The following is a 177,233-nucleotide window of genomic DNA, read 5'->3' as shown; positions in this document are numbered from 1 at the left end:
ATACTCATATCTTGTTGTTTAACACTTTTAATCACTTGAGCACGGAAGTCTGCTGAATAAGTCATAATCTTTTTACTTTTCGCTTGTTTTAAAACGACTGTACCACTTTTATAAAAGATCTACTATATTGCTACTATCGTTTCATAAATATTGTAGAAAAATTATATGTAAACATTAGTTTAATTAAATGTATATCATCAAAAAACTTATGTACTAAAATCTGATAATTATCTAAACACTGGTTTTGAATTATAAATAAAAACTACTGATGAAAGTCTCTGTAATACTGACAAATAGCACTCAAAAAACTATTAATAACAGTTATCTAAGTTCAAATAACAACTATGAGCAATCAAATATTCATATTCTCAATACTAGAGAAGTCGGTAGATATTTATTATTAACAGACTCACTTATTAACAGTTATAATAACACAATCAACCTTTGCTACTAATGAGTTTTGGGGAATATAGAAGTTAAAATATCAGCTAGACTTTAGGTATGGCAGTTTCATAACGTCACAAGAAAACATTAAACTGTTAGAACCTTAATGAGTTTGCTACTGAAATATAAACTACATCGTTGATAATTTGCATACAGTATTTACAGACACCTTTAAATAAAAACGGCTCATCATTAAATATGAGTTATCGTTTTTAACTATTGCTAATTATGTATCATGGAGTTCTATAATGAAAAAGAATGTTTTATCATTAATCGTCGGTGCCAGCCTTGTATTACCAACTATGGCAATGGCAGCACCCGTTAACAATAGCGATCTAATGCCAGCAGATATGCGTAATGCTGCTGTCGAGAGCACTTTACAGGCTGAAATAGAAGGTCCTGATGGTGAGTTGTTAGCGACCCAACCTGGCGCTGTAGATGTCGAAGAGTCAAACACTGCTGATGTCGATATGGACATGGGTAATGAAGCAGATGAAATGAATGACGAAGCTGACGATATGGATGATGCAGCAAGAGATGATAATGCAGCTTTGATGAACAACGCTCAGGCAACAACCAATGCGGCAGCAATGACTAATGCTACAACCGCTCAGGCTCCTGTACAGAACGCTCAAGCGCTTAACATGCAACATAGCAATGCAGACTATCAGCCTTTGATCGCTGGTGAAGCGGCTACTGAGAATAAAGTTGCAGATGCTGCCAGTACTTTGCAAGAAAAGAAAAAAGACAAGCGTGGTGAGTTATTAGCTACTCAGCCAGCAAACGTACAGTTTAAAGAAAACCGTCGTATCGCTGTATCACGCTAAGCAAATAGTTAGTATAGTTGATTAGTTTGTAAGCATATTACTTATATAAAAAGGCAGCCATATGGCTGCCTTTTTTGTTATACCAAACTATAAATTTTAGCTGTTGTTAGCAGTGTTTATTTCTTAGTTTTAGTCACGCCAGCTTCTTGTAATAAAGCGCCGAGTGTACCCATTTTACTTGGGGCTTCAGCTTTATCATTTTTTACTGGCTTACTACGATTGCTCGCGTTGTCTTTATCCTGACGCTTGCCATGCGGCTTAGACGGACGTTTGTCAGCAGCTGGACGGCTATTATTTGGACGGTCACTATTTGCGTTATTATTGCGTGAACGACTGGTTTTCTCGCCATCTATACTAGCTGTCGTAGACTTGGCAGCCGTACGTACAGGTTTTTCAGATTCAGGTTTCATGCTAAAGCCGATACGACCACGTTTTTCATCGATAGAGATAACCCGTACCGATACGATATCACCAGGTTTGACACGGTTCATAGGATCTGCGACAAAGTCATTGGCCATCTGCGAGATATGTACCAAGCCATCCTGATGCACACCGACATCAACGAAACAACCAAAGGCCGTTACGTTAGTGACCACCCCTTCTAACGTCATGCCTTCGCTCAAATCTTTGATACTATTGACGTCATCACGGAAATTGGCCGTTTTAAACTCAGGACGAGGATCACGAGCAGGTTTAGCTAGCTCTTCGATAATCGCTTTTACGCTGACATTATCGTCGTTAGCAGCCAGTGTAGTCGTATCAATCGTATTTAACACGCCATCATTACCGATGACTTCTGACAGTGGCTTGCCCGCTTGTACAAGCAAGCTATCAACCAATGCATAGCTCTCTGGATGCACACCAGTGGCATCTAATGGATTGCTACCATTATGAATACGCAAGAAACCGGCTGCTTGCTCAAATGTCTTAGCGCCTAGACGTGGGACGTTTTTAAGCGCTTCACGGCTATCAAATGCACCGTGCTCTTTGCGATAAGTGACGATTTGCTGCGCCACATTGCGGTTAAGACCTGCGATGTGAGCTAAGATAGCTGGGCTGGCTGTGTTTACATCCACACCCACGGCATTCACGCTGTCTTGGGTTACTTTATCAAGACTGTCTGCAAGCTGGTTTTGATTGACGTCATGCTGATATTGACCAACGCCAATGGCTTTTGGATCAACTTTAACAAGCTCTGACAATGGATCCTGTAAGCGACGTGCGATAGAAACTGCACCGCGTACAGAAACATCTAGATTGGCCAGCTCATCACTAGCAAGTTCACTCGCTGAATAAACAGACGCACCCGACTCATTAACTATGACAGCTTTGGCTTTTAGTGCATCGTTCGCAGCCAAAATCTCTTTGATCATCGCATCTGTTTCGCGACTTGCCGTACCATTACCGATAGCGACCAAATCAACGTTATAAGTGCTCAACAGCGCATCGATGACTTTCTTGGCTTCATCCATCTTATTATCAGGTGCAAACGGATACACTGTCGCTATGACGGGCTTCTCTTCGCTATCTGACATGACATGACCTTGCGCATCAACGATGGCCATTTTTACGCCATGACGGATACCAGGATCGACACCTAAGATTACTTTAGGACCTGCAGGTGCAGACATTAGCAAATGCTGTAAGTTGCTAGCGAACACATCAATCGCATCCGCTTCTGCGGCTAGGCGCTTTTCAGTTAACAAGCGGTGCTCGATATGCGGACGCCATTTGTCTTTCCACAAGCTACTGGCTGCCTCTGACAAAAACTCACGGCGGGCTGCTGGCGCTTTGGCATCAACATCGAAATGATTGATAATTTTTTCGATAAATGGTGCGTCTTCGCCTTCAATCTTTAGACCCAAGACGTTTTCTTGACGACCGCGTAACATTGCTAATAGGCGATGATTTGGCAGTCGAGCAAGGCTTTCGCTATGCTCAAAGTAGTCTTTGAATTTCTCGCCAACTTCGCGCTTTTCTTCGCTTGCAACGCTCGATACGATACTAGCAGTCTTGGCAAAGCCACTGCGCAAGTTGTCCAACAAGCCCAATGCTTGTGTCCATTCATCAACGATAATCGCTTGTACGCCAGCGAGTTGTTTTTCAATATCGCTAAAATCAACTTCGATTTCATTACCACTGTCATCAGTGATACTTGACTGGACTTGATAATCAGCCAAGGCATCTGTCGGAGTTATTTCTTGGGTCAAGACTGCTTGGGCAGCAGTATCAAGACCAGCGGCACGAGCTTTGGCAGCAGGTGAACGACGACGCGGACGATATGGCAGATAGATGTCTTCAAGCTCAAGCTTAGACGTCGCGTTATCGATACGCATCTGTAGCTCTTCATTCAGATTGCCCTGTGTGCTTAGCAGCTCAGTAATTTTGAGGCGACGTGTTGCCATGTCACGCTCATAATTAAGAGACTTCTCTAAAGCACGCAGCTGCGCATCATCAAGATTCTGAGTCTTTTCTTTGCGGTAACGCGCAATAAAAGGAACCGTCGCGCCTTCATCATAAAGTTTGACAAACGCATTGACTTGAGCAGTCTTAATGCCAAGCGCGCGAGCAAGCTTGTCGTGAATATTCGCGTGTGTGGTTGCATCTAAAACCTGTGCATTTGTCGAGGTTTGAGATGACGTTAAGGTATCAGTGCTACTCATATACGTATCAATCGTTGAGAAATGTAGCTTTGCATTATAGCAAAAGCTGCATGAATAAAAATCCTTTTTATCTTTTCGTTATTTATTGCGCATTTTAGGACGCAAATCATTCTATATCACACATCCTATGGACTTGTTAAACAAACGCATACAGCATTTATTATCATGGGTGATGCAATTCTCGGTGCAATCTTATACACTAAAGTATCAATAACACAAATATTGATATGTGCTGACATATTGAACAATAGTTTTTAATTTTATGAAGTGCTTATTCGTAACCAATAATTAAATAATGATAATTAATGGCAGTGTTTTTGCTCATAGCTATTTACTTGTAGTTTCTGATAACAATAATTTTTATAAAAGGATGCCTGTATGACTGATAACAACAGCCCTGACACGTTGACTCAGCGTATTTTAGTCGTCGATGATGACGCTCGTCTGCGCTCTTTGTTGCAACGCTTCCTAGAAGACGACGGTTTTGTCGTTCGTACCGCTCATGACGGCAGTCAGATGGACAAACTCATGCAACGTGAGCTTTTCTCTTTGGTCGTACTCGATTTGATGCTGCCAGGCGAAGACGGTATCAGTATCTGTAAGCGTCTGCGTGATGACAATGCAGATATTCCTATCATTATGTTGACTGCCAAAGGTGGCGATGCTGACCGTATCGCCGGTCTAGAAGCGGGTGCAGATGACTATCTACCTAAGCCTTTTAACCCAAAAGAGCTGTTGGCTCGTATCAAAGCTGTATTACGTCGTCAAAACCGTGAGTTGCCAGGTGCACCAAGTCACCAATTAGAAGTGGTTGAATTTGGTCCATGGACACTAGATCTATCGACTCGTACGCTCAAACGTGATGGTAACGTAGTCACTTTGACGACAGGTGAGTTTTCAGTACTAAAAGCGCTCGTACAGCATCCACGTGAGCCATTGACCCGCGATAAGTTGATGAACCTTGCCCGTGGTCGTGAATGGGGTGCGATGGAGCGCTCTATCGACGTTCAAGTATCACGTCTGCGTCGTCTGATTGAAGACAACCCTTCACAAGCACGTTATATCCAGACCGTATGGGGCGTTGGCTACGTGTTCGTTCCTGATGAAGCTGAGGTAGAAACCGTCAAGAGTGAATAACCTTTGACTGATGACATTTCTTTTAATATAGGCCGTGTTTGGTTATTCATAAACACGTGCCGATATGATGAGCATACCTGTGAAAAACCCTATTATTTTTCAAAACATACCCTGCACGTTAGTGACAGGGTTTTTAGGTGCTGGTAAAACCACCGTAATTAATCAGTTACTGGCCACAAAACCTGATGACGAACGCTGGGCTCTCTTAATCAATGAGTTTGGTCGTATCGGTATTGATGGCGCACTCCTAGCAAGCTCCCAAGATAACGATCTTGAGCAAAAAAACATCGCCATTCGTGAGGTCAGTGGTGGCTGTATTTGCTGCACCAGTCAGCTGCCCTTACAGATTGCAATCAGTCGTCTGCTCAGTGACCATCATCCACAGCGATTACTCATTGAGCCCACAGGGTTGGCTCATCCACGTGAGCTGATATTACAACTCAGTGCGCCGCATTGGCAAACTGCCCTAAAAATGAATGCTGTCATAACCGTGCTAAGTGGCGAGCAGTGGCAACAGATTAGGTATCGTGATCATGATGGTTATCAAGCGCATGTCCGCGATGCCGATGTGCTGGTCATCAATCGTTATACCCAATTAGATACTAGCGAAAAACAGGTCTTGGTAGAATGGATAACCAAGCTCAATTCACAAGTAAAAATCATTTGGGCAGCATCAGAACTAACAGCAACTGAGACAACAGACTCATCAGATGTCAATTCATCAGATAAGTTTGTAGCAAATAAACTTGTAGCAAATAAACTTGTAGCAAATAAACTTGTAGCAAATAAACTTGTAGCAAATAAACTTGTAGCAGATAAACTTGTAGCAGATACATACTTGTCTACGTTAAACGACCAACTTAATCAGCCCAGTTCTATCATTTCGAATCAACGAAAAGTCACTATCTCTAATCCTAAAAAATCGATTATTGGTTTACAGTCTCCAGCCAATTCTTTAGCAACTGCGTCATCATCGAGTCTATCTACCGATGAGAGCGAGGCTCAGGCCAATCCTCAGACCAGTGCTGATAGTGATCTACCCTATCGCTACCATGAAGAGCAGCAAGATTTTCAATTGGCTGGATGGCGCCTACCCGCTCACTACATACTAAACGCTGACGATTTACAGAATTGGTTGTTAGCATTGCCAAACTGGGAACGCATCAAAGGCGTGGTACATACTTCTGATGGATGGATGAAGATCAATTTTAACCCTGGTAGTCTAACCACCAGAACTATTGACCCACAGACGGATAGTCGATTGGAAATTATTTTGCAATTAGGCAATACTGTCGATACACATGCTGTCGATAAAGCTACAGGAAAATCAGAAACTGAGAATGATGCCAAAGTGTCACTAGCCTTGATAGATTGGGAAGAGTGCGATCACGAACTGATGGCACTGGTTATATAGCAACAGACAAAAAAAAGGCGGGCACTGCTATTTTTTGTCTAGCAATATCCGCCCTTTCTTTTTTCAACGCAACTAGGGCGTGTCCTCATTTTAAAAATGGTGATAAAAATGAGATAAGTCGCAGTCAAACAAGGAAAATAGCGCAGATAATATCGAGATATTAGTCAGCTATTTGACGCCGTTTGGCAAGATTTAGCCATTTTTAACCCATTTAGATGACTATCGATTGAATTGAGGACACGCCCTAACTATTTTTTAACGCAATTGGCTGTCTTTACTACCACGACGATTAAACAGTTCAGCCGCTTTTGCCTCTTGCTCAAGCTCCGTCTGACAGCTAACACAATGCTGAATACCGGGCACTGCCAGTCGCCTTGCCTCTGGAATAGGCTTACCACATTCGTCACACAGCTCAGCACTTACACCTGTCGGTAACGAACGTCGCGCTCGCTCTAATGCATCATTTACAGTTGCATCCATTTGTTCGTGCTCAGCACCATCTCTTGACCAGCCACCTGCCATAATCTTATCCTATTTTTTATTCATTATAATCAGACAATACAAATGTCTTTAATAACAAATAGATGGGGCTAGCTACGGTTAATTGCAACCTGCGATAGTGTATAAAATCATCCATAAAGAATGACGCAGTTATTTCGACTCAACTTAAAACTTCGCCACTAGTCTTTTGGTTGTAGCTCAATCACTTGACCGCGTACACCAATGCTTTCATCACTCATCAGACAGACATAGCCTGCCATGATATCTTCAGGTGTTTTTAAGCTCATAGGATTTTCACCTGGATACGCATGCGCACGCATATTCGTACGAGTACCACCTGGATTAACACAGTTAAAACGCAGATTGGTTGTGTTCTGCGTCTCTTGAGTAAAGATATCACTCATACCTTCTACTGCTTGTTTGGAAAGTGCATAAGCCCCCCAAAATGCGCGAGGATGTGTACCTACAGTGCTAGAGGTGAAAACAACAGAGCCATGATCTGCATCTTTGAGCAGTGGCAATAACGCTTGAGTCAGCATAAAAGTCGCTGTGAAATTAACTTTCATCACTTGGGCAAAAGTATCGACGTCATACATCTCAAGCGGCGTCAGTTGTCCTAATACACCAGCATTATGTAAGATACCATCTAACTGGCCGACTTCTTTATTGATTAGCCCTTCGAGCTGCTGCATTTCGGCGTAAGTTGCCCCTTCTAGATTCATCGGCAACATAGCAGGCTGCTTACCACCAAGACTCTCAATCTCATCGTAGACGTACTCAAGCTTGCTGCTAGTGCGTCCTAACAATAAGACAGTGGCGCCATAACGCGCATAGGTCAATGCGGCAACACGGCCAATACCATCCCCCGCTCCTGTTACCAAAATAGTCTTACCATCTAGGCAATTACTGGACGGTACAAAGTTACGAATATCATCATGAGTCAAAGGCTGAATAGGACTTTGAACAGTTTGTTTATTGTCTTGTGGATCGACTGGTTGGTTATTATTGTCACTCATGGCATTGCTCACTACTTATCATTAAATCGTTGAGGATATGTGCTTATGGTTGTAAATCTGGTGATATGTAGCAGTCTATAAATACTCAAACTTACCAGACGATAGCAGTAATTTGTTTAACTGCTCAGGCGTATCCGTAATATAGTCGGCGCCCCATTTTTTCAAAGACTTTTGATCTTCAGGTGGAATATATCCATAAGCAGCCAAAATCGTTGGCATGCCAGCGGCATTGCCAGCTTCAATATCACGCACATGATCACCGACATAAAGTACGCAGCCTGCCGCCCCTCGTGGGATACCAAGTTTTTCTAGCGCCATATACATTGGCTCTGGGTCTGGTTTGGTGCGAGATACATCATCTGGACAGACCAAAACTGCACAGCGCTGATCCAGTTGCATCTCACTTAATAGCTTTTCAGCTAAATAACGCGGCTTGTTGGTAACGATACCCCACGGCACACCCTTTGCTTCAAGTTCAGTCAGTACCGCTTCAAGCGCCTGAAACACGCAGCTATCGACACAGATATCTGCTTCATAATCATCTAAGAACTGCTGACGAAACTCAAGCAATGCTTCCTCGCTGACTTCGAGTTGATCGTTATGTCTTAGCATCAATTGCACCATGGCCGAGGCACCCGCAGAGACTTGCTCGCGGATTTCCGCTTCAGGCGGTGCCTGCCAGTCATTTTCGAGACTCATTTTACCAATGATACGAACAAAATCAGCAGCAGTATCGATTAATGTCCCATCAAGGTCAAATAAAACAGCTTTTACAAATTGGGTCATAGTGAATGCTCTTGAGATTGATGACGTGTTTAGTGAAAGTATGGCAAATAAATGGCTGCGTGCAGCATTAAACCAATGGCTTTTGTACGGCTATCATATAATTAACATCGACGTTTTGGGCAAGCCAGTAGCGTTTGGTCAGCGGATTATAATGCAAACCGATAATATCCTGACGAACAAATCCAGTATTGAGTGCCATTTTGTCTAATTCTGCTGGCGTGATAAATTTGGCATAGTCATGGGTGCCGCGATCAAGCAACCGCAGTACATACTCTGCACCAACGATGGCAAACAGATAAGACTTAGGATTGCGATTAATCGTTGATAGTACACAGACACCGCCAGGAGCTAACAACTCATAACAAGCCTGCACGATCGAGCTAGGATCTGGCACGTGCTCTAGCATCTCCATACAAGTCACTACATCAAACTGACCAGCATGTGTTTTTGCCAACTCTTCAACGGGTATATGCTGATAGCGAAGCGTATTCTCTAACTGGCTTCGCTCTGCATGTAACGCAGCAGCTTTTAGGTTTTCTGTACCTAAATCAATTCCTGTCACATCAGCACCGCGGCGTGCCATAGATTCTGACAATATTCCGCCGCCGCACCCTACATCGAGTACTTTTTTGCCAGAAAGTCCTTGCTCAGTGGTTTTATTAGCATCGTTTTGATAGCCACGTTTGACGTTTTCTTCTATCCAGTTTAAACGTAATGGATTGATCTCGTGTAGCGTTGCAAACGCCCCTGTGTTGCTCCACCACTCACTCGCCAAGTTATTAAATTTTTCGACTTCGCTAGGATCTACGTTGATGGTGGTAGACTCTGTACTATTGAAAGCGCTATTATTATTTTGATCACTCGAAGTTGATGAAGAATTTAAAGCAGAGCTCATGGTATGTTCCTTGATTGTCACTATCGTTGTTATCGTTTACAGTGCACGATTATGTGCTTAATATTAGCATGAGAGTAGCAGTTTTGTCGTAAGCACATCGTCACCGATTGTGAATAGGCTTAAACTTTACCCTGTTTTTTGGGCAGTATCTTGATATAGAAAAGATACGTATCCTTGTGACAATATCGCATTCTGATACTTTTGAATCTTTTAAGTTCCATATAGAAATAAAGCAGACACTTGAGAAACAGTAGATTCAAAAAGTAACAAGCAATATACCTTAAATAATAGCTAACAGCTTTACAACTATCGGTTAAGAATGCGATTCACAAGTACATACATTTTACGTTATCATAGTCGATACTTTGTTATTGTTCGATTATACTCGACACTGTCTGGTTTAGACGCTTTAAAAGCTATATATTTTAGAGTGTCACATGTTTAATAACCATATAGACACAAACCTCTTAACCCATTCTAAGTCTCCACACCTCAAGGATAAAGTATGAAACGTGTCATCACACTGACTGGTCTAGCCATGGCCATTGGACTTGCCTCTATGGGCGCACGAGCTGCAGACTATGTCGCTGGAAAAGATTACCGTGTGCTAGACAACCCAGAGAAAATCAGCGGTGATGCTATCATTGTTCGTGAATTCTTTTGGTATGGTTGCCCACATTGTAATGTGCTTGATCCGCATATGGAAAAATGGGCAAAGACTAAAGACAAAGATGTCGTATTCTTCAAAACACCAGCGGCACTTAACCCTGTTTGGGAAGCCAATGCACGCGGTTTTTATGCGGCTCAGCTTTTAGGGTTCGAAGACAAAACTCATTCTGCATTATTTGATGCTATCCACAAAGATGGTAAAAAACTGTTTGATCAAGCGTCACTAAGCAAATGGTACGCGTCAAAAGGCGTGAATGAAAAGAAATTTAACAGCCTATATAACTCATTCGCTGTTGGTACAAAAATTGGTCGCTCACAAGAAGGCGCTAAACGTTATCAGCTTTCTGGCGTACCAGCTGTGGTGGTGCAAGGCAAATATGTAGTCACTGGTGAGAGTGCTAAAGTACCTAAAGTCGTCGACTACTTGGTCGACAAAGCCCGTGCTGAAAAGAAATAACTCAAGCAATAAATACTTGAATAATAGACATAACGCACAGTACATCCGTACGTCATGCACAAAAAAGCCAATCATAAATTGATTGGCTTTTTTGCATCTTAACATTTTAGCTATTCATTTTTTAACTACTAACCTGTCAACTAATAATCTTTCAATTAATAACCTTCTAGCTTGGTGTAGGTATTATTTCTTCAGCTGCGATAAAATAGCCACTTCACGTATATAACTTGCCAAATCTGCTTTAGATTCTGCCAGCAACTCATCATCTTGCATGTGTTTGGCATACTCTATCCACAATAATAACTGATACATACTGTGATGCTCAGAAGCTTTATATTGCTTCACAAACTGCTTGAGCGTACCTTCATCATTGATATTCAGACGCTCGTACCAGCTCTCTATTTTTGAAACTTGCTCTTTAGGAAAAAACGCATCAAATAGTGCCTTTATCAGCTCATGACGATTCTCTTCAATCATAAGCTTGCCAACACGTTTGGTCTGACGATTACGAGCATTGGCGCTAGTGATATCAGCCAATGCCATTAGTTCTGCCATAAAATAATCACTAGCAGGTAAGGCTTTTAGCTGTTTTTTCGATAAGCTAGCAAGCGGTATCGATAACTGCTGCAAGCGCTCATGAGCTTTTTTGAGTTCTGTGCGCGAAACGCGCATGTCCTGTTCTTTCCAGTCGATCATAAAAGCTTTCCAAAATAATAATTAATAAATTAAATAGTGTCTGATATCACTACCAGCGACTTTTTTCGCGGTGTTTTGCCAATACCTTCACACCTTTAGGCATGGCATCAGTAAGGCGGCGTTGTAGATGATCAGTGATAAAAACAGAGCGATGTTTGCCGCCCGTACAACCTATGGCAACCGTGACCGTATGACGATTATTGTGCAAAAACTCCGGTAGCCAACGGGTCAAAAACTTATCAATATCACCCATCATTTCTGCTACTTCTGGATAATCTAAGAAGAATGCGCCTACCTCAGTATCCAGACCTGTCGAGTCACGTAATTCAGGGTTCCAATGCGGATTCGGTAGAATTCTAACGTCGAATACAAAGTCAGCATCAATGGGGCTACCGTATTTAAAACCGAAAGACAGTAGATTGATGACAATCTGGTTGTCCATACCTATGTGTTCACGCAAGCTGTCTTTTAACTGATGGATATTTAGGCTACTGGTATCAATCCTAATATCAGCGTGACTAGCAATTGGCTCTAATAGCTCAACTTCCTTTTTGATAGCAGCGGGTAAATTAAAGGCAATATGCTTAGCGTTATCACTATCAATATCTTGTGACATTAGCGGATGTACGCGTCGCGTCGCATTGAAACGAGCTATCAGCGTACTCTCTTGTGCAGTCACATATAAAATCTGTACCGCATGAGACCCATAAGTCTCCTTGAGAGAAGCATACGTCACCGCAAAGTTAGATAAATCAGCACGTGGCGTTCGAATATCGACACCCAGCGCAATACGATGAATGCCGCTTTCATTGACCAGTTTATGAGCAGCATTAGGCAACAAAGACAGCGGTAGGTTATCAATAGAGTAATAGCCTAGGTCTTCTAAGATATTCAATACTGAGGTTTTACCAGATCCTGAACGCCCTGAGACCACCAATATACTGAGCTTATTCGTAGACGTCTGATCCGCTATTGTTGCTGCCGCATTACTATTTTGATCCTGACTTACACCCATGATCTACTCATCCAAGTCTATTATATCTAGTCTACTGCTATGTCATAAAAGCTAATTTACCGCTACCGATTGATTGTCCAACAAACGCGCTTTTCCTAGCCATGCTGCGACTAAAATAACGATATTTTTGTTCTCTGTATTAAAGGTTTTAGAGTCACTTACGACAGAATCCAGCTCCTCAGTCTTTATTTCCAGATAATCAATAATAAAACCTGCGTCACTAATACGTGTCCGCGTATCTACTAATAGCTTATCAAACGCTTGCTGACTAAGAGCCGTACTTTTCAAAATCTGCGCTAATTCTTGCAATGCTTGATGTAATACAGGGGCAACTTGACGCTCATTTGCACTTAAGTATTGATTGCGCGATGATAGCGCTAAGCCATCATTAGCACGAACAATAGGTGCGCCAATGATACTAATAGGATAACTCAAGTCACGTACCAACTGCTTAATGATAGCAAGTTGCTGATAGTCTTTTTGTCCAAATACTGCCACATCTGGTTGTACGATATTGAATAGTTTAGCGACAACAATACCAACACCATCAAAGTGTCCAGGACGTGATTGACCACATAACTGATTGGCAATAGCACCAGCCAATACAGCAGTAGGTGGTGGTAATACTGGATACATTGCATCAATACTAGGTGCAAACACATAATCTGCATCCACTGTTGCAAGCTTAGCCACATCTGCATCTAATGTACGCGGATAGCTGTCAAAATCTTCCCCGACGCCAAACTGAGTGGGGTTAACGAAGATACTGACCACCACTATATCTGCATGCTGCTTGGCAATTTTTACTAGCTCAAGATGACCGTCATGCAGATTACCCATCGTTGGTACTAGCGCAATGCGCTGCTGACGGTCTTGTTTGTCACATTGCTGGCCACGATAAGGCTGAAGCGCTTCACGTAATGACGAGATATCATGATAAATAATTGGAGACATGATTACTTTTCTTCTATTCAAACGTTCTGTTGTTCAATAGCTTAAATAACTTTGATAACTTTGATAACTTCAAAATCAGCTAAATTGGTGCTGCTCAGTCGGGAAGCTACCTTCGCGTACTGACTGCTGATAGAGCGCAAAAGCACCTTCGATACTGTGAGCACTATTACGCTCATCTGTTAAAAAATCATGGATAAAACGTGGGACTCGGCCATGCGCCATACCTAGCATATCGTGCATAACCAATACCTGACCATCAGTATCGGCTCCAGCACCAATACCGATAACTGGCACGGCAACGGCTTCAGTAACGGCTTTTGCAAGCGCGGCTGGAACACATTCTAGTACTAGTAATGCAGCACCAGCATCGACGACTGCTTTGGCATCAGCAAGCAGTTTATCAGCCGCTTCATCACCGCGACCTTGAATTTTATAGCCACCAAACACGTTGACTGATTGCGGAGTCAAACCAAGATGCACACAAGTTGGTGTACCTGCTTGCGCCAAGGTCGTTACCAATTCACACAGCTCGCTACCACCTTCGATTTTTACGACATGCGCCCCTGCTTGCATTAGTGTGCGGCTATTAGCAACGGCTTCTGGTAGTGTCACATAACTCATAAACGGTAGGTCAGCCAATATCAGCGCGTGTTTGTTACTACGGGCAATATTGGCGGTGTGATAAGCCATATCATTGACTGTCACAGGTAGTGTCGAGTCATGGCCTTGTACAACCATGCCCAAGCTATCCCCAATTAAAATCGTATCAATTTCGGCTTTTTCCATCATTCGTGCAAACATCGAGTCATAACAGGTCAAGCAAGTGAACTTGGTACCTTCTTTTTTAAACTTATTTAGAGTAGATAATGTTGTCATATGACCCTCAATTAATCTGCAATGCCTTTGATTATCGATATTGCTACTATCAGAGCTATGATCGAGAAGTCTTAGACCAATACCCCAATCACCTGTTACTTAGCATTAGTTATTTATAATCAATCGCTTGATAGTAATGTTAAACCTGTCCAATCGCGACTTTGTGAATAGTCACTTATCGACTTACCTGCGATGGTTAAATTTGGTGCCAACTCTCGCAGTGGTATTAAGACAAAATTGCGCTCACTTAAGCCAGCATGCGGTATTGTCAGTGTTGGATCAGTAATCTGTATCTCACCGTATAGCAAAATATCAACATCCAGACTACGTTCACCCCAACGGCGTAAACGTGCTCGCTTGGCCATACTCTCTAACTGCTGACAAAAAGCAAGCAGCTCGTAAGGGGCAAACGTTGTCTCAAAACCAACTACTGCATTGACAAAATCCGGCTGGTCTTGTGGCCCCATCGGTGCTGAAGCATAAAAAGAAGATACACTTACTTCACGTACCTGCTCATGTGCTCGCATTACTGCAAGCGCATGCTGCAAATGATCGGTAGGCGAACCCAGCTCATTAGCGAGGTTGCTACCCAAGCCCACATAACAGGTAACCCAGTTACTATTATCTGTACTGTTATCCATATTATGCACTTTCAGTACTAGGCTGACGGCGGCGGCGCTTCGACGGTACAGGGCCTTTGTTATCAGTTACTTTCACAGCAGGCATCTGATCATTTGTATCTTGCTTCGCTTTAGCAGCCTTTGCAGTAGTTGCTTTCACCGATTTCCTGGCTCTCGTAGGTGCAGCGGTTTTTGTCGCGTCTTTGCTATCTACTGCCTTGCTACCTACCTCCTTTACACTTTTAGTATCGCTTTTATCAGACGCTTCAACTGCAGGTTTAGGCGCTTTTTTCACATACTTTACCTTTGGCTGTGCTCGATTACTACTGTCCTTCGAATCATTACTGCCTTGTACTTCGATATTGCTCGCACTATCTACAGTAGGTTGGCGACGGCGACGTTTATGCGGGATCGGCTCGTTATTCATACTGACTAACGCAGGTGATCTTGCGATCGAGCGAGCTGGTCTAGCCTGACTAGCTGATACCTGATTAGTATTAGACGGCTGAACGTTATTTGAGCGTTCAGACTTAACCGCTTGCTTTGGAGCTTCTTGATTGGTTGGTGCTGGCTTTCGTACAGGTGCTTTGTTGCGCTTCGACGTATCATCAGCTGCCAGTTGCTTCTGCAATGGCGGCACAACGTTCTCGTGCTCGATAATAAATAGTGGCTTAGGCTTTGCGTGTTGGCTTGCCGATTGCTTGTTATTAGCAAGAGACAACTGCTGTAGCTGAGCAAGCTCGTTATTGTCTTGCTCTATTTGCTGCACGTTGTGTCTTCCGCTGTCATTGCGACTAGCTTTAGATTGGCTGGCAGCACGGCGACGACGGGCTGGAATATTTGACGAATCATTTACCATTGTTTGATCATTTCTACCTTTTTCAGCACGGTCATCAGCTTTGTTTTGCTTTGTACTGTTCTGATTAGGTGCTGCATTATCAGTAGTCTGTGTTTTTGATTCTTGACGATTACGTCCGCGACCACGTTGCCCTTTTTTATAAGCACCTCGGCGAATATTTTCGTCAAACTCATCAATCGCCTGCTGTTGCTCTTGTTCAGACAAGGTTTGATACGTCTGCCACCAGTCACCCATATCGTTGGTTGACTCTGATAGCGGATGCTCAGCATCGCCGCACTGCTCACGTAATAATAAAAAGTCAAAGCCCGCACGGAAACGCGGATGCTCTGATAGCTGAACGATCTGTTTGCTACGTGGGGCTGCAAGTTTTGGCTGCAATATCCAGATATCTCGAATGAATTGCTCAGCAAATTTCGGAATAGCGGTTTTGATACGCTGACGGTCGATGACTTTGCCAGCCGCATGCATTTGCGCTTCGGCAAACGGCATATTACGTTTCTTAGCTTTTGCTAATTGATGTAGGTAATTTTCCCACAGTAAGGCAGCATAGAAGAACGCAGGGTTGATACTCTTGCCCGCTGCAATACGCTTATCGGTATTGATAGCTACCTGATTGACTAAAGCACTTGGCTCAGACGGTGGATAGATAATGAGACTATCAATCGCACCTGATTCAAACAATAATGGCAACAGGGGTACTAGATAGCCACCAGTAAACATCTTTTGCGTTTCATCATAGAGACGATGCGGTGATATTTGCTCAAGCAGCGCCCAGTTCCCGTCATTGAACTGCTCGGACAACGCTTCATCAAATTCAAAACCTAACTTGGCTTTGAAACGTAAGGCACGGAGCAAGCGCACAGGATCTTCTTCGATACGTACTGGCGCATTGCCCAATAGACGAATGATTCTGTTATCAATATCATCAAGCGCGCCGCAGAAATCATGAACGATGCCTTTGAGCGGTTGATAATAAAGCGCATTGATAGAGAAATCGCGACGGGAGAAATCTTGTTGAATATCGCCCCAAACATTGTCGCGCAGAATCATACCGTCTTGATTGGTATTAGCATCACTGGTTGGTGGACCACGGAAAGTAGCAACTTCAATCAACTCGCGACCTGAATACACATGCGCTAACTGGAAGCGGCGACCGATAATGCGGCAGCGCTTACCAAAGACATCTTTAATCTCATGCGGCTTGGCATCGGTGACGGCATCAAAGTCTTTCGGGCGCAGACCTAATAAAGTATCGCGCACACCACCACCGACGATATACGCATCAAACCCAGCACGGGTCAATGTGGCAATCACTTCAGTAATGGAATTGGGTAATTCAGATTTGTTCAGTTCTAACTGCTTGGCGGCACGCTCGGCCATGCATCTACTCCTCGCCGGTATTCTTTAACTACCCCTGAATAACACAGCGTTTATCAGGCGGATGTACCCGCTAGTTTAACAAATTTTGGACCTACTGGGGGTGTTATGACATTTACTTACATGCTATTTTGTCAATATTGGGGTTAATTAATGCAAAACACCGCCATTAATCACGCACACTTAAACGTCTTTGGTTTTTCTCGACTGTTTTTGCACCGATACCTTTCACCTTTGCTAACTCGTCCACTGTCTTAAAATCGCCAAACATGTCACGATATAAAATTATCGCCTGCGCTTTACTGCTACCGATACCATCTAACGAAACCAGCTCACCTTCATTAGCTCGATTGATATTGATGACTTTCTGCTCACGCGCTTGTGTGATAGCTTTTTCTCTTGCGATTAAATACTCATAGGCACGCTGAGGGTCGTCAAAACAAGGATCTGCATTCGCATTACTGAGTGCGACCACAGACAATAGGAGACTAAAAGCGGTGGTCGTCAGTAAGCTGGCAAATGAAAATTTACGATGAGCGTTCATGTTGTTTCGCTGCTTCCCACAGTGCATCCATTTCTGTTATATCACTGTCTTCAATACGCTTGCCAGTAGCAGCCAATTGCGTTTCAATATAACCAAAGCGAGATTTAAACTTGTGCACGCAGGTTAAGGTTGCTGTCTCTGCATCCAAATTTAATTTGCGTGCGACATTGACCAGTGCAAACATACAGTCGCCTAATTCTTTTTCGACCTCTCTGATGTTAGCTTTGACCTCGATTGTAGACTTATCTGTTAGCTCATGTTTTAGCTCAGCAATCTCTTCGTCTAGCTTATCTACGGCACCTGCAATACCTTCCCAATCAAAACCCAACTTTGACGCTTGCTTTTGTACATCCTGCGCCTGCATCAAAGCACTACCCGCTTTGACTTGATCTAAGCGACGCTTTGATTTACCACGTGCTTCGCGTGCCTGCTGCTCCTCAAGCTTGATTTCGTCCCAGCGTACTTTTACTGCTGCATCGTCTTTAAGCGTTTCGGATTCAAACACATGTGGATGACGACGAACCAGCTTATCTTGCAAAGTGCTGATAACATCACTCATATCAAAGCGCCCTTGCTCCGCATACATCTGACAATGAAATACCACTTGCAGCAGCACATCGCCAAGCTCACCTTTGATGTCTTCATCATCTTCGCTTTGTACCGCTTCGCCTAGCTCGTAAGCCTCTTCAATGGCATACGGAATAAGGCTATGGTTGGTTTGCTTTTTGTCCCACGGACAATCTGTCCTTAGTCGTGCCATCAACGCTAACAAATCATCAAGCTGGCCAGTGGCTTCTGGTGTGCCTTGTACTGGTACAGGCACGGTAACTTTATTGTCTGAAATACTCATAAGGGCGGCTCTTATCGTTTTATGTGTTGTTTGCTGATTCGTCTAATAGTTAGTGTATCATTGAACATGGCTTGGCTTATAATTGTGCTACTAACCTCTTCATTTTACCACCGCTCATGCGCGAGGAATTTTATCATTATGTCCACTTCTGCGACCACCAGCTATCAACCAACTGCGACATTCGACCCTATTACTATCAGCTCATTTAAAGCCTATGACATTCGGGGTGAGCTTGGGGTCAATCTCGATGAAGAGATTGCCTACCGTATCGGGCGCGCGTTTGCACAGATTTTATATCAACGTTATCAGGCAGCGGCTCAAACTCAAGCCGATGATATAGCAACTCTAAAACCTGCTATCGTTATCGGTAGTGATATTCGCCACTCTAGTGAGCAATTAAAACAAGCCGCTATCACTGGTATGATGGATGCTGGCGTTGATGTGATTGATTTGGGCATGAGTGGTACCGAAGAAGTATATTTTGCCACCAGTCACTATCAGGCGTTAGGTGGTATCGAAGTGACTGCCAGTCATAACCCTATCAATTATAATGGCCTAAAACTGGTTAAAGAACATTCAAAACCAATCAGCGCTGATGATGGGTTGGCAGAGATTCAAGCACTGGCAGAATCTGGGCAGTTCACTACGGATAATCAATCAGGCAAATTGCAGTTATTGACGGATAAAAGCGCGTACATCGATCATGTTATGACTTTTATTGATACTGGTAAACTAAAACCACTCAAACTGGTCGTTAATTCAGGCAATGGTAGTGCAGGTCCTGTGGTCGATTTATTAATTGATAAGTTAGCACAAGCAGAAGCACCGATTGAAGTGATTAAATTGCATCATACACCAGATGGTAGCTTCCCTAACGGCATCCCTAATCCAATGATTGAAGCCAATAGAGTGGCTACCCAGCAAGCCGTTTTGGAAAATAACGCGGATCTTGGCATTGCCTTTGATGGTGACTTTGATCGCTGCTTCCTATTCGATGAACGTGGTGAATTTATCGATGGTAGCTATATCGTCGGTATGCTCGCTCAAGCTTTTTTAAACAAATACCCGAATGAATCAATCGTCTATGATCCACGAGTGATTTATAATACCGAAGCAGTGATAGAGAAACATAACGGTAAAGCTGTCATCAGTAAATCTGGACACTCATTTATCAAGCAAGTCATGCGTGACTCAGGTGCTGTATATGGCGGTGAAATGTCTGCGCATCATTATTTTCGCGACTTCTTCTATTGCGATAGTGGTATGATTCCATGGTTATTGACCATTGAGCTGTTGTCTAACACTGGTAAAACACTGTCCGAATTGGTCACAGGCTACATTGCCGCCTATCCCAGCTCAGGTGAGCTAAACTTTCGTCTCACAACCTATGATGCACCGGCTATCATCAGTGCAATTGAAGCCAAATTCAGCAATGAGCAACCAGTTAAATCGACACTCGATGGTTTAAGTCTTAACTTTGGAGAGTGGCGCTTTAATTTGCGAGCATCGAATACCGAGCCACTTATTAGATTAAATATCGAAAGTCGCGGTGATCAACCATTACTGGCTGCTAAAACTCAAGAAATTCAGCAATGGCTAGCAACGCAAGGTGCCGTACCAGCATAAAGTCATTAACCCAGTAAAACAGTTCTGATTATAAGTCAAAAAAAAGGCTCGCTAATAAGAAATTAGTGAGCCTTTTTTTATACACAGAAAACCTTAAATCAAACTATTTAGTTCGACCAATACCCATATAGTCACCTATCAAGCTATTAATTTGCGAGCGTGTCAGGGCATTTTGCGCATCAAATACTGGCATGGCTTGTTGATTGATTTGGGCGATATCTAATTGATCTCGTGGTGACCAACTAACGATAAAAATAGCATGGGTAGCGCAAAGCTGTTGATAGGGACTAGTAATAAGCTCAAGCAATGGTTGTTGCTGATAAAGCTCAGCAAGCTCGTGCTGTGCCTTATCACTATAAACCAGTGTGCGAATATTATAGGACCATAGTAATGCTAATAACGGATGGATAGCTGAACCAGCGGTACGTCCTGAGCCTGACTTATAACTACCGCCCCAAATCATCACGGTTTTATTATCGATAAAACCATCGAAATATTGCCAGAATTTACGGAATATCAGCTCTTTTTGATCTTCATTGATATGCACGATAGATTGCAATAAAGGCATATCCAAACTGTGTGTACGGCTTGATTGTTGCAATTTAGCCAGCTCTGTGGGCAACGTATTACCACCGAACCCCCATCCTGCTTTTAGATAACTGCTGCCTACCCGATTATCCAACCCCATGATACGACTGACTTGACTGATATCAACATTTTGACTATCAGCCAAACGTGACATCTCATTCATAAAGCTCACTCTAGTCGCTAGCATCGCCATGATACTACTGCGAGCAAACTCTATCGTTGCGATATCAGCATGGTGAGTCGCGCGTGCATGCTGCATTAAAGGCTTCAACACATTTAAGTGCTGGCTACTACTTGCTGTCTTTTCACCCAGTAGCCATAACGAAGGGTTCAACATCGAGCTATACGCATCGCCATCTTGTAAAAATACAAATGGCACATAATAGACCCAAGCACGTTGTAAACGATGAGCCAACCCTGCTATATGGCCTAATTGCTCAATGCCGCTCATAATCACAGGTAGCGCCTGCTGATGGCTTTGATTAAACGCGGTAATCCAACTGTCTTCCATCCACGACGGCTTAATACTATCTAAAAACAACCAATAAAGCGTCACCGTATTTTGAGCATCAGTTTTATTATGACCGGCTGCTTCGTAGCCTTTTATTAGCATATCGGCTCTAGCTGGTAATTCCTTACTGATAATGACCTGCTGCTGCTCATACATTTGCCATAGGGCTTGCAGATGATGCTCAAAACCATACTGTTGTATCTGCTGCGTCAGTAGCGCCTTGTCTGCATAAAGATGCACACATTGACCGAGACTTGCCAGCACTACTGCGCTGGTAATTGCCTCTATGCTGTGACCAATAAGCACGCAAACCATAGAATCAATTAATTGGTTTGGTTCAGACTTATTATTGTTTTTGTTCATATGGCTACCATCTAAAGCCGTCTCCATGAGCGTGCTTTCCTATATTATTGACACACCACTATTACTAGGACAGCTGCTTAATACGCTGTAGTAATTGGTCAGTAGATGTATCGAATAGACCTTGAGAATCTTGCTGCATGTGCTGCATGTGCTGCATGTGCTGCATGGCATGGTGTACGGAGTCTGCCATTTGCTTGCCCATCTCGACGCCCCATTGATCAAACGGATTGATATCCCAGATACTGGCCATGACATAGACCTTATGCTCGTAGAGCGCTATCAATGCGCCTAAGCTATGCGGCGTCAGCTCATCAATCAGTAATGTGGTTGACGGTTGATTCCCACGGTAGTACTTATATTTGTCTGCTTCGGAAACTGTCTGTGGATCGACCAGATCCGTCACAGCAGCATTGCCAAATGCCAATACTCGACTTTGTGCCAAACAGTTGGCTAAAGACAACTCGTGCTGTTGTTGCAATGAGGAGTTTTGTGCATCATCACCGTAGCGACGTACGCAAGCGATAAAGTCACAGGAGACCTGCTGCGTACCTTGGTGTAGCAGCTGATAGAATGCATGCTGCGCATTTGAGCCAATTTCACCCCATAGAATTGGACACGTATCATAATCAATATGATCCCCATTTCGAGTAACAGACTTACCATTACTCTCCATCTCTAGCTGGGTAAGATAGCTGGGTAGATAGCCTAGCCTGCCATCATAAGGTAATACAGTATGCGCATTTACTTGTAAAAAAGTACTGTTCCAAACAGCTAGCAAGCCTAACAGTACAGGTAAATTGTCGGCAAAGTCAGCTTGTGCAAAATGCTCATCCATACTATGAGCGCCACTTAATAATGCCTTAAAGCCACTCATACCAATACGAATAGCAATGGCAAGGCCTATCGCCGACCATAAAGAAAAGCGCCCGCCGACCCATTCCCAAAGCTGTAACTGATGCTCAGGATGAATTCCCCAAGCACTCATTTTTTCACTATTGGCTGAGATGCCGATGAAGTGTCGACGCAATACACTACCTTCTGTACCTGCACGGAGTTTTGCCGTCGCAAGTAGCCAAGATAATGCTGTCTTAGCATTTGATAAAGTATCAACCGTACCAAAGGATTTGGAAGAGATAATAAATAGTGTGGTCTCAGGATTTAAATGCTTGAGTAGATTATCAAGCTGCGTACCGTCCATATTGGAGACAAAATGCACTTCAATACTGGTATCTGCCCATTCGTCGAGCGCTGTAGTCGCCATGAGTGGGCCAAGATCAGAACCGCCAACCCCGATATTGACAACATCTGTAATTGCCTTGCCAGAAAACCCACGCCACGTGCCATTGCGTACGCGCTCTGAGAGGCGTGCTACTTGTGCCAAACTATGATGTACATCAGCGACGATATTTTGTCCATCGACTTGTAATGTCGCTGTCGCTGGCAATCGTAATGCTGTATGCAACGCAGCACGCTGCTCGCTGGTATTTACCATCGCCCCTTGCAGTAATGAATCAATACGAGCATCCAGCTCACAACTATCGGCCAAACTTAGCAAATTAGACAATACTGTCTGATCAATACGCTGCTTACTAAAGTCCATATACAGTGCACCATCCTGCACACTGAAATGCTTAGCGCGTTTATCATCTTGCGCGAATAACTGTGCAAGCGACCACGGGTGCTTTGCAAGCGTCTGTAGTTGCTGCCAGTATTTAGAATGTCGAGCACTGCTATATGCCTTATTGCCCTTTATCTCATTCATCTGCTATTCATCATCTGCTAATTGCTGCTCGGCGAAGTAGATGAACGCCTGCATATACGAGCGCATATCGCCTGCATCGTAGCTATCACCACGCATGGTCGTGACATGGACACCATATTCACTAATGAGCGCGTCAATCGCATCTGTCAGTTGAATCTCACCACCGACTGAAGCTTTAGTATTGGCTAGATAATCAAATATCTTATTACTAAATACATAGCGCCCTACCACTGCCAGATTGGACGGAGCATCAGCTAAGTTGGGCTTTTCTACAAAACCAGTCACTTTAAAGCTAGCATTAGTATTTATTTCTTCATTAATCTCACTAGTATCACTGAGCTTTTCATCTAGTTGAGCAATACCGTATTTATGTACATCTTCATCCGCTACTTGATCAACCAATATCTGTGAGTGACCATCTGTAGCAAAGGCATCTAACATAAAGGCCAAATTATCAGCAGACATATCAGTGGTAAATGGATCAAGCACGACATCAGGTAACAATACGGCAAAGTCCTGCTCACCAATGATCGGTCGCGCTGCCAGTACCGCATGACCCAAACCTAACGCTTTACCTTGACGTATCATCGACACAGTTACATCTTCTGGCAACCAATTTAAGCTATCAGCCAACTCATCTTTGCCTTTATGACGTAATTGGTTGTCCAACTCCGCATTGATATCAAAGTAGTTTTCTATCGCGCTCTTTTGCGCATGACCGACCAAGGCAATATGCTTGATACCGGCAGCGATGGCCTCTTCGACCACGTAATGAATAGCAGGGCGATTGCCAAGCGGTAACAACTCTTTTGGCACAGATTTTGATAACGGTAGCATACGGGTACCAAAGCCTGCGACAGGAATAACGGCGTGAGTGATTTTTTTCATAGTTTTTTAGCTATCTTAAAAGATGGTAACTTAATAGTAAGGTTCAATAAGTCTTAGATAGTTCATACTTTCTTAGATTCTACTCTATTCACATGATATCTTAGCAATTATAATCATTCTTAACGTCGAAAATAACAGGTTAAAACCACGATATGAGTAATACAGTGGTATACAGGTATGGGAACCGATATATCCAGCACCGCCCGTAACTAGTATCTTGGTTTTCATAAGAGATTCAGATATAAAAAAGACACCCCATTGTAGGGGTGTCTTTTCATTTATTCAATGTAGATTTAGTAGTTTAGCTGTAGACTAATGCCTATCTTACCATCCAGTAACTTCTTTTAGCTTGTCGCCAAGTTTAGATGGGTCACGTGTATACGCGATACCAGCATCTTCAAACGCTTTGAATTTCTCTTCAGCAGTACCTTGACCACCAGAGATGATAGCGCCAGCATGGCCCATACGCTTACCTTCTGGAGCAGTAACACCAGCGATATAACCAACAACTGGCTTAGTTACATGGTCTTTGATGTAAGCAGCAGCTTCTTCTTCAGCAGTACCACCGATCTCACCGATTAGGATGATAGCTTCAGTTTGTGGATCAGCTTCAAATAGCTTCAATGCGTCAATCTGGTTCATACCAGGGATAGGATCACCACCGATACCGATACAAGTTGACTGACCAAAACCAAGCTTAGTAGTTTGAGCTACAGCTTCGTAAGTCAATGTACCAGAACGTGAGATGATGCCTACTTTACCTGGCTGATGGATATGGCCTGGCATGATACCGATTTTGCACTGACCTGGAGTGATAACGCCTGGGCAGTTAGGACCAACTAGACGCACGTCGCCAGCTTCTTCAAGATAGCGTTTTGCTTTTAGCATATCGATAGTCGGTACGCCTTCAGTGATCACAACGATCAACTTAACACCAGCATCGATTGCTTCAACGATAGAGTCTAGTACAAATGGTGCTGGTACATAGATGACAGAAGCGTCAGCTTGAGTCGCTTCCATGGCTTCCGCCATGGTGTTGAATACTGGTAGGCCTAGGTGCGTTTGACCGCCTTTACCTGGCGTTACGCCGCCGACTACTTTTGTACCATATTCGATGGCTTGTTCAGAATGGAACGTACCATTTTTACCAGTAAAACCTTGTACCAATACTTTGGTATCTTTATCGATTAATACACTCATTATATTTTCCTTGTATTCGGTTGTCTTGTAACAGCGGTCTTTACAACTATCATTATCAAATTTTGATAACCAATTTTTATTATGAAAACCACTATTACGATTTGACTACTATGCTTAAGCGTCTATCTCTAAACACTTATATTTAAAGACTTACGCTTTAACAGCATCGACAATTTTTTGAGCCGCGTCAGATAAACCTTGAGCTGAAATTAATTTCAGACCAGACTCTTCTAGGATTTGTGCGCCTAGCTCAGCGTTGTTACCTTCTAAACGAACAACAACTGGTACTTGTACGTCAACTTCTTTGATAGCAGCGATAATAGCTTCTGCAATCATGTCACAACGTACGATACCACCGAAGATGTTGATTAGAACGCCTTCGACACTGCTGTCTTCTAGGATAATTTTGAACGCTTCAACAACGCGATCTTTAGTTGCACCGCCGCCAACGTCCAAGAAGTTAGCAGGCTTGCCGCCATACAATTTGATGATGTCCATGGTCGCCATTGCAAGACCAGCACCGTTAACCATACAACCGATGTTACCTTCTAGAGCAACATAGTTTAGGTCAAATTCAGCGGCTTTAAGCTCACGCTCATTTTCTTGAGTCTTGTCTTGTAGCGCTGCGATTTTTGGCAGACGATATAGTGCGTTTGAATCGATACCGATTTTGCCATCAACACAAACGATTTCGCCATTTTCACGAACAGCTAATGGGTTGATTTCCATTAGAGCAAAGTCGTTTTCAACGAATGCCTTATAAGCTCCAGTCATCAATTTAACGAACTGGTTGATTTGCTTACCTTCTAGACCAAGTTTGAACGCAACGTCGCGCGCTTGGAAAGGCATCAAGCCAACTAAAGGATCAACATTTACTTTGAAGATTTTTTCTGGAGTGCTGTGTGCTACTTCTTCGATATCTACACCACCTTCGGTAGATGCCATGAAAGTTACACGACGAGTTGCACGATCAACGACTGCGCCAAGATATAGCTCAGTTTGTACTGGATACATATCTTCTGCAACTAATACGAAGTTTACTGGCTGGCCATCAGCATCAGTCTGGAACGTTACTAGGTTAGTACCGATCAGCTCTTCAGCAACTTGCTTAGCTTCTTCACGAGTTTTAACTAGCTTTACGCCACCAGCTTTACCGCGACCACCAGCATGTACTTGCGCTTTAATTACCGCAATATCAGTTGGGGTTTTATCAAAAGCTGCAGCAGCTTCTTCGCCGTTATGAGCGATGATGCCTTCTTGAATTGGCAAACCGTAGCTTTTTAATAGCTCTTTTGCTTGATACTCATGTAAATTCATTGATTGTATCCTTTATTTTTTACAATTAATAAAAAGTGAAATCAAGTGCGTACATATACATATTAATCATACGTCTGACGCACTCATGATTGTGGTATCACCAAAATAGCGATACCCCAATCAGGTTGTAAATCGATAATAACTAAACGAGCAACTACTTATTTCTTACGCTTTTTGCGCTGGATAGCGTGGATAGCACGGCCATCTGCAGATAGAGCAGCTTCATGCACTGCTTCTGAAATAGTTGGATGAGCAAATGTCATCAACTGCAAGTCTTCGATACTAGAAACAAATTCCATCGCGATCATACCTTGATGAACGATATCGCCAGCACCAGCAGCGATAGCATGCATACCTAATAGACGATCTGTTTTCGCATCAGCGACTACTTTCACAGAACCTTGCGCTTCACTTTGCGCTAATGCACGACCGTTAGCAGCTAAATTGAAAGAACCTGTTTTAACTTCATAGCCAGCTTCTTCAGCTTCTTGCTCAGTCAAACCTACCCATGCGATTTCTGGGTGAGTATAAATGACATTGATGATAGTGTCATAGTTAACTTGAGGTTTTTCGCCATGAATACGCTCAACAGCCATCATGCCCTCTTCCATTGCTTTGTGCGCAAGCATAGGACCACGGACCAAATCACCGATAGCATAAACGCCATCAAGATTGGTTTTGCACTGGTCATTGACATCGATAAGGCCACGTTCAGTCAACGTGATACCGCTGTCTTCGCCAAGCAGCTTTTCAGAATAAGCGCGACGACCAACACAAACGATTAGTTTGTCAAAGCTCTCCTCGCTCGATTCACCTTTGCTTTCGCTAGTGACGACAACTTGGTCACCTTGTACGTCAGCATTGGTTACTTTGGTATCAACACGGATATCAAGACCTTGCTTCTTCAGCATTTTGCCAGCTTCTTTTGAGATGTCTTTGTCAGCAGCAGCTAAGAAACTAGGAAGTGCTTCATATACGACGACCTCGCTACCTAGACGACGCCATACTGAACCAAGCTCAAGACCGATAACACCAGCACCAATAACGCCTAGACGCTTAGGTACTTCAGTGAAATCAAGTGCGCCAGTTGAATCAACAATACGGTCGCCGTCAGTTTTGGCAACAGGAATCTCGATAGGCACAGAACCTGCCGCAAGAATAACATTCTTAGCAGTGATCGTCGTTTCGCTTTCGTCTTCTAGAGCAGTAAATTTGACTTTTTTATCAGCGCCCGTGCCGTCAACTAGGGTACCCCAGCCTTGTAGCCAATCAACGCCATTACCTTTCAATAGTGCTGCAACACCGCCTGTCAACTGCTTAACAATACCTTCTTTACGCTCTATCATTTTTTCGATATCGATAGCAACGTCACCAGTACTGATACCGTGCTCATCAAGGTCATGCTTAGTGGCTTCATAACGATGTGAGCTGTCAAGTAGGGCTTTTGATGGGATACAACCAACGTTTAAGCAAGTACCGCCAAGTGCTGGCTCGCCTTTATAAACGCGCTTTTCGATACAAGCAACACTCATACCGAGCTGGCCTGCACGAATAGCTGCTTCGTAACCACCAGGACCGCCGCCGATGACGACTAAATCATAATTGTCTTTCATAGTACGTTCCTATTTTTAATTGTATGTGTCATTTAAACTGGTTGTTATCTCGCTGATAGATCAGCGTTATCTACACTGAATAGTTAATACACTATGTCAATGAGATAGATTCACTTATCAATAGCAAATCACCATTATTAAATTCATTTAAATACAGTTACCAGCGCATTAAGTGATCGCTGATTCATAAAAATCATTATCTATACCAAAGTTAAAAAGCTTGTATCAGCGGTTGCCAATACAAGCTTAAAAGCTTACAGGTCTAGTAGTAGCATTGCAGGGTCTTCGACCAACTCTTTGATAGTTACCAAGAACTGTACTGCTTCTTTACCATCGATCATACGATGATCATAAGATAATGCTAGGTACATCATTGGTAAGATTTCAACTTTGCCATCGACAGCCATTGGGCGGTCATTGATAGCATGCATACCTAGGATAGCAGTTTGTGGTGGGTTCAAGATAGGTGTTGACATCAATGAACCAAATACACCACCGTTAGAGATAGTGAAAGTACCGCCAGTCATGTCTTCTAGACCAAGCTTACCTTGTTGTGCTTTACCGCCAAACTCACGGATGGTGCTTTCAACATCAGCCATACTCATGCGATCAGTATCACGTAATACTGGAACAACCAAGCCACGATCTGAAGATACTGCTACACCGATATCATAGAAGCCATGATAAACAATATCATCACCATCTAGTGAAGCATTTACTGCTGGGAAGCGTTTTAGTGCTTCTGTCGCTGCTTTTACGAATAACGACATAAAGCCTAAACGCACGCCATGACGTTTTTCAAACTTCTCTTTGTACTTAGCGCGCATGTCCATCAAGGGCTTCATGTTCACTTCGTTAAACGTCGTCAACATCGCTGTATCTTGTGATGCTGATAATAGACGCTCAGCAACACGCTTACGAAGACGAGTCATTGGAACACGTTTTTCAGTACGCTCACCCATTGATTCAGCAACAGGACGACCACTGTCAGACTTGATGCTGCTGTCTGATTTCAATGTTGGGTTAGCCATATCAGTTTTGGTTACACGACCACCGCGGCCACTACCTTCAACTTCTTTAGGATCTACGCCTGACTCTTTTGCTGCTTTACGAACTGCTGGGCTTTGATCTTTATGATCAGCTTCGCCTTTCTTATCTGTTGCTTGAACAGGCTCGCCACCATCAGCAGCTTGTTTTGCTTGAACTGGCGCAGCTGGTTGGTCTGGATCTACTGCTGGTGCTTCTTCTGCGCTAGCACCAGCACTTGCACCGGCTTCAAACTGAGCGATAAGCTCATCAGACAATACAGTATCGTCAACTTGCTTTACGATTTTGGTCAATACACCATCATCAGGTGCCACAACTTCTAATACAACTTTATCAGTTTCAATTTCAGCCAATAGGTCATCACGATTAACTTGTTGACCTTCAGTGACGTGCCACTCAACGATTGTGCCATCGGCAACCGATTCTGGAAAAACGGGGGCTTTGATGTCAGCCATCGATATACTCCTTAGATTTGGATATTCATACTTATTATTAAGTCGTGATAGGCAGTCAGTAGTTTTCTAATAACTTTGCTTATATTTTATTAAAAAACACTGACTGTCATCGCCTGATTCATTTATCTTCTATAATCTTTTGATTAGACAAGGTGTTACTGAGCTAATTCATCAACACTTATGCCAAGGCCACCAGCAATGAGTGCTTGCTGTTGTTGAGCGTGTAGTTTTGGCGATCCTGTTGCAGGGGCTGCACTAGGAGGACGCGCTACTGGCTCCATGACTTTTGCTTTGGTTGGATGCGGTACGACAATACGGAACATATGCGGTGCTAAGTAGTACCAAGCGCCTTGGTTCAATGGCTCTTCTTGCGTCCATACGATTTCAGTTAGGTTACTGTACTTCTCGATTTCAGCGATTAAGCGAGTCTCTGGCAATGGATACAATTGCTCAATACGAACAATAGCCACATGATCAAGACCTAATGCACGGCGCTGCTCTAACAAATCATAATAAACTTTACCACCACACAGAACCATACGAGTCACTTTATCTGCGTTGTGATCGTCCATCTCTGGCAATACCGTCTCAAACTTACCATTAGCAAGCTCTTCTAAATTAGAAGTCGCTAGCTTATGACGTAATAAGCTCTTTGGTGACATAACGATCAATGGCTTACGAATAGGACGTACTGCCTGACGACGTAATGCATGATAAATTTGCGCAGGAGTCGTTGGCGTAATAACCTGCATGTTGTCTTCAGCACATAGCTGTAAGAAACGTTCTAGACGTGCAGATGAATGTTCAGGGCCTTGACCTTCGAAACCATGTGGTAACAACATCGTCAAACCACAAACACGCTGCCATTTGGTCTCGCCGCTTGAGATGAACTGGTCAATCACAACCTGAGCACCGTTAACGAAATCACCAAACTGTGCTTCCCAAACGATCAATGCGTTCGGTACAGTGGTCGCGTAACCATATTCAAAGGCTAGTACCGCTTCTTCTGACAACAATGAGTTGTAAGTGGCAAAGCGCGCTTGGTTCTCACTTAAATGAGACAACGGTACATACATGCTGCCATCATTGACATTGTATATTTCACTATGACGATGTGAGAAAGTACCACGGCCAACATCTTCACCAGTAATACGTACTAATACGCCATCGTTATCAACCAATGATGCATAAGCCAATGTCTCAGCTGCACCCCAGTTAAGAGGCTCTTCGCCAGTTTGCATCGCTAGACGCTGCTCAACGACTTTTTGAACCTGACGTTGTAATTTGTAGCCTTCTGGCATTTCGGCCATACGGCGTCCATAACCTTTGAGCTTTTCGATATCAACACTGGTATCCCAGTCATCAACCAAGTCATGACCTAGATAAGGTTTCCAATCTACGAACAACTGCTCGTTAGGTTCTTGAACCAATGAGCTAACAACATAATCACCACGGTCTAACGACTCACGATAATCATCTTCGTACTGCTTTTCTTCTTCGGCATTCAAGATACCTTCTGCGATAAGCTTCTGCGCATAAAGAGTACGAGTAGTTGGAAGCTTTTTGATCACAGCATACATCAATGGCTGAGTTGCAGATGGCTCATCTGCTTCGTTGTGGCCATTACGACGATAGCAGAACAAATCAATGATGATGTCTTTATCAAACTTATGGCGATAATCTAATGCTAACTGAGCGGCAAATACGACTGCTTCAGGATCATCACCGTTTACATGTAGGATAGGAGCATGAACCATTTTAGCGACATCAGTACAATATTCAGTTGAACGAACATCTTCTTGACGGCTAGTAGTAAAGCCAACTTGGTTGTTAATCACAATATGCACAGTACCGCCAGTGGTATAAGCACGGGTCTGTGACATTTGGAAAGTTTCTTGAACCACACCTTGACCAGCGAAAGCAGCATCACCATGAATCACGATAGGTAATACTGAATTACCACCAGTATTATCTAGTAGTGGCTGATCGTTACGGCGTACTTGACGGGCACGTACTGAGCCTTGTAGTACTGGCGCGACAATTTCAAGATGCGATGGGTTAAATGCTAAAGCCAAATGCGCTTCGCCACCTGGTGTCATCACATTAGATGAAAAACCATTGTGGTATTTAACGTCACCTGAGCCTTTTTCTGGCTGTACTTTACCATCAAACTCGTCAAATAAGTCTGCAGGATTTTTACCTAAGATGTTGACTAGTAGGTTCAAGCGGCCACGGTGAGCCATACCAATGACCATCTCTTTTGTGCCATATCCGCCAGCACGTTGAATGATTTCATTGATAGCAGGAATGAAGCTCTCACCACCTTCCAAACCAAAACGCTTAACACCCGTGTATTTACGAGCAAGGTATTTTTCTAGACCTTCAGCAGCCGTCAAGCGCTCAAGAATAGATAAGCGTTTTTCTTTATCGAATTTGATATAGCCTAGATTGGTTTCTAGGTATTCTTCCATCCAGCGTTTTTCGGTACTGGTGGTAACGTGCATATACTCGACACCGATATGACCACAGTAAACACGTTCCATGATTTCGATGATTTCGCGCAATGTCGCTTCATCTTTACCGATGACTAAATCATTGGTCGGGAATACGGTATCGAGATCAGCTTCTGACAAATTATGATAAGCAAGCGTCAAATCTTCTACTTCTGCACGTGGATGCAAATCTAAAGGATCAAGCTTGGCACGGCGATGACCGCGACGACGATATGCTGAGATTAGTTGCTGTACGCCCATCTGCTTAGGATCACAGTTGGCAGAGCTGCTAGAGTTGGTATCAGTACTGCTACTCTTATTTGCCGTTTGATTACGAGCAAGTAGTAAGAACTGATCTTTGATAGCGTTATGCTGAGCATCGTTCTGCGACTTATACTGTTCAAAGTACGTTTGCCAGTCAGTATCAACACTATCAGGGTCTGTTAGGTATTGCTCGTAGAGAGCTTCTATATAGTTGGCGTTATCGGCAGCCAGTTCGGTATGTACTTGGCCAGATTTTTCTTTGGTTATACTATTCATAATAATCGTCTATTTGATAGATAAATGAATGGAATCGTGCTTATTATTGTGTCAGTCGTTGTATGCTCAGGTAGTTAGACAATGTGTCATATCCTGTTAAATACTATTCGATAAAACACTTTTATCCCTAAGTATTGCCATCACCATAGAATATTGCTGTCATTGTCTACAAGAGCAAGTGATGCTAAATAGTGGTAACAAGTCTTATTGCAATACCCGTCTAAAAATAAAACTATTTGTGAACGCTCAGTTTTCTTATCTAGCTCGTTTCACAACATTAATTTATATATACTTCTTTGAGTCATAACCAATCCATTAATGATAAGCTGTTAATAGATAATTATATTTCCAGCTAACCTATAAACTGGTTATTGATGCTGAATTACCCTAAAGTTGCTGATAAATCCTGCCTTTTCAGACAGACATACATTGCTGTATAGATTATCATGCCCATTTTTTGCGACATAGTTTGTTTGTTCAATACTAGGTATTTATGTAATGAATATCTATCATCAATTATAAACGCATAATCATTGTGCGCATAGTATTTTAGCCCGATAATGTCACAATGTGTTCAAACAGCACATATTTAGCGCTGAAAAAGACGCTTTAACCATCTCATTAAATACCAAATACAATTATAACAAAATTCGACTATGTCTATATTCGATTATATAGGGTGATTGTCTATATATTATTTCTTCTTACATACAACCAACGTATTGACCATACAGTTTTACTCTTAAATCATTTAATACCTATTTTTCAATAGGCTAAATTCATCATATTTCTAAATGACAAGTTAGCTATAAAAAGTAGTAAATCTATATATCAGCTTTTTAACTAACAAAAACACCACCTAATATATAGGTGGTGTTTTTCGTATAGTAACTATAAAGATCCATTATTTATGCTTAACCAGCTTGGTCAATCAACATATTACGTAGATGACCAATCGCTTTGGTTGGATTCAAGCCTTTTGGACAAACCGATACACAGTTCATGATACCGCGGCAACGGAACAAGCTAAACGGATCGTCTAAGCGAGCTAAACGTGCCTGAGTATCACCGTCACGGCTATCAGCAACGAAGCGATAAGCATGTAATAACGCTGATGGTCCTAGGAACTTATCAGGGTTCCACCAGAAAGATGGGCAACTGGTTGAACAGCAAGCACATAGAATACATTCGTATAGACCGTTCAGTTTTTCACGCTGTTCAGGCGACTGTAGACGCTCAGTTGGCGGTGCTGGCTGATCATTGATCAAGTACGGATGTACTTTTTCATACTGCTCATAGAACTGGTTCATATCAACAACCAAATCACGAACCACTGGCAAACCAGGTAGCGGACGAACCGTTACTTTTTCTGGTAGCGTGTTCATGTTGATTAGACATGCTAAACCGTTCTTACCATTAATGTTCATGCCGTCAGAGCCACAAATACCTTCACGGCAAGAGCGACGGAAAGTAAGCGTTTCATCTTCTTTCTTTAGGCGTAATAGTACGTCAAGCAACATACGATCTGAATCAAGTAGCTCAATCGTATAAGTTTGCATGCGTGGCGCTGCGTCCAGATCTGGATCGTAGCGATAGATTTCGATGGTGCGAGTACCTCGGCTCATAATGCTAAACTCCACACGTAGGTGATGGCGGGCATACAAAGATTGCAACATACTTGCGCTAGCTATTAATCAGTACTGATAACCAGTATCGGGTACCAATTAATAGCGTAGTAGCGCTGGCATGAGCATGTAGCTGGCGGTCACCTTTTTAATAAATTAATAAGGGATAAAACGTTAACACTGCTGTTATCTATCAACTATATATAAAGCATGCAGTCTAGAATTAGTAGACGCGAACTTTTGGTTCGATATAATCAACGGTTAATGGCACTTTACGTACTGGCTTATAAATGATGCGATTGCCTTCAGAGTACCATAAAGTATGCTTCATCCAATCGTGGTCATTACGGCCGTTAGGTGCGTAATCATCATCTTCTGGACGATCATAATCAGATACACTGTGCGCGCCGCGGCTTTCATGACGCTTCGCTGCAGATATCATTGTCGCTTTTGCTACTTCATACAAGTTAGCAACTTCGAATGCTTCAATACGTGCTGTGTTGAACACTTGTGATTTATCGCCAAGATGAATCTTGTCGATTTTTTCACCTAGCGCTAAAATCTTCTCAACGCCTTCGTCCATCATCGCTTGCGTACGGAATACACTAGCGTGTTTTTGCATCGTAGCACGAATCTCATCAGCCACGTCTTGCGCATTGTAGCCTTCAGTAGACTGTTGCAGCTTGTCTAAACGCTTCACTGTAAAATCAAGTACGCGTGGATCAAGCGGCTTATAGTTGTGATCTGCATGGTGGAACTCATCAACGATATGCTTACCAGCTGCACGGCCAAACACCAATAGATCTAGCAGAGAGTTCGTACCTAGACGGTTAGCACCATGTACACTTACACAAGCACATTCACCGATTGCATAAAGACCTTTCACCACATTGCCTTTAGCATATAGGCCGTCTTCATCAGTACCTGCTTCTAGATCCGGTACAATCACTTGACCATGAATAGTAGTTGGAATACCACCCATCATGTAGTGAATGGTTGGTATTACTGGAATTGGCTCTTTAGTGATGTCAACGTTAGCGAAGTTTTTACCGATCTCAAATACTGATGGTAAACGCTTCATGATGGTTTCAACACCTAGATGCGTCATATCCATTACGATATGATCAGCATTAGGACCACAACCACGGCCTTCTTTGATTTCTTGGTCCATTGAGCGCGATACGAGATCACGTGGTGCCAAGTCTTTTACGGTTGGTGCATAACGCTCCATGAACGCTTCGCCATCTTTGTTACGCAAGATAGCACCTTCACCGCGGCAACCTTCAGTCAATAGTACACCTGCACCATGGACACCAGTTGGGTGGAACTGCCAGAACTCCATGTCTTGCAATGGAATACCAGCACGTACTGCCATGCCAATACCGTCACCAGTATTGATATAAGCATTGGTAGAAGCTGCGAAGATACGACCAGCACCACCTGTTGCTAGGACAGTAATTGGTGACTGGAACACTGCAATCGTACCCGTTTCTTGCTCAAGCGCAACAACACCGTTGATGTTACCAGCTTCGTCTTTGATCAAATCAAGGGCGATCCACTCGATAAAGAACTCAGTGCCCTGCTCTAGGTTTTTCTGATATAACGTATGTAATAATGCGTGACCTGTACGGTCAGCAGCGGCACAAGCACGTTGTACTGCTTTTTCGCCATAGTTAGAAGTATGACCACCGAACGGACGCTGATAAATCGTACCATCTTCGTTGCGGTCAAACGGCATGCCCATGTGCTCAAGCTCATAGACTACTTTTGGCGCTTCACGGCACATATATTCGATAGCGTCTTGGTCACCTAACCAATCTGATCCTTTAACGGTATCATAGAAGTGAAAGTGCCAGTTGTCATTGCTCATGTTACCCAAACTTGCACCGATACCACCCTGAGCGGCAACCGTGTGCGAACGCGTTGGGAATACTTTGGTAAGGACTGCAACCTTCATGCCCGCTTCCGCTAAATGCAATGAAGCACGCATACCTGAGCCGCCGCCACCAACGATAACTGCATCGTAGTTTAGGGTCTTGATATTACTAATGGTATTGTCTTGTCTAGTTGCCATTACGGTTTTCCTAATGCCTGTTAATGCGTAAAAGTAAATCAAAGACTGTTTAAGACATCTCTATTACAGCTATAAAGGCTTACTATTTGGCCATTTCATACGCTTATAAAATAAAGACTCTCAATAATCATTAACCACTTAATTTGCATATCTATCGTTATACTGAACTAAGCCTACTCAACTATAATCCGATTAGCTGATCAGTAATGCCAGTCCAATGCTATGACTATTCTTGGCTATCAACGGATGACTCTAAAATACTTTGCCAACCAATGTAGCAGCTAGATACATCCGTCGTTATATATAGATATCAGAGCTTTTTATGAGATGGTTAAACGGCAGCGATACCGAAACCGTTACCCCAAAAAATCATGATGCCCCAAAATAGAAATACTAAAATAGCGATAATCATCAATGACTGTAGTACTAAACGTAAACCTGCTGCGCTTGAGCCCAGTTTGCCTGTTGTAATATAGTCAGTAAATACTGTCCACATCCCAACCCAAGCATGACCAGCTAGTGCAAGTACTGCAACCAAACTGAATAGACGCATCGGTAGGCTGGTCATAAATGATGACCATTCAATAAAAGTGACATCGCCATGGGTCAAAAAGAAGCCCAGCAACACCACACTATAAACGGCTAAAACAACAGCACTAATACGCTGAATAATCCAATCACGTGAGCCTGAACCTGTCAGACCAGTAGCACTTTTGATTCCTGAATCATTTTTTATCATTAGAACATCACCCATACAAATGACGCGACAACTAAAATCGCTGCAATCACAAAACTAACCATAGAGGCAGTGCGGCCAGATTTTAGCTCTTCATTCATGCCCATATCAGCAAATAAATGTTTGATACCCATTACAAAATGATATGCAATGGCGGCAACAAATATCCATGCCAAAAAGCGCACAAGTACGTTGTCAAATACGGTCGCAAAACTCTCAGGCGATGCCAATGAGTTCTGTAGTATCCATAACATGACAGGAATCAATAAAAATAAAATAATGCCAGAGATACGATGCAAGATAGAGGCGATCGCGATCGGTGAGCGATTAACGCTAATCACTTGGCTTAAAGGCAGATCAATAGGTCGGTTGCTTTTCACAGCGGGCATCCTTTTGCGGTTATACTCCTGTATCTGCTATCAACGCCTGACATAAATAGTGCCAATTGAGCATTGAGCAACACACGAGACGAATAAAGTAAGGAAGAGCTAGCTGACTTCGTTTAGTTTGCGCTAAATATGAAGAAAGGATCATGTATATAAAGGTATTGATAGACTGTTCAATGTCGCTTGTCGAATCGACAGGCCTATCAAACAACCTATCTATTATACAACAAAGAGAATAAACATGAGTAACATCGACTAACCAGTCTATTTTAGAGGTCGTATGAATAGTAAGACAACGTTACTATGTCTTCTATATCAGAGCAGACCTTATATTAGGCACTCAAAATCTTGTGCCAAACAAATAAAAAGGATTGGTTGAGAAGAAAATTCAAACCATAGAATGCGGTTTGGTCTATCGTAACATCAGACAATCGTAAACAAGCATGAATAGAAGACGCTCTGAACGACACTATAACATGGTCATTTATTAATTCGCGCAAAGCTAATGCCAGTTAATTCCTACAATTATAAAATGCCTGAGCAATAATTACAAATTTATCCATTCAGTAAGAATATATACATATTTAATCAATAAATGAATGGATAAGGATAATACTGGTTTTAACAGTGATTATTATGACAAACTTTAATCCGCTTACTAGGCATAGTCTGCCAGTTTTTGGTGTCATTATTTATGAGTTTTGTCTCTTAAATATATTTAGAAACCCAAAATATTGGCTCGATAATGCTGCTATAAACTTGCTCAAAAACAGAGGAATTTTAAGCAAAATAACCTGACAGACATATTTTGATACAAAAATTACAGCGAATAACTACCGCCACACCGCGCCAATTGGACACATGGTCCATAAAAGTTTTTTCAAATCATCAAGAATTGCTGCTAATATACCCTGCGTACTAAATGAGTTGAATGCACTTTTACCGTTCAACCGACAATGACGCGAGGGTATGCGTCTGTAGTAATTTATTCTAACAAGTCAAACCAATGGAGAGCAATTTATGGCTGATACTAATGCCAAACTAACCGTGAATGGTGAAGAATACGAACTTCCTATTATTAAAGGTACTTTAGGGCGCCCAGTTATCGATATTGCTGCTTTACAAGAATCAGGATTTTGGTCTTATGACCCTGGTTTTAAAGTAACTGCTCCAGTTGAATCAAAGATTACTTATATTGATGGTGGCAAAGGCGAGTTATTACACCGCGGCTACCCTATCGACGAGCTAGCGAACAACGCTGAATACCTAGAAGTTGCTTATGCACTTTTACATGGTGACCTACCTACTGCTGATCAAAAAGCAGACTTTTTTGAAAAAATCCGCGAGCATACTGCTGTTCATGATCAATTGCGTAAGTTCTTTGAAGGCTTCCGCCGTGACGCGCATCCAATGGCTATTATGGTTGGTGTTGTTGGTGCCTTATCAGCGTTCTATCATGAAGACCTAGACGTGAGCAATGAAGAACATCGCGAAATCACAGCTATTCGTCTGATTGCTAAAATGCCTACGCTTGCTGCGATGAGTTATAAATACTCACAAGGCGAACCGTTCATGTATCCGCGTAATGACTTTAACTACGCAGAAAACTTCTTATACATGATGTTTGCAACGCCTGCTGACGTAGACTACGAGAAAAACGACGTTATCACTCGCGCAATGGACAAAATCTTTACCTTGCACGCTGACCATGAGCAAAACGCTTCTACGTCAACGGTACGTTTAGCTGGTTCTACTGGTGCAAACCCTTATGCGTGTATCGCTGCTGGTATCGCAGCCCTTTGGGGACCATCACATGGCGGCGCGAACGAAGCTGTTCTTGAGATGCTAGATGAAATCGGTACTGTTGAGAACGTGCCTGAATTCATGGAAAAAGTGAAGAGCCGTGAAGTGAAGCTAATGGGCTTTGGTCACCGTGTTTACAAAAACTTCGATCCACGCGCTCAAGTAATGAAAGAGACTTGTGATGAAGTACTAGAAGCACTAGGCATCAACGATCCTAAGCTTGAATTGGCGATGGCACTAGAGAAAATTGCGCTAGAAGACCCGTTCTTCATCGAGCGTAACCTATATCCAAACGTTGATTTCTATTCTGGTATCATCTTGAAAGCCATTGGCATCCCAACGTCAATGTTTACCGTAATCTTCGCACTGGCTCGTACTTCAGGTTGGATCAGCCATTGGTTAGAGATGCACAGCGCTCCGTTCAAAATCGGTCGTCCACGTCAGTTATACACTGGTGAAACGCGCCGTGATTTTGTAAAAGTTGAAGATCGCAAGTAAGCAAAAATAATCGTTACCCAATAAAAAATCCCGCCATCGTTCGGGATTTTTTATTGTCTTAACTCTCGTTATTCGATATTGATTTTTTTATGAGAAATGACCAGCTAAATCAATTCATAAAAATATAGTCAGTTACTGAAACTCTTTTAACGTTTGCTCATATTTGGCAATCTGCTCGTCGTATCCTTCAATAGTTTCATTAAACTTAGCCATTAGCGCTTCAAACTCTTGTTGCTGCTTCTGCTTCATTTGCTGCATATCAACCACTTGTTGAGCTTCTATTTGTTCCCATACCTGATGCTGAATGATTAAACGGGCAAGTGCCGGACTTTTTGCACTTACTCTACCAGCAATCTCTGCATGCTCAAATAGCTGCGGAACCAAGGTCGCCATATTGATTAATGTATCAGAATCCTCTGCACTAAGCGGTGTTGTCACCGGTTGATATAAAGCGTCCATAGTTTGCTGATAGCGTTCTATGATTTGGTCCTCGGTCAACATAACAGGTTTACGCGGCTCAAGACTGATACGCTTTAAAACCGTTAAGTCACGCTCACCAACTTCAGTGCTAGTATTGACGTCAACCTCTGCATCTACATCTGTCGTGTCAACTTCTGAACTACCCGATGGCACCACTTCTTCAGGACTGGTAGCGGTAGTATTTGCGTTAGGAGCGGTATTATCGGTCGCTACTTCGTTATTACTATCTGTATTTTCACTATTATTAGTATTCAGTAATAAAAGCTCCTCACTGTCTGATGCATCTGCTGCTTGCAATGACTCATATTCTGCTTGCAATCGTCTCTGTAAACTCTGTGCTTGTGCGACATATATCGGCTGAAATTGTTTTATCCGGGCAGCAGCTGAGTCACTTTTTGGCATAGGCTGACTGTCTTCTACGCTTGTTTTTTCACTGGTTTGACTGTCATCAGCTACAGGCGCTGTGTCAGACTGCTGACAGCCTGTCAAAAACAATACTCCTGACAGTGCGACTACAAGCAAAGTCGGTGGATAGCGGGTATCAACATTAGGCTTTACTGACAAAAATTTAAACATGAGAGTGCATATCCTTTGGTAAAGCAAAATTATTAAAGGGTAAATTACAATTGCGGTTCATTATTCTTTGATTTTTAGCGACACAGTTGACTGTTAAATCGTTCAACTTACTTATCCAATATTTATCCGACTGACCTGTATCTCAATTGCTATATAGTTTAATTGTTCTATAGTTCGGTTATGCTTATCATAGTTAAGCTTAATCTTATTCTTGAAAACTAGATGACTGATGGATCATCAGTACCTGTTGCCTTAACAATAGGCTGCTCTGTCAAAAATGGAATACAAGCTTCCCACTCTTGGCAGTTCTGACCACGCTGACGACGTACAAAGTAGTCTTGAACCATGCGTGCCTGCTGCTCAATACCATACTTAAAAAACGATTTGCCTGTTTCTAACACGTAGTCGTATTTTCGGTTGATGATCGCTCCGCGTACAACCTTTAAGCCCTTCTGTAACTGCCATACGTGCGTTAGCTCGTGTATAAGCCAGCTTTGTTTACTCAATGGAGCTTCGCTAAAATCCGTAATCCAATCGACTGAATTAAAGTAAATATTGCCATTGGGGCTAACGGCATAATGTTTTAGTACCCACCACGCTGTCTTTAACTGCACTTCATCAAGTTTGATGCTGTCACCAAATACTGAATGCGCCAATGCTATCTCGCCAGCTGTCAGATAACGTGACTGCTGCTTGCCCGTATCACTACGCAAGTAGCGATTGAATAAGCGTTTAAGAGTCGGTTCAGACATCGTTAATGCAATACCTTATATTTGATAAGCCATTTTTAGTGTTTAATAGTTAACAGTCGCGATTGGCCAGCCTTTGTCATCGATACGGTAGAACTGTTAATAGTAGAGCCGTTAATATAGATGAATGATGAAAACTAAAGTGCTCGGGACACAAGCTATACGCTTAGTTAGCTTTCATTAACATATTTTTGCGTTAATCTAGCGCGTATGACTTATAACAAGTACCCTCCTTATAAACTAGCCTACTTCTACTGCTAATGTCTAATACTCATTGCTATTATAAAATTGCTGCGAAAATCATACCAAACGTATACGAGTGTTAAAATCCAATGAGAATGGTGAAGTTAGCCTAGTATGCTGTTATTTGGATTTAACTATAGAGACCTTGCCGTTACTACTTTTGCAACTAATATATAGCTTTTTCATTTTTCGATAGAGAGTCTTATGTCACCTAACTTCCATGCCGATACCCCACTTGCTCAGCGTATGCGCCCCACTTCTCTTACCGATATCATTGGTCAAGAGCATTTGCTGGCAGCTGGTGCACCGTTACGACGCTTAGTAGAGCAAGGGCATCTGCCATCTATTATCCTGCACGGTGAAGCAGGTATTGGCAAAACAACCATTGCGATGTTGTTAGCCAATGCCGTGAATAGACCTTTTCACGCGCTCTCCGCGTTAAATACTGGAGTCAAACAGTTACGCGAAGTCCTAGATAATAAAGATTCGTTGGCATTTGAATCACCTGTGGTCTTCATTGATGAAATTCATCGCTTTAATAAAGCACAGCAAGATGCTCTATTGGGTGCGGTAGAGTCTGGTGATATTACTCTGATTGGTGCTACCACTGAAAACCCATCATTTAGTGTCAACAACGCTCTACTATCACGTTGCCAAGTATATCGTTTAGAGCCGTTAACGCCTGAGCAGATAAGTGCCGTGCTGCAACGAGCCCTTTCAGAAGATAATATACTCAAAAAACTAACCGTCGACTTACAAGCAAAAGATACCATTAGCCAGCTGGCCCATGGTGATGCTAGAAAAGCGCTAAATTTATTAGAGTTAGCCATTCAGACCGCTGATGCCAAACAGTCGCCAGTGATTATCGATGATGAATTGGTCAGCCGAGTGGCACAGACTGCTTTGGTAAGATATGACAAAGATGGTGAGCAGCATTACGATATTATCTCAGCGATGATAAAGTCAGTCCGTGGCTCCGATCCGGATGCGGCATTGTATTGGATGGCACGTATGCTCGTAGGTGGCGAACCTGCTGATTTTATTGCGCGGCGATTGGTGATTTTGGCCAGTGAAGATATTGGTAATGCCAATCCTAATGCCTTACTCCTAGCTGATGCAGCATTGCGTAGTGTGCAATCTATTGGTATGCCAGAAGCGCGTATTATCTTAGGTCAAGTCGTGGTGTATCTAGCGACCAGTGCCAAAAGCAATAGCACTTATAAAGCGATCAATGCTGCGATGGCGTTGGCTGAAAAAGATGCCTCACCTATACCGCTACACTTGCGCAATGGCGTGACCAAACTGATGCGTAGTCAAGGCTACGGTCAAGGTTATGCTTACCCGCACGATTATCCTAACCATTACTATCCTCAAAGCTACTTACCAGATAATTTGGTTGGTACCAGTTTTTACGAGTTTGCAGATAATCAGCGTGAGCAGCACAGTAAGCAATTTATGGACTGGCTAAAAAGCCAAGCAGCGAGTAATGATTAACTACGATATAGATCAATAAAAATATAACGCACAGTTTTATGAGTCAGTTTTGATGTTCATTGATAATATTTATGACTATTTTTGACATACTGAACGATATAGTGGGAAGATGGCGCAGCACGTGACGCTGAAAAGCGTTAAAATAACCTCATAATGATATATACAGGCAATTAAGCGAGTCACTTTTATATCAAATGATAGTGCTTATAGCGCGATTTACTTGACCGTAGTAGCGCTTTGCTTGACCGTAACAGCGCTTTGTATTATCTACTGCTACAATAAGCAGATAGAGCCCTATATTCCAAATGACATCTATTTATAAATAATAAAATATTGAGATTTACTATGAGTTTAAATGCAATCCCTGAGATTATCGAAGACATTCGTGCTGGAAAAATGGTCATCTTGATGGATGATGAAGACCGCGAAAATGAAGGTGATATCATCATGGCAGCGACGCATGTGCGCCCTGAAGATATTAACTTTATGATTACTCACGCGCGTGGTCTTGTTTGTTTGACCTTATCACAAGCACGTTGCCAGCAATTGGCACTGCCACTAATGTCAGATCGTAACGAGGCAAAGTTTAGCACCAACTTTACTGTTTCAATTGAAGCGGCTGAAGGCGTCACTACGGGTATTTCTGCTGGTGATCGTGCACGTACTATTCAGGCAGCGGTATCTTCATCAGCAAAGCCTGAAGACATCGTTCAGCCTGGACATATTTTTCCAATTATGGCCCAAAACGGTGGTGTTCTTCACCGTGCAGGCCATACAGAAGCGGGTTGTGATTTAGCACGTTTAGCAGGTCTAGAGCCTGCAGCGGTGATTGTAGAGATTATCAATGCAGATGGTACGATGGCGCGCCGTGACGACCTTGAAATATTTGCAAAAGAGCATGACATCAAGATAGGCACGATTGCTGACCTTATCAATTATCGTATCGCGAATGAGCAAACGGTAGAAGAGATTGAGTCACATCCGTTTGAAACTGAACACGGTACTTTTACGCTACATCGCTTCCGTGAGTTTGGCGCTGAAGAAACACATTTAGCCTTGGTAAAAGGTGATGTCAGCGAAGGCGTCAGCACTGTACGTGTACACGGTTTCCACCCATTACGCGATTTGTTTGCAGCTAAAAATGATATGACTGGCCGTAGTGGCTGGAGCGTACAGTCAGCACTAGAAGAAATCAGTGCTTCAGATCGCGGTGTGCTGGTATGGATTGGTAGCAATCAGCCAGTTGATTTGGGAGATGCGCTGGACAAAGCCGCAGACAACGAGTCGCAATCAACCATCACGCAACAGCCATATCGTAGTATCGGTGTTGGTGCACAGATATTACGTCATTTAGGTGTCCGTGATATGCGCTTATTATCATCACCAATGAAGTTTTTTGCATTATCAGGTTTTGATCTAAACGTGGTTGATTTCGTTCATGCACCGCACCAAGACTAAAAACTGTTTAAGAAACTGGTTGCAGAATGAGTGATAAAAAAGGCACGCTAACATTATGTTAGTGTGCCTTTTTTGTTTTTAGATTCTAATTTGGGATAGTTTTTTTGAAGAAATGAACAATCGGTTCATATAGAACATGCCCTAAAGCTCAGGCGTATGACCAAACTTGGCTTCCAGTGCTAGCAGCTGTTGACGCTCTGCTGCTGTCCATGGCAACTTACCTTTTCCATCCCTATCCAGACGTACTACCACAGCCTCTGCCGTAGCTACAATTTTCTCTTGCGCGGTACTATAGTAACTATATTCCATCGCCATACTCGTATTGCCTAAACGCTTACAACGAACCCCTAATAATAATGTATCAGGATAGGTGACTGGACGTAAATACTGGCAGCTAGACTGGGCTAAAACGGTGACCATACTGCCATCAAACATACCTAGCGCATGCAAATAACTAATGCGTGCTGACTCAGCGTAACGATAGTAAACCACATTGTTCAGGTGATTGAAGGCATCCATCTCTCCCCACTGTATCGGCTGATGATGAATAACAGGGTAATGAGCCAATAGTTCAGGGCGATGATCGTTTGCTACACCAAACATAGATGCTGACTTTTCATTAGGATGGGTCATTGCTTACCTTACGTTTTATATTTTCTATATTAACTATTATGACTAACTCTCGTTAGCGTTGCGGCTTGTCTAAAATTTCTGTCGTCAATAATGGCGTTGGTTTTGGTGCATGAGCAATCAACTGATTTAGCCATACAATTACTTCTGGTATGTCACTCGGTGCTTTCATTGTCTCAAGATTACTTTGACCATCGATTGGTTTTTTATCTGCTTGTACAATGCCAATCGCACCAGCTTGTGCTGACTTTTTATTGTCGCTATTTGAAGCTTTAGGTACCAACGTTTTTAACTGTTTGCGTGCCTGCGTCAAATAGCTGACAAGTTGATCTTGCTTACGCATATTGCTGGCTTGGCTTGCTAAATTCAACGTCATGATGACTTCATGGATAGTGAGCTGACGACGCGTTAGATTTGCGTCATTAGTCGCTGAGGTATCAGTAGCATTGGTTACTTTAGGCTGCTGTTTATTTTCAATAGCTGCATCCACCAGCTCTCGACGCTGTAAATCCGTACCTTCATAACTGCCAAGACGCTCATGACTGTGCAAAAACTCCTGAATATTTTGAATCGCAAGATTTTGTATTTGCCACGGGCTTGGCTGCGAGCTTTGTGCCTGCAGACGCTCAATATCTTTGAGCAAACTTTGCTTGATAACGATAGTTAGCGCAGGCGCAATCTCATTACTGCTTTGCGATAATTGCCAATGTAGACCTCGCAATAACTCAATCGCGGCACTGTCATTGCTATCCGCCAACAGTCTATCAGCAGCTTTGATTTGGATACGCAATAGGTCCAACTGATTCTGAGCTTGGCTACTGGCTTTAACTCTAGGTTCTGGCAGCGTCTGCTGACTCATAGCAAATAGACGATCGTCCATTTCGTTTAGTCGACTGATTACTTGCTCATTGCTCTGCAAACGATCGTTGACACTATGCTGAAAGCGCTGCTGACTAATATATAGCCACAATAATGCAGCGATCAGTAATAAGATAACCAGCCATTGCATCCGTAGCAGCAAAATATTTGCTTGCCGGCGCTGCTGAACAGTAGAAAGATCCTTAGATAAGGACTCAGAATTCATTGACATAAGGCAGTACCGTTATTGGTATAGATAAACATGTTTAAAGCAAATGAGAAGTTTAAAGTATTATATTTTAGAATGAATGGCTGAGAGAATCGTATCTGGCGACAAATCCTCTACTCGCCAGTAACTCAACTGCTGTGCGGCAACCATATTGGCAAGACGCTCACCCAACACAACGTAAGAAAAGTCTTTTAGCGTAAGCGAAGGCCGCTCTGCTATATCAGCCACTGCATCCGTATTTTGCTCTATTTTTAACATCTTTGATTGGCCATCATTGACGATATTTGACCAATGCTCAAAAGCTGCCGCACTGCTGATGACGACAATTGGCTTTGGCTGCTGTGATGACGTAGTACTATGAGTAAGAAAATCTTGTTGCCATTGCTGATACTGAGCCATTGCCTCGATAGGCATCGTACGCTCGTACCACGCAATACTATCGATATGTACACCGCGCGCCTGCAATGTATCAACCAATAATCGTCGTCCGCCAAGCCCGCGCCATATCAGCAATTTATCGCCTGCTTGTAAGCTATCAATTTCAGTCATTGCTAGCATGCCTTCGTTATTGGCCGTCTCAGGCTGAAGTATTTGATAGTCTGTTGTATCTATACGCACCTGACTGAACTCTGCTGCCGTTGCTTCACCAACTGCAACCAGAGGGCTAGGTAATGACAAACCTTTTGACAATCTCTGCGCATAGTTGTCATTACCGTCTTTCGCTTTGTATTTACGCTTTTCATGTTCAAGTGATTGCCAAGCGACTAGCCCTGAAGCCGCTGCAGTTGGGCTAACGACAACAAGTGCTTTGTACGCCCCCGCCATCCACTGATGCATTAATGCAATATCTATATCAGTTGTTGGACGTGGTCGTAGCGTCAACATCGGTATATCAATCACTGTCAATCCTGCCGCTTGTAAATGCTGCGTCAACGGTGCTGCTCGCTCTACTGGGCGAGTATTGATGACAATTTGCGGCACGACTTTTGACTTCTCATTAGAACAATTCTTATGAGAAGTTGTGTATGTAGACTGAGTCGGCATTGATGACATCGATATACCATGACAAAAAAAGAATGAAAAAGGCTTAAGTATACAAAAATGGCTGATGCTTAGATCAGCCTATCTTGCGATTAATCAAGCCTATAGCGACTGTACTTTTACTATTCAGGCTGATAGATCGCTGACAAAATAGCTCCTGCGCCATCGGCAAGTAGCATTTCTGCAACATCGATACCCAATTGATTGGCTTGGGCTTCTTGCTCAGCTTGTGTCCCAACCAACGTAGCTCGTTTGTCTGCCTTCAACAATTCGCTACCATCGGCTTGACCCACTCGACCGCGTAGCCACAGCACATTCCCACTATCGTTATTGCCATTATCACCATTGTTATCATTATTAACACTGGTTTCTTCAGCTGTCTGCAAAACTGCATAAGCGGCGATCGGTACTTGGCAACCGCCCTCTAGATGACGGTTCAGAGCACGCTCAGCGATAAGTCGAATACGGGCTTTATCATCATTGAGTGGTGCTAACAGCTTGAGCACTTCATCATCACCTTCACGGCACTCAATCGCCAAAGCGCCTTGTCCAACGGCAGGTAAGCAAGCTGCGATATCAAGCTCACCGCGTATTCTCTCGTCCAGCTCAATACGTTGTAAGCCGCTCGTTGCCAGAATAATGGCATCGTATTCACCAGCATCTAGCTTGCCCAAACGAGTGCCAACATTGCCGCGCAACGTTTTGATTTGCAGGTCAGGACGATAGGCTTTGATCTGGCATTGACGACGTAAACTTGATGTCCCAACGACTGCACCTTGTGGTAGCTCATCAATACTATTATAAGTATTAGAGACAAAGGCATCTGTTGGTGAGGCGCGTTTACAGTAGACGCCTAATGTGAGGCCTTCGGGAAGCTGCATCGGTACATCTTTTAGCGAGTGCACTGCAATATCTGCTTGCTTGTCATACAGCGCTTGTTCAAGCTCTTTTACAAACAACCCTTTACCACCGATTTTGGCCAAAGGTGTATCCAAAATCTTGTCACCCTTAGTGATAATTTTTAGTAAATTAATCGTCAGATTGGGATACAACGCCAATAAACGATCGCGAATATGCTCAGCCTGCCATAAGGCTAAAGGACTTTGGCGTGTAGCGATATTTAGAGTAGTCAAAACAGGTTGCTGCGGATTGCTCATAAAGGGCCTCAATAAGTTCGATACTAATACTGTAGTGGCTATAGTCCCTATGTCAGTACTGTTCATCTTTATACTGAATAATATCGATATTACTCGATAGGGCAAGTTTGCCAAAGCATAGGCGACTCAAATGATTAATAGGAGATGCTGACGCAAAAAAATACCCCTATTTAAGCATAAATAAGGGTTTGATGATATGGAATGATTGGTCGCTATCAGGACAGCCTATCACATGCTTTGGATTTTATCACGTAAGGCAGGTAAGTGACGACGACTGACCGCTAGCGTCTCATCAATACCTTTAAAACGTATCTGATACTGGCCTGCATCCAAAGTTTCTAGAAAGTCCAAATAACTAAGGTTGATGATGGCATTGCGATGTACTCGGAACAGACGATCATCGAACTCTTGCTCTAACTCTTTTAGCGTTTCATCAATCAATACCATGCCATCTTTGTGACGCACTTTGACGTATTTTTGATCTGCTGCAAAATAGTAGATATCCTTCAACTTAATTAGCTCAACACCGCGATGCGTACGAGCAGCGATATGTTCACGTATCGGACGTGCTGTCGGGTCTTCAAGCTTGCGAATTTCGTTTAGTTGAGCGGCATTTAGGTTCTTTGCTTTGTTTAATGCCTCTAGTAGCTCATCTTTGTTTGCAGGTTTCAGCAAATAGCCAATTGCATTGGCTTTTAATGCTGCGATCGCATAATGGTCGTATGCCGTCACAAATATAATCGCTGGTGGATGCTCAAGTTTGGCAAGTTCTTGAGCACAGCGTACGCCGTCCATTTCAGGCATTCGGATATCTAATAATATAATATCTGGCTGCTGGGTTTTTACAGCGACGATGGCTTCTGCACCTGTTGTGGCCTGAGCAACGACTTCATGGCCTGACTCCTGTACAATTCTCACCAAGCGCTCACGCGCTAGGGGCTCATCATCACAAACTACGATACGCATGCAAACTCCCATCCAAGGACATACTTAATATTTTTTTCAATAATATTACGGCTATATTAGCACTCATTATCAATCACTTAGAATATATAATCTAAATTATTTAATAAAATTCTGACAAAAACCACCAGTTTTTATAGCGGACAATATACTCCTGCTATCGGTAGATTTTATATGGTGTAATTGTGTTTCACGGTAGTTATGATATTACTTATTCGTAATCATTATTTATCAAGCATAAATTATGACGTCTATACATAGTGATGCAATAAGTATGCCATATAGGCTTTTGAAAGGTAAAAGAATGGAGAAAGCTAATAAAGAACAGTAGGTTATAAACCGACGTCTTGTAGAGGATAGTCGATGATGGTGATAATTTGAGTGCTGGCTACCGAGCTTTGAATGTCAGCACTTTGACCAAAATGGGCACGCAAACGATCAGCTTGAATATAGAAATTCATATGCTGGCGCAAATCATGATTGATAATTAATGTCTTTTTGGGAAGCGCAACATCAATCATAATTTTAACTCGGTGTTGTTCCCACGTGACTTCGATATTAATGCAGATAGTTTCTGTCGTCATCTCTACCACATTGAGCAGTATTTTCTCTAGCACGCTTTGTAGCGTTAGTGCAGTGATAACCATGTCATACATGATATCTTCTTCAGGTAACGTCCAATTGACTTCGAGCTTGTCTGCTAAACGACTAGATTCGATTGCCAAATAATGCTCACAAAGATCAACCTCTTCTTCAAAGCTAATCTCGCGTGTACCACTAAAACTAGCACGGAACAATGCAGAGACGTGCTGTAATAAGTCAGCGGCTTTAGGCGGGTTCGATTCAATCAGAGATACAAGTGTATTGATAGTATTAAAGAAAAAGTGCGGGGCCGTACGGGCTTTTATTAGATCATTTTGCGCAGTCAGTTTATATTCAAAGGACAGCTTGAGCGCATTAAGCTCACGGTAGCTACGCAAAAAATATAATAGAAACACAGTGGTAAAACCGCCCGCCAACACTGTATTGAGCACAATATTTAATACAAACGTGCGACTATCATATGTTAGCCAACCGAAATTAATCATAGATAATGTGACTAACGCCATCGAAGCTGCAGCAGCAAACATTAGTAACAATACAATCCGCATACTTACACTAAGAATACTGGCGGTTTTGAAGGCAGGGCGTAGATAGTCAACTAAATACAGTGAGGGAATAACCGTCAGAGTGTTTTGAGTGAAGCTACGTACAAACTGAATCATGAAATCTGACCAAGTGGCTAAGCTATGGTGCTCCATTACCGTTAGGAACAAGGACCAAAAAAAGATATATGTCAGCCACTGCCAAGGCCTCATGATCTCCATGAGTTTAGGAATAAAAAACTCTAAGCGTGTAGCTAGTAAGGCAACCTCATCATTTGCTATACTCGAGTTCTTATTCTCTTGACTTGTCTTGTACCGATATGAACGCCAATTCTTCAAAACCTAGTAATCCTGAATCAAGTAAAAGTTCATCTGACTCTGATTTTAGCACAGATGCTCCGATAACAAGTACCACAACGCAGACTGCGCCTGCTAGTAGCCAAGGCCAACAAATGTGGGGCGGGCGCTTTAGTGAAGCGACAGATAGCTTCGTTGCCGCCTTTACTGCCTCTGTAGGCTTTGACCAACGCTTTGCTCGTCACGATATTCAAGGCTCGATTGCTCATGCAACGATGCTAAAAGAATGTAACATTTTAACTGCTGATGAAGTTGCCACCATTATTGATGGCCTGCAGCAAGTATTGCGCGAGATTGAAGCGGGAGAGTTTAACTGGTCGATCGCTCTGGAAGACGTGCACATGAATGTAGAGTCACGTTTGACTGACATTGTAGGTGCCGTTGGTAAAAAGCTACACACTGGTCGTAGCCGTAACGATCAGGTAGCCACAGACATTCGCCTATGGTTACGCGAAGAGACTGATAATATTATTGAGTTATTAGTACGTTTACAAAGTGGTTTACTTGATTTGGCTGAGCAACATACTGATACTATCATGCCAGGCTTTACTCATTTGCAAACAGCACAGCCTGTTAGCTTTGGGCATCACGTGATGGCATGGTTTGAGATGTTGTATCGCGATACTGAGCGTCTTGTCGATGCACGCCGCCGTATCAACCAGATGCCACTTGGTAGTGCAGCGCTTGCTGGTACAACTTTCCCAATCGATCGTACCATTACTGCTGAATTGCTAGGTTTTGAAGGTATTTGCCAAAATTCGCTCGATGCTGTTTCAGACCGTGATTTTGCGATTGAGTTTACTTCAGCAGCATCTATCCTGATGATGCATATGTCGCGTATGAGCGAAGAGATTATTCTTTGGATGTCAGCACAATTTAATTTTGTGCAGATACCAGATCGCTTCTGTACGGGCTCATCGATCATGCCGCAAAAGAAAAATCCTGACGTACCTGAGTTGGTACGCGGTAAAGCGGCACGCGTCTTTGGTCAGTTGATGACTTTGCTTAGCCTAATGAAAAGCCAGCCACTCGCCTACAACAAAGACAATCAAGAAGACAAAGAGCCTTTGTTTGATTGCGTTGATACGTTGACAGGTTCACTATTAGCGTTTGCTGATATGCTACCAAATATCACGCCAAACAAAGAAAGTATGCGTGCCGCTACGATGAAAGGCTATGCGACTGCGACTGACTTGGCAGATTACCTAGTACGTCAAGGTGTGGCATTCCGTGACGCTCACGAAGTCGTTGGTAACGCTGTTGCTTTAGGCATCAAAGAGGGTGTTGATCTAAGTGATTTGTCATTGGCACAGCTACAGCAATTTAGCGATGCTATCGGTGAAGATGTCTTCGACTATCTAACGCTAGAAGGCTCATTAGCAGCTCGTGACCATTTAGGTGGCACTGCACCAAACCAAGTCAAGCAAGCGGTGATCAATGGCCGTGCTCGCTTAAAAGCCTTTGCTTAATCATTAATTTGCAAATAACAGCCAACTTGCTAATTTAAATTTGACACCCGCTATCTATGCGGGTGTTTTTATTTGTCCTATGACCTTTACTGGTTTAGCCAATGTCATTATCAAAATATCACTAGCTTTGAAAATTTCAATAAAAAGGTCAAACGTAGTTAGTGTTTGTCATACACCAGCTACCAACGAATTTATAATAAATCGATAGAGGCTTGACGGTATACATTAGTACCCTTTGCTAAATCTACCAAGACCGTTATCATAGACTCATATGATATTTGATTTAACCACTTAATATAATGAATAAGGAATGCCTTATGACTGAGACTTTTAACCCTCAAGCAAATACTGTGTTTTGCCGTAAATATAAGCAAGATTTACCGAAGATGCCGCATCCACCCTTCCCTAATAAAAAAGGTCAAGAGCTGCAAGAGACCGTATCTGAAAAGGCGTGGAAAGAGTGGCTTGAGCATCAAACCATGCTCATTAATGAGAATCATCTAAGCATGATGGATCCTGCTGCTAAAAAGTTTTTAACAGAGCAGCGTGATAAGTTCTTAGACAATGAAGACTATGAGCGCGCACAAGGCTGGACACCAGAAAGTTAGTATTTACTGGCTTTCTACTAGCTACATTTAGTAGTTATAAAAAAACGCGCTCACTATAGCGCGTTTTTTATTATAAGGTAAAAATCAATGTATTTCCTATCAGCCTTCATCACTATCTGACGTTTCTAGCTCATTGGCTGACAATGTACTAACTTGACGAGCAGCTAAGCGATCATTGGCTTCTTGCACCGCTTTTTCGACCATCGCATAGTCTGAATGACGCACGTCCTGCCCACTGATATAGTTAATCACTAGCTCTGCGACATTTTGTGCATGGTCACCAATACGCTCTAGCGATCGTAATATCCACATAATATTAATGACTTTTGATACATGGCGCGAGTCTTCCATAATATAGGTCATCAAGGCGCGTATGGCTGACTGATATTCGGTATTGACCACGCTATCATTACGCATCACTTCAAACGCTTGCTCCGCATTTGATTGACTAAAAGCTTCTAGCGAGTTGTTTAGCATCAGACGGACTTGATTGCTCAGATGCTGAACTTCAGCATAGCCGTATGCTGATTTGCCTTCTGCCGCTATTTTACTGGCCATTCGCGCAATTTTTACCGCTTCATCGCCGATACGTTCCAAATCAACCACACCTTTACTGATTGACATGACTAAGCGCAAATCACTGGCTGCTGGCTGGCGCTTGGCGACCAATAACAAAATGTGCTCGTCGAGTTCGACCTCCATTCGATTGATATCGAAGTCCATATCGATGACTTCTTGCGCCAGTGTTTCGTCTTTATCGATCAGAGCGTGAATGGCTTTGGCCACTTGGTTAGCCGCGCTATCACCCATGTATAAAAATAAACGGATGGCTTCATCAAGGTCTTGGTCAAAACTTTTGGAGATATGCTTATCACTTTGCATAAGAGGTATTCCCTAGAATCTATATTTTAATAGCGCAGTGTGCCTATGAAGTTAGAAAGTCGGCTTATGACATGCTAATCAGCTTTGTCTGCTTGTACCGATTTCAATCTCAATCAATGTTAGCCATAACGACCTGTAATATAGTCTTCTGTCGCGGTTTGGGTAGGTTTGGTAAATATCTGATCGGTCTCACCCATCTCAATCATGTCGCCCAAATACATATAGACCGTATAGTCAGATACGCGTGCTGCTTGCTGCATATTGTGAGTGACGATAGCGATGGTATAGTCGTTTTTTAGATCTTCGATCAAATCTTCGATAGCACCCGTTGAGATAGGATCCAGTGCTGATGTCGGCTCATCAAGCAACAGCACTTCAGGCTTAGTCGCGACGCTACGGGCGATACACAGACGCTGCTGCTGACCACCTGATAACGACAGTCCTGATGCTTTTAGCTTGTCTTTCACTTCTGGCCATAGTGCTGATTTTTTCAGTGCCCACTCGACGCGATGATCCAGCTCGTCTTTGCTTAATTTTTCATACAGTCGTACGCCAAAGGCGACATTGTCATAGATTGACATCGGGAACGGCGTTGGCTTCTGAAAGACCATACCAACTTGTGCACGCAGTAAGTTCACATCGATGTCTTTACCCAAGATGTTTTTGCCATCTAAATTGATATTGCCCTCTGCACGCATACCTGGATATAGATCGTACATGCGGTTAAAGGTACGCAGTAGCGTAGACTTGCCACAACCTGAAGGACCGATAAAAGCGGTCACTTTTTTATCGGCGATATCGATATTGATATTTTTTAATGCCTGAAAATCATCGTAATAGAAGTTTAGATCTCGAACTTCCATTTTTGCAGCAGGCATGTTCTTAGGAATATCTTGAATCGTTTGTTTATTAAAGTCAGCAGTGTTTGGTTGCTGAGCTTGGGCGCTAGTAGACATGGGTCTATTTAATAGGCTGCCTGTTGCCGTATTAAAGTTGTCAGCAGTCGTGTTCGTACGGACGTTGCTTAGGACATCATTCATAATATTTCAACCTAGCTCAATTAATTTCATATAAGTTTAAGTAAATGCTTAGCGTGTAGCGTGCTACGGTCTGGTCTGCTCTCAGCCCTTATTTGGGCTGACCTCTACCACCGATAAATCTTGCCAAAATATTCAATACTAGGACAGATGCGGTGATAAGTAATGCTGCCGCCCAGGCCAATGTATGCCAGTTGTCATAAGGACTCATCGCAAACTGGTAAATGGTATTGGGTAAGTTAGCAATAGGCTGACCCATATCAGTACTGAAGTATTGATTGTTAAGTGCGGTAAATAGTAACGGCGCTGTCTCACCAGTGATTCGAGCAAAAGCCAATAGCACACCTGTGGTCAGTCCCGCGCGTGCAGCTTTTACCGTTACCTGAGTGACCAGTTTCCACTTAGGAGTACCTAGCGCATAGGCCGCTTCGCGTAGACTATTAGGTACTAGATTCAGCATGTTTTCTGTCGTACGCACGACCACCGGAATAACAATCAATGCCAATGCCAACGCGCCTGCCCAACCAGAGAAACTTTGACCTTTTACCATCAGTGCATAGATAAATAGACCGATGACAATCGATGGCGCTGACAATAGAATATCATTTAAGAAGCGAGTGACCTTGCCCAGCATACTGCCTTTAGAAAACTCAGATAAGTAAATACCTGTCATAAGGCCAATAGGTGCACCGATAAACAAGCCTGAAAACGCCAACATGACCGAACCAACGATAGCATTACGTAAGCCGCCCGCACTCATTGGTGGCGGCGTATCAGCGGTAAAGATTGGCAACTGCACCATGCCTTGGAAGCCTTCAACAAACAAAGTCACCAAAATCCATGATAACCAAAATAAGCCAAAAACCATCGCTGACATGGCAAAGCCTAGACCTAACTTGTTGGTCAAACGACGCTTGTTATACAGGCTTTGATTGTAGCGGGTAGCGCCGTTTGGCTTAGTAGGCAGTGGTGCATTAATCGCATTGTTAGCAGGCATAATATTTATTTCCCATATCTTTTATCAATATCTATCAAGGTTCAATAAATCGGTAACAGACCTATCGATTACCTGCTTTGTGATCCATGCGCATGAGCATCAGTTTTGCTAAAGACAGCACAATGAAGGTGATGACAAATAAGATTAAGCCTAGATGTAGTAAAGACGCTAGATGCAGCTCACTTGACGCTTCAGCAAACTCATTGGCCAAGGCCGAAGTAATCGTCACACCAGAAGTAAATAGACTTGGACTGATATTAAACGCATTACCAATTAAGAAAGTAACTGCCATCGTCTCACCCAATGCTCGACCAAGACCCAAAATCACACCACCAACGACACCAGCTTTGGTATAAGGCAGGATAATCTTGAACATGACTTCCCAAATCGTCGCGCCCATGCCATATGCTGACTCTTTCAGTAAATCGGGTACAACAGAGAAAACATCGCGCATGGTGGCGGCGATGAACGGTATGATCATAATGGCAAGTACTAGGGAGGCGGTAAACATACCTAGCCCCATAGGCGCACCTGCAAACAGTTTACCGATAATAGGTAAAGGCCCGACGTGCTCAATGAACCATGGCTGAATGTGATCACCAAAGAATGGCGCAAATACGAACAATCCCCACATACCATAAATGATAGATGGGATACCAGCCAACAACTCAATAGCGATACCAAGTGGTTTTTTTAGGAACTTAGGGCACATCTCGGTTAAAAATATCGCAATACCGAAACTGACTGGAACCGCGATAACAATGGCGATAAATGACGTGACTAAGGTACCGTAAATAGGCGCTAATGCCCCGTATTCATTGGCGACTGTATCCCAGTTATTGCTGGTATAAAATCCCAAACCAAACTCTTGAATACTCGGCCATGCTCCAACAATTAGAGACACCAAAATGCCCCCTAGAGATAGAAGGACGAGTATGGCAAACGCTTTGGTAGAGTTAACAAATAAAGCGTCGTAACGTTTTTGTTTAGCCAGTTGGGACCTTAAGTCTGTCATAAGTGTCTCAGCATTGAATGGGATGAATCGAAATATTAAAAAGATGTATCTCAGGTTTTAACACAACAAACTTAAACGGTATGAGTAAACATATCTATCAAGATGTATTCATCAAATTTGCTGTGTTAAAACCTCTCAAACAACTACCGGAGAATAGTTATTCGAGAGGATAACTTGTCGGTTGCTAAATAGTATTTAGCAGAAACAAATTACTGAGCTGGCTTGTAGACAGGCTGTCCATCACTACCTTTCACTTCGTTCCACTTCTCTTTGAACAAGGCTACTGCCGTGTCAGAGAATGGTACGTAGTCTAGTTCCATGGCGCTGTCATCACCTTGAGTATAAGCCCAGTCAAAGAAGTTCAATACGCCAGCGACTTGCTGAGGATTTTCTGGTTGCTTATGTACCAAGATAAAGGTCGCAGCAGCGATAGGCCATGCTTGGTCAGTTTCAGAGTTGGTGATGACTTTATAAAAGCCTTCTTGTTGTGACCAGTCGATATCACCTGCTGCAGCAAACGTCTCAGCAGATGGCTGTACGATGTTACCAGCTGCGTTTTTCAGCGCAGTATGTGACATTTTATTTTGCTTAGCGTAAGCATACTCAACATAACCGATAGAGTTTTTCATGCGGTTTACGTAGCTTGAAACGCCTTCGTTACCTTTACCGCCTGCACCAGTAGCAGAGGTCGGCCATTTGACGGTTTTATCAACGCCAACAGTGTCTTTCCAGTCTGGTGAAACCTTGGCAAGATAGTCAGTGAAGTTGAAGGTCGTACCTGAACCATCTGAGCGGAATACTGTTGTGATTGGGGCATCTGGCAAGGTCAAATCTGGGTTCATCGCCTTAATCGCAGGGTCATTCCAGTTGCTAATCTTACCCAAATAGATATCAGCTAAAGTCGTACCGTCTAGCTTCAGTGCACCAGGCTCAACGCCATCAATGTTGACGATTGGTACAACACCACCGATGACTGTTGGGAACTGAATCAGACCTGCTTCGTCTAACTCTTCAGGCGTCATTGGGGCATCAGAAGCACCAAAGTCTACTGTTTTTGACTGAATTTGTTTGATACCACCAGATGAGCCAATCGACTGATAGTTGACTTGGCCACCAGTCGCAGCATTGTAATCATATGACCATTTCGCATAGATAGGCTGCGGGAACGACGCACCTGCACCTGTAATATTCATAGCGATATTTTCAGCAGATTTAAAATCTGACGTAGCAGAAGATGCTGTCTGAGAGGTTGTTTCAGCTGTTGTCACAGCGCTACTGCTAGTATCAGCAGTTGGCTCCGCTGTATCTGTTGACTTATTACACGCCGTAAGCATTAATGTACAACTGACGGCCACTGCTAATAACGAATAACGCATGTAGGACTCCTGAAGTTTAACAACGGTATAAAAAAGCATTGCTTGTGATATGCGTGTTATCTTGCCAAATCTTTATGACAGTTTAATGACAACTTCTAGAATCCTTCATTCGCTTTACATAATATTTGAACAATTTGTCTACAGCCTAGTAATACTAAGCACCCTCATCTATCAACACTCAAAAAAATATTCACGAAAATATGGAACTGTATGTGTGACACAGAATATTTGTATCCAAATACTATTAGCCGTTGGTACAGAATTTTGTTAGTATGAAGGCTGATTTACAACACTGACAGACTCGGGGTGCGGTGTATTTTTGGCTCACTTTATTAAACTTGCTTTATTAAAGTAGTCGCCTTGATACATTCGCTGAGAGATCACCCGCCGAACCTGATGCGGTTAGTACCGACGCAGGGAAGTCTTAAGCACTTTGTTATTTATGACGAAGGGCGCGTAGAAATACATTTTTATCGTCACTACTGTCTTGATATGCGTGATGCATGGCCAGATAAGAAGAGAGGATATCAAGCTGCGTCCAATATTTGATGAGCACCATGCGCGACGATATTTTTTGGTCGAAGTTGTGGGTTCATGATATAAATTTGTATAAATGATGGATGCCTACCCCCGCAGATACTGGCGGTGTTGATTTTATTCAAAAACCAACACGCTAGGACAGCATATGACTACTGCAGACACCACCTCAATTGCACCGAAAGCCCAAACGCATAACCCAGCCGACAACTCAACGCTTGCCTCAAATGCTGCTGACACGACCAACGTCAAAGCAGATAAAAAAGCAGATGCGCTAAAAACCCCTGCTCACCGTGCCGCAAGCGATGCCCGTTTCGAAGAAGATGCGCGCGATCTACACCGTATTTTACCTGCCTCAAGAAAAGTCTATATCGAAGGCTCAAGACCTGACATCCAAGTACCGATGCGTGAAATCAGCTTGGCTGATACGCCTGTAGGTGGCACTGGAGATAAAGACGGTGAGCATAATCCACCGTTTTATGTGTATGACACCTCAGGTGTATATACCGACCCTAATGTCGATATCGACCTCACACGTGGATTGCCAAAATTGCGTGAGAACTGGATCGCAGAACGCAATGATACAGAGCAACTAAGTGGCCTATCTAGCTCATACGGACAAGCGCGTGCTCGCGACATCAGCACTGCTAACCTTAGATTTGCTCATATCGATAAACCGCGTCGCGCCAAAGCAGGACAGAACGTCACGCAAATGTACTATGCACGCCGTGGCATCATCACTCCTGAGATGGAATATATCGCCATACGCGAAACGCAAAAGCAGCATGAACTGACCGATATGCGTCAACATGATGGCGAGAGCTTCGGTGCCAATACGCCTCAAATCATCACCCCTGAATTTGTTCGTGATGAAGTGGCGGCTGGACGCGCTATTATCCCAAACAACATCAACCACCCTGAGTCTGAGCCGATGATCATCGGGCGCAATTTCTTGGTGAAAATCAATGCCAATATCGGTAACTCAGCGTTAGGTTCATCTATAGATGAAGAAGTATCCAAAATGACATGGGCCACGCGTTGGGGTGCGGATACCATTATGGACTTGTCAACGGGTAATCATATTCATGAAACCCGTGAATGGCTAATCCGTAACTCTCCTGTGCCGATTGGTACGGTACCGATTTATCAAGCATTAGAAAAAGTCGATGGCGTCGCTGAAGACCTAACATGGGAGATATTCCGTGATACGTTAATCGAGCAAGCAGAGCAAGGCGTAGATTACTTTACTATCCACGCTGGCGTGCTATTACGCTATGTACCGCTTACCGCAAAACGTTTGACAGGTATCGTCTCACGCGGCGGCTCTATCATGGCGCAGTGGTGTCTAGCCCATCACAAAGAAAGCTTTTTATATACGCATTTCGAAGATATCTGCGAGATTATGAAACAGTACGATGTGGCATTTAGTCTAGGTGATGGCCTACGTCCTGGTTGCTTGCAAGATGCCAATGATGAAGCGCAGTTTGGCGAGCTACGTACGCTTGGTGAATTGACCAAAGTCGCATGGGAGCATGATGTACAGGTGATGATCGAAGGCCCTGGACATGTCGCGATGAACCGCATCAAAGAAAACATGGACTTGCAGCTTGAGCTATGTGCTGACGCGCCTTTCTATACTTTAGGGCCATTAACGACAGATATCGCCCCAGGTTATGACCACATCACTAGCGCCATCGGAGCTGCCATGATTGGATGGTTTGGTACAGCGATGCTGTGCTATGTCACGCCAAAAGAACACTTAGGCCTACCAAACAAAAAAGATGTTAAAGACGGCATTATTACTTATAAAATCGCTGCACACGCTGCTGACCTTGCTAAGGGTCATCCAGGAGCACAGGCACGTGATAACGCGCTGTCTAAAGCACGTTTTGAATTCCGCTGGGATGATCAGTTCAATCTAGCACTCGATCCTGATACTGCACGTGAATATCATGACGAGACGTTGCCAAAAGACGCACACAAATCGGCACACTTTTGCTCCATGTGTGGCCCTAAGTTTTGTTCAATGAAAATCACTCAAAACGTGCGTGAATATGCAGCGGGACTGGATAAAAATGCTGCTAACCAAAAAGTAACGCCGCAAACGGGTGACCTAACCGATGCTGGTCACCTAATCAAAGAGGTAGATACAGAGCTCGTCGGACAAGTTGGTGAAGCCACTGCTGAGGAAATTCGCCAAGGCATGGCCGAGATGACTAAAAAATATAACAACGAAGGACGCCAGTTATATAAAGAGGTGTAGGATTAATAATCCTATACTTTTGAAATAAGAAAAGCCCTACTATTTAAGTATTTGCACACTTATCTAGTAGGGCTTTTTCGCTTATTTACTAATGATCTAATTACAAATTTTTATTTACTACGTTTACACTTTTGACGCTTCATAAATCTCTTCAATTGAGGCATTGATGGTTTCAGCAAAATCGCTATCGCTTTGTTGCTTACTCAAGCCTTCAGTAAAGGCACGCGAGAAGCTCGCAATCATACCTGGGTTTTGTTTGAGCTTGGCACAAGCATCGCTACGACTATAGCCACCAGACAGCGCCACTACTTTGAGCACTTTAGGATGGTCAATCAGCTCCTGATAAAACCCAGCCTCTTCAGGTAAAGTCAGCTTGAGCATCACTTGATGTTCGTCATTCAAGCGTTCCAGATTGCGCAGTATATCTGTCTTCAACAGTAACTCGCATTCATGCTTTTGAGCGCTATCAATATTGACCTCTGGCTCGACGATAGGCATCAGGCCTTTTGAAATAATTTGCTTAGCCACATCAAACTGCTGCTGTACCACAAGCTCGATACCATCGACATTTGGCTCATAGATGACTGAGCGCATTTTAGTACCGAATACGGGATAGTTTTTTGCTTTATCCAATAATAGATCTAGATTCGGGATTGGCTTCATAACTTGTACGCCGCTCATTTGCTCAGCCAAACCTTTATCTACCTTCAAGAATGGTACGATATTTTTATCTTCCCATAGGTAATTAGCTGTCGACTTACCATTAACTTCGCGCTCCATGGTATCTTCAAACAAGATTGCACCAAGTACACGCTCGCTATCAAAACAGTCGCACGTCATGATACGAGCACGCATTTCATGAACCAAATCAAACATGGCTTCATCGTTATCATAGTCGTCGCTGCTGACACCATAAGTCTCTAACGCTTTTGGTGTGCTGCCACCACTTTGATCAAGCGCAGCAATAAAACCCGAACTATTTTTTATACGCTGTAATTGCTTATCGTATTCCATTGAGCCTGCATCCTATTTTTATTGGTTAAGTTAACTATCATAAATTAAGCTTTTTTATTCCATACAAGCCGTGTTATTTGTAGATAACCTTATCATAGGATGATTTATATGCCTATATAGGATACGTGACAATATAGCTAAAAAATTATGAAACCAATACTTTTGGACAGTGCGCTTTACGCCCAAAATAGCACCCCTACACAGCAGACTGCCAATACTAATCCTATTATGTTGATACGGTTTAGCTGCTCTTTAAACACTCCTACGCCAATCAATGTCGCTACGGCAATAACACCGACATTCATACCAGTAAAGACGATGCTAGGAGAATCATGCAGCACTTGGTGTGCCCGCACATAAGCATAAATATTGCCCATGTTTAATGTACCGAGCAGCAAGCCTGTCATAAGGGCTTGTTTTTGCCAACGTACCCGTGTGATAAGTAAATAGATTAGAAGTAATACACCTGCTACCCCGAAGCTAACCAGTAGAGTCAATGGAAAAGCTGCCCCTTGTTTGGCAACTTGTTTGAACAAAATATCAATAATGCCGTAGCCTGCCCATACCCCGAATAACCACAGCGGCGTATGCTTTGCTTGCCGAGCAATATCGTTATGCTGTGGCCGATAGACAAGCGCACCTAATGCCAAAAAGCCCAACGCCAGTCCAAGTATACGTGTACCAGTCAGCACCTCACCGAATAGCAAAAAAGCCGCTACGATGGGAATGATAAGTGATAAGCGCTGAGAGGCGTCGGTTGCTACCATTCCCACCGCTTCAATGGCTCGTCCGAGAATGATAAATACAGCAGGTAATAGTACTCCAAGTGCGATGATGATTGCCCAAGCGCTATCAAGCGCATGAATGGCACCTACATCAGGTTTTAGTAATACCCAAGTCAGTAAAAAAGCCACAGGATAGCCTGCCACGATGGTCTGACGAATATCTATATTTTTCTGGCGCAATATTTTCAAAAGTACGGAGACGGCGACACTACATAGCACCGCTATTATTAAATACATCATTCACTGCTACCTTTTGAACTTCAATGTTGAGTTATTATTGTTCATCTATTTATAAAGACCATTAAATAAAATGCCTGCTAATCAGTTGATATTTGCAATAAAATCATAGTTATAAAAGCAATATTTAAACCATGAATAAGTTTGGATGTAGAATGTAACAAAATATGTTTTCCACAGCAATCTATTTATTATTGTTGTGACCAAGGTTATAAAAACACAGCTATTCTTAAGCAAATTACAATTAGCATGCAGCTATGATTAGTAATTTTGCTAAAATAGCACCTAATCCCAATCACAAAAGTAAAGATTCTAGATAACGAGTCCTCTCGTTCATCTTGACGTACTGCTATTGATGTTTTATTACTGCCTATGAATGCTTTATTTCGCTTTTTCGAAAACCGCCTACCCGCCTTTCCAGACACACCTATGCCATTGCCATCACCTCGCGATGGCATGCTGAAGTTTTTGTGGGCATGTACCAATGGCCTACGCGGCTGGCTACTAATCTTTATGATTTTGTCCGCTGGTATCGGTATCTACGAGGCCATGCTGTTTGCTTGGATAGGTAATATCGTCGATTGGTTGGGCGTTTATACGCCGCAAAACTTATGGGTAGAAAAAGGCGACATGTTGCTCATCATGCTCGCTGTCATGATAGTAAGTCCATTGTGGATTGCCTTGTCATCGTTTATCCACTTTCAGACCTTGCAAGGCGTGTTTCCTATGCAGATGCGCTGGCGTTTTCATCAGCGAATGCTTGGGCAATCCATGCAGTTCTATCAGGATGAGTTTTCGGGTCGCGTCTCAGCTAAGGTAATGCAGACAGCCCTAGCAGTACGCGATACCGTGATGACTGTCACCGATATGTTTATGTATGTCTCTGTCTACTTTATCACCTCAGGGGTGATTTTGTTTAATTTAGACAGCTTACTACTTATTCCTTTTGTCATTTGGCTGGTCTTGGTTGCCATTACCATTTGGTACTTTATCCCTAAGCTCAAGGAGACAGCGATTGTGCAAGCGGATGCTCGTGCCTTGATGACAGGGCGAATCACTGATGCTTATGCCAATATCATGACCGTAAAGCTATTTAGCCACTCTCGTCGTGAGCTTGGCTATGCTAAAAATGCCATGGGACAATTTTTAGGTACGGTACATGCGCAGATGCGCTGGGTCAGCTATTTAGAAGTATCGACCCATCTTATCAGCGTGATCTTGGTCAGTAGTACGGCAGGTATTGGATTGTACTTGTGGCAACAAGGCGCAGTTGGTGTTGGTGCCATTGCTGCTGCGACTGCTATGGCGTTACGTCTAAATGGTTTGACGCGTTGGATTATGTGGCAGACAGCCAGTTTGTTTGAGAGTATCGGTACAGTTCAAGACGGTATGCGTACGTTGTCAGCACCGCAGACGATCATTGATAAACCTGACGCGCCAGCGCTGGCCGTCACGGACGGGCGCATTGTGTTCGACCATGTTGACTTCAGTTATGAGAATGACGAAGAAGACAATGGCCAAACTGGCGAGACTGTTGATAGTACCAACATTGATAAACGCGCTCCTAACTCATATATCAAACTGTTGGACAACTTCCACTTAGATATTAAACCGGGTGAAAAGATTGGTTTGGTTGGGCGTTCAGGTGCTGGTAAATCGACCTTGGTTAATTTGCTATTGCGCTTTTTTGATGTCGATAGCGGTAAGATTCTGATTGATGGTCAGGCTATTGATGCGGTTACGCAGGAGTCGTTGCGTCAACAGATTGGTATGGTGACTCAAGATACCTCATTGCTACATCGTACCGTGCGTGAAAACATCGCCTATGGTCGTCCTGATGCTACCGACGAAGAAATTATGATCGCTGCCAAACAAGCTCAGGCATGGGATTTCATCAAAGATTTGTACGATGATAAAGGCAATACAGGACTTGATACCCAAGTGGGTGAACGCGGAGTCAAACTATCTGGCGGTCAACGTCAGCGTATTGCTATCTCACGTGTTATGCTAAAAAATGCGCCGATTTTACTTTTAGATGAAGCGACCAGTGCGCTAGATTCTGAGATTGAATATGCCATTACCGAAAGCTTAAATGACATCATGACCGGCAAGACCGTTATTGCTATCGCCCATCGACTGTCTACTATTGCTGCACTGGATAGACTGGTCGTTATGCATCAAGGTAGCATCATTGAGCAAGGTAGTCATGATGAACTATTAGCATTAAACGGTGTCTACGCTCGACTGTGGCAGCGTCAAAGTGGTGGCTTCTTAGGTGAAGACAACTAAGATTCATTAAGTCAGCTCAATCATAAGAAGATAATCTACAAAAAATCACTCAAAATAAGTCACAAGGAAGTGTTTATTTTATGGAAGCATTCACAAACCGTATTAATCTTGGCGGAAAACAAGCACGCTACTATGACCTTAGCCAGTTTAATCAGCCACTAGATTCAAGCTCTACTCCCCGCGCCCCAGCACATTTTTATAGTGGCAATAGTTTTACCGTCGGTACCTATACACCGCTGTTAAGTAAGCTAGCCACTGAGTTTGATATTAGCTCACTTGCTCTGCGTGGCTACTGGTATGATAAGCCGCAAAGTCGTCGTCTGACGCGAGAGCAAGATGCTGATATGCTGATTGAGTTTTTAGAAAAGACCCAAGACAAGCCTGTCGTCGGTATTGGTCATTCGCAAGGCGCAACAGCCACAGCAATGGCAGCTGCCAAACGTCCAGAGCTATTTTCACAGTTATACTTGATCGAGCCTGTCACATTTACCAAAAACCAAACTACCTTATATAACCTTTTGCCACGCTCTGTCCTACTAAGCCGCGAGCCTTTCAAAAGCACGTTAACCAAGCAATCTACTTGGCCAAGTACCCATAGTTATTACGAGAGCCTACGTGCGCAGCGTGCTTATAAGCGTATCAGCGATGAGCATTTGCAAGTGTTTGCTGAGCAAAGCTTGAGCAAGAATGCAGATGGTAGCTATACGCTTATGTTTGCACCAGAACAAGAGCTGGCCAATTATTTTGGCGCACCTCATATCGATGCTGCCCTTAAAAAACTACGCTGTCCCTACACGTTGATTACAGGCAAGCCTACCCTGTTCATCAATGACAAAGTACGCAAGCAATGGAAAAAATTTGTTCCAGATAGCAGTCTTATTTCGCTGACAGATTATGGCCATCTATTGCCAATGGAAGCGCCTGAACTATGCGCTCAAATTATTAACGAGCACTACAAAAGCAGCAAATAAGGATTGATAACGACTGAATTATGACTGACCTCTTTGCCCCTGCACCCACGGATAATTTACTACCCTATGATGGTAAGGTGAATGATTTAGGCGTGATTATCGACGATACCACTGCCCTTTATCACACTCTACTAAATGAGCTACCGTGGCAATCAGACATCGTGACATTATTTGGTAAGACCCATATAACCACTCGGAAAATTGTCTGGATGGGAGATACAGGTGCAGACTATCAATATTCAGGACACGTGCGGCAAACCGTTCCATGGTTAGATGTAGTGTTTCACGTGAAACAGAAAATTGAGCAAGGTTTAGCAGAGATTGGCGTCACCACTAATTTCAACACCTGCCTGCTTAATTACTATCCTTCTGGCGCTGATGGTATGGGCTACCATGCTGATGACGAAAAGGAGCTCGGTCATCAACCAGTCATCGCCTCCTTATCACTTGGTGCCACACGCAAATTTGTTTTTAAGCATAAAAAAACTCAAGACAAAGTTGAACTTTATCTTGAGTCTGGTCAGCTCGTTGTGATGCACGGTGAAACACAAACCTTTTGGAAACATACGATCACTAAGACAAAGACGGTCGATACTGGGCGAATCAGTCTAACGTTTCGGCATATGCTTACATCTTGATACTATCGCTGACTTAACGAGCCATCAAGTGTTTATGCGAGACGGTCCAAAAAACGCTCACGGTAACACTGATAAGCAGCTTCACAAACATTGGCAGTATAGCTAGCATTAACACCACCTGCGACTACTGCACCCACCGCTGGAATGATTTGCGCCGCTTTTGTCTTAACGATGTTAGTGGCTACTTTAGTCGCTGTTTGACGCAGTACACGAGACATAACCTCTTCATTAATCTGATTAAATGCTTGAGTTTCTGGATCTTTAATCATCGCCTGAGTATCATCTAACGCCGCTTTACGCTCCTCAACAGAGGCAGAAGTTGCTACAGCCAATAAAGACATAGCAAATAACTGTTCGCCTTCATCATTGATATCAAAGCCATAGTACGTTGCATATTCTCCAATCGCACGTAGATTGGCCGTAATAAGCCCAACGACATCAGCAGGGATACCTGCCCAGCCTACGACCCCTGTGGTCACCCCTTGCGCACTGGTTAGCGCTACATATTTGCTTTTGAAAAGCTTAACTTGTTTATCTACAACAGCAATGGGTAGACTTTTAATATCAGCTAGCGTTTTAATAGAGGAGCTATCAACATCCGCTATCTCTTGATAGCTATCGATAACGTCTTGAGTGTCCAATGTCCAGTTGGCTGCATCACTCAAAGCAATAATCGTTTCTTCAGTTGCTTTTTTTAGAGAATCGCCAAATTGTGGAGCCTCCATTAACGCATCACCGGCTGCTACCACAGGGGTATTAAGCACTGCGAGCGTCTTATCCAAAATCCCTTTATCAGGGTTCTTCCATGCTTCTATTTCTGCACGGACTTTGGATTCATAAGCAATGTGGTCATCTGTTTTTTCATTGATAGTCATATTATTCCCTTTATTAGTATCGTTCGCTTTCTATCCTATGATAAATAAGCAAAGACTACAGGGACGTTCTGTTGTCCAACATAAAACTTTTGTATGATTTGTTAGGTCATCAGTTAAGTTTACTGGTTTTCAACAGACATCCCCTTACTAATAAATCCTACCAAACACTACCTAATACTTGGGCAATCTTGACATTCATTCAGCCGCTGCTAAGACAATCTTGCCAAAAGCATTGCCTTTTTGTAGCTCATGGTGCGCTGCAACAACTTCTGAGAGTGGGTAGGTTTTTTGAATTTTTAAAGTCAGCTTGCCATCGGCCACTTCCTGTAAAACACGCGCCATATCTTGACCACTACGCTGCGCTTTGTAGCCTGCTACTGCTAAGTCTTTTTGCTGACCGGCTTCTTTGAGCTTATCAACCCAGATAGTTGGCAACACATTTACTCGAGCACCTGTCTTGAGAACGCTAAGCGCGCGGACACCTGCATCATTACCGACTAAATCAAGTAGCATATCGGCTTGTAGGTCAGGAAACGCTTCATCTTTTGTATAATCTACCCAACCCGCTAGCTTAGACACGTCTATCAACTCATCAAGCTTGGCGTACTTTTCTGGTGAGCAAATTACCGTTACCTTGATGTTATCTTGCGCCACTTTATTCATGAGCAATTGGATTAGTAAATGACCGACACCGCCTGCTGGTGCATTAATCACCACATGCTCGCCTGTTTTTATATCAGCAAAATCCACAAATTGTAGTGCCGTTTGTCCGATACAAGGCAAAGCACCTGCCTGCTCTAAGCTGACATTGTCTGGTACTTTTGCAAGCAACTTGGCATCTACTGCCACATATTGCGCATAGCCGCCACCGGTAAAAGTCAAGGCCGCTACTCTATCGCCGATAGCAAACTCATCGCTATTACTACTGACTACTTCGCCTGATACATCGAACCCTAAAATAGCTGGCTGATCATTCTCAAACTTGTCTTTGCGAATGTTTTCCGCACCCCAGCCTTTACCTTGGCGAGTTTTATAATCGACAGGGTTAATTCCAGCATAGGCAATTTTTACCAGTACTTGGTCGTCCTGTAGCTCAGGGACATCAACACCATCTTGGTATTTCATTACTTCAGGCTCACCGAACTCGCGTATGAGTACGGCGTGCTGAGTCTTAGGTATGTTGTGGTTAGCTTGTTGATTATTATCAGTAGTAGACGCTGTTGCCATCGTAGAATATCCTTATATTTTGTTTATTAGGCTGTACTTGGTCTTCATTTTATTGAAACGTTATGCTGTTAATAGCACTTTCAATCGAGAACATAATTAATCGATAATATGATCAATAAAGACAATTGTTCATATATCGATAGATTGCCAATATAATACATTTAGACGAATTATTATAGTTAGGTATTAGGGTAGCATCAGCTCTGCACTGATAGGCAGGTGATCTGATAGCGATGACCAAGGCTTTCCAGTATGTACCCAAGCATCCTTCACAAGCAAATTGCGCACGTAGATACGATCTAAGCTGAGTACTGGCAGTTTTGCGGGAAAGGTTGGCAACAGCTTACCATGACAATGTTTGAACGCTTCTATCATACCGAGATCTGATGCCAGTTTGTCACAAGACATCTTTTTCCAATCATTAAAATCGCCTGCCAAGATGAGCGGTTGATTCGGCGCAATCTCATTTCGCACATAATCACTAATCGCTTGATACTGCTTGATACGATCGCGCTCAAATAAATTTAAATGTGCACACAATACGACAACTGGCATCTCCCAACCGATAGGCTGTACCTCACAGTGCAAGACACCGCGCTGCTCAAGCTTATTAACCGTAATATTTACATTGTGTTTGGGGTCTAGCGGAAAGCGGCTCAATACTGCATTGCCGTGGTGGCCGTTTTCGTATTCGGAGTTTTTACCGTAACTGTTTTGCAAATCTAAAAATTCGCCGAACCATTCATGCTGTGATTGATCTGGGTACTCGTTATATTGCATATTGCGTTTGAGGTTTTGGCCTTGCACTTCTTGTAAACACAAGACGTCTGAACCCACAGACTCTAGCGCCTGAGCAATACCTTGCATCTTCACTTGGCGATTCAGCGGTGACATGCCTTTATGGATATTGTAGCTGGTTAAAACAAAAGAGGTGGTAGTCATAGTTTGGTTAGTTGTACGCTCATTATTTATGGAGTAAAGATCAATAGCTCAGCTACGACAGCACCCATAGTGATGGTAATGACAGACATAAAAAGAGCACTGGCTCGTATTGAACCAATGCTCTCATATTACACCTATGTATTATCAATGGCTAATTCATAAATGGCTGATTCATAAATGAACATCGCGTATAGGTGTCATCGTCAGATTAGTATCGAGTTACTAACGCTATTGGTTGATCTTCACCCATGATGTCTTGTGGCATAAATACAGCTTCGCCGCCATTGTGAATGACGTGCTCGATGATTTCACCGATTGCATCATCTGTGATGCCTTCCGTAGTAGCATCATTGGCAGGGCTTAACGTTTGTGCCTTTTCATCAATCTTAGCAGATTGTATATAGCCACGTCGTACATAAAGTGTCTCGCCAGCTCCTTGGAAAGCACTTCGATATACTTCCTGCAAGTCAGTCTGCAACATATTCGCACCGCGAGCTTTGTCGATTTCGCCCAATGCAGCTTTATGTAATGAGGTGCGATACTCTTCTACGGCTTCTTGCACGCTATCTACGATATGCTGAGCACTACCGTCTTCTAGATTGGTCGCATTCGATACTGTAGCGATGATATTGTCTGGACGATCACAGATTTCTTTATAGTAGCCAATATTTTTTGCATCACCAACTATAACAAGAGGCATTTTATGCTCGCCCCACAATTCTTGGACACTTTTATCAACTTGGTTAAAGAATTCTTTTAAGTGACTGCTTTCATTGTTTGATGAGCGATCTGAGCCACCGTCGCCTGTTGTGTATAGTCCGTTGTTTTCAACAGGGAACTGAATGTTCTCCATATTGTTTTGTGCATCATCATCTTTATCGAACTCTCTTACAACGCGGTCGTTAGACGCTTCAATCAAACGCGCATTATCACGAGTTAAGACCACCGTATAATAATGAACCGCACTTGCCATATCACGAACCAAGTCACGCGTAGCAAATCTATCTGAGATCACAACGCGTTCTGTTGTATCAATTGGCATACGAATGACTTGCACATCATCTGTACTAGCAAATATAGCTAAAGTATCAAGGTTATAATTGTGATTGAGCTCACTGATTTTATTTTGAATATTATCTAGAATGGTAGTCGCTGTTCGTTTATCGTACTCTTTTGTCAGACGATCTTCGGCAACCTTTAATTGGTTTTTTAGAGCGATAGGATCTTGCTCATTAGCTGGATGTTCACGATGCGTTTTAACAAAGATACTTACTGCAGGGTTAGCTTTAGTTTCACGTAAACTTTTAAGAGTCGCTTTCATATATTGCTCCTTGTTTTATTATCGTTCATTTTTAACTTTATGTATTTCTTCACTCATGTACTTTTATAAGTGTAGAAATTTCTATCCGTGTTTTTCTTGCATCCTGTCGATGCATAATATTTAAATTCCATTATCTTGATGCTAACAGCTATACCCCACTCCCTGTAGGGTTAATTTGCAAGCAAATGATAGCGCTTTGTAAGTAGAGCACTCTATATTGTTAAAGAATTGATTTAACGAGCATAGCTACATATTCAGATAATTATCTTGAGAAGTTGAATCTAAATATCAGAATCTCGACATTTACTTTCAGATTGCTAGCACTGTCCTAATTAGTTGAATCGTATAAAAGTGCTTAGGTTGTATTTTTACCAAACGAACCCATCTTTTATATAATCTATATATAAAATAAGAACACACTGTATATTTCGATAGTAGCCAGACTTATCTCATTCTCATTTTTATTAATAATAATTCATTGATACCGGATAACTATATGACACCTTCTCCTTTAGATTTACGCCTTGTCGATTTTACCGACACTGCGCCACATACGTTACAGAACCAAGTGATTGACGCTATTGATGCTGCCAATGCTTTTTTAGATACCTTAACTGTGATAGAAAGCGACAGTGCTGAAAAAATAAGCGCTGAACAAGCTTTGGCAGATGTGATGAGCTTTGATCATATAAATTTGGCATTAGATCGTAGCTGGGGTATTTTGTCGCATCTCAATAGTGTGATGAGCAACGATGAGATTCGACATGTTCACCATGAACTGCTACCAAAGCTGTCTGCCTACGGTACACGAGTTGGACAACATCAGCCTTTGTTTAATCGCTATCAAACTATCGTCAATGACACAGATTTCTTTGCTACGTTAGAGCCTGCTCGTGCACGTGCAATCGAACTGGCATTACGTAGTTTTGAGTTATCAGGCGTTGCATTACCTCAAGCTGAGCAAGAAAAATTTGCTGCTATCCAAAGCGAGTTATCTACCCTGTCTGCAACCTTTTCGGACAATATCTTGGATGCGACGCAAGCATTTGCCCTGCCTTTAGAAGACTCTCAGTTAAAGGGGTTAACAGAGAGTGGTTTGGCACTATTGGCAGATGCAGGCGAGCAATACAAAGCACGTGAGCTTGCTAGCGGTGCACTTAGCCAAGCTGATGTAGATGCACTTCCTACTCCTTACTATGTGGCCAGTTTAAATATCCCTGTATATCTAGCGATCATGACTCATGCGGACGATCGTAGTCTACGTGAGACGCTTTATCGTGCTTACGTTACGCGCGCCTCTGAATTTGATACGCATACCAATGCAAAAGGTAATTCATTAAATAATGCTGACAATATGAGTCAAATACTCTCATTACGTGAGCAAAAAGCCAAGCTACTTGGTTTTGCAAATTATGCTGAAGTATCGCTATCGACCAAGATGGCAGATAGCGTCTTAGAAGTTGAAACATTCTTACGTGACTTAGCAACGCAAGCAACCCCTGCTGCCAAAGCAGATTTGGCACAGCTACAAAAATATGCTAGCGATTATGGCATTGACGAGTTGCAACCGTGGGATAGCGCCTATATCGCTGAAAAGGTAAAACAAAGTGAGTTCAGCTTATCGCAAGAGGAGATTCGCCCATATTTCCCATTACCCAAAGTGATTAATGGCTTGTTCACTATCGTTGAGCGTCTATACGGTATTAAAGTACAAGAGCAAAGCCATAAAAATGCAGAAAGTGATTCAGTCTCTCGCTGGCATGACGATGTGAGTTTTTATCAATTATTCGATGCTGATGATCGCTTGCTCGGTGGCTTCTACTTTGACTTATTTGCACGTAGCGGTAAGCGTGGCGGTGCATGGATGAGTGGTTTCCAATCTCGCTATAGTTACGAAGAACTGAACCATCAGCAGCTGCCCGTTTGCTTTATGGTTGGAAATTTCACGCCAGCACTTGATAGCAAACCTAGTTTATTGACCCATGATGAAGTATTAACCTTATTCCACGAGTTTGGTCATGGCTTGCATCATTTACTGACTCAAGTGACGGTCGGTGATGTCGCTGGTGTCAATGGCGTTGAATGGGATGCGGTCGAGCTTCCTAGTCAGTTTATGGAAAACTGGGCTTGGGACGCTGAAGGTATCGCCCTTATCAGCAGCCACGTTGAGACTGGTGAGCCATTACCTAAAGACAAGCTCGATGCACTACTAGCAGTCAAAAATTTCCAAAGCGGCATGCAAACGCTGCGTCAGATTGAGTTTGCTCTATTTGATTTACTCATTCATGCTCATACGCCAGCACTTAATTACGATGGTATTTTAGAGACGCTCAATACTGTCCGTAATGATATTTCCGTTATGCAAACACCTGACTATAACCGCTTTGCTAATGGTTTCAGTCATATCTTCGCGGGTGGTTATGCTGCAGGTTATTACTCATACAAATGGGCGGAACTGCTATCAGCGGATGCGTTTAGTAAGTTTGAAGAAGACGGTATTTTCAACCCAGCGACAGGCAAAGCGTTCCGTGAATCTATCTTATCTGTTGGCGGCAGTTTCCCAGCGAAAATCAATTTTGAAAACTTCCGCGGTCGTAGCGCCAGTATCGACGCCTTGTTACGCCATAATGGTTTCACTGATGTTAAAAGTATCGATGCCGCAAATACTCAAACGACTCGTGAGGTCATTTAAATGCGTTATCAATCATCTAGCCCTAAGCGCCGATTTTTAGCAGGGGTACGTTGTCCGAAATGTCAGGAGATGGACGCTGTGGTGCAAGTCAATATCGTGATTCCTGCCCCAGATGAGTATATTGAATGTACTCAGTGCGGACACACAGAGCACCGCCCCGATCCTGATGCCATTAGCGCAAAGAACCATTTAGAAGATCAGATGGCACGTGATGCGATGGCAACTGGCACTAGCGGCACGGTAAAATTTAAGCCTTAGTTATTTAGGGCGTGTCTTCAATTCATCTTACAATGAACGATAGTACACGCCAGATAAAGCATTGACTTAAAATTACGCGCTAACTTCTCATAGCGAGTGGCGATACTACGAAAATGTTTAAGCCTTGCAAACATATTTTCAACAAGATGACGCAGCTTGTACAAATAGCTATCAAACTCTGGATTAGGCTGTTTGGCATTCTTCCTTTTAGGAACGACAGGTATCATATTATGGCTGCGAGCTTTGTCTCTGATACACTCTGAGTCATAGCCTTTATCAGCGATAAAGTAATCTGCCTGTCCAATCATCTCAATCAATTCACCTGCAATTTGACTGTCGTGGACGTCACCCCCAGTGATTTTAAAATGGAGCGGATATCCATCGGCATCACAGGATAGGTGTATCTTTGTAGTTGCTCCGCCACGGCTTTGTCCAATTGCTCGATCTTCACCACGCCGAGCTCCACTTGCATGCTGATGACAGCGAACATAGCTTCCGTCTGTGAATACCCATTCCGTATCAACTTCTGCTCAAAAGCCAAAAAAAAATCCGCCCATAAGCCAGTTTTCGACCAGCGGTTGAAACGACTATAGGCTGTTTTCCACGAACATAATTCTTCAGGTATGTCACGCCAAGGCGCCCCTGTGCGTAGTTTCCACAGTATGGCTTCCATGATCTCTCGGCTGTTTTGAGTTTGATAGCAGCCGTACTTTATCATCGTCGATTGCAATTGATCCCAAAGCGTATCTGTTAATGCTTTTCTTGCCATAACTTGTATTTCTCGCATCGACTCAATAGATGCGGTATTGTAACTATTATTTAGGGCTTATCCAATTGAAGACACGCCCTAGTTTTCACAACTAAAAACAGATTAAATACTTTATTATTTAATGGACTATTAAGCCTATCTATCAATAGATAGGCTTTTTATTTTGAGTTTGCTATAGTATGGCTACTTATATTCTTGACTTGAATCGATCACAATATGAAACCAGACAACATCCGGCCTTCATCAACCCACACTTCTAAGAAAAAACAGACTACATCACGTCAGAAAATTTTTGCAATACTTATCTCAGTATTGCTACTTATCGTCATTGTCTACCTTATCGTAGAAAGGTCTGGCACTCAGTCCACACTCCCTATAGATAACGCTACTTCAGCACTAGCAACTGAGCAAACGCAGACAGAATTAGTCACAGACAGCACTTCGGAAGTAGCAGATAACTCTGTCATTAACGATGGTGTACTCATGGATGAAAACTCTGAAGCAGCCAATAATGACAATAACGCGATACCAAATCCTACTGCTATATTAGATGCGCCTCTACCAGAAAATGATAGCTTGGCGAAAGAAGAGATTGATCGTTTAGAAGATGAGCGTCAGCGACTGGCCGAACAAGAAAAGTTAGCCGCTGAACAAGTGGCTATGAATAAGCAATTGACTGATATGAAGGCCGAACAAATTGCACTACTTGAACAACAAATTGCTCAGTTAGAAGCAAACGACTCTAATAAAGCGACGGTTCAATAACCGTATACTTGATTTGGTTATAAAGAGGCTTACGATGGCGATTTTGCAATTCACACATGCCTCTATTTTAAATAGCAATGCACAGTTGCTTGTTTTACCTGTCAACAATGCTGGTGTCGTTTTAGATCCTGTACTCACACGAGCAAAAACTCTATTTCCTGATAATTATAGTCGCTATCATCGTGCGTGCCGCGATGGTAGTCTGAATGTTGGTAGCTGCTTAATTAATAAGCGTACACGTGAGCAGGTCGGCCTTGGTATCAGTAGTAACGGTAACCAGCCAAACTATATTGCCAACCTTGTGATATCAAACCATCCTTATCATCCAGCGCGCACACGTTGGCTGACTGCTGCCTTGACTGATTTACAACAGCAAATAATGCCGCTTATACGTTACCAAGGCATACGCAGAGTTGCATTGCTTGCGCGGCCACTTATCTCAGGCAGACCACGTGATATCGTATCCAATGAAAGCACTACAGTAGATACCCTGCCTTTAGACTGGCATGCTGATACTTTGCCATTACTAACTGAGTACTTACAAGACCTACCAAAACTTCGTATCGATATACACCTGCCTAAAAGCATTGAGTTATAAATGGCCTTTTAGCTAGCCAGTCATCATCTTTTTGGACACATAAAAAAACCGCCTTGAATACTCATAACGAGCATTTCAAAGCGGTTTTTTATTACTTAAACCACATCAGATATTGAGTATTAGTTCTGCTCAACACCTTTCATAGTTAGTTTGATACGACCACGGTTGTCAACGTCTTGTACGAGTACTTTAACGACCTGACCTTCTTTTAGGTAGTCTGATACATTCTCTACGCGCTCTTCTGCGATTTGTGAAATATGTACTAGGCCATCCGTGTTTGGCAAGACATTTACAAATGCACCGAAGTCGACGATACGCGCAACGGTACCTTCATAAGTTTTACCAACTTCAACTTCAGCAGTTAGTGCTTCGATTTTACCGATAGCTGCCTTGGTCGCTGCTTTGTTTTCACCAAAGATACGGATAGTACCAGCATCATCGATATCGATAACCGCGCCAGTTTCTTCCGTTAGCTGACGGATAGTTGCGCCGCCTTTACCGATAACGTCACGAATCTTGTCTGGGTTGATTTCGATAACCGCATAGTTTGGTGCATGAGCATTGATTTCAGTACGGCTCTCAGGCAATACTTGGTTCATTGCTTCTAGGATATGGATACGACCTGCATGAGCTTGTTTAAGCGCTTGCTCCATGATGTCAGGTGTAATACCTTCGATTTTGATATCCATCTGAAGTGCAGTGATACCATTTTTAGAACCAGCCACTTTAAAGTCCATATCACCTAGATGATCTTCATCACCCAAGATGTCTGACAATACAGCAAAACGATCGCCTTCTTTAACCAGACCCATCGCGATACCAGCAACTGGTGCTTTTAATGGTACGCCTGCGTCCATCAATGCCAAGCTTGCGCCACAAACAGAAGCCATAGAAGATGAACCGTTAGATTCAGTGATTTCTGATACCACACGAATCACATATGGGAAACGCTCACTATCTGGCAACATTGCTTGTACACCGCGGCGTGCTAGACGACCATGACCGATTTCACGACGTTTTGGAATACCTTCACGGCCCGTTTCACCAACTGAGAAATGCGGGAAGTTATAATGCAGCATGAAATGGTCACGAATCGTGCCACCTAGTGAGTCAATCATGTTGACGTCACGGCTGTTACCAAGTGTGGTAGTAACCAATGCCTGCGTCTCGCCACGTGTGAACAATGCTGAACCATGCGTATATGGCAATACACCAACTTGTACGTCAAGCGCACGAACTGTCTCAGGGTCACGACCATCGATACGCGGCTTACCTGACAAGATGTTGTCACGAACAGTACGATATTTAAGGTCGTTATAGATTTCTTTAAGCTCAGATACGGTATCAGCATAAGTTTCTGACTCAGCATCACCAGCAAGTGCATCAATAATTGACTGCTTAATTTCATCAAGCTTCGTGTAACGTGCTTGCTTATCAGTAATGGTATAAGCGTCAGCAACTTGCTCGCCGAACTGCTCTTTCATGCTGCTGGTAAGTGCTTGGTCACGCTCAGGAGCAGAATATTGCTGCTTAGCAGTACCAATTTCTTCAGCCATTGACGCGATATTATCAATAACGATTTGTTGTTGCTGATGGCCGTACAATACTGCACCTAGCATTTGGTCTTCTGACAGCTCTGCCGCTTCAGATTCAACCATCAATACCGCAGACTTAGTACCAGCTACAACCAAATCTAGATCACTGGTTTCAAGCTGCTCAGACGTTGGGTTTAGAACGTATTCGCCGTTAATGAAACCAACACGAGCGGCAGCAACAGGACCATTAAATGGTGCATCAGAAATAGCCAATGCTGCTGAAGCACCGATTAGTGCAGCGATATCTGCAGACTGAGTTTTATCTGATGATACAACTGTAGCGGTGATTTGGATTTCGTTTACGTAGCCTTCTGGGAATAGTGGACGAATCGGACGGTCAATCAAGCGTGAAGTTAAGGTTTCAAATTCGCTCGCACGACCTTCACGTTTGCCGTAAGCACCTGGGATTTTACCCGCTGCATACATTTTTTCTTGATAATTGACCGTTAGCGGAAAGAAGTTTTGACCTTCTTTAGCTTCTGATTTTACGACTGCTGCAACTAATACTGTTACGCCGCCCATGTGTACTAAAATAGAGTTTGCTTGACGGGCAATACGGCCTGTCTCGATAACAACCTGCTGGTTGCCATATTGAAATTCACGCTTAATGGTGTTGAACATTGTCATATAATCTTCCTAATGTTGACTGACAAAACTGATATCAGCGTTAAAAAAAGCTGATATCTGTCATTAAAATTCTGTGTATGTAGCTATCAGTTGACATGCTTTCTATCAGAAAGCATCTCAACCAATGCCAATAACGTTACTTGGTTATCTCATATATTTGTCTGAGTTAGACATCGTACTATTATGTATATTCGGTCGTGCAATTTTGGCTTTACTATAAATACTATCAAAAAGACATTAAGTCAAAAGACTTCGATGCTAAAAACCCTACAGGCTATTTTCTGAACTTTCAAATATCAGCTATCTGCGCTGATTACCAAGCCAAATAATAAATATCTTATCAATAATCGCCATATCTGTAGCAGATGCGCTATCAAACTCACAAGGCATTATTTTACAGTGATTTATAGCCATTGACCAATTAATTGCACAGTAGCGCAATTATCGTCAGAAAATACCGTATTTGAGACTTGGTTAGTTAGTACAGTTTATACCAATATCCCTCTTAACGATTCTATAGAAGGAGCTATAGCTCTTACTATTTGAGCACGGTATCTAAAACGAATAAGCATAAAAAAACGGCGTGAAACTATTCCACACCGTTTTTAGAGAAATCTATTTTATCGATAATAACAAACAATTTCCAAGCGATTTAGCAAAAAATTCAGCATCCACTCGTACTATTGTCGTTAGATTAACGACGTAGACCTAACTGGCTGATTAGAGTAGTGTAACGACCAAGGTCTTTACCTTTTAAGTAATCAAGCAGTTTACGACGCGTGTTAACCATACGGATAAGACCGCGACGGCTATGATGGTCAGCTTTGTGTGCTTTAAAATGGTTCTGCAAATCATTGATACGAGCACTCAACAAAGCTACTTGAACTTCTGGAGAACCAGTGTCATTTTCGCCACGTTGGTATTGAGCGATGATTTGTTCACGATCGGTATTAGTTAGCATAAATATCTCCGGCAATGCTAAAAACTTTAAATACAGGCTGCAATTTGAGTCAGTATTAAAGCAATAGAATAATAAATAAAATAACCTGTACGCCATTCAGGACAACCCTGCATTACTAGAGTTGACCTAGTGTACGACAAGCTCAGTTAACAACCATTTAATATGTTTTGAATCGTACATTGCATTTAGCTATAGCACTACTTAATCAAAGTAATGGACTAACTACAGTACATCATTCAAAACCTAATTTAAATGTGGGGGTAATTATAACAAAAAACTGCTGAACTAGCAGCAGTTTTTCATAATACTTGTAAAGCGACATTTAATTTCTAGTAGCTAGTATTCTATAGATAACTATCTATTAAGTGCCTACCTAGGCTACTTGTTAACGTCAGACTCTGTCGCATTGCCGCCTAGTTCATCATCTTCAAGAGGCGCGGCAGTAGTCACTTCCGCTAGACTGTCTGGGGCGGTATGCTCACTTGGATTGATTTCTTCTGCAAGCTTTTCAATCTCTTTTTCTTGCTCGTCCATATTGTTCGGTGAATTACTCATATTAGCTCCTGAATTATTATTTTGTGGACTAACTGTAGTTGCACTCATCGATCATAAGACGTGCAAACTATAAACATATCAATGCCACCTATTACAGGTGGCATATTAAAAACCTACTTATCTTCTTTCGCGTTTTCTAAGTTAGCTGCGATACGTTCTGCTGCTGCTTCGCTGTTTTCACTATGATTGTCTTCCGTTTGACCTTTAAGTGCTGCTTCTGCTGAATCAGAACGTTGTTGCTCAAGCTTAGTATCGTTTGGATTAGAGTTTGACATAGTATCTTCCTTAGTTATGGTTATAAATGTTAATTATAAAAATTTGAAATTTAATAGTACTTAGATAATTAGGCTTGTTTAATTAGAAGTCGAAAGTCTAAGATAATGCTTCATCTATGGCATCAACAAAATTAGGAATATCGTCTGGGTTACGCGAGGTAATAAGATTGCCATCTACTTGTACTGTCTTATCTACGTAGTTTGCTCCAGCATTTTCTAAATCTAGTTGCAACGTAGGGTAAGCGGTAAGGGTTTTGCCTTTGGCAATACCTGTATTGATGAGAATCCAAGGAGCATGACAAATAACAGCTAATGGCTTTCCTGCTTCATTTATAGCATTGATAATTTGATGAGCCTTTTCGTTGCCACGAATAGTATCTGCGTTGACAGTACCGCCTGGTAAAACCAATGCATCATACTCAGAAACGTCAGCATCTTCTGCAAAGATATCGGCAGTAAAAGTATCACTCTTATCTACGTCTTGCTGCATGGCTTGCACTTCTTTTTTATCATTTGTTGTTATAAGAAGTGTCTTGTAGCCTTTGTCTTTTAACTGATTATTGACGTCTTCATACTCTGCTTGTTCGAAGTGGTTATGTAGTAAAAAAGCGATCGTTTTCATAACTTTCCTTTTTCTTATCTATTAGTTTTGTGAGCCAGTATATTTTTATAAGCTAATTTTATTATTATTCAGTAATACGTTTTCCTTTGAACTATTTTATTTTTATCCAAATGCGTCCTTTCTGCATTACTTTTTTCTTTTGATTGGTTACTTTTAATTGGCTATTATTTTAATTATTTGCTTTATAGCAATTTTTTATTTTTATAATATTTATCCATTTTATTTTTTAGCTCAGCATTCCCTATCTGATGAATCTAGAGTACAAAAAAAACAGGTTTCACCATAGGCGAAACCTGCAATAAAATGTGACGGTATGTGATTAGTGTAAACTATTAGTAAATCAGGCTAATATTAGGTGGTAGTTTCTCTATTTAAGTAACATTGGTGAAAACGTTACTATTAGCGCTGAATCAATTTCTTAGGTTGTAAACGTCCGTTTAAGCTCACAGACCCCAAACCAAGGAATTCTCCCTGCTCATTAAGTAAACGTATATCAACCGGTATTTCGTGCTCTAGGAGCTGAGGCGAATCAAGATCAGTATCAGCTTTACCATTGGTACTAGCGTCATCATCGATACCGACAGAGCTATTATTAGATAGTTGGTCAGAAACTATATTAGCAACATAATCTTTGAGCTTACCTGTTAGCTCATCAAATACGTTTAGGCGCTGCCCCATATGTACGCGGGCGCACTGCTCCTCTGTCAGCATCAGTTCAGCATTGATATCAATACAAGCATCGATAGGCAACAGCCAAGCTTGACGCGCCTCTAAACCATGCTCTTCTAATGATGATAAAGCGATCGCATCATCAATGCTAAAGCTCCCTACTTGTGTACGACGCAATGCCGTCAAATGTCCTAGCGTACCTAGCTGCTTTGCAATATCTTCCGCTAATACACGTACGTAAGTACCTTTAGTACAAGTAACCGTTAGATTAATCTGGGTATTATCTATCATCTGTAGATTGATTGCTTTAATCGTAATATCTCTAGGCGGCCTATCAACCTCAATACCCGCACGAGCATATTCATACAGTTTTTTACCATCTTTTTTTAGCGCTGAATACATCGGTGGTATTTGCTGCTGAGCACCCAAAAACTGCTGTGCAATAGTTGCCAATGATGATTCATCAAACACTGGGATAGAAGCCTGCGTTACAATTTGGCCATCAGCATCACCAGTATCGGTTTGGCTACCTAGCAAGATAGTCGCTTGATAAGATTTATCAGCATCCAGTTGATAATGGCTAAACTTGGTAGCTTCACCCAAGCAAATAGGCAGTAAGCCAGTTGCCATTGGATCAAGCGTTCCTGTATGCCCCGCCTTTTTACTATCGTGTATCGGTGATTTAAATAAATACTTCACTTTTGACACGACTTGCTGCGACGTCATACCTTTGGGTTTATCCACCAGTATGACACCTGAAACTTTTATTTTTTCAGGTACTTTATTGGCTTGTTTATCAACTTGCTTAGACGCTATAGACATAATAATAATTTACTCGTCATTCTCGTTTTGCTCAGTTTTAGTCACGGCCTTACTAATCAAGTCCATCATGTAGTTACCACGAGCAGTCACTTCATCATAATGAAAACGTAGGCGCGGCGTAGTACGTGTCTTTAAGCTATGGCTTAATTCTGTACGCAAGAACCCTGCCGCTTTATTCAATACTTTGATGCTTTCTTCATGGTTGGTCTTGTTCATAGCATCATTGAGCTCAGGCTCCATGATAGTGACATAGACGTCCGCATAACCTAAATCTGGGCTAACTTTGACACTAGAGATCGTGACAAAACCCGTTAGACGAGGGTCATTGACTTCATCGCGAATAAGAACAGCAAGCTCACGCTGAATCTGATCCGACAATCTTTGTAAACGTTGGTTCATGTTGTTACCTTACTTTAATGGGCTTATTTTATTACTGTATAAGTCTGTTGATTAATAGATGTTGCACTGATATGTGCTAAAAAAGGCCTAGCAGGATGTACCTGTTAGGCCTAAGTACAGCTGAATATTAGCAAAGTATCTAAACAGCTCAGCGGATTACGCATATTGCATTAGTACATACTCTGCTATCGAACAGCGGCTTTAGATAGTACGTGCGAACTCTTGAATTTCAAAGACTTCGATCTTATCGCCAGCTTCAACATCATAACCACGAACGGCCAGACCACATTCCATACCAGTACGTACTTCATTAACGTCTTCTTTGTAACGACGCAATGATTGCAATTGACCAGTAAAGATAACTTGGTCATCACGCAATACGCGGATAGGTTTGTTGCGATAGATTGTACCTTCGACCACCATACAACCAGCAGCAGCACCGAACTTACTAGAACGGAATACTTCACGAACGTCTGCAACACCAAGGATTTTCTCACGATGTTCAGGAGCAAGCATACCGCTCATTGCTGATTTTACATCATCGATCAAACCATAGATTACGCTATAGTAGCGAATATCCATGTTAGCAGTGTCTGCTTTACGGCGTGCAGTAGCGTCTGCACGAACGTTAAAGCCTAACAGTACCGCTTCACTAGATTCTGCAAGGGTTACGTCAGACTCAGATATAGGACCAACGCCTGAACTGATCACTCTGACTTTTACTTCATCAGTAGACAATTCATTTAGAGCAGCTAGCAGTGCTTCAAGTGAACCACGTACGTCTGTTTTTAGTACGATATTCAAGAATGACACATCGCCTTGGCCCATCTGATCAAACATGCTTTCTAAACGCATGGCATTTTGACGTTCGAGTTGACGCTCACGCTCACGGTTGGTTCTAAAGTCCGCAACTTCACGAGCTTTTTTCTCATCCGTTACAACTAGGAACTCACTACCAGCAGCAGGTGTTTCAGGCAGACCTAAAATCTCTACAGGGATAGAAGGACCAGCTGACTTGATACGTTGGCCATGCTCGTCAGTCAATGCACGAACTTTACCATAATGCTCACCAGCTAGAACCAAGTCACCTTGTTTCAATGTACCTTTTTTCACTAGGACACTAACGACAGGACCACGACCTTTTTCAAGTCTCGATTCAATAACCACACCCTGAGCAGCACCGTCTAATGGTGCTTCTAGTTCCATTAACTCAGCTTGTAAGCTAATGAACTCTAGCAAGTCTTCGATACCTTCGCCTGTTTTGGCTGAGATACGAGCCATTGGTGTATCGCCACCCCATTCTTCCGAAACAACTTCTTTCGTCGTTAATTCATTAAGAACACGGTCAGGATCAGCGCCCGGCTTATCCATTTTGTTGATAGCAACAATAATCGGCGTACCAGCTGCACGTGCATGATCAATCGCTTCTGCTGTTTGTGGCATCATGCCATCATCAGCTGCAACAACCAATACAACGATATCAGTCGCTTGAGCGCCACGTGAACGCATTGCGCTAAACGCTGCGTGACCTGGAGTATCAAGGAAGGTGATAACACCGCGATCAGTTTTTACGTGGTAAGCACCGATATGCTGTGTAATGCCGCCCGCTTCACCATTCGCAACTTTCGTTTCACGAATTTTATCTAGTAGTGAGGTCTTACCATGATCGACGTGACCCATAATAGTCACTACTGGTGGGCGAGTCTGGATATTACTACTACGCTCATCAACTGCGTACTGTAAGTCATCTTCGACTTTAGTATCACTAACTGGTACTGGGTTGTGACCCATTTCTTCAACAAGCAAGCTTGCGGTTGCTTGATCAATCGTATCTGACTCACGAGCCATTTCACCCATTTTCATAAGTAATTTGGTTACTTCGCGAGCTTTAACTGCCATACGCTGAGCAAGATCGGCAACTGAAATTTGCTCACTAATCTCGACATCATAGACGATTTTTTCGACAGGTTTTTCAAACTTATGCTGTGACGCTTGAGTTGAACGCAAACCGTTTTTGCGGTTTTTGATTTCGCGTTCATCTTGGTTCTTGCGACGACGACCACGAGTACCAGTACTGTTCGAACCACGTTTGATTTCGCGACGCTCTTTCTCGAAAGACTCTTCTAGTGCATCACCGACCAAACCTTCAGCCAATGGCTCATCTTTACGTACTTCAGTAACAGGCTCACGATCTGTATATTTACCAGCCATTTTGCGCATTTGCTCAAGTGTACGCTTTTGCGCTTCTTCAGCTTGTGTGCGGCGGGTTTCTAGTTCGATTTCACGCAGACGCGCTTCTTCTTTCTCACGAGTCTCGCGAGCTTTACGTTCAGCAGCGGTTTCAACTTTAGGCTTAGTAGCAGCAACCTTTTTCTTCGGCTGCTCTTTAGGCTTAACTTCAGCCGTCGCTTTGCCGCCTTTTTTGACGACAACTGATGTAGAAATATCATCATTCTTGTCGTCTGATTTTTTGCTAGAGCCTAAGCTTGCGCGCATTGCTGCTAGCGTTGCTGCTTGACGCTCTTCCGCTTTTTTCTTAGTAGCGGCACGTTCTTCAGCTTCTTTTGCTGCACGTTCTTGAGACTCAATTAGAGCCTGCTCACGAGCGGCTAACTCTTCAGCCATTTTTTCTGGATCAGGCTTTTCGAATACTTTCTTTTTACGCACTTCTACGTTGACGCTCTTAGATTTACCAGAAGAGCCGGTCACACGTGCAGTACTGGTCGTCTTAGATTTAAGACTAATACGACGCTTTTCTTGTTGACCATGACTTTGCTTTAAATACGTCACCAGCTTTTCTTGCTCAAGCTCGGTGACTAGGTCATCCTCTGCGCGAGCAGGCAGGCCAGCATCTACTAATTGCTGCTTTACAGCATCTGTAGTTTTGCCTACCATTTCTGCCAGTTCTTTGACGGTCTTATCTGCCATTTATTATCACCTACTGTCTATTATTTGCTATATGTTCAATTCAGTTGTTGGCTACAAATGATTGGGTTAAGGCTGATACTTATAAATAGATATCAGCGCTTTATTCTCAATAGCATATCACCAAAAGACAGCGATATGCAGTTACCGCTTATTCATCGAACCAAGATTCCCGAGCTTTCATGATGAGTTTTCCTGCAGTTTCAGAGTCTAATCCTTCGATATCTTCTAGATCGAAGACGGCTTGTTCTGCCAAGTCATCAACAGTAATGATGTCTTTTTGCGCCATTTTATAAGCCCAACTGACTGTCATACCTTCAAGCTCTTGAAGCTCTTGACTTGGCTCTTTCATGTTCTGTTGTTTGACCAGTTCATCAGCTATGACGACTTCTTTAGCACGCTCTTGAATCATATCAATCGCTTCATCGTCTAGACCTTCGATATCATAGAAAGTCTCAACTGGTACATAGGCCACTTCTTCGATACTGGTAAAACCAATATCAACCAATGCCTGTGCTAAATCTTTATCTACTTCTAGGCGCTCATAGAATAATTCAATAAATGCTTTTGACTCGTTTTGTTGACGTTGCTGATACTCTTCTTCGAGCATCATATTAAGCTTATAGCCCGTCAATTCAGACGCTAGACGTACGTTTTGACCTTGTGAGCCAATAGCACGCGCCAACTGATCATTGGTGCTAAAGATAATATCTGCCGTTTGCGTATCTTCATCTAAAATGATACTGCTTACGTCAGCAGGCTCTAGAGAGCTGATGATGAACTGGGCAGGATCATCTGACCATACCACCACATCAATACGCTCACCGTCTAGCTCTTGCTGTACTGCTTGGATACGTGTACCACGCATACCAATACAAGCGCCAACTGGATCGATACGATGATCGTTGGTCTTCACGGCTATTTTAGCACGAGTACCTGGCAGACGAGCGACGTTACGAATTTCGATAATTTGTTCTGCAATCTCAGGCACTTCTTTTTGCATCAATGCTGATAGCATTTCAGGATGTGTGCGAGATAACAGTAACTGCGCTCCGCGGTTTTCACGGTTCACATGGTACAAGATAGCGTTAATACGTGATTTTGCACGGAGTTGTTCGCGTGGCAACATCTGATCACGTGACAAATAACCTTCGGCATTGTCACCCAAATCTATGATATAGCCATCACGAGTCTGTTTTTTGACTTCGCCATACATCATCTCACCAACACGTGGCTCGAAAGCGTCTGCAACTAATGCACGCTCAGCTTCACGAATCTTTTGGATGATGACCTGTTTGGCTTGAGTAGCAGCAATACGACCAAATTCGATTGACTCAATTTGCTCTTCTTTAATATCACCAATTGACCATTCTTCCTGATCAAGATCGGTGATAGCAAGCTGACAAGCTGGCATTTCATGGTCTTCATCTGCAACCACTGTCCAGTAACGATAAGTATCGTAATCGCCAGTTGCACGGTCGATTGCTACCCGTACAGCCACTTCTGGCTGCTCGGTATATACTTTTTTCTTAGTCGATACCACCAAAGCGTCTTCAATTGCTTCAAAGATATCTTCAGGATTTAAGCCCTTTTCATTACTGACAGTTTCTACTACCGTTAAGATTTCACGACTCATGCTATACCTGTCCTATCATTTTTTAATTGACTTAAATTTTATAATTTGGGTGCTGCTATTATATAGTTGCTATAAGCCACATAAGCTATTGGAAGATAAAACTGTCTATTTATAAACAGTTACCCTAGTAAACTCTAGGCATCTTCATAAATCAAATTGGCTTTATCAATATTACTTAGTGCAATCTCAAACTGCTCGCCATCACTTGACGTCAGTTTTAAAGAGTTTTCATCAATACTATCTAAAGTACCTGTGGCTTTACGGCGCTTTTGATCGCCTGTACCGATGGCTTGAATCAGACGTAAGCTAACAGTTTGACCAACATACGCATGCATTTGCTCATCTGAGAAAAACGCACGATCAAAACCAGGTGAAGATACTTCTAAGATGTACTCACCAGCGATAGGATCATGAACTTCTAAGATACCGCTTACTTGGTGATTTACTGCCGCGCAGTCTTCAATCGTTACTTGTTTATCTTGGGCTTGCTCTTCTGGCAATGCCTCAATATAGATACGTAGTAAAGAGCGACGACCTTGTGGCGCAAACTCGATACCCCATAGTGATACATCACAAGCGGCCACAGCAGGGGCAATAATATTAGTCAGTTCTGCAACTTTAGTCGAAAGCTTCATAATCTCTTTGTATTTTCCTATTCACTTATCTATCGTACTTAATAAACCGTATTAAAGATTGACTCTTATCTATATATAGCAATCTTATAATGATCAGAATCACGGTCAGTATATAATTTTAAATCACAAATATATGATACATATTGTGCATTTATATAGGGACGAGCGTAAAAAACATCAAGCTCGGCCAAACAATGCTTTTATTATTTATAAAGCACTACTATCGATAAAAGTATGAGGAATAAAAGATAGTGTTGCTTAAGAAGCATCGTGCCGGTAGCGGCCGATGATGACCAGTGACGAGTAATATCGTACTCTATAGACTTAGAGCTTAGCATAAGTAGGATAGATACCGCGATAACACTGACCTTCAGATACAAAAAAACCCACAAACATAATGGTGGGCTAATCGGTACTGACAAATTTAGTGTACAAAACATCAGTATAAAAAGTGGTAGCGGGGGCTGGATTTGAACCAACGACCTTCGGGTTATGAGCCCGACGAGCTACCAGACTGCTCCACCCCGCATCAATCTAGAACGCATATTATAGGGAGGTTCTGTAGAAGTGTCAATACTTTTTTTAAATTAATTATAAAATAAGTATTATCTGCTAAAAACCCAACCTGACGCTATGCTACGTCTGTAAAACTTGGTGCGATTGGGGGGACTTGAACCCCCACAGCTTTCGCCACCACCCCCTCAAGATGGCGTGTCTACCATTCCACCACAATCGCATTGTACTGCTCTGTCTCTATCATCCAGTCTATAATCAATGATGCTTAAGGTAGGCATCTATAGAACAGGAGTTGCGAAAACAGGAAAGCATTGTAAATCTAACCTACCAAAATAGCAAGCGCTGCCTACTTAAAAGAGGCTTACTCAGGATTTTGAGTCAATGGACGCGGCGTTTGCGGTGCTGAAACCGGCGCATCTAGACGAAACTGATCTTCTGCTTGCTTACGCGCATGAACAGCAAGCGTCATACTCGTAATAAAAAATATGACCGTTAGTACTGCCGTAGCACGCGTCAAAAAGTTAGCAGTTCCTGCTGCACCAAATACTGTACCTGATGAACCAGCACCAAAAGAAGCTCCAGCATCTGCCCCTTTACCATGCTGTATCAGAATCAAGCCGATCATGGCAATGGCCACAATAATATGCAGGGCTAATATAAACGTAAACATGGTGGCCTCTTTTGCCGCGTAATGACGACTGATAACGGAAAATAAAACGTAGGTTAATAGAAAGACAATCGGCATGATCAAATGCCAAATCGACTATATAAATAAGGCGCATTGTACACGATTGCAAGGGCAGTGTTAAACCTACTTTTACTAACCGATAAAACCATACTCTCTATGAGCTATGATCTTGATATCTGAGCGTTATTTATTCATTTAAGCATTGGTTTGGTTGAAGGCATCGGCAATCGCTAGAAAGCTCTCCGCTTTTAATGAAGCACCGCCTACTAATGCGCCATCAATCATAGCGTCAGAAGCAAAACTATTGGCATTATCAGCATTAACACTACCGCCATACAACACGGTAATCGTATCTGTTATATCAGCAAAGCTTGCAACCGTTTGCTTAATATACTGATGAGTCTTACTCACTTCTGCCACAGTAGGCACTTTACCTGTACCAATGGCCCATACAGGTTCATAAGCGACGAGCAGCTTTTCAGATAACGATGATGCTAAATCTGGCTGTTGAGTCAGTAAATCCTTAATAACCGAGAGTTGCTCATTGATAACGTCGAGTGTTTGACCATTGTCATACTGCTCTTGCGTTTCGCCGATGCAAAATACCACGCCTAAGTTCTGAGAAAACGCATGAGACAATTTGCTTATCAGGCATTTATGAGACTCTTTGTGATATTGACGACGCTCAGAGTGGCCAAGTAGCGTCCAAGTAGCACCTGCATCTGCTACCTGCTGTGCTGAGCAGTCACCCGTATAGGCTCCTGTACTTGCACTATAAGTACTAACATCCTGTGCTGCACAAAGTATTAAGCTATCTGCTAGACGCGCACTCACTGTACTTAAATGAACACAACTTGGTGCTACCATTAATTTACAGCGGTTTTTTGATGCCTGCGAGTTGGCTTGTTCTTCAGTATTAACTTTAGGCAATAAGTCGTCCAATAGTGCATTGACAGCACTGTTAGTCGCAGGATTCTGTTTCCAATTGCCAATTACCCAAGCTTGCATACTTATTTACCTTGTCTCATGTATTCATGCCAATTCGGCTAATATGCGCGTCAGTATAACAAATAATTCGTAAGTGCTATAGTAGCGTGCCACCATGAGCAGAATCACTTCTGCAAACTTATCTACAGACAATGCATCAATAGACCATTATTTTTACGAGCTAGTCGTCTAATGGTATATATAAATTTTTCAAACTAAAGTAAAGTTCTATACTACAGAGTTTATAAAATCAAATATTTTTGCTGGTTCTATATATAGATATACAGGTATATAAGATAAACAAAGCAAGACAGTTATAGCGAGTTATCAACTAGAAACAACAAGTATGTAGCGTGCAATACCAAGCAAGTCTACAGAATATTTTGTATCAAAGGAGAGGTTACAATGTCTATCGCAACCAGTAAGTACGGCGGTCTAGCGCAGCAACTGATTAGCGACGGTGTCGTTAGCGAAGCGAACATGAAGACGGCACAGATTGAGTCGCAGCAGCAGCAAATAGGACTGGTACCTTATCTGGTAGACAATAAATTGGCCGATGCTTATCTACTTGCCCAAATGCTATCCCAAGCTTTCGGCGACCCTCTATTTGATCTTGATGCATTAAACGTTGATATTATTCCAAAAGATTTGGTGGATGAAAAAATCGTTCGTAAGTTTAATGCTTTACCACTCTTTAAACGAGGACAACGTCTATTTGTCGCACTAAGTGATCCCACACGCGTTGATGCCATTGATGCGATTGCCTTTAACTCTCGACTGTCGATAGAAACCATTGTTGTCGAAGAAAATAAGCTTAAAAAGCGTATTGAAAGTGCATATGCAGATACGATGCAGAGCTTTGATAGCTTTTCTAATAGTGATTTAAATGTCGATTTCGATGATGGACAGGAAGAAGAAAACGAGACCAAGCTTGATGATGGTATCGACGAAGCACCTGTTGTAAAGTTCGTCAATAAGATGCTAGTCGATGCCATTCGTATGGGTGCTTCTGATTTACATTTCGAGCCATATGAAAAGTCTTTCAGAGTACGATTTCGTGTCGATGGCGTCATGCAAAAAATGGCTAATCCACCAGTTCAACTTGCGAATAAAATTGCAGCACGTCTAAAAGTCATGTCGCAAATGGATATCTCAGAACGCCGGGTACCACAAGATGGGCGTATTAAACTAAAAATTTCTAAAAATAAAGCGATTGATTTCCGGGTAAACTCATTACCGACGTTATTCGGCGAAAAGATTGTTTTGCGTATCCTTGACCCATCATCAGCCATGTTAGGTATTGATGCATTGGGGTATGAACCAGATCAACAGGAAATGTTTTTAGAGGCGTTGCACAAACCACAAGGTATGCTGCTTATCACTGGCCCTACCGGCTCTGGTAAGACGGTCTCCCTTTACACTGGTATCAACATTTTAAATACTGGCGCAACCAATATCTCAACGGCTGAAGATCCAGTCGAAATTAACCTGGAAGGAATCAACCAAGTCAATGTTAATGCCAAAGTTGGTTTGACGTTTGCCAATGCACTCAAGTCTTTTTTGCGTCAAGATCCTGATATTGTCATGGTCGGTGAGATTCGTGACCTTGAGACTGCTGAGATCGCTATTAAGGCAGCACAGACTGGACATATGGTTCTTTCTACTTTGCATACCAACTCAGCGCCTGAGACATTAACGCGTCTACGCAACATGGGTGTCGCCTCCTTTAACATTGCCACATCGGTTAACCTAGTCATTGCTCAACGTTTGGCACGACGTCTCTGTAAGAACTGTAAAAAACCTATTAACATCCCGCGTCAGAGCTTGTTAGAGATTGGTTTTACCGATACTGATTTAGATAACACTGATAATGTCATTTATGAACCAGTCGGCTGTAATGAATGCCGTGAAGGTTATAAAGGCCGTGTTGGTATTTATGAGGTGATGAAAGTGAGTCCTGATATTTCACGCATTATTATGGAAGATGGTAACGCAATAGATATCAAAGACGCTGCCATTAAAAATGGTTTCCGCGATCTACGTCGTTCTGGGATTTTAAAAGTGTTGCAAGGTGTCACGAGTATTCAGGAAATGATGCGAGTGACTTCTGAATAATAAGTAAAATTTATATAATTTATATTATAAGCCTTAATGTTCTAACTGTTATTTGATAAATGATTCATAAATCAGCAATGTTCTTTATCGGATACTTTTAAAAATAAGACAGATAAACACTGGTTTTTTACGCTAAAATAAAGTATGCCTGACTGGTATCCTAAGTCTGGTATTCTATTGTAAATTTGCAATATATATTGGACAATTTTGAGGGTAGTAACATGGCAAAAGCTAAGACCGATATGTTGTTAGATTTTGTTTACGATGGTGTAAACCGTCGCGGACAAAAAGTTAAGGGCGAAACCACCAGTCGTAACTTAGAGCTAGCGAAAGCAACCCTACGTAAACAAGGTATCACGGTTAAAGGGATTAAGAAAAAACCAAAACCACTTTATACCTTCAAAAAAGCTATTAAAGCCATTGATATTGCTATTTTTGCTCGGCAACTAGCAACAATGATGAAAGCGGGCGTACCTTTAACCCAGTCTTTTGAAATTGTCGCCGACTCCCTCGATAATCCGAGTATGAAAGACTTAGTGCTACAAATTAAAGCAGATATTGAAGCAGGTGGTACCTTTGCTTCTGCACTGCGCAAACATCCGCGCTATTTTGACGATTTATTCTGCTCCCTCGTCGAATCTGGTGAACAATCAGGTGCACTTGAGACGATGCTTGAACGAGTCGCTACTTACAAAGAAAAGAGTGAGCTTCTAAAAGCGAAAATCAAAAAGGCGATGAAGTATCCTATTGCTGTCATCATAGTTGCTATCATCGTTACTATGATTCTATTGATAAAAGTAGTACCTGTATTCTCTGATCTATTTGAATCATTTGGCGCAGAGCTGCCTGCCTTTACACAGATGGTAGTTAGCATGTCTGAATGGATGCAAGCATGGTGGTTCATCTTAATTATTGCTATCGGTGGTGCAATTATCGGTTTTTCAGAAGCTAAAAAACGATCTAAAAAATTTCGTGACTTTTTAGACCGTGCTGTCTTAAAAGCTCCCATATTTGGCAACATCGCCTATCAAGCGATTATTGCACGTTTCTCTCGTACACTATCTACAACTTTTGCGGCGGGTGTTCCACTTATCGATGCCCTAGACTCTACTGCTGGTGCGACCAATAATGTCGTATTTTATAATGCCACTCAGCAAATTAAGAATGATGTATCCACTGGTCAGCAATTACAGTTTTCCATACGCTCGACCAACTTGTTTCCGAGTCTAGTCATTCAAATGGTTGGCATTGGCGAAGAGTCTGGTAGCTTAGAAGAAATGCTAGATAAAGTCGCTGTCTACTACGAAAACGAAGTTGATAATGCGGTTGATGGTCTGACTAGCTTGATGGAGCCGTTAATTATGGCAGTATTAGGTGTATTAGTTGGTGGCCTAGTCATCGCAATGTACTTACCAATCTTCCAGATGGGCGCAGTAGTAGGATAATGACTTGATGCAATTTATACAGTTACTACAAGAGAACAGTACCCTAGCTTTATTCGTATTTGGCCTATTAGGTCTTTGCGTTGGCAGTTTTTTAAATGTCGTGATTCATCGCATACCGCTGATGATGGTGTATGGTTGGAGACAAGAGTGTAGCCAGTTTATGTCTGAACAGGCAGATATGCCACGCGAGCATACGCTGCCCATAGCAAATATTGTCGCTACTGACCAACCGATTACCCTAAGTCGCCCTGCTTCACGCTGCCCTCATTGCGCACATAAAATTAAGTGGTATGAAAATATTCCTTTAATAAGTTGGCCATTACTACGCGGACGCTGTTCAAGCTGCAAAGCGGCTATCGGTCTACGTTATCCTCTCGTTGAGCTAGTAACCGCCCTCCTGTCCGTATTAGTAATATATAAGTTTGGGGTAAGTACTACAGGCTTGTCCGCATTGGTTTTAGTATGGACACTAGTGGCGTTAACAGGTATCGACTTTGACACACAGCTACTACCTGATCGTCTAACTTTTCCTTTGGCAGGCTTAGGATTGGCGGTAAACTCACAAAGCTGGTTCGTCTCACCAACACAATCAATATGGGGATTACTACTTGGGTTTTTATCGCTATGGATAGTAGTCAAGGTATTCTATTTAATCACTAAAAAACATGGAATGGGTCAAGGGGATTTTAAACTACTAGCAGTATTAGGTGCTTGGCTCGGACCTATGATGTTACCCTTAATCATCCTACTATCGTCTTTACTTGGCTCTATCGTTGGATTAATCTTGATGAAAAAACAGGGTGAAAGTCGACCTTTTGCCTTTGGTCCTTACATTGCTGTCGCAGGCATTGTTGCTTTATTATACGGCTCAGATATTGTCAGTTGGTATCTTGGTATGTATGTCTAATAACTGATAGCGTACACTAGATTATTGTAGTAAATTTTCGGCAGTGACCCATGAACGAAACCTTAAAAGGCCGATTGTGAGTTCAAAACTGCATTCATTGTTCTATCTGTCAGATAAGCCATTATTATGTCAAAAAATACATCGCACTTTTATTCACACCAGCCACAAACCACGCAACCAAAAAATAAGAAGCTCGTAGTCGGTTTGACGGGTGGTATCGGTAGTGGTAAATCTGCCGCTAGTGCTTGGTTTTCTGAGCAAGGGATCGATATTATCGATGCCGATGTGATCGCTCATGAGATCGTTACTAAAGGCAGCGATACTCTGCGCAAAATCCAAAAAAGATTCGGTGATTGGGTGTTAAATGGTGATGGGTCAATGGATAGGGCCGCTGTACGTACGCATGTATTTGCAAACCCTGAAGCGCTTATTGAGCTTGAGGCGATCACGCATCCAGCGATACGTGAGACAGCGAAAGCACAGTTAGAGTCTAGTACCTCAGCTTATGTGGTATTGTCCGCACCTCTACTTATAGAGGCGGCAGAGGCAGGACTGGCCAATTTATGTCAACGTATTTTAGTCATGGATGCGACCGAAGACACGCAGCTTGCACGTGCCAGTCAGCGTGATGATCAAAGCATACAAAAAATTAAGGCCATTATGACCAACCAGCTTAGTCGTGAAGAGCGCAATCGTCATGCAGACGATATCATACTCAACGAGAGCGACCTTGCCTCTCTATACTTACAGCTAGAACCCCTACACCAAGAGTATCTTACGCTTGCCCAGCAGCTAAAGTTCGCTGGCGATTAACCTCATATAGAGCCATACCAGTAGCGACGCTTACGTTTAAGCTTTGTAGGTTGCCATGCTCGTTTCCTGACATTGGAATATAAACCAACTCATCACAGCTCTCCATTGTCAGACGACGCATACCCTCTCCTTCTGAACCCATAATGATAGCGGTCTTGCCAGTTAGGTCAGCAGCATGTATTGGTTTAGCCTCTTCACTAAGTGCCGTACCAAATACAAAAACGCCTGCATTTTTGATTTGCGATAACGTGCGTGCCAAGTTCGTAACGCTGACGATCGGCATCATCTCTGCTGCGCCAACCGATACTTTCGCCACTGTTGGCGTTAGGCTCGCTGCATGGTGTTTTGGACAAACCACTGCATCCACACCCATGGCCACTGCGGTACGTAGGCAAGCGCCAAAGTTATGTGCATCAGTAATTTGATCCAGTACCAATAATAGGCACTGTTCACGGCCAATAATAGTATCAAGCAAACCTTCATCAGCAAAACCTAACGGACGAGCATTGAGTACCACGCCTTGATGCTGCGGACTGCCACATAATTGCGTTAGCTTGTCTTTTTGGGTCGGTTGAATACTAATACCGTTTGCTTCCGCTTCGGCCATGATAGCTTGTACATGACTGTCACTCTCACGCCCTTGCTGCACAAACAAACTAAGACCATCAAGAGGACGATGTTCAAGTAACGCATCAATGGCATGAATGCCGTAAAAATAAATGGGTTTTGCCATAATAGGCCTGCTAAATATGAAGTGGATATCGCACTAGGCGACAGGATAAAAGAAGATAACGTCGGCTTTAACTGTCATAGCTCATTGATGATGAGAAAACAGTAAACCAAACGTCAAAAAAGAAATAAACAATACCAATCCGATATTGTTTATTTTCTCGAAATACTAATGTGTGATAGAACAGGCGCTAGAATAATAAAGCTCAAGCGCCCTATTAATAATATCAGCCTTCTAGATGACAGACATATTGAACAATCTCTTCAGTACGTAGGTTAAAACCGCTATTGCCTTCAACGACAAATGATTGACCTGCACGGTAGTAGCTGAATTCATCGTCACCATTGATCTTCACTTCACACTCACCACTGGTGATTTCGATACGCTCAGAAGTGTTGGTGCTAAAATGATAATGCTCAACCAAGTTGTCACAAGGTAAGATAACGCCTAGCGTTTTATGACGACCATCCTCAAACATAATGGTATGGCTTGAGCAGCGACCATCATAAGATACTGTCGCTTGGGCATTAACTGTTACGTTAGTAAATTGCGCCGCTGTCATAGTGGCTTCCTTATCAAATAATTATGGCAAAACTAAAAAATAAGTAACGGGTTAAAGTACTGACAGAGTTGCACTGGGCTTCAAATACGCGACCAGTAAGCAAACATGCCTGCTTTAAATACTTTATCCCTCTATAGTAGATATCTGCGCGCTAAAGGTAGCCACAGGTTCTATGAAAACGCTTTTGAATAATGATCGAGTGGCATATTTTTCACCACTATACGCCTACAATTTTACAAAATTATGACTCGTTATTAGGTTGCATAGCGCATCAAACTCATAAGAAGAGTTTATCATTATGTGAGATTATGCTACCACATTATATCTATAAAGTTTGTTAAAGCGACGAGGAAAATTCTATTCGATGACAAGTATCTACCCGTTCGTTTAATATTCATTTGGTATTTTTCTAGGCGGATGCTAGACCATCATTTTAGGTATCTTTTTATCATTATCAGTCAAAATACTTCTTCTCATACTATGCTTATCTTTGGATATCCAATGACCCTAATGATTAATATCATAGGTATTATGTCGATGATTTATTGTCAGTTTTTAATAGTTTTATGGTAATCTCCCAATAATAAATTCTGTTATACCTCGTCTTAAAGTTTGTATTTACGCACATTTAACACCATACTATTTGCCTACAATATTTATCTAATTAGCAAGTTTAAATAGATATTTTCACTTCCTTATTTACCCTATTTATAGATGGCTTCCTAAGATTTATATGATGTCCATTGTCTGTCCTGAGAGGCGTTGATGCTAGTATCGTTAACTTTACATCAGTTTGCGTTGATTGCTCAGCATGAGCTGAGCGTGGCTGAAGGTTTTAATGTCATCACTGGTGAAACAGGTGCTGGCAAGTCGTTATTGCTAGATGCACTATCACTATGTGTCGGTGAGCGAGCAGACAGTGCGATGGTCAGGCATGGCGCTGCGCATGCGGATATCTACGCTCAATTCGATGTAGAAAATAACAGTATCGTCGCTGAGTGGTTTACCAAAAATGAGCGACCGCTAGAAGAGCCTGAAGTACTTATTCGTCGACAATTAAGCAATACTGGCCGCTCGAAAGCATGGCTAAATGGTTCACCGGTTAGCTTAGCGGAGCTAAAGAGTTTAGGCACTTTATTGGTCAATATACATAGCCAACATGCTCAGCAAGCATTGCTCAAGCCGCAATTTGTGGTGCAATGGCTTGATGAGATGGCCCAGATAACACCGCTAGCCATCCAAACTGCCAGTAGCTATCAAGCCTATCAGCAGCTAAAACGTCGCGCAGATGACATCGCGAGCCGCGAAGCCCAGCGTCAAGATCGTATTCAGTTGTTGCAGAGCCAATTAGCAGATATTGCGCCATTATTGGCTGTGGACTACGCCGAAGTTGAATCTGAACACGAAGAACTCTCCAACATTGAAGCCTTAATGCAAGAGGCCAGTCATGGTCTGCATTTGCTCGACAATGATACCGATGAGCCAGACGTCATGACCTTGCTCGGGCAAGCGATTAAACTCTGTGACAACCAAGTAGGCGTCAGTCAAACGTTTGAACAAGCTTCTGAACAGCTCCATCTAGCACAGCAGCAAATCACTGAGGTGACTGCCCTGCTATCAGATTACGCCGAACAGCAGCTACCGGATCCTGAACGCCTGCAAACATTAGACAATTTAATCAGCTTAGGACATCGTTTATCACGTAAGCATAGCTTGCCAGCGAATGATTTAATTGATGAAGCAAAAGGTTGGGAAGCGCAATTAGAGCAGCTAGAGAACGAGCCCAGCAGTGATGCAATGGCAGCGCAAATTGAGCAAGCTTGGCAAGACTATCTCGCTCTGGCGACACAGTTAAATAAAGAGCGCACAAAAGCTGCTCCAATAATTAGTAAGCAACTCATCAAACAACTACAACCGCTGGCGCTACCCAATGCTCGCTGTGAATTTGTCTTTACCAAAAAATCTGAACCTAGTCATTACAATGCACAAGGTTGCTACGATATTGATTTATTATTCAGCGCCAATGTCGGTATGCCAATGCAGCCCCTACATAAAATTGCTTCAGGTGGTGAACTGTCACGTATGGCACTCGTGATGCAAGTACTACAAGCGACCAATGCTGATAACAATGCCGCCAAGCCTATGTTGGTATTTGATGAGGTTGATGTCGGTATCAGTGGCGGTACTGCGCAAGTGGTTGGCGAACTGCTACGCTCGCTTGGGCAAACACAGCAATTACTTGCCATCACACACCAAGCACAAGTCGCAGCGCAAGCGCATCAACATATCTTGGTACAAAAGCACCATCAAGAACAGACCGAAAGCGAGCTACTCATACTGACCAACAGTGCGCAAGTAGACGAGCTGGCGCGTATGTCTGGTGGTGTTATTATCACTGATGTCACGCGCGATCATGCCCGCAGCTTATTATCCGATGTTAAATAATGCTCTATTTGACCTATCTAACGTTAAATAATCATTCGTTTTCATCAAAACGGATGGTTAGCTGAGTCTATATGATGGTCAGTAGCAATTGGTGTGAATCTTGCTTTTCTATTGATTATCACCATATAGTGGTCTTTCACCCTTATTATTAGGTTGCGTTTGTTTCTATGTCTAAAACCAATTTGACCCATCATTTTTTGATTGCAGCACCAGAGCTGTCAGACCCAAGGTTTGAGCAGGCACTTATATATATTTGCCGTCATGACAAGCATGGTGCGCTAGGTCTGATGGTCAATCGTCCGCTTGAGCAATCTCGCGTAGGTAAGCTGCTAGAAGATTTGGATATTGAAGTGACCAATCCGCAGGTGATGGAAGATGTGGCTTTAGAGGGCGGTCCTATGTATCCGGAGGTTGGCTTTGTGCTGCATACTGGTCAGCCAGAATGGGCCTCTTCTTTTGCTATTTCAGAGAACGTTTGCATCACGACTAGCCAAGATATTCTAAAGCGTATTGCCGCAGGCCAAGGTGTTGGTCATTATCAACTGTGCCTTGGACATGCCAGTTGGGGCAAAAAACAGCTAGACCAAGAGCTCAGTAATGGTGACTGGTTAGTCTGCCCTGCTGATCTGAACTTATTATTTGATACACCGTTTGAAGAACGCTGGCAAATCGCAGCCGACAAAATCGGAGTCAATTTCGACTATCTTAGTAGTGACATAGGTCATGCGTAATATCATACGCTCTGCGAATTTAGATAAAGAAATAAAGGACACCCATTACTATGGTAGATAGTACTTTTACAGCCAGTAGCACAGACGCTATAGATAATGACATTGAAAGTGGATTTGATACTCTCGATAGCAATAGCACTGCTGAAACTATCGAGCCAGAAGTAAAGCCGCATCTTATCTTGGCGCTAGATTACGGCGTCAAAAAGATGGGGATGGCGCTCGGTAATACCATTACGCAGACGGCGCGTGCCTTTGATATTTTGGCAATGAATAACGGTCAGCCAGATTGGGACAATTTAATTGGTATCATCAAAGTCTGGGGCGTGGCACAGGTTGTGGTTGGTCTACCGCTTAATATGGATGGCACTAGCTCTATGCTTTCAAAACGAGCACACAAATTTGCTCGTCGTCTGGCCCATAGAGTGATGGAACAACATCTGCCAGTGACCGTATCACTGTGTGATGAGCGGCTGACTTCCATCGAAGCAAGAGAAATCGCATGGGATAATGGTTGGATCAAAAACGAACGCGACCCAATCGATGATATCTCCGCTTGTATCCTAATGTCGACCTATTTTGCTGATCCTAATAGCAGTATCGCTATCGATGCAATCAAAGCAGAATAAAGCAGCCAAATAGGTAAAAGACACGTGTGCGGCTATAATGTCACTTCGATACATCGTACTTCTCAACGGATAAATGACTGATTACTATGACCACTGTCTCAGACCAACCCTCGCAACATAAGTCACAGCATGGTTTTGCTCCGCTTGCTATTGCCCGTATCAAAGGCGCCCAACGTGCCAACCAAATAGCGATTTATCTCATTTATGCAGCTATTTTTGCATTTGTGGTCTTTGGCACGATTGCTAGTATCAAAGCCTTCCATGATAACCAACTGCTTTATCAGTTATTTTACAATTTGCCCTATGCCTTAGTAGCCCTCACAATACCCATTACTATTTACGATGCATTGGTCGTTTATCGTTATCGCTTAAATCAACCGTCGATGATTGCCATGAGTATTGGCGTATCGACCATTATATTGGTTGGTGGATTAATTTTTGCCGATACTGCATGGTTAGGACTATCTTGTTGGCTGGGCGTGGCATTTTTATTTAAAGTAAGTTTTAAGCGATTTTTTAACTTTTTAGAAGTAGCTGATACGCCTGAAGTCGACGAAGAGGCTGAAAGTACTGAAGCGTAGACGATCTACAAAGTACGCCGCGATAAGCACTTAAGCAAACTATTTACCCTCAAATTCACTTATTTAGCTTTACGATAATGACTATGACCACTTCGATACCAGACACGCCTATCCACCATCATTTAGATACTCAAGGGCTGATCTGTCCTGAGCCAGTCATGATGCTACACCGCGTCATGCGCAAAGCAGATGGCGGTGAAGTGATTGAGATATTGGCGACGGATCCGGCTACCACGCGCGACATTCCGAACTTCTGTCGTCATTTGGGTCATGAGCTAATCGGTCAAGAAACGCTAGCTGAAAATGTAAGCTTAGACGCTGATCCTGACGAAATCACCATCGATAGCGATGAGGATACGCCTGCAAGCGTGACGCTATATCGCTATCTGGTTAAGAAAAAAATGGCATGATAGGTTTGGCATTATTTTAATAACTGTCTGTTATTGCTAACTTAACCCCTACCTGAGTATTGTCCTATGAGCCGTGATCGTGCCGTGCAACAGCGTCAACCTAAAGCATTGGCGGTCGATGATGAGCCAGCTTATATGACTGAGTTTCGTCAAGCCATGCTAGCGCGCGGTCTAGCGACGCGTACTCGTAATGCTTATGTCCGTGACCTACGCTCTTGTGAGCTGACCAATTCTATCGCCCTGACACGCTGGCAGCCTGATGATGTGCTGCACTGTCTGTCACTCCTTGCTCAAGATGGCAAAACCCCACGTACCCAAGCGCGTATGCTCTCAAGCTTGCGTCAGTTTTATCTATGGATGATCGCCAGCAATCTACGCGAAGACAATCCTTGTGAGCGTATCAAAAGTCCAAAGCTAGGTCGTCCGCTGCCAAAAGACTTAGCCGAGGCTGACGTAGATAATCTCCTTGCCGCACCTGATACCAGTACGGCACTTGGACTGCGTGACAAAGCAATGCTAGAAGTTTTATACGCCTGCGGTCTGCGGGTGAGTGAGTTGATTAACCTCTCATTAGAGCAAGTGAATCTAAACTCAGGCTGGCTACAAATCACGGGGAAAGGTAATAAAACGCGACTGGTGCCTCTCGGCGAATATGCAGCGGATGCATTGGAAGATTATCTTTCTCATGGACGTGGTGATTTGATTGCCCATTTGAAGTCGGGGAATTGCCAAGCGGTGTTTTTGACGGCGCAAGGTGGATATATGACGCGGCAGAACTTTTGGTATCTACTTAAGAAGTACGCCAAAGTTGCCAGTATCGATAAAGAATTATCACCGCATACGCTACGTCACGCCTTTGCCACGCATTTGCTCAATCATGGTGCAGACTTGCGTAGTGTGCAGTTATTACTAGGACATAGCGATTTGTCCACCACGCAAATCTATACTTATGTTGCAACAGCGAGATTGCAGAAATTACATGCGGAGCATCATCCACGTGGGTAGCCTTGCCATATTGCCATATGGGCAGCATTGAAATCTAATATTATTGACGATTGTAAAAGGAATATATCGTGTCGCAAGCTCAACTGTCTGCCTTAACAAAGAGTCAAAACTCTGCACTTAGAAACCTTACTATCATGGGTTATTTAGAAGGTACGTCTTTTCTATTGTTACTTGGTATCGCGATGCCACTCAAATATATGTTCGATATTCCAGAAGCAGTAAGCTATGTCGGTCCAGTGCATGGGGTATTATTCGTTGCTTATGTCATGGTATTAATCATCACCGCGAGCAGAATAAAAATGCCGCTGTGGGCGCTACCTGCAGGTGTGCTCGGCTCATTCTTGCCATTTGGGCCGTTTATATTTGATCATTTATTAAAGAAGAATTTGAGGAAGTAATTTCAAGAAAAATTCCATATCAGGAACGATGTATAGCTGAATGCGGCTAACTATAATGACACTCTATTCGTTTGCTGTATCTATCACTATTTTAGGATTACGTGCCCGTATCTCGCGATAAAAACGTGATTTGTCTTTTGGTGAGATTAGTATTTCTTCATCTTGATATGATATTTTAATCCTATCTAATGATAGAGCTGGCGCAGAACTCATACTTCGAGTCGGCGTCATATAGGTGATATCTGTAATCTCAATTTTTTGAACAGAGAACCCACTATCTACTTGTAGTTGGTCATTCGTTAATATGTACTCAGTACCGAAAAAAGGGATGAGCATTAGTGCTGCAAAAGGTATGAGAATAACCGTCGTTAATATAGTTTGTACGAGGGATTTGTGAGCACCTCGCTTCCACTGCCATAATGGAACAGACACAGTAAATAAACTCAAACCCCAGAGTAGCATTGCGAGCCAAAAGTCTACTTTAGATACGAATGTAATGTCTGGCATAAATAATACTTAGAGACTATCAGGTTAAATTTGATTCTATCTTAAGCGATGCCTCTTATCTAATGTCTCTAACATTTTTCTTAGAATTTTTTGCGATATCGCAAAATGCAGTTCTAGAAATAGATAGCTGCAAACCCATCCTTTTCTCGTTACAATACCCTTATTAAAGTGCGTCATGATATACATGCTGCCTAAATGGGCTGCGCACTACCTTTTTCCTATCTATTATCCGAGAATCCCATGAGCCATAGACCACCTGCTGACCTATTAAAAAACGCCGAACACTGGCGCGAAGATATCAATTTTCGCCAAGAAGTGCTGGGTAAGCCGTTTGATTTTGCGACCACGTGGGGCATTTTTTCACCGCAAAAGCTCGATGATGGTAGCTTGATGCTGCTTGATTATGTAGATTTTGAGCAAGATGATGATTCGATTGATTTGGGCTGTGGTTATGGTGTACTTGGTATGACGGCAGCACGTGAATGTCCAAATGGTCAGCATACGCTGATTGATAAAGACTTTATGGCGGTAGAATATGCACGTCGTAACTGTGAAAAAAATGGTCTAAACAATGTCGATGTGCATTTATCAAATGGTTTTAATCATGTGGCAAAAGACAAAGACTTTAGCCTTGTGATGTCAAACTTGCCAGCCAAAGTCGGTAAAGAGCAGCATTATTTATACTTCCTCGATGCCTATGCACGCATGCGTAAAGGTGGACGTTTTTACGTGGTGACGATTAATGGCCTACGCCAATTTGTTAAGCGCTCATTTACCGAAGTATTTGGTAATAGCGACAAAATCAAGCAAGGTAAAACCTATACGATTACGATGGCGACCAAAGACTAGTTTTAGCTTTGCCTGATTAAGTTCCAGTTATTCAAATTAAGTTTGAAATTGACATAAAAAAGCACGCTAAATCTAATTTAGCGTGCTTTTTATTTGGTATGACCAATTGTCTTTTTACATCTGACGTTTTATCAAGTATCCACCCAATAGCGCGCTGCCGATAATCGGCAATAGCACCATGAGCATTGGTGAAAAACCTGTGGCTAGCGATACAAAACCGACTAAGTCTTGAATATAGCTAAATAGTAGTCCAAACAGCAATGCCACGACGATACGCAAGCCTAAGCTGTGCGTCCGTAGCGAGCCAAAGACAAACGAGCAAGCGACAATCACCAGCGACAATATCGATAATGGCGATAGTAGCTTTTGCCAAAATGCGACTTCATGATCTAAAGAACGATTGCCCTGCTGATGCATAAACGTGCGATGCTCATACAGCTGCGTCAATGACAAATCTTCTGCCTTACGCGTTAGCAGATACACAGACTCTGGGGCAAAAGGTAAGCTTAACGTATCTGATGGTGAAATAGCTTGGCTACTCTCAAAGCCCTGATTGATAGAGAGCTCAACCATATCATTTAGCTGCCACTCGTAACGATACTGCTCGCTTGGCTTTTCACTATTCACATCAATTGGTTCACGGCCAGTATACTTTCCACCTTCCGCATGGACAGCGGTTTGCAAATTTCCGTTGTTATCCAAATGCCAGCGTTTCACTTCGCCAATATTGCCTGCTACATCAGCATAATCAATATATAAAACGTCGCTACCATCAGGTGTAGCACTGCCATCTTCTGCGGTTTCGAATCGTGGTTGTGTCGTCCAGTAGCCGCGTACCGAAGTGACCAGTGAGGTACTGTCCTCATCATTAATCTGTTTTGCCAACTGATTAGAAGACGGTAAAACGAACTGGTTGATAGCTAATGCCAACAGTACAAATATCAAAGCGGGCTGTAATACCCAGCCGACGATACGATAAATACTGACCCCAGCCGCGCGCATGACGACCAGCTCGCTTTTATTGGCCAGCAAGCCCAATCCTATGACGGCACCAAGTAACGCACCCGTTGGAATAAATTGCTCTAAAAAGTAAGGCGAACGATGAAAGATATATTTGAGCGCCTCGCCCATGGTGTAGTTATCATCTAACGAATCAAGCTCTGATAAGTAAGAAAAAATCAGCTGTAATGCCCACAAACCAATGACGGCAGCAATAATAGCCAATAGAGCGTTGAGTTTGACATAGCGACTGAGGACTTTTAGATTGGCAGGTTTCTTAGCCAATTGATCAGACTTGGCTGACTTAGCAAATAAAGAGCGCATTAAGACTGCCCTCCTTGTGAGCTGTTGTTCTGGTTATCTATGCTGCTAACTGAATTAGTTGCGGCAGCGGCTAGACTGTTTTCTTGTTTGCGAAAGCGCAATCGATGTTGCACACGGCTACCCCAATTCATATAAAGCGCCAATGCCATAAATCCTAAGATAAGCCATGCATACGCCCATACGCTGATGCTGTCTTTGCTCACTGCGTTTTTGAGCGAAATGATACCTAATGCACAGCTGACAAATAATAAGATAGAAGGGAACAAGCGCAGCCAACGTCCTTGACGCGGACGGACTTGCGCCAGTGGCACGGCCAACATAGGCGCGATAATCATCAGCCATGGTAGCGCCAAACGGTAGCCAAGCTCACCTTGTGCAGCACGCATTGTACTATTCGTGCCTGATGGTGAGCTACTCGTGGCGGCTTGCCACAATGGTCCAATCTGTTGCGTTTCAATATTGTCTTCGGTGATAACTTCCTGTGAAGACTCAGTCAAGGTGATGCGATAGCGATCAAAAGCGACTTGGTTATATTTCAGACTGCCTGCACCAACTTCGTAACGACGTCCTTGGAACAAATCCAACTGGGTCACGCCGCTATTGCCAGTATCCACTTGCTCAGCACGCTTAGCCAACGTAATCGTGTCTTTGCTAATGTCCTTCGCACCGCTATTTATAACATCTTTTGGGATATCAGAGATGCCAATTTGTTCGGCTGTCTCGCTGTCAATCGTATTATTCATATCAACAGCAGTGGCATCGACATCTTCAGCAGCACTACCTTTTTTCGCAGGTTCAGATTGGATCAAGATCACATCTTGCAACTTTTTCTTATCATCGCTGAGACTACCCACATATAAATGATAATTGCCGCTACTGATAAACTCGTTCGGACGAATCAAATCAAACGCACTGGTCAATGCTTGCTGCTGCCAGACAGCCTCAGATGAGCGGACGCCCCAAGGCTTGCCAACGACAGATAGCGCCGCCTCGCCGACGAACAATGCCAATATTAATGGTGTCATCAATCGAGCAAGCCTACCGCGAGACACGCCGCTAGCATTGATCACTGCCATTTCTTGATCGACATACAAGCGACCAAATACCAGCATCAAAGCGATAAAGAATGCTAACGGTAAAATGAGCTCTAAAAAATACGGTAGGTTATACCCAATGATCGTAAACAGTAGGCTGACGTCCAAACGACCTTCAGCAGCGATGCCAAAGTAGCGTATCAAACGACCGCCGAGCATCATCACTACCAAAAACCCCAACACTAAGGCAGTGGTCGAGGCAACTTGTTGTGTCATGTAGCGGCGTAATATCACAATGGGTACTCTTAAACGGTTGGTATGCGCGCGATTGATGATGAGCTTATTGACTGTTTAGGTCGTACGACGACATATCACCAGCATGATATGAGTCATTTACATACTCAAATAACGGTAAACGTTACTAAGCGACTGGTTAGTCATACTCAATAAACACAATCGACAAATATAACCGCTAATGCTAGCATGTTTTGCTCAAAAATGGCTGTGAAATGTGTTTGAAAACATTACCTACACCTTGCTGAAAGCGCATTATTGACAGTAAGTAACAAATATAGCAAATATTGGATGAATAATTAATAAAACCTCAAATTACATCGAATTGGTAGTATTTCTAGCGCTAAGTTTTTGCTTTATTTATTTTAGAAAGGTTTGTTTGTCATTCGTATCATCGAACATTTATCTCTGTTATTAATTGCTAGACTGACTGATAGAAAAATATACTTATATCGTCAAACGGAGAATAATATTAATGAATAAAACGACCTCTATACCCTCTACCCTACTTGAACTCGCTGGCGGCACATTCGATGCGCTTGACTGGTCAAATTGCGCGCTCGTTCTTATCGACTATCAAAACGAATACGTCGATGGCGCTATGCCATTAGGGGACGCTGGGGCAAAAGCCATCGCCAATGCGCGCCTACTACTCGATAGAGCGCGTCAGCAAGGTTTACCTATCTTCCACATTACCCATCATGGTGCCGAGAATGGCAATGTCTTTGACCCTCTATCAGCTAACGTTGAGATCGTCGAACAGTTACAGCCGCAAGATGGCGAAACAGTGATTGCCAAAAAGCATCCGAATGCCTTTTATGATACGCAATTACAATCACTGATTTTAGCAGTAGAAAAGAAGCAGATTATTTTTGCGGGTTTTATGAGTCATATGTGCGTCAGCTCAAGCGTCCGCGCCGCATTTGATTTAGGTTTCGATAGCTTTGTCTGTCACGATGCCTGTGCCACTCGCGACTTACCTAGCGCTACAAGAGAGCCGATAAGCGCTGAAATCATGCATGATACTGCCATGGCCGCACTACAAGACAGATTTGCCGCGATGGTAACGACCGATGAATTGGTCAATGGCTAGTATGTTGGCATCATCGGAGAATGATAATGTAACCGTTAAACCATAGCGTAAGTTAGTACAGCATAATAATTCAAACGTATTACCCAAGACTTGCTAACTGCGCACGATTATCGCAATATGCTACACTACTGTGATTGCTCAACAGACCAAATAATTTAATAATCTGACAGGTATAAGCAGTCATTTAAATCCTGCAATTTTCATAACTCTAATAAGGATAACTATATGAATATCAAATTATCTCAGCATTTACCAAAGACCCATACGCAAAAAATCCTGAAAAAAGAAGCCAAAAGTAAAGACGATGCTTGTCTGGTTGTATTGGTCGATGACAAGAAAAACATTCTTGCTGAATCTGTGCTGACCGAATATACCACTCGTATTGAGCAGCTGATTGAAGTATCTCACTTCAAGGGCACTACCTGTGAGACTGTTGCTGACTACGCATTAGCAGGTGATAAAAAAACCACTAAGCAAAACCCTGTACAACTGCTGTTGGTCGGTGTAGGTAACACTGATAAGTTCAACAACACCGTACTGCAAAAAATCGCCAACACTATCTATAGCAGCACACAAAAGCGTGTGTCTTCTATCACTGTCGCCTTGGGTGATGCACTGGAAGAAAATCACTTTGGTCAATTTGCCCTTAATCTGTTGGCAGCAAGCTACCGCTTTGACAAGTATAAGTCTGAGCAAGCGAGTCCTGTATTGACTGATGTTTATCTGTTAGCTGATGAGTCACTACAGCCTGCACTTGCCTTTGCTCAGTCAGTATTTGCTGGTCAGAGCCTCACTCGTGATGTAGCCAATGAGCCTGGCAATATATGCTTCCCAGCTTATATGGCAGAGCAAGCTCAAGAACTTGCGAAAACTTACCCTGACCTATTAACCGTGAAAGTACTAGGTGAAGACGAGATGTCAGCGCTAGGTATGCATTGCTTCTTGGCCGTTGCACAAGGCTCTACTAAAGAAGGTAAGCTGGTGCTCATGGAGTACCGTGGCAAATCAGAATTTAGTTCAAATGCAGGCACTACCGAGCAAACCACTAGCAACGCAAAAGTAAGTAGTCTAAAGGCATTAGCCGATAAACTACCAACCAAAAAGTCAGCTAAAAATGCAAGCAAAAATAGCAATGACAATGCACAAGCGACCAATGACGACGCACCTATCGTATTAGTCGGTAAAGGCGTGACCTTTGATTCAGGCGGTATCTCAATCAAGCCAGGTGCAGCGATGGATGAGATGAAGTTTGATATGGGTGGTTCGGCGTCAGTACTTGGTACAATCAAAGCGTTGTGCGAAGCGCGTCTACCAATCAACGTCGTTGGTGCGCTAGCCTGTGCTGAAAACATGCCATCAGGTGATGCAACGCGTCCAGGCGATATCGTTAAAGCGATGAATGGTAAATCAGTTGAAATCTTGAACACTGATGCTGAAGGTCGCTTAGTACTAGCAGATACCTTGTGTTACGTGCAGCGTTATCAGCCAAAAGCCATCATCGATGTTGCCACCTTGACTGGCGCTTGTGTGGTTGCGCTAGGCCATGTGCGTTCAGCCGTATTTAGTAATGATGAAGATGTCCTGTTTGATTTAGAAAATGCCAGCAACCTATCAGGCGACCTAATTTGGCATATGCCTTTAGATGATGAATATCAAGCTCAGCTTGATTCACCAATCGCTGATATGCAAAACATCGGTGGTAAAGGTGCTGGTGCCGTAACTGCCGCCTGCTTCTTATCGCGTTTCATTGAAGAAGGTCAAGCATGGGCGCATCTAGATATCGCTGGTACTGCATGGAATTCAGGTAAAGACAAAGCAGCCACTGGACGTCCTGTACCATTGTTTATGCAATATCTAAAAAACAGCGCAGAGATGGCTTAATTCATTTATGAAAATTAGTTTTTATGTATTAAGTGAAAGTAAGGCCCAAGATTTCTTGGGCTTTATTTGTCAGCTGACTCAGACGGCGCTTAACAAAAGCGCTCAGTCTTTGCTGATTTTAATTGAAGATGAGACATTACTAGCAAATCTAGATACGGCACTTTGGTCACAGGACTCCACGAGTTTTATACCGCATCACTGTCTTTCTGATAATGACAATAAAAGTACCGATGATAGAGATACTGATGATAGCAACATCAACATTGTTACTCATAAATCATTAGCGCCTGTACTATTAGGCAATCATATGCCAGCTGATTTCAATGGTATCGTGCTCAATACGACGACACGTCCCGTCAACGATTTTATGACTGCTACCAATAATTCAAAACCCTCTCGAGTCCTTGAGCTGATCCTACCTGATGCCACAAGTACACAAGAAGGTCGTAATAAATATAAAGCCTACCAGCAATTAGGTTACGATCTGACCCACTTTAAGGTGTAGCTCTACTGTTTATTTCCCTCTTACCTTTCATAGCGAAATCTCTTCCTACCTTATATATCACTGCCTATATTGCTGCTTTTACTCTCCTATAAATGAGGTATTCTGAGTAGCTAGCCCTTGCCTATAAGTGCTACATTCTTTTTTATACTAGTTCTATAACTCTACTATCCCTCTGTTTGCACGCAACAGCTACTGCTATGAGCGGTATGCGAATATGTCAAAAAATGCTACCATCCTTCGATAAATTTTCTGTTGTGACAATTCACTTACTTTTAACGGACTTGAGGGTGTACAGATGCGTTCATTGATTGCGATGTATCAGCGTATAGGGCTGGTGCCGCTTATTATTATTGGTTTGGTATTAGGGGTATTGATTGGTTGGCTGGCGCCAAGTATCGGCACCGCCATAGGGTTGCTTGGTACACTATTTGTCGGCGCACTAAAAGCAGTCGCTCCCATCCTAGTGTTTATTCTGGTTATGGCAGCCATTAGTCAACATCGCAGTGGCAATGAAGTCTACGTAAAGCCGGTGCTTATCATGTACATGTTCGGCACTTTTTTGGCAGCACTAACGGCAGTCGGTGCCAGCTTTTTGTTCCCGACTGAGCTGGTCTTGATCAACGCCGATATCGCGCAAGTACCACCTGCTGACCTAAAAGAAGTCTTGACGAACTTGCTCATGAACTTGGTTGCTAATCCGATCAATGCAATCGCTGAAGCCAACTATATTGGTATCTTAGCATGGGCAATTATTATCGGTTTTGCATTGCGCCAAGCCAGTGATACTGCTCGCAATGTTGTCGGTGATTTCGCTGATGCCATCTCACAAGTGGTTAAATGGATTATTGCTTTAGCCCCATTTGGTATCTTAGGCCTAGTCGCTAGCACGGTTGCTGAGACAGGCTTTGCTTCTTTAGCAGGCTACGCGCGTACCTTAATGGTATTAATCAGCTGTATGTTGTTCATTGCGTTGGTTGCCAATCCGCTTATCGTCCTTATCAAGACGGGCAAGAACCCTTATCCACTCGTGTTCAGATGTCTGCGCGAATCAGGAATTACTGCCTTCTTTACACGTAGTTCAGCGGCCAATATCCCAGTCAACATGAACCTTGCCCGTAAGCTTGGATTGCATGAAGACACTTATTCGGTGACCATCCCACTAGGGGCCACCATTAACATGGCGGGTGCTGCGATTACGATTAACGTCTTAACGCTTGCTGCTGCTCATACGTTGGGTATCGAAGTGACGTTTGCATCAGCGCTGCTACTCAGTCTGGTTGCTACGATTAGTGCTTGCGGTGCTTCTGGTGTTGCTGGTGGTTCATTACTATTGATTCCACTCGCTGCTAGCTTATTTAGCATTCCAAATGATATCGCGATGCAAGTGGTTGCGATTGGCTTTATCATCGGTGTGATTCAGGATTCAGCTGAGACTGCCTTGAACTCTTCTACTGATGTATTATTTACAGCAGCAGCTGACCCTACTTATTCGCGTTAATTTCTGCTGAAGTGTTTTATATAGACATAAAAAAAGGGCCTTTATAGGGCCCTTTTTTTACGCGTTATCTTGATTGTTAGTTTACTTTAGATTATCTATATCGACTTCGATGACTGGTGTTTGCTGCTCTATTTGACGTTTAAGTTGGCGCAGCTGCTCAACTTCATCTAAAAGCTCAAGTATCAATCCAATGGCAGGTACGCTGGCCTCAAAATCACGACTCAATCGCGATGCACGGCGCACTGTCGTCAGCTGATAACCAGTAAATTTTTCATGCTCTGGTACATCATATTCAATGATATTTTCTTCGATTAATTCGATGACCCATTGGCGCTCTTGGCCACAGGCAGAGACCAGTTCATCTAAGCTCATGATGATGTCTGTAAATTCAGTCGAGTGGTTCATAGCTATTATCCTCGTTTTCTCTTTATTTCATCGGTATCGTATTCATCTCTGCTATTCGTTTATTACTTCAATAATAAGTAACGGTTATTCATAATCTTGTTTAACGACTAATATTGGTATCAGCAAAGGCTTGTTTTAGCTGCTCGTAAGCCTGTCTCGACGCATCACTACTGACATCAGGGTTGACAATATTTAAAGTTAGATACAAGTCGCCTGCTTGCTTAGCAGGGATACCTTTGCCTTTAAGACGTAAATTGCTACCGGACTTGCTATTCTTAGGAATGGTCACACCAAGCGTACCCGCTGGCGTACTGACATTGATTTTTTCACCCAACGCCGCTTCCCACGGTGCAATATTCACAGTTTGATAAACATCTGCACCTTCTATACGAATATTGGCATCATGACGAATTTTAACCTTCAAAAACAAATCGCCATTTTTTCCATTACTGCTACCAGCAGCACCTTGCCCTGCTAAACGAATTTGCTTACCGTCAGTGATACCTTTAGGGATTTTTATCTTAAGGGTTTTATTGTCGTAGTCGACATTGCCATTGGGCTGACGAACAGGGACGTTTAACTTAATACTATAGTCGTCGCCACTATAGACTGAAGATAAATCAACGGTAATCTCGGCATGTTGATCTTGACCTTTGCTATCTTGCGTCCCAAAGCCACCACCAAATTGATCAAATCCGCTGCTTTGAGAGCGACTTCCCGTTTGCCCACCAGTTGACCCACGTGCGCCGCGACCAAATGCTGAAAAAATATCATCGAAGCGAAAACCACCATCACCAAAGGCCTCACCGTCACCAAACTGATCTTTGATATCTTCCCAGCGAAAACCACCTTGACCTGCACCAGTTTGCCCACTGCCACCAAACCCACTTGATCTACTTTGACCCGCGAACGGATTATTGAGCATAGCGTCATATTCAGCGCGCTTTTCTTTATCTCTGATCGTTTCGTAAGCATTGTTTATTTCTGCAATTTTATTATCAGCGTCTGGATGATCACTGACATCGGGATGGTATTGACGAACGAGCTTGCGGTATTTTTTTTTGATATCAGCGTCTGAGGCGTCTTTTTTGACCCCTAAAATGTCATAGTAGTTTTTCTCTGCCATGTTATTTTCCCCAAAATAAAAACATATTAGTGGTATCAGTCTGCCAATTTCAAACGATACGGTATAAATGGCTACTAGATTTTGCTATAGCAATTTTTGTAGCCTACTTATCATCATAACAATAATTACAACAAACACCGTTATATAAATATTACCAATAGTGATGCCAAGCGACTGCAGCATCGATCTTATCTGAATCACCTAACACTACGCTATTATCGGCCATCACAGTGTCTGAATATGTCATTATAAGCCTAGCATCATTATTCTTTGATAGCTGCTGGCGTAATGTCAATTTGGTAAGATCAATAGTAGCGCGCCCTTCTCGCTTTGAAGTGACGTAAGACAATTCAGCACTTTGGTTATTACGTTTCATACGTAAGCCCAGCTCAATACTGATATCTGCGTGTTTATCTTGATCATGGGCCGTCGCATTGACCATACCATAGCCAAGTATATGTTTACCAAACTTAGCGCCTGCGCCAACGCCAGCTTGTGCGTAAGGGCTATGTCGATTACCAGTAAACGTATCTGTACGAGCACCTGTTTTTAGTTGCCAAGACAGTTTAGGTTCGCCCGATAACGGTTGTCTAAGATCTTCAATCTGCTGCATGTCTAAAAACACGAAATCCGTCAATGTCCATTGATGCATATCAAAGCTATAACCCAGTGACGCTTTTACGGCTTCAAAACGTTTATCAATATCTGTATGAGCGTTAAGTGGGTCTTTTACAAATAACGATAAACCAACTTCTGCCCTCTCCTCAGATAAAACGACGGTAGTCTGCGTGGTTTTGTTACTCAATGCTGGAGAGGGTTTGTTCGGTACAGTCAGCTGAGCCAAACCATTGCTAGCTGGTAGCGCAAAACGCTGACTGAGCAATTCGCTTTTGAGAGCTCGCTGCTTCAGTGTATTGTCTTGTGTGATTTTATAAGTACGATGTAAGATCAGAAAATCAAGCGCAACCGCCCTATCGTCCGCGTTTAAAGTAGCAAGCGGGGCAGTGCTTTCTGTACGAATGACAGAGTTTATGATGGATTGTATTGGCTTAGGTAATTGTACAAACTTCTCGCGCAGCTGCGTTTGTTCAGAGGGTAAATAGCGTACTGAAGACACTAATGAATCAGCGCCATTATCGTGTTCTAATAGCTGATCGAATACATAGTCTGGCGCATACCAAGGACCTACTCGCTCAGTCGTTCTTATGTCGCTTATCAGCTCAAGTATCTCTCCTGAGCGATAACCACAATTTTGTTTGATAAAATAATAGTCAAAGCGAGCGAACTTTGCTTCGTACAAATGATAGTTCAATAATTGCGTTTCAAAGGTATCTAGATTGAGCACGTACTCCCACATATCACGTTGCTCGTTCTTGGAGTATACCGCGTCTTGTTTAAAAAATTCCGTCTCTGAAAACCCAGCATCATAAAACCCAAATAGTCCTTTTAGCGCGTACATGGCACCGTTCTCATTTTCTGGAATACGAGCGCCGAAGTTGTATGAATTATTAAGTAAGTCCTCGCTAGATAGCTCTCTGACATCACTGTTCGTATTATTTATATTATCTATAGACGTGTTGGTTTTGACCAGTACATGACCAAATGAAGAAGCTGGGTTTTTTAAATAGCTGCTTACTAGGATCAGGCTTATTTCTTGATTCGCATCGGGTAATTTTGAGCAGTTTTTGAGATCGACGTTCAGTTCTGGTAAATGATGATTAAGCCATAAATATCTGGCTGGATACTTACAAACTACGCCCTCATTATTCATTTGCTCTATCGTTGCTATAAGCTCTGCATAGGGATCAAAATTACGTTTCGAACGAGGCTTAGGATTGGTTAAATAAAAATCTGGTGAGATGACTTCAGCCCTGCCATTTTTATAAAACAATAGATGTTGCCACTGGGAGTGCTTAGCCAATGATTTTAGTTCTATGGTGTCGATAGCGGTATCTTTATGAGAGCTCTGGTTTTGCTCCTGTACCTGCGGTTCATCGAGTCGTTGTACGCTTGGCTCAATATCTGGCAAGTTATCGGGCTCACTTGAAGTCATATCTACTGCGATAGACGAAGCATTACTAGAAGAGAATTTATTTTCTTTATCTACTGTTACTGGATCTGAAGCATAGGCATTCGTTTCATCAACTTCCGCATTGCAAATAGTCGTTGCAGCCAAGCAAGCCACCCATAAAAACATTTTTTGCATTTTATTTAGATACCATAAATACATTAGCAATAAAAAACACGTAAGCACTAGGATTACGTGTTTTTATCATTAAATTATCAAAATTTTGAGTATTAAACTAAAAACTTAATACCTAATACTTTCAATATTTAGATAGCACAGCTTTGCTTAACGATGCTAAATAGTGTTTCAGCATTTTGATCTTGCGTAGCAGTACGATAGGCAGAAGTCTGAGTATATTGACCATATTGTGCGCGTACACTAGCAGCTGAATCACAGTTAGCAACACTTTGTAGGGCAGATAAATGAGCTCCTTGACCTGAAGCTAAGTCTTTTTCCACACTTGGGAATGCTTCTTTGATCAAAACAGCCGCTCTAACATTGCCACCCTGGCAAGTTTCAGGAGACATAGAATTAGAAGTCGCAGCGGTAGTACCCCAATCCCAAGTCACGTTAGAGATAATAGCAAGGATAGGGCTTGAATTACCGAACAAAGCACCACCAATACCACATTCTTTGTATACTTGCTCAATCGTACGACCAGTCTCTACTTTTTTAAATTTAGAGCCAAGATCAGCATTCGCTGTACTAAACGGAATCATTGCCGCGACAACTGAAGCGAACGCAATTTTTTTCAACATAAAACTTCCTCGAAAGACGATAAAAAATAAATTATTTGACCAAATATCAAACTTATCATGAGTATATTTGATAGATACTCTAGAATAATGTCTAACCTTATCCATTCTACAAAATAGTAAGAATATAGCAAGGTTTTTTTACATTATATTATCTATTTCTATTTGAGCTTTCATAACGATAATTATGCTATATCGATAGATTTGGTCTTTATATATTACCTATTTATATTACGTTGTTTGCTTTCCAGTATTTTGTCGGCTTCTTTATGAGAATCACTCTTTATAAGTCTAGCTTTAGTACCTGTACCATCATTTTTTTGCTAAAAAATAGCTATTTTTCCTTAAAAAACAGCTATTTGACCTCATGAGTTTTTTACACGGCAGTAATAATATGACAAGCTAGCTCTTGTAGAATCCCCTATTATTCATACTCATAGGGAGTATAGATAACGTAGGCAAGAGCATCTGTCTATTTTATTAATTGCTTAAAGGTATTAAATGTCTTATTTAATCAAGTCTTTGGTTGTCACTTTATCGCTACTACTTAGCACCACAGTTTTTGCAGCCAATACCAGTTATTATGGTAGTAAGTTTCATGGTAAGCGCACAGCGAGTGGCAGTATCTTCAACATGAACTCTCTAACCGCTGCACATCGCACGTTACCGTTCGGTACGAAGGTACAAGTAACCAATCAAAAGACAAAGCAGAGCGTCGTTGTAAAAATCACGGACAGAGGACCTTTTATTAGAGGTCGTATCCTTGATTTATCAAAAGCCGCTGCTGGTGAAATAAACTGTCAGCTTTGTACGACCACGATGGAAATACTGTCGTACGGTGATGGCAAATATCGTAAGGAATAATGTAATAAAAAAGGGATGGCTGATGCCATCCCTTTTTTATGTCTGCTTATATAATTAACTATCTAGAATGCTTTATGCGAACTTAGCTTCCATCTCTTCTAAAGTCGTCATTGATAGTAGTAATTTCTCTTCATTATCACTATGCTGCTGCTGTAGCGCTGTTTGCTCATTGAGCAATACAAGCAAGTCAGACTTACGGCTCTCTTCGTACAGCTCTGTATCAGCCAGTTTTTCTTCCAGCGTCACGAGCTGCTTATCAATCTTAGCCAGTGTCTTTTCTGTTTCTTCTATCTCGCGGCGGATAGGTGCTGTCATTTTACGCTGTTCAGCCGCTAGCTTACGCTGCTCTTCTTTACTAAGTGCAGGCGTCGCAGCTTTACTATTTGACGAATTATCAGATGCTTTGTTGCTTACTTGGCTATTATCTGTTTCACGTGAAACAAACTTCTTACTCTCTTTTTTACTTTTTTTCTTACCGGTATTCTTATCTGATGCATTCTCTTGCTTGCGCTTCTCTGCTAGCCACTTACCATAGTCACCAATGTCGCCATCGAACTCTTCGATGATGCCATCGTGTACCAGATATAGCTCATCACAGACATTGGCAATCAACTCTCGATCATGCGAGACCAGTACCACTGCGCCCTTAAAACCTTGTAATGCAATCGTCAATGCTTGACGCATTTGTAAGTCTAAATGGTTGGTAGGCTCATCGAGTACAAGTACGTTTGGACGTTGCCAGACGATCAGTGCCAAGGTCAAACGCGCGCGCTCACCACCTGAGAATAGCTCACTTGGTGTATCAATGCGCTCACCGCGGAAGTCAAAGCTACCCAAAAATGAGCGTAGCATCGCATCAGAGGTTTTACCTGCTAGGCGACGTAGCATCTCTATAGGCGTTGCTTTGGCATCTAAGATGTCCATTTGATGCTGATTAAAATAGCCGAGCTTTAGGGTATCCGAAACACGATACTTCCCTGTTAGTACGCCAAGTTCACCGACTAATGCTTTAATCAGCGTTGATTTACCAGCGCCGTTCATACCCAATAAGCCAAGACGGGTGTCAGGGGTTACCTGTACATTGGCATTGTGTAGAAGCGGTGTCTCACTATAGCCAATATCTGCGTTGGTCAGCTCAATTAGCGGTGAGCTCATGTTTGCTGGCTCGTAAAACTGGAACGAGAACGGATTGTCAGCCATCATTGGTGATAGCTCTGCCATACGCTCTAACTGCTTAATACGGCTCTGTGCTTGCTTGGCTTTACTGGCTTTAGCACGGAAACGACGAATAAAGTCATCTAAGTGAGCCTTAGTCGCTTCTTGTTTCTCAAACGCTTGCTGCTGCTGCGCCATACGTTCGTGACGGGTACGAATAAACTGCTGATAGTTACCAGTATACAGGGTGATTTTTTGTTGCTCGACATGCAGGATATGACCGACTGTCGCATCCAAAAACGCTTGGTCATGAGAAATCACAATGACCAGACCCATATAGGCATTGATCCATGTCTCAAGCCATAAGATAGCGTCCAAGTCCAAATGGTTGGTTGGCTCATCGAGTAACATCAGATCAGCACGGCTCATCAAGGTTTTGGCGAGGTTTAAGCGCATACGCCAACCACCAGAAAACCCTTCTACTGGCAGTTCATGCTGGCTAGTCTTAAAACCAAGACCTGCCATAATTTGCGCCGCTTTGGTCGGCGTACGATACCCGTCGATTTCATCGAACTGCTGGTGTAGTACACCAATTTGCTCATCACTGACACTGCTCAAATCGTTTAGCGCAGCATTAATTTCATACCACTGCTCATCACCGCTCAATACATAATCAATTGCAGACTGCGTCGTAGCACCAACTTCCTGCGCCATGTGCGCCACATGCCAGCTATCAGGAATACTGACTTCACCTTTATCAAGGGTGACCTCTGTATCACCTGTACCCATCTGCGTCAGTAATAGCGCAAATAAGGTAGATTTGCCTGTGCCGTTGTTGCCCGTCAGTCCAACTTTGTGACCTGGATGGAGCTGAAAGCTTGCACCTGCAAACAATTCACGACCATCACGGCGAACACCAACGTCTTTAAATTCGATCATATAATTTCTTCATCTCAACAATAATATAGATATAGGGCAATAAGAAACACACATAGGGTTTGCCAACTGGCGGCTATTATTTCAAACGCTCGCCCCATAGGCAAACAATTAAATAACTATTTCAAAACTAAGTATTTATTACGCTAAACACCTTAAGTTGCACAAGCGACTCTTGAGCTCATATATAGTTGTTACTATTATAAAGGTTATGGCCGTAAAATACCGTAATATGACTAATAAGCTTTAAGACTGCCTAATATTATTAAGTAGGGTTTTATATAGTCATACGCTATTTAGTCACACGCTATTATTTTTTAGTCTGGTTATTGGTTTAGCCTATTGACGCAGTTATTTTAAAAAACACAATATCAAAATTGGGACACTGCTATTCATTAGTAAAATTCAGTAGTTGCATCACTCTTGACAAACGAATCAGCACCCCCATTATGATATACTGCTAAAAGATAAGTACCCACCATCAATAGAGCCAATAAAGTGTTGTGGTGGCACAAATACTATTTTGAAATTGTACAAACAGCTTATAATGCACCAATAGCTTTGCCATAATGACAGCACCCAATTAAATCAAACGCCGTGCGTATCTTTATTTGCAAGTACCATATTGCAAACCCAAACAGGACGACGACCGCATTTGATCCTAGCAACTGAGGTAGATATGAACGAATCAGCCAACCAATTTAGTCCAAGCTCAAGCCAGCCAGTAGATCCAACCGTATTAAGCCTAACTGATAGTGCGGCGCAAAAAGTACGCCGTCTACGTGAAGAAGAAGGCGATAGCGATCTTATGCTACGTGTCTATGTGACGGGTGGCGGTTGTTCTGGTTTCTCTTACGGGTTTAACTTTGCCAACGACCTAAACGAAGACGATGCCAATTTTGATAATGGTGATGTGACGTTAGTCGTCGATTCGCTAAGCTATCAATACTTGCAAGGCTCGACCGTTGACTATACTGAAGGACTGGAAGGGGCACGTTTTGTCGTGACCAATCCGAATGCCACGACCACGTGCGGCTGCGGTTCGTCATTCTCTATATAAGCTAAATAGACGCGGTCGCGCTATGGTTATTAAGATAATGCGATAGTGTGCCAATACTATGTCAAATGGCTTGTAGGCATAATGAACAAAGCATCTATCTCTCAGGTAGATGCTTTTTTTATCAAACTGTCTGGCCAGAATAACGCTATATTCGAGATGAATTTGTATTAAAGACAGGGTCAAAATCTTCACAAATCGCGTTGCCTAAAGCTTATCGTATTTGTAATTGTCCGTGGTTTTCAAGGCAGCTTTGAGCTAAACTGACGGAATTATTGACCTAACATTTACCTATTTTATGGACAAACGCTTATCGTGTTTTGATCCGCCATAATAAATAACAATAGATGACTATTATGAGTAATTTTGCGAGTAGCTTTGTTAATTTCGAAATCCCTAATTGGTTTGATAGCCAACACTTAACGGGTATGCTCCGCGGTATTGAAAAAGAGGGCCTGCGCGTAAAGCCTGATGGTTTCTTGGCACAGACCCCGCATCCAGCCAAACTTGGGTCAAAACTTACCCATCCTTTTATTACTACCGATTACTCAGAAAGTCTGCTTGAGCTCATCACTGAACCAAAATCCTCACCAAAAGAGACCCTCAATATGCTGCGCCAATTGCACGTATTGGTCTATCAGGGCATACCTGAAGGTGAGCTGATGTGGCCATTATCGATGCCTTGTATGTTGTCTTCTAAAGATGAAGATATTCCACTAGCTGATTATGGTAGCTCTAATACGGGTAAGCTAAAAACCCTATATCGTAGTGGCCTTGGTATCCGCTATGGTCGCCGTATGCAGACGATTGCTGGTCTACATTACAACTTGTCTTTTGGTGATACGTTGTTTGAGACATGGCAAGCCAAAACGCCGACCGCACAAAGTCAAACGTTGACAGAGTTCAAAAACGAAAAATACCTAGGGTTGATTCGTAACTTTAAACGTCTAACCAGCCTTGTTTTATATTTGCTAGGTGCCAGTCCAAGCGTGTGTCCTTGTTTCTTGGCAGGGCGTGAGCACGATTTAGAATTGCTTAATGATTCGACTTATTACAAACCTGCTGCGACTAGCCTACGTATGGGTAAGCTTGGCTATACCAATAGCGTGCAAGAGCAACTTGATATCCGTTATAACTATTTGCCAGAGTATGTCGATGGTCTGCGCCGTGCCATTCAAACACCGCACGAAAGCTTTGCTAAGCTTGGCTTAGAAGACGAAGCTGGCAATCCAATCCAAATTAACAATCATATTTTGCAGATAGAAAACGAGTACTACAGCCCTATTCGTCCTAAACAAATCGCAATGAGCGGTGAAACACCAACCGAAGCGCTTGAGCGTCGTGGTATCGCCTATGTCGAGTTCCGTGCTATCGATCTTGACCCATATAGTGACGTAGGTATTCGCCTCTCTAGTGCTTGCTTCTTGGAAGTGATGGCGCTGTATTGCCTGTTCAGTGACTCACCAGACCTGCTACCTGAAGAAGAAGACACACTCGCTATCAATCTTGAGCGTGTGGTCAATGAAGGTCGCCGTGATGACTTGCATATTATCAATAATGGCCAAGAGCAGTCACTCGAAAGCTGGATGCTCACGCATCTAGAGCGTATGCAGCCGCTTGCTGCATTGCTTGATGCTCACTACGGTGGTAACGATTACCGCACGGCCGTAGCATTGATGCAAGGCAAAGCAGGACACTCTGAGTCGACTATCTCTGCCCAAGTGAATTCCGATAGTAAACGCTTAGGCAGCTTATGGCAGCTTGGCTTTACGTTGGCTCAGCAGCATCGCGAGTCTTTACTACAGCAGACGCTTAGTCCAAATACTCAAGCTAAATACGAAGTATTGGCAGAAAAATCTATCTTACAGCAAGCTGAGATTGAGCAGTCTGAAACAGAAGACTTTGCGGAATTTTTACAGCAGTATCGCTAAGTTGCTAGTTATTAATTACTAAGTCCTGACTGTGCAATTTTGACTGTTTAATCTGGATTGCTACCCCACATCTATTATAGATAAACCCATAAGAGTAACCGCACAATGCGACAGCTAACCACTTACCGTAACCTGCAAGTATTTTTGGTGATAATGGCCGTGATAGGCATGAGCTTTGCGCTGTTTTATTTACAGCGTCATTTAGGGCTTTCACCTTGCCCGCTCTGTATTTTTCAGCGTGTTGGTCTAATCGTCATGGGCGGATTTGCCCTGATATCAGCGTTGTTTAATCCTAAGTCTAAAGTGATAAGACTATTGCTATGGCTTGGGAGTCTAGTAGGTATCGGCTGGGCAACTGCGGTAGCAGCACGCCATGTATGGCTGCAACATTTACCTGCTGACCAAGTACCTTCTTGTGGTCCAGGACTGAACTATTGGCTTGATACCCTCCCTATTCTACAAGTATTCAAGGAAGTTTTTGCAGGATCTGGCGAATGCGCTTCTGTTGATTGGACATTTATAGGATTAAGCATTCCTGAGCAGTCGTTGATTCTATTCAGTGTGCTGCTGATCGTACACGTGTTGATACTATTGCGTATCGTAAAGCCAACTCATTAATATTCTATTGCTCAATTAATTATTAGGTTTTTTTCTTACTTCTGCTTTTAAAACAGACATTGCTATCTTCGATACAATGTCTATTTTTTTGTCTACTATTAACCCGCCCTTATAACCAATATTAGCGATACCAACAGATATCTCTACTACCAACTCATGTCTTTTAGATATATGACCAACAACAAAAAGCCCACAGAGATATTTTCAAGCCTTTGATATCTTTAGTCAGCTTACCTTATAAACGGATAAGCATTAGATATTTGTCGCTTTCTACTCATAAGCTATCTGTATTTTGAATATAAGATAATGCTATCAAGTTCTTAATTTATATTATTACTACGCGCCCATGCCTTATTATCCTTATCTTTGACAATGGCTTTACGTTGTCGATAGTATAGATGAGCTTGAAAAATACTTGTTAAAAACTGTTTTTGGTATAACCATGATATATTTTGCTCCCGTTCGCTCTACTACGCTTGCTATCGTAAAACGGTGGCGTCCTTCGTTACTTGTAGCATCACTATGCGTGCTACTCGTAGGCTGTGATAGTGCCTCGTCCAATACCGATAAAGACATGGTATCGACGTTCGCGTCGACTGGTTCTGAATCGCAAGAGGCTTCACAATCATTGCAAGATGACAATGCTAAAAATGCTGAGCTAGCGAGTGATGATGAGACAGGCGAAATGGTGGAAGGGCAATCACTGATTGCTGCTGCTCAGTCAAATAAAGATACCTATGCAGACGGCTCTATGGAGCGATCAGAAGCGAAAAGCAGTATGCTGCAAGCGACATTGATGGGCGATTATGGCGGCATGGTCTCTTGTATAGATTGCGACAGTATCGACGTCACATTGAATCTATTTGCTGATGGGTCGGTATCAAAAACAAGCAATTACCATAACCCTGAAAAACCAAGGACACCCTTACTAGAATCCGGTATCTACCGACAAGATAACGATAAGATTACCATTGTTTATAAGGGGAAGAATATCGAGACCTACCACATCCAAGACAATCATTTGATACGGATCGATGAACACGATAATTTAGAGGATGACTATACGTTATCACGAAAATAAAAGCGTCCTCATGCTGACTGTTAGCTGGCGTATCTCTACATACTAAAACAGCCAAATTACATTAGCTACATAGCGCCTACTTGTTAGGCGTTTTTTATTGGTCATCGAACAGGGTTTACTTTACAATGATTGCTTGTTTGCCCAGCTGATGTATTGGTCATTGTTTATCAAAGCGTTTATTTTTACTGATGACAGCTAGGCACCTCATACTTTATTTTATCCGCTTTCTATTCTTTTCATTCAAGCGCGTACGGAACGTCTATGCATATTCATATCCTTGGTATTTGTGGTACTTTTATGGGCTCACTGGCATTGCTAGCACGTGCGCTTGGACATACGGTCACGGGTTCAGATGCCAATGTCTATCCTCCTATGTCCACTCAACTCGAAAATGCTGGCGTGACTATCGAAGAAGGCTATCTGGTAGAACATTTGCAACCAACGCCAGACTTAGTCGTCGTTGGGAACGCGATGAAGCGCGGCATGGATGTGATTGAGTATATGCTAGATAATGGCTTGCGCTATACATCAGGTCCGCAGTTCTTATCTGAGCAAGTATTGCAGTCACGTCACGTAATCGCCGTTGCAGGTACGCATGGTAAGACCACAACCACGACTATGCTTGCGTGGATATTACATTATGCTGGTATCGATGCAGGGTTTTTGATTGGCGGTGTGCCATTGGTTGATACAACTGACGAGCACTTACAGCAAGTGTTTGCGCACAGCAGCTATTTGGGTGCTGATAAAAGCGATAATGATAAATCTGGCTACTTTGTAATTGAAGCAGATGAGTACGATTCTGCCTTCTTTGATAAGCGCTCAAAGTTCGTTCACTATCGTCCGCGTACTGCTATTTTGAATAACCTTGAGTTTGATCATGCAGATATCTTTGCAGATCTCAATGCGATACAAACTCAGTTCCACCATATGGTGCGTATGATTCCAAGCACTGGTAAAATTATCATGCCAGCCGCGACCATCAGTTTAGAAGATACGCTAGCAAAAGGGGTTTGGACACCTATCTGGCGTACTGCCGTCATCGACTCTACTTTAGCTGATACCAGCGAAAATACGCGTGCTCTAAAAGATAGTAGCGACTGGCAGGCTGAGCTGATTCAAGAAGACGGTAGTAAGTTCAAAGTTAGTTTTGCTCCTAACGAAGAAGCAACTGCTATCGTAAACTGGTCAATGAGCGGTATCCATAACGTCAATAACGCGTTAGTTGCTGTCGCTGCTGCTTATGATGTTGGTGTCAGTGTTGAGACTGCCTGTACCGCTTTATCAGATTTCGCTGGTATCAAGCGCCGGATGGAGCTGATTGGCGACGTCAATGACATCTTAGTTTTCGATGATTTTGCCCATCATCCGACGGCTATTACGACCACATTAGATGGTGCCAAAAAGAAGCTAGCTGATAGACGCATTTGGGCTATCATTGAGCCGCGTAGTAACACCATGAAAATGGGCATTCATCAAGACAGCTTGGCTCAATCAGCGGCACTTGCTGACTACACATTATGGTACGAGCCTACTGGTTTGGAATGGGGCTTAAAAGAGGTCATCGAACAAGCTAAGGCTACTAGCGACTCTATCGGCAACCAACAAGTGTTATCAAGCATTGATGATATCATTGAGCATATTAGCAGTCATGCAAAAGCAGGTGACGCGATTGTAGTTATGTCAAATGGCGGCTTTGAGGGAATTCATCAGCTTTTATTAACCGCATTGCATAACGGCTAATGCTTCTAGCTAAGATAAAGAAGCAGCTCTTATAAAGAAACCGCTCTTCTTATTTCCCTATATACAAACGCAGCTCATCTAGTAGATGGCTGCGTTTTTTATTTTTAATATTTATATGATTTCATTTATATGAATTCGGCACTACAGGTACCACCTTGATAAGCGCTGTTAGCACCACTGCTACCTTTGTAACCTTTCGTTTACTTATTGTCCTTACTCAATAGCAAATCAGGCTTTTTCCTCACATAGCCCCTACAGTAGTAACATTTTATGCTTACTTTTGCGTTTGAGGAATGTTTACAATAGATGCATCAAAACTTGTAACACATTATAAATATTAATAATATTAGGAGAATAACATGAGCTTTATTTGGATGATTATTGTAGGTTTAGTCGCAGGTTTATTAGCACGTGCTATCAAACCAGGTAACGACCCTATGGGTTGGATTATGACTATCGTATTGGGTATCGTGGGTGCATTGTTAGGTGGTTTCTTAGCTGGCCTAATCGGAATCAATGCTGATGGTGGTTTCACTGGTCTTATTTTCTCAGTAATTGGTGCAATTATCTTACTGTTCTTATATGAAATGATTGTCAATAAACGCCGTGCATAATTAGTTATAAACCGTACATAGTTTGGTCATAAATGATTATTAGCTAATTAAAATACTATATAAACAAAGCCTTGCATTAAGCAGGGCTTTTTTATGCCATTTATCATCAAAATCCAGTCTTTCTATCTGCATATAGCATCATATGACTGCGAAAGTATTGATAAGCATTACTTTTGCCCCCATTTATCTTATAATATCAACCCTATTTTGTCCTTATCATTGAGGTGAGCGTTATGGCACTACTCCCTATCTTAAGTTACCCAGATCCTCGCTTGCGTACTATCGCCAAGCCTGTCAAGGAAGTGACTGCTGAAATCAAAACCTTAATCGCAGACATGATCGAGACGATGTATGATGCTCAAGGCATCGGGCTTGCGGCCAGTCAAGTGGATCATCATATTCAGCTTATCGTTATGGATTTGTCTGAAGACAAAAGCTCTCCTAGAGTTTTTATCAATCCAAAAGTCACGCCACTGGTAGAAGAAAAGCAACCGTATGAAGAAGGCTGCTTATCTGTACCTGATGTCTATGACAAAGTCGAACGTCCTAATAAAGTCCGTATCGAAGCGTTAGATGGAAACGGTGAGGTCATTGACGAAGTCGTTGAAGGATTGCTTGCTGTTTGTATTCAGCATGAGATGGATCATCTAAATGGCGTAATCTTCGTTGACTACTTGTCTCGTCTTAAACAGACTCGTGCTCGTGATAAAGTCCGTAAAGTTCTTAAAATACGTGAAAAGCAAGAAGCACAATCAGCAGAAAAACAGACACAAGCCGTCAATTCTTAAAGCTCTACTCTTTATTCTTATCTTTTTATTTCGTCTTTATCCTTCACATAGTTACGTCTACAGTGGGTGTTAATATTTAGCACTCACTGTTTGGCGATAATTTTTCTAACCGATACAGTTTCCACAAAAGGTTTACTACTATGACAATGATCAAAATTGACCAATATTTTGACCCTGCCAGCTGGCAGAAATTTACCAAGGCTGCTGAAGGTCGCGAGACGCCTTTTTTAGTAGTTGACCTTAGTCGTATTGAAACCAAATACCATGAAATGGTCAGCCTATTTCCTAGTGCAAAATTGCATTATGCAATGAAAGCTAGCCCTGCGGTGGAAGTGATCAACTTACTGGCAAACCTTGGTTCAAACTTTGACTGTGCCTCTATCTATGAGCTCGATCGCGTACTTGGTTGCGGCGTTGAGCCATCTCGTATCTCGTATGGTAACACCATCAAAAAAGCGGAGCATGTCAAATATGCCTTTGAAAAAGGCATCGATCTATATGCAACTGATTCAGAAGCGGATCTAAAGAACATTGCCAAACACGCTCCAGGTTCTAAAGTATTTGTGCGTATCTTGGTGCAAGGCTCAGAGACAGCAGAATGGCCATTATCACGTAAGTTTGGTTGCCATCCTAATATGGCCATCGACCTACTGGTTCAAGCGCGTGAATTGGGATTGGTGCCTTATGGTATCTCGTTCCACGTCGGTAGCCAGCAAAAAGACGTCGCTGCATGGGATGATGCATTATCTAAAGTTAAATATATGTTTGACTGGATGAAGAATGAAGAAGGTATCAAGCTACAAATGATCAATCTAGGTGGCGGCTTCCCAACCAACTACATCAGCGAAGTCAATCCTATTAAGGTCTATGCAGAAGAGATTACCAGCTATTTGACTGATGATTATAATGATGATGAGATGCCTGAGATTATTTTAGAACCAGGCCGTTCACTCGTTGGTGGTTCAGGTGTCTTGGTTAGTGATGTGGTACTGATCTCTCGTAAGTCAGATACCGATTTGACTCGTTGGGTATATACCGACGTTGGTCTATTCCAAGGCTTAATCGAAACGCTAGGCGAAGCTATCAAGTACCCTGTCTATACGCCTAAGATGGAAACGTCTACCAGCGAGGGTACTGTGGTATTGGCAGGCCCAACCTGTGATTCAACCGATATCATGTATGAAGAAGCGGGTTATCAGCTACCAGAAGAGCTTGAGATTGGTGATAAAATCTACTGGCTGACCACTGGTGCTTATACCAACTCTTACTCATCGGTAGAGTTCAATGGTTTCCCACCGCTCGAAGTGGTTTATATTGACTAGTACTTAATACTATTCCACAAAAAAGCGCGGCACGGTTAATACCCGTATCGCGCTTTTTTGTGCTTGACAATTTAATGACTATTCAACCCTTAAAGAAATAGGCACGCTATTATTGGTATTACGGCTACTGTTACTAGTGCTATTGGTTGAGTTTTGTGAAATCTGTCCAATTGTCACCCACTGTCCACGCGGCACGATAATCGTACTGTTCAATCTTTGACCTCGAATAGCATTGCTAGCACTGCCAGTAGAGTTGTCAGTAGAACTCATTTGATTATAAGGTGAATTCGGCTGCACTAAGCTTTCTTCTACTTGGGATAGTTGTACTTCCACCTGCCCGCTAGGCAACAGTCTTGGTGTGACGGCAATCCCTTGTGTCGTTGGCAATAGTATTTGCTGCTGAATCACAATCTGTGGTTTGAAGTTATAGTTAGCTGAACGATGATAAGTCAAATGGTTATTAGCATTATAGGTTTGAGTTAGCGAATAAAGCGTACCTGTGCTGATGCTCGCCGCACTGCCAGATAGTGTTTGTACTTGATGTAGACTATTACCCTGCTGCTGGCTGCTACGCTGACTAATAACCCCTGCACCTTGGATACCGCGATTGGTAATAATGACCTGACTTTGCTGAATATTACCTTGCCCGCTACTACTATTGCCAACACGTACGGCGACCGTCAATGCCTGTGGTTGACGGTCTATCTGAGACAATAACTGCTGTACTGCCTCATAATTGCGTGCCGTCGTTTGCAGTACCAATTTATCTTGATAGGTAGTCACCGTGCCACCGTCTGCGCTACTACTTAATAGCTGCCTTACTGCAGGTAACAAACTAGCCCCGCCATAAGTATGGATAACATAGGTTTGAGAGGTGCTGGCTTGTACGGTTACTGGTAGGACCGCTAGACTCAGTGCAAAGGCTGATAGGCTTGCAAGGTTGATGGTACAAACAGCACCAATCAGTCTATGACTAATATAACGTTTGATACTACTCATACCTGCTCCCTTGCTGCTATTGAGTCATCGAGCCATCAGTTATAACGCTATAGTCAATCATCAACTATAAATAGTCGTTAGTCACTTAATCCAAGCACATCTTGCATGTTGTACTGACCTACTTCCTGCTCAACAACCCAAGTTGCGGCACGTACGGCACCAGCGGCAAATGTCATGCGCGCGCGTGCACGATGGGTAATCTCGACCACTTCGCCATCTGCGATAAACATTACAGTATGGTCGCCTACAATTTCGCCACCACGTACTGCGTGAATACCAATTGTGCCAGATTCACGCTCGCCAGTTTGTCCTTCGCGGCCATAGATAGCAACGTCTTTTAGGTTCTGTCCGCGTGCTTCCGCGACGGCTTCGGCCATCATATACGCCGTACCAGAAGGCGCATCAATTTTATACTTATGATGTGCCTCAATGATTTCTACATCAGCATCATTACCAAACGCTTTGGCAGCCATCCCGAGTAGCTTCAATGATAAATTAACACCTGTCGAATAGTTACCCGCATATACGATAGTGATTTTCTCACTTGCCTTTGCCAGTACTTGTTCTTGATGTTCATTGAATCCTGTGGTACCGATGACCATAGCGACGTTATGCTCAGCACAAACTTGCATGTTTTTTTCAGTAGCGTCCGGCAAGCTAAAATCAATCAGCACATCGATATCATTAATCACAGCGGCTAAGTCATCAACGATTTGTACATTTAAATGACCAATAGCAGCAACTTCGCCGGCATCAGCACCAACTAGGCTAGAGCCTTGACGCTCAATCGCTGCTTTTAATGCAGTTTGTGGATTGTTCTGTACTGCCTCGATGAGCATACGACCCATACGTCCGCCTGCACCGATTACCCCAACGTTAATAGATTTATTATTCGCTTGTTCGCTCATACTTTTACCTTAGATGTTTTATATTTGGTGAAACTATTTTTGACTATCATTTATCGTAAGTTTAGCAAATATCATCACACGAAGGGCTTTTTATACCATCAATAAAAAGCCCAAAGGTTTCATGTGAAACCTTTGGGCTTAATTTAATATTAGCTACTTAATTAGACTGTTTCTTAATCGAACAAATCACCGATTTTTTTGAAGAATGACTTCTTATGTGGCGACTGTTGATGCTTGCTGTCATCATCCAAAGTATCTTGGAATTGGCGTAGCAAGTCTTTTTGCTCACGAGTCAGATTCACTGGTGTTTCGATAACCACACGGCAAATCAAATCACCTTTCATAGTAGTACGGACTGGCGTCACACCTTTGCCGCGTACACGCAGTAACTTACCACTTTGCGTACCTTCTGCCACTTTGATTTTTACTTTGCCATCTAAGGTTGGAATTTCGACTTCTTTACCCAATGCTGCATCAGTGATGCTTACTGGCACATCCATATATAGGTCAGCGCCTTGGCGGGTAAATACATTGTGCTGTTTGACGCGTACTTCAACATATAGATCGCCATTTTGTACGCCAGCGCCGCCCGCTTCGCCCTCGCCTGCTAGACGAACGCGATCACCATCATCGACGCCTGCAGGGATAGAGACTTCTAAGGTACGTGATTTGTCTTTTACGCCATTGCCATGACAGTCTGAACAAGGGTTTTTGATCTGTTTACCCGTACCGCCGCAATGAGGACAAGCTTGCTGTACCGCAAAGAAACCTTGCTGCATACGTACTTGACCTTGGCCATGACAAGTCTGACAGGTAACCACATCGGAAGCATTTTTTGCCCCTTTACCATCACAGGTATCACAAGGCGCAGGAGCCGTGAAACTGATTTCTTTTTTACAGCCACGTACGGCTTCTTCTAATGTCAGCTCAATCACATAACGCAAGTCAGAGCCGCGACGCGAACGCCCACCGCCGCCACCACGCTGCTGACCGAAGATATCACCGAAGTTACCAAAAATATCGCCAAAGATATCTTGGAAGTTACCGCCACCTGCGCCGCCGAAGCCGCCGCCACCCATGCCGTTTTCAAAAGCTGCATGGCCCATACGGTCGTAGGCTGAACGTTTCTCTTCGTCGCTCAATACTTCATAAGCCATTGAAGCTTCTTTGAATTTGTCTTCCGAATCAGGATCATCAGAGTTGCGATCTGGATGGTATTTCATGGCAAGCTTACGGTAGGCTCGCTTAATTTCTTTGCTATCAGCGGTCTTGCTGACACCTAATATTTCATAAAAATCGCGCTTACTCATGCTCTCTCCTATCGTCTTTACAGCCACACCGGTTCGTCAAATCATCAGCTCAATTGATAGTTGTCTTAATCTTATTCGTGGTTCTTAGCTAGTGGATACGTATAGCGTTTCACATGAAACATTACAAATCATATGCTATAGAACCATAATGCTTAGACTTAACCAACAAATACGGTGAAGGCTGCTTAGCCAAATCAATTATAAAAAGTTTGCGCTATTTATGGAGATGGTCTGCTGATTTATCAAGCTCTTAAATGATGAAATTAGCAGTTGGCATTGCTGCGGCAAAAGCCAAACGATTCATTAAGGTTACTGCAAAGCTTTTCGTACCTGAGCGGTGCTCAGTCGTGCTAATATTTACCGCCACATCTACGGTCATTTATACTCATAGTGATGACGATTGCGACAAGGTATCAAGTCTTATGAAAAAGCTGGTTATTCTATTAATCATAATTGCGGTAGCAGTGTATGCAGGCTCGCCTTATTACAGTGCTTATCAGCTCAAAAACGCTTATGACGATAAAGACGGTGCCACTATCGCAGCGGCTATTGATTATGAGCAAGTGCGACCAAGCGTCCAAAATCAGCTAACCAGCCAATTTGCGACGACAATGACTAAGTATCCATTAATTTCTGAATTGGGCGGTGAGCCGTTGACCGAAGCCGCAAATGGTTTTATCGCGCAGGCAGTTGAAGGTGCCATCACGCCGCAGAATATCGAAAAGGTGATTAATACTCAAGGTCAAGCCAATACAGCAACCAAAGAGCTAGCCGCAGCATGGGCCATCGCTAGCGATCAAGTTGACTTGAAAAACCTAATTCAGAGCTTAATTATTCAGCGCGGTGATGTCGATGCTGTGGTCAAAAGCCAAATGCAGCAAGTCATGAAAAAACAAGCGGCAGAACTTGAGCAGCAAGTCGCCCAAGGCAATGACAGTGAAAAGCCAACGCTGAGCTACTGCGGTATCAATTGTTTTAGTATTAGTGGTCAGGTAAAAGGCTATCCTCTCACTATCGAGATGCAGCGTGAAGGGCTTATCAATTGGAAAATCGTTGATATCGTCTTACCATAAATTATTTAATACAGCTTTTGAGATGCAAAAACTTCTGAATAGAGCCATAAAAAACCGCCTTATGAACTGATTCATAAGGCGGTTTTTTACTTTGTTTAGCAGTTAAATATCTTAAGTTTTTGAACTGTTGAAACACTTAACCCTACCAGTCGATTATTCAACACCCAAGAATTCTAGAAATTCTGGACTCTCAAAACTCGCCTGATATAGTACGCCATCTTCACGGTAGATGGCAGGCGTCGCCATCACCGCAAGTCCAGCTGCTTTTTCACGATTGGGTGTCACATGGTCAACTGTACAACTTGCTGATGCAGGTGTCATTTCACCCTGTAGCATTGCCCTGTCAAATGCCTGACGACGACTGTCTGCATCCGCTTGGCACCAGATACCACGCATCTGCTTCGGTGACGCCTCATATATCGGATAGCCGATGACATTGACTGTCACACCTTTCGCATTGAGTGATGGCACTTGCTGATGTAATCGGCGGCAGTAAGGGCAGTTCACATCATCCGCCACATAGATAACGGCTCTCTCAGTAGTGGTTGCTGGATAAGTAATCAGTTGGCTTTTGTCCAATGACGCAAACACAGACTGGTTTTTGCGTTTTTCAAAGTTCTCATCGAGTCCGATAAATTGACCGTTTTCGATGACTGATATTTCACCATCGGTAATATACTGCGCATCATCTGATAGTAAAAACGGCACCCCTTCTAGCGTTGCTCCCCAGATAACACCCGGTACCGCGGTATAAAAGAATGGCGTTTTAGCATTCATGTTCTTAAGCGCAGCCATATTTGCTAGCATGTCAGACTTGACACTCGTATTGACAGGTTTGCCTACTTGCGCACTTGTGCTACGTACTGGCGTTTTAGTGATAACTTGCTTACTTGGGTTTTTCTGTAGCTCACCCTGTATGACGTAACGACCATCTTCGCTGATGTGCAGCGGCAGTTGTCCGGCCAAATTCACTTGATACATATTGGGCAGTTTGGATGGCACAATAGAAGTAATCTGTGTTTTGATACCTGCTTGGGTCAGTACTTGGCGCAATCGCTTATCAACAGTCGCACTCACTGCTTGAGCTGATTGTGAATTAGTAGTGCTTTGCGTTATGTTATTACTGTTGGCATCCGCCGAACTTGGCTGAGCGCAAGCAGTCGTTGCTAATAGTATGACGCTGATTAGGCTAGCGGACTTTAATACAGGTAATGTCACAGAGAGATTCCTATCTGGTTTTTAATAATGGCAGTTTTCAATATCAAGACCAATTCCAAATCTCCCACTCACTGAAAGGTAGCAATACATTTTCTGATTAGTCAGGTTCTTGGAATTGGTTTAAGGGTTGTCTGCCATAAAAATATAGATAAAAAAGTATAGATAAAAAAGACTGTAGCATATGGGATAGTTTTGCAAAACACTAAATGGCTAATGTCGCAAAACTGCTACTTAGCTTTAAGAGATAGGCAACACAGCCAGATAGTAGACATAAACGTAATATAGCAGACCGCAAAAAGCAGCACACTGGGTAGCGGCTGCTAATGGGTTTAAAACGATAATTTCAAGATAAGTATCAATGCCAAAGCTTAATAGTTTCAATGCTCATTTATTAAAACTTGGCAACTTCTTCTGGCGTTAAGAAACGACTGTCGCCTTTTTCTAGACCCTCTAGATTGATGTGACCGATACTGGCGCGGTGCAGCTCCGTGACTCGATTACCGAAGTAGCCCATCATACGTTTGACCTGATGGTATTTGCCCTGCTCTAATGTCAGGCGTGCATATTTTTCATCAATGAACTCAAGAACAGCAGGCTTGGTTGGCTCGTAATCCCCTTCAAGCAAGATGCCTTCAGCCACTTTCTTAACGGCTTTTTCTTGTGCATCACTATCCATTGCATCTGCCAAAGTCAGCTCGTACACCTTTGCATGCTCGTGCTTAGGACTGGTGACACGGTGCAGCCAGCCGCCATCATCACTCATCAGCAATGCGCCAGTGGTATCGACATCGAGACGCCCAGCGATACGCAAGCTGCCCAATTCTGGTACAGCAATCAGTTCAGTGACGATTGGATATTCTTTAACTTTTAGCGTGCACTCGAAGCCTTCAGGCTTATACAACAAGATATAGCGATTACCCGCAGCGACCGACAACGGCTCGCCTGCCCACATCACATCATCATTGACCACATCGACATGTAGGCCAGGATCTTTGACTACTTGATCGTTTACGGTGATTTCGCCGGCGTGCATGATCTTTTTTGACTCTTTACGCGACAGCTCGGTGGCTTTACTAATGAATTTATCTAAACGCATACTATTTACTACCATCGGTTTTATTATACCAGCCCTAAATCAGAAACTAACGACGCCAGCACTCAGCCGTGAGCGGCTCGTTATCTTCGATGGTTAGAAATGGTACTATAATGAAAAATTAAATGAACACTGTGCCCAATACAAAAGCCAGTGAAAGTCAGACCAGTTTAACATATCCAACCTAAGCCTGATGAAATATGAGCTATCAAACGTTAAAACGTGCCGTTACCACGCGACTCGAAATTAAAAAATCTGAGTTTATCGCTTACGCCTATCCGGTGACCTCTCGTGAGCAAGCAATGTTTCACGTGGAACAACTGCGCGAGCAATATCCCGATGCACGGCATTTCTGCTGGGCATACATCATCGGTGATCCAGATAATACCACTAGTGCTGGTTTCGATGATGATGGCGAGCCAAGTGGTACAGCTGGTCGACCGATATTAAATGTACTGCAGCATAAGTCGATCGGCAATGTGATTGTCATCGTGGTGCGTTACTTCGGTGGTATCAAATTGGGTGCTGGCGGTCTTACCCGTGCTTATGCAGGCTCTGCCCAAGCGGCCGTCGATGAGATGATATTGAACCCTTATGTACCGATGACCCAAATTCAAATACTGGCAGAGTTTGCGACCGAAGCGCAATGCCGCTATATGATAGAGAGCCTTGGTGGTCATATCGACGATGTCGCCTATAGCAAGCAAGTAATCTTAACCGCCACACTTGCTGAAGCAGATGTCGAAAATTTAAAAGCGCGCTTAGCAATGGATGGTCGAGTATTAGATATGCCAGAAAAATAAAACCTAACTAACTACTCTCATCGGCCATTTTAGATAGTTCTCTTTTCAATATGCTTATTTGTTAGATTTTTCAATAATTGCTTCTTGGTAAATACTTTTTAGCAGCTACTTCTCAGTAATTGCTTTCAGTAGCTGTTTTCAGTAATTATGCGTTCACTGAAAATTATTGGTTTTCACAGGTACTGGCGTTATGATAAAAAAACCTTTATCACACTACTCTATTTGTTTTTCCACGATCATTAAATAAGACCAAAATATGTCAACTTCAACCAAACCTTTTTCTCCAGCCCCTTTTAAGCCACCCTTTTGGCTAACCAATCCACACTTACAAAGCATCTTGCCTAAGTTTTTCGCACCAAAGGCACCGACCTACCGCCGTGTGGTCGAAAAAGACTCACTGGACGAGAGCGATATTGCCTATGACTTTTATGATGCGCATCCTGTAGAAGCATCAAAAGATGGCGAGCTTGAGCAAACCCCATTGATTGTACTATTCCACGGTATGGAAGGCAGTAGTGACAGTCATTACGCCCGCGCACTAGCGTACCAAATGCACACGCAAGGCTGGCATTTTGTGGTGGCACATTTCCGTAGCTGCGGTGGTATTCCTGCTAGTGGTACAGTATTTTATAATGCCGGCGATACGGACGAGGTGCATCATGCGCTACAGAATTTGCATGAGCAGTATGCCAATATCTATGCCGTTGGCGTTTCATTAGGTGGTAATGCACTGGCCAAATACATGGGCGAATATGAGGACAAAGTCCTTTGTAAAGGTGCCGTTGTTATCTCCGCGCCAGTCGATATGTCTTCAGCTGCCATTACTATGCACAGCTTTTTGAGTCATCGTATCTATACGCCTTATCTGCTTAACCCAATTATCAAAAAAGCATTGGCAAACGATCTCACTCAAGATGAAATCAACTCTATCAAAGCTGCCAATCGTATCAGTGATTTCGATGACATCTTTACCGCGCCGCGTCACGGATATCGCTCCAAAAACGACTATTACCATACTGCATCCGCCATGCCGTATTTGCGCAACGTCACTCACCCTCTGCTATTAATCAGTGCAAAGGACGACCCTTTCATTGGCTTCACTGCTACGCCAAATGATGTCTCTGAGAGTGTCACTATCTTAGATACTGCGCACGGTGGGCACATCGGTTATCTACGTTATCGCTCAGACAACGGTCATTCCAAAAGCAAATCGTCTGTCACCAATGATAAAAAGTCCAAGACTTCAAAATTCGATATTAACTGGATACCTGAGACGGTCAGCGCTTATTTTAATTGGATTGGTGTGGCTTCTACTAGCGAAACATCTCAAGATGTAGTCTCTAACAATAAATAATTACTGTCATCAATGACAAAATAATAACGCCAATGTTTATAACCTTTTGAGAGTGTTTTATGTACCCATTTATCCGTTATGCTAGCACCATTGCTCATGCTGCCCTAAAGGCAAAAAAGGGCGATACACTGACGTTTAAGGACACCAGTGAAATTCAGTTTCGCTGCCGCTTATCCGATATAGATAATTTTTTGGAGATGAATAACGGCCGCGTATTTACGCTTTATGATTTGGGTCGTATGGACTTTGCAGTACGGACTGGGCTTGGCAAGCAATTGTTAAAACAACGCTGGGGTTTGGTCATCGCTGGCAGCACTATTCAATACCGTAAGCGTATTCGCGCCTTTCAAAAAGTCACGCTCAAGACCAAAATCGTCGGTATTGATGCGCGCTGGTTGTATATAGAGCAATCAATGTGGGTCAAAGGACAGCCTTGCTCATCTGGACTACTGCGTACTGGTGTGACCAAGGGTGGTAGAGTGATCGACACGGCACAAGTACTGGCTGCGTTGGGTCAGTCTGAATGGGATCTACCGCCAACGGGTTACGTGGCTGAGTGGATCAAAAGTGATGCTGATCGTCCGTGGCCGCCTGTCGATACAGCTGACTAACTTAACTTTATAAGCTAGAAATCTATTACTTTTAGCTTATTTAACAGATAGTACAAGCAAGCAACCTTATAGCTACTATTTCATAACAACTCATTATATAAATACATATAATAAATGTTAGGATAGTAGTGAGTACATACTCAGACAGAACAAATATAGTCTTATAAGGAGAATAATATGGCTAATACAACAGATTATGTCGGCACGCTATTTGATAATAGCGAATCAAATCCAAGCAAAATTACTTTAGCATTTACCATGGCAGGCGTGGCACTGAAAAAAGGCCATTCTGCTACTGTGATATTAATGGTGGATGCCGTACATCTGGCAAAACCAAACGCGCTAGACAATGTAGATATCGGCGATCCGTTTGAGCCAGCTGGTGAGTTACTAGAAGCCTTTATCGAAAAAGGTGGTCAAGTATTGGTCTGCGGCGCTTGTATGAAACACAACGGTGTAGAAGAGTCAGATATCGACAAGCGCTTTGAAATAATTAGTGGTGATGATGTGGTTGAGCTACTGATGAATGCGAAAGGGTCGTTGCAGTTGAATTAGGACATAAGCAAATTCAGTTAATCAAGCTATAGAAGTGAGTCAGTTTTCTTAGTCATCTTTTTGGTGGCTTGGATGATTGGCTCTTTTTTTGTTTTGCCAGAATTCTAAGAACTTAGACAAATATATCAACTTTAGTATGCTAATATCATATTCACTTATATGCTCAAATAAGCGTGAATTTTATGGCTAATAGAAATAGTGAATATGAAAGCTTCTTAAATGAGTGGCAAGAGTTAGCAAATAAAATTTGCGATGTGTCTATAGTAGATACTGATGATGAAGCAAATGAGCCTACTCAAGAGTTTGCTCGGTTATTAAAGGTTATTACTTACATAGATGGGACTATAAAAAGTATTGATAGTGAACTTGTTCCTTTAACCTTATGGAGCGAATGTAAAAATCATTGTATAAGCTGTAAAGCAAGTGTCGAGGATGCTATTAACACTAAAACTGAAGCGACTGTTCTAGCAGCTAATAACTCAGTAGATATATTACTTTCCAAGCTCACTCCCTATTTCCAAGAATCTTTAGCTAAAATCGAAGCTATGAAGCCAGCTTTCGATATCTATATTGAATACATCACAAGTCAGCTAGGTGCTTATAAAAACAAGAATGATAACTTGGTTAAGGAATTAAAAGAAAAGCTAAGTATGTCTGCAGATATCAACGATGAATTACTTGGGTACAAGGAAAGTATTTCAAAGTTATATGATGAATTTTTAGTAGGTACAAACGAAGAATCATCACTACAGACAAAGCTTAAGGGTTTGGAAGAATCTATCGACGACCAACACTCTAAGATAGAAGACTTTTATAGTTCTCTTTTGGTAGATGAAGATTCCATAAAGTCTAAAATCGAAGAAGCGCAAGAGATAATAAGTACTGCAAAAATAGAAGCACAACAAATTCGAGATGACTTATCTGTACAACTTGATGAATTAGACGATTTTCATAAAAAAATTTTTGGTGAGCCAAATGAAGAAGGCAATATAAACAACGGACTCAAATTTGAAATTAACGAGAGAAGGAATGATTTAGTCTCATTGATGAGTGCTCAGACAGACCAGTATCAAGCTATAAAAGCAAATATTGAGAGTCTAATACCTGGTGCGACAAGTGCTGGATTGGCTAGTGCATACCATGATTTAAGTATTTCCTTCAATGAACCTATAGCAAAATATTCAAAATATTTTGCTATATCTATTTTTCTTCTTTTAGTTATATCAGGTTTTCTGACCATACATAGTTTGTTTTTTACTGAGTTCTCGACAAACCTTACTAGTCGTAACTTTCTTAATGATATAGGTGTGTTCTTACTTCAACGATTACCCGTTGTTTTACCTGTTATATGGTTTGCGGTATTTGCTTCTAAAAGAAGAAGTGAAGCGGAGAGGCTGAAACAAGAATACGCTCATAAGGAAGCTTTGGCTAAGTCCTATCAGAGTTTTAAGCTTCAGATAGAAGAACTTGATAGTGAGAACAAAGAACCTTTACTAGAAAAACTTTTAGCTGCTGCTATTGACACTATAGCTATGAATGCTTCAAGTACATTAGATAAAAAGCATGGTGATAATGCTCCTCTAATTGGTATCTTCGATAAAACTGTTAATAAACTACCCTCTACTGGCCCTAAAGAGTAATCCTTTCATAAACTATAGCTACTTAACTACAACTACGTAGTCAAAACTCTCTCTTCTGACCTATTTAGCAACTAAATAAACACTATCTAACACGCGCACTGCCTACCTCTGCTACAGTAAGCCATGCAAACACCTTAATAAAAGGCTACCCATCATGACCTTACTTGATACTCTAAACTTAACCTACCCTATCATTCAAGCGCCAATGGCAGGTGCAACCACGCCTGAGCTGGCAGCGATGGTGAGTAATTTTGGTGGACTGGGCTCATTAGGATCTGGCATGACGGCGCCAAATGTTTTGACCAGCCAAATTGATACCATTAAATCGCTCACTAACCGACCGTTTATGATCAATCTCATGGTATTGTCTGAGCAAGAATCTACGACCTTTGATACCGAAATTCCCGCTTGGCTAAGTCAATACTATCAAGACAATAATATTGAATTTACACTACCTGAACGCCCAGCGCAGAGCTTCGCAGAGCAGCTACAAGTGCTCTATGACAATCCCGTTCCCGTTGCCAGTTTTACCTTTGGCATTATCAGTGCTGAGCAAGTTCAGCGTCTGCAAAGTCTCGGCACACGCGTCATCGGTACCGCCAATCATCCACTAGAAGCGAAAGCATGGGCAGATATTGGCGCAGATGCGGTATGTGTACAAGGGGTTGAAGCGGGTGGACATCGCGGTGGTTGGTTACCGCAAAGTGAAAGCGATCCATTGGGATTATTGACTTTGATTGCCCAAACCCGCGCCTGTACTGATATTCCTTTGATTGCAGCAGGTGGCATTATGACGGGACAGGATATCAAAGCAGTACAAGCGGCAGGTGCTGAGCTTGCACAAATGGGGACGGCGTTTTTGACCACCGACCAATGCGGTATCAATGATACTTATAAACAAGCCTTACTCGATGCCAGTCACAGCAGGCGCAGCTCAGAAACGCGCTTAACTCGATTATTTTCAGGTAAGCTCGCTCGTGGTTTATTAAACGATTATCTACGTGATTTTGCTCAATTTGAAAGCGCTGACGAGCTACCGCCCTACCCACAATTAAATGCCATGTCCAAATCTATGCGAGCTCATGCCTCTAAAAATATGGATGCAGAACATCAATCTTTATGGGCAGGACAAGGGGTAACTTTAGTCAAACAAGAGAGCACGTTTGAACTGCTTGAGCGACTGGTAAAAACGTTATAGGCTTAAAATATTTTTATCAGTTCGCACTACTCTAACAAAAAATCTACCGCCGCCGCTGCATGAATCGCTGTGGTATCAAATACAGGTATCGGGCTATCAGCCTGTTTAATAAGTAGACCAATCTCTGTGCAGCCCAAGATCACACCCTCTGCCCCTTGCGCTGCCAAATCTTTAATCACTTGACGATAATACTCTCGTGAGCTGTCTTTAAATTCACCGACACACAGCTCTTTTTTGATAATGCGATGTACTTCTGCTCTCGCCTCATCTTCTGGTATCAATACTTGTAAACCCGCATCAATCAGACGCTGCTTATAGAAATCTTGAGTCATCGTAAACTGAGTGCCAAGTAAGGCTATTTTGGTAAGATTTTGTTTTTTGATAGCATCAGTAGTCGCATCAGCGATATGAGTCAATGGCAAGTCTGTGGCGGAGCTCACGTCATCAACCAGTTTGTGCATCGTGTTAGAGGCAATCATGATTCCTTGTACGCCAGCTGCTTGTAGACGTTGAGCACTGTTAGCCATTATCACACCTAGCTCGTCCCATCTGCCTTGCTCCTGTAACGTATTGATCAACGCAAAATCCACACTATGAATCAACAAATCTGCTGAATGTAGTCCGCCAAGCTGATGCTTGACACCTTCATTGATCAGACGATAATAGCTCTCGGTACTTTCCCAGCTCATACCACCGATGATTCCTAATGTTTTTTGTTGAGAATCTCGTTGTTCTTGAACTGCCATACTATACTCCTAGTTGTTTTTGGTCTTAGTTATAGTAAGTTATCGTAGCAAAATCGACTGTTGAGAACGCGCTATTTTTAGAGATATTCGTTTTAGAAATAATCTCTTAAAAATTTTGAAAATGCTGCCTTAAAGACAATAATCATATTAATAACATATCGCAAACCCTACCATTAATAATAACGATTTTACCTACTCATTTTCGAAGCGTATCATGTGCGCTCGTAGCCAACTATCTTGTCAGTTACGCTTATTTATTACCGCATAATTATATTTGTGCCATACGCCAGCATCATAGGCTGAGCGTCATTAATTGCTATCATCCTGTAGGACACCAAATACTATGACCAACTTCCCCACGATTAGAATACGCATTCGTCGCAAGCTCTATCGCCTTATCTTTACAGGTCTGATGGCTATGATGATGTCGCTTATTATCTCGTCAGCGCTATTATTGGTAAAAGTAGGCTACGTTGATGGCTTTTTTGCAGAGTTGATGCATTCTTGGGGATTGGCCTTTATGTTTGCATGGCCAAGTGCGTACATCTGCGCCTATCTAATACAAGAGCATGTACTGAGCAGGATAGAGTTTTATTAAATATTCCTGCGCACTACAGCATATTTCCCAATAATATCGTTGTCTTGAATTTGCCATGATTGTGCAATGTCCTCATCAGTAAGCAACAACGTTACTTAACCAAAAAAATACTGATAACAATCCGTCAAAGTTGCTACTGTTGTTAGCTGATTGCACGCTTTCTTCAAGTGTCCATCACTGACAGACAATCAAATAACTAGAATACGATTATTAAAAATAAACAAAGGAAATCATCATGCGTAGTGCTATTCATAACAGCTTTGGCAAACCCTCCAACGTATTGAGCGTTGGCGACAGTCCCATGCCGCAGCCTGCTGCCAACGAAGTCCGTATCAAAACCATTCTCTCCCCTATTCATAACCATGACTTGCTAACCGTAAGTGGTCAATACGGCTATAAGCCTGAGATGCCAGCCATCGGTGGTAGTGAAGCGCTAGGTATTATCGATGCTGTGGGTGATGACGTCACAGATCTAAGCGTCGGCCAACGTGTTGCGTGCGCCAGTGTGCACGAGACGTGGGCAGAGTATTTTGTTGCACCTGCCAATATGGTATTTAACATGCCTGATAGCATCGAAGACGAGTTGGCTGCCCAGCTGATCGCTATGCCGCTGTCTGCCCTAATGCTATTAGAATTCTTAGAAGTAGATAAAGGTCAATGGATTATTCATAACGCGGCAAACGGCGCTGTCGGTAAAACCCTTGCCATGCTCGCAGCAGCACGCGGTGTAAATACGATCAATCTCGTACGTAGTAAAGACGCGATAGAAGAGTTGACCTCACTCGGCATCAAAAACAATGTCGTCACTGCTGATGATGACTGGAAAGATCAAGTTCGCGCTATCATTGGTGATGATAAGATTACAGCAGCCGTCGATTCAGTTGGTGGTGAATCGAGCAACGAGCTACTATCATTACTGGGTAGCAAAGGAACGCTGGTCTCATTTGGTATCATGTCAGGCAAACCAATGGCACTAGACGCTGGCAGCTTGATCTTTAAGCAAGCCGTTGTAAAAGGCTTCTGGGGCAGCAAAACCAGTCAAGAAATGGATCTAGACAACAAACAACGTCTAATCGATGAGCTACTAGAACGTGCTTCGAACGGCGACCTAAAATTACCAATCGAAGCCATCTATAGTCTGGACGACATCACGACTGCCGTCTCTGGAAAAGTACAATCAAGCAAAAAAGGTAAAGTTATTCTAAAGCCTTAAGTGATACTCTAACCTTGCATTGATTGTCATTGAAGGCATCATAAATATGAAAAGTCCATTTGTATTACTCGTTAGATAATACTATGGGCTTTTTTATTCTAACCATGCTGTTGTCATAATGACTCTAATGTAATTAGAGCCATCAACAATTACTCATCACCCCATATAATAAGATTTAATAAGGATATAACTATGTCAAACGATACAACGTTCAAAGCCTTAGTTGTCGAAGAAACCAGCGATGGCGAATTCAAAAAGAGCATTCAAGAGCGCAAAGTCAGTGACTTGCCAGAAAATGACTTGCTCATCGAAGTGCATTATTCATCGTTAAACTTTAAAGATGCGATGTCAGCCACGGGTAATAAAAGAATCACCAAACAGTATCCGCATACTCCAGGTATCGACGCCGCTGGCGTGGTCGTCAGTGATAAATCAGGCACGTTTAGCGCAGGACAAGAAGTATTAGTATTCGGCTATGATCTTGGTATGGATACGGACGGTGGTCTCGGTCAAATGATCTCTATACCAGCAGAGTGGGCGCTACCTTGCCCAGAAATGCTGACGCTAAAAGAAGCGATGACCTATGGTACTGGCGGTCTAACCGCAGCACTGAGTGTCCAAAAGCTAGAAAAAATGGGTGCAAAACCAAGTGATGGCCCAGTTGCTGTGACTGGTGCAACAGGCGGCGTAGGTACGATCAGTATCGCTATCTTAAAGCAGCTCGGCTATGAAGTAATTGCATTCTCAGGTAAGCCAGAGCAAAGCGAACATCTAAAAGAGCTTGGCGCGAGCGAAGTACGTCATCGCGATACCATCAATGAAATCGGCAATAAACCTGTCGGCCGTGAGCTATGGGCAAACGCCATTGATACCATCGGTGGCGACTACCTTGCCAACTTGCTTAAGCAAACCAAAGCAGGCGGCGCGGTGACGAGCTGTGGTCTAGCGGGTGGCGCTGAGTTTTCGATGACAGTGATGCCATTTATCACTAGAGCAGTATCATTATTGGGTATCGACTCGGTCTATATCCCACTGGCGGATAAAGAAGCCATTTGGAAACGTGTTGCCACCGATATGAAGCTGCCTAATCTTGAGAGCTATGGTGAAGAGATTACGCTAGAGCAAACGCCAGAATACTTAGATCGCTTTATGTCGAGCAAAGTAGTTGGGCGTTATGTGGTGAATGTGAAGGGTTAGGATTTAGTTTAAGATCGAATTTTATAAATAGTAGCGGTGTTCTTTACTTTGAAGAGCACCGCTATTTTTTTACTTTCAAGTATTATATTCATTCGTGATAAAGTTATAATCACATTCACATATAAGAATAAAGAGATAATCTAAATGCAATGGATATCCGCTTACAGTCACTTATTTAACATACTGAATAAAACTGAAACTCCAGCATATCATAGCGGTTCTGAGTTTATAAAAGTCGTACAAAATTTTGATCATGGATTGCCAGATTATTCGCTGTATATTGAAGAACGTAAACGATTGGCTAAAAGCACAAGCAGAAAAGACTTCTATTGGGATATTCTAAACAACTTGGAAGAACCTATTCGATTTGAAGTTTTTCGCGCTTTTATAGATATTGTAGAGCCACATTTTCCAAATGAAGCTCAGAATCTAAGAGCTTATTTATTTGGTAATGGTCAACCTGTGCCGAAAGCAAAAATACCTAGCCAACAATGGAGCTCTGACAAACTAAACTCAATGCTATCAAAGATTGATAATGCAATTGATACCTCGAACTATGATTATGCAATGACATTAGCATATACATGTTTGGAAGGACTTTATAAATCTTATATTCGTAAACATGTTCCAACAAGTATAAAAGTTACAGACCTAATCCCTCTATCAAAAATTGTTCGTGACGATATAGATTCAAAATTATCGGTTAACGGCAGTTACCCTGTTCAAATGGTTACAAGTATTTCAACACTAACAAGTGCTATCGCAAACTCTCGTAATTCTTTTAGCGACTCACATTTTGATAAAGACGCAAATAAATGGCTAGCAATTTATAGTCGTGATTTAGTCAACTCTATAGGCCGTTTACTATTGCACTTCCTCTAGATTAAATTTTCTAGTTAACGAAATTAGTAATAAAAAAAGCACCCAACCAAGTTGAGTGCTTTTTTATTGCTATATTCAGCTAATCAGGTTTTTAGTTTGATGTTATTCCCACTCAATCGTAGCTGGTGGCTTGCTCGAAACATCATAAGTCACGCGTGAAACTTCAGCGATTTCATTCATGATGCGGTTTGATACCGTCTCGATCAAATCATACGGCAGATGCGCAAAGCGAGCCGTCATAAAGTCTACGGTCTCAACCGCACGTAGTGCGATTACCCATGCATAGCGGCGGCCATCACCGACCACGCCGACAGATTTGATAGGTTGGAATACGGCAAATGCTTGTGCCGTCTTATCATACCAGCCTGAGCGCTCAAGCTCTTGCATAAAGATAGCATCCGCCAAACGCAGGATATCAGCGTATTCTTTTTTGACTTCACCAAGGATACGCACGCCCAAACCTGGACCTGGGAACGGATGACGATAGATCATTTTGGCTGGTAGACCTAAGGTAATACCAAGCTTACGTACTTCGTCTTTGAATAAATCACGTAACGGCTCAATCAGTTTAAATGCCAAATCATCTGGCAAACCGCCTACGTTATGATGGCTCTTAATCACGTGTGCTTTGCCTTGATGCGACTTAGCAGATTCGATCACGTCTGGGTAAATCGTACCCTGTGCTAAGAACTCAACCACTTTACCATCGCTCTGCTCGCTCACTTGACGCGCGCTATCAGCGAATACGTCAATGAACGTCTTGCCGATGATTTTACGTTTTTTCTCTGGATCAGACTCGCCTGCTAGCGCATCTAAGAACAAATCTTCTGCATCAACACGGATGACTTTTACACCCATGTTTTCTGCAAAGATTTGCATGACTTGGTCACCTTCATGCAGACGCAATAGACCGTTATCGACGAACACACAAGTCAGCTGATCGCCGATTGCTTTGTGCAATAGCGCGGCAACAACTGAGCTATCAACTCCGCCCGATAAACCTAGCAATACTTGCTTGTCACCGATTTGTTCTTTTAACTGTGCGATACGCATATCAGCGATATTGTCTGGTGTCCACTCACCTGCACACTCGCAGATTTGATGCACGAAACGACCTAGCAGCGCTTGACCTTGTAGCGTATGCGTCACTTCTGGGTGGAACTGTAGGCCGTAGTATTGCTTATCATCATTGGCCATAATCGCAATCGGGCAACTTGGCGTACTAGCCACGATATCGAAGCCTTTAGGTGCTTCAATCACTTTATCGCCATGACTCATCCAGACATTGAGCGTGCCAGCTGCGTCTTCGATACCATCGATCAAGGTAGACGTGCCATTGATGTTGATCGTCGCTGCACCAAACTCATGAATATCACTGGCATGAACTTGCCCACCGAAACGATCTGCCATCGCTTGCATACCGTAGCAGATACCTAGTACTGGCACGCCTAGATCAAATACCGCATCGTTGATACGTGGGCTGTTTTCTGCGTGGACGCTCTCAGGGCCACCTGACAGAATGACGCCTTTTGCGCCAAAATCGATGATGCGCTGAGTGTCGATATCATAAGGGAACATCTCACAAAACACCCCAGAATCGCGCACACGGCGGGCGATTAACTGGCTATATTGCGAGCCAAAATCGAGGATTAAGATGCGATCTTCTTTGATTGCAGGAGTGGTCATAAATCGATATCCATCAATAGATAAATTGGTGCCCTATTTTAACAAGTTTACGCCCTCTATTGGCTATTAGATGGTTAATTATTCACGATTATTATTCGCGCATACCCTCAATTTGAATAATTACTCCCTAAGTAATGATAAAAATAAGCAAAGAGTAGACAGCAAACCCAATTATGAGCAAACTATCTTCCTCTCTATTCATCAGCCATTTGCTAGGTTTACTACGTAATATCACTCAAAGCTGAGTGCATACGATTCAACCCTTCTATCAATATTGCTTTAGGACAGGCCACATTTAAACGCATCTTTAAATGTCCTTCCTCGCCATATTTAATACCGGCGTTTAGCTCAACTTTGGCAGCTCTAAGCGCATCATATAGCGCCTGATCGTCTTGGCTATATGCTGAGCAATCTAGCCAAATTAAGTACGATGCTTCTGGGCGCATGATTTTAATATCAGGCAAATGCTCATTTAAAAACTGCACGGTCAATTCAATGTTGGCTTCGATATAACTAATCGCCTGCTCTAGCCACTCACCGCCGTGCTCGTAAGCACTACGCATGGCTGTATACGCAAATAGGTTCAGCTCGTACTCATCATTTAACTGCTGCTGCTGACTGATTTTTTTGAGTAGCGCTTTATCTTTAGCAAATATCATCGAGCCTTTGATACCTGCGATATTAAAGGTTTTAGTCATCGAAGTCAGGCTCACTACGTTGTGCTCATAGCCTTTTGCCAGCGTCAGAAATGGCGTAAACGTATGACCAGTCAATGTCAAATCTTGATGAATCTCATCACTAACAATTGCCACATTATGCTTTTTGCAAATGGCCAGTAGCGCTTCCAGCTCGTTCTTCGTCCATATACGCCCGCCAGGATTTTGTGGATTGCACAGTAGATAAAGCTTAACCTCATGCTCGATGATTTTGGCTTCGATATCAGCCAAGTCCAAATGATATTTACCTTCGACTTCCTTTAATACAGAGAGCACAAGCTTGCGGCCATTTTGCTCAACCTTGCTCATAAAAGGCGTATAGATAGGATCGTTGACCATTACCGCCTCGCCTACCTTGGTAAAGACATTCATCATCAGCGCTAGGCTTGGCACGACACCCGGGGAAAACAAGATATTTTGCTTCTCTAACTGCAAGTCATAACGACTGCCATGCCAGTTAATAATCGAATTGTACAAAGCGTCAGTAGGTTTGGTATAGCCCAAGATGCCATGCTGCATGACTTGCTCAACCGCGCTTAATATCGGTGCTGCAGCCTTAAAATCCATGTCCGCCACCCATAGCGCAATTGTCTCATCGCTATAGTGCCACTTGAGTGAACCGGTATCACGTCTGTCGATTATTTCATCAAAGTTATATTGCATTGGTACTCTTCTTATTTGGAATAATAATGGTTTGGAACGTCGAAAACACAGCGCAATATGTGCACTATATTATCAATATACGCTACGCTATCTGCTCTAGTAGATTAAGGCGCATTCAATTTTACACAAAAAATTAAAGTGCTTTTAGACCTTAATTATCCATTTATCGGCTTAAATAACCTTCAAAGATATAAAGTAAACATTATTTCAATAATGGTTAAAAATTAATGCTACATTAAGGTTTCGGACTCTATCTATCATAAAGTTATTTGTGCCAGAGTGCGCTGATGTTGCCATGATTATAATCTATCAACATCTACCCAAACTATCTAATAAGCCATCAAGGCTAACAAAAAGGAATGAAGAATGAAAATGGACTTTTTACCGAAATCAGTACTAAAGATTAGTGCGCTTACCTTTGCCATTGCCGCAACTGCTTCTTGCACTGCTATGGCAACAGGAACTGACCATCAGACTGCAAACGCAGCTAGCAGCACCGCCATCACTCTCGGCAATGCTGCCACGACTAGCGGCACCAATGATACCGTTGCCATCGGTAGTCAGGCCAATGCAGGATTAAACTCAGCTACTGCCGTTGGCGGTCAAGCGAACGCTGCTGGTCTAGGCTCAACCTCTATTGGTTGGCAATCAAAAGCCACTGCCGAACGTGCACAAGCTTTTGGTCATCTAGCCAATGCAAGTGGTGTACGCTCTACCGCTGTCGGTGAGGCAGCTATGGCAGGTGGCAATAATGATACAGTTGCTGTCGGGAATAAAGCCAATGCAGGTCTAAATTCAGCAACAGCCGTAGGCGGTGAAGCTAATGCCGCTGGTCTAGGCTCAACCTCTATCGGTTGGCAGTCAAAAGCTACCGCTGAACGCGCACAAGCGTTTGGTCATCTAGCCAATGCAAGCGGTATGCGCTCTACCGCTGTCGGTGAAGCGGCAGCAGCTCAAGGCGCAACTTCGGTCGCGGTCGGTAATAAATCTATGGCAGGCGGCATGAACAGTATCGCTATCGGTAACGAGGCAAAAGCATCCAAAGACAACCAAGTCGTCCTAGGTAACGCTGGACAAGTTCATTCTAGTACCGCAGCACAATCAGGTACGGTCAGAATCGTCACGATCGATGACAACGGCACTTTGGGTACTATGATGGTTGACTACTACCAAAAAGCTAAATAATTATAGTTGAGTGGTCAACACTGACGCTATTGTAGTCAGTCATACTCGATAAAATAAAAAAACCTCGCGATTGCGAGGTTTTTTTGGTTGGTATGTTTGGTTCGCTTGATAGTATTTCAAAGTGCTGCGTTAGATTCTGTAGTTATCAAAGTTATTATGAAGCTGGAGCCAATCCTGCCATCCGCTATTATCTGCTTATCTAGGCGTGGCGCGGCCACGGTTTGGGGCATTCCTGTTTGGTCACGAGACTGCCCCAAAACCTAGCCTTCGCAACACGCCTATTCAAGCAGGATAGCCGCTACTGTCAGGGCTAAACCGCGTTTCAAGGCGACTATTATTCATCAGAAAGCACATGGGTTTGTAATCTTGTAGAGAGCACTTTTTTACCAGCTAAACTACCCTTTGGTCTTGTTGGCTTAGGGATTCTCATTACTATTTGGGCTGTATTCAATGCTCTTAGTAAAGTATAGTTTTCATCAGTATTTTCGAACTCAACCTCTTGACCATTAGCTAGTTTTTTATAAGGCTCATCTAATAGTTTCAGTATTTCTACAATTTTCTGCTTATTTAAATAATTAATCTGTTTTAAAAGCAGATTTTTAAGTTCGCTAGAGTCTGAATATTTAATGAGCTGTTCATAAATAGAGGCAGGTATTTTATCACCGTCATATATTTCAACAACTTTTTCACGAACCGTTGTACTACCTTCTATTAAGCTAATAACCTCAGTTTCAGCTAGTGTTTTTTTATCTCTACTACTGACATTATTAGAATCAAGCAACACCTCAACATCCTCCACACGAAGTGCAATACAATCTAGATCTTCAATTATCAACTTATGATACCTGACTAAAAAGGCTTCTATAACTTCGTTTGATGCATGCTCTTTAATTTGACCCCAGTTCTCAGAAGTTAAACTTAACTTCCCAAGACGTATTAAAGTCTTAGTTTTTTCTTGATTAAGATCCTCTAGTTTTGAGTTATCCCAGTTGTTGTCAGTTATACGTATTAGGTTTTCGTATGCCTCATCACTCAATTCACTACATACAAAAAGGTGTTTATCAAACTCAGCTTTAGTGTTTTCCCAGTCTTCAATGCCTAAGATATCTGATTCTGTATAACCAACCATTTGTAAATAACTTCGTCCACTTTCCAAGAATTTAACAAGTGAACTATCTATCTCCCGATAAGTACCTTGATCATCCTGATCTTCATAAGATTCCGAAAAATACTTAAAAACATTTGACCATGAATATTGGGCTTTCAAGCTACCGACAAGATATTGTTGGATGTGATAGTTCTTGACTGTACTTATATCTTTAATTTTAGTGGAAGTGATGTCAATAAACTTCTCTATAATTACATTAGGATGACCTAATAAGTTTAAAGTTTTAATATAAACATCTTCATCTTCAGAATATGAGGTGTTTTCATCTGCATCCAGTAAAATAACTCTTATATATTCTAATAGGTTTTCAGACCAAATATTTTTAGCTAGATAGTCAATGCCAGAGTTAGCCATAAGAGTGACTGGCTTGACCTCTAGGTCAGCGAGAACAGTATCAGGGTCTTCTAAATTATTTACTAGAACTTGTTTTATTATATGCTTATTAATAGCTAAGTATCTGCTCTCACCTAGCCAATTAAGCTCTCTGATCTGAACTTCTGAAAAAGCAGCATGTTCGAGCACTGGCTTAAGAGCATCTGTAAACTCTTGAAATTTATCAAAATTACTATCAAAACAATCCAAAATGAAACTAACATAATCTTTTAGAATATTTAGCTCACCTTTGATATTTTCGGTTAAATACGATAATTCTTCGTATGACTTTAAAGGTAGATATCGAATAAACCTTTGTAGATTAAATCTTGCTTCTTCCGTATTGTTATAAATATTTATTTCATCGATAATACTCTCTCTAACACTTACTATTATTGGTATCAATAAGGAGAGATTCTTATCTCTTTTAAAGTAGCGCTTTAGAAATTCTATAGATGTACTAGAGCCATCACAAACAACTTTAATATACTGCTCAAGATATATTTTTCTACTATTTTCTGCCAGTAGAAAATCTAACATAGTGAAATTTAGAGCACTATGAGTTGATAATTTATCAAGACCTAAATAACTTTCAACCAATTCATCACATTTTTTCAACTCAATATCAAAGTTTGGTTCACCAAAAGAATTAACTAAAAGAGCATAATTCTTATCATTCAAACTAATAGATTCTTCAAAGAAATATGAAATATAACTTTGATAAGTTTCATCTATATGTCCATTACTGATAAAGTATTTTAGTAAAGGTTTATCGATCATAATATCAGTCTGAATCATCAGTTCTGTTAGCATCATTCTTTTAGTATTTTTTATCTCATTTTTCGTATTAAGCTCTTCGTTTGACAACCTTTCTAACTCACCACTTTCTTTATCTTCTGTATTAGCTAGCCTGTTTAGATAAGATTTATCTGGATTAACTTCATTTTCAATATCGCTAAAACTGAAACTTACTGTAAAATCTGTATTAGTTACTTCAAGAGTAATATTTTGATGCTGTGCCATTTCCTTAAGTACTGTTGTACTAGAAATATCACTTGTATTGTATTTTTCAGAACCAACAACAATATTGATTTTTGACTGGCCTCGGTGATACGCATATTGCATTACACTATCCAACTTTCTTAAAATTGTATAAGAATAAATACTATTTAACTCTTTAGTTGAGTTTAGCCCATCATTCAAAATCTTATCTTTTTTAAGCTCTAATTCAGCGATAGCTTGGTATTTTTCTATTGTTAACATATTAACTATTTTCGGCTTTTCTTTATAGAAAATATCATAGATTTCACCTGAGTTTGAGTTTAGTTTGGCAAACTCATTTGGATGATAGTTTTTATAAACCACCATTGCAAAAAGCTTATTCTTATCTATATCTAAGACTTTAAGTTGATCAAAGTAAACCTCATATTCATTTAAAATATTTTTTAAAAGTCTCATATCGCTAAAATACAAACAAGTATTCAACAAAAATTTATTATCGAGTTCGTTTGCTATATTACTATACTCTTTTATGACTATATCATAGGCAGTAGTTGGGTTAACTATAGGTATCACTGGAATAATATAATCAAAGAATTTACTTCTTTCACTATCCTTGAAAATATCATCGCGAATGGCGTATATAAATACAACTCGGTGTGGGCAAGATTTATTTATAATTGAGTTTAGCTCTCTAAGTCTGATAAATATCTCAGTATCATTAAACCTATCTAAATCTTCAATAATAACAACGTTCTTTCCAGTAGTTTCAAAAAAATATAGTATTTCGTCTAAATGATCATTAAGAATAGATTTCTCTTGTTCGTTTTTTATATTAAATTCAGCGTTATGAAGGTTGAATTTTATCTCTGTGAGACCGAATCCATAACTGTATATCTTATTAATAATAAATAGCGTGCAAAAAACCAAAATAATTAAATTTAAATATAGATACCACTCTGCAAAATCCACCAACTCAGTTATAAATTTCGCTTGATCAAAAGCATAGATATAACTCCATAGAGTTAATATAAATATCCATAGCGTTACTCTATAATTTTCTTTCGAGTTTTCCGTAATACGTTTAAATCTTGAGAGTGGAATATCATTTTGAGGTACAGCATAAAAAAATTGCTGTAATATACTTCTTTCAATTAGCTGTATTTTATCTGGTGTTAAATTCTTAATTTCCTTATCGGTAGATGGTGAACTGCTACCCGAATCTTCAGCATCATCACTTTCAAGATTTTTTTCTACTTTAAATGTTGAAAGTGATACTTCCAAAAACTTCCATTCACCGTTGTCTTTATAAGTCTTTTTAAAGGTATTTAGAATACTACTTTTACCTGAGCCATATATCCCAGTAAGAGCTACATTTGACACAAGCTCATGTCTTAATGCTGCAGCTAATCTCTTTTCATAGCTTTTGTAGCTTGCACTACTCTCAAGGCTATCTGAAGGCGAAAGCACCGTTATTTCAAAATCATCACTATTACTTTCTTCAGTTTCTAATCTTTGAGCTGATGAGCTTTGATTCATATTATCTCTTCTGATCTAAATAGGTATGTCTTAGTCTATAGAGTTTAACGCCCCTTAAACTCAGCTTCCCTTCTCTCAACCATCGCCATTACGCCTTCTTTCGCATCTTCTGAGTGAAACAGCGGCGGTAGATAGCTATGGATATTGGCCAATGCAGTCGCTGCCCCATTACGGCTGGCATCTTGCGCTGAAGACAATGCCCCTCTCACACTCAAAGGCGCGGCTTTACAGATTTCTTGAGCTAGCGTCAATGCACGCTCGTACTCAGTGCCATTTGCCACCACTTCACTGACCAAATTCAGTCTATCAGCCGTTTGCGCATCAAATGCTTTACCTGTCAGCAGATACGGCATGGCTTTTTGCCAGCCTGCCGCTGCGACAAAGCGTACCGTTGCTCCACCAAATGGCATGATACCGCGCTGTACTTCCATTTGTGCAAAATTGCAGTTATCACTGGCGATGACCACATCACTGTTGAGCATCAGCTCGATAGCCACGGTGAAGCAAATGCCTTTGACCGCCACGACCACAGGTTTGGTGCGCAGTTTTCCACCGATGCCCCACGGGTCGATTTGATCATCATTAAACTCAAACACGCCATCGCTTAGCTTGTCTTGCAGCTCTACCAAATCCAGCCCAGCGGTAAAATGATCACCATGCGCAAATATCAGCGCACAGCGTAAATTGTCGTCTTGCTCGTAGCGTGTCATCGCATCAGACAGTTGACCAATCATATGGCTGTCAAAGGCGTTACGTTTATTGGCGCGATTGAGCCCGACAAGGCAAACATGGCCTTGGGTGTTATAAGTGATGCGGTTTTCTGTGGCGTTGCTGTCCGTAGTCATGGTGCTGTCCTTGTTGAAATAATCATTGTTATATAATGAGTGGTTATATAATAAGTTGTCATACAATAGGTATAGTCGAATCTCGGTACTTCATTCGTATAAATTTGTCGATAAACCCACTTTTAATATAGACACCCTCGCGCGATAACACAAGCAATAGAACTGACTCGAATAAAGCGTAAATCGATAAAATTTGACCTCATTTGCGATAAGTGCAACTATGATGCAGGTCTAGGTATTGTTTAGAGTATTTTATGGAATTTTGGCACGGCTTTTTACTCATCACCAGCGTTCATCTATTGGCTGCAGCCTCACCTGGTCCTGATTTTGTCTTGGTATCACAGCAGACGTTGGCAAAAGGTCGACGCACTGGTTTGATCTGTAGTTTCGGTATTACCTTGGGTCTTGCCGTACATATTATATATTCTGTCTTAGGACTGGCGACTGTCATTGCTCATTCACAGCCTTTATTGACTACTATTAAATGGTTAGGTGGCGGCTATCTAATTTACTTAGGTTGGCAAGGTATCCAAGCCAAGCCTAAAAAACCAGCGGATTTAGACACAGCTCATATTTTTGAAAAAACACATCCTTTGGAAAAAGCAGGCCCGCAAGTAGGTTCAAGCGCTCACGTTTCGCAAGATTCGCTCACTAGCCACACCACACCTACAACCAAAGAAATCACTATCGAAAAATCGCCTAGTAATGGCGAATCTACCTTTGCTACGTTGCGTCGCGGATTCCTTTGTAATGTCTTTAATCCAAAAGCGCCTGTCTATTTTGTAGCTATTTTTACTCTTGTATTGTCGCCTGACATACCGCTTTGGCAATTGGCTATTTATGGTGTATGGATGATGGTGTTACAGATGGCGTGGTTTAGTACGGTCGTCATGCTACTTTCTATCCCTGCGGTACATCGACGCTTCCAAAGGTTTGAGCATTGGATCGACCGTGTATTGGGTACTGCGATGATCGTATTAGGGCTTAACTTGATATTGCGTCACCGATAAGCGACCGATAAAGCGCGGATAAACAATTAGCAACCTGCGAAATCTGCTACACTGGTTACTTATATCCATATATCGTAGCCTGACATTATGACAAGTAAGCCCATGACCCGTAACCCTGCAAATAGTAAACACAGAAACAGATCTCCTGCGACCGCAAAGAAACTCGGTCAGCTGCACCCACGTAATCCGCACCAAGGTCGTTACGATTTTGCGGTATTGACTCGAGCTTTACCTGAGCTTGCTGACCACACCATTACCAACCCTAAAGGTGAGTCGACGATTAACTTCTCGGATCATCAGGCTGTTCGTGTGCTAAATAAAGCACTGTTAGCGAACTATTACGGGGTTAAATTTTGGGACATTCCTGAAGGCTATCTATGCCCGCCTATTCCTGGACGTGCCGATTATATTCACTACATCGCAGATTTATTGGCGCAAACCACTCACGTAAACGCCGATAACACACCGCCAACGGGTAAAGAAATTCATGCTCTTGATATCGGTACTGGTGCCAGTGCTATCTATCCTATCGTTGGTAGTCAGAGCTATGGCTGGCGCTTTACAGCAAGCGACATTGACCCCATCTCTGTCAATACCGCAGCGCTGATTTGTGAAGCCAACCCAAAGCTAAAGAGTGCGGTCAAGGTAAAGCTACAGCCTGAGCCTAAATTTATCTTTAAAAACATCATTGGTCGTCAAGACTATTTTGATGTCGTGGTTTGTAACCCTCCGTTTCATGCTTCATTAGAAGAAGCAATGGAAGCCAATAGTCGCAAGCAGCACAATTTGCAGCGCCATCGTGGTAAGAATGAAAGCGAGCAAATCAGCCGTAGCTCGACAAAATCAGGCAACGCTGCGCAAAACCTAAACTTCGGCGGTCAGCACAAAGAGCTATGGAGTGAAGGTGGCGAAATTGCGTTCTTGACTAAGATGGCAAAAGAAAGTCAGAGCTTTGCAGAACACGTTGGTTGGTTTACTACTTTAGTGTCGAAATCTGAAAACGTTAAGCCATTGCAATTATTATTAAAGCAGTTAAACGTCGCTCAAATGCGTATTATCGAAATGAGCCAAGGTCAAAAAAGCACTCGCGTACTAGCTTGGCGCTTTGACAGTGACGAAGAGTAACCACTAAGCAAAATTGCCAATTTTAGTTTCACGTGAAACAAAAAAGCACCGTTTTGATATTCAAAGCGGTGCTTTTTTATGAGTACTCAGTAAAAAACTAAATAAATTAGCTAAAAAACATCACTTTTAGACCAATCGCTATAAGCACGATACCGCCCAATGCTTCAGCCTTATCCTCTAGCCATGTACCTGAGCGACGTCCCAAATAAACCCCGAGCCAGCCAAATATAGCGGTTACTACAGCGATAATAAGGCAAGCTAACCACGCGTTCAGTGCCAATAAATTCAGCGTAAACCCTGCCGCCATTGCATCAATACTAGTTGCAACCGCTAACGTAAACATAGTGCGGTGATTGATATGTCCATGCTTACTCGTGGCTGTTACTGTATCACTATCAGTGTTAATAGCATCATCATTGACGTCCAGATCATCACTGTCAGTATCTGACTCATCAGCAGTAAACACTTCATAAAGCATTTTCCCACCTAGAGCAATCAATATAGTACCGCCAATCCAAGGTGCAGCAGCGGCCAGCCAACCCAACATTGCCGCACCTAATAAGTATCCAATAAGAGGCATTATCCCCTGAGCGATACCAAAGTAAAGCGCAGCATAAATAGCCAAGCGCAGTACATATTGATGACTATATTTTTGAGCCTTAGCACCCAACCCTATCGACACTGCAAACGCATCCATCGCTAAAGCAATAGCGAGTAAAATTACTTCAACCATTTGATTCCCACAAATTATAATTATTAAATAATAGCAACGTTAAAAAATGAGTTTCACGTGAAACAAAAATACCGCCTTGAATATCAAAGCGGTATTTTTATAAATTGTCAGTAACCAGTTTCAAATTTAGATATCTAAGTTCGATACTGTTAGCGCATTTTCTTCAATGAAGATACGACGCGGTTCAACGTGATCACCCATCAAGCAAGTAAACATATGGTCAGCGGCGATAGCATCTTCGATAGTGACGCGTAGCATACGACGATTTTCAGGATCCATCGTTGTATCCCATAGCTGATCAGCGTTCATCTCGCCTAGCCCTTTGTAACGCTGGATAGCTAAACCACGACGCGCATCCAGCATCATTTGTTGCCATAGGTAATCGAAGTCGCGTACTGGGATGTCTTTAGTCGTCCCTGCACTTGCTTCACGGCGGATAAAAGCATCGCTCTCAAGCAATGTATTCCATTCACTTGATAAACGTAACAGTTTGCCATACTCACCCGAGTTGATAAAGCTAGCATCTAACAGATAATGGTGTGCCAGTTGATGCACATATACCGTGACGCGTGGTAGCCACTGTGCCTTGGTAGATAAAGCCTCACTATCTGACGCTTCGCCTTCCTCAGTACCTACTACTGGCGTCATACCCAATAAATCTGCTGCGGCTGCGTCCATATTTTTTGGCTGCGGCGCATGGATATTAACCAATGCAATCTCAGGGCTTAGATCGCTACCGAAGTGATCAAGCTTAGTCTGCATCGCTGCTTTCCAATCCTGCATGGCAGACTGATCATAAGTCATGTCAGTGCTAAGTTTTGGCGTATGCGTCAATGCATCCAAAATCACCGCTGGGAAGCGAATCTGCAGACGTGCTTTGATCAACTGCGTTTGGTTGTAGTCGTTAAGCAGTGTCTCGAGCGCTTGACCAGTAATCGCAGGCGCATCAGCACTGATATGCAGCTTGGTATTGTCAATTGTTGAAGACAATAGATACGCTTTAAGCGCTTCGTCATCTTTTAGGTATAACTCTTGACGACCTTTTTTCACTTTGTATAGCGGCGGCTGAGCAATATATACATAACCGCGCTCGATCAATTCAGGTGTTTGACGGAAGAAGAACGTCAATAGCAAGGTACGAATATGCGATCCATCAACGTCGGCATCGGTCATGATGATGATTTTGTGGTAGCGTACTTTGTCAGGATTATACTCATCAGGACCAATACCACAACCTAATGCCGTAATCAGGTTACCCACTTCAGCAGATGATAACATCTTGTCAAAACGAGCACGCTCGACGTTTAGAATCTTACCTTTTAGTGGCAAGATTGCTTGCGTTTTACGGCTACGACCTTGTTTAGCTGACCCACCTGCAGAGTCACCCTCCACAATGTATAGTTCAGATAATACTGGATCTTTTTCTTGGCAATCAGCCAACTTGCCAGGCAGACCTGCAATATCCAAAGTGGTCTTGCGACGTGTCATTTCACGTGCTTTACGAGCCGCATCACGTGCACGCGCTGCTTCCATAATTTTATTAGCAATGGCTTTACCAGCACTTGGATTTTCTAATAGATAATCGTTAAATTTATCGTGCATCGCAGATTCGACAGCAGATTTTACTTCGCTTGATACTAGCTTATCTTTCGTCTGGCTTGAGAACTTTGGATCTGGTACTTTAACAGAGACGATTGCCGTTAAACCTTCACGAGCATCATCACCAGTTGCAGCTACTTTTTCCTTCTTAAACAAGTTCTCGCGATCCATATAGCTATTTAAGCCACGTGTCAGTGCTGATCTGAAACCTGATAAGTGAGTACCGCCATCTTTTTGCGGGATATTGTTGGTAAAACATAGCACTTTTTCGTTATATGTATCTGACCACTGTAGCGCAACTTCTACGCTGATACCGTCATCTTGCTGACTGGTAAAATGGAATACTTCATTGATACCGTCTTTACCAGCATTGATGTAACTAACAAACTCTAGCAAGCCACCTTTATGCTCAAACTCGTGACGCTTATCAATACGCTCATCAGTCAAAACAATACGCACACCAGAGTTCAAAAATGACAGCTCACGTAAGCGTTTTGCCAAGATATCGTACTCAAAAATTGTACCAGTGAACACATCACTACTAGGATAAAAGCGGATTTGTGTGCCCGTCTGATCGGTGGCTTCCATCTGTTGGATATCGCTATCAGGTACACCATCAGTATAAGTTTGATGATAATGATAGCCTTCGCGCCAGATATTCATCTCAAGTTTTTGAGATAGAGCATTAACTACTGAGACACCCACACCGTGCAGACCGCCTGACACTTTATAACTATTATCATCGAACTTACCGCCCGCATGCAGGACAGTCATAATAACCTGAGCCGCTGACACACCCTCTTCTGGATGAATATCAACAGGCACACCGCGCCCGTTATCCATCACACTGACAGACTCATCTTCGTGGATGACAATATCAATCTGATCACAGTGACCAGCAAGTGCCTCATCGATAGAGTTATCCACTACCTCAAAGACCATATGATGCAAGCCTGTGCCATCATCGGTATCACCGATATACATACCAGGACGCACACGTACGGCCTCTAACCCACGCAATACGCGAATATCTTTAGAACTATAATCAGAAGGCAACACTTCTGAAACTACAGTAGGCACAGCGGCTTCAGTAGCACTGTCGTCTATCAATTGCTCGTGGTCAATAGGTAATGAATCACTCATGTACATTCCTTAATCTAGCCATAATCAGCCATTTACGATTAGCGCACTTATAAAAAGTCTGCTGCATAATGGCATCTTAAAATTAACGTCTATTATTCATAATCTAGAGTGCATATGAGCAGCTAAACCACTAACCACCGTTAGCCTCAAAAAAGGCTGCACAGAGATAAAATTAGTAAATTATTTATTAGTAATAGTCTTTGTTTTTCTAGACATTGTCAAAACTATTGAAATAAATAAAATACATAATTATCAAATACTTATAGATAATTGAAAAATAGAAATCTTTTCTATGATGCTATCAAATAAATTGCTGAGCACAGGACAAAAATAAAGGGTTATTTTAACATTTTTTTGCTTCTAAGTCACTGTTTACTGAGAGTTTTACGGTCTGTGAAAGGTCGTCTTAACATAGTAACTGTCAGGACAGATAGTAGTGGCTAGTGTATTGAATAATGAGAAGTTAAAGTAGATGGGTAATCATCAAAAGTATAAGCAGAAAAATGAAGTATTAGTTAGTAAATGAGATTTTTCCTTGTTTCACGTGAAACGTATTCGGTTGTAGCCAAAGTTCATGAACTAAAGGTAAAATATCGTCTGCCAGACTGGTCATAAATACTTGGCAAGGGAGTTTAGCTAGGGTCGATAGCAGTATTTCTATAGCTCTATCATCTAATTCTGCAGTGATATCATCTAGAAGCACAACAGGTGTCGCTCTCGATGATAAATCATCATTGAGTGAGTCACTGCGCTCTCTATCGTTTAGCAACAGTGGTAGTTGCGATAAGCGCAGTGCGGTAATGAGCAGTTTCTTTTCACCGCGAGACAATACGTTTGCTGCTTGCTCTTTTAAAGTCGGTAATTTGGTTTGGATACTATTTACTGAAGCTGCTGTTCTCGCATCTGTCGTTTGATCGCTTATAGACTCATCAGAACGCCAATGCACATGAATATCAGCACGATGATTGCCTATACGGGTATATCCTAATTGCAGATCCTGCTCTAACCGCTCATTAAGTTGCACATCTAGCGCGACACTGGTGTCATAACCAGCGTTATAGCTTAGGCTCAGTTGCTCAGCGTAAGATGGCAATAGCTGTACGATACTCTTGGCAAAATAAGGCTGCCATTCAGTAAATACTTGCTCTCGATAATGATGAATCAAAGCAGCATGGTTACTCAGTCCCTTATCCCAAGATTTCAGCTCAGCCAACTGTACTTGTGTTAAGTGACGAGTAATTTTTAGTAAACTATTGCGCTGTTTTAGGAGGCGTTGATAAGCCATCCATTGTGGATGAAATCCTTGTTTCATGTGAAACACCAACCAATCTAACAGCTGTCGACGGCTCGCACTTCCCTGCTCCAACATATCCATCGTCGATGGATCTATCAGCAACGTAGGTAGCTGCTCTGTTAAGATACTCTGGTTGTAAACAGTGGTTTGATTGAGACGTAGTATAGTCGTAGCATCTGCTTGCTTTTGAATAGCTAAAGTACGGCTATCATTGAGCTTAGCATGAACAGTCGTGTTATTCTGATGATGTTGGATATAACGTTTTGGCTGGTGATGACGAAAGCTCTTACCTCTTGATAACAAGAATATAGATTCGAGCAACGAGGTTTTACCACTGCCATTTGCACCGATAATTATGTTGCAGGCAGCAGGCTCTAAACTAATTTTAGTAAGGTTTCTAAGATGGGATATTTGTAGACGTTCAATCATGGTATCGATAGCCGCCCATTAAAGCCTGCTAATCTAGCAGGCAAAAGTTTATTAAAAATCAATATTCAGTATTGGAAACAAAATCCTTTGAAACATACTAGTTCTATTCGATTTTGTTTATTTCCAAAGAAAAACTCACTATATACGCATTGGCATAATGACATATTGATGGAACTCATCATTTAGTTGATTGACCAATACAGAGGCATTCGATTGGCTCATATGCATCTGTAAATCGCCTTGGATAACGCCCAATACATCTTGCAGATATGCAGCATTAAACGACAGCTCCATCGGCTCGCCTTGATACTTAGCTTGTATCATCTCGACTGCTTCATCCTGCTCAGCATTATTAGCACGTACTTCGACCATACCATCGCTAGCAAAATTAAAGACCACACCACGAGATTTTTCATTACTCAAAATGGCAACGCGGCGTAACACGTCCGTCATTTTTTCCTGACTGAATAAAGCCAGCTTATCAGTATTGCTCGGCATCACACGGCGATAATCAGGGAACTTACCATCAATCAAACGCGCGGTAAATGTTACCATTAGATCTTGACTGACCTGCCCTGTACTATCTACATCACCAAATGGTAAACTTACTTGTAAAAACTCTCGGCCAAAACTTAGGGTAACTGCGTTGTCTTGATCACCCAACATTTTACCAAGCTCAGAAGCTAAACGTTCAAGCTCAATCACTGCCTTACGCGGCAAGATAGCCTGCATATTGAGTTCTGCGCTTACATTGATCACACTACGGGCTAATGCCAATCTATGGCCATCTGTTGCTACCGTTGTCAGTTGCTGCTGTGAAACGTCAAACAACATACCTGTTAAGTAGTAGCGTACATCTTGAATTGCCATCGCAAACTGCGTTTTGTGAATCAAATCTGTCAGACGATTACGGCTAATAGTCAGAGGGGTGATATTTTCAGGGTTACCCAAGCTCGGATAGTCTTCGCTTGGCAATGTTCCCAATGTAAAACGACTCTTACCACTAGTTAATAAGCAACGCTCGTTTGCTTGAGTTGCTAGATTAACTTGCGCCTGTGCAGGTAGCGATTTACAAATATCTTTTAGCTTGGTTGCAGGAAGCGTCGTTGTACCTGCTTCTACACAAGCACCAGCAGGCAATTTCAATGTCGATGTCAGCTCTACCTCTAAATCTGACGCTGTTAAGATAAGCTCAGAATCTGATAGCTGTAGCTTAATATTACCCAATATAACCATATTGTGGCGTTTATCAGCGGCTTTGGCGATCAAGTTGATAGCTTTTAGTAACGATTCTCGATTGATCGATAATTGCATGCTTAGTTACTCTTATTTGAATGATTCTTTTATAAAAATTTGTCGTAATGACTTAATAATACCTTGTCTGCTGACGATAATCTACAAAGCATCTGTGCACTTGTATTTTCAATATTATAAACCATCTGTATCTACTAGAATACAACGATATCTAACGCTTTTATCCTGCCTGTAACATCAGAGCTAGGGTCTTATAATCCTTATCAAATGCAGGATCTGCTGCTCTTAACTCATTTACTTTATCGCAAGCGTGCATCACCGTCGTATGGTCGCGTCCACCGAACGACTGACCAATTTCAGGGAAGCTATCGCCTGTTAATTCACGCGACAAAGCCATCGCTATTTGACGTGGTCTTGCAATACTACGCGTACGTTTACGCCCCATAATATCTTTGACCGTGACATCATAGTACTCAGCAACTATCTTACGGATATTATCCATATTTACTGCCTGCACACGCATCGCAACGATATCTTTTAGTGCGTATTGCACCATCTCAAGAGTAATCTGTGCCCCTGTTAAGTTAGCATTGGCAAATACCTGATTTAAGGCACCTTCTAAACGTCTGACATTAGATACCACATTTTGTGCAATGAATAGCGCACATTCCTTTGGTAATACCATCCCGTAGGAGGCTGCTTTTTTCTGCAGAATTTGTACTCGAGTATCAATTTCAGGAGGATCAACAGCGACTGTTAACCCCCAAGAAAACCGTGATCTAAATCGTTCATCAAATTCCGTCATTTGGGAGGGATGTCGATCAGAGGCCAAAATTAACTGTTTATCACCACTAGTAAAATCTGCAAATAATGTTAGAAACTCATTACTACTTTTAGTCTTTCCTGCCAATACATGAATATCATCTACAATTAATAAATCCACTTTTTTTATTTTCTTTTTAAAATCTTCTATTTTATTATTTCTTAATGAATAAACTAATTGATTTATAAATTTTTCAGAAGTGAAATAATAAAAACTTTGATTATTTTTTAAATAGCGATGAGCTACAGAATGCATTAAATGCGTTTTTCCCAATCCAGAAGGACCGTATATAAATAAAGGATTGTGACGATTTTTTGATTGGCGCTTACCAAGCTCATAACAAGCCTTGTAAGCCAAGTTATTGGACTTACCTGTAACAAAGGTTTCAAAAGTAAATTCGGGGTTCAGATAGCTTAATGATTTTGTATCAGCAGACTCAACTGGCTCATTATGACGCATGTTCGCGTCGATATCTGCTTTTGCGTTGTTATGATGAATAGATTCAAATTTATGTTCGGATGGGGTAGGGGAGACGTCGTCTTCTACAAACAAAGAACCTGATTGACTGTTATCTTCTGCATTGCGGCCAGCATTATCAACACGTACGACGACCTCTTCAATACTACCTTGGCTGTGTTTGGTCACCAATTGCTGAATATCTTGAAGATGATTCTTCTTGATATACGTCACAAAATAATCATTGGGAGCAAGAATAATCAAAGTTTGCGCTTCTTGATGAGCTGATAGAGGTCTCAGCCACATAGTAAACACGTTGTCTTTGACGTTATAACGCAAATCGTTTAGACATTTATCCCAAATATTTGCTGTGTCTATCATGAAAAGTACTGACCTTATAATCTGAAATAATAGTTATTTTTTAGCAAGATAACTTGCTACCTAAGCCTCGATATTACACGTAACAACTAACCAAAGAGTTCGTGCTAATACCCTATACGAAGGTGTATACCAAGTAGCGCCTAATTTAACACAGATACCCTGTGGATAAAACCTTGTTTTTTTGTGGACAAGGCTGTGGACAATTTTGTGCATAACTTTCATAAGGCAGTTATCCATATTCAACCCACAGTTTACCCACAGGCTTACCCACAGCCTAGTGAATTGATAATAAAAAAGAAAATAGACTTAACCACAGATAATCATGGTCCCAATAATAACAATACTATATTTATATTAATTAATTATTATTATAATATTCGAGTCCAGCTGTGGATAACTTCGTAAATTATAAAACATATAACTATAAAATTTAGTTAACTAGAAATAGGTTTTTAAGGAAATATCTCTACTAAGTTCGTATGAATTATTTCCTATTCATAGACAAAGCAAATTAGTTTATTGACCAAAACTATACTGAATGGTATAATCCTCCGTTATTACGAATTTAGTCCATTATTTTGATAGGTGAGTTATGAAACGTACATTCCAACCAAGCGTGATCAAGCGTAAACGTACTCACGGTTTCCGTGCTCGTATGGCAACTAAAAAAGGCCGTCAGGTCTTAGCTCGTCGCCGCGCTAAAGGACGTCATCGCCTTACTGTATAATCAGTAGATTGCGATAAGCATGGCTAATAGTGCTTGTTGTGTTCTTATTGTTTATAGATTGCGATAGTCAATCATCACAACTGACACTTAGCCATATATTAAAAGCGCCCACATCGGCGCTTTTTTTGCCTCTATAATTTGTTATTATTTATTCTATTGTTATTCTACTAGGTTGTACTATGTCCAATACGCTTTCAGATACACCTGCAGCTAGTTTTACTAAACAGCAACGTCTGCTTACTCCTGCAGCCTTTCGTGAGGTATTTGACGCACCTGAACGCAAGATTCATCAGAGTCATTTAATGGCTTTTATACGTGCTAATGAGCATGCACAGCCGCGAGTCGGTATGGCTATTACCAAGCGTAAAGTGCCTACTGCTGTCGCTCGTAATCTAATCAAAAGATATGTGCGTGAAGAGTTCCGTACCAAAGCTTTTAAAATAGAAAATAAAGATATTGTTTTTATTGTAAAAAAATCTATTAAAGATATAGATAATAAAGAATTAAAAAATCAAATAATTAATATTTTTAAAAAAATAGAAAAAAAATAAAATGAATATTTTATTAAAAAATAAATTTAAAAAAGGTGTTTTTTATAATATAGCTTTTAATTTAATTGTTTTTTATCAAAAAATAGTTAGTCCTATAATACCTGCACGTTGTCGTTATTATCCGACATGCTCAAATTATGGCAAACAAGCTTTAACATGGCATGGCGCTCGTAAGGGTGGGTGGTTGTTATTAAAACGTCTTAGTAGGTGTCACCCTTTAGGTGGGCACGGTATAGACTTTGTACCCTTACCCTTAGCTTCTTATAGTTATCAATATATATCTTTTAGTGATGTACTAAATATCAACCTTCAGGGTTTGGGTGTCTATCGAGACATTACTAGCTATGTTTCACAGCTTAATTATTTGATGAAATCAACATAAAGTCGACCTCTTTAGTCTCAGATAGCTACTCCTTTGAGTTACCCACAAGTTATCCACACTCTTAGTATCATTTGAGACAGATTTTTAGTAAAATGATGCACATTTTATGTAAATGACTACTGATACAGTTGCAATGTGACAGGACAGCTGTGTAGGTCAGTCATGACACATGCCCTAATTTTTCATTCCCTAATTTTTTAATCTAGGAAAGGTTTATGCAAAAGATATTTCGGGTGATGATCATCATTGCGATGCTAATTACCGCTTATCTGCTGATTTTGGCATGGCGAGATGATTATGCCGATGCTCCAGCTGTAGATGCGGTGCCAGAAACTACGAGTTCAGTAGGTGCTGACATTCCTTCTACTACTGGTGCAGCAGGTGATATCCCGGTACAGACATTACCCGTGGATAATAGTGCTGTGACAGCGACGCCTGCGAAAAACGCTGGTCTAATCACGGTAACAACTGATCGCTATGATATAAAAATCAATCCAGAAGGTGGTGATATTGTTTATGCTGCGCTCAAGCAGTATGACGCAACGCTCGATAGCGATAAGCCTTTCGTATTGTTAGAAAACAATAGTAACCGTGTGTATGTGGCTCAATCTGGACTTATTGGTCAGAACGGTATTGATACAGCAGAAGGTAGAGCGACTTATAGCCATACTGCTAACAATTATGTGATGGAAGATGGACAGCAAACGTTGTCAGTGCCGCTTACTTACAAAAAAGACGGCGTGACGATCACCAAGACTTTTACTTTCACTGAAAATAAATATCCAATCGATATTAGCTATAAGATCCAAAACGCGTCTACCAATGCTTGGCAAGGTCAGATGTTTGCGCAATTAAAGCGTGATGATAGTAAAGACCCTGGTATGTCTGATAAAGGCGCGCTGAGCATGGCGACTTATTTAGGCGGCGCTTGGGGTACACCAGATGATCCTTATAATAAGCTGAAATTTGGTGACTTTAGTGACGGCGAGTTGACGACCACTAGCGATAAAGGCTGGGTTGGTATCGTACAGCATTACTTTGTATCTGCTTGGACACCTGAAAACTTCACTGGTAAATTCTTTACTCGTGAAACAGGTAATGATTACTTTATTGGTTTTAATAGCCAACCAGTGAACGTAGCACCAAACAAACAAGTTACTTTAAATGCAACACTGTATGCAGGTCCAAAAGTTCAGTCTGAGCTAAAAGACGTTGCGGTAGGCCTTAACAAAACAGTTGATTATGGTCTGCTATGGCCAATATCAAAGGTCTTGTTTGCTATCTTGGAAGGTGTGCATAAGGTTGTTGGTAACTGGGGTTGGTCAATTATTTTACTGACTATCTTAGTAAAAATTGCCTTGATGTGGTTCTCTAATAAGAGCTACTACTCGATGGCTAAAATGCGTGCCATTGCGCCAAGGCTCAAAGTGCTCAAAGAAGAGCATGGCGATGATCGGATGAAAATGTCGCAAGAAATGATGGCGATATACAAAGAAGAAAAAGTCAATCCGATGGCAGGTTGTCTACCGATCTTGATGCAGATGCCGATTTTCTTAGCTCTGTATTGGGTATTGGTAGAGAGTGTTGAGCTGCGTCATGCCCCATGGATTTTGTGGATTCAAGATCTGTCAGCGATGGACCCATGGTTTATCTTGCCGTTGCTAATGGGTGCGTCGATGTTTGTACAGCAGCAGTTGAACCCGCAGCCGGCAGATCCGATGCAAGCAAAAGTAATGAAATTCTTGCCGATTATCTTTACTGCGTTCATGCTATTCTTCCCAGCAGGTTTAGTTCTATATTGGACAGTTAACAACCTGTTTAGTATGACTCAGCAATATATCGTTAATAAGAAAGTAGATGAAGAGCAGAAGCGTCGTACGGTAAAAGTGGTCGATTAACTAGTTCTTTTTCAGTAATATAAAAAACCATCGCGCAAGCGGTGGTTTTTTTATAGGTAGTGGATAAGTGGTAAATGTTATCCACAGCTTATCAACATTATGCACAGCTTATAAACATTGAAACGAATATATGTCTGATACATCTACCTTTCAAAGTTTGCTTTGTCAGTATGAGTCCAGACGTCTATAATGGAGCTTTTAAACATTGAGAGTCATTGTGGATTCCTTAGAGACAGCATTAGCCGTACCTAATTCTTCTAAAAAGTCTAATACATCTGGATTGGCCACAATTGCTGCGATTGCAACGCCGCTCGGGCGAGGGGGTGTGGGTGTCATACGTCTATCAGGCAGCCGTGCTTACGATATGGCATGTGTTCTAACAGGTAAGTCTGCTTTTACGCCGCGAATGGCCAGCTTTTGTCGCTTTTATCAGGCTGATGGCACTGTCATTGATGAGGGATTGGTCTTGTTTTTCAAAGGTCCGCATTCATTCACAGGTGAGGACGTTATTGAGCTACAAGGGCATGGTGGTGTTATTTTACAAAACCAGTTGCTCGCGCGCGTATTTGAGCTAGGTGCCAAGCAAGCAAGTGCAGGAGAGTTCTCTTACCGTGCTTTTGATAATGATAAGTTGGACTTGGTGCAGGCAGAAGCAATTGCCGATGCGATTGATGCGACCAGTGCTGCCGCCGCCAGTAGTGCGATTCGTTCTCTGAGCGGTGAGTTTTCACAAAAAATTAACCAGCTACTAGAACAACTCATTCACCTTCGTTTACATGTCGAAGCTGCTATTGATTTCCCTGATGAAGAGGATGTGGACTTTTTGTCTGATGGCGTCATACAAAGCAAACTTGAGCAGACGCAAGATAAGATACAACAAGTTTTATCAACGGCAAAGCAAGGTCAGCTTTTGCGTGACGGTATCCATGTCGTGCTAGCAGGTAGGCCAAACGCAGGTAAATCTAGCTTGCTCAACCGCCTTGCAGGGCAAGAGCGTGCTATCGTGACTGATGTCGCCGGTACTACACGTGATACGCTGCAAGAGACCGTTGTGCTCAATGGTTTGACGCTACACCTGACTGACACAGCAGGACTACGTGAGACAGAAGACACTGTGGAACGTATCGGAATCGAGCGTGCCCGTACTGCCATCACGCAGGCTGATATGCTACTGATGGTCTATGATGTGACTCGCGATGTTGAAGAAGAAAGCACACCGTTACAGCTTGCTGAACAGTTATTTGGTGAATTGCCAGAAGCTAAACGCTTACTAATCATTGCTAATAAAAGCGACTTATTAAGCGATAATGATAAAGAAAAAAGTGCTGCTATGACCCAAGCTGAAATCAAGAATAGAGGCTATCAGCAAGTTAATGTTTCATGTGAAACAGGCATTGGTATCGATAATTTGGTTGAAGCGCTATGTGAGAAAGTAGGATTTCATCCACCAGAAAATAGCTTAATCGCTCGTACCAGACATTTAGACGCGCTTAGACGGACAGCTAATTTCTTGGCAGAAGCCCATGAACAATTAACCGTATTCGAAGCAGGTGAGTTGGTTGCTGATAGCTTACGTCAGGCACAGCAGAGCTTGGGTGAAATAACAGGTGAGTTCAGTGCCGATGACTTATTAGGTAAAATATTTGGTAGCTTTTGTATTGGTAAATAACGGATAAACGGTGTTCTTTATTATTTGATAAATTAGCTATCTTGAAAACACTACTCTTATTCTCAATCGTAAAATAAGGAAATGTTATGCACTGTCCGTACTGTAATGCGTCAGAGACCAAGGTTATTGACTCACGTCTTGCTGCGGAAGGGGCACAAGTGCGTCGACGCCGTTCGTGTAACAGCTGCCAAGAACGTTTTACGACTTTTGAGATGGTAGAAGTTGTCATGCCAAGGATTATCAAATCGAGCAACAAGATTGAACCTTACGACAATGAAAAGCTGCGCCGTTCTATTTTACTACCTTTACAAAAGCGTCCTATCACTATCGATGAACAAGAGGCGATGATTAGTCGTATTGAAAAGCGTGTTAGGCAGATGGGTGAGCGAGAAATCAGTAGTAAGGTCTTGGGTGAAATCATCATGAGTGAACTAAAAACTTTAGATGATGTCGCCTATGTACGCTTTGCTAGCGTGTATCGAGACTTTCAAGATATCGATGCATTCCATCAAGAAATTGCCAATATTCGTCCAAATGAGAAGTAAGCGAAGTAAGCTTTTAAGTAATCCCTAGTTGATAAATGTTTCCCAATTACTAATCAGAATTACCAATCAGCTTTCAAACCTTATGTTTTTATATAAAACCCTCAATCATTTATTAAGCCTAGCCTTATGTCTACTCAAAGCCATGCTCAAGATGCACAAGACCGCTACTTTATGATGCTTGCTATCGAACAAGCGAAGCGCGGTTTGTATACTACTAGACCCAATCCTGCAGTAGGCTGCGTTATTGTTCAGGCAGAGCAGATTATTGGTCAAGGTTTTCATCCTAAAGCTGGTGAGCCACATGCAGAAGTATTTGCGCTGAAAGAGGCTGGTACACAGGCAGCAGGGGCAACTGCTTACGTTACATTAGAGCCATGTAGTCATACGGGACGTACACCACCATGTGCGCTGGCGCTGGTTGCTGCTAAGGTAAATCGCGTTGTGATTGCAGGTCTAGATCCTAATCCGCAGGTCGCAGGTCGTGGTGTGAAACTATTAGAACAAGCTGGTATTAAGGTAACAGTCGGTGTCCTGACAGAGCAGGCAGAGGCACTAAACCGTGGGTTTCTAAAAGCTATGCGTACTCAGATGCCCTATGTACGATTGAAAATAGCAACCAGTCTAGACGGTCGTACAGCGATGGCATCTGGTGAATCAAAGTGGATTACCTCGACAGCTGCTCGTGAAGACGTACAAAAACTACGAGCACAAAGTGGCGCGATTATTACAGGTAGTGAAACAGTAATAACTGATAACCCGCAGCTCAATGTGCGCTCAGAACAATTGGACGTGCCACCTGAGAAAATACCTAACCCTAAAATAGTCATACTTGATAGGCGTCAGCGTTTAAAGCACAGCCTACAGTCTGAGTATCAGCTGTGTCGGCATCCGGATACTATCTATTGGCATGAAGATGATTTGCCGGCGTTGTTGGCTAAGTTAGTCAGTGAACACCATTGCTATGACGTGTTGGTGGAAGCAGGTGCTAGCGTTGCAGGTAGTTTTTTGAGTCAACAGTTGGTAGATGAGTTAATCGTATATCAAGCACCTTGCTTACTTGGTGATGAAGCTCGTCCAATGGTTGATTTCAATCCTATGTTCCTTGCTCAGCAGTTACGGTTTGATATAGAAAGTCATCAGCAGCTTGGTCCAGATCTCAAATTAACCTTATTACCTTTATAAATATTTTTCAAAAAAGTATGTTGTCCATGAGTTTTGATAATAAGCCCAAAATGTGGATAAATTAGTTATTGGTTTACGTGTTTCACATGGAACTGTGTATAACTTTGTTTCACATGAAACAGAGTAGCTGTTTTTATTTTAAGTATTTTAATAAATATTGCTTCAAATCAATAACTTACAATTTGTTTTTTAGATGAGTATGTACCATGTGAAATTTTTATTTGTTGTGGATAACTATGTGTTTATAGCGACTTCTAGCTATACCTCTATTGATTTATCCCTACTTATCCACAATCTATCCTATTAAAGGTCAAATTTATTTATGTTTTACTGTCAGCTATTTGAGCAAATTGTGATAAAGAATTGATAGATGATTTGATAAACTAAAATATTCGCCTACGAAGGCAATACAGTAATGAGATGAGGATAATATGTTTACTGGAATTATAGAAAGCGTTGGAAAAGTTAAATCGATGCAGGCGACAGGCGGTGACATACGTTTGACGGTAGAGTCTGATGACTTGGATTTCAGTGACGTGAAGCTAGGCGATTCTATTGCATCAAATGGTATTTGTTTAACCGTGGTGGAGCTCGGAAGCAACTCCTATTCTGTTGATGTCTCACGTGAAACGATTGCTAGAACAGCATTAGAAGGGTTAAAAGCAGGACATACGGTCAATCTAGAAAAAGCCATGCTACCGACAACTCGTTTTGGTGGTCATATCGTAGCTGGTCATGTAGATGGAGTAGGGGTCGTTAGTAAATTACAACAAGATGCTCGTTCTATCTATATTGAGATTGAGATACCGCAAGAGCTAGCGCACTATACAGCGACCAAAGGCTCTATTACAGTAGATGGTATTAGTCTGACGACCAATTTAGTGCGTGACAATATTGTCTCTCTAAATATCATTCCGCATACTGCTCAAGTGACAAATATCGCTAAGCATTGGTTAGTAGGTAACAAAGTTAATATTGAAGTAGATATCGTTGCCCGTTATCTAGAGCGTCTATTAAATAAATCTCAATCTGGCGATATGAATGCGTCAAACCCGCAAAGCCAAATCACAGAAGCATTTTTGGCCGATAATGGGTTTATGAAATAACAATTAAGCTTACCGAAATATTATCCTCGTACCAAGCTTTTAACCCTATCGATATTACTTTGATTAAGTGATATCGATAGGGTGTTTTTTATTTATACTAGAGATTTATTATATAAAACTCCGCAAAACAGATTCTAAGTCTTTCTTGCTAATGGGTTTGGATAAAAACTCGTTCATACCAACTTGCATACAAGCCTCGCGATCTTCTTCTGTATTATTTGCAGTTAGCGCCACAATCGGTATTTTATCACCTTGTGAACGAATCACTTGTGTGGCTTGTAAGCCATCCATAACGGGCATTCTGCAGTCCATCAAAATCAAAGAAATCTCTTCACGTTGGCTTTTGAGTTTCTCAAGTGCTTGCTGTCCATCTTCTGCGACGATGCTACGATAACCAAGTTTACTTAACATCTTGCAGGCTATCTTTTGGTTAGTAGGACTGTCTTCTACCACTAAGATAAGTGGAGACAAGATTTCTTTCTTAGGTGTATCTTCTACAAAAGATAGACTGCTGTCATATTGATGTTTGACCAGTATGTTTAGCGTTTTCCTTGCAAACAAGGTTAAGCGTAGCAGTTCAGAAAGTAATAAACTTGCGTCCAAGGGTTTGGTCAAAAATCCATCATATTGGCCTAGTAAAATAGAGGGTATATGCCTTTCAAGTTTCATGCTAAGTAATATCTTTGGTAGTGAAGGCGTAGCGACTAGGTCGTTTAACACTTCTTGTTGCTCGCTATACTTGTTGCTCGCATGAGCTGATAAGGTGATGGATTCGCTGTATTCATAATCTAATAACAAGACAGGAATGATGGTTTGCTCATCTTGTTTTAATTTATTTTTTAGCTGCTGTACAGTGGCTCTATCTAAAGTGCTGTAGATAGTCACGGATATCGTTAAGTACTCGCACAAACGTTGTAAATGTTCAGCAACTAGAGGCTGATTGATGATAGCGATAAGGTGAATATGGGGCAGCTGCGAACAACGATGATATACCGATTGATAAGTGGTATGAGGATAAGGAAGGTAGAGGCTAAATATCGTCTCTTTATCCACCGTATTACTTAGTTCGATAAAACCGCCGAGTAACTGAGCAAAGCTATTGGCATCACTCAAGCCAATATTACTGTCTTCAACTAAGTTATGATTGCTTTGATTCAAGATATTGACTAATTGATTTTGTCTCTCAGGAGTAATAGTTGCTCCAGTGTCTTTTACGCTAAATCGAATCCAATAAGATGTCTGCGCAGGCATTGTCGTGTCATTGTTAGGAGTTAAATGCTGATTACTTATTCGCGTTACCTTATCTTCAGGTACACGATCAACAGTGAGCGCGACATAGCCTGATGTTGTAAAACTAATAGCGTTTTTCAACAGGTTTAATAGGATATGGTGCAGTCGAATGTAATCAGTTTCGATGTAACGAGGACAGTCCGGTGCAAAGAAATAGATCAATTCTAACCCTTGTTGTCTTATTTCTTTTGTGACTAAATTGCTAACCTCTTTGCTTACCTTATAAATATCAACCGTTTCGATACTTAGACGTGTTTTTCGGACTTCAATCTCCTCTGTTACTAGCGTCTCATTGAGCACAGTCAACATGCTTTGACTGGTTGTAATCAATGTATTTAGAGTTTTTTTGCCTTGAGCCGTCAATGTTGAAGGGTCGATGGGTTCCAACGAATCAATGATCTTCTCTAGTGGTAACCTTAACTTACGACCTATAAATGCTTGGGCTTCGTTTGATTCATCAATTTGTAATTGCAGTTGTTGGTTGTGCAGCTGTAATTGCTCAGATTGATGGAAAATTTCATCAACATTATTAAAAATTACAGTAAAACCGTGAACTTGCCCATGTTCACCGAACCATGGTGTTACGTGTAGTTGGTAGGCTTGTTTGTTCTCCAAGCCATAAACTATCAGTGTGCGAGTAACGCGCAAACTTGAAATAGTTTTTAACAGTATTTGAGTGGCCTCATCTTTCCCTTCAACGAAATCAGTTAGCTCATAGCTTTGCTCTCTCTGTGTAGAAGGAGTAAACACTTGCTCAAAACGCTGATTATAGAAACTAATTTGACCATGTCGTATACTCATCAACATCGGTAAGGGCGCTTGATCAACCAAGCGTTCTAACCGATGAGTCAATGTTTTTATACGCCGATAGTCATTATGTAGTTGGTAGCTGACGCGACTTAGCGCATGACCTAACAGCATAAACTCGGTAGTAGATTTCTTTTGTAAAAACGGCGGCGGCGTATAAGATTCTTTTGCGCGGCTACTCAAATTATCGGTATAAACCAGTAATTGTTCCCAGTTAGTGCGACGATTAAGCATATAGAGCAATGCCATGAAAAATAGTACGATGGCGACCATCAAAGGGAGCCAATAACGGTAAGATATCCAGTCAACAACAAAAGGTTCGTGGCGTAGTACAATATAAATCTGATGTCCGCTTTTTAGATTAATGATTCCTGTTAGTTCACTGCTATTGACGGTATAAGAGCTATGGTCGCTGCTGCTAGAAGCTGATGTACCGATGGTAGGGAAAGCAACGGTAGAAAAAGCAGATTCATTAGGACGAGTATTATGATGAATATAGGTCTGCCCAGAAGGCATTATTAAAATCAGCTGATAACTCAGGTGATCAAAAGTAGGTTGCTCTAAGATTTTTTTTATTTCACTATCTACAGGCGCTGCATGTTCAATAATACTGTGCTGTAGGGAATAAAAAGTATCTATGCTATGTTGTTCACTATGTTTTTTCATCCCATCAAACAGTGTGACATAGTACAGCAGTAACATAACCGTGAGAGACAAGGCATAAAAAATCAATAAGCGTTGTAAGGACTGAAACTGTTGCATGAAAGCGTGGCCCTATCTCGACACGAAAGAATATAGTGAAATAAAATTAAGTTTCTACATACAGTAGATGAATTATACGACAGTTGAATTGTCTAAAATTTTTAGTGTTACCTTCTATTTATAGCAGAATAACGGCTTACTGTTTACAGAGAGTGGTTATTAACACCAAATTGTTTTGTAAAAAATATAAATAGAACGTTCGATGTCCTTGATATTATAAAGGCAAATAATGTCATTGGTTATCATGAAGTGAGGTCATTACAATCATGGCACTGCGCCGTAAACTCACCTATAATGAAC

149 protein-coding genes, 2 tRNA genes and 1 riboswitch are annotated in these 177,233 nt (G+C 42.2%); of the genes, 65 read left to right on the top strand and 86 right to left on the bottom strand.

Annotated features, from left to right (window positions below):
* Positions 1-692: 692 nt before the first annotated feature.
* The gene (locus JMX07_RS03480; protein WP_201606308.1) at positions 693-1,271 is read left to right on the top strand and encodes a hypothetical protein; all 579 of its coding nucleotides are present in this window, start codon (positions 693-695) and stop codon (positions 1,269-1,271) included.
* Between the two features lie 116 nt (positions 1,272-1,387).
* On the opposite strand, the gene JMX07_RS03475 is transcribed toward JMX07_RS03480, so the two are convergent.
* Positions 1,388-3,934 (bottom strand): Tex family protein, encoded by a 2,547-nt coding sequence (locus tag JMX07_RS03475; RefSeq protein ID WP_201606307.1) that lies wholly within the window; start codon positions 3,932-3,934, stop codon positions 1,388-1,390.
* 378 nt (positions 3,935-4,312) lie between these two features.
* On the opposite strand from JMX07_RS03475, the gene ompR reads away from it, so the two are divergent.
* Positions 4,313-5,071, top strand: a complete 759-nt coding sequence (gene ompR / locus JMX07_RS03470) for a two-component system response regulator OmpR (protein ID WP_201606306.1) — start codon at positions 4,313-4,315, stop codon at positions 5,069-5,071.
* 79 nt (positions 5,072-5,150) lie between these two features.
* A complete protein-coding gene (locus tag JMX07_RS03465) occupies positions 5,151-6,485 on the top strand; it encodes a CobW family GTP-binding protein (RefSeq protein WP_227684601.1) in 1,335 nt (444 codons plus the stop codon).
* A 255-nt stretch (positions 6,486-6,740) separates the two neighbouring features.
* On the opposite strand, the gene JMX07_RS03460 is transcribed toward JMX07_RS03465, so the two are convergent.
* The 4 genes from JMX07_RS03460 to ubiG form a co-directional block, all read right to left on the bottom strand.
* Positions 6,741-7,007 (bottom strand): DksA/TraR family C4-type zinc finger protein, encoded by a 267-nt coding sequence (locus tag JMX07_RS03460; protein WP_101204603.1) that lies wholly within the window; start codon positions 7,005-7,007, stop codon positions 6,741-6,743.
* Between the two features lie 158 nt (positions 7,008-7,165).
* Positions 7,166-8,002: a YciK family oxidoreductase gene (locus tag JMX07_RS03455; protein ID WP_227684600.1), complete on the bottom strand. Its 837-nt coding sequence runs from the start codon at positions 8,000-8,002 to the stop codon at positions 7,166-7,168.
* Between the two features lie 75 nt (positions 8,003-8,077).
* Entirely contained in the window at positions 8,078-8,788 is a 711-nt protein-coding gene (locus JMX07_RS03450; RefSeq protein WP_101204604.1) for an HAD family hydrolase, read from the bottom strand.
* Positions 8,789-8,855: 67 nt separating this feature from the next.
* A complete protein-coding gene (gene ubiG, locus JMX07_RS03445) occupies positions 8,856-9,683 on the bottom strand; it encodes a bifunctional 2-polyprenyl-6-hydroxyphenol methylase/3-demethylubiquinol 3-O-methyltransferase UbiG (RefSeq protein WP_201606305.1) in 828 nt (275 codons plus the stop codon).
* A gap of 505 nt (positions 9,684-10,188) precedes the next feature.
* On the opposite strand from ubiG, the gene JMX07_RS03440 reads away from it, so the two are divergent.
* Positions 10,189-10,809: a thiol:disulfide interchange protein DsbA/DsbL gene (locus JMX07_RS03440; RefSeq protein WP_201606304.1), complete on the top strand. Its 621-nt coding sequence runs from the start codon at positions 10,189-10,191 to the stop codon at positions 10,807-10,809.
* A 183-nt stretch (positions 10,810-10,992) separates the two neighbouring features.
* Here JMX07_RS03440 and yjgA read toward each other — a convergent pair whose 3' ends face one another.
* The 8 genes from yjgA to mazG all read right to left on the bottom strand — a co-directional run bounded on the left by yjgA (position 10,993) and on the right by mazG (position 18,600).
* Positions 10,993-11,505 carry a ribosome biogenesis factor YjgA gene (yjgA, locus tag JMX07_RS03435; RefSeq protein WP_057757930.1) on the bottom strand — a complete coding sequence of 171 codons (513 nt, stop codon included), beginning with the start codon at positions 11,503-11,505 and terminating at the stop codon, positions 10,993-10,995.
* Positions 11,506-11,554: 49 nt separating this feature from the next.
* The gene (gene rapZ / locus JMX07_RS03430; protein WP_201606303.1) at positions 11,555-12,520 is read right to left on the bottom strand and encodes an RNase adapter RapZ; all 966 of its coding nucleotides are present in this window, start codon (positions 12,518-12,520) and stop codon (positions 11,555-11,557) included.
* A gap of 51 nt (positions 12,521-12,571) precedes the next feature.
* Entirely contained in the window at positions 12,572-13,474 is a 903-nt protein-coding gene (panC, locus tag JMX07_RS03425) for a pantoate--beta-alanine ligase (RefSeq protein WP_201606302.1), read from the bottom strand.
* Positions 13,475-13,549: 75 nt separating this feature from the next.
* Positions 13,550-14,350: a 3-methyl-2-oxobutanoate hydroxymethyltransferase gene (gene panB, locus JMX07_RS03420; protein WP_201606301.1), complete on the bottom strand. Its 801-nt coding sequence runs from the start codon at positions 14,348-14,350 to the stop codon at positions 13,550-13,552.
* A gap of 119 nt (positions 14,351-14,469) precedes the next feature.
* Positions 14,470-14,991: a 2-amino-4-hydroxy-6-hydroxymethyldihydropteridine diphosphokinase gene (gene folK / locus JMX07_RS03415; protein WP_201606300.1), complete on the bottom strand. Its 522-nt coding sequence runs from the start codon at positions 14,989-14,991 to the stop codon at positions 14,470-14,472.
* Position 14,992: 1 nt separating this feature from the next.
* Positions 14,993-17,209 (bottom strand): polynucleotide adenylyltransferase PcnB, encoded by a 2,217-nt coding sequence (gene pcnB, locus JMX07_RS03410; protein ID WP_201606299.1) that lies wholly within the window; start codon positions 17,207-17,209, stop codon positions 14,993-14,995.
* A 166-nt stretch (positions 17,210-17,375) separates the two neighbouring features.
* Entirely contained in the window at positions 17,376-17,750 is a 375-nt protein-coding gene (locus tag JMX07_RS03405; RefSeq protein WP_201556048.1) for a ComEA family DNA-binding protein, read from the bottom strand.
* Positions 17,734-18,600 carry a nucleoside triphosphate pyrophosphohydrolase gene (gene mazG / locus JMX07_RS03400; RefSeq protein WP_201606298.1) on the bottom strand — a complete coding sequence of 289 codons (867 nt, stop codon included), beginning with the start codon at positions 18,598-18,600 and terminating at the stop codon, positions 17,734-17,736. Before mazG ends, JMX07_RS03405 begins: the two co-directional genes overlap by 17 nt.
* 138 nt (positions 18,601-18,738) lie before the next feature.
* Between mazG and JMX07_RS03395 the strand changes: the two genes are divergently transcribed.
* A complete protein-coding gene (locus JMX07_RS03395; RefSeq protein ID WP_201606297.1) occupies positions 18,739-20,226 on the top strand; it encodes a phosphomannomutase CpsG in 1,488 nt (495 codons plus the stop codon).
* 103 nt (positions 20,227-20,329) lie between these two features.
* Here JMX07_RS03395 and JMX07_RS03390 read toward each other — a convergent pair whose 3' ends face one another.
* The 12 genes from JMX07_RS03390 to sdhC form a co-directional block, all read right to left on the bottom strand.
* Positions 20,330-21,715, bottom strand: a complete 1,386-nt coding sequence (locus JMX07_RS03390; RefSeq protein ID WP_201606296.1) for a UDP-glucose/GDP-mannose dehydrogenase family protein — start codon at positions 21,713-21,715, stop codon at positions 20,330-20,332.
* 37 nt (positions 21,716-21,752) lie between these two features.
* Positions 21,753-23,450 carry a glucose-6-phosphate isomerase gene (gene pgi, locus JMX07_RS03385; RefSeq protein WP_201606295.1) on the bottom strand — a complete coding sequence of 566 codons (1,698 nt, stop codon included), beginning with the start codon at positions 23,448-23,450 and terminating at the stop codon, positions 21,753-21,755.
* 3 nt (positions 23,451-23,453) lie between these two features.
* A complete protein-coding gene (locus tag JMX07_RS03380; RefSeq protein WP_201606294.1) occupies positions 23,454-24,338 on the bottom strand; it encodes a UTP--glucose-1-phosphate uridylyltransferase in 885 nt (294 codons plus the stop codon).
* A gap of 324 nt (positions 24,339-24,662) precedes the next feature.
* Positions 24,663-25,538 carry a succinate--CoA ligase subunit alpha gene (sucD, locus tag JMX07_RS03375; protein WP_101204626.1) on the bottom strand — a complete coding sequence of 292 codons (876 nt, stop codon included), beginning with the start codon at positions 25,536-25,538 and terminating at the stop codon, positions 24,663-24,665.
* 150 nt (positions 25,539-25,688) lie between these two features.
* Entirely contained in the window at positions 25,689-26,855 is a 1,167-nt protein-coding gene (gene sucC, locus JMX07_RS03370; protein WP_057757869.1) for an ADP-forming succinate--CoA ligase subunit beta, read from the bottom strand.
* A 158-nt stretch (positions 26,856-27,013) separates the two neighbouring features.
* Positions 27,014-28,468, bottom strand: a complete 1,455-nt coding sequence (gene lpdA, locus JMX07_RS03365; protein WP_201606293.1) for a dihydrolipoyl dehydrogenase — start codon at positions 28,466-28,468, stop codon at positions 27,014-27,016.
* 254 nt (positions 28,469-28,722) lie between these two features.
* Complete coding sequence (gene odhB, locus JMX07_RS03360) at positions 28,723-29,970, bottom strand: 2-oxoglutarate dehydrogenase complex dihydrolipoyllysine-residue succinyltransferase (protein ID WP_101204629.1); 1,248 nt, start codon at positions 29,968-29,970, stop codon at positions 28,723-28,725.
* A 155-nt stretch (positions 29,971-30,125) separates the two neighbouring features.
* A complete protein-coding gene (locus tag JMX07_RS03355) occupies positions 30,126-33,002 on the bottom strand; it encodes a 2-oxoglutarate dehydrogenase E1 component (protein WP_201606292.1) in 2,877 nt (958 codons plus the stop codon).
* Positions 33,003-33,916: 914 nt separating this feature from the next.
* Positions 33,917-34,627, bottom strand: a complete 711-nt coding sequence (locus tag JMX07_RS03350; RefSeq protein WP_055123743.1) for a succinate dehydrogenase iron-sulfur subunit — start codon at positions 34,625-34,627, stop codon at positions 33,917-33,919.
* Between the two features lie 223 nt (positions 34,628-34,850).
* Positions 34,851-36,701 carry a succinate dehydrogenase flavoprotein subunit gene (sdhA, locus tag JMX07_RS03345; protein WP_057757857.1) on the bottom strand — a complete coding sequence of 617 codons (1,851 nt, stop codon included), beginning with the start codon at positions 36,699-36,701 and terminating at the stop codon, positions 34,851-34,853.
* Positions 36,702-37,032: 331 nt separating this feature from the next.
* Positions 37,033-37,437, bottom strand: coding sequence for a succinate dehydrogenase, hydrophobic membrane anchor protein (gene sdhD, locus JMX07_RS03340; protein ID WP_201606319.1), 405 nt, complete (start codon positions 37,435-37,437; stop codon positions 37,033-37,035).
* Between the two features lie 2 nt (positions 37,438-37,439).
* Complete coding sequence (sdhC, locus tag JMX07_RS03335; protein WP_082624524.1) at positions 37,440-37,826, bottom strand: succinate dehydrogenase, cytochrome b556 subunit; 387 nt, start codon at positions 37,824-37,826, stop codon at positions 37,440-37,442.
* 1,017 nt (positions 37,827-38,843) lie between these two features.
* Between sdhC and gltA the strand changes: the two genes are divergently transcribed.
* Positions 38,844-40,124 carry a citrate synthase gene (gene gltA, locus JMX07_RS03330; protein WP_101204632.1) on the top strand — a complete coding sequence of 427 codons (1,281 nt, stop codon included), beginning with the start codon at positions 38,844-38,846 and terminating at the stop codon, positions 40,122-40,124.
* 132 nt (positions 40,125-40,256) lie between these two features.
* On the opposite strand, the gene JMX07_RS03325 is transcribed toward gltA, so the two are convergent.
* Complete coding sequence (locus JMX07_RS03325; protein WP_201606291.1) at positions 40,257-41,180, bottom strand: hypothetical protein; 924 nt, start codon at positions 41,178-41,180, stop codon at positions 40,257-40,259.
* A 218-nt stretch (positions 41,181-41,398) separates the two neighbouring features.
* A complete protein-coding gene (locus tag JMX07_RS03320; RefSeq protein WP_201606290.1) occupies positions 41,399-41,932 on the bottom strand; it encodes a type IV secretion protein Rhs in 534 nt (177 codons plus the stop codon).
* A gap of 444 nt (positions 41,933-42,376) precedes the next feature.
* Between JMX07_RS03320 and JMX07_RS03315 the strand changes: the two genes are divergently transcribed.
* Positions 42,377-43,666: a replication-associated recombination protein A gene (locus JMX07_RS03315; RefSeq protein ID WP_201606289.1), complete on the top strand. Its 1,290-nt coding sequence runs from the start codon at positions 42,377-42,379 to the stop codon at positions 43,664-43,666.
* A 345-nt stretch (positions 43,667-44,011) separates the two neighbouring features.
* Complete coding sequence (gene ribBA / locus JMX07_RS03310) at positions 44,012-45,124, top strand: bifunctional 3,4-dihydroxy-2-butanone-4-phosphate synthase/GTP cyclohydrolase II (RefSeq protein WP_201606288.1); 1,113 nt, start codon at positions 44,012-44,014, stop codon at positions 45,122-45,124.
* A 141-nt stretch (positions 45,125-45,265) separates the two neighbouring features.
* Here ribBA and JMX07_RS03305 read toward each other — a convergent pair whose 3' ends face one another.
* The 6 genes from JMX07_RS03305 to JMX07_RS03280 form a co-directional block, all read right to left on the bottom strand.
* Positions 45,266-45,757, bottom strand: coding sequence for an acyl-CoA thioesterase (locus JMX07_RS03305; protein ID WP_201606287.1), 492 nt, complete (start codon positions 45,755-45,757; stop codon positions 45,266-45,268).
* 52 nt (positions 45,758-45,809) lie between these two features.
* Positions 45,810-46,844 (bottom strand): hypothetical protein, encoded by a 1,035-nt coding sequence (locus JMX07_RS03300; RefSeq protein WP_201606286.1) that lies wholly within the window; start codon positions 46,842-46,844, stop codon positions 45,810-45,812.
* Positions 46,845-46,904: 60 nt separating this feature from the next.
* Positions 46,905-47,885 carry a uroporphyrinogen-III synthase gene (locus JMX07_RS03295; RefSeq protein ID WP_201606318.1) on the bottom strand — a complete coding sequence of 327 codons (981 nt, stop codon included), beginning with the start codon at positions 47,883-47,885 and terminating at the stop codon, positions 46,905-46,907.
* 119 nt (positions 47,886-48,004) lie between these two features.
* Positions 48,005-49,039: a hydroxymethylbilane synthase gene (hemC, locus tag JMX07_RS03290; protein WP_201606285.1), complete on the bottom strand. Its 1,035-nt coding sequence runs from the start codon at positions 49,037-49,039 to the stop codon at positions 48,005-48,007.
* 228 nt (positions 49,040-49,267) lie between these two features.
* On the bottom strand, positions 49,268-50,005 hold the full coding sequence (locus JMX07_RS03285; protein ID WP_102078269.1) for a LytR/AlgR family response regulator transcription factor: 738 nt from the start codon (positions 50,003-50,005) through the stop codon (positions 49,268-49,270).
* A 329-nt stretch (positions 50,006-50,334) separates the two neighbouring features.
* Positions 50,335-51,360, bottom strand: a complete 1,026-nt coding sequence (locus tag JMX07_RS03280) for a histidine kinase (RefSeq protein ID WP_227684598.1) — start codon at positions 51,358-51,360, stop codon at positions 50,335-50,337.
* 239 nt (positions 51,361-51,599) lie between these two features.
* Here JMX07_RS03280 and argH point away from each other — a divergent pair, with 239 nt between their 5' ends.
* Both argH and JMX07_RS03270 read left to right on the top strand, forming a co-directional pair.
* A complete protein-coding gene (gene argH / locus JMX07_RS03275; RefSeq protein ID WP_201606317.1) occupies positions 51,600-52,973 on the top strand; it encodes an argininosuccinate lyase in 1,374 nt (457 codons plus the stop codon).
* A gap of 317 nt (positions 52,974-53,290) precedes the next feature.
* A complete protein-coding gene (locus tag JMX07_RS03270) occupies positions 53,291-53,581 on the top strand; it encodes an oxidative damage protection protein (protein WP_057757820.1) in 291 nt (96 codons plus the stop codon).
* Between the two features lie 99 nt (positions 53,582-53,680).
* Here JMX07_RS03270 and phoU read toward each other — a convergent pair whose 3' ends face one another.
* From phoU to pstS, 5 genes are all read right to left on the bottom strand, one after another.
* A complete protein-coding gene (phoU, locus tag JMX07_RS03265; protein WP_102078266.1) occupies positions 53,681-54,463 on the bottom strand; it encodes a phosphate signaling complex protein PhoU in 783 nt (260 codons plus the stop codon).
* Between the two features lie 119 nt (positions 54,464-54,582).
* Entirely contained in the window at positions 54,583-55,419 is an 837-nt protein-coding gene (gene pstB / locus JMX07_RS03260) for a phosphate ABC transporter ATP-binding protein PstB (protein WP_101204716.1), read from the bottom strand.
* Positions 55,420-55,591: 172 nt separating this feature from the next.
* Positions 55,592-56,497: a phosphate ABC transporter permease PstA gene (pstA, locus tag JMX07_RS03255; protein WP_102078265.1), complete on the bottom strand. Its 906-nt coding sequence runs from the start codon at positions 56,495-56,497 to the stop codon at positions 55,592-55,594.
* 61 nt (positions 56,498-56,558) lie between these two features.
* Positions 56,559-57,512 (bottom strand): phosphate ABC transporter permease subunit PstC, encoded by a 954-nt coding sequence (gene pstC, locus JMX07_RS03250; RefSeq protein ID WP_201606283.1) that lies wholly within the window; start codon positions 57,510-57,512, stop codon positions 56,559-56,561.
* 209 nt (positions 57,513-57,721) lie between these two features.
* Positions 57,722-58,888: a phosphate ABC transporter substrate-binding protein PstS gene (gene pstS / locus JMX07_RS03245; RefSeq protein ID WP_057757805.1), complete on the bottom strand. Its 1,167-nt coding sequence runs from the start codon at positions 58,886-58,888 to the stop codon at positions 57,722-57,724.
* Between the two features lie 292 nt (positions 58,889-59,180).
* Positions 59,181-59,325, top strand: a riboswitch (TPP riboswitch).
* Positions 59,326-59,573: 248 nt separating this feature from the next.
* On the opposite strand from pstS, the gene thiC reads away from it, so the two are divergent.
* On the top strand, positions 59,574-61,688 hold the full coding sequence (gene thiC, locus JMX07_RS03240; protein WP_227684597.1) for a phosphomethylpyrimidine synthase ThiC: 2,115 nt from the start codon (positions 59,574-59,576) through the stop codon (positions 61,686-61,688).
* 123 nt (positions 61,689-61,811) lie between these two features.
* Here thiC and JMX07_RS03235 read toward each other — a convergent pair whose 3' ends face one another.
* Positions 61,812-62,702 carry a fructose bisphosphate aldolase gene (locus tag JMX07_RS03235; RefSeq protein ID WP_201606282.1) on the bottom strand — a complete coding sequence of 297 codons (891 nt, stop codon included), beginning with the start codon at positions 62,700-62,702 and terminating at the stop codon, positions 61,812-61,814.
* A 176-nt stretch (positions 62,703-62,878) separates the two neighbouring features.
* Positions 62,879-63,727 carry an EamA/RhaT family transporter gene (locus JMX07_RS03230; RefSeq protein ID WP_201606281.1) on the bottom strand — a complete coding sequence of 283 codons (849 nt, stop codon included), beginning with the start codon at positions 63,725-63,727 and terminating at the stop codon, positions 62,879-62,881.
* Between the two features lie 369 nt (positions 63,728-64,096).
* Here JMX07_RS03230 and JMX07_RS03225 point away from each other — a divergent pair, with 369 nt between their 5' ends.
* The 3 genes from JMX07_RS03225 to JMX07_RS03215 all read left to right on the top strand — a co-directional run bounded on the left by JMX07_RS03225 (position 64,097) and on the right by JMX07_RS03215 (position 67,622).
* Positions 64,097-66,013 (top strand): ABC transporter ATP-binding protein, encoded by a 1,917-nt coding sequence (locus tag JMX07_RS03225; RefSeq protein ID WP_201606280.1) that lies wholly within the window; start codon positions 64,097-64,099, stop codon positions 66,011-66,013.
* A gap of 80 nt (positions 66,014-66,093) precedes the next feature.
* The gene (locus JMX07_RS03220; protein WP_201606279.1) at positions 66,094-66,984 is read left to right on the top strand and encodes an alpha/beta fold hydrolase; all 891 of its coding nucleotides are present in this window, start codon (positions 66,094-66,096) and stop codon (positions 66,982-66,984) included.
* Between the two features lie 20 nt (positions 66,985-67,004).
* Positions 67,005-67,622 (top strand): alpha-ketoglutarate-dependent dioxygenase AlkB family protein, encoded by a 618-nt coding sequence (locus JMX07_RS03215; RefSeq protein WP_201606278.1) that lies wholly within the window; start codon positions 67,005-67,007, stop codon positions 67,620-67,622.
* A 32-nt stretch (positions 67,623-67,654) separates the two neighbouring features.
* On the opposite strand, the gene JMX07_RS03210 is transcribed toward JMX07_RS03215, so the two are convergent.
* The 4 genes from JMX07_RS03210 to JMX07_RS03195 all read right to left on the bottom strand — a co-directional run bounded on the left by JMX07_RS03210 (position 67,655) and on the right by JMX07_RS03195 (position 71,987).
* On the bottom strand, positions 67,655-68,497 hold the full coding sequence (locus tag JMX07_RS03210) for an EcsC family protein (RefSeq protein ID WP_201606277.1): 843 nt from the start codon (positions 68,495-68,497) through the stop codon (positions 67,655-67,657).
* 195 nt (positions 68,498-68,692) lie between these two features.
* Complete coding sequence (locus tag JMX07_RS03205) at positions 68,693-69,724, bottom strand: NADP-dependent oxidoreductase (RefSeq protein WP_201606276.1); 1,032 nt, start codon at positions 69,722-69,724, stop codon at positions 68,693-68,695.
* Between the two features lie 186 nt (positions 69,725-69,910).
* Complete coding sequence (locus JMX07_RS03200) at positions 69,911-70,666, bottom strand: endonuclease/exonuclease/phosphatase family protein (RefSeq protein WP_102091367.1); 756 nt, start codon at positions 70,664-70,666, stop codon at positions 69,911-69,913.
* Positions 70,667-70,874: 208 nt separating this feature from the next.
* Complete coding sequence (locus tag JMX07_RS03195) at positions 70,875-71,987, bottom strand: hypothetical protein (RefSeq protein ID WP_102091366.1); 1,113 nt, start codon at positions 71,985-71,987, stop codon at positions 70,875-70,877.
* 496 nt (positions 71,988-72,483) lie between these two features.
* On the opposite strand from JMX07_RS03195, the gene JMX07_RS03190 reads away from it, so the two are divergent.
* Entirely contained in the window at positions 72,484-74,679 is a 2,196-nt protein-coding gene (locus JMX07_RS03190; RefSeq protein WP_201606275.1) for a M3 family metallopeptidase, read from the top strand.
* On the top strand, positions 74,680-74,937 hold the full coding sequence (locus tag JMX07_RS03185; protein ID WP_057757773.1) for a YheV family putative metal-binding protein: 258 nt from the start codon (positions 74,680-74,682) through the stop codon (positions 74,935-74,937).
* Positions 74,938-74,954: 17 nt separating this feature from the next.
* Here the strand turns inward: JMX07_RS03185 and JMX07_RS03180 are convergent.
* Positions 74,955-75,706, bottom strand: a protein-coding gene (locus JMX07_RS03180) for an IS5 family transposase (protein ID WP_413786652.1) whose coding sequence is annotated in 2 segments (ribosomal slippage) — positions 74,955-75,466 and positions 75,466-75,706 — 753 coding nt in all. Because the reading frame shifts where the segments join, the coding sequence is not laid out codon by codon here.
* 216 nt (positions 75,707-75,922) lie between these two features.
* Here JMX07_RS03180 and JMX07_RS03175 point away from each other — a divergent pair.
* Entirely contained in the window at positions 75,923-76,471 is a 549-nt protein-coding gene (locus JMX07_RS03175) for a hypothetical protein (protein WP_201606274.1), read from the top strand.
* Positions 76,472-76,505: 34 nt separating this feature from the next.
* Complete coding sequence (locus JMX07_RS03170; protein ID WP_201606273.1) at positions 76,506-77,069, top strand: hypothetical protein; 564 nt, start codon at positions 76,506-76,508, stop codon at positions 77,067-77,069.
* Positions 77,070-77,188: 119 nt separating this feature from the next.
* Here the strand turns inward: JMX07_RS03170 and pnp are convergent, their stop codons facing one another.
* The 14 genes from pnp to tpiA all read right to left on the bottom strand — a co-directional run bounded on the left by pnp (position 77,189) and on the right by tpiA (position 91,002).
* On the bottom strand, positions 77,189-79,291 hold the full coding sequence (pnp, locus tag JMX07_RS03165; protein ID WP_101204658.1) for a polyribonucleotide nucleotidyltransferase: 2,103 nt from the start codon (positions 79,289-79,291) through the stop codon (positions 77,189-77,191).
* A 694-nt stretch (positions 79,292-79,985) separates the two neighbouring features.
* Positions 79,986-80,252 carry a 30S ribosomal protein S15 gene (gene rpsO, locus JMX07_RS03160; RefSeq protein WP_045443035.1) on the bottom strand — a complete coding sequence of 89 codons (267 nt, stop codon included), beginning with the start codon at positions 80,250-80,252 and terminating at the stop codon, positions 79,986-79,988.
* Between the two features lie 378 nt (positions 80,253-80,630).
* Entirely contained in the window at positions 80,631-80,807 is a 177-nt protein-coding gene (locus JMX07_RS03155; protein ID WP_201606272.1) for a hypothetical protein, read from the bottom strand.
* Between the two features lie 113 nt (positions 80,808-80,920).
* The gene (locus tag JMX07_RS03150) at positions 80,921-81,082 is read right to left on the bottom strand and encodes a hypothetical protein (protein ID WP_162799524.1); all 162 of its coding nucleotides are present in this window, start codon (positions 81,080-81,082) and stop codon (positions 80,921-80,923) included.
* Positions 81,083-81,179: 97 nt separating this feature from the next.
* The gene (locus JMX07_RS03145; RefSeq protein ID WP_201606271.1) at positions 81,180-81,704 is read right to left on the bottom strand and encodes a type 1 glutamine amidotransferase domain-containing protein; all 525 of its coding nucleotides are present in this window, start codon (positions 81,702-81,704) and stop codon (positions 81,180-81,182) included.
* 399 nt (positions 81,705-82,103) lie between these two features.
* Entirely contained in the window at positions 82,104-83,195 is a 1,092-nt protein-coding gene (gene truB / locus JMX07_RS03140; RefSeq protein WP_201606270.1) for a tRNA pseudouridine(55) synthase TruB, read from the bottom strand.
* Positions 83,196-83,204: 9 nt separating this feature from the next.
* Positions 83,205-83,594 (bottom strand): ribosome-binding factor A, encoded by a 390-nt coding sequence (locus tag JMX07_RS03135; protein WP_102078739.1) that lies wholly within the window; start codon positions 83,592-83,594, stop codon positions 83,205-83,207.
* 201 nt (positions 83,595-83,795) lie between these two features.
* Positions 83,796-86,522 carry a translation initiation factor IF-2 gene (gene infB / locus JMX07_RS03130; protein ID WP_057757754.1) on the bottom strand — a complete coding sequence of 909 codons (2,727 nt, stop codon included), beginning with the start codon at positions 86,520-86,522 and terminating at the stop codon, positions 83,796-83,798.
* 148 nt (positions 86,523-86,670) lie between these two features.
* Positions 86,671-88,155, bottom strand: a complete 1,485-nt coding sequence (nusA, locus tag JMX07_RS03125) for a transcription termination factor NusA (protein ID WP_057757751.1) — start codon at positions 88,153-88,155, stop codon at positions 86,671-86,673.
* A 134-nt stretch (positions 88,156-88,289) separates the two neighbouring features.
* Complete coding sequence (rimP, locus tag JMX07_RS03120; RefSeq protein ID WP_057757748.1) at positions 88,290-88,790, bottom strand: ribosome maturation factor RimP; 501 nt, start codon at positions 88,788-88,790, stop codon at positions 88,290-88,292.
* A gap of 452 nt (positions 88,791-89,242) precedes the next feature.
* Positions 89,243-89,319: transfer RNA gene (locus tag JMX07_RS03115), tRNA-Met, on the bottom strand.
* A 123-nt stretch (positions 89,320-89,442) separates the two neighbouring features.
* Positions 89,443-89,526 (bottom strand) — tRNA-Leu (locus tag JMX07_RS03110).
* Between the two features lie 141 nt (positions 89,527-89,667).
* On the bottom strand, positions 89,668-89,976 hold the full coding sequence (gene secG, locus JMX07_RS03105) for a preprotein translocase subunit SecG (protein ID WP_021814138.1): 309 nt from the start codon (positions 89,974-89,976) through the stop codon (positions 89,668-89,670).
* Positions 89,977-90,189: 213 nt separating this feature from the next.
* The gene (gene tpiA, locus JMX07_RS03100) at positions 90,190-91,002 is read right to left on the bottom strand and encodes a triose-phosphate isomerase (protein ID WP_201606269.1); all 813 of its coding nucleotides are present in this window, start codon (positions 91,000-91,002) and stop codon (positions 90,190-90,192) included.
* Between the two features lie 384 nt (positions 91,003-91,386).
* Between tpiA and pilB the strand changes: the two genes are divergently transcribed.
* From pilB to coaE, 4 genes are all read left to right on the top strand, one after another.
* The gene (pilB, locus tag JMX07_RS03095) at positions 91,387-93,096 is read left to right on the top strand and encodes a type IV-A pilus assembly ATPase PilB (RefSeq protein ID WP_201606268.1); all 1,710 of its coding nucleotides are present in this window, start codon (positions 91,387-91,389) and stop codon (positions 93,094-93,096) included.
* A 221-nt stretch (positions 93,097-93,317) separates the two neighbouring features.
* On the top strand, positions 93,318-94,541 hold the full coding sequence (locus tag JMX07_RS03090) for a type II secretion system F family protein (RefSeq protein WP_201606267.1): 1,224 nt from the start codon (positions 93,318-93,320) through the stop codon (positions 94,539-94,541).
* Between the two features lie 7 nt (positions 94,542-94,548).
* Positions 94,549-95,448 carry a prepilin peptidase gene (locus JMX07_RS03085; RefSeq protein ID WP_201606315.1) on the top strand — a complete coding sequence of 300 codons (900 nt, stop codon included), beginning with the start codon at positions 94,549-94,551 and terminating at the stop codon, positions 95,446-95,448.
* 126 nt (positions 95,449-95,574) lie between these two features.
* Positions 95,575-96,261 (top strand): dephospho-CoA kinase, encoded by a 687-nt coding sequence (gene coaE, locus JMX07_RS03080; protein ID WP_201606266.1) that lies wholly within the window; start codon positions 95,575-95,577, stop codon positions 96,259-96,261.
* Here coaE and rlmB read toward each other — a convergent pair.
* Both rlmB and JMX07_RS03070 read right to left on the bottom strand, forming a co-directional pair.
* Positions 96,224-96,994, bottom strand: coding sequence for a 23S rRNA (guanosine(2251)-2'-O)-methyltransferase RlmB (gene rlmB, locus JMX07_RS03075; protein ID WP_102078746.1), 771 nt, complete (start codon positions 96,992-96,994; stop codon positions 96,224-96,226). The two genes, coaE and rlmB, sit on opposite strands and share 38 nt — an antisense overlap.
* Before the next feature lie 223 nt (positions 96,995-97,217).
* Positions 97,218-97,553 carry a pyrimidine/purine nucleoside phosphorylase gene (locus JMX07_RS03070; RefSeq protein WP_057757729.1) on the bottom strand — a complete coding sequence of 112 codons (336 nt, stop codon included), beginning with the start codon at positions 97,551-97,553 and terminating at the stop codon, positions 97,218-97,220.
* A 765-nt stretch (positions 97,554-98,318) separates the two neighbouring features.
* Here JMX07_RS03070 and recN point away from each other — a divergent pair.
* The 7 genes from recN (at position 98,319) to JMX07_RS03035 (ending at position 103,749) form a co-directional block, all read left to right on the top strand.
* Positions 98,319-99,998 (top strand): DNA repair protein RecN, encoded by a 1,680-nt coding sequence (recN, locus tag JMX07_RS03065; RefSeq protein ID WP_201606265.1) that lies wholly within the window; start codon positions 98,319-98,321, stop codon positions 99,996-99,998.
* Positions 99,999-100,165: 167 nt separating this feature from the next.
* The gene (locus tag JMX07_RS03060) at positions 100,166-100,729 is read left to right on the top strand and encodes a YqgE/AlgH family protein (protein WP_101204671.1); all 564 of its coding nucleotides are present in this window, start codon (positions 100,166-100,168) and stop codon (positions 100,727-100,729) included.
* Positions 100,730-100,779: 50 nt separating this feature from the next.
* On the top strand, positions 100,780-101,355 hold the full coding sequence (ruvX, locus tag JMX07_RS03055) for a Holliday junction resolvase RuvX (protein WP_227684596.1): 576 nt from the start codon (positions 100,780-100,782) through the stop codon (positions 101,353-101,355).
* A gap of 86 nt (positions 101,356-101,441) precedes the next feature.
* Positions 101,442-101,936: a hypothetical protein gene (locus tag JMX07_RS03050; RefSeq protein WP_201606264.1), complete on the top strand. Its 495-nt coding sequence runs from the start codon at positions 101,442-101,444 to the stop codon at positions 101,934-101,936.
* A gap of 83 nt (positions 101,937-102,019) precedes the next feature.
* The gene (gene tusA / locus JMX07_RS03045) at positions 102,020-102,346 is read left to right on the top strand and encodes a sulfurtransferase TusA (protein ID WP_201606263.1); all 327 of its coding nucleotides are present in this window, start codon (positions 102,020-102,022) and stop codon (positions 102,344-102,346) included.
* Between the two features lie 66 nt (positions 102,347-102,412).
* Positions 102,413-103,351, top strand: a complete 939-nt coding sequence (gene xerD, locus JMX07_RS03040) for a site-specific tyrosine recombinase XerD (protein WP_201606262.1) — start codon at positions 102,413-102,415, stop codon at positions 103,349-103,351.
* Positions 103,352-103,419: 68 nt separating this feature from the next.
* Positions 103,420-103,749: a DUF3817 domain-containing protein gene (locus tag JMX07_RS03035; protein ID WP_227684594.1), complete on the top strand. Its 330-nt coding sequence runs from the start codon at positions 103,420-103,422 to the stop codon at positions 103,747-103,749.
* A gap of 63 nt (positions 103,750-103,812) precedes the next feature.
* On the opposite strand, the gene JMX07_RS03030 is transcribed toward JMX07_RS03035, so the two are convergent.
* On the bottom strand, positions 103,813-104,256 hold the full coding sequence (locus JMX07_RS03030; protein WP_201606261.1) for a PH domain-containing protein: 444 nt from the start codon (positions 104,254-104,256) through the stop codon (positions 103,813-103,815).
* A 240-nt stretch (positions 104,257-104,496) separates the two neighbouring features.
* Between JMX07_RS03030 and JMX07_RS03025 the strand changes: the two genes are divergently transcribed.
* Complete coding sequence (locus JMX07_RS03025) at positions 104,497-105,105, top strand: class I SAM-dependent methyltransferase (RefSeq protein ID WP_101204678.1); 609 nt, start codon at positions 104,497-104,499, stop codon at positions 105,103-105,105.
* 114 nt (positions 105,106-105,219) lie between these two features.
* Here JMX07_RS03025 and lptG read toward each other — a convergent pair whose 3' ends face one another.
* Together lptG and JMX07_RS03015 are read right to left on the bottom strand one after the other, a co-directional pair.
* The gene (gene lptG / locus JMX07_RS03020; RefSeq protein WP_201606260.1) at positions 105,220-106,428 is read right to left on the bottom strand and encodes an LPS export ABC transporter permease LptG; all 1,209 of its coding nucleotides are present in this window, start codon (positions 106,426-106,428) and stop codon (positions 105,220-105,222) included.
* Entirely contained in the window at positions 106,428-107,738 is a 1,311-nt protein-coding gene (locus tag JMX07_RS03015; RefSeq protein ID WP_201606259.1) for an LPS export ABC transporter permease LptF, read from the bottom strand. Before JMX07_RS03015 ends, lptG begins: the two co-directional genes overlap by 1 nt.
* Before the next feature lie 493 nt (positions 107,739-108,231).
* Between JMX07_RS03015 and JMX07_RS03010 the strand changes: the two genes are divergently transcribed.
* The 4 genes from JMX07_RS03010 (at position 108,232) to sstT (ending at position 112,733) form a co-directional block, all read left to right on the top strand.
* On the top strand, positions 108,232-108,849 hold the full coding sequence (locus tag JMX07_RS03010) for a cysteine hydrolase family protein (RefSeq protein WP_201606258.1): 618 nt from the start codon (positions 108,232-108,234) through the stop codon (positions 108,847-108,849).
* Between the two features lie 225 nt (positions 108,850-109,074).
* Positions 109,075-110,730: a leucyl aminopeptidase gene (locus tag JMX07_RS03005; protein WP_201606257.1), complete on the top strand. Its 1,656-nt coding sequence runs from the start codon at positions 109,075-109,077 to the stop codon at positions 110,728-110,730.
* A gap of 7 nt (positions 110,731-110,737) precedes the next feature.
* A complete protein-coding gene (locus JMX07_RS03000) occupies positions 110,738-111,235 on the top strand; it encodes a DNA polymerase III subunit chi (protein ID WP_201606256.1) in 498 nt (165 codons plus the stop codon).
* 295 nt (positions 111,236-111,530) lie between these two features.
* Positions 111,531-112,733, top strand: a complete 1,203-nt coding sequence (gene sstT, locus JMX07_RS02995) for a serine/threonine transporter SstT (protein WP_201606255.1) — start codon at positions 111,531-111,533, stop codon at positions 112,731-112,733.
* Between the two features lie 81 nt (positions 112,734-112,814).
* Here the strand turns inward: sstT and JMX07_RS02990 are convergent, their stop codons facing one another.
* From JMX07_RS02990 to JMX07_RS02975, 4 genes are all read right to left on the bottom strand, one after another.
* Positions 112,815-113,138, bottom strand: a complete 324-nt coding sequence (locus JMX07_RS02990) for a chaperone modulator CbpM (RefSeq protein WP_102083164.1) — start codon at positions 113,136-113,138, stop codon at positions 112,815-112,817.
* A gap of 100 nt (positions 113,139-113,238) precedes the next feature.
* Positions 113,239-114,264 carry a DnaJ C-terminal domain-containing protein gene (locus JMX07_RS02985; protein WP_201606254.1) on the bottom strand — a complete coding sequence of 342 codons (1,026 nt, stop codon included), beginning with the start codon at positions 114,262-114,264 and terminating at the stop codon, positions 113,239-113,241.
* Between the two features lie 151 nt (positions 114,265-114,415).
* A complete protein-coding gene (locus JMX07_RS02980; protein ID WP_201606253.1) occupies positions 114,416-116,470 on the bottom strand; it encodes a DUF4105 domain-containing protein in 2,055 nt (684 codons plus the stop codon).
* Between the two features lie 128 nt (positions 116,471-116,598).
* Positions 116,599-117,090, bottom strand: coding sequence for a DUF3015 family protein (locus JMX07_RS02975; protein ID WP_101204686.1), 492 nt, complete (start codon positions 117,088-117,090; stop codon positions 116,599-116,601).
* Positions 117,091-117,588: 498 nt separating this feature from the next.
* Here JMX07_RS02975 and JMX07_RS02970 point away from each other — a divergent pair, with 498 nt between their 5' ends.
* The gene (locus JMX07_RS02970; RefSeq protein WP_057757673.1) at positions 117,589-117,951 is read left to right on the top strand and encodes a septal ring lytic transglycosylase RlpA family protein; all 363 of its coding nucleotides are present in this window, start codon (positions 117,589-117,591) and stop codon (positions 117,949-117,951) included.
* A 72-nt stretch (positions 117,952-118,023) separates the two neighbouring features.
* Here JMX07_RS02970 and JMX07_RS02965 read toward each other — a convergent pair whose 3' ends face one another.
* Positions 118,024-120,045, bottom strand: coding sequence for an ATP-binding cassette domain-containing protein (locus JMX07_RS02965; RefSeq protein WP_201606252.1), 2,022 nt, complete (start codon positions 120,043-120,045; stop codon positions 118,024-118,026).
* A 676-nt stretch (positions 120,046-120,721) separates the two neighbouring features.
* On the opposite strand from JMX07_RS02965, the gene erpA reads away from it, so the two are divergent.
* From erpA to JMX07_RS02925, 8 genes are all read left to right on the top strand, one after another.
* A complete protein-coding gene (gene erpA / locus JMX07_RS02960) occupies positions 120,722-121,102 on the top strand; it encodes an iron-sulfur cluster insertion protein ErpA (protein ID WP_057757666.1) in 381 nt (126 codons plus the stop codon).
* A gap of 353 nt (positions 121,103-121,455) precedes the next feature.
* On the top strand, positions 121,456-123,030 hold the full coding sequence (gene gshA, locus JMX07_RS02955) for a glutamate--cysteine ligase (protein ID WP_201606251.1): 1,575 nt from the start codon (positions 121,456-121,458) through the stop codon (positions 123,028-123,030).
* A 105-nt stretch (positions 123,031-123,135) separates the two neighbouring features.
* Entirely contained in the window at positions 123,136-123,648 is a 513-nt protein-coding gene (locus tag JMX07_RS02950; protein ID WP_201606250.1) for a disulfide bond formation protein B, read from the top strand.
* Positions 123,649-124,090: 442 nt separating this feature from the next.
* Positions 124,091-124,729 carry a copper resistance protein NlpE N-terminal domain-containing protein gene (locus tag JMX07_RS02945; RefSeq protein ID WP_201606249.1) on the top strand — a complete coding sequence of 213 codons (639 nt, stop codon included), beginning with the start codon at positions 124,091-124,093 and terminating at the stop codon, positions 124,727-124,729.
* 261 nt (positions 124,730-124,990) lie between these two features.
* On the top strand, positions 124,991-126,472 hold the full coding sequence (mpl, locus tag JMX07_RS02940; protein WP_101204691.1) for a UDP-N-acetylmuramate:L-alanyl-gamma-D-glutamyl-meso-diaminopimelate ligase: 1,482 nt from the start codon (positions 124,991-124,993) through the stop codon (positions 126,470-126,472).
* Positions 126,473-126,831: 359 nt separating this feature from the next.
* Positions 126,832-127,086, top strand: a complete 255-nt coding sequence (locus tag JMX07_RS02935) for a GlsB/YeaQ/YmgE family stress response membrane protein (RefSeq protein WP_101204692.1) — start codon at positions 126,832-126,834, stop codon at positions 127,084-127,086.
* A gap of 233 nt (positions 127,087-127,319) precedes the next feature.
* Positions 127,320-127,874, top strand: a complete 555-nt coding sequence (gene def / locus JMX07_RS02930; protein ID WP_057757649.1) for a peptide deformylase — start codon at positions 127,320-127,322, stop codon at positions 127,872-127,874.
* A gap of 146 nt (positions 127,875-128,020) precedes the next feature.
* Entirely contained in the window at positions 128,021-129,196 is a 1,176-nt protein-coding gene (locus JMX07_RS02925; protein ID WP_201606312.1) for a type III PLP-dependent enzyme, read from the top strand.
* Positions 129,197-129,274: 78 nt separating this feature from the next.
* On the opposite strand, the gene JMX07_RS02920 is transcribed toward JMX07_RS02925, so the two are convergent.
* The 4 genes from JMX07_RS02920 to JMX07_RS13660 all read right to left on the bottom strand — a co-directional run bounded on the left by JMX07_RS02920 (position 129,275) and on the right by JMX07_RS13660 (position 132,792).
* A complete protein-coding gene (locus JMX07_RS02920) occupies positions 129,275-130,195 on the bottom strand; it encodes a hypothetical protein (RefSeq protein WP_201606248.1) in 921 nt (306 codons plus the stop codon).
* Between the two features lie 77 nt (positions 130,196-130,272).
* The gene (gene dapB, locus JMX07_RS02915; protein WP_201606247.1) at positions 130,273-131,103 is read right to left on the bottom strand and encodes a 4-hydroxy-tetrahydrodipicolinate reductase; all 831 of its coding nucleotides are present in this window, start codon (positions 131,101-131,103) and stop codon (positions 130,273-130,275) included.
* Positions 131,104-131,276: 173 nt separating this feature from the next.
* The gene (gene dnaJ, locus JMX07_RS02910; RefSeq protein ID WP_057757637.1) at positions 131,277-132,413 is read right to left on the bottom strand and encodes a molecular chaperone DnaJ; all 1,137 of its coding nucleotides are present in this window, start codon (positions 132,411-132,413) and stop codon (positions 131,277-131,279) included.
* A gap of 250 nt (positions 132,414-132,663) precedes the next feature.
* Positions 132,664-132,792: a hypothetical protein gene (locus tag JMX07_RS13660; RefSeq protein ID WP_265088339.1), complete on the bottom strand. Its 129-nt coding sequence runs from the start codon at positions 132,790-132,792 to the stop codon at positions 132,664-132,666.
* Between the two features lie 43 nt (positions 132,793-132,835).
* Between JMX07_RS13660 and JMX07_RS02905 the strand changes: the two genes are divergently transcribed.
* Entirely contained in the window at positions 132,836-133,486 is a 651-nt protein-coding gene (locus JMX07_RS02905; protein ID WP_057762251.1) for a DUF2939 domain-containing protein, read from the top strand.
* A 153-nt stretch (positions 133,487-133,639) separates the two neighbouring features.
* Here JMX07_RS02905 and JMX07_RS02900 read toward each other — a convergent pair whose 3' ends face one another.
* Together JMX07_RS02900 and JMX07_RS02895 are read right to left on the bottom strand one after the other, a co-directional pair.
* Positions 133,640-134,704, bottom strand: coding sequence for a disulfide isomerase DsbC N-terminal domain-containing protein (locus JMX07_RS02900; protein ID WP_201606246.1), 1,065 nt, complete (start codon positions 134,702-134,704; stop codon positions 133,640-133,642).
* A gap of 391 nt (positions 134,705-135,095) precedes the next feature.
* Entirely contained in the window at positions 135,096-135,800 is a 705-nt protein-coding gene (locus tag JMX07_RS02895) for a pseudouridine synthase (protein WP_201606245.1), read from the bottom strand.
* A gap of 197 nt (positions 135,801-135,997) precedes the next feature.
* Between JMX07_RS02895 and JMX07_RS02890 the strand changes: the two genes are divergently transcribed.
* The 6 genes from JMX07_RS02890 (at position 135,998) to JMX07_RS02865 (ending at position 141,958) form a co-directional block, all read left to right on the top strand.
* Positions 135,998-136,600 (top strand): YigZ family protein, encoded by a 603-nt coding sequence (locus tag JMX07_RS02890; protein WP_201606244.1) that lies wholly within the window; start codon positions 135,998-136,000, stop codon positions 136,598-136,600.
* A gap of 256 nt (positions 136,601-136,856) precedes the next feature.
* Complete coding sequence (locus tag JMX07_RS02885; protein WP_201606243.1) at positions 136,857-137,954, top strand: YheT family hydrolase; 1,098 nt, start codon at positions 136,857-136,859, stop codon at positions 137,952-137,954.
* Positions 137,955-138,013: 59 nt separating this feature from the next.
* A complete protein-coding gene (locus JMX07_RS02880; RefSeq protein WP_201606242.1) occupies positions 138,014-138,565 on the top strand; it encodes an acyl-CoA thioesterase in 552 nt (183 codons plus the stop codon).
* Between the two features lie 177 nt (positions 138,566-138,742).
* Positions 138,743-139,120: a DsrE family protein gene (locus JMX07_RS02875; protein WP_201606241.1), complete on the top strand. Its 378-nt coding sequence runs from the start codon at positions 138,743-138,745 to the stop codon at positions 139,118-139,120.
* Between the two features lie 182 nt (positions 139,121-139,302).
* Entirely contained in the window at positions 139,303-140,760 is a 1,458-nt protein-coding gene (locus tag JMX07_RS02870; protein ID WP_201606240.1) for a hypothetical protein, read from the top strand.
* A 154-nt stretch (positions 140,761-140,914) separates the two neighbouring features.
* Positions 140,915-141,958, top strand: coding sequence for an NAD(P)H-dependent flavin oxidoreductase (locus JMX07_RS02865; protein WP_201606239.1), 1,044 nt, complete (start codon positions 140,915-140,917; stop codon positions 141,956-141,958).
* A gap of 26 nt (positions 141,959-141,984) precedes the next feature.
* Here the strand turns inward: JMX07_RS02865 and JMX07_RS02860 are convergent, their stop codons facing one another.
* On the bottom strand, positions 141,985-142,704 hold the full coding sequence (locus JMX07_RS02860; RefSeq protein ID WP_201606238.1) for an aspartate/glutamate racemase family protein: 720 nt from the start codon (positions 142,702-142,704) through the stop codon (positions 141,985-141,987).
* Positions 142,705-143,047: 343 nt separating this feature from the next.
* Between JMX07_RS02860 and JMX07_RS02855 the strand changes: the two genes are divergently transcribed.
* The 4 genes from JMX07_RS02855 to JMX07_RS02840 all read left to right on the top strand — a co-directional run bounded on the left by JMX07_RS02855 (position 143,048) and on the right by JMX07_RS02840 (position 146,594).
* Positions 143,048-143,302: a DUF2798 domain-containing protein gene (locus JMX07_RS02855; protein WP_179798547.1), complete on the top strand. Its 255-nt coding sequence runs from the start codon at positions 143,048-143,050 to the stop codon at positions 143,300-143,302.
* 235 nt (positions 143,303-143,537) lie between these two features.
* Positions 143,538-144,515, top strand: a complete 978-nt coding sequence (locus JMX07_RS02850) for a zinc-binding dehydrogenase (protein ID WP_201606237.1) — start codon at positions 143,538-143,540, stop codon at positions 144,513-144,515.
* A gap of 192 nt (positions 144,516-144,707) precedes the next feature.
* Complete coding sequence (locus JMX07_RS02845) at positions 144,708-145,712, top strand: oxidoreductase (protein ID WP_201606236.1); 1,005 nt, start codon at positions 144,708-144,710, stop codon at positions 145,710-145,712.
* A gap of 144 nt (positions 145,713-145,856) precedes the next feature.
* Positions 145,857-146,594: a hypothetical protein gene (locus JMX07_RS02840; protein ID WP_201606235.1), complete on the top strand. Its 738-nt coding sequence runs from the start codon at positions 145,857-145,859 to the stop codon at positions 146,592-146,594.
* A gap of 102 nt (positions 146,595-146,696) precedes the next feature.
* Here the strand turns inward: JMX07_RS02840 and guaA are convergent, their stop codons facing one another.
* Positions 146,697-148,280, bottom strand: coding sequence for a glutamine-hydrolyzing GMP synthase (gene guaA / locus JMX07_RS02835; protein WP_201606234.1), 1,584 nt, complete (start codon positions 148,278-148,280; stop codon positions 146,697-146,699).
* A 221-nt stretch (positions 148,281-148,501) separates the two neighbouring features.
* Positions 148,502-149,659, bottom strand: coding sequence for a MalY/PatB family protein (locus JMX07_RS02830; protein ID WP_201606233.1), 1,158 nt, complete (start codon positions 149,657-149,659; stop codon positions 148,502-148,504).
* A gap of 366 nt (positions 149,660-150,025) precedes the next feature.
* On the opposite strand from JMX07_RS02830, the gene JMX07_RS02825 reads away from it, so the two are divergent.
* Positions 150,026-150,844 carry a hypothetical protein gene (locus JMX07_RS02825; protein ID WP_201606232.1) on the top strand — a complete coding sequence of 273 codons (819 nt, stop codon included), beginning with the start codon at positions 150,026-150,028 and terminating at the stop codon, positions 150,842-150,844.
* Positions 150,845-151,178: 334 nt separating this feature from the next.
* On the opposite strand, the gene JMX07_RS02820 is transcribed toward JMX07_RS02825, so the two are convergent.
* On the bottom strand, positions 151,179-154,922 hold the full coding sequence (locus JMX07_RS02820; protein ID WP_201606231.1) for a hypothetical protein: 3,744 nt from the start codon (positions 154,920-154,922) through the stop codon (positions 151,179-151,181).
* Positions 154,923-154,966: 44 nt separating this feature from the next.
* The gene (locus tag JMX07_RS02815) at positions 154,967-155,767 is read right to left on the bottom strand and encodes a crotonase/enoyl-CoA hydratase family protein (RefSeq protein WP_201606230.1); all 801 of its coding nucleotides are present in this window, start codon (positions 155,765-155,767) and stop codon (positions 154,967-154,969) included.
* 254 nt (positions 155,768-156,021) lie between these two features.
* On the opposite strand from JMX07_RS02815, the gene JMX07_RS02810 reads away from it, so the two are divergent.
* Positions 156,022-156,777 carry a LysE family translocator gene (locus tag JMX07_RS02810; RefSeq protein ID WP_201606229.1) on the top strand — a complete coding sequence of 252 codons (756 nt, stop codon included), beginning with the start codon at positions 156,022-156,024 and terminating at the stop codon, positions 156,775-156,777.
* Between the two features lie 87 nt (positions 156,778-156,864).
* A complete protein-coding gene (rlmF, locus tag JMX07_RS02805; protein ID WP_102094836.1) occupies positions 156,865-157,902 on the top strand; it encodes a 23S rRNA (adenine(1618)-N(6))-methyltransferase RlmF in 1,038 nt (345 codons plus the stop codon).
* Between the two features lie 106 nt (positions 157,903-158,008).
* Here rlmF and JMX07_RS02800 read toward each other — a convergent pair whose 3' ends face one another.
* The 5 genes from JMX07_RS02800 to dnaA all read right to left on the bottom strand — a co-directional run bounded on the left by JMX07_RS02800 (position 158,009) and on the right by dnaA (position 166,014).
* Positions 158,009-158,635: a manganese efflux pump MntP family protein gene (locus tag JMX07_RS02800; RefSeq protein WP_201606228.1), complete on the bottom strand. Its 627-nt coding sequence runs from the start codon at positions 158,633-158,635 to the stop codon at positions 158,009-158,011.
* A 126-nt stretch (positions 158,636-158,761) separates the two neighbouring features.
* A complete protein-coding gene (gyrB, locus tag JMX07_RS02795) occupies positions 158,762-161,377 on the bottom strand; it encodes a DNA topoisomerase (ATP-hydrolyzing) subunit B (protein WP_201606227.1) in 2,616 nt (871 codons plus the stop codon).
* Positions 161,378-161,888: 511 nt separating this feature from the next.
* Positions 161,889-163,100 carry a DNA replication/repair protein RecF gene (gene recF / locus JMX07_RS02790; protein WP_201606226.1) on the bottom strand — a complete coding sequence of 404 codons (1,212 nt, stop codon included), beginning with the start codon at positions 163,098-163,100 and terminating at the stop codon, positions 161,889-161,891.
* A gap of 138 nt (positions 163,101-163,238) precedes the next feature.
* Complete coding sequence (gene dnaN / locus JMX07_RS02785) at positions 163,239-164,414, bottom strand: DNA polymerase III subunit beta (protein ID WP_201606225.1); 1,176 nt, start codon at positions 164,412-164,414, stop codon at positions 163,239-163,241.
* 160 nt (positions 164,415-164,574) lie between these two features.
* Positions 164,575-166,014 (bottom strand): chromosomal replication initiator protein DnaA, encoded by a 1,440-nt coding sequence (gene dnaA / locus JMX07_RS02780; protein WP_101204765.1) that lies wholly within the window; start codon positions 166,012-166,014, stop codon positions 164,575-164,577.
* A 592-nt stretch (positions 166,015-166,606) separates the two neighbouring features.
* Here dnaA and rpmH point away from each other — a divergent pair.
* The 8 genes from rpmH to JMX07_RS02740 all read left to right on the top strand — a co-directional run bounded on the left by rpmH (position 166,607) and on the right by JMX07_RS02740 (position 174,074).
* Positions 166,607-166,741, top strand: coding sequence for a 50S ribosomal protein L34 (rpmH, locus tag JMX07_RS02775; RefSeq protein ID WP_007394757.1), 135 nt, complete (start codon positions 166,607-166,609; stop codon positions 166,739-166,741).
* Positions 166,742-166,920: 179 nt separating this feature from the next.
* Positions 166,921-167,292 carry a ribonuclease P protein component gene (gene rnpA / locus JMX07_RS02770; RefSeq protein WP_201606224.1) on the top strand — a complete coding sequence of 124 codons (372 nt, stop codon included), beginning with the start codon at positions 166,921-166,923 and terminating at the stop codon, positions 167,290-167,292.
* 1 nt (position 167,293) lies between these two features.
* Positions 167,294-167,674, top strand: a complete 381-nt coding sequence (yidD, locus tag JMX07_RS02765) for a membrane protein insertion efficiency factor YidD (protein ID WP_201606223.1) — start codon at positions 167,294-167,296, stop codon at positions 167,672-167,674.
* 215 nt (positions 167,675-167,889) lie between these two features.
* A complete protein-coding gene (gene yidC / locus JMX07_RS02760) occupies positions 167,890-169,572 on the top strand; it encodes a membrane protein insertase YidC (protein WP_201606222.1) in 1,683 nt (560 codons plus the stop codon).
* A gap of 217 nt (positions 169,573-169,789) precedes the next feature.
* A complete protein-coding gene (mnmE, locus tag JMX07_RS02755; RefSeq protein WP_413786651.1) occupies positions 169,790-171,241 on the top strand; it encodes a tRNA uridine-5-carboxymethylaminomethyl(34) synthesis GTPase MnmE in 1,452 nt (483 codons plus the stop codon).
* A gap of 86 nt (positions 171,242-171,327) precedes the next feature.
* Entirely contained in the window at positions 171,328-171,786 is a 459-nt protein-coding gene (gene nrdR / locus JMX07_RS02750; protein WP_057762240.1) for a transcriptional regulator NrdR, read from the top strand.
* Between the two features lie 126 nt (positions 171,787-171,912).
* Entirely contained in the window at positions 171,913-172,968 is a 1,056-nt protein-coding gene (gene ribD / locus JMX07_RS02745; RefSeq protein ID WP_201606221.1) for a bifunctional diaminohydroxyphosphoribosylaminopyrimidine deaminase/5-amino-6-(5-phosphoribosylamino)uracil reductase RibD, read from the top strand.
* 431 nt (positions 172,969-173,399) lie between these two features.
* Positions 173,400-174,074, top strand: a complete 675-nt coding sequence (locus JMX07_RS02740; RefSeq protein ID WP_201606220.1) for a riboflavin synthase — start codon at positions 173,400-173,402, stop codon at positions 174,072-174,074.
* A gap of 108 nt (positions 174,075-174,182) precedes the next feature.
* On the opposite strand, the gene JMX07_RS02735 is transcribed toward JMX07_RS02740, so the two are convergent.
* On the bottom strand, positions 174,183-176,933 hold the full coding sequence (locus JMX07_RS02735) for a hybrid sensor histidine kinase/response regulator (RefSeq protein WP_201606219.1): 2,751 nt from the start codon (positions 176,931-176,933) through the stop codon (positions 174,183-174,185).
* Positions 176,934-177,233: the final 300 nt, after the last annotated feature.

The organism is Psychrobacter immobilis (assembly GCF_904846235.1).
Taxonomy (GTDB): Bacteria; Pseudomonadota; Gammaproteobacteria; order Pseudomonadales; family Moraxellaceae; genus Psychrobacter; species Psychrobacter immobilis_C.
This window is presented reverse-complemented; position numbering and strand designations above follow the sequence as displayed.

Bases quoted from the DNA above. Each gene is read 5' to 3' on its own strand.
- JMX07_RS03305 (WP_201606287.1), bottom strand. From the start codon at position 45,757: ATGACCCATCCTAATGAAAAGTCAGCATCTATGTTTGGTGTAGCAAAC.
- sucD (WP_101204626.1), bottom strand. From the start codon at position 25,538: ATGAGTGTATTAATCGATAAAGATACCAAAGTATTGGTACAAGGTTTT.
- dnaN (WP_201606225.1), bottom strand. From the start codon at position 164,414: ATGCAATTATCGATCAATCGAGAATCGTTACTAAAAGCTATCAACTTG.
- lpdA (WP_201606293.1), bottom strand. From the start codon at position 28,468: ATGAAAGACAATTATGATTTAGTCGTCATCGGCGGCGGTCCTGGTGGT.
- JMX07_RS03215 (WP_201606278.1), top strand. From the start codon at position 67,005: ATGACTGACCTCTTTGCCCCTGCACCCACGGATAATTTACTACCCTAT.
- yidC (WP_201606222.1), top strand. From the start codon at position 167,890: ATGCAAAAGATATTTCGGGTGATGATCATCATTGCGATGCTAATTACC.
- nusA (WP_057757751.1), bottom strand. From the start codon at position 88,155: ATGAGTCGTGAAATCTTAACGGTAGTAGAAACTGTCAGTAATGAAAAG.
- rimP (WP_057757748.1), bottom strand. From the start codon at position 88,790: ATGAAGCTTTCGACTAAAGTTGCAGAACTGACTAATATTATTGCCCCT.
- dnaA (WP_101204765.1), bottom strand. From the start codon at position 166,014: ATGATAGACACAGCAAATATTTGGGATAAATGTCTAAACGATTTGCGT.
- JMX07_RS02890 (WP_201606244.1), top strand. From the start codon at position 135,998: ATGAGCTATCAAACGTTAAAACGTGCCGTTACCACGCGACTCGAAATT.
- JMX07_RS02920 (WP_201606248.1), bottom strand. From the start codon at position 130,195: ATGAGTAGTATCAAACGTTATATTAGTCATAGACTGATTGGTGCTGTT.
- pstS (WP_057757805.1), bottom strand. From the start codon at position 58,888: ATGCGTTATTCGTTATTAGCAGTGGCCGTCAGTTGTACATTAATGCTT.
- JMX07_RS02870 (WP_201606240.1), top strand. From the start codon at position 139,303: ATGGCTAATAGAAATAGTGAATATGAAAGCTTCTTAAATGAGTGGCAA.
- ompR (WP_201606306.1), top strand. From the start codon at position 4,313: ATGACTGATAACAACAGCCCTGACACGTTGACTCAGCGTATTTTAGTC.
- JMX07_RS03195 (WP_102091366.1), bottom strand. From the start codon at position 71,987: ATGAAAGCGACTCTTAAAAGTTTACGTGAAACTAAAGCTAACCCTGCA.
- JMX07_RS02935 (WP_101204692.1), top strand. From the start codon at position 126,832: ATGAGCTTTATTTGGATGATTATTGTAGGTTTAGTCGCAGGTTTATTA.
- JMX07_RS02810 (WP_201606229.1), top strand. From the start codon at position 156,022: ATGGAATTTTGGCACGGCTTTTTACTCATCACCAGCGTTCATCTATTG.
- rlmB (WP_102078746.1), bottom strand. From the start codon at position 96,994: ATGGCAAAACCCATTTATTTTTACGGCATTCATGCCATTGATGCGTTA.
- JMX07_RS03070 (WP_057757729.1), bottom strand. From the start codon at position 97,553: ATGACAGCGGCGCAATTTACTAACGTAACAGTTAATGCCCAAGCGACA.
- JMX07_RS03185 (WP_057757773.1), top strand. From the start codon at position 74,680: ATGCGTTATCAATCATCTAGCCCTAAGCGCCGATTTTTAGCAGGGGTA.
- nrdR (WP_057762240.1), top strand. From the start codon at position 171,328: ATGCACTGTCCGTACTGTAATGCGTCAGAGACCAAGGTTATTGACTCA.
- JMX07_RS03210 (WP_201606277.1), bottom strand. From the start codon at position 68,497: ATGACTATCAATGAAAAAACAGATGACCACATTGCTTATGAATCCAAA.
- tusA (WP_201606263.1), top strand. From the start codon at position 102,020: ATGACCACTTCGATACCAGACACGCCTATCCACCATCATTTAGATACT.
- guaA (WP_201606234.1), bottom strand. From the start codon at position 148,280: ATGACCACTCCTGCAATCAAAGAAGATCGCATCTTAATCCTCGATTTT.
- rlmF (WP_102094836.1), top strand. From the start codon at position 156,865: ATGACAAGTAAGCCCATGACCCGTAACCCTGCAAATAGTAAACACAGA.
- argH (WP_201606317.1), top strand. From the start codon at position 51,600: ATGTGGGGCGGGCGCTTTAGTGAAGCGACAGATAGCTTCGTTGCCGCC.
- dapB (WP_201606247.1), bottom strand. From the start codon at position 131,103: ATGAGCGAACAAGCGAATAATAAATCTATTAACGTTGGGGTAATCGGT.
- recF (WP_201606226.1), bottom strand. From the start codon at position 163,100: ATGATTGAACGTCTACAAATATCCCATCTTAGAAACCTTACTAAAATT.
- ribD (WP_201606221.1), top strand. From the start codon at position 171,913: ATGTCTACTCAAAGCCATGCTCAAGATGCACAAGACCGCTACTTTATG.
- def (WP_057757649.1), top strand. From the start codon at position 127,320: ATGGCACTACTCCCTATCTTAAGTTACCCAGATCCTCGCTTGCGTACT.
- odhB (WP_101204629.1), bottom strand. From the start codon at position 29,970: ATGGCTGACATCAAAGCCCCCGTTTTTCCAGAATCGGTTGCCGATGGC.
- JMX07_RS03010 (WP_201606258.1), top strand. From the start codon at position 108,232: ATGAATAAAACGACCTCTATACCCTCTACCCTACTTGAACTCGCTGGC.
- JMX07_RS03090 (WP_201606267.1), top strand. From the start codon at position 93,318: ATGGCAAAAGCTAAGACCGATATGTTGTTAGATTTTGTTTACGATGGT.
- sdhA (WP_057757857.1), bottom strand. From the start codon at position 36,701: ATGGCAACTAGACAAGACAATACCATTAGTAATATCAAGACCCTAAAC.
- JMX07_RS03280 (WP_227684598.1), bottom strand. From the start codon at position 51,360: ATGAGGCCTTGGCAGTGGCTGACATATATCTTTTTTTGGTCCTTGTTC.
- JMX07_RS03135 (WP_102078739.1), bottom strand. From the start codon at position 83,594: ATGAACCAACGTTTACAAAGATTGTCGGATCAGATTCAGCGTGAGCTT.
- JMX07_RS02800 (WP_201606228.1), bottom strand. From the start codon at position 158,635: ATGGTTGAAGTAATTTTACTCGCTATTGCTTTAGCGATGGATGCGTTT.
- panB (WP_201606301.1), bottom strand. From the start codon at position 14,350: ATGACAACATTATCTACTCTAAATAAGTTTAAAAAAGAAGGTACCAAG.
- rpmH (WP_007394757.1), top strand. From the start codon at position 166,607: ATGAAACGTACATTCCAACCAAGCGTGATCAAGCGTAAACGTACTCAC.
- JMX07_RS03190 (WP_201606275.1), top strand. From the start codon at position 72,484: ATGACACCTTCTCCTTTAGATTTACGCCTTGTCGATTTTACCGACACT.
- JMX07_RS03170 (WP_201606273.1), top strand. From the start codon at position 76,506: ATGGCGATTTTGCAATTCACACATGCCTCTATTTTAAATAGCAATGCA.
- JMX07_RS03025 (WP_101204678.1), top strand. From the start codon at position 104,497: ATGAGCCATAGACCACCTGCTGACCTATTAAAAAACGCCGAACACTGG.
- JMX07_RS02985 (WP_201606254.1), bottom strand. From the start codon at position 114,264: ATGGCAGAGAAAAACTACTATGACATTTTAGGGGTCAAAAAAGACGCC.
- JMX07_RS02855 (WP_179798547.1), top strand. From the start codon at position 143,048: ATGACCAACTTCCCCACGATTAGAATACGCATTCGTCGCAAGCTCTAT.
- JMX07_RS03395 (WP_201606297.1), top strand. From the start codon at position 18,739: ATGTCCACTTCTGCGACCACCAGCTATCAACCAACTGCGACATTCGAC.
- JMX07_RS02875 (WP_201606241.1), top strand. From the start codon at position 138,743: ATGGCTAATACAACAGATTATGTCGGCACGCTATTTGATAATAGCGAA.
- recN (WP_201606265.1), top strand. From the start codon at position 98,319: ATGCTAGTATCGTTAACTTTACATCAGTTTGCGTTGATTGCTCAGCAT.
- JMX07_RS03460 (WP_101204603.1), bottom strand. From the start codon at position 7,007: ATGGCAGGTGGCTGGTCAAGAGATGGTGCTGAGCACGAACAAATGGAT.
- secG (WP_021814138.1), bottom strand. From the start codon at position 89,976: ATGTTTACGTTTATATTAGCCCTGCATATTATTGTGGCCATTGCCATG.
- JMX07_RS03015 (WP_201606259.1), bottom strand. From the start codon at position 107,738: ATGACACAACAAGTTGCCTCGACCACTGCCTTAGTGTTGGGGTTTTTG.
- rapZ (WP_201606303.1), bottom strand. From the start codon at position 12,520: ATGGGTGTAAGTCAGGATCAAAATAGTAATGCGGCAGCAACAATAGCG.
- JMX07_RS02840 (WP_201606235.1), top strand. From the start codon at position 145,857: ATGCAATGGATATCCGCTTACAGTCACTTATTTAACATACTGAATAAA.
- ribBA (WP_201606288.1), top strand. From the start codon at position 44,012: ATGAGTTTAAATGCAATCCCTGAGATTATCGAAGACATTCGTGCTGGA.
- xerD (WP_201606262.1), top strand. From the start codon at position 102,413: ATGAGCCGTGATCGTGCCGTGCAACAGCGTCAACCTAAAGCATTGGCG.
- ubiG (WP_201606305.1), bottom strand. From the start codon at position 9,683: ATGAGCTCTGCTTTAAATTCTTCATCAACTTCGAGTGATCAAAATAAT.
- JMX07_RS02735 (WP_201606219.1), bottom strand. From the start codon at position 176,933: ATGCAACAGTTTCAGTCCTTACAACGCTTATTGATTTTTTATGCCTTG.
- JMX07_RS02905 (WP_057762251.1), top strand. From the start codon at position 132,836: ATGAAAAAGCTGGTTATTCTATTAATCATAATTGCGGTAGCAGTGTAT.
- sstT (WP_201606255.1), top strand. From the start codon at position 111,531: ATGCGTTCATTGATTGCGATGTATCAGCGTATAGGGCTGGTGCCGCTT.
- JMX07_RS02820 (WP_201606231.1), bottom strand. From the start codon at position 154,922: ATGAATCAAAGCTCATCAGCTCAAAGATTAGAAACTGAAGAAAGTAAT.
- JMX07_RS02880 (WP_201606242.1), top strand. From the start codon at position 138,014: ATGTACCCATTTATCCGTTATGCTAGCACCATTGCTCATGCTGCCCTA.
- JMX07_RS02975 (WP_101204686.1), bottom strand. From the start codon at position 117,090: ATGTTGAAAAAAATTGCGTTCGCTTCAGTTGTCGCGGCAATGATTCCG.
- pgi (WP_201606295.1), bottom strand. From the start codon at position 23,450: ATGAATGAGATAAAGGGCAATAAGGCATATAGCAGTGCTCGACATTCT.
- JMX07_RS03455 (WP_227684600.1), bottom strand. From the start codon at position 8,002: ATGAGTGACAATAATAACCAACCAGTCGATCCACAAGACAATAAACAA.
- truB (WP_201606270.1), bottom strand. From the start codon at position 83,195: ATGTCTATAGCGTCTAAGCAAGTTGATAAACAAGCCAATAAAGTACCT.
- gshA (WP_201606251.1), top strand. From the start codon at position 121,456: ATGAGTAATTTTGCGAGTAGCTTTGTTAATTTCGAAATCCCTAATTGG.
- erpA (WP_057757666.1), top strand. From the start codon at position 120,722: ATGAACGAATCAGCCAACCAATTTAGTCCAAGCTCAAGCCAGCCAGTA.
- JMX07_RS03000 (WP_201606256.1), top strand. From the start codon at position 110,738: ATGAAAATTAGTTTTTATGTATTAAGTGAAAGTAAGGCCCAAGATTTC.
- pstB (WP_101204716.1), bottom strand. From the start codon at position 55,419: ATGTCTACTAGCGCCCAAGCTCAGCAACCAAACACTGCTGACTTTAAT.
- pilB (WP_201606268.1), top strand. From the start codon at position 91,387: ATGTCTATCGCAACCAGTAAGTACGGCGGTCTAGCGCAGCAACTGATT.
- JMX07_RS02885 (WP_201606243.1), top strand. From the start codon at position 136,857: ATGTCAACTTCAACCAAACCTTTTTCTCCAGCCCCTTTTAAGCCACCC.
- JMX07_RS02970 (WP_057757673.1), top strand. From the start codon at position 117,589: ATGTCTTATTTAATCAAGTCTTTGGTTGTCACTTTATCGCTACTACTT.
- JMX07_RS03155 (WP_201606272.1), bottom strand. From the start codon at position 80,807: ATGAGTAATTCACCGAACAATATGGACGAGCAAGAAAAAGAGATTGAA.
- JMX07_RS03405 (WP_201556048.1), bottom strand. From the start codon at position 17,750: ATGAACGCTCATCGTAAATTTTCATTTGCCAGCTTACTGACGACCACC.
- JMX07_RS03295 (WP_201606318.1), bottom strand. From the start codon at position 47,885: ATGCCGACTCAGTCTACATACACAACTTCTCATAAGAATTGTTCTAAT.
- JMX07_RS03300 (WP_201606286.1), bottom strand. From the start codon at position 46,844: ATGTCAATGAATTCTGAGTCCTTATCTAAGGATCTTTCTACTGTTCAG.
- JMX07_RS03285 (WP_102078269.1), bottom strand. From the start codon at position 50,005: ATGCGTATCGTAGTTTGTGATGATGAGCCCCTAGCGCGTGAGCGCTTG.
- JMX07_RS03315 (WP_201606289.1), top strand. From the start codon at position 42,377: ATGTCACCTAACTTCCATGCCGATACCCCACTTGCTCAGCGTATGCGC.
- JMX07_RS03145 (WP_201606271.1), bottom strand. From the start codon at position 81,704: ATGAAAACGATCGCTTTTTTACTACATAACCACTTCGAACAAGCAGAG.
- JMX07_RS03480 (WP_201606308.1), top strand. From the start codon at position 693: ATGAAAAAGAATGTTTTATCATTAATCGTCGGTGCCAGCCTTGTATTA.
- JMX07_RS03350 (WP_055123743.1), bottom strand. From the start codon at position 34,627: ATGAGCCGAGGTACTCGCACCATCGAAATCTATCGCTACGATCCAGAT.
- folK (WP_201606300.1), bottom strand. From the start codon at position 14,991: ATGGATAACAGTACAGATAATAGTAACTGGGTTACCTGTTATGTGGGC.
- JMX07_RS03390 (WP_201606296.1), bottom strand. From the start codon at position 21,715: ATGGAGACGGCTTTAGATGGTAGCCATATGAACAAAAACAATAATAAG.
- JMX07_RS02990 (WP_102083164.1), bottom strand. From the start codon at position 113,138: ATGAACCACTCGACTGAATTTACAGACATCATCATGAGCTTAGATGAA.
- infB (WP_057757754.1), bottom strand. From the start codon at position 86,522: ATGGCAGATAAGACCGTCAAAGAACTGGCAGAAATGGTAGGCAAAACT.
- JMX07_RS03220 (WP_201606279.1), top strand. From the start codon at position 66,094: ATGGAAGCATTCACAAACCGTATTAATCTTGGCGGAAAACAAGCACGC.
- gyrB (WP_201606227.1), bottom strand. From the start codon at position 161,377: ATGAGTGATTCATTACCTATTGACCACGAGCAATTGATAGACGACAGT.
- JMX07_RS03005 (WP_201606257.1), top strand. From the start codon at position 109,075: ATGAATATCAAATTATCTCAGCATTTACCAAAGACCCATACGCAAAAA.
- JMX07_RS03085 (WP_201606315.1), top strand. From the start codon at position 94,549: ATGCAATTTATACAGTTACTACAAGAGAACAGTACCCTAGCTTTATTC.
- JMX07_RS03355 (WP_201606292.1), bottom strand. From the start codon at position 33,002: ATGAATAGTATAACCAAAGAAAAATCTGGCCAAGTACATACCGAACTG.
- ruvX (WP_227684596.1), top strand. From the start codon at position 100,780: ATGGTAGATAGTACTTTTACAGCCAGTAGCACAGACGCTATAGATAAT.
- JMX07_RS02945 (WP_201606249.1), top strand. From the start codon at position 124,091: ATGATATATTTTGCTCCCGTTCGCTCTACTACGCTTGCTATCGTAAAA.
- JMX07_RS02815 (WP_201606230.1), bottom strand. From the start codon at position 155,767: ATGACTACGGACAGCAACGCCACAGAAAACCGCATCACTTATAACACC.
- panC (WP_201606302.1), bottom strand. From the start codon at position 13,474: ATGTCTCCAATTATTTATCATGATATCTCGTCATTACGTGAAGCGCTT.
- sdhC (WP_082624524.1), bottom strand. From the start codon at position 37,826: ATGCCCGCTGTGAAAAGCAACCGACCTATTGATCTGCCTTTAAGCCAA.
- JMX07_RS03320 (WP_201606290.1), bottom strand. From the start codon at position 41,932: ATGTCTGAACCGACTCTTAAACGCTTATTCAATCGCTACTTGCGTAGT.
- thiC (WP_227684597.1), top strand. From the start codon at position 59,574: ATGACTACTGCAGACACCACCTCAATTGCACCGAAAGCCCAAACGCAT.
- lptG (WP_201606260.1), bottom strand. From the start codon at position 106,428: ATGCGCTCTTTATTTGCTAAGTCAGCCAAGTCTGATCAATTGGCTAAG.
- JMX07_RS03440 (WP_201606304.1), top strand. From the start codon at position 10,189: ATGAAACGTGTCATCACACTGACTGGTCTAGCCATGGCCATTGGACTT.
- JMX07_RS03380 (WP_201606294.1), bottom strand. From the start codon at position 24,338: ATGAAAAAAATCACTCACGCCGTTATTCCTGTCGCAGGCTTTGGTACC.
- JMX07_RS03230 (WP_201606281.1), bottom strand. From the start codon at position 63,727: ATGATGTATTTAATAATAGCGGTGCTATGTAGTGTCGCCGTCTCCGTA.
- JMX07_RS03205 (WP_201606276.1), bottom strand. From the start codon at position 69,724: ATGGCAACAGCGTCTACTACTGATAATAATCAACAAGCTAACCACAAC.
- rnpA (WP_201606224.1), top strand. From the start codon at position 166,921: ATGTCCAATACGCTTTCAGATACACCTGCAGCTAGTTTTACTAAACAG.
- JMX07_RS02825 (WP_201606232.1), top strand. From the start codon at position 150,026: ATGAAAATGGACTTTTTACCGAAATCAGTACTAAAGATTAGTGCGCTT.
- JMX07_RS03270 (WP_057757820.1), top strand. From the start codon at position 53,291: ATGACTGAGACTTTTAACCCTCAAGCAAATACTGTGTTTTGCCGTAAA.
- pnp (WP_101204658.1), bottom strand. From the start codon at position 79,291: ATGACAATGTTCAACACCATTAAGCGTGAATTTCAATATGGCAACCAG.
- JMX07_RS03175 (WP_201606274.1), top strand. From the start codon at position 75,923: ATGAAACCAGACAACATCCGGCCTTCATCAACCCACACTTCTAAGAAA.
- JMX07_RS02865 (WP_201606239.1), top strand. From the start codon at position 140,915: ATGACCTTACTTGATACTCTAAACTTAACCTACCCTATCATTCAAGCG.
- pstC (WP_201606283.1), bottom strand. From the start codon at position 57,512: ATGACAGACTTAAGGTCCCAACTGGCTAAACAAAAACGTTACGACGCT.
- JMX07_RS03150 (WP_162799524.1), bottom strand. From the start codon at position 81,082: ATGTCAAACTCTAATCCAAACGATACTAAGCTTGAGCAACAACGTTCT.
- JMX07_RS03225 (WP_201606280.1), top strand. From the start codon at position 64,097: ATGAATGCTTTATTTCGCTTTTTCGAAAACCGCCTACCCGCCTTTCCA.
- pcnB (WP_201606299.1), bottom strand. From the start codon at position 17,209: ATGGCCGAGCGTGCCGCCAAGCAGTTAGAACTGAACAAATCTGAATTA.
- phoU (WP_102078266.1), bottom strand. From the start codon at position 54,463: ATGCAAAGTGATAAGCATATCTCCAAAAGTTTTGACCAAGACCTTGAT.
- JMX07_RS03325 (WP_201606291.1), bottom strand. From the start codon at position 41,180: ATGTTTAAATTTTTGTCAGTAAAGCCTAATGTTGATACCCGCTATCCA.
- tpiA (WP_201606269.1), bottom strand. From the start codon at position 91,002: ATGCAAGCTTGGGTAATTGGCAATTGGAAACAGAATCCTGCGACTAAC.
- yidD (WP_201606223.1), top strand. From the start codon at position 167,294: ATGAATATTTTATTAAAAAATAAATTTAAAAAAGGTGTTTTTTATAAT.
- JMX07_RS03450 (WP_101204604.1), bottom strand. From the start codon at position 8,788: ATGACCCAATTTGTAAAAGCTGTTTTATTTGACCTTGATGGGACATTA.
- mpl (WP_101204691.1), top strand. From the start codon at position 124,991: ATGCATATTCATATCCTTGGTATTTGTGGTACTTTTATGGGCTCACTG.
- JMX07_RS02980 (WP_201606253.1), bottom strand. From the start codon at position 116,470: ATGCAAAAAATGTTTTTATGGGTGGCTTGCTTGGCTGCAACGACTATT.
- hemC (WP_201606285.1), bottom strand. From the start codon at position 49,039: ATGAGCAATCCGCAGCAACCTGTTTTGACTACTCTAAATATCGCTACA.
- JMX07_RS03200 (WP_102091367.1), bottom strand. From the start codon at position 70,666: ATGACTACCACCTCTTTTGTTTTAACCAGCTACAATATCCATAAAGGC.
- JMX07_RS03030 (WP_201606261.1), bottom strand. From the start codon at position 104,256: ATGCCAGACATTACATTCGTATCTAAAGTAGACTTTTGGCTCGCAATG.
- JMX07_RS03060 (WP_101204671.1), top strand. From the start codon at position 100,166: ATGTCTAAAACCAATTTGACCCATCATTTTTTGATTGCAGCACCAGAG.
- JMX07_RS02950 (WP_201606250.1), top strand. From the start codon at position 123,136: ATGCGACAGCTAACCACTTACCGTAACCTGCAAGTATTTTTGGTGATA.
- JMX07_RS03475 (WP_201606307.1), bottom strand. From the start codon at position 3,934: ATGAGTAGCACTGATACCTTAACGTCATCTCAAACCTCGACAAATGCA.
- pstA (WP_102078265.1), bottom strand. From the start codon at position 56,497: ATGCCTGCTAACAATGCGATTAATGCACCACTGCCTACTAAGCCAAAC.
- JMX07_RS02845 (WP_201606236.1), top strand. From the start codon at position 144,708: ATGTCAAACGATACAACGTTCAAAGCCTTAGTTGTCGAAGAAACCAGC.
- JMX07_RS02830 (WP_201606233.1), bottom strand. From the start codon at position 149,659: ATGCAATATAACTTTGATGAAATAATCGACAGACGTGATACCGGTTCA.
- JMX07_RS02965 (WP_201606252.1), bottom strand. From the start codon at position 120,045: ATGATCGAATTTAAAGACGTTGGTGTTCGCCGTGATGGTCGTGAATTG.
- rpsO (WP_045443035.1), bottom strand. From the start codon at position 80,252: ATGCTAACTAATACCGATCGTGAACAAATCATCGCTCAATACCAACGT.
- JMX07_RS02740 (WP_201606220.1), top strand. From the start codon at position 173,400: ATGTTTACTGGAATTATAGAAAGCGTTGGAAAAGTTAAATCGATGCAG.
- gltA (WP_101204632.1), top strand. From the start codon at position 38,844: ATGGCTGATACTAATGCCAAACTAACCGTGAATGGTGAAGAATACGAA.
- JMX07_RS03050 (WP_201606264.1), top strand. From the start codon at position 101,442: ATGACCACTGTCTCAGACCAACCCTCGCAACATAAGTCACAGCATGGT.
- sucC (WP_057757869.1), bottom strand. From the start codon at position 26,855: ATGAATTTACATGAGTATCAAGCAAAAGAGCTATTAAAAAGCTACGGT.
- mazG (WP_201606298.1), bottom strand. From the start codon at position 18,600: ATGAGTATTTCAGACAATAAAGTTACCGTGCCTGTACCAGTACAAGGC.
- JMX07_RS02860 (WP_201606238.1), bottom strand. From the start codon at position 142,704: ATGGCAGTTCAAGAACAACGAGATTCTCAACAAAAAACATTAGGAATC.
- JMX07_RS13660 (WP_265088339.1), bottom strand. From the start codon at position 132,792: ATGACCGTAGATGTGGCGGTAAATATTAGCACGACTGAGCACCGCTCA.
- coaE (WP_201606266.1), top strand. From the start codon at position 95,575: ATGTCAAAAAATACATCGCACTTTTATTCACACCAGCCACAAACCACG.
- JMX07_RS02925 (WP_201606312.1), top strand. From the start codon at position 128,021: ATGATCAAAATTGACCAATATTTTGACCCTGCCAGCTGGCAGAAATTT.
- JMX07_RS03235 (WP_201606282.1), bottom strand. From the start codon at position 62,702: ATGGAATACGATAAGCAATTACAGCGTATAAAAAATAGTTCGGGTTTT.
- dnaJ (WP_057757637.1), bottom strand. From the start codon at position 132,413: ATGAGTAAGCGCGATTTTTATGAAATATTAGGTGTCAGCAAGACCGCT.
- yjgA (WP_057757930.1), bottom strand. From the start codon at position 11,505: ATGATCGACTGGAAAGAACAGGACATGCGCGTTTCGCGCACAGAACTC.
- JMX07_RS02895 (WP_201606245.1), bottom strand. From the start codon at position 135,800: ATGCGTTTAGATAAATTCATTAGTAAAGCCACCGAGCTGTCGCGTAAA.
- JMX07_RS02850 (WP_201606237.1), top strand. From the start codon at position 143,538: ATGCGTAGTGCTATTCATAACAGCTTTGGCAAACCCTCCAACGTATTG.